Below are 230,686 nucleotides of genomic sequence, written 5' to 3' on the forward strand. Positions count from 1 at the left end.
CGGTGTAAACACGTACACCCTATCATCAAACACTTGGCTGCGAAGTTCTTCAACCAAATCGCCAGATTCCGCCACTTCTTCTTGCCATGCAAGTATGCGACGAAGCCAGTTTATACGCTCGTCATAGCCGGATTGTTTACCCGTACTGCCCTCTTTATATTTCCAGTGTGCAGCCACACCCAGCTCTGCATCCTGATGCATTTTCTGCGTGCGAATTTGAATCTCAACCGACTTTCCTTCAGGCCCCACGATCACCGTGTGAATAGACTGGTAACCGTTAGGTTTAGGGGTTGCGATATAGTCGTCGAATTCGTTAGGTAAGTGTTTATAGCTTGCGTGAACGGTACCTAACGCTGCGTAGCAATCTTGAAGTCGCTCGGCAATAATACGTACTGCACGAATATCAAAAAGCTGCTCGAACGTAAGGCGCTTTTTCTGCATTTTCTTCCAAATGCTGAAAATATGTTTGGGCCGGCCATAAACCTCAGCGCGGATCTCTTCACCATCAAGTAGGCCTTGCAAGTCGCCCACAATAGTTTCTATATACTCGGCACGCTCTCTGCGCTTACCGTCTAACTGCTTGGCAATTTGTTTGTAGGTAATGGGGTGTAGGTAGCGAAACGCGAGATCTTCAAGTTCCCATTTTAACTGCCCGATACCCAAGCGGTTTGCCAATGGCGCATAAATACTGGCGCACTCTCGTGCCACCATAACACGGGTTTCTTCGTCAGCTTTTTTAACCTGTTGTAGTGCACAAATACGCTCGGCCATCTTGATAACAACGGCGCGTACGTCTTCTACCATCGCCAGCAACATGCGGCGAATGCTGTCTATGTGCTGCTCGTCTGATCTTTCAGCAAAGCCAGAGCCGTTCACTTTACGGGCATGTAACGACTTGATGGCATCCATTCGACGCACGCCAACGATAAGGTCTCGAATCTCCCCACCAAATTCATCAACAATATCTTCTTCACTTAAAGCGTGCTGTTCGCAATAAGGAAACACCAAGGCTGCCTGAAGCGTTGCATCATCCATATTAAGCTGACACAAAATCTCAACCATTTCCTGACCAACCAATAGTCGCTCAGGAATGGAAGACACAGCACTTAGCTTATCTTTTGTTTCTGCACTCAGCTCAAGACTGTCTAGCCAGGCTTCAAAGGGGGGCCGGTCTGCTTCGTGGACCTTTCTTGTTGATACCATATCCTTTACTCGTTACTGCTGCTTTCGCGTAAACAAGGCCATCATTTCCATGTGATGGGTGAAGGGGAACATTTCTGCTACGCCCGCTTTTTCCATTTCATAACCTCCGTCTATCAACACTTTTGCGTCTCTAGAAAACGTACTTGGATTGCAAGAAACATACACTATCGTTTTTGGTAGTGCTTTTACAAGCGCATGACAAACGGTCAATGCCCCTTCTCTTGAAGGGTCAAGCAGTACCTTATCAAAGCCCTGCTGTAATGATGCCTCGACGTTGGTCTTATCTGCCAAATCTAAATGCAGCCACTCGACATTTTTAATGCCCTGTCGCTGTGCATTGTCTTTTGCGCGGCGCACCATTTCTGCCACACCCTCTACCGCTTGTACCCGTGCACCTGACTTAGCAATAGGTAAGGTAAAATTGCCCAGCCCGCTAAACCAATCGGCAATACGTTCGTTGGGCTGTGGGTTTAGCCAACCTATTGCCTGCTTGATCATTTTTTCGTTAACCACTTTATTTATTTGAATAAAGTCATTAGCACTAGGAGAAATAGAACAGTCATTTATCGTGTTAATGACCATATCAGTACCACGCCCCACACTGCGTATTTGCCCTTGCTTATTTTCAAGCTTTAACTCAATACTGTGATCGCCAACCGATGAACTCGTGTTCACCAATTCGCTCACCGCATCAATAAGCTCTGCCTCAAGGGCTTTAATATGTTTAATAACAAGGTGCGAGATATTATCACCGGCGATAAGGCTGATGTGTCCAATGTGTCGAGCTGACTCGAAGCCTGTAAGCGCGTTTTGTAAAGGGCCAATGATATTAGATAAAGGGTCGACCAGTATTGGGCAACTTTCTATATTAACGACGTTGTTGCTATTCGCTTCACGAAAGCCTAGTTTAATTTGATTGGGGTTGCGGGCATCGATAGCCAGTCTTGCTTTTCTGCGATATTGAGGGCGAGGTCCCACTAACGGTGCTTGCCAAACATTTGGCTTCACTGCCAATTGACGTTCCATCATCACTTTAAGGGCGTTGTCTCTTTGCTTAAGGGCAGCATCGGGCTTTATGTGCTGTAGCTGACAACCACCACATGCATCAAACACTGGGCAAAAAGGCGCTTGCCTTGCTTCACTTGGCGAATGAATATTTGTCGCCTTCGCGTTAATCACTTTCTTTTTGCTAGATAGCACCTCTATGTCGCAGGTTTCCCCAACAAGGGCACCTTCAACAAACATCATGGGGTTACCGCGCACTACGCCATGGCCCATCCAGTCGATATCTTCAATGGTAACCGTATTAGACTTTTGGCTTTTATTGCCTTGTGAGGCTTTATTAGATTTTCCAAATCGAAGTCCTGCGACCTGCGCGTTGGCGCTAGCATTACCTTTCTTTGCATTGCCCCTTAGGCGGGAAGACGCTGTGTCTTTTTGCTTGCTGCGTGATTTTTTAAAAAGGTTTGCCAAGTGTGACTCCGGTAACTTGCTTTGCGTGGTTTGATATTTGTAGCGTTTTTTATAAACGCAGACCAGATAGATGTCATCTACCTGGGCTTCATTGAGTCTGCGTTTTCGTAGTGCGCGTTTTAGTTAACGCCCGCTTTAGTAAATGATTAGGATTCTAGTATAACGGTGGCGACGGCGTAATGCTGCTCATCTGAAATACTGATAACGCTTCGGGTAATGCCCCGTGCCTCACACATAGCAGCAAATTCACCAGAAAAATAAAGTTCGGGCGCCCCTAGGTCGTTGTTACGCACTTCTATGTGTTGCCAACTTATTCCATTTCCAATACCCGTACCGAGGGCTTTCACCGCGGCTTCTTTCGCGGCGAAACGTTTTGCTAAAAAGCGTACTGGTGTAGCGTGCTCACTAAACGTCTGCCACTCGGCAGGCGTAAGTACTCGCTTGGCTAAACGTTCATTGGCACCGTCACCTTTACCAAGTCGCGCTATCTCTACAATGTCAGTACCTAGCCCTGCAATTGCCACGTTATCTACACCCTTTTGAATCTAAGCTTAAATGCCCGCGCGAGCTTCAAGCATCAGCTTACGCATATCAGCCACTGCTGTGTGAAGACCGTCAAACGCGGCGCGAGCGATGATAGCATGACCAATATTAAGTTCGATTAGCTGAGGAATAGCGGCAATTGGTTTAACGTTGTGATAGTGCAAGCCGTGACCCGCATTCACTTTAAGCCCTAAACTGTCAGCATACTCAATACCTTCAACTAAGCGAGCCAGCTCTTTTTGCTGCTCATCTTCACTGGTAGCTTCTGCGTATTGTCCGGTGTGAATTTCAATATAAGGCGCGTTACATGCTGCCGCTGCATCAATTTGCGCTTTATCTGCGTCGATAAACAAAGACACTAGGATGTTTGCATTCGCAAGACGCTCGCACGCTGCTTTGATGTTCTCGAAATTGCCCGCTACATCGAGTCCACCTTCGGTAGTCAGCTCTTCGCGCTTTTCTGGTACTAGACAGCAAAAAACAGGTTTTACTTCTTCTGCAATGGCCAGCATTTCATCGGTTACTGCCATTTCCAGATTAAGTCGGGTGTTAATGGTTTGCGCTAAAATACGTACGTCGCGATCTTTGATATGACGGCGATCTTCACGTAAGTGAACGGTAATGCCGTCTGCACCTGCACGCTCAGCAATGTCAGCAGCATGCACTGGATCTGGATAATGTGTACCGCGCGCATTGCGAAGCGTTGCGATATGGTCGATGTTAACGCCTAATAGAATCGTGCTCATTTCACCACCTAACCTGTAAGAGCGAAAGAAGATGCCTGCTCTTTATGTTTAATACATTATTTAAAGGGCGCAAACACCCTTCTTTAGAAAGTGGTGATTGTAGCAAACTTTTTTATAGAAGGTGCTGTTTAAGCATTTGAGTTAAGAGAAAATAATTTAAAGAAACTGACAGTGACAGCAGGTTTACTCAAACACATAAGTTCTCATAAAATAAAGTGTTTAGGGGTAAGTGCTCAAATGCGTTAGGGTGTTAGCGATGTTAACTTTTTTATGCCCTAGCGGGGCTTCGGCATAAATAGTTCGCGGCTTTTAAGCGGCTTATCGCCAATGAGCGGTTTAAGCAAGTCGCGACAAAGCACTTTAGCAACCTTCTTGCTAAGCGGGGTAAACTCTCCCTGTGACAAACTAAGCAGTGCTCGCCCGGGAAAGCCTCGCATCCCCCTCGTGCCAGCCATATCTTCGGGAATAGGCACAAAGCCCGCATCTATTTGAAAGTTATAGCTACCTGTTTCTTCTATTGGCATTTCGTATTCTACGTCAGTAGTGAAGTCGGGAAGTAACCCCATTTCATCAAGTAGTGCAAATTCGAACTGTCGCAAGGTCACTTCTATGTCGCTATTATCACGAAGGGACAGTAATGCATTCTCATAAGCATTGTGCACACCGTCGCTGGCGAGGCCCGCCGGCATAACGCGGTTGGTTAGCTCGTTTACATACATGGCACAAAACAACGCTGTGCCTACAAGATTGATGGACGGGGCGACGCTTTCAACGTGACGTAGGTTTTTTAACTCTGACTTTCCACTAAACTGTAGGCGAAGATGCTGGAAAGGTTGAAGCAGGCTCTTTTTATCTGACTTACTGTTTTTCACGCCTTTAGCTACCGCACTAACACGCCCCTCTTCTAGGGTGAAAAAGTCAACAATATAGCTGGTCTCCCTGTAAGGGCGTCTATGCAGTACATAGGCATTTAACCATTCATTATTCATTGTTGTTCACTATGGTTTAGCACCGAACCGGTAGCTATTTAGGTGCAAGTTAAAAGGTGTAAGTCAAAAAAGGTTTATCTTAGCGGCAAGGGCAGTGACTTATTAGCTGCGTTTAATTCTTACCACTTTCATGGTTTCAAATTCAATGCCGGCCACCTCTTTTACATGGCGATAGTAAGTTACGTTTACTCGTGCCCCTTTTAAGCTTTGATATTGCTGTTTTCGCCGGTAAATAAAAGGGACATCAATGCCTTCAAGCATAATGGTATGGCGTATCCAATCGCTGTCTTTTTCTTCACGCTGAACGTGAGAAATTACTTTAACGTTATCGGTTTGATTAAGCTGACTATGCTTTTCCACCAGCTTCTGTCGTTCGCTTTTCACCCTTGCCTCTTTTTTCTTGTTTTTTAGTTCTTTAGCACGTATCGCTTTTTGACTAGCTAGGTTTTCTAAGACTCAATGTTGTACCTAAATCAACTTCGCTTAAACCGCTTCTATTTGCTCAATAATAAGCTGTACAGTTTCTTGCCCTCTGAAAACATTGATATCCAGGCGGTAAGCGATATGTACACGCTTTACCATGGCATTAGGCCATGCTTTTAAATCAACGTTAAACGCAATAGCGTCTACTTCATTGGCGCCGTCACTTTTCAACACCATCTTAAGGTGCTTTTGTCCCACCAGGCGCTGATCGAGAAGCGTAAATTCTCCATCAAATAACGGTGATTCAAAGCCCTGCCCAAACGGACCGGCCTGGCGCAATAAATGCGCAAAAGGCAAACACAATTCTTCTGAAGATAAATCACCATCAGAGAGCAATGCATGATTGCCATCAAGCTTTTCCATATGGGTACGAGCAACATCAACAAAAGCTCGTTCAAAATCTGGAAGCTTTGCGACAGGCAAGCTCAATCCTGCGGCCATGGCGTGCCCACCAAATTTCTCGATAACGCCAGGGAAGCGTGTGTTTACTTCATCAAGTACATCGCGGATGTGCACGCCAGGAATTGAACGCGCTGAGCCTTTAATAACAATATCGTCTTGATGAGCGAAAGCGATAACAGGTTTAAGATACTTCTCTTTTAAACGCCCTGCCACAATCCCAATCACGCCTTGGTGAAAATCTTCGCGATAAACCACCAGCGCGCTTGGCATATCGCCTTCATCCAGCGCCATTTGCTCTAGTACAGTCTCGGCTTGCGCTTTCATGCCGGTTTCAATTTCACGGCGCTCCTTGTTAAGTGCATCGAGCTCTGCCGCTATCATTCGCGCTTGAATGGTTTCATCTTCTAATAAGCAAGCGATGCCTTGCGACATATCGTCTAAGCGACCAGCGGCATTAAGTCTTGGGCCTACTACAAAACCCAAGTCGGTCGAAGTTAGATGGGCACAATCGCGGTTTGCCACTTCAACTAGTGCCTTGATACCAGGTCGACACTTACCAGCTCGAATACGTTGAAGCCCTTGATGAACTAGAATTCGGTTATTTTTATCTAAAACCACCACATCGGCCACGGTGCCAACAGCAACAATATCTAACAGAGACGCTAAGTTAGGTGGTGCAATACCTACTTTCTCAAAATACCCTTGTTGCTGTAGCTCAGCTTTGAGCGCGAGCATGATATAAAATGCCACACCCACGCCAGCTAAATTTTTAGAAGGGAATTCACAGCCAGGTTGGTTAGGGTTCACTATCGCATCAGCTGGCGGTAATGTATTACCCGGCAAGTGGTGATCGGTCACAACAACCTGCATGCCTAAGGATTTTGCATGGGTCACACCGTCAATACAGGATATGCCGTTATCCACGGTTACTATAATGTCTGCGCCTTGTTTAGCTGCCTCATCGACAATAGGTACGCTAAGCCCATAACCAAAATCAAAGCGGTTAGGTACCAGGAAATCAACGTTGTGATAACCCATGGCTCGAAGCGCCAGTATACATACCGACGTACTGGTAGCGCCATCGGCATCAAAATCGCCCACTATGATAACGCGCTTATTTTGCACAACGGCATTGGCAAGGATTTGCGCGGCTTGAGGCATCCCTTTTAATACGTTGAAGTGCGTAAGCCCCTTAAGGCCATTCTCCAAGTCTTCGATATTCGCAATATTGCGACCGCGATAAATTCTGTCGATAACAGGGTGTAAGTCGGAACTTAACGAGGCGCCGGAGACCTCACGGCGAACAATAGGCAAAATCATGAAATACCACTAAACCAATACTGTGATTGCAGTTGTCTTAAACAGTTAATACGAATCAAGTTTAGGCAAACTTAAATTGAACATATTCGATAAAGAATGAAAATTTTCAAATAGAAGTTCTGCGCTAACTGCAAAGTGAAACCATACGAAAGAACGTAAGAAAATAACGCGATGAATCATACCGCAGAAAACAAAAAAACGCACAGTGCGTGCGTTTTTTTTCATGTCAGAAACTATGGAGTTTAAATGACTACTCTTCGCCTTCCAACGCTTTTGCGAGCAATGCGGCTGGCTGATAACCAGGAATCAATGAACCATCAGGCAACACGATATTAGGTGTGCCGTTCACCCCTAGCTTTTGACCTAGCATATATTGCTCTGCCACTTTGTTTTTGCAGCTTGCGCTTGCCACATCACTGCCTGCCTTCGCTTTAGTTAACGCTTTTTGCGGGTTTTCAGCGCACCATACTGACACCATATCGTTGTAGTTTTCACTGTTTAAACCAGAACGTGGAAACGCAAGGTAATGAACCGTAATACCGGCATCGTTAAGCTCGTCAATTTCGTTATGGAATTTACGGCAATATCCGCAGGTGATGTCTGTAAACACGCTAATTTCGTGCTTTTCGTTTTCCGCTTTAAACGTAATAGACGACGATTCCATTGATGCTACGCCCTCTTTACGCAAGCCTGAAAGAGCAAGCTCTGTTTCGTTGCGCATTTCTTCATCAATGTTAAAAACGCGAGCCTGAAGCAAATATTGTCCATTTTCACTTACATAAAACAAACCGCGGTTTGTAGATACCTGAACTAAGCCAGATACAGGAGAATCGGCAATGGTTTCTACATCTAGTCCAAGCATTGACGTTAGTTTATCGCGGATTGCGGCTTCGTCAGCAGCTTGCGCGCTCATCCCTAACAGAGAACCTGCCGCTACTACGCTGGCTAACAAAATTTTCTTTACTGCTTTCACTAAATACTCTCCATTTTGCCATTTAAGCTTGTTTGTACTCACTTGGCCTAGATTGCAGCTGCCTAAATATGTGCTTTCATCTTAAGGCAACCACTAAACATTTTCATACTCATTACTTTCAGACCGATGAACTTAACAAAAAATTGCACTTTTCACGCTAATTTTTTGTTTATCTGTGCATTTACGCTGTAACAGAATGCCATCGAGGTAACCGTGAGGTTAATAAACTACAACCCCCCAGTACTAGCCTACCACGCCTAATCTAAAGTAATTCTTCGGCTATATCCTATCACACCCCTTTTCATTTGATATATGTATAAGCAGAGGCTCGTCGTACACAAGGCTCAGTTTGTAGCATTCTCACTCAATGTGTTTTTTTGACTCTTTAGCCTCGGGGGTGATGACTATGAATAAGCGTCTGCAGTCGCTCTGTCGCTACATGGGTGTAAATTTGGGTTGTTGATAAATCGCTATGACCTAACAACATTTGTACTACACGTAAATCTGCTCCGTGGTTTAAAAGGTGGGTAGCAAATGCATGGCGTAGTGTGTGGGGGGATAGATGCTGTTCAATACCTGCTTTCACTGCATAGTATTTAATGCGATGCCAAAATGTTTGGCGTGTCATTTTTTGCCCGCGCTTGCTTAGAAAAACCACGTCAGACGTTTTTGTGGCAAGAATAGGTCGCGCGGTTTTTATATAGGTTAATAACCATTCGATTGCATCTTCCCCAAGAGGGACTAAACGCTCTTTGTTTCCTTTACCTACCACTCTTACCACGCCTTGTTGAAGGCTAACTTGGTCCATCGTTAACCCTATTAACTCACTCACACGCAGGCCCGTTGCATAAAGCACTTCAAGCATACTTTTGTCTCGGCATTCAATTGGGTCGTCAGTTAAAGGGGCATTAAGTAAATCTTCAACCTGCTGCTCGCTTAAAGAAGAAGGTAAGGCCTTTGGTGTTTTGGGATTGGACAACGCAGAAACAGGACTATCTACGCGAATTTGTTTACTTATAAGAAACACAAAAAAGGCGCGAATGGCACTAAGCGCGCGTTGCGTACTGCGAGTAGACAGGCCTTTATCATGGCGATAGGCAAGGTAATCTTGGAGCTGTTCAGTAGTCAGCACAGCAATATCCTTAACACCTTGATTGTTGCTGTAAATGGCAAGCTTAGTGAGGTCGGTGCGATAGCTTTGCTGAGTATGTTCTGACAGCCCTTTTTCGAGCCACAACATTTCAATAAAACCATCAATATGTGCCTGACTTGCCGCAGGCACATAGGTTAACTCACGTTCAATTTTTGCCATTTAGAAGCCACGCTTTTGCTTAATCAACTCATAAGCTGACTGAATATCTTGCGCTTTCTTTTTGGCAATCTCCATCGCCTGTTCTGGTAGACCTTTAGATACCAGTTTGTCTGGATGATGTTCAGCCATGCGTTTTCTGTAAGCACGCTTTATTACTTTCTCATCGTCAGATGCAGCTACGCCTAGAATGCGATAGGCATCATCTAAGCTTTGCTGTTCTGAGTAGGCCGATTGCTGTCCACGGTGCCGCTGTCCTGACCCCGAGTGAGCACGTTGCCCTGCACCTGAGTGTGCCCGCTGTCTGAATCGAATTTCAGCTTCATACATTGAAATAAGATAATCTAAATCACGACGCCTGAAACCCAATGGTTTCGCCACTTTTTCTAATACGTTGTATTCTTCTTGAGAAAGCTGACCGTCGGCAAACGCGGCTTGAATAAGAATTTCCAAGAACACTTGCAGAATATCCCGACGACCGTGGCTGGCATCATAGAAGCCTTTTAACGTATCAACTAATGGGAAGTCTCGTGCTTTACCCTCTCTGAATGCATCTTGCGCTTCGCGGCGGGCATCGCCTGTCAGGCGCATTTCGTCCATTAACGACGTAGCAATTTGAATTTCTCTATCAGTCACCTTACCGTCAGACTTAGCAAGATGGCCTAATGCACTAAACAAGCTATGGAAGAAAATGGCTTGCTGCTTTAAATTGTCCTGATCAGTAAAAAAGCGCCCAAAGCCACCTAGCTGATTAAAGTCTTGGCGGTAAGCTTTATCAAAAAAGTGTCCGACTATCAGCCCTAGGATCGCTCCTGGGATTTTTAAAAACATAAAGCCGAACAAGGCGCCGAGGACTTTTCCCCAAATTGACATCGCGTCATTCTCCGTTGGTGCACTGTTTAGAAAGTTGATGTTACTGTCGTTAGTTCACGCCTTGCACTGCGCGTTAAGTACATCATCATATCAAATACATAAGTTAATTAACTAGGGCTTAAGCAGAACGAAATCAAGCTTACTGCCGCTGTCTTTGATGTGTTGACCATATAAAAGTGCATTTTTTTACCTGAATGGTTGGTAATTGCGACAGAAGCGCTTAGAATTGAGCGCTTGAATAAAATAGTAATAGCTAGTGAGCTCGACGCTTTATTACAGTGAAAGAAATAAAGGGCGCGATCACTGGTTTTTTTAATCGTTATGTCGAACTAACCGAGACGCACGTCGTCTTACTTGGGTTTAAAAGCAACATACAACAAAACAGGCCACCCATTTACGCATGAAAAACACCTGCGCCATGCTTGTTTCCGCGACTCTTTTGCCTACGGTCGCGTTTGCACAGGAAACGACAGCTTCAAATTCTCAATCAATCTCAGATGCAGCCCCTCTTGCATTTTGCTCAGTCGAACCTGTTACTTTTAGTAGCCAAGCATTGATGCCTAAAGGCCATGTTAAAGTTGAAGCTAATCGTACAGAAATCATTCAAGACACTGTAGCCTTGTTTTCTGGCAATGTAGACATAACGTCAGACACCGCAATAATTAGTGCCTCTCAGGCACAAGTTAATGGAACCGGTAGTGGGCGCGACCTTATAGCAAAAGGCGATGTAACCTACCAAGATGCGCAGCTGAAAGTGGAAAGCGATGCGGTAACCTTGCGTTCTGAAGAAGAGCGCTTGGAGATGCAAAATACCCGCTATAAGCTGACTGGGTTTGTAGGGCAAGGCGCCGCCGAAGATATTGTGTTAGATACAGATACCGGCATAGTACTTAAAGAGGTAAGTTTCTCTACTTGCCCTGAAGGTGATGAAGACTGGATGATTCGCGCCAGCGAAATCAGCTTAGAAAAAGGAACAGTATGGGGGCAAGCAAAACACACCCGCTTCTATATTGCCGATGTTCCAGTATTTTATTTGCCTTATTTTGCGTTTCCAGTAAGCAATGAACGACAAACCGGCTTATTATTTCCCGAGCTGACAAGCTCTAGTCGAACTGGCGTAGACTACACTCAGCCTTTTTACTGGAATATTGCGCCTAACTACGACATGACCATTTCCCCACGGTTGATGTCATTGCGCGGTCTTCAGCTAAATACCGAGTTTCGTTATCTAACAGACCGCAGTCAAGGGACCGCCTACGTTGAATATTTACCAAGCGATTCGGATATTTCAGGTAACCCAGACCGATATTTTTACCGCCTTGAACACCAAGGATTAATTGCCGACAACTGGCTGCTCAATATTGATTTCAACGGCCTAAGTGACGATAACTACATAGTTGATCTTGGGTCAGACTACTACAGCCGCTCTGATACTCATTTATACCGGAATATTGGGTTGAGTTACTACTCTCAAAATCTTTCAGTCAGTATGCAGGTTAAAGATTTTGAAGTATTGGGTGATACTGCAGACAGCTATCGCGCTGTTCCAGAAATTAAAGTTAACTACAACAAAGCACTAGGCGAGTACTTTGAGTTTAACCTTGATTCAGAAGTCGCTCATTTTGACAACACATTAGATACTGCGCCAACCGCAACGCGATTTCACATTGCGCCAACGCTTGCCATGCCATTTCGCGCTGCATGGGGAGAATTTGTTGCAGAGACTTCATTATTTCAAACTGTGTATCAGCAAGACAATGTGGAAGGGACTGATTTAGAAGAAGATGTAGAGCGTACCCTTGGTCAGGCTCGCCTTTACGGTGCACTGTACTTTGAAAGAGATACATCTTGGTTTAGTGACGATATGTCGATGACCCTTGAACCAAAAGTTCAGTATCTTTACACGTCTTATGAAGACCAAACTGCCATCGGCTTTTATGACTCAACACCTCTGTTAACTGACGTTGAAGGCTTGTTTCGAGGACAGGAATTTACTGGTCTCGATAGAATTAGCGACAACAACCAGATTACCCTTGGTGCCACCACTCGCATGTTAGATAAAAACAATCGGGAACAATTCGTTCTTAGTGTGGGTCAGATATTCTATCTTGAAGATAATAAAGTGGTTGCGGCAACTAAAAACCAAGATCGATCAGCCCTTGCCGCTGAGGTAGATTGGCGCTTTAACCAAAATTGGTTTTTCCATTCTGATGTGCAGGTCACCACTGACACAGACAAAGTTGACCTGAGCAGCGTGGGCATTGAATACCGTAAAGATGACGCGCGCTTTATTCAATTAAGTCATCGCTACGTTCGCGACCTTAGTGGTGAAACCATTAATCAAATAGGTATTTCAGCAAGCTGGCCAATTTCTGAGAATTGGCAATGGGTTGGCCGTACTTACCGTGATTTAGAGCGCCATCGAAGTGTAGAAACCTACGCAGGTGTTCAATATGAGTCTTGCTGCTGGGCAGTTCGACTTGTCGCCCAGCGCAGTTTGAACAACCGCTACAACGACAGTGGCGTTCAGACAACGGATGATTTCGACTCTGGTGTGTCGCTACAGTTTATTTTCAAAGGTATAGGGTCATCTGGAACCCAAAGAAGCATGCTTGAAGACGGTATGTTTGGCTATCGCCAGCCTTATAGTTTAAATTAACCCGCAATTGAGCGCCTAGCAGCGCTTAAAAGCATTAACCAATAATAAAAGAGTGTGTATGAAGTTCATTATCCGTGCATTGATGTTAGGTGCCCTACTCTCGTTTAACAGCCTAGCACAAGAAGTGATGCTAGACCGCGTAGCTGTGATTGTTGATCAAGGCGTTATACTTGAGAGTGAAATTAAAGCCCTTGTACAAGACGTTAAGCGCAACGCTGAAGCTAACAACCAACAGCTACCTTCAGACCGCGCGCTTCGTACACAGGCTATTGAGCGTTTAATTACGAAGAGCCTTCAGCTACAAATGGCTGAGCGTATGGGTATTCGTATCAGTGACCCTCAACTTGAGCAAACCATTGGTAATATCGCGGCCAATCAAAATGCGACCGTAGAACAACTTCGCGCTCAATTGGCCGCTGAAGGCATTGCATATGATGACTATCGCGAAGATATACGTGAAGAAGTTATCATGGGTGAAGTGCGCCGCGCGAACGTACGCCGCCGCGTTTACATCACACCTCAAGAAATAGATACGCTGATTGATCTTATGGAGCAACAGGGTGCAACGCAGGCCGAATACCGTTTAGGTCATATACTTATTGGCTTTCCACCTGAACCAACAGACGAGGACATTCAGGCAGCACGTGAACGCGCGGACAAAGTAATAGCCTTGTTAGAATCAGGCTCTGATTTTGCTAAAATCGCCATTGCCTCATCATCGGGTAACGAAGCGTTAGAAGGTGGTGATATGGGCTGGCTTAATATTAACGCTATGCCAACGCTTTTCGCAGAAGCAATTCAGGACAAGGATAAGGATGCGCTTGTTGGTCCTATCCGAAGCGGCGCAGGTTTTCACATACTTAAAGTACTAGATACTCGCGGTATTGAGAAAGTTACCGTTGAAGAAGTGAACTCACGTCATATCTTGGTTAAGCCATCAATTATTTTGAGCGAAGAAAAAGCAAAAGAGATGCTAGTGCGCTTCAAAGAAGAATTGAAAAACGGTGAAGCGGACTTTGCAGAGTTAGCTAAAGAATATTCAGAAGACCCTGGCTCGGCCCTTCGCGGTGGCGAACTAGGTTGGTCTGACCCAGGCAATTATGTACCTGAGTTTAAAGAAGCATTATCACAGCTTGAACCTGGCGAATACAGCGACCCAGTGCGCACTGTTCACGGCTGGCACTTAATTCAACTTAACGACCGTCGCATGGATGACGCAACGGATAAACGTAAAGAAGATAAAGCATATCAGCTTATCTTTAACCGTAAATTTTCAGAAGAAACCGAAAACTGGTTACGTGAGATGCGTGATGCCGCTTACGTCGAAGTTGTCGAATCTTAATAATAAGTTATTCATGAGCACACCAATTAAAATAGCAATAACGCCGGGAGAACCGGCCGGTATCGGGCCAGATTTGATCATTAAACTGGCCCAAGAAACATGGCAAGCCCAGCTTGTCGTGTTTGCCGATGGCGACATGCTAAAAGCACGAGCAAGCGCCTTAGGGCTTCCGTTAACACTAATCGATTACGATGCAAATAACCCGCAGATTCAAGATGCGGGTTCGTTGTTTATAAAGCAGATAGACAAAACCGCTGATGTTATTCCCGGAACCCTTGATAGTGAGAACGGGCTTTACGTAGTCGAAACCTTACGCCAAGCGTGCCAGGCCAATATGGACGGCGACTTTGACGCTGTTGTAACTGGCCCGGTACACAAAGGTATTATTAACAAAGCAGGGGTGTCATTCAGCGGACATACTGAGTTTTTCGCTTATCAGTCTAATACCATTGATGTGGTTATGCTGTTAGCTACAGAAGGTTTAAATGTAGCGCTAGCTACGACTCACATCCCTCTTGAATACGTGGCAAAAGCGATAACCCGTGAGCGCCTACACAAAGTTATTCATATTATTAATACTGACCTGAAACTTAAGTTTGGCATCAATGAGCCTCACATTTACGTATGCGGATTAAACCCGCATGCGGGTGAAGATGGCCATATTGGTACTGAAGAGATCCACACTATCGTCCCAGCGCTAAATGAGCTAAGAGACGAAGGCCTTAAGATCACCGGCCCCCTGCCCGCTGACACTATATTTCAGCCTAAATACCTAGAAAATGCCGACGTTGTGCTAGCTATGTATCACGACCAGGGCTTACCCGTGCTAAAATACAAGGGTTTTGGGGCGTCAGTGAATATCACATTAGGATTACCTTTTGTTCGCACTTCAGTCGACCACGGTACTGCATTAGATTTAGCAGGTACAGGTGAAGCCGACGCCGGTAGTTTCAGAAAAGCATTGGAAAAAGCCATTGAGCTTGCACATCATCAACAATGAGTAAAACACATTTAGGCCATACGGCCAGAAAGCGATTCGGGCAGAATTTCCTACACGATGACTACGTGATAGGTAAAATTGTCGCAGCCATCGCGCCAAAAAATGAGCAAAACTTGGTAGAAATTGGACCAGGTTTAGGCGCATTAACAGACCCTGTTTGTGAAGAAGTTGACGCACTAACGGTTATTGAACTTGACCGCGACCTTGCCAAACGTCTGCGACACCACCCATTTAACGGTGAAAAACTAACCGTTATTGAACAAGACGCGATGACGATGGATTTCGGCGCACTATGCAAAGAAATGCCAATAAAAGACAAGAAGCTTCGCGTATTTGGTAACTTGCCTTACAACATTTCAACGCCGCTAATGTTCCACCTTTTTGATCATGCTCATTGCATCGAAGACATGCATTTTATGCTTCAAAAAGAGGTGGTGAACCGACTAGCTGCTGGACCGGGATCTAAAAATTACGGCAGGCTTTCAGTAATGGCCCAGTACTATTGCCACGTGATCCCTGTTTTGAATGTTCCGCCAGGTGCCTTCAAGCCACCTCCGAAGGTAGACTCGGCCGTTGTAAAACTAGTTCCACATCAAGCTCCACCCGTTGATGTTGAATCAGTAAATACCCTTGAGCGCGTTTGTGCACAGGCTTTTAATCAACGCCGAAAAACTATTCGTAACTCACTGAAAGACAGCTTAAGTGAGGAAGAAATCCGTGAGTTAGGGTTAGATCCAACTTCTCGCGCAGAAGTGTTATCGCTTAACGACTTTGCCACTATAGCTAACGCTGTATCGGCAAAAGAGCACCAACAAGAGCAATAAGTTCCTCTATGGATGTACTTGATATAAAGGTGCGGGTGAAAACCCGTCACCTTCCTGACCACCTGCCCTCAGATTCTAAGCAGTTCGCGTTTGCCTACCACATTACTATTGAAAACAATAGTGAGCATACCGTCCAACTGCTTAGTCGCTATTGGAAGATAACCGACGCTAACGGTAAAACGTCAGAAGTAGAAGGTGATGGAGTGGTAGGAAAACAGCCTATAATGAAAGCTGGTGAACATTTTGACTATACCAGTGGCGCAGTCATTGACACACCGGTTGGCAATATGGAAGGCTACTATGTAATGGAACTAGAAAGCGGTGAGCGTTTTCGCGTTCCTATAAACGTATTTCGCCTAGCCATTCCAAGCATTCTTCATTAAGGTTTCTATGTCTAAAGGTAACACCTACGTCATTGGCGATATTCAGGGCTGTTATGACGGTCTTCGTCGCGTATTGGATAAAGTAGAATTTGACGAGACAAACGACAAGCTGTTTGCTGTCGGTGACTTGGTTGCAAGAGGAGAAGATTCGCTTAGCACATTGCGCTTTCTGAAATCTCTTGGCAGCCAGTTTAATAGTGTTTTAGGTAACCACGACCTGCACTTACTTGCCGTTGTAAACGATATTCGCAAAGCCAAAAAGTCAGATAAATTAGACCCGCTTCTTAACGCTTCGGATTTAAACGAACTGGTTGATTGGTTGCGGCAGTTTCCTCTAGCGATGAAATTAGATGAAAACTCTGTGATGGTCCACGCGGGACTTTATCCTAAGTGGTCTATTGATGAGTGCGTTTCACTTAGTGATGAAGTTAGCAACATCCTTAAGTCCGCTGATTACGCCACTTTTCTTTCAAAGATGTACGGTAATACACCTGACAACTGGTCAGATAAACTCGAGGATGACGAGCGACTGCGCTTTATTGTGAATGCGTGTACGCGCATGCGGTTTGTTCATACCGATGGCACCCTCGACTTTGACAACAAGTCTCATCCCAGTACCGTTTCTGATTCTGCTATTAGCACCCTAAGGCCTTGGTTTGAAGTAGACAATACAAAGCTCACAGCTAGCCAGCGAGTTATTTTCGGACACTGGGCCGCCCTTTCAGGCCAGACAAACAACTCGCAGTTTGTTGGGTTAGATACTGGCTATGTATGGGGGCAAAGTATGACGCTATTGAATTTAGATACCTCAACTTTGGTTAGCGTACCAGCGTAGAATCATTGTTATATTCACGTCTTCAGATATGAAACTTGTCCGAATAAGAGTCAGCTTATCCTGCCTCAACTGGTTGTACCAGTAATAACAATTAGACTTAAGTGCTAAATAAAATAAACATTAAGTCACTGTAGCCGATACACTTACTTGTGAAAGTAACGATGATGTTTCGTTACCTGCTCAGCATTCAAGCATGCATCACTTTATAAGTGCTATATTTTGTTAGCTGAGGCGGGTAATATCGTTAGGGATAAAAATAAAAAACACTCATCCAGGAGTTCCGATGAAAATAACGGTAGCCACACGCGTAATCGGGGGGTTTGTAGCGATTAGCGCACTTCTAATCGTTATAAGTGTTGTGTCACTTTATAACCTCAATTCTATAGGCTCTGCAACAGAGGAAGTAAACGACGTTGCCTTGCCCACGGTAGCAGGCAGTAATGCACTCAAAGCAAGCTTCCTAAATATGGGTCGACTTACCTTCGAAAGCTATATCGAAGAAGATTTAAGTGATCTTAAGGACAAGAGAGCGTCATTTGGCACTGCCAAAGATACCTTTGAAAATGAGTACAATAAGCTAGCGCAGGCCGTTAGTAATGAGCCAGAGCTTAGAAACACGCTAAACAGTGTTCGTGAATCTTATGATGCGTATATTACCAATGTTGAGGCTATGTACAAAAATCACCAAATGTACCTCGACTTGCGAAACAATATACAAGACAAACTAGGTGATGCTGAAGATAACGCAGACGATGCCTCTACCTACCTTCTGGATTTTTCAGACCTAGACGAGGTTCAGCGCGATCCCAACCTCAGACGTGCTGCTGAGATCGGTGGTCAACTTGAAACTTCGCTTCTCTCTCTTCTTACTGTTTCATACGAGTACATTAAAACCGAAACACTGGTGCGTTCACAGACGCTCGGTAACGAGGTCGACCTTGTAGTTGAAAAAGTAGTTACCCAGCTAAGCGAAATGGTTGAAGCTGCGGGGGGTCGTGATGACTCAGGTACACTTGATGATATTAACGACTTAGTTAATGACGCCATCAACGCCATAAAAGCTAACGACGGCGTTGTGCAGCTTCATGTCGACCGACTAGAGCGCAGAAATGACGCTGAACAAGCACTTAACGCATCTGATTCAAATATTACGCAGGGTGTTGTCGCACTTGAAAACCTGCTGAATCTTGCTGATAAGAAAGCATCTCATATAGAAAATCAGGTGAACGGTGCTATTACAACAGGCAACACCTTTGTTATTGTTGTTGTTCTCATCTCTATTGCCGTAGCAGCCTTCATTGGCTACGTCACAGTTCGCGCTATTACACGCCCGCTTTATCGCGTAAACGAACTACTTACTGTTGCGTCATCAGGTGACCTTACTCATCGCCTAGACGATTCAGCGCAAGACGAGTTTGGGCTACTAGCAAGAAACTGCAATACGCTAATTGGCAACCTGAAAGAGCTGATTACTGCCATTAACGTTCGCGCAGAGCAGCTAGCTGCAGCGTCGGAACAAACGTCGGCAGTGACGGCACAAACCACCCACTCTATTCAGGATCAGAAATCACAAATTGGCCAAGTCGCAACGGCGACAACAGAAATGCACTCAACGTCGCAGCTTGTTGTGCAAAATGCCGAAGATACGCTTAGCCAAATTCGTCATGCAGATGCCGAAGCTGAAAATGTTCGCCAAATCTCGTTAGAGAACAAGAACACTATTGAGATCTTGTCTCGGGATGTTCAAGAAGCAGCCGACGTGATTAATAAGCTTCACCAAGATAGCGCAAGCATTGGCGGTATTCTTGATGTTATTCGCGGTGTCGCCGACCAAACTAACTTACTTGCATTAAATGCCGCGATTGAGGCTGCACGCGCCGGTGAACAAGGCCGAGGCTTTGCGGTAGTTGCAGATGAAGTAAGAACCCTCGCGAGTCGCACACAGGAGTCGACACAAGAAATCAACGCCATGATTGAAGTACTTCAAGCTGGGGCTGAAAAAGCGGTGTCTGTGATGGACCAAGGTAAAGAGCAAACCGCCGCCTGTGTTGCACAAACCGAAAAAGCCACGCAAGCGCTCGATATCATTACTGATGCGGTTCACAAAGCTCATGACGTTAGCTCTCAAATTGAGCAGTCAGCCCGTGAACAAAATACAGTCTCGCAAGAAATTAGTGAAAAGCTTGAAACCATTGTGGGCATTGCTGAAGAGACGACAGCGGGTGCACAGCAAACGTCTGAATCTAGCCATGAAGTGGCACGTCTTGCCGAAGAGCTACAGCAGTCTATCAGGCAGTTTAAGGTTTAGCCTCTTACAAGTAATACAAACAAAAAACGGTCGCCTTGAGGCGACCGTTTCTTTTTACGCTTTACGTAAACCTAATACTTATTCAAACAATGCCGAATGCAGCTTGCGAACCACGTCATCACTGTCGGTCTCGTTAACCAAGAACGATAGGTTGTGTGGGTTAGCCCCAAAGCAAATCATGCGCAGGTTAAAATCAGAAACCGCAGATAGAATCTTACTTGAAACTCCAATAGCCGTTTGCATGTTATTACCTACAACGGTGACAAGGTCATAACCTTTTTCTACTTTAACGTCACAGATAGTTTCAAGCTCGGCAATAGTCTCTTTATTCAAACGCTGGGCTACAGAGTTCGCGGGGTTATCAAGAGTAAAAGATACCGAGATTTCTGACGTGGTAACCAAATCAACACTCAGCTTATGCTTAGCGATGATAGCAAATACCTGCTGTAGAAAACCTTGCGCGTACATCATTTTCGGTGTTTTCACTGTCACCATTACTTGCTCTTTACGGCGAGTAATAGCACGGTATGGTGGTTCGTGCTCACAATCACGCACAATCCATGTACCACCCTTTTCAGGCTCTTTGCTTGACCCTACAAACACTTTAATGTCTTTACGCAGGGCAGGCTCCATGGTTGCTGGGTGCAACACTTTAGCACCAAAGGTGGCCATTTCCGCCGCTTCTTCAAAGCTCAATTCAGGCAGCGGATGAGCAGCAGGAGTAATGCGCGGATCAGTTGTGTACACACCCGTTACATCAGTCCAAATCTCGCACGATTCTGCATCAAGCGCTTCAGCAAGTAGTGCAGCCGTAAAATCAGAGCCACCACGACCTAACGTTGTAGTGCGGCCTTCTTCATCTGCACCAACAAAACCTTGTGTAACTACAATCGCGTCTTTGATTTCTGGCGCCAGCAACTGTTTGGCAAGTTTTTCAATTTCTTCTATTTGAGGCGCGCCTTCACCGAATTCGCTGTCAGTACGAAGTACTTTGCGAACATCAAAGTTCATGGTTTTCACGCCTTGCTCTGCAAGCACTGATGAGAACATCAATGATGACATTCGCTCACCCATAGATAGCAGCTGATCTTTTAAATCATCGCGGTGAAGTATTTCTTCGTGAAACGCTAAGCTGCGCATTTCTTCTAGCAAATCGTTAAGTTTAGGCTCTACTGCATCTTTGTCATTAAGCTTATTCAGAATAGCGTGTTCTATATCCACAATGGCTTGGCAGGTTTCTTCAATTTGCTGTTGCGTCATTGGTGTATGAGCTAGGCTTACAAGGTGATTTGTTACCCCAGCTGAAGCGCTCACTACAACAATGCGTGTTTTTTCATTACCGGCAACAATTCGGGCGCAGTTTTGCATTACTTCGTAATTCGCTACGCTAGTTCCACCGAACTTAGCTATCGATAAGGCATTTGTCACTATATTTAACTCCAGAATAAAACTAGCTTTTCGCTAGCAGCAACCGCGCTCTGCGCGGTTAATCAATCGTTATTTGGTCGCCTACTTTTATATTATTCTCGGCAAACCACCCTTGGTTCATTTCCAACGCGTAAAGTACCTCTTTCGAAGATCCGACCGACTCCAAACTATGGGGAGTGAGAGGTTTTATATCCGTTATTACGCCATTTCTGTCGATAAATGCTACGTCTAGGGGAACAAAGGTGTTTTTCATCCACATGCCCGCAAATTTGGGGCTAGAAAACTTAAAAAACATACCACAGTCTTCGCACAAGGCTTTGCGAAACATAAGGCCCTGCGCGCGTTGTTCAAAGGTTTTGGCATACTCAACTTCATATTGCTTGCCGCCAATCTCCAGTGTAATAGATTCGAAGTCCACTGAATTCAGCGACGATACAGGGTCTACCTGCGCTTTTGCACACCCTAAGGTTAATACAAGTGCAGCAACAATAAAGAAAGATTTTCCCATTAGACATTCCTTTTCGCCATAAAAAAGCCGGTCACCACTAAGGCAACCGGCTTTGTAGTTTATACACTATTTTAAGCAACATTCAACGTCGGAATAATGCGCGCTTTAGCTTCTTCTTCCGCCTTTTTAAAGCTAGGCATTTTGTCGAAGTTTAAGTAGCGGAATACTTCACCCGACATCGCGTTAATTTTGCTGGCGTATTCCATGTATTCCTCAGCGGTAGGAATGCGACCCACAATTGCGCCAACCGCGGCAAGCTCCGCTGAGGTTAGATACACATTCGCCCCATCACCTAAACGGTTAGGGAAATTTCGGGTTGATGTTGAAAGCACTGTGGCCCCTGCATCTACCCTTGCTTGGTTACCCATACAAAGTGAACACCCCGGCATCTCGGTGCGTACGCCCACGCGACCGTAAATGTTGTAATATCCCTCTTCCATTAGTTGTGCCTTATCCATCTTAGTCGGTGGCGACATCCATAAACGGGTTGGAAGTGTTTTATTGTATTGCTCAAGCAATTTGCCGGCTGCACGGAAGTGGCCAATGTTTGTCATACACGAGCCAATAAAGACTTCATCTACCTTATCACCTGCAACGTCAGATAAGGTTTTCGCATCGTCAGGATCATTCGGGCAGCACACGATAGGCTCTTTAATGTCATTAAGGTCTATTTCGATAACCTCGGCATATTCAGCATCCGCATCGGCGCGCATTAATTCTGGGTTAGCTAGCCACTCTTCCATTTTCTGCGCCCGGCGCTCTAGCGTACGAGGGTCGCCATAACCTTCATTAATCATCCAGCGAAGCATGGTAATGTTTGAACGCAGGTATTCAGCTATCGACTCTTCAGAAAGGTTGATAGTACAACCTGCAGCTGAACGTTCTGCCGACGCATCCGATAACTCAAACGCCTGTTCGACAGTAAGGTTTTCTAACCCTTCGATTTCTAAAATACGGCCAGAGAACGCATTAATTTTGCCTTTTTTCTCTACCGTTAATAGCCCTTGTTTAATGCCATATAGCGGAATGGCATGTACAAGGTCACGTAAGGTAATGCCCGGCTGCATCTCGCCTTTAAAGCGCACCAATATAGACTCAGGCATATCCAGTGGCATAACGCCCGTTGCTGCTGCAAACGCCACCAAGCCAGAGCCGGCAGGGAACGAAATACCTAATGGGAAACGAGTATGCGAATCACCACCAGTCCCTACTGTGTCAGGCAGCAGCATGCGGTTTAACCAGCTATGGATAATGCCGTCTCCGGGACGAAGCGATACCCCACCTCGATTCATAATAAAATCAGGTAGCGTGTGCTGGGTTTCAATATCCACCGGCTTTGGATAAGCAGCAGTATGACAGAAGGACTGCATAGTTAAATCGGCAGTAAAACCAAGACAAGCAAGGTCTTTAAGCTCATCGCGGGTCATTGGCCCAGTGGTATCTTGCGAGCCCACGGTTGTCATTTTAGGTTCGCAGTAGGTGCCTGGGCGAATACCTTCAACGCCACACGCTTTGCCCACCATTTTTTGCGCTAGCGAGAATCCCGCGCCGCTGTCTTTTGGTTGTTCAGGTGTACGGAATAAATCCGTTGGGCCTAAGCCTAGTGTCTCACGCGCTTTCTCGGTAAGGCCGCGCCCGATGATCAGGTTAATACGTCCGCCGGCACGAACCTCATCTAGAATAACTTTCGATTTATAGCTGTATTCAGCAAGTAACTCACCAGTCTCGTGATTAGTAATTTTCCCTTCAAATGGGTAGATATCAATCACATCTCCCATATTCATTTTCTCAACGTCGGCTTCAAATACTAATGCACCCGCGTCTTCCATGGTATTAAAGAAAATAGGTGCGACTTTGGAACCGATACAGACGCCACCACCCCGTTTGTTAGGCACACCCGGCAAGTCTTCGCCAAAGAACCACAAGACAGAGTTAGTCGCCGACTTACGCGATGAGCCTGTACCGACTACATCACCAACGAAAGCAACGGGGTAGCCCTTGCTTTTGACTTCTTCTATTTGCGCCATTGGACCTTTAACACCGGTTTCCTCTGGTTCTAACCCTTCGCGAGGCATTTTGTAAGCTGCAAGAGCGTGTAACGGTATATCTGGACGAGACCATGCATCTGGAGCGGGCGACAAATCATCGGTATTGGTTTCACCTGTAACCTTAAACACCGTATAAGTAATTTTATCGTCCATTAACTTGCGCGATGTAAACCACTCGCCTTCAGCCCAAGATTTAATGATGTCCGTGGCGTACTCATTACCCGCCTTGTGCTTTTCTTCCACATCGTGATAGGCATCAAACATCAGTAACGTGTGTTTTAATTCTGTGGCAGCCAATGGCGCGAGGTTTTCATCGTCAAGTAGCTCTACTAACGTTGCAATGTTATAACCGCCATGCATATTTCCCAGCAATTCAACAGCTTTCTCTTTTGAGATAAGTTCACAACTGTCTTCGCCTTTTGCAATAGCACTTAAGAAACCAGCTTTGACGTAAGCCGCTTCATCAACACCTGGCGGCACACGCTCTGAAAGCAGCTCTAATAGAAATTCTTCTTCACCTGTTGGCGGGCTTTTTAACAAATCGACAAGGGCTGCTACCTGTTCTGCATTAAGAGGTTTTGGGGGGATATTTTGGGCTGCACGCTCTTCAACGTGATTGCGATAGTCTTGTAACACAGTCTCTTCCTCTAAGTTAGCTTGCGCAATGGGAGTAAACGGTCTTGTACGCACTTGACGCAAGGAGTGTTTAATTAATCATCAACAGTATAACTTCACGGGCTAAATTTTAAAATTTCTAGCCCCTATTATCCGCTTATAATCGCTATTCATAACATTACTTTTGAACGCTAAAAGCGATTAAAAAGCAATACAGAAAGTGACAAAAACAATTACTGGTTAAGTAAGTTATAGGGTTTTATATTTTGAACACAAGGGTTTTGCTTTATGTGAAGCTTGTTCAACTGAAGTGCATCGTAAAGGATAGATAACAGTTAATTAAAAGTTCAATATTGAGGCTATTTCGCTTATTAATAACCGTACTATTTTGATAAGTCGAGCTATTTTGATAAGTCGGCGTCGGGTCTAGTTCGAAGGTAGCTGGCAAACTTTGGCTTACCGTTTTTCGTTACACCGTAAAACTTGAAAGTTACCCAGCTACCTACCGCCGGAGGCGCTTGCCGGTCTTTCTTAGAAAACCCCGTTCCCAGTTTAAATCGAATGCCGGCCGATGTTTCTACCAGCAGTGAACCCATCATGCCTTTAAATTTTCCTTTCCCTGGAAGTTGCGCCAATACTTTCGCTTCAGCATCTTCAAAATGTTTTACCTTTAGTAGATTGTCACTACGCCCTGGCTGGTAAAACGCCTTCCCGTGATGAAGCATCAGCCCTTCACCACCGTCTTTAGTTACTTGTTTAAGTTCTTCTTCAAGCGCGGTTAGAGACGAAAGCTTAAACTGAGGGATCACGGCAAATGTAGGATTGGGGGTGGCCTTTCTAAGACTTTTAAGCTTGTTCAGTCGGCTGTCAAAACGCTGGCCTGCTACAGGCATGTCGAAGGCCATAAACCTAACCTTAGCCCAGCGTGTGTCTGATATAGACGCTGCTGCAATTTCGTCCGCGGTAGTTTCGGCGCTGTTTTCGGCGCTAGTTTCTGCCCCAGACAAAGAATTAGCGACAAGGTGCGACTTCCCTTCCGTTAACTTAGAAAGCACGATGGAAGCAGTAAGTTCAAATTGCCCTCTTTCTATCCAAAGTTCACCGTCGATAGTCGCTTTAGGCCAATTGGCGGTAAACCAAGCTGGCGCAAATATTTTGTTGTTGTTTCGGGTCCTAAGCTCAGTGCCATCCCATCGTGCCCGAATACCGTCTAACTTTTCGCTCACCCAGTAATCGGTGATGTTTATATCTTGGCGGCTGTGTTCATATTGCTTGGCAAGCTGTAAACCGTCAACGATATCAAGTTTGCTCTGTGCGCAAACGTGAGTAACTGCCGTAATTAAAAACACGCAGACAGATGTCAGAATATAACGCATCGGCTCTTTCCATAAGTTATTAAACGGAGCCATTAAAGTCATTAGAAAGAGACTAAAACGACAAAGGCAGAGTAAATTACTCTGCCTTTGGATGTTTTTTAACTGTACTTGGGAAGGTTTTTAATTGGCTGAAATAGCCTTAGTCAATAATGATATCTAGAACAGAGATAAGCACATCCTCGGCTAATGCCTCACCAAAGGCTCTTTCTTCGTCACGTCTCTTTTGGTAGGTCTCTAAACATGCGTTTAGCCGCTCATCGGCAGTATTCATTTCATAAACTTCATCGCGATTAGCTTGCTCAATACAGTGTTCAGTTTGCGCTGTTGAAACCGAAATGCATCCGCTCGTTACAGCGCAAACCCCAATCATAAAAACGGTAGCAATACTGTTTATACACTTAATTTTGTTTTGGTATTTCAAAGTAGCTTACTCATCCAGTAAATCATGCAAACGCTTTTGTCTATCTGTATAAACTTGATAACCATCGTGCTGCGGTGTCGAAAGCTCCAAAGCCTTGTTTACACTCTCAAGTGCTTTTTTATACTCACCCATTTGCTCGTAACCATACGCTATGCCGTTATACGGGTCTGGCATCTCGGGGTACTTAGCTATATCGTGCTTAAACAGCTCAATAGCCTTGTCGTAATTTTCAGAACGCACATAATGATAACCTAATTCTCGAATTACCCATTCAGGCGCTTCTAATTTTTCCCCGCGTTGCTTTGAAACGCGATCGTAATATTTGCCAATGCTTTGAATATCACCATCGAACTGTTCAGGCCTTAAATAAGCCGAAAAGAACAGGTTGTGATAAGCACTAAAAATAGACGCTGCCGTAACCAAATTGTGCCGAACACCGGCATATTCATCATTTACCCACCTCAAACCAGCAGGTTGGTTTGCCAGCATACCCAAAATCATATCATCATAATAGGGTCGCATTGGCGCCGGTTCGTTGCCTATAGACGTATAGATATAGTGATCCAATTGGCTGGAAGATTTAAAAAACGCAACCGTTCTTTTTGCCGGCGCGCCATAGTTCCACCACACCGCAGGACTATAGGCAATCACAGCACTAAAGAGCTCAGGATGTTGAGTGAGCGCATACAACCCGAATACACCACCAGCGGAACCGCCAGCTATCACCCTAAAATCATGCACCCGGTATTTATTCTCTACCATTGGGATAAGTTCAGTGGTTATAAAAGACAAGAAGTTTACCCCGCCCCCGCCATAACCTACAGGCCCGTATGGGTCTTCATTTGCCGTAGGGAAAAGATCTCGAAAACGATCGGTATTTTCAATGGCGACTATAATTACTTCTGGCGCAGCATTTTCAGATTGAAGTGATTCGAGTACCGCATTCATTATAGGTAGATAAACCGCACCATCTAAACGATAAATTACAGGGTACTTCTTGTCAGGGTTTTCGACGTAGCCTTTTGGAAGTTGAGCAACGATTTCTCGTTCTTCCTTTAACACTTTAGATTGAAACTTCTCTACTTTCAGTTCGTAAAGTTGGCTGTCTTTGTCTGTCTGGCTATTAACCTGAAGGCTGGTTAAAGCAAAAAGCAGTAGGGCTATAACAGTCGCTATTTGTGAGTTCAAACTTAAATCCTTTTATAAGACGCTCTTCTTTTCAACGTAATACTATTCACTTAATAGGAGCAAGCGCGTTTTAATTTTAATTTTTCTAAAACAGGGGGTTATTTGGAATCTCGACACCTTTAACCCACGTTACTCTGTATAAGCCTCTTTAGCAATATAGGAACTTTCTGTAGACATTTCTCCGCCCAAATATTTTGTCAGTACAGCGTGTAGTTCCGTTTTATTGACGGGTTTTGTGAGATATCCATTCATCCCGTATGCTAGTGCTTTATCTATTTCTTCGGCAACTACCGCGGCAGTGAACGCTATAATGGGAATAGTGATGTTTGCTTGTCGCAACGCTAGAGCGGCTTCAGAGCCGTTCATTTCAGGCATGTGTAGGTCCATTAAAATTAGGTCGACATGCTGCTTTTGTGCGACTTCCACTGCCTCTTTGCCGTTATCTGCTATCACGACTTTTAATCCTGTGTCTTCTAACAAGGATTTGGCGACAACTTGGTTAATGTCATTATCTTCTGCAACCAAAACAGTAAGGCTTGAAAACGACGGTGTGCTGTTCTGTTCTTTAGTGCCAATTACACTATCTGTAATCTCAAACGGTAATTCGAAGTAGAACTCACTCCCCTGGCCAACAGCGCTTTTTAGATACACGGTGCCGCCCATTGCTTCAACTAAACTTTTTACTATCTGTAATCCAAGTCCAGTACCTCCGTGTACGCGATTTATGCTGCTGTTCGCTTGGGTAAATGCGTCGAATACGCGCTCTTGTTCATCAACGTCAATCCCCTCTCCCGTGTCTTTTACCGAAAATCTTATAAATTGGTGGGTCTTCGAAGCTTCACCTTTCGATAGCCCGAGGGTTACACTGCCCTTATGTGTAAACTTGATCGCGTTACTCACTAAGTTGTTTAACACTTGTGAGAGGCGAGTAGCATCACCCACCACATTCGTATTCAATGCCTTGTCTACATTTATTCGCAATGAAATTCCTTTGTTTTGCGCCAATTGCGCATAAAACGCCACACAATCTTTCGCAGTACTTTTTAGATTAAAAGGAATGTTCTCCAGCGCGAGCTTACCTGCGTTCAGTTTAGAGAGATCTAATATGTCGTTCAAAATACGGTTAAGCGATAACCCTGAACGCTGAATCTTCTCCAGATTAGGCCGTGCACTTTCCGATACCTCATGAGATAGCACTACATCGGTTAATCCCAAAATACCGTTTAATGGCGTGCGAATCTCGTGTGACATGGTGGCAAGAAATCGTGATTGTGCAGCCGACGCTTGCTTTTCGTTCTCGAGCGCTCGGTTTAACTCGAGGGTTTTCTTTTTACTTTCTAGTAAAGCTTTCTCCAATTGGCTCGCTAAAACATAGATGATTAGGGAAACAATCACGTTTGTTAGACATAACCTTAACCAAAGACCTTCATCGTAGGGTTTATCGTAGAAAGGGACCAGAAAAGTGCAGCTTGCGAGCACCACCATGGCAACACCTCTCCAGCTATTAGAAAGCAACAAAATAGGAAATATGGTGGCAATAGGTGCAAGGGCTGCGGGCATAAGTCCATTGCTTATGACCAAATAAGGGGCCACTGGAATCGTGAGTAAGGCCCATAACTTTGCTAATAGCTCCTGTTTTTTAGGAAAGGTGAGACCTACTACAGATATAACACACCACGAGAGACCGAAAAACGACGCCACATAAACGTTATCGGGTTGTTTAATAGCAATAACCACGAGTATCAGTAGAGAAAAAACCAGCAAAATTTTAAACCCTGCGCCTCGCAAGGTCATGGTGACTTCGCCAAAAGATTCAGTTGCTGTGGTGTACTGCTGCGACATTAGCGTTCTAAAGATAAACAGTTGATAAGACAGTATAAGTACTAAACAGCGATTTTGCATGACAAAAATAGGGTCAGAGTCGCGACTCTGCCCCTATTATTGGCCCGAACCTTGCCAACATATTTAATATTGTTGTCTTGAGCCTTGCCTATAGCACTCCAAGGCCTTTAGACTCGTTCTTTTTTCATTGTCCGCACCTGTTTGGTGCATAAATAGGTTAAATAAGGTCACTATGCGCTTAAGTAGTTTTGTTTTATTCGTGTGTATATCGTTTTCGTGTCTCGCTAAAGAAGATAGCAGCCAATATGGTCCAAAAGATTTTTCCAATGTTACAAACAAATGGACAGCCGTGGTTGCTGCTTACGAGCCAGAAATTGAAGCCATTGACACCGCGTTTGCGACTATGGACGACGCTCAAATTACGCAAACGGTTTATATTAAAGGGGTTAAGTACCAGCTAGGCACCTACAAAGGTGAGCCCATTGTTGTATTTAGTACGGGGGTCAGTATTACCAACGCAGCAATGACTGTGCAGATGGCGTTGGATTACTTCCCTATTGATAAGCTGGTTATGATGGGTATCGCAGGGGCCATAAACCCCAAATACACGCCTGGCGATATCGCAGTACCTGAACGTTGGTATTTTCACGACGAGTCAGTCTATATCAACCCGAAGAAAGATGACGCCAACGCCTACGAGCTTCCGGACTATTACGCTAAACAGCTTGAGTATTACAAAGCACGACGGGAGTCAGATAAGCACGCACCCAACTACAAAAACATTGGTTTTATTCACCCTACCGAGGTGGCAGTAGTTAAAGAGGGTTGGGACACCCGCAGACGAATGCCTTATTTCACTGCCGATAAGGCATTGTTAGAGATGGCAAAACGCGCGCTCACAAAGATCCCGCCTATCACTATGCCATCAGGTAAGGAAATACTGGTTGATATAGGTGGAAATGGAGTAACAGGTTCAGTATTCGTAGACAACGCTAAATACCGTGAGTGGCTGCGTGACGTTTACACGGCTGATGTTGCGGAAATGGAATCAGCGACCGTTGCACAGGTGAGCTTTGTTAACGACGTAGACTGGTTAATTATCCGATCAATTAGCGACTTAGCGGGCGGTCAGCACGGTAAAAATGTTGAGAATGTATTTGACGCAATAGCCTCTGGCACCGGCACCAAACTACTACTTGGCATACTTGACGAACTCGTAGCAACCGACGCCGAATAACAAATAAATGGGGTCAGAGTACATTTTTCGGCATTTAAGCAGAGTAGGTTTCAAAGAAATGTACTCTGACCCCAATCTTCTTAGTTTATGTACTCTGACCCCATTATTTTGTACTTTGACCCCATTATTTCGGGTATAAAAAAGCCCCAACCATGGTTGGGGCTTTTTAATGTCTTGTTTAGCGGTAAGTGCTTATACGCGCTTAACGGCTACATCTGCTTCGAACTTAGGCTTAACTGCCAAGTCTTCAGAAGGTGGAGCAAACTTAGTTAGGTCAATGCCTGCAACTGCTTGCTTGTACTCTTCTGTCGTTGGGAAACGACCAAGAACCGTTGAAAGTACTACTAGCGGCGTAGAGCCTAGTAGTGATTCACCTTTCTTCTCAGCAGAGTCAGCTACAACACGACCTTGGAAAAGACGTGTAGAGGTAGCAATTACGGTATCGCCCGGCTCAGCTTTTTCTTGGTTACCCATACATAGGTTACATCCAGGACGCTCTAGGTAAAGAATGTTGTCGTACTTAGTACGCGCTGCTTCTTTAGGCTTAGCATCGTCGAACTCGAAGCCAGCGTATTTCGCAAGTACTTCCCAGTCGCCTTCTGCTTTAAGCTCGTCAACGATGTTGTATGTAGGTGGCGCAACAACAAGTGGCGCTTTGAACTCTACAGAGCCGTTAAGCTTCTCTAGGTTACGCAGCATTTGCGCGATAATTTGCATGTCGCCTTTGTGCACCATACAAGAACCCACGAAACCTAGGTCTACTGGCTTACCATCGTAATAAGAAACTGGACGGATTACGTCGTGGGTATAACGCTTAGATACGTCTTCGTTGTTTACGTCTGGGTCAGCGATCATTGGCTCATCGATTTGGTCTAAGTCGATAACCACTTCTGCGTAGTACTTAGCGTTGTCATCTGGTGCAAGCGCTGGTACTTCGCCAGACTTGATTTCAGCAATACGCTTGTCAGCAAGGTCAATTAGACCCTGAAGCATGTTCGCTTCGTTATCCATACCCTTGTCGATCATGATTTGGATACGGCTCTTAGCAAGCTCAAGTGACGCAACCATAGTCTCGTTATCAGAGATACAAATTGACGCTTTCGCTTTCATTTCTGCAGACCAATCAGTGAACGTAAACGCTTGGTCAGCAAGTAGAGTACCGATTTGCACTTCAATGACGCGACCTTGGAACACGTTCTCGCCAGCGAATTGCTTAAGCATTTGAGCTTGAGTAGCGTGAACCACATCACGGAAGTCCATGTGCTCTTTCATGCTACCTTTAAAGGTCACTTTCACAGACTCTGGAATTGGCATTGCCGCTTCACCTGTCGCAAGCGCTAGTGCTACCGTACCTGAGTCGGCACCGAATGCTACACCTTTTGACATACGAGTATGCGAGTCACCACCAATGATGATGGCGCGGTCGTCTACCGTGATGTCGTTAAGCACTTTGTGAATAACGTCAGTCATTGAGTGGTAAACGCCTTTAGGGTCACGTGCTGTGATTACGCCAAAGTTGTTCATAAATGACATTAGCTTAGGAATGTTAGCCTGTGCTTTCTTATCCCATACTGACGCCGTGTGACAACCAGACTGGTATGCACCGTCAACAGTAGGTGAAATAGTTGATGCCGCCATAGACTCTAGTTCTTGGCAGGTCATTGGGCCAGTGGTGTCCTGAGAGCCTACAATGTTAACCTTAACGCGAACGTCAGAGCCCGCGTGAAGCGGCGCATCTGAATTTACGCCTACCGCATTGCGGTTAAAGATTTTTTCTACAGCAGTAAGACCTTGGCCTTCGTGAGAAACTTCTTTCGATTGCGCGTAAACTGCTGGCGCTTCAACACCTAGTGTACGTGCAGCAAAAGATTGTAGCTGCTTACCGAATACTACAGCGTAAGAACCACCCGCTTTCATGAACTCCATTTTCTGAGGTGTAAATGAGGCAGATACGTCAGCCAGTTCTTCTGAACCGTTGAAAAGCTTCTTCGCTTTGGTATCAATAGTCAGTACCGTACCAGTTGCAACAGAGTAAGCTTCTTCAAGCACTGGGTCGCCATTTGCATCGCGAACCACTTCGCCATTTTCGTCTGTTTTCTTAACCCAGTTTTTAAGGTCAAGACCAATACCACCAGTTACGTCTACAGTAGTAAGGAAGATAGGTGCGATACCGTTAGTACCCGCAACAATTGGCGCTTTGTTTACAAAAGGAATGTACGGGCTTGTAGGCTCACCAGCCCAAAGTGCAACGTTGTTCACACCAGACATACGTGAAGAACCTACACCCATTGTGCCTTTTTCAGCAATAAGCATAACTTTTGCGTTAGGGTGCTTTTTACCTAGCTCAACAATTTCTTGCTGCGCTTCAGGAGAAATCATGCACTGGCCGTGAAGTTCACGGTCTGCACGAGAGTGCGCTTGGTTACCTGGAGAAAGAAGGTCAGTTGAGATATCACCTTCAGCAGCGATATAGGTCACTACTTCGATTTTCTCTGGAACGTCAGGAAGCTTGGTAAAGAATTCAGCTTTTGCGTAGCTTTCTAGCACGTCTTTAGCAATCGCGTTACCTGCTTTAAATGCCGTTTCAAGACGCTCAGTATCGGCTTCGTATAGATAAACCTGAGTTTTCAACACTTCAGCTGCAGGCTTGGCAACGGCTTCATCATCAGAAAGAGCAAGATCTAGAAGTGCTTCTACAGACGGACCACCTTTCATGTGTGAAAGTAGCTCAAGTGCAAACTCTGGCGTGATTTCTTCTACTTTTTCTTCGCCAAGTACAATTTCTTTCAAAAATTGTGCTTTAACACCAGCGGCAGGCGTCGTTCCTGGCAAGGTGTTATAGATAAAGAATTTTAGAGAGTCTTCGCGGTGCTCGTTTGTTGTATCTTTAATTTGAGCAATAATTTCAGACAGCAGTTCTGCACTGTCAATTGGCTTAGGGTTAAGACCTAATTCCGTTTTACGGGTTTCGATCTCTGCCAGATATTCTGAATACAAACTCATATAGTTCTCTCGGTCTTAGTTTTACTTGGGCGTAGTGTTAAGTCGGTCTTAGCTATACGCATATAAAAATGAGGGATATTTTAACTGATTTTTAGCAGTTACGTAATGACTGAAAGTAATCAGTTGGTTATACAGCCGCTTAAACCAAAGTAAAATAAACATCATAAAGCATAGGTGTTAGAAATGACTTTTTAATTAAAATTAGCTTTAACTTTAAAATTCAAACACTTAAATAAATAATAACGGTAGATAAAAATCATCTTCGATAAGAATGGTTTGACCAATAAAGATAAATAATAGTGTTGTACTTATGACAAAGATTCATTCTGTTTATGGTGAGACCAGTTCAAATTACCATCAAATTTGAAACAAAATTTCAGTTTATTGATCTTTTATTGTGCTTTGTTCTGTCTGGGTGAGACTTTTATCACCTTGGCACTTTCCCCATCGGTCAAAAGAAGAAGGTTGCCTTCACCATCGACCGCGATGTCTCTTAACCTTACTTTTAATGCGTCAAAAATCTTTGTAGAAACATACTTATTCGAAGTTTTATTGACCGCATACAAGGCTTTCGCTTTCAAACTGGTAACTAGTAATGTATTGGTCAACATTGGATACTGATCATGCGCGTAGTAAACCATAGATGACGGCGCGATGGACGGTGTCCAGTCCACAATGGGGTCTGTCATATCTGGGTAAGTTGAAAAAGGTGAAATTCTTGCACCTGAATAGTCTTTCCCTAACGTAACGACTGGCCAACCGTAGTTCGCGCCTTTTTGAAGTAGGTTCACTTCGTCGCCGCCATCAGGTCCGTGTTCATGCAGAAATATTTGCCCTTTAGGCCCCTGCACTAACCCTTGAGGGTTGCGATGTCCCAAAGTGTATACATAAGGGCTTTTAGAGAAAGAAGGATTCGTTAACGGTTCACCTGATAGTGTAAACCCTAGCACTTTACCTAACTGTGAGCTAACAACCTGTGCTTGCTCTCGGTAATCAAATCCGTCACCGGTAGTGACTAGGAAGCCCTGTTCTTGGCTTGCATCACTAGTTCTAAGCTGAAGAAGCTTCCCGCCATAGTGCACAGGCGTATCTTTTGTTTGCGCTACTTCAATTACGGGTTCAATATTATTAATGCCATAAGTGAGAGAAAGCTCACCTTTTACTACAGCAAGACGGTTAGCATCATCACTACCCTTGGAATAACTAAGCAATACAGTGGAATTGGCGGGGAACTGGGAAGGGATAAGAATATCTAGCACACCTCCCTGCCCTTTTGTATATAAGTTATCAAGAGCCAAAGAGAACTTAGATGCTTCACCGTTATTATCAACAATAACGAGTTCACCGTCTCTTGTTACTATTAATAGATGCGTAGTTGCTTTCTCTTGGTCTACAAAGGTTGTTAACGCCTTTGGAAACGCTATCGAGGTTACCAAGTCTTCGGTTACTACGTTACTAGCAAAACGTTTTAAAGACGCCGGCTCATCGCTTATAACCGCATGCTTTTGGGTATTACGTGTGGGCTCGACACGAGCGTCAGAAGCGAGACTTGACGCCAGAACATGCGAAAACGCTCCACTAGCTAACGCAAAAACCAAAAACTTTCTTACGATACGCTCTAACTCCATTTTTATTGTCCTCGAAGGCCTTAGCTAAGCTAATTTAAGCTATAAAGATATGCTTGGTTATTAAGCACAATATAACTACATTCAGTGTTCTTGTTGCGCTTTGTCGATAGTTAATACATGGTAATAACAGACGAACCTCGGAATGTGATACATGAGACACTTAACTCGCCGCGCTATTTTTCATTTTGTCCCATCTTGGGCAGTCGGTTTCCTACTTGCAAGTCTATTTCATTCAATTTCTGTTTTGATGGGCTTGGTTCAAATTGGCGTCGAGTTAAACGTTAACGATTGGCTATCCATGATATGGCAGGACGCTATAGGTCTCTTACCCACTTACGGTGCTATTATTGCCGTAACTTTGCTGTTAGCTTTTTCAATAACGCACTTAATAGTCAACCGTCTAGGCCTTAACGACGCAAAAAGCGCGAACAGCACTAGCCGAACGGTTCTCTTCGCTGCTGCAGGTGGCCTTTCTTTCCTACTGATGTTGCTAGCCATGCAGCCTATTTTAAATGTCACCCTTATTGCAGGTGCTCGCTCGACACTAGGACTTGCGGCTCAATGTTTTGCAGGCGTCTGTTCAGGGTTTCTCTATCGCCAATTCAGTGATAGTTTCAGCCACCATCAATAACCAAAACTTATACTACTAAATAAGCCAACACTGATGTAAATAAAAAGTTAAGTTTGCTAATGTAAGGAGCATACCTTACATCCTTTGCCTTATTAGGAATAAGCAACATGATAACTTACCCAGATAATGTGACATGCCTAGCCGACTATATTGAAAGTGTTTTAAAGAAGTTCGCAGATAGACCTGCATATACGGCTCTTGGACAAACTCTCACGTTTGCCGATATCGACAGTAAGTCGTCTGCGTTAGCACGTTATTTCGTACACGAAGCAAAACTGACTCCTGGTACAAAAGTGGCCATTCAGCTTCCCAATCTTATCCAAAACCCTATTGTCGTTTATGCCGCACTCCGTGCAGGTCTTGTCGTAGTAAATACTAATCCGCTATATACTGAGCGGGAGATGAAGCATCAGTTTACCGATAGCGGGGCAAAAGCCTTAGTTATTTTAAGTGACTTACTTCCTAAGTTTACCAACATTAAAGATGACACTGGTATCGAGACAGTCATTACGACTTCGGCAACAGAGTTGCTAGACCCTAGTACAGCGCCAACGCTTGACGGGACGGTTTCTTTTAGCAAAGCAATTGAAGTAGGAAGTGCACTGCCTTCGTTCTCTCGTCCTTCAATAGCGTTAGACGAGCTCGCCATGCTGCAATACACCGGAGGTACGACCGGCGTCTCTAAAGGCGCAGCACTTAGCAATAAAAATGTAATGGCTAACTGTATTCAAATGCTTGATCGCATTGGTGAAGGCTTTAAAGACGGCGAAGAAGTGTTGGTGTGCCCGTTGCCGCTCTATCATATTTATGCGTTCACGGTCGGTATGATGGCGCTATTTGCGAAGGGCACGCACATTATTCTTATCCCTAACCCGAGAGATATCGACGGTTTCATTCAAACACTCAAGCCCCATAAAATTTCCGCCTTTATGGGGATAAATACGCTATTTGTCGGTCTTGGACGACATCCAGAATTTGCAAAGCTCGATTTTTCTAATCTTCATCTCACTATGTCTGGCGGTACAGCGCTCACCCAAGCAGCTGTGTCGATTTGGCGAGATGTAACGGGTAACACCATCACCGAGGGCTATGGCCTGTCTGAAACTGCGCCCGTGGTTTCATTCAACATTCCAGGAAAAGAGGAAATAGGAACAGTCGGCCATGAGCTAGAAGACACTGAGGTAGCGCTTCTTGATAGTTATGATAAGCCAGCTTCAGAAGGTGAGTCGGGGCAAATAGCAGTGCGCGGACCGCAGGTTATGATGGGCTATTGGAATCGGGATGATGAAACGGCAAAGGTAATGACCGAAGACGGCTTCTTCAAAACCGGTGATATCGGTATTCGTACAGAATCTGGCGCAATTAAAATTGTAGATCGCTTAAAAGACATGATTATTGTTTCAGGCTTCAACGTTTATCCGAACGAAATAGAAGATGTGCTAACGTCGCACCCCAGCGTGATGGAAGCGGCCGTTGTTGGCAAGCCTGATGATAAGACAGGAGAGCGAGTGTGTGCTTACATTACGCTATCTGGTGATGTATCGACAGAAGACGTTATCGAACATTGCAAGACGCAGTTAACTAACTACAAAGTTCCGAAGTCAATCACAATATTAGAAGAGCTACCCAAATCAACAGTGGGTAAAATACTCCGTCGAGAACTACGTTCTGCCTAAAAACACAAAACAGCACAAAAAATAGCAACTGAAAAAAAAGCGCATAGTGTCAAAACCTATGCGTTTTTTTATTTTAAATATCAGACAACTGCTACCAAAGAATAAGCTTAACGTGTTGAAAAAATCGCGGTTCTGTCATTAACTTAAACAAACCCCAATCACTTTCGTTGCACTTATGCAATTTACGACATTACCTGTCTACCCGCTGTCTTGCTCTAGATTAACTTTACGTCTTACAAAGGGCTTTGGGTTGTGAACCGCCCGTTGCTAGAACGTCAGGCTATGGACAAGCATGGCATGGTTGCAACTATGGATGTAAAAGGGAATATCCTTAGTGCTAATGAAAAGTGTTGTGAATTCTCAGGGTTTTCTGAGAAAGAAATAGTGGGTGAAAATATCACCGCCTTCGACATCACCAATATTACAGCCGATGAAAAGCAAGAGATCTTCAGCTCACTTTCACTAGGCAAAATATGGCAAGGCGAAGTTCACAGCATAAGAAAAACGGGTGAACCTTGGTATGTATTTGCCACTGTGGTTCCAGTTGTTAAAAAAGCAACCCTTGTCGACCACCTTATTGTTATTGGGACAGACATTTCTCAACAGAAGCGTTTAGAAAAGCGTCTCTCTGAAGGACGCGCTTTTTACCGCAGCATTACCGATAGTATTGGAGAAGGGGTTTATGCAGTAAATGCAGCGGGTCAAACACAATTTCTCAATCCTGCCGCTTCTCAGCTTCTAGGGTGGACTTTAGAAGAACTTCAAGACCGTCGTTTTCACGATACCGTCCATTACCAAAAGGGAGACGGCACCCTCCTGCCTAGAGAGCAGTGCCCAGTAAACCTCGCTATTCGCGAAGGAAAGTCTTATACCTCATATGAAGACTTTTTTACCGATAAGCGAGGCAGGCTATTCCCCATTTCTATCGTTGCGGTACCGCTGATGAATAACGAAGGTGAACCAGACGGGCATGTGGGTGTATTCAACGATATTAGCGGTCAAAAAGCCATTGAACAGAAGCTACAAAAAGCCTATGACGAAGCGCAAAGTGCAAACAAAGCTAAAACCGACTTCCTTGCTACAATGAGCCACGAGATAAGGACGCCGATGAACGCCATCATTGGTTTGACGCATTTGGCCTTAGAAACAAACGATAATGAACAGCGCCAGCAATACTTAGAGAAAGTTCAGCGAAGTTCAAATGCGTTACTCGAGCTGATGAATAGTATCTTGGACTTTTCCAAAGTTGAAGCCAATAAAATAGACATTCTCGATGAACCGTTTACGTTAAGTAGAATGATAGAAAAGCTGGCGCAGGTGTTTCAAGTAAAAGCACAGCAAAAACATCTTCAGTTACTTTTTGATATTCGCTGCAATACCAACACACCATGCAAGGGCGATAGCGAAAAAATCTACCAAGTTTTGTTGAATCTTTTAAGTAACGCTATCAAGTTTACAGAAAAAGGTTACGTTCTACTTAAAGTCGATAAGCGGAATAATCACCTTTTCTTTAGTGTAAGCGATACCGGAATGGGAATTAGCGATGCGGGCAAAGCAAAGCTTTTCAATGCCTTCGAACAGGCTGACGCATCCATTTCTCGAAAGTTTGGTGGTACTGGGTTAGGGCTTGCAATTTGTAAGCGACTTGTAGAATTCATGGGCGGAGAACTGACCCTTGAAAGCCAAATCAATGAGGGAAGTTGCTTTGCATTCTCGCTTCCGGTCTGCATTGATGACGAGAAGCCTGCTGAGGCTTTACTTCCTGTCTCCGTCCCCCCAGAAGTACTTTGCATTCAGACACACGAAAGCGTGGAGCAAGGATGTCATATTCTTTGTCAAACGTTAGAAAGACTCAACATCAACTGTCAAATTGTAGATCAGGCAGAAGGGCTATTGCCACAGCAGGCGCCCTTTAGCATCGCTTATTTACCCATTGATGAATCTAGCTGGAAACGCTTTGCCAATCACATGCAATTTGGTGAATACCGCGACTTAAACGTCAATGTTCTGATCACCCCATTTTGTCGAGAAGACGTTCGTAAGCGATTCGGAAAAACCTTCCCTAACGATGTTCGAATTATTGAGCTTCCATTTACAGAAAGCGAAATCATTTCCGCTTTATCACCTTTGCAAGTGCCAACAAATCAGGAGGCAACCGAAGGTCTTGAAAGCAAAAAGTGGCGAACCAATCGATTGGCAGGTAAACGAGTATTAGTAGTAGACGATGACCTAATAAGTGTGGAAATAAGCCAACAAATCCTAACTGACTTAGGCATAAAAGTGTTAACGGCAACAACGGGAGAGTATGCGCTGGCACTGTGCAACTCGAATACCTTTGACGCCATCTTACTTGACTGCCACCTACCAGACATATCTGGTTACGACATCGCAGAAACACTGACGCAAAATGGAAATTGGTTCACGCCAATTATCGCGCTAAGTGCTGATGAAACCAATGAAGCGTCGGAAAAAGCGCTAGCGGCTGGTATGTGCCATCACTTAGTCAAACCCGCCACAGCAAACGAAATTGTTCATACCATTGATATTCATATTCACTCTGGCTACGTTGAAATCATGCCGTTGGACGGATCCAATAAGTTCTTCACTGCACTATTAGATTTCTACAACAAGTATAGTCAACGAAGCGTAATGTCGGACCTGCTCAATATTCTTCATACGCCGTCCTGCACAAGCCAGCTATTAATAAATTTAACCGCAGATGCTCAGAGGATTGGGGCAAGTACGCTAGAACGACATTTACAATGTATTGCAGACGTTCAACAACGTCCGGATTCGGTTATTGCCAAGTACATTGCAAAGCTTTCTTTCGAACTAGATGCGACGCTGCGTTTAATTGCGCATACCATAGATAAAACAGGCCAAAAAAATGACTCGGTTCAAAGTAAAAATATGGGAACGGAGCCTCTGCTCTTATCTCTATACCAAATAAAAACCTTTCTTGAAGCTTATGATGCAAAAGCACTTGACTATATTACTGAAGTTGCAGCTTGCCATGGTGATTCAGCCCATTCACACAGCATAAGTCAATTAAAACAGCGAGCCTCTGTGTATGATTTCGAAGGGGCTTTAGTTGTGGCGCAAAAAATCATAGATGAAATTAAGCATGAACAAGCAGAATAAAGTAGCACAAAAATTCAGTATCCTCGTTGTAGACGACGAGCCAGCCAATATTGATATATTGCTTGGAATACTAAGCCCTTATTATGATGTAAAGGTCGCGCCATCCGGCGCGGTTGCCCTCAAAATAGTTCAGCAGTTTACGCCAGACCTAATACTGCTAGATATTATGATGCCAGGTATGGACGGGTTTGAAGTATGCAAACAATTAAAAACTGACAGATTGCTAAGCCAGATTCCGATCATTTTTGTCACAGCGTTGACCCAAGGAGAAAACGAGGAGAAGGGTTTCAAGCTTGGCGCCGTCGACTACATAACCAAGCCAGTATCTCCCAGCATTACACTAGCGCGCGTGAAAACACATATTAGTCTTGCTCATCAAATGCGTACTACCGAAAACTTGGTGTCAAAACGCACTGAAGAGCTTAGCAAAAGCCAGCAAAGTGCCATTACTATGTTAGCGGCAGCAGGACACTATAATGACACAGACACAGGACACCACATTTGGCGCATGGCTGCCTACAGCAAATGTTTAGCTATTGCCTGCGGCTGGTCCTATGACGACGCTTGCTTGTTGGCGCAAGCTGCGCCTATGCATGACACAGGTAAAATCGGTATTCCCGATGCAATTTTGAAAGCGCCTCGTCGCCTTATAAACAGCGAAATGGAGGTGATGCGCACCCATGCACAAATTGGCCACAAAATTCTTTCGCAGTGCGATACACCTTTGTTTAACCTTGCGGCGGAAATTGCATTATGTCACCACGAAAAATGGAACGGTACAGGCTACCCCGAAGGCTTGGCGGGTGAAGACATTCCCGAAAGCGCGCGCATTGTCGCCATTGCCGATGTATTCGACGCCCTTACGATGAAACGCCCTTATAAAAAAGCATGGTCTGACGAAGAAGCATTTGAATATATTCAGGAGGGGGCAGGGAAACATTTCGACCCCAAACTAGTAGAGTGTTTTTTTTCAATCAAACAGGAAATACTAGATACTAAAAGCCATTGGAATCAGTTAGAGGCGGAAGGCCAAATGGCATCAGTAACGGATTTGCTCCCTTAATCATTTATAGCCACTTATGGTCACTTAAAGGCAAACTGACAAAGCAACAGTTTCGCGACTTCTAATTTCATACCAGTCCGCATAGTTAATTACCCATGAAGATATAAAAAAAGGTCGATATTTTATCGACCTTTTCAATTAACGCTTGCATTCAACCGCTAGCTTTAACTGGCACCAAGCTCTGCAGCGATAGCGTCAGCTTGGCGTTTTTCGCCCTGCACAAACTGCTTCCATTGCTGTGCCATAGCACGGCTTTTCTGGTGCTTTTCAGCTTCTGCTAATTGGTTAAGCGCAAGGGCATACTGCTTTTTATTGTAAAGTGCCATGCCTTTTATCAAGTAAACCAAACCAGGGTTTCTCAACTCGCCTTTTTCAACAGCACGGTCTGCAGCAGCGATTGCGTCGTCAAAACGTTCTTCATTAAGAAGAATTTGCGCTAACTGTGCATCTAACTCACCGTCTTCAGACAGTTCAGCCGCTTGCATCATAACGGGAATGGCTTTGTCTTGCTCTTTAGCAAGTGACCAACTTTGACCTAAGAACTTAAGGTTGCGCAAGTTTTTCTCGAGCACACCGTCGTTCATCGCCTGTTCCATCAACTTAGCACCTTTATAAGGTACACGGTGATAGTAATAAAGCTGCGCCATGTTGAACACATCAGCTGACGTATTAACAAATCCACGTTGGTAAGCGGTTTCCATGATGGCCAATTGCTTGCGCTCTTCACCTAGCTCACCGTACATACCAGCTAGCTGGATCCAATACTTAGGCTCGTCAAACAACTTAACCATTTTAATAAGAACGTCTTTAACCTTTTGAGGCTGCTTGAGTTCGTAAAAAATAGCACGTTGAAGAATTAACCACCCTTCATCAGGGATCATGCCTTCTGCTTCGTGATCGGCAACGGCTTCAGAAATCCACATTGCAGCTTCGTCGTACTTCTTATTCTGATAGTACGCTTGGGCTTTTATCACTTTATTTTTAACCGGTACTGGACCCGTATTTAGACTTTCCCAACGCTCTAGGTAAGTGATGGTATCGTCGTAATTACCCTGCATAAGGTTAAGCTGGGCCAAACTGAAAAGCGTGGTCATTTCGAACTTTTCAGGAATTGGCTGCTGCTCTACTACCTTGGCAAACGATTCCAATGCTTTTGCATAGTCTTCGTTGTTGTAATAAATGAAGCCGAAAAAGTTGTACATCATGGCTTTTTCATAAGCGTTCATTGAGTCAGCCTTATCTTCTACTTCTTTCAAAATAGCGATAGCTTCTTCAACATTACCCGCTTCATCTGCTGCCGTTTGGGCCCGGGCTAACTGCTCGTAAACCTTGCCGCGAAGTGTAGGTACACGGCGAGTTTTCTTCTCGCTGGCTTTTTGCTCTTGCGCAACAGCATCATTGGCAACCAACATGCTAGGTACAGATACCGTGGCCGATGCAAATGCAAACGCCAGTGCACTAAGCAATGTATTCGTCTGTTTTTTCATCATGTTCTGTTACCCGTCAATTTGGAACGTAATACGGTTTTGTACACCAGACACTTCCGTTGCTTCGCCATTTACTACTCGAGGCTTATATTTGAACTTCATTGCCGCATCTATCGCCGCTTGTTCAAAAATACCAGAAGGGTTAGCTTCAACAACAATCGGGTCGCGTACTGCGCCTTGCTTAGTTACCGTAAATTCAACGATAACGAAACCTTCAATACCCCGCTGAAGAGCACGTCGTGGATATACCGGCGCAACTTTAACAATAGGCAGATATTCACCGTCACCAGATTCAAGAGCCAAACCGCCCTCTAGCGAGATGTCGTCTCCCACTTCAGCACCAAAGTCCATTGATGTACCTTCTGCATCTGGAGAAGGCGAGTCCATTTGAGGCTGCTCCATTTGCGGTGGCGGCTCTTCTGGCTTAGGTGGCTTCTTCGGCTTACGATCTTTTTTCTCAACCTGTTCATCCTGCTTAACCCTTACGAAGTCAAGCACGCTTCCTTTAGGCGGCTCAGTTAGTGCGCTGCCACCCATCTTGATAAGCGATTGCATCAAGAAGAACAGGCCTAACGTGATCGCAAGGGAAATAACAAATGCGATTAAATATCGTGGCATGATTTATTGCTCTTGGGCTGCAATCGAAACATCGTAAACACCAGCGGCTCGCGACGCGTCCATAACCTTAATTAAGGTTTCTGTTGTGGCCTTTTTGTCAGCCTGAATAACAACAGTACCCTGTGGGTTTTCAGCGTGTAGGCGCTCGATGTTCGCCTGTACTGCGCGAACGTCGATACGACGTTTGTTAATCCAAATTTCACCTTTATCTGAAATAGCGATAAGGATATTAGCGCGATCCTTTTTCACAGCGGTGGCTGCTTCAGGACGGTTAACATCGATACCGGCTTCTTTCACAAATGACGCAGTCACGATAAAGAAGATCAACATGATAAATACAACGTCCAGCATGGGCGTCATGTCGATGTTTGCTTCTTCCTCATCGACTAGGTTTTGAAAGTGCTGCTTCATAATAAATACCTTACCTTAACGCTTAGCTAGCATTAACGTTGAATAATCAATGCATCCTCAAGATGCGTGCGTTCTGATTTCACCATACGAGTTAACCAGGTAGCGGCGAATACGCCTGAAAGTGCGCCAACCATGCCCGCCATTGTCGGGATAGTGGCTTTCGATACACCTGATGCCATTGAACGAGCATTACCTGAACCCGCAATCGCCATTACATCGAACACTTCAATCATACCGGTAACCGTTCCCATCAAACCTAACAGCGGACAAAGCGCTACCAGTGACTGGATAATTGGGATGCTGCCGTTAAGGCGCATGGTCAACTGTGAAATTGTTTTCTGACGAACTTGCTCAGCGAACCAAGAAGAGCGATCAGCACGTGCAGTCCACATTGCTACCGCTTCTTTCTTGGCTTGCTTGTGCCAAACCATCAGATACATCGCACGCTCGAGGATCAAAAGCCACATAACGAATATCAGCAGACCGATGACCAGGAGAACCTGGCCCCCTGTTTCTGTGAAATCGCGAATTGCTTCTAGAAACTCGATCATGATTAGCCTCGCTCAGCGCGCTCTGCAATTACGCCAGACGCCTGTTCTTGTAGGATGTACACAATGTTCTTAGAACGTGTGTTTAGCATTGCGTAAAGCAGTGTCATTGGAATCGCTACAACAAGACCTAGTACTGTTGTTACAAGTGCTGTTGAAATACCACCAGCCATCAGTTTCGGGTCACCTGTACCAAACAAGGTAATTGCTTGGAAGGTGTTAATCATACCCGTTACCGTACCTAGTAGACCCATAAGCGGCGCAACTACTGAGATAATCTTAATGATAGTTAAGTTACGACCTAGCTTAGGCACTTCGCCCAAAATCGCTTCTGTAAGGTGAAGCTCAAGCGCTTCAACGTCAGCGTCTGGGTGCTCGTCACGGACTTTAAGTACACGGCCAAGCGGGTTGTTAGTGTTAACTTCTTTGCTCTTAAGCTGCTTGTTCACTTTCATGCGCGTTAGCGTAAGCGTTACAAGACGCTCTAGAGCAAGTAGTAAACCAAACGCACCAACGATAAGAATGATATAACCTACAACACCGCCCTGCTCTACACGCTCTTTAAGATTAGGCGCTTGAACAAGAAGACCTAGGATAGAACCACCTGTTGGGTCGATACCGAATTGAACTAACTCGCCATTTGATGCTTGAAGCTCTGCCGCAGAGCTCATGTAGCGGTCAGCAGGCTGACGTACTAGTTCAGACACTGTGCCGGTCACGCCGTTGTAGTCTAGGTATTTACCGTCGGCAACTAGCGCGAACGGACCTACACGTACAACAGATTTGTTCACTTTCTCGCCGCCTGCTTCAACAACGTCAGTGGTAAAGGTAGTCACCTTGCCTGATTCAGTCATTTCACGCTGCATTTCAAACCACACGCGCTCAATCTCTTCAATTGAAGCAAGTTTTGAGCTTGAACCCATATCTTGTGCCATTTGGTCAAGGAACTCTGAACGGCCTTGAATTTGCGCAGAAATAACCGAGTTATAGAATTTGTTTTTGGTGTCGCCAGCGATTTGCTGCAGCACACCGAACAGCTCTTTTAGTGAACCAAGACGCGTGTCTAGTGCACCGTTTAAGTCAGCCAGTTTGAATTCGTTTTCTTCAAACTGAGTTTCAAGCTGTTCAGACTGCGCAAGCATTTGGTCGCGCTTTTCGCGGGTTTCACGAAGAATACGGTCTTGATCTGCACGTTGTGCTTGGAAGTCGCGCTCACGCTGTTTGTTTTGCTGTGACTGTGCGAACTGACCTTCTTCTAGCTGTTTAAGAAGTGCGTCTAAGTCCATCGCACGGTCGCTTTGTGCGAAAGCACCAACGCTGATGCTAAGGGCTGCTAGACCAACAGCGATACGTTTTACTGTGTTAAACATTCTCATCAACCTCTTAGTCTGTAATTGCCACTGGCAGCATTAGCAAGTCTGGTGCAAGTTGCTTCTTCGCCATGCGCAGACCTTTTGTAATTTGTGTACGGTAGCTGCTATCAAGCTCTTCCCACTGACGGGTTTGCTTGTTCCAAACACCCTGCATGCTAGCATCACGTGTTTGATAAATTAGCGCTGTACGACCAAGGCGTAGGAATTCTACGTCACGTTCTTGACCGTTAATTGAATGAATACCGCTATACGCTTCCATGGTGCGGCCGTAATCCATCTCTACTTGATACGCTTCCATAACGCGGCGGAATTTTTCAGATGCAGCAACATCGGCGCGGTCCATCATGGCGCGAAGGTCAGCGACGCGGTTAGCGCGCTCTTCTGGAAGGAAAGGTACGTCTAAAGCAACAAACTGCTCTAGGCCGTCAATCATACGCATCATAAGTGGCGTGATTTGGCGTTCAACAACAGACACTTCGTCAATAGCTGAGTTCAGATCTGCCATTTCTTGTTCTTGGTTATTGATTTGCTTACGAAGCTGAGTGTTATAAACCTCAAGGCCTTCGATTTCTTTCATCAATGTTTTGAACTGTTGAAGTTTGCTGTCAATTTGATCGGTAATACCGTTTATTTTTTCTTGCGATTTTGCCGCTGACTCATTGATTTTCGCTGCCTCATCGACAACGGGTTTTAAGACTTCATCGTCTTGTGCCAGTACCGGTGTCGCTGTAAGCGCACCTGCAACTAACAAAGCATTGATAAGCTTCATACATTCAAACCTTTAAAGTTAAAAGAAATCGGTTGTATCCGACTATAAATTTCTGCGCGTAGGATAGAGTTTTTCTGTGACAGTTTTATTACGAAACTGTCATATTAGAACCGAAAGTGTCATGTTTAACTCATAAAAAAGGCCGCATGTAGCGGCCTTAAGGATAAGTTCAGTTTTTAGAAGTCATATTTAAATGACAATCTAATACCTGTACCTCGTGTCTCAGACCTAAGCAGGGTATCGTTAAATTCAATTTCACGATCTTCGCCTAGAATATTCTGAACACGTAATGTGACAGTGCTATTAAAGTCTGGGTAGTACTTGTATACCATATCCAATGAATGAAATGGTTGCTCGAAGTTATCGTCGAAACCATCAATACCCGGAATTAGAATACGCTCACCGAATACGTTATAGACTAATGATGCAGTGTGTTCACCGTTATCAGAGTCATAACCCAACTGCATGTTAAGTACATACTGAGAGTGGCCGGTCATTCGGCGCTCAACATTAGTAATTGCCGCAGAAACACCAGTTTGCTCAACGATATTCTGACGATCTAATACGATTTCAGAATCACTGACAGTGATGTTACCTGTAGTAAACAAGTTGTCCCAAATACCGTCGCCAATAAAGGCTAAGTCTTGTAGGAATTCAACTTCAACTCCGTAAACCTCGCCAGATTCAGCGTTAGCAATACGAATTAGGGGTGGACCATCCTGAGCCGGAGACTGTACCGATTCAATCGGCGCCTCCATGTCTTTATAGAATAGGCCTACAGACACGTTGTTACCTGCTTCGCGATACCACTCCCAACGTAAATCATAGTTAATGATATCTGTTGTGCTTACACCAGGTGTACCAGCAATCGGGAAGTTAGTTAACGGGTCTAAGTAAGTCGCCGAAGAAACCTCACGAAGATCGGGACGTACAACCGTTTGACCGATACTTGCACGTAGCTGCATATCGTCTTCTAAGAAGTAAGTCACTGCAAGTGCTGGATAAAAACCGTCTTCTTGGAACGCAAGCTGCGAACGATCCGCTTCGTCACTCAAGTCAAACTGGTTTGTGCGCGGGTCTAGCGGCGCCACTACCTGACGGAAGTCTTCATAACGTGCACCACCAGTGAAACGCCACTTGTTGTCATAGAAGAAATCAGCTTCTAGATAGTAAGCATCAATTTTCTGGCCCGCTACATAGTCATCACCGGCAATAGTCGTATCACGAATAATGGGTCGGCTAGACAAAGATAGGGTGTCTAGAACACTGTCGCTGAAAATTTCGCTAAAGTCGTTACCGTCTAGAATTGAACGGTCTTCAACACCAAGTGTATTGATGTCGAAACGACGGTTTTCAGCAGTACGTGTTTTGGTTACAAAGCTTGCACCCACTTTGTACTCAGTTTCCCACTTACCCATTGTCATTGGGTAAGTCACGTTATAACCAAAATTCTCCAAGCGGTCGTGAAGGTCTTGAAACGTATATCGAGCCGCAGTTTGTGCATCTGACAAGAAGATTTCGTTTTCATCATCGAAGATGCCGTCTTGGTTCACGTCTTCCATTACGAAACGCGCATTGAAGTTACCCGGCGCATGACGTACAGAGCGACCCAACGAGTAAGTCCAGTCAATACCCATGAAGTTTAGTTCTGGGATGGTGTGCTGACCTTTAATCTGATTGGTATAAAGCGAGCGTTCTTCGTACTGAACGTCGATATCGCGAATACGCAAACCTTCTGCTTGGTTTAAGTTTTCCGTGTTACCAAACATTTCGCGAATTTCATCGCGAGTGTCGTTTAGTACAATAAGGCTGTAATCAATACGATGTTGACGGTTGTAGTCTACACCTAATGTTAATAGTGAAGACCAAGTCACCGTTTGCTCAGTACCTTGAATATCGTCAAAGAAGCGTACATTGATAATGTCATCGCCCACTAAGTCAGGGTCTTGTAGCTCGTATTCTTCAGAAGAGCGAGTTTGGGCTGAGTAACGTGAAGTTACCAAAAAGCCAAAGCGCCAGTCGTCATCGTAGTCGTAACTGTCACCATAGGTAACGTTAACGCGCATATCTGGGTCAGCAGATTCTCTCTCAAGCCCATATTCTCTGTTAACGCCCTTGAACAACTCTAGCGCTTCCTCGGGCTCTAGGTCGTCTAGGAAATTCTTTGAATCCCAACGCTCTTGGATAGCAGAAGAGGCTGCGCGGGTTCCGTCGTCTTCACCTGTCCAGTCGCGACCGCCACCAGCATAATCCAGGACATCGCCAGAGTTTTCCGTATCGATACCAACCGCAGCTGATACGTTGAAAACACGCTGTGAAGGTATAGATTTCAATCGGATATTTACGTTACCGCCACCGAATGCCGCAGGCATGGAAGGCGAATACGATTTTTGAACCGCAAGGCTTTCTATAATGCTCGACGGGAACAAGTCGAGAGGTATTACGTTACGCGTTGGATCTGGGCTTGGCACGATTGCGCCGTTTAATTGTGTTGATGAGTAACGCTCACCAAGACCACGTACGTAGATGAAACGACCATCTACCAGTGTTAGACCAGTTACACGGCGAAGTGCACCCGCAGCATCACTGTCACCAGTACGAGCAATCTGCTCAGCACCCATGATATCAGCTACGAAGGCTTGATTTTTACGTTCTTCCATTACTGCTGTCGCGGTGCCTTTTAAGCGCGTACCGGTAGCGACAACCTCCTCAATCACTTCGTCTTCATTTGATTGAGCGTTGGCTATAGACGCTGGAAGCAAAATACTTGCTGCAACGGCTAAGCTAATGGGCTTTAGAAGAAACCTGTTAGCAGGTCTGTTCATGATGAACCTCTTTAGAAAGGAATACATTCACGAAAATAATTCGTGTCTTACAAACTTAAAAGCAAGTGCGCCACTTTTGCAACGCACTTGCTTGTTTTTAGCTATGCGAACTGGGTCTTATTCAAGACCAACAGTCCATCCCGCAGTCCAGTCGTTATCAGCGTCTTTAACTGCGCCGATAAAGTCTACTGAAGAGAAGAAGCTGTCTAGCGTCGATACGTCAGTCGCAGCAGTTGCGTCTACTGTGTAGATACCGTTAAGTACTGTCGCAGTATTATCAAGTAGGCTGTTACCTGTTTGTGCGGTGAACCAGTCTTCTTGGCTAAAGTCACCAGAATCTTTGATGTTTTCCGCACATGCTAGTACAGACGTTTCAAAAGTAAGTTGTGGGTCGTTAGTGCCGTCCATGTTAGCAAGTAGCGTAGTGTCGCCATCGCTTAGGTCAGCTTCGAAACATTCACCCATACCCGCTGGGCCAGTAACTACGAAGTTATAAAGCTGTGCATTTGTCTGGTCGCGAAGAAGAACGCCTTCAGAATCAGAGTCAGCAGTATCGAACTCGTTACCAATGATAGTCATGTTAGCAACCATTGGGTTAGAGAACGCAGTACCGTCACCGCCGTCACCGTCGCCTTCAATTGCGCGGTTAGCATCAGAGTTGTCTTCTGCGTGCTTAACAAGAACAAATTGTAGTTTACCTTTGTAACCGTTATCCCAGTCTACAGAGTCATCTTGGATGCCTGTTAGCGTAAGATATTTAACGTTTACTGCGCCACCGAAGAACTCAACACCGTCGTCTGCGTTTTTGTGTACTTGTACATACTCAACAGTAGTACCAGAACCCACACCACCAAACGTAATACCGTTTAGTTCGTTATCTGGGGCGATTTCGAAACCACCGTGCATTACGCGAACGTAGCGAAGCGTACCTGAACTGTCAGTGTTATCTGTACCACCGAACACTGCACCTTCTTGTGCACCTTCAACTTGAAGTGAACAGTCAGTACCGTCTTGAGGGCACTTAGTAGATTCGCCGTTACCTAGAACAATCATGCCGCCCCATTGACCAGCTTCACCCGCTTCAAGACCGCCAACAACGTGGTCACGTGAAGTGAATGTGATTGGGTCTTCAGCAGTACCGTTTGCATTAATTTCTGAGTCACGGCTGATTACTAAGTAGTCGTTACCAGATGCGCCATAAACAGTTACGCCTGGCTCAACAGTAAGCGTTGCGCTGTTTTCTTTGTCGCCACCTACAAATACTGCACCTGAAAGCGCGTAGAAGTTACCTTCTGTAAGCGTTAGGTCAGACGTGATGGTGCCAGACACTTCACACGTAGTGGTTGAACCGTCTACTGGTGTGATAGAAGTAGTACCCGATGGGCAGCCAGAAGCAGATTGTGCTAGTTCGATGTTACCGCCACCGAAGCCAAATGCCCAACCTTGACGCCAGTCATCTTCACCGATAGCACCGATGAATGTGTTTGCTTCAAAGAAAGTATCAAGCAACGTAGATGCGTCGCCACCGGCGGTAAGAAGGTCGCTTTGAGCTGTTAATGTGCCATCTGGGTTAAGACCAAGATTTGCGCGGTCTTCAAAGGCGATTAGCTGGTTGCCTTCTTGACCTGTAAACCACGCTTCTAGGTCAACTGCACCTTCTGGCGTGTTGAACGGCTCAGAACAAGCGATAGCTGAGTAAGTCATGGTTAGGTCACCGTCAGAAAGGTTAGCTTGAACCGTTTCGTCTGTGTCCATTTCTAAACACTCGCCCATTGCTTCTGGACCAGTGATAAGGAAGTTCATTAGGTTTGCGCCAGTTTGGTCGCGAAGTAGTAAACCTTCAGAATCTGCGTCAGCTGTGTCGAAAGTGTTACCGATAACTGTCATGTTAGCGATCATTGGCTTAGAGAATTCTAGACCGTCACCACCGTCGCCGTCACCTTCAATACCGCGGTTTGCGTCAGAGTTGTCAGCAGCGTGCTGAACATAAACATACTGAAGCTTACCTTTATAACCGTTGTCCCAGTCTACTGAGTCATCTTGGTTAGCTGTTAAAACTAGGTGTTTCGCGTTTACCGCACCACCGAAGAATTCTACACCGTCATCCGCGTTGCTGTGTACTTGTACATAGTCAACTTCTGTACCTGAACCAACACCACCAAAAGTAATACCGTTAAGTTCGTTGTCTGGCGCAATTTCAAAACCAGCGTATTTAACAACAACGTACTTAAGGATACCAGAGCTATCTGTATCGTCTGTACCACCGAATACCGCACCTTCTTCTGCACCTTCAACCTGAAGTGCACAGTCAGAGCCGTCTTGCGGGCATTTAGTTGAAGTACCGTTACCAAGGATAACTACACCACCCCATTGGCCTGCTCCAACTTCGTCACCTACAACGTCGTTGAAAGATGTCATGATGATTGGAGAAGATGCTGTGCCTTCTGCTTCAATTTGAGAGTCACGGCTAACTACAAGGTAATCTGCACCAGTGCGACCAAAGATGATTGTACCTTCTTCGATTGCTAGCGTTACGCTGTCTGCTTTGTCGTTACCAATAAATACTGGACCTTCAAGTGCCCACACTGTGTCATTAGTTAGCGTGATAACGCCTTGATCGTCAGCATCATCAGCTGTTAAACGACCAGAAAGAACGCGTACTTCAACCGACTGGCCGAACGCATCAGAAACTTCACCACTTAGGAAAGAGCTTACTTCACCTGGAGCTGTATCATCTGAACCAGTATCGCCACCAGTATCGCCACCAGTGTCGCCACCATTGTTATTAGTTACGCTGTTATCAATATCACCTTCACTGATATTAATATCGCCACCACAGCCAGCTAGCACAAGCGCTGTAGCAATAGCTGAAGCTTTGAAAAGTTGCTTAAGTTCCATGTGTTTCTCCAAGTACGGTATAATTATGGATTTTAAAAACGCGGAAACTTTAACTGAGGTAGATGACACATTTGTTACATTAAGGCGCTGTAACAAAAGTTTCACATAAAAAGTTCAATTTTGAGCTAAAAAATCACACAATTAATGCTTAAAGCTGTATGGGACTTTATTTTTTACTTATTTTCAGATAGTTGCAGAACTCACATTGGCCAAATTGGCTGAGATAAGTCTTTTATTCTTCATTGAAAATTGATCTTTTGTCTAAGATAAACCTGGTATTCATGAAGTTACATTACTGTTTTGTGACAACAATCATGACCACTCAAGGTTATTGGCACATGTGTTTTGGATAGTGCTTATTCAGTGAATAACCATGAAATCGTACGGCAACGCCGAAACGATTTCATCACATAAATTTGGCTTATTTATTCACCAAGTAATCGACGCTGGCGCACCAATACATCTTCACGAATAGGGAAATAGCCATCTCTTAACACCTGCTGCTGCCCTTCCTGTGACAAGATATAGCGCAAAAACTCCCGTTCTAAAGTAGGTAAAGGCTCGCCGGGCTTTTTATTTATCACTAAATAAAGAAAACGGGCAAAGGGGTAGGTTTCGTTGCGCACAGTGTCAATAGAAAGAGGGATTAAGCTATCTAGCGATTCACCTAGTGGCAGAGCGCGAACCCCGGCGGTTTTGTAACCGTAAGCGGCATAGCCAATAGCGCCAGTTCCACTAGCAACAGATAACACCACTGATGCAGAGCCAGGTTGTTCATTAACCGTATTTTTAAAGTCCCCATCACACAGCGCCATCACTTTAAACAAGCCATAAGTACCCGATACTGAATTTCGACCGTACAGCCTGATAGGAGAACGGTAGCCTATATCGTCAACGCCGAGCTGAGACCAATTGGTAATGGCGGTATTGCTGCCACAAAACTGGGTTTCAGAGAACACCGCGTCAACTTGCTCGAGGGTCATACCCGGCAGCGGATTGCGCCTATCTACAAAAATGGCGATAGCGTCCATTGCTACTTTTAATACCGTAGGTGGGTAACCGTGAACTCGCGTGAAGTCGCGTATTTCACTGGGTTTTAATTCCCGGCTCATGGGGCCTATGGTGGCAGTACCTTCAATAAGTGCCGGCGGAGCGGTAGATGAACCAGATGCCTGAATTTGAAAGCCGACCTGAGGGTAGAGAGTTTTGAATTCCTGTGACCAAAAGGTCATCAAGTTTGCCAGTGTATCTGAGCCCACTGAGGATATTTTCCCTGCAACACCGGGCTTGCGTTCATAGGCGGGCACTTGATAAGTGCTTGGAACAGAAGAAGAGCTTTGCATAAGCTGAGTGCTGGCGAGTAATTTAAGTGGCATCAACAGGCTCATTACCAACAATAAGCTCATGAAACTATGGCATAGCCCATTCACTATGTTATGACGTTTGCTCACCAAGGTTTACTGCCTCTTAAGATTACAGCTGCTCTGCAATTAACTCGTTATCCAACACGAAGGAGAAGTTACTGCCCTCGCCCAACGTACTGGTTATCTCTAATCGAGAATTATGATGACTTAGCACGTGTTTTACAATGGACAACCCCAAGCCTGAACCACCGGTTTTACGGGAACGGGCTTTATCCACACGGTAAAAGCGTTCTGTTAAGCGATTAAGATGGTTCTGTTCAATGCCCTCACCGTTGTCTACAACAGAAAACTGCGCGCCACTCGTACCGCGGCGCCAATATACGTTTATCTCGCCACCAGCGGGGGTGTAATGAACGGCATTAAACACCAAATTAGAACAGGCACTGCGTAGTTCGGTTTCCACACCAAAGACATATAGCTCTTTGTCAATATGGAAGTTTATCGTGTGATTTTTTTCTTTATTCAGCGCTTGAGCTTCTCGTTCCACTTGCGCGAGGACCACGGGTATATTAACGGTATTTTCATAAATACGTTCCGAACTTGCTTCAATGCGCGATAGCACTAATAAGTCTTCAATTAAGTTTTGCATACGCTGGGTTTGCGATGTCATTTCTTTCATCGCTTTATGCATAAACGGGTCTGACGCTTCATCAACCGGAAGAATTTCTAAGTACCCATTTATAACCGTGAGCGGCGTGCGAAGCTCGTGAGATACGTTCGCCACAAAGTCTTTACGCATTTCTTCAAGCTGAGATACACGCGTTATATCACGAGCAATCAGCAGAAGGTGCTCGTCGCCATAGGGCATTATCCGATATTCGAAAGTTTTATTGGGGTTCGTTGGCGACGGTACTTCAATAGGGTATTTGTAATTACCAGCATGAAAGTACTGAATAAATTCAGGGTGGCGTAATAAGTTGTCTATGCGCCGGCCTGAGTCTTGAGGCCATTTCAACCCAAGATCTAAACGGGCAAGACGATTACACCAGATAATACATGCCTTTGAGTCAACCACTACCGCTGCATCTGGTAAGGCTTCAGACCCCTCTCTAAAGCGTTTTACTAACTCGCCAAGCTCTTTACGCTTGTTGCGATTTCGACGCTGAAGGTAATAGATACCTTCATAAATATGCTCCCATACACCTCGCACGGTAGGAGGAGACATTTTGCGACTATGCCACAGCCAGCGATTCAGCTTATAAAGGTGCCAATAGTTAAACAGCAGTAACAAAGTCGCACCTATGGCGACAGCGAATAACATATCATCCAGGTACCACCCGACCAGCGCAAAAACCACAAGGAATAGCACTAAGCGCAATGTACTTCTCAACCAAGAGAAAGGGTAATACATGAAATAGCTCGCGTTGTTGAAAGTGGAAATAGGCGCACGCTAAGGTGGCGCATAGAAGTGAAAGGAATGGCGTCATACCAATCCCTAAACACTACATCTTACTAAAGCTTAGTAGAAAAACGATAACCCGCACCGCGTACGGTTTGGATCATAGCATCATGTCCGTGGCGAGAGATAGCTTTGCGCAAGCGTCGGATGTGTACATCTACTGTTCTGTCTTCCACGTATACATTGGTGCCCCACACGTTATCAAGTAGCAGTTCTCGGCTGTATACTCGCTCTGGATGAGTCATGAAAAAGTGCAATAGCTTGAACTCTGTGGGCCCCATATCTAATGGCTCTTCATTGGCCATAACGCGATGCGATACAGGTTCAAGTTTAAGTCCGTTAAACTCAATGGGCTCTTCGTTTGATGTAGGCGTGACTCTGCGCATTACCGCTTTAATTCTTGCCACTAGTTCCTTTGGCGAGAAGGGTTTAGTCACGTAATCGTCAGCACCTGCATCTAGGCCGCGAATTTTATCTTCTTCTTCACCACGGGCCGTAAGCATGATAACGGGAATGTCACGAGTAAACTCGTGTTGCTTTAAACTTTTAGCCAGTTGTACACCGCTTCCACCCGGTAGCATCCAATCCAGTAGAATCAAATCTGGGTAAGGCTCGCAAATTTTTTCTTGCGCGATGTCGAAATCTTCGGCTTCAATAATATTAAAACCAGATTGCTCAAGTACGAACTTAAGCATCTCACGGATAGGCGCTTCGTCCTCAACCACCAACACTGTACGAGACATCGTAATATTCCTGCTCATTTATAAACGCCGTTATTATTAATGTGGTCTGTGACAGTTTTATTAAAACGATTACATTAATGTGTCAAGTTTAATACGGTTTTAAAACACGCTTCGTCCAAAGTTTATACATACAATCTTGTTTATTCATACAATTGCGCATATTCTTGAATTGTCAAAAATATCTACATGTATGTAATTCAAAATGGTGCTTTCACCACAAGTGGGAGAATCATGCAAAGTCCGAAGTAACAGGGGTGTGTTTTTCTATGGCTGCGGTCAAGACAGGGTTATCAAGGAAGCTCTTAGCAAGGGTATTATCGGTATACTTTGCGCTCACACTTATTGTGACAGTAGGACAAATTTTCACAGAATATCTCAGCACCAAAAATCATGTTGAAAGCGAGCTTCAAACGTTAAAAAACACCTTTTCTTCTAGTCTTACTCGCGCGCTATGGGAGCTTAACAACGACCAAGTCCGAGCCATTGCTGAAGGCTTAATGTCACTACCTATTGTAGAAGGTCTGCAAGTTCGTGGTGAAAATGGTAACTACATTGCCGAGTACGGCATTCGGGTCCAGCGCTCTCCCGCGCCTGTCGACCAAGAGCTGATAGAGGATCATCCCGGAGGCGTTTTTAGCTATAGCTTTCCACTGGTTTTCAAATTCTCTGGCCGTGAGTCTACCGTCGGCGATGTTACTTTATACTCAAGCTTCGACACTATATTTAGCCGTATTGAAGTAGGTGTTTTCTTTCTTATCGGCAACGCGATAGTGAAGACAACCTTCCTTGTTTTCTTATTTATGACAGCCTTTCGCACCATGCTCTCTGAACCCTTACAGTCCATCACTGAGCAAATGGGCAATTTCAACCCTCAGCACCCGGAAGAGAGTAAGTTCAACATCAAGCTGGATGATGATAACGAGCTATTGCAGCTTAAAGAATCGTACAACAATGTTATTGATGACCTTATCGCTTCAAATAATAAGTTGAATAATGCGCAAAGCGAGCTAACGCTTGCCAATAAAAAGTTAGATGATCAAAACCTCATTTTAGAACAGGAAGTGGCTAAGAAAACCGCGTCTTTGTCGCAAATCATGCTTGATTTAGAGCAGCAGAAAGACGAGCTTATCGCCCACCAGCGAGAGCTACGGCAGGAAAATGAAAATCGCCAATATATAGAAGCAGAGCTTCGCAAACGCAATCAAGAACTAGCCAGTTCTATGGATACCCTTCACCAAGCACAAGAGCAGTTAGTAGAATCCGAACGCATGGCGTCGCTTGGCGGCCTTGTTGCCGGTATTGCACACGACGTAAACACCCCGTTAGGGGTGAGCGTCACCGCAGCCAGTTTTCTGCAAGAGCGACTAAACAACCTGAAGACTGATTTTGAAGATAAAAGCCTAACCAGTAAAAATATGGCAAGCTTTATTGACGAAGCCGAGCAAACTGCACTTTTACTTTTGAGTAATTTAGAGCGCGCCTCAGATCTTATCGCCAGCTTTAAGCAAGTAGCTGTTGATCAAACCAGTGAAACCGAACGCGAGTTTGTATTAGGCGAATACATCAACGAGATCATCCAGTCCCTAAAGCCGAGTTTCAAGCAAACCGAACATCAAATTAACGTAATCTGCCCTGACAATTTAGTAGTAACCTGTGCCCCCGGCGCTATTGCACAGATTGTTACAAATATGGTCGTTAACTCGCTTATGCACGGCTTTGAAGGCAAAAACGCAGGCACGGTAACCCTCGATGTAAAAGAAGAAGGTGATAATGTTGTTCTTTACTATAAGGATGACGGCAGGGGCTTAAGTGAAGAAGAATTAAGTCAATTGTTTGATGCTTTCTTTACTACTAAACGAGGCCAAGGTGGCAGCGGTTTGGGCACACATATTATGTATAATCTAGTTACGCAGTCCCTGCATGGCCATATTGAAGCTGACAGTACACTCGGCAACGGCTTACAGTACATCATTCGTTTTCCCAAAAAGAGTGTGTAAGCCTTTTTACTATTTTCAATTTGGGGCGCGCACTACAAGCGCCCTTTTATGTATTTAACAACCCTTTATTCAATTGCACCGCAAGTCTTACGTTGATACGCTTGCGCCCTATTTTTATTAAGAGAATGCTTACACTATGTGGTTTAAAAATGTAAAAGCCTATCAAATTACTCAGCCGTTATCGCTAGACGAGGGTGATTTAGAGCGAGTCTTAAACGAACATGCTTTTCGCCCGTGCGGCAGCCAAGATTTGGCAACCATGGGGTTTGCCTCTCCGTTTTCTCAGGCTGGTAAGCAAGGTACCATGTTTCATGTTGTTCAACAGCGTTTTTGGATAACGCTAAAGAAACAAGAAAAGATTTTGCCCGGTGCTGTGGTCAATGCCGAGCTTGACGAGATGGTAGCTAAAATTGAAATGGAAACCGGTTCGCCAGTTGGCAAAAAAGCCAAAGCTGACCTTAAGCAAGAAATTCAGACACGCTTGCTGCCACAGGCCTTTACGAAAAACACCTACACCCACGGTTTTATTTCCCTTGCCGACAACTTGGTAGTGGTTGATGCGTCGTCTGACGGCAAAGCCGAAGCCTTTTTGGCCATGGTAAGAAAGGCCATAGGTTCACTTCCAGTAGTGCCGTTTACGCGTAGAAGCCTTCAAAGCGAACTTACGCATTGGGTTACCGAGTCAACACCGGAAGGTGTAGGGCTACTTGAAGAAGCTGAGCTTAAATCTACCGACGACACGGGCAGTGTTATTCGCTGTAAGAACCAGCCGCTTGATAGCGAAGAAATCAGTATTCACCTAGATGCCGGTAAGCTGGTTCAAAAAGTCGCGTTTGAATATGCAGAAACCCTAACGGCTATTATGTGTGAAGATGGCGCCATTAAGCGTATTAAGTTCACCGACCGCATTAAAGAAGAAACTGACGACGTACCAAAGGATCAGGTAGAAGCTCGCCTTGATGCAGAGTTTGCGCTAATGTCAGCAGAGATTTGTACGCTGCTGAACTTCCTTCGCGGTGCGCTTAATCTTAACGACGATAGTTTATAAGCGAACGGTAAGTAAATAATAAGCAAATGATAAAGGTAGCCTAGCGCTATCGAAAAGCCTAATTACCTAAGGGTCGTTAGGCTTTTTATTAGGGCCTGTTAATTAAGTTGCATGTTTGAACTGGCAACCGTCTCGAAGCGCAAATACTTCCTAGCTTTTTTAGCCCTTTTCCTAGCCTTTGCAAGAAAGTTGTCCAACCGCTTTAGGTGTAAGTTGGATAGTGAATTACCACAATAAAGCTCGTCTCTCCGGCTTCGTCTCGATAACCGTGGGGCTGGTCTGCACGCAATATACATTGCTCCTGAGCCTGATAGGTTTTCCACTGTCCATCTTGCAAAACCCCTAACTCTCCTTGTAGTACGTGAATATGTTCGGTGACACCAATTTGGTGGGCCGAGGAGTGCTGCTCATGCAAGTCTGTTAAGCATAGTTCGAACATTTCAAACTGGGTAGCTGAGTTAAACGGAAATAGCGTTTTTATGGTTACGTTTGGGTCGTTGGCGAACTTGTTATCGGCGTGTTGAAACGAAGGTGCTGTTTCATCACCAGATAAGAAAGAAGAAAATGAACACGCAAGACCTGTGGCTATTTTCCACAGGGTAGCGATGGTTGGGCTAGACTCACCTCGTTCTATTTGCCCAAGCATAGCTTTCGATACCCCCGTCAACTTCGCTGTTTTATCAAGCGAAAGCCCCCTTGCTTTGCGAACAGACTGCAGGTGCTGTGCAATACTTCTTGAAATAGCAGAAGGCTGCCCATTTGCTTTTGTCATGTAATGAAGGCCTTTTATTTTGTCGCTGATGTTAATAAAGCAGTTGTGCGCTATAACGCACAAATGTTAAGTTACCCATTGTACGTTATAGCGCACGAAAAGGTAGAGTAGCACATTCGAAAGACGCTAAAAGCGTATTTTTATCGCTCAATCGTTTCCAATCGAAATTCCATCACGAGGGTTTTCATGAATAAATGGAAGTTAAGTCATATCAGCGCAGGGCTTACCGCCGTTACGGTAGGTTATAGTAGTTCTGTTGTCATTATAATTGATGTAGCGCGCAAAGCCGGCGCTAGCGATGACATGGTAATAAGTTGGTTATTCGCGCTTGGTCTAGGAATGGGCATTACCTGTATTCTGTTTTCGTGGCTATCCAAACTGCCCGTTGTTACCGCTTGGTCTACCCCTGGTGCGGCTTTTTTGTTAACCAGTATCGGCGACTATAGTTTAAGTGAAGCCATTGGTGCATTTGTAATATGCGCAGTGCTTTCACTGATAACAGCGCAAAGTCGGACTTTACTTAAACAAATTAGTCGCATTCCTCCGGCCATTTCATCTGCACTTTTAGCCGGTATTCTTCTGCCTATATGCCTTGCTATATTTACCGATGTTAATGAAGCGCCGCACCTAGTCGCGTTATTTATTTCCGCTTACCTAATAGGAAGCCGACTATTCCCCCGCTATCTGATGCTGTTGTTGCTGGTTATGTCGGTGGGCATTAGTTTGTTTGTCGGTAGTGCCAGCGGTGTTGTTGCTCTACCAAGTACCTCATCAGGACTGCCATCAATAATTACTCTGCCCGAGCCGATTTGGGTAACGCCCACTTTCTCTCTCAGCACCGCCATTGGCTTAGCCTTTCCTCTTTTTCTTATCACCACGCTTTCTCAAAACTTGCCCGGCATAGCTATTCATCACGCCCACGGCTATGCGCCCGACCATAAGCCTATCTTATCAGGCATTGCCGTTATACAAGGTCTATTAGCACCGTTTGGTGGCTTTACTTTTAACCTAGCCGCTATCACAGCAGCACTGTGTATGGGTGAGCAGGCGGATAGTGAAAAATCACAGCGCTATAGAGCTGCCATAGCGGCCGGCGTAGCGTATTTGTTTATGGGACTTTTAGCGTCTGTGGTCGTTGCGTTATTTGTTAGCATGCCCAGTATCATTATTCATCTACTTGCAGGGCTCGCACTTTTAGCTACGCTTCAAGGGGCGGTGGTTCGCGCGATGGAAGTAGAGCATCACAGAGCCCCAGCACTGCTCACCATGCTGTGTACGGCGTCAGGCTTTAGCTTATTTTCTATGACTTCAGCGGTGTGGGGATTGGGTCTAGGTTTACTATTGCTGTTTGTTCAAAAGAAACCTGCTAACGCATAGTGTTGCTTATTATGCGCTGTACGTGTAGCTAACCTATATAACAAAAAGGCCGATACGTTTTGAGGTTTCACTTCTGTATCGGCCTAACACTACGGTGTAGATCTGAGGGGTAGCTTAAAAGCTTAACTGCTATAAGAAAATTTGCTTCGCGGCACTTGTGAGCTCTTCGAACTCATCAGAGTGAAGCTCGCCCATATCTTCGACCACACCACGCTGAATAGCTAAGTTTAGCATTGCGTCTTTTTGACTACCTGCCGCTCCCGAGACTGCCGCACCTACGCGAACAAAGTCAATATAGCTTAGCTCATCAGGAAGATAGCTTAAGTCTTTCCAGTTTTTCGCTACATTTACGAAGCTTTCACCAAAGCCCCATTCTCTCATTATGCTTGCACCAATGCGCCCCGCTAGTTTATCGATTGCCACTTCAAGGAAAGAAGGGTTTGCAAAAACTTCAGGGTGGCGCTCAGCTTCGGTCAAAATAGGCAGTACACCAATATTATGTACCAATGCAGCTAAAGTCATAGTATCCATGCTCATTTCCCGCTTTTTAGTGCGGGCTATATAAAGCTGTAATACCGCCATTGCACTGGCAACTATGTTTACCGTATTCGCCCATTCCTGTTGCAAATAACGAGCAACTACATCATTTTTAGATACAAACAGCTGCTCCATTGCTAGTGCGGTAGAGATATTCTTAATTTGTCGCAAACCAATACGGGTTACCGCCTGACTGATAGAGGTTACTTTAACACTGCGCCCCATATAAGCACTGTTTGCAATTTTGATCATTCTTGCACTAAGTGATGGGTCTTGTCCGATTACCTCGCCCATAGCATTAAGGTTAATGTCAGGGTCATCTGCTGCTTTACGGACTTTTAATGCGATAGCAGGAAGTGTAGGAAGGACCAGTGTGTCGTTGTTTATCTTTTCAACCAAGATGGTTGAAAGCGCGTTCTGTGTAGACATATTTCTACCCTTAGAAAGTTCCAAATTGCCTTGATAAGGCGATAGTTTGCGTTACCCGTTATCCACATAGCTAACATCAATCCTGATGCGCCAAATAAATCGAGTATTTGTGCGTTGCATTCCCTGCGCTTATTCACATAGGCCTCTATGTTTCACGCTAAAATACAAACCGTTTATTGTTTTATTATGGTATTTCTATCACCATACTATAGTAGCTCTTTAGTTTCGACCAACTAAAAAAGACAGGCTTAGTGCGAATGTTTAACGACCGCAGAAGCACAAGAGCTTAATCAAAGTATAGACAACAAGCAGCAAACCACTATTGATATTAAGCAAATAATTTTCATACTTTTGTATAAAATCAAAAGCATAGCTATAGTGAGTTACGCAAACACCTCCCCACATACTTAAATCAATACGGGAAAACGACACGGTAAACCTTATGATTAAAAAAACGACTTCAACTTATTCGCCTATTGCTGCTGCAGTAGCAGGGCTATTTATGCTGACCGCCTGCAGCAAAAGTGCCGATACAACGCAAACTCAAACGGCAAAGCCTGAAACCGATACAGCGCAAACCTTACTTGTAGACGAGTCCCGCTTGTCTATTTATCACGGTGTAGACCTTACCAGCGATTTATCACACCTTAGTGACAACCAGCATAAAATGCTTTCGCTTTTAATCGATGCGTCGAAAATTATGGATGACCTGTTTTGGAAGCAGGCATTTTTTGAAGATAAAGATGCTTTTCTTTCCTCGATAAGCGACAAAAAGATACGTCACTTTGCAGCGATTAACTATGGTCCTTGGGATCGCCTAAATGGCGACACGCCATTTATTAGCGGCTATGAAGATAAAGCCCTAGGCGCTGAGTTTTATCCTCACGACATGGAAAAGGAAGAATTTGCTACGGCTGAGTTTGCCGACAAGCAAGGCTTGTATTCTATAGTGAAGCGCGATGAAGCAGGTAACCTTTATTCAGTGCCTTACTCTGAAGCCTTTAAGAGTGAGTTAATGAAAGCATCTGACCTACTAAAAAAAGCGTCAGAGCTAGCTGAAGATGAAAGCTTCAAGCAATACTTGCAACTGCGTTCTGAGGCATTGCTGTCTAACGATTATCTTGCCTCTGATATGGCCTGGATGGATATGAAGACTAACCCAGTAGAGCTGGTTATTGGCCCTATTGAAAGCTATGAAGACCAGCTATACGGCTACCGCGCTGCCTTTGAAGCCTACGTGCTTATTAAAGATTTAGCATGGAGTGAAAAGCTGGCGAAGTACGCGGCTTTCTTACCTGAGCTACAGCAAGGCCTTCCTGTTGCCGACGCTTACAAAGCTGAGATGCCAGGTTCTGATGCAGACCTTAATGCTTATGACGTTATCTATTACGCAGGCCACTCTAATGCTGGTAGCAAAACCATTGCGATTAACCTGCCCAATGACGAGCGCGTTCAGTTAGAAAAGGGAACCCGCCGTCTTCAGCTTAAAAACGCAATGCGCGCAAAGTTCGATACTATTTTGGTACCTATTGCAGATACGCTAATTGTGCCTGAGCAACGTGAGCACATTACGTTTGACGCCTTTTTCGCCAACACCATGTTTCACGAAGTGGCTCACGGCCTTGGTATTAAAAACACCCTAGACGGTTCGGGTACCGTGCGCGGTGCACTTAAAGAACATGCCTCAGCCCTTGAAGAAGGTAAAGCGGATATTCTAGGTTTGTACATGGTACAAAGTCTTCTTGAAAAAGGTGAAATTACCGAAGGTACGCTAGAAGATTATTACGTTACCTTTATGGCCGGAATTTTCCGTTCTGTGCGTTTTGGAGCAAGCTCTGCTCACGGCAAAGCGAACATGATTCGTTTTAACTTTTTTGCACAGCAAGGTGCGTTTGAGAAAACAGAAGACGGCATGTATCGCGTAAATATGCAAAAGATGGGCGCCGCGGTAGAAGCACTTTCTGAATTGATCCTTACCCTTCAAGGTGACGGCGATTATGACGGTGTCGCAAAACTTGTAGAAACTATGGGTGTGATTAAGCCTGACCTTGCGTCAGATTTAGCGCGCTTAGAAGCAGCTAGCATCCCGGTTGATATTCACTTTAATCAAGGTAAGAAAGTGCTGGGGCTTGCTGAGTAAGCCATTAGGTTTTACTTTTTAATATCATTTAGCTCATTTATCTAGAGCGTAAATAAAAATGCCGCCCTTTGAATAAAAGGCGGCATTTTTTATCTTTAAGCGAAAACGTTACTCTACGTGTTGCTTCATATTTTCAGTATACGGAGGCCAGCCTAGCGGTTTACCTGCCAATACATGAAGGTGAATGTGATATACGGTTTGCCCACCGTATTCGTTACAATTCATGACAGTACGATAGCCTTGGTCGGCAAAGCCTTGCTCCTTGGCAATTTTTGCGGCCACATATGACAAGTGCCCCACTACTTCGCGGTCTTCTTCAGCAATATCGTTTACCGTGGCAATTTGCTTTTTCGGAATAACCAGAAAATGAGTCGGAGCCTGAGGGTTTATATCTTTAAACGCCAGCGCCAGTTCGTCTTCGTACAAAATCTCTGCTGGAATTTCCTTGCTGATAATTTTATCAAAAATTGTTTCTGCCATGTCTCACATTCCTTTTTAATCAGGTGTTTAACTATTGCGTTAGCGATCGATGATGGTTCTCTCACCAACGCAATTACGAAGTCTTAACTACAGTGTTTTTACTCGGCTCGATGCCTTGTTTTATGCAAAAACAAACCATAGAAGTATTACGCCTAACGCTAAGCGATAGATAACAAAAGGCAGCATGCCTATACGGGATATCCAGCTTAGGAATAAATAAATACAAAGGTAGGCACTTACGAATGAAAATGCTGCACCATACAGCAATGCATACCAGTCGACGGCTTCATTTGCTTTAAGTAAATCTAAGGTGGCTAGCAACCCTGCACCTAAGATGACAGGTATAGACAGTAAGAAAGAAAAGCGCGCACAGGCTTCGCGTTTTAATCCTAGCATCAAGCCAGCGGTCATCGTTATACCCGAACGAGACGTCCCAGGAATCAACGCTAACACTTGGGCTAAGCCGATATAAATGGCTTGTTTTAGCGTTAGGCCTTCAAGTTCTTGTTCCCGCTTTGCTGTCGAGTCGGCATACCATAAAAGCAAACCGAAAATGATGGTGGTACCTGCGATCACCAATGCTGTACGTGCATTGTCTTCTATCCAGCTTTTCATCAAAAAGCCAATGATGACCGCAGGAATAGTCGCCACAATAACGTACCACGCCAGTTTACTGTCGGTAGATTGCTGCTTGCTGAAGCCTTGAGTCACCCATGCTACTGTCATCTGCCCTATTTCTTGACGAAAATAGATCATAACTGCAAGAAGACTTCCCACATGTACTGCTACGTCAAACGCCAAACCTTGGCTTACCCAACCGAAAAGCTCAGCGGGTAGCAGCAAGTGCCCAGAGCTACTGATTGGAAGAAATTCAGTAACGCCCTGAATAATTGCTAAAATAATGATTTCGAAAAGTGTCATTCCTTTGCTTAACTCCAAGTAAAGTCAATTGGCCATAATTGCTGTTTCTGTTTATCAAAGTTTTGCCACATTTTGGCATAGGTTTCTTGCGTTTCAGGGTGAATGTCGTCGGGAACAAGTTCAGCTAACGGCCAAAGCACAAACGCGTTGTAACAAATCTCTTCGCGAGGCAAAACCACAGGGGATGTGGTTACCCTACTATCATAGGTAAGCAAGTCGAGATCAAGGGTTCTAGCGCAGAATTTTTTGTCGGTATGCACTCTTCCATTGTCTTTCTCAATTGCCTTTAGTATTGCACACACCTCTTCAACATTTTTTGATGTTGTCGCCCGTGCGGCAGCATTATAAAAAGGGCTACCGTTGAAGCCTACAGCTTCGCTTTCATAAACGGAAGACACTGAAACATCTGAGAAGTGTTGTTTTAGGGCAACCAAAGACTGCCTAGTATAATGCTCGCGTTCAATGTTAGAACCAATGCTGATTAGAATGGTATGTTCAGGCATTAGTTGCGCTCTTTTCGCATTTCAACGGCAACAGTTTGCGCATTAGGAAGAATATTAGGTTTAACGATTTTAAGCGTTATTGTTGAAACCGAGAAGTGAGCAAGTACGGTATCCATAACCTTGCTTCCGAAAGCCTCAAGTAGTTCGAACGTACTCTCTTTACCTACTTCCACGATGCACTCGGCTACTTTGGCATAATCTACCGTATCAGCAACATCATCACTTTGCATCGCCGCGCTTAAGTCAACATCAAGTGTTACATCGAGAAGTAGCTGGGTGGTTCTTACTCGCTCCCAATCATAAACACCAATCAGGGTGTCTACTTCAAGCCCTGTTATATAAATTTTTCCCATGGAATTTTTTCATCTTGTCTGTTATCAAACCAGTTTATTGCCTTACTTTCCGGCTTCAATACTGGTCTTACTACTGCGCTTTCAACCACATATTGCTGGTAAACGGTGGTATATCGCGTTTGGATGGAGTAGCTTTACGCTTGTGTGGCACAACTATACCGCTGTATGACAACTGGGGGCAACCAAGGTTTTGTAATTTAATGGGACACAAGCCTTTAACCTCTTACAAGAGAAGTAAAACCCGACAGAAGGTAGTGCTTCTAAAACGCTTTTGATAATTAGAATGAAAAAATGATTTCGCTAACGCTTTTAATGGCTGCTGTTGCCTACCTCTTCGGTTCACTATCAAGTGCAGTGGTTATAAGCCAATTATTTGGTTTACCCGACCCAAGGACCGCTGGCTCTAAAAACCCAGGAGCAACCAATGTGTACCGCTTAGGTGGTCGTATTCCTGCGCTACTTGTACTTGTTATGGATATACTAAAAGGCACTATTCCCGTTTACGGCAGCTACTTTTTGGGTATAGAGCCAATAATGCTGGGCATAATTGCTATCTTTGCCTGTTTAGGCCATATATTTCCGCTTTATTTCGGTTTCAAAGGCGGTAAAGCCGTCGCTACCGCTTTTGGTGCCATGCTGCCTATCGGGCTCGATTTAGCAGGGCTGCTTGTTCTAAGCTGGGTAGTAGTGGTTTTTCTTACCGGCTATTCTTCGCTAGGTGCGCTCGTTGCAGTGTCGCTAGCGCCACTTTTCACATTTTTAATCAAACCTTTGTACACTGTGCCGGTAGCTATGCTCTCGCTGCTTATTATTTTACGTCATAAAGACAACATTGCCCGCCTGTTAGCAGGCAATGAAAGTAAGGTGTGGGATAAAGGCAAAGTTAAAGAGTAAGTGCCTGCTGTAGTACATCCAGCTTTCCGTCTATAGGCGTAACAGGCGAAATACCCAATATTTTAGCCAGCGCTGGATAAACTTCTAGGTTGCTAAATGTAGGAATAGTGGTGTTCGTTTTAAACGCCGGCCCCACTGCAACAAAGGTCGCTCCCATATCGGGTACCGTATTTACGTAGCCATGGCCACCTTTACTCACATGCGTACTGTTAGCGTTTTTGAAACGGGCCGGTGGCGCAATTTCCAAAATAATATCGCCCGTTCTGTTTCCCACTTCCATGTGCCGCTGAGCGCGCTGGGTATCATTAAGCACAATGAAGCGGTTTTCAGCTACTTGTGTAAGACGTTCTATCTCGTCGGTTATTTGTTTATCAGACACACCTTCTCTGGCATACAAGTGTACTTGGGCCCCTTCATTTTCAATAATGAAGCTATCAGGAATGGATAAAGACTCAACCTCTATAAGCTGGCTTTCATCAATAGGCGTCATGCCGTGGTCAGACACCACTACCAGATTTACTGGTAAGTCTAATGCATTAATACGCTTATAAAGTTGACCGATAAGCGCATCCACTTCCTGCACCGCATCATTGGTTTTATCGGCAAAAGGGCCTTCATCGTGTCCTACCGAATCGGTAAGCGAAAAATAGCTCGCGATAAAACGAGGGCGCGATACCTCGGGCAATTTTAGCCAGTTGATGATCTGATCAATACGCATCTGGTAGTCAGCATATTTTGAATAATGATAGAAATAAGTCGGAGAAGCACCCGATATGCGTGCGTCAGACTCTGGCCAGAAAAAGGTAGCAGCCTTCATCCCATGGTATTCCACTAAATTCCATAGCGGTGTTGCCGTGATCCAGGTGCTATCCATTTTGCCATAACCTAACTGATATTTTGCATAACCGTCTTTTGTAGGGCGTGATTTATCATAAAAGCGGTTATTCACAATACCGTGGTGTTTAGGAAGCAGCCCTGTGATCAACGAAATATGGTTGGGAAAGGTATTCGACGGATAAACAGGGGTCATTGATGACGCCCTTACGCCTTGCTTTGCAATGGTGCCAAGGTTCTCGGCGTTGTGTAACTCGATATAGTCGTGGCGAAAACCGTCAAGAGAAATTAACACGACATACTGGTCTTGCTGACTCCGTCGCTTTGTCTCTTTTGCTGATTCATTTGAAGGATTTTTACTTGAGGCAAGTGCATTAGGCGTGGCGAGCGCTGCAAAGAAAATCAAAATAAATAACGACAGCGCTAAAAATAATAGCGATGCATTTTGTTTTGTACCGTCTGTTGCTAAGCGCATATTTTTTACGTCCTTTCTTCAATATTTGCCGTGGTAAAACAAAAGGCAATGGGACGCGCTCCCATTGCCTTTACTTTTTGTTTGTCTATTTTGCCCGCTTGTTATGCTTGATATCTGCCTTTTGCACATCTTATGCATACGTTGATAAGCAGTATCAATTTCACAACATCATTTAAAACCCAGTCGGCGTTTTTAAATTGCTGATAAGGTATCAAGAGGCCATCGCGGTTTGGCTTGTGACGATAACGCCAAGGTTTCGCCTGCTTTTAGACGCTGCATTCCCGCATAGGCAATCATGGCACCATTATCAGTACAATACGCTAAGCTAGGGTAAAACACCTCACCTTTTAGCTCTTGCATCAGGGCTTTCATCTCACTGCGCAGCATTGTATTTGCACTTACGCCGCCAGCAATAACCAAACGCTTCATACCCGTCTGCTTCAATGCTCGCTTACATTTAATGATAAGCGTATCCACTACGGCTTCTTGAAACGCGTAGGCAATATTCGCTTTAATTTGCTCTGCATCATCACCGGTTAGGTCAGCATCGCGGATGGTGTTCGCTGCAAAGGTTTTAAGACCGCTAAAGCTGAAATCTAGCCCTGGTCTGTCGGTCATCGGGCGAGGAAACTTATAATGCCCCGCTTCTCCCTTTTCGGCCAATTTTGCTAAGAGAGGGCCGCCAGGATAATCAAGACCAAGTAACTTGGCGGTTTTATCAAAGGCTTCACCAGCGGCATCATCGATAGACTCGCCGAGTACTTCATACTGGCCAATGCCTTCTACTTTAACCAACATCGAGTGACCGCCCGACACTAATAGCGCAACAAAAGGAAATTCAGGTGCGTCCTCTTCAAGCATAGGCGCTAACAGGTGCCCCTCCATATGATGAACACCCACCGCAGGTACGTTCCACGCATAGGCCAATGAACGCCCTACTGACGAACCCACTAATAACGCCCCTACTAAACCTGGGCCTTGAGTAAAGGCAACGCCGTCGATATCTGATGGCTGGGTATTCGCATCTTCCATGGCTTTTTCAATTAAAGGAATGATCTTTCTTACGTGATCCCGTGAAGCAAGCTCGGGCACCACACCGCCATAATCAGCGTGTAGCTTTACTTGGCTGTATAGTTCGTGTGACAACAAGCCTTTTTCATCGTCATAAACGGCGATGCCAGTTTCGTCACAAGATGTTTCTATTCCTAAAATACGCATGGGGAGCAACCCTTTTACTACTAACTTCAATGCCTAGTTTCTGAATTTGCTGTCATCTTTTTATCACAACAAGTGTCCACACAATTGTTGTGAGTCAAGATAACTAAGCGAATACCAAAAACTGAGAAAATAATTCTGGCGATCTGTGGCGATCATCTTTATGATCCCGCCGCGATCATAACACTACCCTAGTCAGGATCGTTTGCTTTCTACTTTTGATCACAAAAATATATCAGAAGAAACATGAGCAAAAAGCATTCTGAAAAGGGCGCTTATACAAGCCGCGTTAAACAACACGGTGCTTAACGAGCGCAGAGTTTACCTTTTATCCTGCATTCATGGAATGCCAGTGAACAGGTAAATGAACGGTAAATGCACAATATTGGCTATTTTTTGGCAATTCATCCTTTACTTTCTCTGTAGATATGATTAGAATTTCGCACCATTTTTAACCCGGGTGGCCTTTTTAGCGCACAATTTTACCCGGATTTACACAGTAAAAGTTTTGAGGTGAGTGTTTAATGCCTATCGTTAAAGTTAGAGAAAACGAGCCGTTTGATGTGGCGCTGCGTCGTTTTAAGCGTTCTTGTGAAAAAGCAGGTGTTCTTTCTGAAGTTCGTCGTCGTGAATTCTTCGAAAAGCCAACTTGGGAACGCAAGCGCAAGAAAGCTGCCGCTAAGAAGCGTCATCTTAAGAAGCTAGCTCGTGAAAACGCACGTCGCGTAAAACTCTACTAATATAGGGTTAAGTAACGAGTCTGAAAGGTGTTGCAATTGCAGCACCTTTCGCGTTTCTGGGCCTCTATTTTTTTGGCCTTATTCTTAACGACTCCATTTTTTCCTTTTCAAATGGTTGCATTTGATTTTCAACCTGGGGCTTAATAAGCTCAATCTACTAATAAAAATCAGGAAACATCATGGCACTAATTGATGATTTAAAAGCAGCGCAAAAAGATGCGATGCGTGCAAAAGAAAAAGTACGTCTTGGTACTATTCGTATGGCTATGGCTGCCATTAAGCAAAAAGAAATCGATGAACAAATCACGCTAGACGATAGCGCAATCTTAGCGGTATTGACCAAAATGGTTAAACAGCGTCAAGACGCGGCAGCGCAATACGACGCAGCCAATCGCGAAGACCTAGCGAGCAAAGAGCGTGAAGAAATCACTTATATTGAAGATTTCTTGCCACAGCCTTTGACTGACGATGAACTCAATGCCCTTATCGACGAAACCATGGCTGCGACTGGCGCGTCGGGTATGCAAGACATGGGTAAAGTAATGGGCGCATTGAAGCCTAAAGTTCAAGGCCGCACCGACATGGGCGCTTTGAGTGCAAAAATTAAGGCGCGTTTGAACGCTTAAGTACTGCCCACGTGTAACAGTGAATCGCGCAGAAGGTGGGCATTGTCTCACCTTCGTTATTCTCATGTAACCACTTCCCTGTTACAGTACTCCACTGTTTTCATGATGTTGTAGCCTGTCGTTTAAAGCGCAGCTAAGACTATGCTTTTCTCTTTATTTTTGAACTCATTCTTTTTTAACTAACTCTTTTTTTTAACTAACTTTTGTTGAAAGTACCCTCATGGCTGGAAAGATACCTCGCGATTTTATAGATGACCTGCTGTCACGTACCGATGTGGTAGAAGTGGTAGATAGCCGAGTCAAACTCAAAAAAGCAGGTAAGAATTACCAGGCGTGCTGCCCTTTTCATAACGAAAAGTCACCCTCTTTTACTGTTAGTCAAGATAAGCAGTTCTATCACTGTTTCGGATGCGGCGCTCACGGTAATGCTATCTCATTTATTATGGAATTCGACCGCTTAGAATTTGTCGAGGCGATTGAAGAGCTAGCCCGTTATCACGGGCTTGAAGTACCGCGCGAAAAAGGCAGCCGGCCTGCCATGAGCGAAGAGAAAAAACAGCAACAGCAAGACGACTATGCAGTAATGGAACAAGTCACACGCTTTTTCCAGCATCAGTTGCGCCAAAACGGTAATAGTAAAAAAGCCATCGACTATTTAAAGAACCGTGGGCTCAGTGGTGATATCGTCAAGCAGTGGGAAATTGGCTATGCCCCTGACAGCTGGGACGCACTGCTAAATACCTTTGGTAAAGATCCCCAACGCATCAAGCAGTTGGTCGATTTAAAACTGGTCAATAAAAACGACCAAGGGCGTACCTACGACTTCTTCCGCGACCGCATCATGTTTCCAATTAGGGATAAACGGGGTCGCGTGGTCGGCTTTGGCGGTCGAGTATTAGATGACGGCGGTCCTAAATACTTAAACTCACCAGAAACTCGCATTTTTCATAAAGGCAGCGAACTTTTTGGGTTTTATTCAGCGCGCCAGAACAATCGCACTTTAGATACGGTTGTCGTTGTTGAAGGCTACATGGATGTGGTGGCATTGAGTCAGTTCGACATTAATATTGCTACCGCTGCCTTGGGTACGGCTACCACACCTGAACACATTCAAATGCTGGTTCGCGCTACTTCGCACATTGTGTGCTGTTATGATGGTGACCGCGCTGGGCGTGAAGCTGCATGGCGCGCGCTAGAGAACGCCTTACCGGCGTTAAAAGACGGCGTGCGTATATCTTTTTTATTCTTACCCGATGGCGAAGACCCAGATACCATGGTGCGTCAGGTGGGCAAAGATGCGTTTATGGAAATGCTCGATAGCGCGACGCCTTTGTCTCGTTTCTTTTTTGAGAACTTGCTAAAAACTCACAACGTGGGTACGCCAGAAGGTAAGATTGCCCTTAAAAAAGCGGCTATGCCACTGATTGAAAGCACCTTAGGTGATGACCAAAAGCAAATGTTGCTGGAAGAGTTAGCCAAGCACACTGGCGAGTTCGATAGGTTTAAACTTCAACAAGATATTACCAAAGCGAATCAAGGTTTAAAGCAAGCTTACTCCCCTAATCGCAACCAGGTAAACAAACCTAAACTATCGCCACTTCGCATGCTGATACGCTTACTGCTTGATAAGCCAGAGTTAGCCGCACATTGCGAAGATGTGCAGATAGATATATTCGCCGGTAGCAATGCTGCCGGTATGGATTTATTGCGCGATATTCACAGCTATTGTGTCAATCACCCTCACGCAAAAACTGCGCAGCTTGTTGAAAATTTCCGCGACCATCCCCATTCTTCTACTATCGCGAAATTATTGTTGCAAGAACACTTAGTCAAAGATGAGGATGCTGAGCGTGTATATAACGACAGCTTCGCTCGCTTACTAGACGGGCATTTCGATAGCCGCATTGAAACCTTAATTTCACGCTCGCGGGTTCAACCGCTGACTCAAGCGGAAAAACAGGAATTGAACCTGCTTATGAGGGAAAGACAGAAGAGTTAACCCTGGGGAAAATGAACTTTGGGTTGGTCTGTTTTTGCGTAGTAAGCTTTACGTTTAGCTCGCCTTCGCCTTGCAGTTATGCACTATGCAAGTAGTAAAGGCGGAAATGTAAAAAGCATTGACTAAAAAATCGGCCGTCAATCTGGTAAAACCACCGCTTATTCTGCTATACTGGCTAATTCGCTGCGGGCATGTTTGAACATGGTTCACACTTTTCATGTGAACAAAAATGCAGCAACACGAGTAGCAAAGATATAGCCGAACATAACGGGCAGAACCGAACCCGAGCAGATGTGCATCGTAAATATATTGGTTTACACCAGCGTGGCATCTAGCATTAACGGCCTTGATACAAATGCAGTACTACAGCAGAACAGGGAACATACCTAGGCGTATGTTGTCTTTTCTATTGCAAACTAATTGAATGTGAGAAGTGTAGGTTATATGGCGCAAAGCAAGCAGTCTCAGATTAAACTCCTGATTGCAAAAGGTAAAGAGCAAGGTTACTTAACCTTTGCAGAAGTAAACGACCACCTGCCGCAAGATATTGTCGATTCTGATCAAATCGAAGACATAATCCGCATGATTAATGACATGGGAATTCAAGTTTCTGAATCAGCTCCTGATGCAGATGAACTTCTCATGCAAGAAGCGAATGCTGATGAAGATGCTGCAGAAGCGGCAGCTCAAGCACTTGCTACTGTAGAAAGTGAAATTGGCCGTACGACTGACCCAGTTCGCATGTATATGCGTGAAATGGGTACCGTTGAACTTCTTACACGCGAAGGCGAAATTGAAATCGCTAAGCGTATTGAAGACGGTATTAACCAAGTACAGTGCTCGGTTGCTGAATATCCAGAAGCGATCACTTACCTGTTAGATCAGTGGGATTTATACGAAGCCGAAGAAATTCGCCTAAGTGACATTATCTCGGGCTTTGTTGATCCTAACGATGATCAAGATCTCGCGCCAACTGCAACGCACGTAGGCTCTGAGTTATCTGAAGAAGAGTTAGATGACGAAGATGGCGATGATGATGATGACGACGACGAAGATGAAGACGATAGCGGCGTAGACCCAGAGCTAGCGCGCGAACGTTTCGCAGAACTTCGTGAACAGTACATCAAAACTCGTGATGTTATCGAGAAGAAGGGTCGTTCACATGCTGATTCTCGTACACAAATCAACGCACTAAGCGACGTATTTAAAGAGTTCCGTCTAGTTCCTAAGCAATTTGATCGCATGGTTAAAAACATGCGTGCAATGATGGACAAAGTACGTATCCAAGAACGTCTTGTAATGAAGTTCTGTGTTGTTAATGCAAAAATGCCTAAGAAAGACTTTATTAAAGCTTTCGCGGGTAACGAAACGTCTACTGCGTGGTTACACGAAGCAGTTAAATCAGGTGCGCCTTATGCAGCTGAACTTGCAGTTAACCAAGAAGAGATTGAGCGCTGCATTAGCAAGATGAATCAAGTTGAGCAAGAAACTGGCTTGGTTATCGCTGATATTAAAGATATTAACCGTCGCATGTCGATTGGTGAAGCGAAAGCGCGTCGTGCGAAAAAAGAGATGGTTGAAGCTAACCTTCGTCTTGTTATCTCAATTGCGAAGAAGTACACCAACCGCGGTCTTCAGTTCCTTGACCTTATCCAAGAAGGTAATATTGGTCTGATGAAGGCGGTAGATAAGTTCGAATATCGTCGTGGTTATAAGTTCTCAACTTACGCTACATGGTGGATTCGTCAGGCGATTACTCGTTCAATTGCTGACCAGGCGCGTACTATTCGTATTCCTGTGCACATGATTGAGACGATTAACAAGCTAAACCGTATCTCTCGTCAAATGCTTCAGGAGATGGGACGTGAACCTACGCCTGAAGAATTGTCAGAGCGCATGCTAATGCCTGAAGACAAGATTCGTAAGGTACTTAAGATTGCTAAAGAGCCAATCTCGATGGAAACACCTATCGGCGATGATGAAGATTCACATCTTGGCGACTTTATCGAGGACAGCACTATTATTCAGCCCCTCGATTCAGCAACTGGCGGTAGCTTAAAAGGCGCAACGCAAGAAGTACTAGCAGGCCTAACGGCTAGAGAAGCGAAAGTACTACGTATGCGTTTCGGTATCGACATGAATACCGACCACACGCTTGAAGAAGTAGGCAAGCAGTTTGACGTTACCCGTGAGCGTATTCGTCAGATTGAAGCTAAAGCACTTCGCAAACTTCGCCACCCTAGTCGTTCTGAGCAGCTACGCAGCTTCTTAGACGAATAGGAAAAGCATTGCTTTGTTTAAAAATCCCCGGCCTTGGCTGGGGATTTTTTTGTCTTAACTTCCGGAAGTTCTTTCTATAAAAAGCCGCAACTCGTTGTTTTAACTCTTCGCTGCACACATAAAAAAGCCCCCGTCAGGAGGCTTTCAATACGCTTTAGGAAAGTTAGCTAGAGCTTACACTCTAAACTGCTTAGCGATTGATTCGAGGTGCTGCGCAAGGTCAGCAAGCTCATTACACATAGTGCCCAGCTCGCCTGAACGGCTTGCAGTTTGCTCAGTGCGCTCATGAATTTCATCCACGTGACGTACAATATCGACCGCAACAGTGCGCTGGTCTTCCGTATTGTGAGCAATCTGTTCATTCATTTGGTTGATGCGACCGATAGTACTGGTAATGGTCTCTAAGCTGCTGCCCGCTTTATTGGCGGTTTCAACGCTATTTGTGGCTTGTTCGGTACCACGAGCCATTACTTCAACTGCTGAATGCGCTGCGCTTTGAAGCTGCTCTATTGTACTTTGAATCTCTTCTGTAGATTGCTGCGTGCGCGACGCTAGCGTTCTAACTTCGTCAGCCACTACTGCAAAGCCTCGCCCTTGTTCACCGGCCCTTGCAGCCTCGATAGCCGCGTTAAGTGCAAGCAGGTTGGTTTGTTCCGCTATGCCCTTGATTACATCTAGCACTGAGCCGACTTTGTTTGAGTCAGATTCTAAGCGCCCAATAACGTCAGCTGTCTCACGTACGTTTTCAGCGAGCTGTTGAATACTGGTAACAGTTTGCTGCACAATTTGACGACCTTCGCTCGCCGCTGTCGTGGCTTCATTGGCATCGCTTGCCGCTTGCGCTGCACTGTGTGCAACACCATCAACTGAGCCGCTCATGGTATCTACTGCACTCTTAGCATTAGTTGCAGACTTTTGCTGTACATCAATGGTACGCTGAGTTTCTTCTGTAACGCCGCGTAGGTTTTGCGCTAAGTTCGATAGCGGTAAACTCGCTTCAACAACATCGCGAACCACGCCCTGTAACTTATCCATAAATTGATTGAACCAGTACACCAAATCGCCAATTTCATCTTCGCTTTTAGTTTCTATCCGAACTGTTAAATCACCATTTTCCTGAGCAATATCTTTAAGAGAGCGAACAACATCATCAATGCTCTGCTTGATACCACGGACAATAGGAACCGCTGTTGCAAACAATAAAATGGTTACAACAATAGCTAAAATAACGCCCGTACTAATAAGTGATGTATTTGCGCTGTCTGTGTTTTCAAAGGCTTTTTCAAATGCAGCTTGCTGTGCATCACGAAATTGTGACATAGCAGCGATAGCACCATCGTAAGACTGGTTCATTTGAGCAGACAGTTCACCTAGGCGACTAAAGTCAGCTGTGCCGTCTACCATGGATTGTGAAACTTCGTAGGCGACGTCAAAGTATTCGTCGAAACCTGAGGATATACGCGAGATATCTGAACGAAACTCCGGGCTGATATTCGCGATTTGATTAAGCCCTTTCTTCGCTTCTTCTGCCAATTCTTGCGCCACAGTAAGGGTATCTTGATCACCTGTTGTTACTGCACTTGCTAGGGTGTCACGCACTTTTTGCATGTCGACCAGTGTCGATGCCGATAGCTGTAATGCTGGGAACTGAACTTTCTGTACTTTTTCTAGCGTTGCGCCATTATTGAGCGCGGTGTAGATAGTGATAAGCAAATAAATAATAAAACTTAGCGCTGCGATCCCCGGTATAAGGAAGATCTTAGTCGCAATTGGCATTTTCTTTAGAAAGTTCATCAACTATCCCACTATTTTTTATGATCGTGCAACTGCCTTTCACTTAACTTTTCAAAAAGCGCTGCACTTTGTTTGGTCTACCTAATTTATCTACCTATTAGTAAAAAACTTTAACGAAATTATGGCCTCGCACAAGTACAAGGCCATAGATAGGTAGTTAGAACGTATAATTTACGCCAACTTTAAGTAGTGTTGCATCATTCAGATCATTTAGGTCGTCTGAGTACCAAGTTACATCGGTTTTAAGTGCGAAGCCTGGCTCCACGTCGTAGCGTAGGCCCACAGTAACTGCCGATACATCTAGCTCTTGTTGAGCTGCAATGCCAGCAGCACCTTGATAGATAGAAGCCCAAGTCGCATCAGTAACCGCGTCTCCAGTAGAGATAGTTGATGGAAGTGCTGCTACAAGGCCAAGCTGATTAGCGTTATCCGCTTCTTCTACTTCATATGTGATGTGCGGCGTAAACTTACCGAAGCGCATGCCTGCAGTTACGTACCACGCTTTATTGTCAGCGATAACAGAACCATCAACTTCTGTCTGAGTAAATTCTGCACCTACAAACCAATCATATTTGTCGATATCAACCGCTACTTCAAAGAAGGTTCCCGTGTCGTCATTAACGCTGAAACCTTCAGCTGAAGTGGCTGCAGTTGGAATAACCGCGCCAAACGCAGACATGCCATCTATAAACGTATCAAAATCTTCGTTTGCAGCGCTAGTCGAACCACGTGCAAATAATGTACGAGCACTGAACCAGTCACGCGTTGCTTCAAAAGAAACAGCCACTACATTCTTTAATTCTAGCGCCGCAGGCGTACCTGAAATGGTCGTGTCAGCCTCTACACGACCCATGGTAAGCTGAGCGCCATACTCCCAATCACCAGAGTAATTCATATAGTCAATACGTACGCCATCGATGTTGTTAAAGTCGATACCGTAAACAGCGTCAGGTGGCGTTAGCCAGTGATAAGAATAACCAATATCAAGTGATGCAGAATATTTGAAAAGAGGCATACGTAGGCGACCGGCACTGATGTTGACGTTGTTGTTCAACATGTAAGTCATGTAAGCCCACTCGAAATCTGCGTCGTAGTCTTCACTTCCGCGGCCAACTAGCTGTGCAGTTGCAGAAAGTTTATCGCTAACGTCACCGCGCACCTGTAGACCAAAGACGCTGGCTGGGTCGAAGTTAAAATCACTGTCGTAGCCGTATACTGACTCGTCATCATCTAGCGTCATTCCGCCAATAAGGTTTGCAAAGCCGTTAATTTGAATGTCGGCAAGTGCTGGAGTAGCTAAAAGGCCAGCAATAGATAAGATAGCTAATTTGGTTTTCATGCGTGTTCCTTAAATTCTTTGTATTAACGGTAGGTTAGAAGGTAGCGACAACACGTACGCTATCGTTTACCGCGCCAGCGTCGACATAGCCAATAGCGCCTGGGTTACTTGCAACTGCAGATATAACGTCTGCGTCACTACCTAACGCTTCAGGAGGTTGACCTTTACCCGTAAAAACAAGTTTTGACCAAAACGCAGTAAGTTGAGCTGCAGTTTTGTTTAAGACCTTGCCGTTGAATTCGTCTGTAGCAGATTGACCTTCAGCTAACGCAACAGGCTCTGCTTTTGTACCGCTAGGGAATGCTTTGGCCTTGTTTAAGAAAAGACGGCTTATACTATCTTTATCTAGTGAATCGCCATTGCTAGGATGCACGATGACTGCTACATCAGCAATCGCCACGTTACAGCACAGTCCGGCTGCAAGTATCCATTTTTTCATCATATGTCCTCTGGAGTCTTTTTGGATGCTAGCCCATCGCTCTTCACTTTCTTTGAAGGCGCTAAAAACGACATTTGCGTGTTAGAGCGATATGAAGCAAACAGGTGCTTGTGTGTCCAAACATTTACAACGAGATAAGTATTGGTCACAAACGCAATATTCGCCACTTTGAGCTTTAAATATTTATCTTATATAAATTAATAGCTTATATAAGTACTTAGGAATGGCGCGCAGTGTAGTGAAAGTAGAAAGTTAAACAACTATACGATTGTCTAATACATACCGTTAGCGCTTATAAGCATCAATAAAAAAACTAAATGCACAGCAGAAAAACTTAACTAGCCTATATATATCAGCCACTTAAAAAAGTTAAGCATTGTAATAGAAGTGATAGATACTCATATTAGAGTATGAAAGAAGATACCTGAACTTTTGAACCCGCCCAACTGGCATTGGCGCGGGCCCAAGAGTAAACAATAGTCTATAAGCGAATACCTATGACTCACCTTTCTTGTAAGGAATCGTTTTTTCCAGCGCTTCGATTTCGTTGGTTCGCTGCATTGGAGAGCCTGTTTTCCTTGCAAGCCAGCTATACGCTGTAGGAACAACATAAAGGGTCATAAATGCTGAAACAAGCACACCTGAGAAGATAACCATACCGATTACCATCCGGCTTTCAGCGCCAGGTCCTGATGCAAGCACCAAAGGTAAAGAGCTAAACACGGTGGTAAACCCTGTCATTACGATAGGGCGCAAACGCTGTGCGGCAGCACGCTTAAGTGCGAGTTCAAACTCCATACCTGCATCGCGAAGTTGATTAGCGAACTCTACTATCAAGATACCATTTTTTGCGGCAAGCCCGATAAGCATAACCAAACCAATTTGGCTGTAGATATTAATCGTCATGTCACTAAAAAACAGACCGATGTATGCCCCAACGAGAGCTAAGGGCACGGTAAGCATTATAACTAAAGGGTGCACCCAGCTTTCAAACTGCGCGGCCAATATTAAGTAAGTGACCGCAAGCGCTAGCATAAAGACATAAACAAATGAGTTGCCCGCTTCTTGATAAAGCTGTGACTCACCTTTGTAATCGATAGATACGTTATCGGGCAGTTCAGTAGCCACAATATTTTCTAAGTAGGAAAGTGCCTCACCTAGTGTATAACCATCTGCTAAGTTAGCCGATATAGTAACGGCCCGCATTCTGTTATAGCGGTTTAGTCTTGCCGAGGTAGCCTGCTCTTCAAAGGTGAGTAAGTTGTCCATAGGGATAAGCTCACCGGTACGAGATGACCTCACGTATAAATTTTCAATACTGTTAGGGCTTCTAAAGTCTTCTTCTATGCCTTCCATGATAACGTCGTACTCTTCACCTCTATCGAGGAAAGTAGACACCCTACGCTGCCCCAGCATTACTTCTAACGTTCCGCCAATATCACTAATTGATACACCCAAATCAGCTGCTCTGTCCCGATTTATTTTGACCAATAACTGGGGTGATGTCTCTTTGTAGTCAGAGTCTATGCGAATTAATCCCGGGTTTTGCGCTGCTTTTTGTAACACTATGTCGCGCCACTCTACAAGGTTCTCATAGGTATCACCTTGTAAGACGAACTGAACAGGACGCCCTAGCCCACCTCCTGATATCCCGCTTCGCATGATCGCAAACGCGCGAACATCAGGTACGCTGTTAAGCTTGCCGCTGATTTCATCCATTAGTGAAAATGTACTGAAATCACGCTCATCCCAATCTGCAGAACCGACGATTGCTATCCCCGCGTTTCCGCCGAAACCCGGTGTTCTCACCAAAAGACGATTAATTTTACCGCTCTCGCGATAGGGCATTAATATGCTTTCTATTTGCGCTAAGTTTCTTGCGTTACTTTCAAAGCTCGCCCCTTCTTGAGCGTTCATTAAGATGAAAAAGTTACCTCTATCTTCTTTAGGAACGAACTCACTAGGTACTTTCTCTGAAAGTTGGACTAACGCAACAACCGCAATAATAAGCATGATCAGCATAAGGAAAGGTTGGTGTAAGGTTTTACCCAACGTATTGAAGTAACTGCTTTCAAGCTTTGAAAACCGCTTATCCATCCAGCTTCCGAAGCCTGATGAACGAGGGCGTTTTTTAAGTATTTTTGACGCCATCATGGGCGACAAAGTAAGCGCGGTAAAGCTTGAAAATGCCACTGCTGCAGCAATGGCCAACGCAAACTCGGTGAAAAGTCTGCCTATATTACCTTCAAGGAAAACCAAAGGAACGAACACAGAAATAAGTACCAGAGTAGTGGCAATTACGGCGAATCCGACCTCTTTGGCACCGCGATAGGCAGCCAAAATAGGCGGTTCTCCCATCTCAATGCGCCGATATATGTTCTCAAGTACAACAATAGCATCGTCTACCACTAGGCCAATCGCTAATACCATAGCAAGCAGAGTTAGCAGGTTTATTGAAAAGCCCAGCGCATACATCACAATAAAAGCAGCAATAATAGAAACAGGTACGGTAACCGCAGGAATTAGCGTGGCGCGAATATTACCTAGGAAAAGGTATATTACGATCACTACCATGAGCATAGCGATCCCCAAGGTCTCATACACCTCAACAATTGATGCCTCAATGAAAACTGATGAGTCGTAACTTGGCACAATAAAAATGTTATCTGGAAGGGTCGCTTCTATTTTTTCAATCTGCGCTTTCGCTGCGCGGGCTACTTCGAGAGTATTGGCTTTAGACTGCTTGATAATGCCTAGGCCTATCATATTGACGCCATCACCCCGAAACTCTGTCTCGTCATCTTCGGCGGTTAGCTCAACGTGGGCTATTTCGCCTAGACGCACCAGATAGCCGTTATCCCCTACTGCAACGGTTAGCGCTGCAAAATCATCCGGCGTTAGAAACGTTCGCGCTACCCGTACTTCAAAGTCACGATCATTACTTTCTACTTCACCAGCAGGCAACTCTACGTTTTCGGCGCGGATCACTTGCTCTACATCGCTAACTGTTATGCCTCTAGCCGCCATAGCATTGCGGTCTAAAAACACTTTCATGGCGTAGCGTCTTCCACCACCAATTTGAATTCTAGCCACACCGTCCACAATGGACAGCCTGTCAACCAGCACACGTTCTGCGTAGTCGGTCAACTCCATGGTATTGAGGTTGGTGCTTCGTAAGTTGTACCACACCACGGCACTTTCATCAGAGTTCGCTTTAGATACTTCAGGGGGATCGGCTTGATCGGGCAAGTTATTTAACGCGCGGCTGACTCGTTCGCGCACATCGTTAGCTGCCGCATCAATATCTCGAGAAAGTTTAAACTCAATAGTAATGTCTGAACGACCATTGCGAGATGTAGAGGTAACGTTCTTTATGCCTTCGATACCCGAAATCCTGTCTTCAAGAAGCTGGGTGATTCGAGTCTCGACTATGTTTGCCGAAGCCCCTGTATAGTTTGTATTAACCGAGACAATGGGTGGGTCGATGTCGGGGTATTCCCGTAAACTCAACATGGAGAACGCGGCAATACCAAAGATAATCAGCAGTAAATTAAGTACGGTTGCAAAAACCGGGCGCTTTACAGAAACGTCTGACAATAGCATAACTGTATACTCCCTAGCGGTTTAATACATTAACCGGAGATTGGTCACGTACGCGAAGTGTACCTTCGGTTATTACTTCATCTCCTTCACTTAAACCGCTGACAATCTGCACTTGTCCTGGTCGACGCTCACCAATTTTTACCTCAGTTTGATGTGCAACATCATCTTTAACCACATAAACAAACTGTTTGTCTTGCACTGGCACCAGTGCCTTTTCTGGCAAGACTAAAGCGCTAAGTACACGTTTTTCTACCACAACGGTTAGCAGCATACCTGGGCGTAGACGACTGTCTTGGTTATCAATAGTTGCGCGCACGCGAATGGAGCGGCTAATGGGGTCTAAGCGCGTATCAATATTGGTAATTTTTCCTGTAAACTCTTCTCCAGGATAAGCAACTGACGACGCACTTACCAATTGCCCTTTAGCCACGCTAGCCAGGTGGTTTTCAGCGATACTAAAATCAACTTTGATTTGGCTAATATCATCTAACGTGGTGATAGAGTCGCCTGGCTGAATTAGTGAACCGATACTGATCTCTCGGTTGCCTAGCAACCCATTAAATGGAGCACGTATTTGAAGGTCGTTAAGCTGAGCTAACGCGACATCTAACTGGGCTTGTAATGCTTTCACTCGAGCTTGCTGCTCATCGAGAAGCTGTTCAGAAGTAGCATTTGACTGACGTAAGTCGGCTATGCGGGTAAACTGACGTTTAGCCTCGTCAATATTAGCTTTTAGCTCTTCTACCCTAGCACGCTCTTCAGTGTTATTAAGCTGCACCAAAAGCTCGCCTTCTACGACTTTATCGCCATCATCGAAATTTATCGTTTTTACCGTATCGGTAACTTGAGCGGTGATATTTACAGACTCGTTAGCAGTAGCTGTGCCGAGCGACTCGATAGTGATAGGAAATGCCTGTGACGAAACAACTGCTGTTTTTACTGGTGTGGCTCTAGCGCCAGCGCTTGCTTTACTTTCTTCCTGTGGCATATTTAAATATGCAACAACACCTGCAAGCAACAGCACGCCAAGTACTAAGGGCGATAACGAGAATCGAGAAGACATAACCTTTCCTATTGGTAAAATAGCATTGCGCTGAGCGTGAACTTTTTTAAAAACTCATTGAATGCTTCAGTACACAAAGTTCGCTTTATTTAAGCGCAAACTTTCCCAAACATTTTTTTGTGTACCGCGTTATTATTTTTATACCAATCCGCATAGATCATTGCCCTCTCAGAAGGCGCTGGCAAGTTTCCTAGCGAAGCGTGGGAATGCAGGAATGGTGTTCCCTTTCAAATTCCCAGAATGAAGCTAGGAAGCTTGCCAGACCTTCCCGAAGGGCGAGTTTAAAATGTCCGTACTCTTTGTTGTGTCACCTTGATGTAGAGCCACTACACCTGCGGTAACACGCCGCGATTACGAACATTTTAAATCTCGCTGAGTGGGTAATGATCTACGCGGACTGGTATTAGTTGTGTTATTTTTATTTTTGCGTAGAGTCTGCTTGATAATATTGATTACTTTTAAAGCAATCGCAAACACCCGCTAGAGTATTTTACCCAAATCAATGGTCATCTTATTTCGCTTATCAGCTATATTCGCTGTTTTAACGCTTTTCGCATGTTCACCGTCAACGCCTAGTTCCCCAATGTGCCGTGTTTCAGATGCACTGTCATCTGAAAATGTTCACGCTGAAATAAACGCTCACGTTTCCCCCGTTGGCGCGGCCTGTTTAATAAAAACTGAAGGGAAAGTGTTGCTGGTCAAGCACCGCTTGTCTGGCAAATTAGACTTCCCCGGCGGAGGGCTAGTTGAAGGTGAATCACTTGCCTGCACAGCCCATAGAGAAACGTGGGAAGAAACAGGTTTTAACGTTGAAGTGAAAGAGTACCTATCGACGACAGCTAATGGTTTAGTCATCTTTGGCTGTCATACAGATGCAGGAATTGAAAAGCTTCCTAACACTTTCGATGCACCACCGTGGGCAAAATTAGAAGTTATCAGACTCGTTAAGGCAGACCCATTTATGCTCGACCATGATGCGCTGCGTTATGCTGATGATCTTATTCCCTTGCGCGATGGCTATACCCAATTCGTTATAAAGCAGCACTGACAAAGCATTGTTCATTGTGTCGGGGATTGGTAAATTGTCCCAATTGAATAAACAGGAGAAGTGGCTTGTTTTCACTGCCAACATTAAGCCTAAAAGGCAAAGTATCTGAACTAGAATGGCAAACCCGTGTTGATTTAGCGGCGTGCTATCGGTTAGTTGCCGATATGCGATGGGGCGATCTTATCTATACCCACATTTCCGCCAAGGTACCGGGCACAGACCATTATCTTGTTAATGCCTTTGGGCTTACCTTCGATGAAGTTACGGCTTCTAACTTGGTAAAAGTCGACTTAGACGGCAATATACTTGACGACACACCCTATGGAATTAACCCGGCCGGATTCACTATTCACAGTGCCATTCACGAAGTGCGCCACGACGCCCAGTGCGTCATCCACCTACATACATTAGCTACCATCTCTGTGGCTTCGGTGAAAGGCGGATTGAAGCCGTGGAGTCAGTATTCAATGTTTTCGCTTCCTTCGCTTTCTTATCACAGCTATGAAGGCTTGGCCGTAGACGATAGCGAGAAGAAGCGTTTGCAAGACGATCTTGGCGATACGAATCATATGCTTTTGCCTAACCATGGCGGTCTAACCCTTGGCCCAACTGTTGGCGACGCCTTTATGCGCTTTTACGATTTACAGCGTGCGTGCGAAATTCAGCTTGCATTAATGCAATCTAACGAAGCAGTTATCGAAATACCGCAAAGCATTATTGATGGTATATACGCGCAGGCAAATGTTGTTCACAGCGGCGAGACTGGCGGTCAAAAAGCATGGCCTGCTATGTTGCGCAAAGCCTATAAGTTAGATCCAAGTTTTTGCGAATAATTAAGCCTATTTAGCTAAACGCCAACTCATTTTAAACAGGAATTGTTTTAACACATGAAAGTCACCAAAGTAGAAATTTTTGATATCGAATGCCCTAAACGCCCGCAGTGGAACCCTGTTTTTGTGCGTGTTTATACCGATGAAGGCATTACTGGCGTAGGTGAAGCAGGGCTTGCTTATGACTGGGGGCACAGCGCCGCAGCGCATATGATTAAGGAAATTGCCGAAGCCATGCTAATTGGCTTTAACCCTTTCCACACTGAGTTGCTTTGGTCGAGAATGCTGCGCGAAGGCTTTTGGGGACTAGGCGGCGGCCCGGTAATTTATGCCGCAATGAGCGCCATTGATACCGCGCTTTGGGATATTAAAGGCAAAGCACTTGGCTTACCTGTTTATGAACTCCTTGGTGGTAAAACAAATGGCAAGCTCCGCAGCTATGCCAGCCAGCTACAGTTTGACTGGGATAAAGAAGTCACCAAACTTAATGACCCAGCAGATTATGCTCGCGCTACTGAAAAAGCCCTGAAAGACGGTTACGACGCCGTGAAAGTTGATCCCATCGTTTACGATAAAGATGGCAACACCCACTTTGACAGAACCAAGCTGTTTACTAAGCCCGAGCTTAAACTTTTCAAAGCTCGCCTTCAGGCGATTAGAGACACCATGGGCGAAGATGGCGACATTATCTTTGAATGTCACAGCTTGTTAGGTGCATCAACAGCCATTCAGCTGGGCGATATTGTAGAAGAGATTGGCTGCTTGTATTACGAAGAGCCGGTTAATTACCTTAACTCTAAGCTTCACGACAAAGTGGCGAAAAACGTCAACGTGCCGATTGCGGGCGGTGAACGCTTATATCACCGCTGGGACGTACGCCCGTACCTTGAAGACCAGTCTCTTGATGTACTTCAACCTGACGTTGGCCTTTGCGGTGGTTTCACAGAAGCGAAAAAGGTATGCGACTATGCCGACATTTACGACGTTCGCATTCAGGCTCACGTTTGCGGCGGCCCAGTTGCTACGGCGGCAAGTTTGCATTTAGAAACGGCTATTCCAAACTTTTTAATCCACGAGCATCACACCTATGCCATCAAAGACTGGAACCGTGAGCTTTGTATTCAGGACCCTCAGCCAGTTAACGGCTTTATAGAAGCGCCCGACACACCGGGAATTGGTATCGACCTAAACGATGAGGTGGTTTACCGCTCGCCACACATGACAGTAACGGAACTTAAATAGCAAAGTTACATACAGGCACACTGGTGAGCCTGCACGGTCCCTACGCAAAGCACCTGTGTAAGGTGTCTGTGCAAAGTATCTGCGCTAGGTATTTGTAAAAGATACCTGTGCAGTTTAACAACGCCGAAATAAGCTGTGAGGTTTGTTTCGAGCTAGCGCTTAAGCGATGTCGTACCATTGCTTAGCGTTTATAGACAACAGCGCCGCTTTTTGAATTTCAGAAAGCGGCGCTATCATATCTGAGAACCCATGCCAAAGCGCAGCATAAGGCATTCGCCACTGGCACAAAGGGAAGTTGCTCGCAAACATGATTTGATTTGTGCCAACTATTTCCAATAAGGTTTCAAAAATATAGTTGGCTCGCTGCCAGTGCCACCTCCGCTCTTGCATTTCTAACCCTGAAAACTTAAACGCAACCTGCCCGATTTCGCTCAAGTCGCGGATATTCTGCCGCCAGGTTTTAAACGCAAAGCTCTTTATATCAAGTGGCGCAAGAGCGGCGTGGTTGATTGCTACTTTCAAAGCTGGGTTTTGCTCTAATACGTTAAGCAATGCAACTACGGCGTTAGTATCCGCAATATTTAACTGAGCATCAAAAGACAAGCCTTTAGAAGCCATGTGACCAAGCGCCCACTTTACTTTAGGGGCGCGCAAAAGCGTTGCAGCGTCGTCATCTAAAATATGGCGAAGGCCACGTACAGAGGGGTAAAGTTCTAGCTTGTCAATATGACTGCCAACACTATAGCCAGCTAAATCTATGCAACCAACCGAGCGAAATGGCAGCGTACAATGACGCTCTAGAAAGGCAATTTCTCGCCACGGTCTACTGTTATCGTAGCCAGCTTCAATATGCACAAACCCATAAAGCTGTCCTAGAGAAGCGCGATGAAGCATCGCCTCTGTGGTATTTTTGGCAATATTTTTCTTATCAGCCCAAAAAGGCGCATTAGTGGGTTTTAGCCAATCGTACTGCCCTTCATCTAAAGCAAAAAGATGAATATGAGGGTCTACCCACGTTTGTGAATGCTGAATCATTTTTTATTTTTTAACCCAAAGTTTGTACGGTTAACTGTGGCGTTTTTTACATCACCTACTTGCTGTGTTCCTATTTCGCTCTCACTAGTGAGCTGCGCCTTCTGTGTTTCTTTTTGCGCCGCTTGTGTTGAGCTCTATTTATCTCGCCCTTTCTATTGAGCCGTGTAGCCCCCATCCACAGCATACAAACTTCCTGTGATGAAAGACGCCTTGTCGCTACATAAAAAATAGGTCAGTTCCGCTACATCCTCTGGCTGACCTAATCGCCCAATGGGCTGAGCTGCAGCTTCTTCGGCTACCACTTCACTTTTATTTACACCAGAGCGAGCTACATAATTGTCAATCGCGTTATGAAATAAAGGGGTTTCAATGGTGCCTGGACATACCGCGTTCACGCGAATGTTGTATGGGGCATAATCAAGTGCCGTGGTTTTTGCAATAGACGCCAGCGCACCTTTACTTACCCCGTAGGCAAAGGAGTTTCGCTTTCCTACAAACGACTGATCAGATCCCATCACCACAATGGCTCCACTACCCTGCTTTTTCATCGTCGGCAAGCAAGATTTAATTGCGCCATAGGCGCCTTTAACGTTCAGGCTAAGTACCTTATCAAGCAAGGCTTCGTCGGTATCCTCAATAGTTGCAGACACGTGGATACCAGCATTACACACTAACGCGTCTATGCGTTGATAAGCCGTCATAACTTCATCGATTGCAGCTTCAACGTTACTTACCACGCTTACATCACAAGGCTTCCAAATAGCGTTAGGCACAGCTTGCTCAAAGTCTCTTATATCTAAGTTAACCACTTGATAGCCATTTTCGCTAAACAACTTGCATACCGCGAAACCGATACCCAAGCTTCCGCCTGTGACTATACAAATCGGGGCCTGCGCTTCATTACTACTATATTCAATATTTTTCTTCGCGCTATCTGAATTCATATCTTTATGTACCGTGTTGCTGGTGCGTATGCGTTGTTTCAATGTAGGCTAAGCATGCCAGTGAGAATGTGAATTGCAAGCTAGCTAAGCATTTGTGTTCACCATTCTATATTAACAGTGACACACGAGACATCATCACCAGCATTTTAATGAGCTGCTCTCATTGCCACATCATCCAAATTTATTATTAACTTTCCTTTAACGGACTATTCGGACTACGCTTTTTGTGACTATAATAGGCAAAATTAAAACACTTGTTTGAAAAAGGAGTCATCCATGCCTCTGTACCACGCCCCTACAACTGATTTTCAGTTCTTATTAAAAGACTGGCTTGGACTTGATGCTCACTACGAAAAGCTCGGTATCAGCGACTTTGATAGCGAACTAGCCAATGAAATTATTGCGCAAGGCGCAAAGTTTGCGTTGGATGTGGTTGCCCCTCTTAACCGTGAGGGCGATGAGGAAGGCTGTAAGCTTGAAGACGGTAAAATTACCACACCTAAAGGCTTTGCAGATGCTTATCAGGAATACGTTGCTAACGGCTGGAACGCAATGCTAGGCACTGCCGAGTACGACGGGCAAGACTTGCCGTACACTATGGCGGTGCCTGTTCACGAAATGCTAAACGCGGCGAACTTAAGCTGGCGCTTAACCACCATGCTTACCGAAAGCGCCACGCTTGCGGTTACTAAGCACGCCAGTAAAGAATTGAAAGATATCTACCTTGCTAAGCTAATCAGCGGTGAGTGGACAGGTACAATGAACCTGACCGAGCCTCACGCGGGAACCGATTTGAGCTTGCTTAGCACTAAAGCTGAGCCACAAGGCGACGGTAGCTACAAAGTAACCGGTAACAAGATATTTATTACTGCTGGTGATCAAGACTGGAGCTCGAACGTTATTCACCTTGTGCTAGCTCGCCTTCCTGACGCACCAAAAGGTGTTAAAGGTATAAGCCTGTTTTTAGTGCCTAAATTCCTTCCAGATGCTAGCAATGAGCCAGGTGAGGCGAACAGCCTTTCAGTAGGAAGCATTGAACACAAAATGGGGATCAAAGCGAGCCCAACATGTGTGATGAACTTCGACGGTGCAACAGGCTACCTTGTCGGTGAAGAAAACCAAGGCCTCGCATGCATGTTCACTATGATGAACGACGCCCGATTCCAGGTAGGTCTTCAGGGCTTAGGTGCCGCAGAAGCCTCGTACCAGGGCGCGCTAACCTACGCACGCGAGCGTGTGCAGTCTCGCGCACCTCAGGGTATCCAAAACCCAGAGGGCAAAGCAGACCCAATCGTATTTCAACCTGACGTAGCGCGTATGCTACTTACACAGAAATCATTGATTGAAGGTTGCCGTGCACTTTCACTTTTCTACGCTAAATTTATGGACGTAGAAAAGCTTGGTGAGGGCCAAGAAAAAGAAGATGCCGACAAAATACTTCAGTTTTTAACGCCTATCTGTAAAGCCTTTATGACCGATATGGGCCTTGAAACGACTAGCCTAGGTGTACAGGTATTCGGTGGTCACGGTTTTATTCGTGAGTGGGGCATGGAGCAACTTATGCGCGATGTGCGCATTGCAATGCTGTACGAAGGAACGAACGGTATACAGGCCCTAGACCTTATCGGCCGTAAGCTTACCCGCGATGGCGGACAAATGATGGAAGCTACTTATAAAGCGTTTAGTGCATTAGTTAGCGACATTCAAGACAGTGAAGCGAAAGGTCTGGCTCAAGGTATTCTTGATGATTGGCGTGCATCTTCAGCAGACTGCTTAGGTATGGATGCAACCACCGCTGCAGCAGCTGCCTGCGATTACTTGGCATACAGCGCCTATTCATTGATTGGTGTACTTTGGTACAGCATGGCTGACAAAGCTCAGGCATCGGGCAATACGGTACTTGCCGCTTCGAAGATGAAGACACGTGACTTCTATATGGAACGTATCTTAGTACGCCGTGACGCACATAAAGCCGCTTACAAAGCAGGCCCTGAAAGCACACTTGCTATTTCAGGCAATGAGTTTGATTACCTGTAAGCTATATACGCTTTCTTAGCCCAACAAACTTGGACTAAAAACACAAAAAAGGTCACTACACGTGACCTTTTTTATTACCTTTTTACGAAGAGGTATTAATCGTTTGCCGCGACTTGTGTGGAAAACGTATCAGCAAACCAGTCGTTTAGCATGGCTTTCTCGTACGATAACGACTCGGTGCGGTTGTGACGAATATTCGACTCCATAAAGTCCATGTCTTTAAGCTTCACATCCTCACCACTTAAAATGACCTGACCATCAGAATTAGATAGTGAGTAACTAAACGTCATTCTTGGAATATCTATGCGTTTAATTATTCGCACATCGCTGCCAGCCCCGCTGCCAAAACCTACAAACTGGCTCGGCCAAACTTGACCAGCCAAATCAACGTTTGTCACCGTCATCGACAGTACCTGTGATTCGGGCAGGTCGCTAGCTAATTCTGTAATGTGTTCTTCTAAGTCTTTTAAAGTTCGCTCACGAAAGCGTTTACGAGATTCATTGGCTGGCCTGACATCGCTGTAAGATTCTGGCTCTTCCCATGTTATCTCTACCTCAGCGGCTTGGGTTGGCGCAAAAACAACTAGAGCCCCTACGGCTGCGGCGCAACTTAAACAAGAAAAAGTACGTAATTTATTCACTTTCATGCTCCTAAATTCAGTCGTTTAACCTTAAGTTAGCAAGCGTTGAGAAAGTTATTAATCAAAAAAACATTAGAAAAGTTTTAGATTTAACTTTTTCTTACTCAAAAAGCTAATGTCACTTTGAAACTTGCATAACCGGCGACTGCTTAATGATTAGGCACAGTTTTGCGCGTTTAGTTCCCGTAAAATTAGGGTTTATATCATCGTTTTCACAATAGGTGTGGTGAAAGCGTTTTACGCTTGCAGCATCGGCGGTAATTAGTTTAACGTAGCTTTGCTGGTAAGGTTTCAAAGGGCTTAGTTCAATATTTATTTTATCTTGCAAACTACGTAACTCTTTTCGCTCTGGAAGGGTGGCAATGGACACCAGCCAGTCAGAGACAGAGTTTTGAATATCTTCAAATAAATACTGGACAAAAGGAGAGCGCAGCACTATTACCAAAACAATAATTTCCGCAGCGATAATAAAGAACCGTAACATAACTTCTCAGCTAACTTTGATAGGGGTTTACAACAAATAGCGCCTACTTTGTGCGCTTTTCACCAACAATATACTTAATAAATGCTTTGCTAATTTGTATTACAACAAGGTTCACTGTACATGATTTGGACACTTATTGGCCACATAATTGCGCTGCATGGTAGTGTGTTATCTAACTTACTGTAAACACGATAGTTTATACTAAGGTATAACTTGTATACTTTTTCGACCGACACTTTTTAGGGCTAACCATTTATTCAATTTTACGCTTATTAGCCATGTCGCTGTATGTAGAAATTTACAAAATGACATAATGCAAAAGAAAAATAACAAGCCACCAGTATTATTTTCTGAACTTTCAGTATTGACTGAAAGTTTAAAAAGATAGACCATACGCCGCATTATTGATCTATATTAAATATGACGTGTTGAACGCGGTTATACTGCACAAGCAGTTTGTTACGTCACATAAGGTTAAGCTATGAATGAACAAATACCGGTCAAAAACGTAACACCGGTAAAAGTACATAAACCCAAAGGAGCCACAGAGGGTAAACGTCACGACTCCCGTAGCCGTATTTATGTGCGCGCCGTAAAGGGCCCCTTGGAAACGTTTAGACGTTTCTTCGGTCTTTTCTTTTTAGCCCTTTTTGCCATCATTCCATGGATTCAGTACAACGGCCATCAGGCCGTACTGCTTGATATTGGCGAGCAACGTTTTACTATTTTCTCGCTTACCTTGTGGCCTCAAGACCTTACCTTACTGGCCTATATATTCATTGTTTCCGCTTTTGCATTGTTTTTTGTCACCACCTTCGCAGGTAGAGTGTGGTGTGGCTTTATGTGCCCACAAACGACATGGGTATACATATACACATGGTTTGAAGAGAAGTTCGAAGGCCCGCGTAACAAGCGTATAGCGCTAGATGCGCGTAAAATGGATGCAGATAAATTTTTGCGTAAAACGGCGAAGCATACCGCTTGGGTATTGGTAGCCCTATTAACTGCGCTAACCTTTGTCGGCTACTTCACGCCAATTGATGCTCTGTTTGTTGATTTCGTCACATTCGATACCAGTTTCTGGGCAGGGTTTTCTGTTATTTTCTTTGCAGTTTGTACCTACGGGAATGCAGGCTACATGCGTGAAATCATGTGTACCCACATTTGCCCTTATGCACGATTCCAATCTGCCATGTTCGACAAAGATACATTTACCGTATCTTACGATGCAAAACGCGGCGAACAGCGCGGCCCACGCCCTCGAAAGCTCAGTCACGAACAGGTGCAGGAAAAAGGCTTAGGTGACTGCATTGACTGTAATTTATGTGTTCAAGTCTGCCCTACCGGTATTGATATTCGCAACGGCCTTCAATACGAGTGCATCAACTGCGGTGCCTGTGTTGATGCCTGTAATGGCGTAATGGATAAAATGGGCTACCCCAAAGGCTTGATAAGCTTTACCTCAGAGGAAGAACTTGCTGGTGGTAAGACTCACGTTTTTCGACCTAAACTAATTGGTTACTTTGTCGTTCTTCTGGTGATGACGGGTTTGTTGTTCGCCAATATTTGGACACGCAGCCCAACTGAAGTCGACATCATCCGCGACAGAAACTCACTGTACCGCGAGACCAATGAAGGGCTTATTGAAAACGTATATACCATAAAAGTGCTCAACAAAACCCAGCAAGAGCAAACGTATACTATTGCTGTAAAAGGTCTTCCTGACTACGAATACATAGGCGAGCAAGAAGTAACAGTTAAAGGTGGTGCGGTTTACAGTACGCCGATTTCTGTTGCAACGGACGCTTATAATCTGGAAGATACGGTTACCGATATTTTTATCAGTGTAACCACCACTATTGATGGGGAAACGGTTACGGTTGATGAACCAACGAAGTTCCTTTATCGATGACAGATTTTTCTTTTTCTGGGCTTAGCCCAGACACCATATTAGATGCCCTGGAAAGTCAGGGCATTTTTCTTCAAAGCGGCCTGCTAGCGCTCAACAGCTACGAAAACCGCGTTTATCAATTTTTGGCTGAAGACGGTCAGCGCTATGTGGCAAAATTCTATCGCCCAGGTCGATGGACAGATGCGCAAATTCTTGAAGAACACGCGTTTGCTGCAGAGCTAATGGATAACGAAATCCCATTGGCTGCACCTTTAGCTTTAAACGGTAAAACACTCCATCATCATACGGTGGCAGAGACTGACTATCGATTTACGCTATTCCCTTCGGTAGGCGGTAGACAATTTGAAAACGACAACCTTGATCAGCTCGAATGGATGGGGCGTTTTATTGGTCGTATCCATCGCGTTGCGTCAGCTAAAGAGTTTGCAGATCGCCCCTCAATTGACATTGAAAGTTACCTTGATGAGCCCAAACAGGTTCTGTTGCAAAGCACACTGCTACCCGAGCATTTAAAGACGGCCTTTTTTGCCATACTCAATCCAGTTATTGAGGCCACCCAACAAGCGTATAAGCCAACATCGAATATTCGTTTACACGGTGACTGCCATCCAGGCAATATACTATGGCGCGACGGTCCAACCTTCGTTGACTTAGATGACTGCCGTATGGGACCCGCTATTCAAGACTTATGGATGATGTTAAGTGGCGACCGCCAACAGCAGCTTTTGCAGCTAGATACCCTAGTAGAGGCCTACGAAGAATTTCACGAATTCGATACGGCTCAGTTAGCGCTTATCGAACCGCTTAGAGCAATGCGCATGGTGCATTACATGGCGTGGCTTTCTCGTCGGTGGGAAGACCCTGCGTTTCCTCGTGCGTTCCCTTGGTTTGCTGAAGACAAATATTGGGAAGGCCAAATACTTGCCCTTAAAGAACAGCTATCTGCACTCCAAGAGCCCCCGTTGAAACTAGGTTACTGATCCAACTTTTACATCACTTATCAAAGCGCTTTTTCGATATTTTTATACAAATCGAAAAAGCGTAATTTATAAGAAACCGTATTCGCTATCACTTTTTAAGTTCTATATAATCGCGCTGTGTAGGTGCTTTTGTCGCGCTCCATAACTACTACTGTGACAATAGTTAAACGGGAAATCAGTGAAAAGCTGATGCTGCCCCCGCAACGGTAAACTCAACGCATTGTCGTTTTCTTTTCATTCGCCACTGTCTTTTATACGTCAACGCGCTTCAGCGCAATCAGACGCCACTAGATGGGAAGGCAAAAGAGCCATTACCTTATCGGTATTGGCGAGTAAGCCCGGATACCGGCCTGTACTTCATGGTGTCGTTTTTTGCTCCTATTCAAAAGAATAAGTAACAACGTGCACTTTCACTCATCATGTGCTCGGGTGGAGCGCATCAAAGATAATATAAAAACCATGCGTACACATTTTACTAAAGCAGCCCTTAGCGCTGCAGTTATTTCGTGCTTAAGCACATCTGCCTTCGCGCAAACTTCAAACCAAGATATTGAAACGCTAACCGTCACCGGCACCCGTTTACCTATTTCGCTAACTAAACTGCCTGGCTCAGTATCGGTGCTGACTGAAAGCGACATTAAAGCTTCGGGCGCACTTCAACTTACCGAACTAATTCGCGGCCTACCGGGCGTTAGCTTGTCTCAGTCAGGCAGTCCTGGTGGCTTAACAGAGCTGCGCGTGCGCGGCGGTGAAACCAACCATCTACTTGTTTTAATTGATGGTGTTGTTGCCAACGATGTAGGCCAAGGGAGTCTTGTTGACCTTGCTCATCTTACTAGCGCCAACGTAGTGCGCATTGAGCTACTTCGCGGCCCGCAAAGTGCGAGGTGGGGTAGCGGTGCAATTGGTGGTGTACTGAGCATTACCACTAAATCTGGCCAGTTTGCCGACAATGTTTCTCACGTAGATTTTTCAGCTGGCATTGGCTCTCAAGGTACCCTTCAGGGCAGCATGAATGCGCGCTCACAGAGCGATGACGTGGGAGTGTCTGCCTACGCGAGCTATATTAGGACTGACGGAGATAACGTATCTCGCGTTGGTAACGAAGACGATGGCTATGACAATATGACTGCTGGCATAAACCTCAATTATGCCGCCACCACCGAGCACACCTTCATCGCGAATTTACGTACTGTTCAATATGAAAATGACTATGACGGTACTGACTTTGTAATAACCGGCCTTCCCGCTGATACAGATAACGTGACAGATGGCACACAAGTTAGTGCGAAATTAAGATGGGAATTTGCCCCTGAAAACACAGGCTACCGTTCGGCATTAAGTGCACACTATCGTAAAGATGAAAACGATAATACTGAATCGGGTACTGATACAGGCGGCACCACGGGTGAGCGTATTGAATTAAACTGGACCGGTTTTTACACCATCGACAATTGGGATTTTGCAGGCGGCGTTGAATATCTACAGCGCCTTTTTGACCAGCGCGGCCCTATTGTATTTGGCGATCCTAACCAAAAACAACACGACAACACCTACAGCGTATTTGCAGAAACAAACAGTCAGTTTACCGAGTCGCTAACGGCAACATTAAGCGCAAGGTTCGACAACAATAGTGAGTTCGACAATGCCGTAAGTTATCGCGGCGGTTTGACATGGCAACTTAACGACCACTACGCTGTTTTCACAAGCTATGGTAGAGCTGTTAAAACACCAACCTTTACTGAACGCTTTGGTTATTTCCCTGCAAGCTTCATCGGAAACCCTAACCTAGAGCCTGAAACCAGTGAAGAGTGGGAAGTAGGTGTTAAAGCCAACTGGCAATCGCTTTCTGGTCAAATCAGTACCTATACCACCGATCTTGAAGACGAAATTAACGGCTTTGTTTATGTTTCTGACTTAGGTGCGTTCAGTGCGGATAATATCGATGGTGAAAGTTCTCGGGAAGGGATTGATGTAGAGCTAAACTGGGACAGTGGCTATGGGGACCTTACCGCCGCCTACAGCTACCTAGACGCTGAGCAAACTGACAGTGGTATCACAAGCACAGAGTTACGTCGTGCTCGCCATCAAGGCTCGATAACTTATACCACTGACTTTGGTACAGAAAAGTTCAGCTTTTACACCAAGCTGGCCTACACCGGAAGCCGTTACGACACTTTCTTCCCACCATTCCCTGAGCCATCTCAAAGGTTAGCGCTTTCAGCTTATACCCTTGCTACCGTTAACGTAGGTTATCAAATCGACAGTCAGTGGCAGGTATCGTTGAAAGTCGACAATGCATTCGATACCGACTATGAAGATATTGTAGGTTATGCGGGGCAGGAGCGAAGAGCGCTGCTTTCTGTTAACTATACTATGTAGTTAATTTAGGCCAAGCCTAGCAATTCAATCGGCTACACAGTGGTGTAGCCGTTTTTCGTTCAATAGTTTGGCGTATATTTTATTATTGTAGCTTTTGCTTCTACTTATCATCGCCCTTCTTTGCCGCAGGCTTAAACTTCGGCACATTTTTTTATCTCCCCCTACTCTAGCCGTATCAGTAAATGCTATTCATATTCTATTCATGGTAAGAGGTTTATTCTGCGACAATCGCTTATCCCATCGCAGGTAATGTTAACCCCATCGCGTACTAAGACTTTGTTGCGAAACAGGTCCTAGTTAAGCAAACAAGCCTGTGATAATCTCAACATCGATAATCGTTTTTTTAATACAGGATCATAATCCATGAAAAAGTTTGCAGTAATGTTTGTCATGGCAATGCTTTTGCCATTAACAGCTTGCGCTCAAGAGCCGGCGTCTAAATGGAAAGAAGGCACGCACTATACTGTGCTTGATAAAGAAGCCACAGATAAACCCGTAATTACTGAGTACTTCTCGTTTTGGTGCCCTCACTGCTTCCAGTTCGAGCCAATCGTTGCACAAATTAAAGAAAAGAAAAGCGACGGTACTAAGTTCAATAAAGTACACGTAAACTTTATGCGCTTTACTGGCCCAGAAGTTCAGGACGATGCCACTAAAGCTATGCTAATTGCCCGCGCAATGAAGCAAGAAGATGCAATGAATGGTGCTATCTTTAACTATATTCATAAACAGCGCGCGTCTATCACAGGGCTGAAAGACCTTCGCAACATCTTCGTGGTTAATGGCGTAGACGGTGCAGAGTTTGATAAAATGGCTAAGAGCTTCGGCGTTAATAGCATGGTGCGCAAAAACCAACAGCAAATTGATGAGTACCGTGAGCACCTTACAGGTGTGCCTAGCTTTATTATTAACGGTAAATATCAGCCAACGTTTACCGCTGATATGTCATACGATGACATCGCTGACCTTATCGTGTGGTTGTCAGAACAGAAGTAATTGTTTTTTTATCGATTACGCATCACATTTTCCCCCAATAATTGAATGGGCGCTAAGGCGCCCATTTTTACGCCCAGGAGCCCCCGAATGCGAGCAGTAAGCGACTTTGCCGAATTCATTTGTGAACTGGATCAACTTAAAGCGGTTAAGCGCCAGATTACGCTTCCAAGTGATAACTATCGCCAAGAAAACTCCGCAGAGCACAGCTGGCATGTCGCATTAATGGCAAACATGTTAAGTGAATATGCAGCCAAGCCAATTGATATCACGCGAGTTATTCGCATGATCCTTATTCACGATATCGTGGAAATTGACGCTGGCGATATGTTCGCGTTTAACCAGCAAGCCGACCATGACGCGCAAGCTGAGAAGGAACTCGCGGCCGCAAAGCGCATTTTTGGCTTATTGCCAAGCCCACTTGATAGCGAACTGCTCGATTTATGGCTTGAGTTTGAAGCCGCAGAAACCGCCGATGCAGAATTTGCTAAAGCCATGGACCGAGTACTTCCTGTATTTCAAAATATGAAAGACAATGGAGGAAGCTGGAAGCGTCACGGTATTGCAAGAGAGAAAATTGAAGCGCGAAATGCACACTTGAAATCTTGTGCGCCAGCACTGTGGGACTATGTTATGCAGCAGCTAGATATAGCCGTTGAAAAAGGCTGGCTAAGTCAATAACGACTTAGCCAATCAAAGTTTGGTGGAACTATAGCGCTATGTTAGGTCTGAGAGTTAATTCGCATAGCACTTAAAAACGCGTACCAACCCACATCCAAAAGCGATTAGCGTCTACTTTTATATCGCCCGCATCGTAAGTACCGTACTTGATGCCGAAATTGTACTTGCCCGCAAATTTCTTAGTGTATTGAACATTAAATTCGCTACCCAAATCATCCACACCATTGCTGCTGTCGTCAGCGCTGAAATCATGATAAGCCAAAAGCCACTTACCACCGGCTAGGCCGCCAGAAAGTGAAAACTTAAGGTCTTGTAAGCCTTGTGTTGGTGTCCCCAAAAACTGATCGGTCCAACCGTTGAACTTGTGCATAGTAGCAAGAGGTGTAGCAAACCCGTACAGTCCATCATCTGAACCTAGTACTTCATAATCGACTTTAGCGGTTACACCAGAGAAGGTTGCGGCTAGATAGGCATTTAGGTAAGACGCGTCGAAATCAGTGGCTGTTTCTCCTGCGCCAGCTTCGCTCGATTGCGTAGCAAACTCAGCGCCATAAGCCCAATTTATGCTGTCACCTTTCATCTTTCCATCATAGCTTACGCCATACGTATCCAGTGCATTGTCTGTATCATTATCTACTTCTAATAAATACGCGTAGGCCACAAACTTACCTATTTTCGACTTATAAGTAGCGTGAAGGATATGATCTTTTGAATCTAAATCAGCAGCTTCGGCAAAAATACGGTTACGCTTATATAAGTAGCTATAGAAAAGCTCTAGATTGTCAGTTGCCGCATATTTTGCGCTTACGGCATCAAAGGTCTGACGGTCTTGTCTCCAACCAACGTGACCAACAAATCTGTGGTCATCTAGCGTAATAACCTGGCGACCAACCTTGGCGGTAAAGTCATCTGTTTTGTATTGAATAAAGGCTTGGTCAACTTCCGTTGTTTCAGGGTCGGCAATTACCGAGTATTCACCCACATTGAAGCCAGTAGGCCCTACGGTGAACTCATCTTGCCCCATTACAATGCGGCTATCTTCAACTTCGGCGGTAAACGAGAAACCATTAACACTCCCCGAGCTAAAGCCTAAACGGGTACGTAAGGTCAGTGCGCTTGCATCTTCTAGCGCGTTGTCTTGGTCTACGGCCTCATAACGCAAGTTTAGGTCAGCCCATGCCTTTGAGTCACTTAGCGCGGTGTGAATATCAGCAGCAATCGCGCTGCCACCTAGTACTGCCATAACAGAGGCAGCTAACATATTGATGCTTAGTTTTTTAAACGTGTTCATGCGTGTTCCCTATCGGTTTTGATTTTAATTTTTTTATTAGCCAACACTTACCCAGCCAGCATGAAAATGCCGGTTAAAAAGTGAAAGTTATACGTTGTAGGCGGTAAAGCTACCGCCCTTATCAGATGCCGATAGTGCTAGGCAGCATCTGATTTTTTAGTGTCTTTTTTTTCAGATGTCACCCCGCTGGGTTTTGATGATGCGTTGTTAGTACGTGAAGTAACGGTTTCAACCTTCTTCTGTTTGTCGTAAAGGAAGGTTAATACCTCATGTCTGTAGTGGTTATATTGTTTGTTGTCGGCAAGCGCTAATCGGTCGCGCGGGCGAGGCAACTCAATATCTAAGATTTCGCCAATAGTAGCTGCTGGGCCATTGTTCATCATTACGATGCGATCAGATAGCAATACTGCTTCATCCACGTCATGGGTAATCATGATGACGGTATTACCCAAATCAGCATGAATTTCCATTAGCGAGTCTTGAAGGTGAGCACGGGTTAATGCGTCAAGCGCGCCAAACGGTTCGTCCATCAATAACACTTTAGGTTCCATTGCCAGCGCGCGCGCAATACCTACTCGTTGTTTCATACCCCCGGAGATTTCACTTGGCAATTTGTCGAGTGCGTGAGTCATGTGTACAAGCTCTAAGTTGTGCATGATCCATTCGCGCATCTCGCCTTTACTCTTACCTCGCATGGTGGATTTAACGGCCAACTCAACGTTCTTATATACCGTAAGCCAAGGCAATAGCGAATGGTTTTGAAATACTACGGCGCGCTCTGGTCCAGGCTGCTTCACTTCAGCGCCATCTAATATTACGCCTCCTGAAGTTGCTTGGTGTAAACCCGCGATAATATTCAGCACAGTCGATTTTCCGCAGCCAGAGTGACCAATCAATGAAACAAATTCACCTTTGCTAATTTTAAGATTTACATCTTGAAGCGCAGTAAAGGGGCCCTTTGGAGTTGGGAAGTCGATACCTACCTGCTCTAATTCTAAATGTTTAGTATGCATAAATTTCTCCTCAAAATTAGCGTAATACGCTCGACTTATCCCAGCTTACCGCGCGCTGAATTGATAACATTAGACGGTCCAATACAAAGCCGATGACACCGATAGTTAATACTGCCACCATGATTCGGGCTAAGGATTCTGAACTACCGTTTTGAAACTCATCCCAGACAAACTTTCCTAACCCTGGGTTTTGGGCAAGCATTTCTGCTGCTATGAGTACCATCCAACCAATACCAAGCGATAATCGAAGCCCAGTGAATATCATTGGAATTGAAGATGGCAGTACTATTTTCGTAAGGTGAGCAAAAGGTGTAAGACGCAGCACTTTGCTCACGTTGATAAGATCTTTTTCAATATTTGAAACCCCTACGGCAGTGTTAATAAGGGTTGGCCATAGGCAGCAAAGCGAGACCGTGAAAGCAGAAGTAACAAACGACTTTGAAAACGCTGGGTCATCACTGACATAAAGCGCACTTACTACCATAGTGACTAGTGGTAACCATGCTAGTGGCGAAACGGGTTTGAATAATTGAATAAGCGGGTTTATTGCCGTGTAGGCTGATTTGCTTAAACCACACAAAATACCCAATGGAACTGCAACTACTGATGCAATAAAAAACCCAACCATAACGGTGTAGAGGCTGGTCCAAATTTGATCGAAGAACGTGGGCGCACCGGTAAAGTCTCGTATCTTAGGCTTATAAGTAGGGTCTTGCGCCACACGCGCTGCATTTCGTTCTTCCTGACGTTGATAGAAAGCATCTGCCTTTTCACGCTGGGCGACATGCTCGTCTATTAAAGCACCCGCTTGTTCAAAAACTTGTGCAGGGCCTGGAAATTGGCCTAACGATGTATCGATACTTTTTGCAACGCCATTCCAAATGGCCAGAAACATCAGCAAGCCGATTACAGGCAGCAACAACGCAGGCGTGGATTGATATAAACGACTCAATAAAGAGTTTGCGTTTGACGGCGATGATGGAAGGCGAAGAATGGTTGTCATCTTGCTCATTGCTTGCTCCTGATATTTAATGTGCGCTATTGCGCTTTGAATGCCCCGTCTCACCTGAGGGTCGACGAGGCAACTTTACGAGACACTTACAGAACAGTGTCGCCTTTAAGACCAATATCAAATTGCTCTAAGTAAGCGTTAGGCTTGCTTCCATCAAACGTTACGCCATCAATAAACTCGCTCTGAGGCGGCTTATAACCTGTTTCCGTTCCAAACTCAGGGAAATCAGATGCCTTTGCTTTACCCTCAGCGATAAGCGCTTTAGCAGCTTGGGCATAAACTTCTGGCTTGTAGACCTTTTTGGCCGTTTCCTTGTACCAATCGTCAGACTTAGCTTCTGAAATTTGTCCCCAGCGGCGCATTTGTGTGAGATACCAAATTGCATCACTGTAGTACGGGTAAGTAGCGTTGTAGCGGAAGAACACATTGAAGTCTGGCACGTCACGCTTGTCGCCTTTTTCGTATTCAAAGGTGCCCGTCATGCTGTTAGCCAGTACGTCTTCGTCTGCGCCAACGTAGTTGCTTTTAGCAAGAATTTTTACTGCTTCAGGACGATTAGCATTGTCGTTTTCATCCAACCACATTGCTGCACGAATTAAGGCTTTTACCACGCGTATGTGAGTATTTGGATACTTGTCAGCCCAACCTTGGCTTACACCAAACACTTTTTCAGGGTTGTTTTTCCAGATCTCATAATCGGTAATTACAGGTACACCGATACCTTTAAATACCGCTTGTTGGTTCCATGGTTCACCTACGCAGTAGCCATAAATAGTGCCTGCTTCCATAGTCGCTGGCATTTGTGGTGGTGGCGTTACAGACAATAGTGCTTGTGCATCGATTTGGCCTGCGGTATCACCTTTGTGAGGGGCGTAATAACCTGGGTGAATGCCACCTGCTGCTAGCCAATAACGCAGCTCGTAGTTGTGGGTAGAAACAGGAAATACCATGCCCATATTGAAAGGTTTACCGGCGTTGCGGTATTCATCAACAACCGGTTTAAGATAATCAGCTTTGATTGGGTGTACAGGCTTGCCATCTTCCTGTGGAATGTACGCCTTCATTTTCTCCCAAATCTCGTTTGATACGGTAATGCCATTTCCGTTTAGGTCCATGCTAAACGCAGTAACTACATGGGATTCCGTACCAAAGCCAATAGTCGCGCCAAGCGGTTGACCTGCAAGCATGTGAGCGCCATCTAGCTGGCCATCAATAACCCGGTCTAGCAGCACTTTCCAGTTTGCTTGCGCTTCTAATGTGACGTATAGCCCTTCATCTTCGAAAAAGCCTTTTTCATACGCCACAGCAAGCGGCGCCATATCAGTCAGTTTAATAAAACCAAACTTCAGTTCTTCTTTCTCTGGCCATCCTACTGCGGGCGCTTGTGCTGAAACAGATGTTGAAAATGTTGCTACAGAAACGACAAGTGCAGCACAAACGCTCGCGCCCACCGTTCTAAAGCGTTTTAGTAATGATGTTGTCTTTAACCCAGTCATACGTGTTCCTCGTAGCCAAAAAAAAACCCACCAGCTATAGACATTTACATGTCTAGCACGGTGGGCTTCGTTGCCGTGTTAGTAACATCGGAGTAATTACTAACGCATCAAGTTGTTATTGGTAAGTCAGGAATTCCCGCTCACACACCTCATCTTAAAGGGAGGTTATAAAAAAGCTTTAGCTTAATAAAACCATCTTTTCTTATTATTATCATTTGCCATAAATGCTGGAGAAGTTGGAGCTTCCTTACCGTTCTCCACTGATTCCTAATAATTTTTCTTATTCACACTATGGAAAATGTTGTGCATTACACGATGCATAAGCAGTCGTGTCGCATTCGCAGCCTTGTACGGCAACGTTGTTTTGCACGTATGTATTTGCAGTCAACGTGCCAAAAATTTAACCGTATGATTTTTAAAGAAATACTGAAAAATATAGCTAGGCACTTACAGCCTAAAGAAAGGTTTTGTGCACCAAAACGGGGGAGGTGTTCAACCATGGTGCGAGCAAACAAGCACCACGATTGAGTATATTTAAACGTATAAACACGCCCAACACGAATGGTAGGCGCTCTGATCTATAGACGTTTCGTGAACTGTCCGATAGCGTTAACTACCTCATTCGCTCCACTTTGAATTTCACCCATCGCGTTACCTGATTGCGTTGAATATTCTAATGCATCGCGGGCTTTTTCCTGTCCTGCTTCAATAAGCTGAACGGCATTTTCAGTAAGTTTTCTGTTCTCTACAACAACGTTGACTATTTCTTCTGTAGCACTGCTTGTTCGTGAAGCTAACTGCCTTACCTCATCGGCAACAACAGCAAACCCTCGACCTTGGTCACCTGCGCGAGCGGCTTCAATAGCGGCGTTAAGCGCGAGCAAATTGGTTTGATCAGCAATTCCACTGATACTTTGTACCAAATCGGCAACTTTTTGTGATTGCTCATCGAGGTCTTTGATGCCTTCGCTCGCATTGCCCATTTGAGTGGTGAGCTCATTCATTGCTTTCACTGTGGCATTAAGCACTTCATTACCTTTGCGGGCTTGCTCTCCTGTCTCTTGCGAGATATTAAATGCCACATTAGCCGCTTCAGAAATTGCAAACTCACGCTGCATTTGCTCAGTAATGACGGTGGCAAACTTAACGACTTTATAAAGGTTTCCGTCTTCATTTCTAATTGGGTTATACGACGCTTCTAACCAAACTTCGTTGCCCCGGCTATCTATTCGCTTAAACCTACCTGATTCTAATTTCCCTTCAGCTAAGTCCCGCCAGAAATGTTTATATTCTTCTGAATTAGCTTCTTGTTCGGTACAAAACATTCTGTGATGCTTACCTTCTATCTGCTCTAGGGAGTACCCCATACCTTTAAGAAAGTTGTCATTCGCTGTTATTATCGTTCCATCTAAATTGAACTCAATCACAGCAGATGAGCGGTGGAGCGCAGCAATCATATCGCGCAGTTCGTTGCTAAAAGTGATGTTTCGCGTTTGTTCTGCCATGTAGAAGGCGATATATTTTACGTTACCGTTCGCGTCATCAACGGGCTGCACAATACCGCGTACCCACATTTCTTGACCTTTCGCATCTAAAAAACTGACTGCTCCATGCCAATGACGATGCGTTTTAATCGCACCGAGCATATCCTGTCCAGCAGGTTTTCTAAGCGCACTTTGGCTCATCAATCTCTCTAGAGACTTTCCCTCTAATTCACCTATTGAGTAACCAGTTGCCTGAGAACACAAGTCGTTGATAGCATTAACCCTACCGTCAGGGTTTAATTCTATATAAAGCATCTCTTCGCGCAGCTCCTCCTGAACTGTTTGATATGCCTCAATCTCCTTTTTCAAACGTAAGTTTTCAGCTATTACCTCTTTATTTTTGAAAAACATCCTCTGCTCCTGATGAACTAAGCGCGCTTATTCGTCAGCCTGTAACCCTTCGGCGATGCAGCACATTTGAAATAGTACGTGCTCCGTCACTCGCAATTACGGTTAGTATCAGGAACGATAAGCTAATTTTTTTCGGTTTTGATTAAAGATAGCAGAGGAAATCGAGATTATTAGGGATCAACAAAAATAAAAGCATTAATATTTGTTGGTCAATGAAAAATCTTACCCTGTGAACCAGAACAAGCAAACTCTGGGATTGCTCAGCCTCTCTTTACGGAAGTGATGTATATACGCAGCGATTAAGACAATACGACGATTGGCAATTTTTCGTCAATCTAAAAGCTTTTTATGCTCTGATAAATTCCATGTTTAAGCTGGTAGTTCGCGATCAAATAAGCGTGGTCTCTAGTAAAGAAAATGGTCAACACAACCAAGTCATTAGAATGGCGATGCGTTCTTATCTCGCTGCGCCCAAAGCTGTCGTGCTTGCGATAAGGCATCTGCAACATCACAACTTTGTAGAAGCACTAGATAGCTGGCAAGTGTGCTTAAAATAGCCTGTTCACCGTAAAGGCTGTTCGCTTCACCCTTCCACACGTCGAGCATATCGTCTACGTTCATATCTTTGTCTTTTAGCGCCCACTTGTCAGCAACCACCGGCATTATTACTTCGTCAGTTTTACCATTACGGGTAATGAAAAGTTCGGTTTCTCGTTCTCCGTTAACCTCGGGGTCGCCACCATCGCCGCGAAAACAAAGGGCGTTTATTGACGGGTAATTTTCATTAACGCGACAATGCTTATGGTCAAGGTGCATGTGGTAAACCCCCTGCACACAAAATTCTGCGCTGGTGGGGTTCAATAGCCTGGCTAGGGTGTTGGCACAAGAGCGTAGCCCAAACACTTCGCGTAGCTTGATGATGGTATCCAGCGAAGGTAATAAGTAAGATAAATCGAGATAGGTTACGCTTTTATCAGCAATCTGCTGGTTTGCCTCAGCGATACTGGTGACTTCAGGTAGTCCCAACTTTGGCAATGCTATACTTGCATAAAGACGACCCGAACCGGGTTCATGGGCACCGTGAAGCATAATGGAATAACCGTTTTTGGCTAGTACGGCTACGGCCAGTAAGTACCAAGGAAGCTGACGACGTTTTCCTGCATAACACCCAATATCTAACGTTGGGGTAAGTGTCTTAACCTCTGGCTCAATCAATTCTCGACATGCATCAACAAAACCAATTACTTCTTTTGGTGTTTCTTCACGGGTGCGAAGTAACATAAGAAATGCGCCCCGTTGATCGCCGGTCACTTCATTGGCCAATACCATTTTCATGGCATGATAAGCTTCATCACGGGTGAGGCTACGCCCCCCTTTTTGACCCTTACCAATAATCTTTATGTATTCGCTAAATGGTTGCTGCATGCTCGGATGAATGTAGTAGAAGAGTATTTACCTGTTGACGAGACTCTACCACCTTTCCAAATATAAGTAACGTAGGCCCCGTTAAATTTGCTGCTTCTACCTTGCTATGAATATCAGCAAGCACGCCAGTGATTACGCGCTGTTGAGGCGAAGTGGCATTTTCAATTGCCGCTACTGGCCATGTGGTTGGCACCTTGTGATGAATCAAGCCTTTGCATAGCCCTTCAAGTCGGCTTAGCCCCATATAAACCACCATGGTTTGCTTCAATACATTTTGCGCCATGGGTGCCATTTCTGGCCATTGATCCACGTCCTTAAAATGTGCGGTCATAAAGCTCACCGACTGAGCACAACGCCTGTCGGTTAAAGGGATCCCCGTATAGGCTGACACACCCGATGCCGCTGTAATACCAGGCACAATAGCAAAAGGAATGTTAGCTTTTGTTAGCGCATCGGTTTCTTCACAGGTTCTCGCAAACAAGGCCGGGTCACCGCCTTTTAGTCGCACCACGGTATGACCCAAACTGGCAAGTTCAACCACTCGCTTGCAAATAGCGTCTTGGGTAAAACTATGCTTCTTACAGCGCTTTCCTACGTACTCTTTCGCTACGCTAGATGGAATGAGCGAAAGAATATCTTCGCTTACAAGTGCGTCAAACAATACCACATCGGCTTGCTGTAAAAGGCGAAGCGCTTTTAAGGTAAGTAGCTCTGCATCGCCAGGACCTGCGCCTACAATAAATACTTGGCCCTGCTGTTGACGCTCATCGCCAAGGTTTGCTGTTTTCAGCCACTTGTTGAGGTGCGAATACTTAGCTAATGATTTAAAAGTGTCATTACGCTTACGAGTTGCCGAAGCCTTATTCGAAGTTGCATCGCGATAAAAAAGATTAGACAGAGGTTTCTGCTGTTTGAATAAGGTGCGCAAAAACGGTAAAGACCAACTAGATGCAATTGACATAATTTAACGCTCCTAAACAGATTGGGTTTCTATAACTAAATGCTTGTCTATAAGCTCGGACAAGGCGGGCTTGCAAGAACCACAGTTAGTGCCGCATTTTAACTGTTTACCAAGTTCGCTTACCGATGAACAGCCTTTGGTGATGGCATCTGTAATCGTCTTTTCACGTACTTCAAAACAGCTACAAACTACATCGCCTTTTAGAAATGCGTCATCCACTTGTCCTCGTAATAAATTGCGTTGTGACTCAGTGGAAATCGCCGTATTTAATAGGCTGGCAAGCCACGCATTTGGTACTGACCAAGTGCTTTTTGTCTGTGCCGCCACATGAGCCGAGCCTGTTTTTTCTGGCTCATCGCCCAGAAATGCGGCGAAGCACAGTAGGTCATCGACAAGCGCAAGGCATACTGAAAAAGTGTGATGGTGAAACTGTAATAGCACCGCGTTTTGCGGTAACTGTGGTATCAAGCTTTGAGTAAATTCTCGACGTTCTTTGTTCGACGCTACGTTTAATACTGATAGTGCTTCTTCAGAACTACTTCCGCTTGATGTAGCGCCTTCGGCCTCAAGCGGTGTTTTATTCCAGTAATCACACACTTTCTTTAGCGCTTCTTGATTATCGATGCTGGGATTATCGATGTTTGTTTTGGAGTCGTGTGACGACTGTATCTTTGATGATAAAAAAAGTTTCCCATACGTAGCGTAACGTACAGGTGCAATAGCCACTGCAGCGTGTTTTAGTTCGGGCTGTCCTGAAATCGGGTCTACCGCGCTCGCGTAAAGTGCGCCTAGCTTACTGTGAGAACCCCATTGCGACGACCAGTGTATGGGTATAAACACTTCCCCTTTGCGCATATCAGTATCCGTTTTTACCGGATAGATAACATGGGCATCTTTACACACTGCACTTGTCAAAGAGACAAGGTCATTATTTGCAACACCCAACTCAGCAGCATCTTTAGGGTTTATATAGACAGAGGCGCTCGGCATATGGGCCAGTAACTTTGCGGCCTTACCCGTGCGCGTCATGGTATGCCATTGATCTCGAGCTCGACCGCTGTTAACGACAAAAGGGTATGCATCTGAAGTAACCTGCAGTGGAGCTTTATAGGTTACGGGAATGAGTTTAGCCTTACCGCTAGGCGTCGAAAACTGCTTATCTTCAAAAGGACGCTTACTGATAAGGTTGGGCTTAGTGTTTGCGTTAAGCTTGGTACCGGATGAGGGAGTATTCAAAACCGCGCTCTGAAAAGGCCACTGGATAGGTGATAGAGCGTTGTACTGCGCTTCACTTAGCATTTGCAAAGGTGATAAGTCTAACTGGCGTTTGCCATTATTGTGATAGCCAGTTAAGCCAGCGTATTCGCAGAATATTTGCGACGGATGAGTAAAGCTAAATGCCTCGTCAAAACCCATTTTAGCCGCCACGTCGCACATAATTTGCCAATCGTGTTTTGCACTTCCAGGCGGGTGCAATATGCCCCGCTGACGTGATATACGGCGCTCTGAATTCGTCACTGTACCGTCTTTTTCTGACCATCCCGAGGCAGGAAGGGCAATGTGGGCGTAGTTAAGCGTATCATTCGATTTAACAATATCAGACACTACGACCATCTCGCACTTTGAAAGTGCGCGCTCAACTTGGCCTCGGTTGGGCATACTGACAACAGGGTTAGTCCCCATTATCCAAACGAATTTAACCTTTCCACTTTCTATTGCGTTAAAGAGGTCTACAGCTTTAAGCCCCTGCCCTTTGGGCATAACGGGTGCGTCCCAGTAGGTTTTTACTGCTTCGATATGCTCTGGGTTTTCTAAATCCATGTGGGCAGCTAGCATGTTAGCTAGCCCGCCTACTTCACGCCCCCCCATGGCATTAGGCTGACCTGTGATGGAAAACGGACCACAACCGTCTTTGGCAATCAAGTCTGTAGCTAGGTGGCAGTTAATAATGGCTTGGGCTTTATCTACGCCAGCGGAAGACTGATTAACGCCCATAGAATAAAAAGTAATGGCGCTAGATACTTCACAGAATGCGTCGAAAAAAGCCTTAACCTTGGTTTTTTCTATATCGCATACGCTAGCCACGTCATCCAGCGTTAAGCCACTTGCACTTTCAAGCGCTTCATCAAGCCCCTCGGCATAGGTTTCGACGGTGGTTCTATCTATTCTACCTTGTGCGTCTGCATAGCTAAGTAAGCCATTAAACAGCGCAACATCGCTACCTGGTTTTATAGGAAGGTGTAAGTCGGCTATCGTACAGGTTTCAGTTTTGCGCGGGTCGACAACGATGACCTTCATATTTGGGTTTTTAAGCTTAGCTCGCTGAATGCGCTGAAAAAGCACAGGATGGGCCCACGCCGTATTACTTCCCGTAATTACCAATAAATCTGTACACTCTAAGTCGGTGTAATCGCAAGGCACCACGTCTTCACCAAAGGCGCGCTTATAAGCAGCTACGGCTGATGACATGCAAAGACGAGAGTTGGTATCGATATTGGCACTGCCGATATAACCTTTCATAAGCTTATTGGCAATGTAGTAGTCTTCAGTAAGAAGCTGGCCTGATACATAAAAAGCAACGGCATCCGCGCCATACTGCGCAATGGTAGATGTGATCTTATCCGCAATCACATCGGTGGCAGTGTCCCAATCCACCGATTGACCTGCTATGGCTGGGTGAAGCAAACGCCCATTTAGGTCGTTTGTTTCAAGCAGGTTTGTTCCTTTAACACACAATCTTCCATAATTGGCGGGATGCTCTGGCGTGCCTTTAACAGTGTCCAGGGTTGTGGCACGCTTGCTTACGTTGCAACTGATATCTACACCACACCCTACGCCGCAGTATGGGCATGTTGTTTGTCTTAATTGTTCAGACATCATTTCGGGTTGCCGTCTAGCCATATTCATTTCATTACCTTTTTCGATTTCGAAGTAACTGAATGCGTTTTTGCAAGAAGGCTTTATTCATGTGGGCATTCAAATACTGGCAGTTCGCTTAAACGCCTACAAATACCTTCTCACCCTCTACTTTCACAGGGTAAGCCGTGACGAATACGTCATCGTGTTCTTTACACAGCCCGGTTTCCAAAAAGTAATGCTCTTTGTACAACGGCGAAGCGACAACCGGCGCACCGCCTAACGACCCCAAAAGGCCGCGATAAAGCACATTTGCTTTACCAATAGGATCGTAGTTACTAATGGCGAAAACCTTTGTTTCGCCCTTTATTTTCAAGCAGAAAAGCGCTACTTGCTTTGAGTCGACAAGGGCGCAAACGCCGCTGTTTGTCACTAGGTCCTTCGTCTCACAAACATAGTGCCATTGCACTTGCTGAGGTTCTGACGCCATTACATTTTGCGCTGCTGACATAATTTGATTCTCCTAACAAGGTTGATAAGCCAGTGGCTACACCATTAAATCAGTGGCTACACCATTAATTTTGTGAACTACACCATAGAGACGGGAATAAACTGATCTTTCCCTGCTACTTTTTCAGCTTCAGTTGCTGGACGAACCTGCCCTCGCTCTGAAACAAACTGAATATTGGTGTCGCTGGCACTACTGTTCACAAATTGACGGAAACGCTTACGAGATTCAGGGTCTTCAATCGTGGTTTTCCACTCACATTGATAAGCGTCGACTACAGCATCCATCTGTGCTTCAAGCTCACCATTAATGCCAAGAGCATCGTTAATCACAACGTCTTGCAAGTAAGCTAACCCACCTTCTAGGTTGTCCATCCACACCGATGTACGCTGTAAGCGGTCGGCCGTTTTCACATAAAACATCAGCACGCGGTCGATGTATTTAATTAGCGTTTCCGTATCTAGGTCGGTGGCAAATAGGTCGGCATGTCGCGGCTTCATTCCGCCATTACCGCAAACGTAAAGGTTCCAACCTTGCTCGGTAGCAATAACACCAATGTCTTTACTTTGGGCTTCTGCACACTCACGGGTACAACCCGATACGGCAAATTTGATTTTGTGCGGTGCACGTAAGCCTTTGTATCGATTTTCTAAATCAATAGCCGTGCCTACTGAGTCCTGCACACCGTAGCGACACCATGTACTTCCCACGCACGATTTCACTGTACGCAGCGCTTTCGCATACGCGTGACCGGTTTCAAACCCACCGGCTACTAGCTTTTCCCAGATATCAGGTAAGTGCTCTACGCGCGCGCCAAATAAATCGATGCGCTGACCACCCGTGATCTTGGTGTACAAGTTGTACTCTTTTGCCACTTCACCGAGCAGAATCAACTTCTCAGGCGTTATTTCGCCACCAGGCACACGCGGTACAACCGAATAAGTACCGTCTTTTTGCATGTTGCCAAGATAGATGTCGTTGGTGTCTTGCAGGGGTAGGTGTGAAGCTTTTAGGATGTAGTCGTTATAGACTGATGCCAGAATAGAACCCACAGCAGGCTTACAAATTTCACAACCTAAACCTTCACCATACTGTTCAAGTAGTTCGTCGAAGGTGCGAATGCTGTTAACTTTAACAATGTGAAACAGTTCTTGTCGGGTGTAATTGAAGTGCTCACAAATCGCTTTTGATACTTCCACACCTCGCTTTTCAAGCTCGCTATCTACTACATTTTTAAGCAACGCAGCGCATCCACCACAACCAGTACTGGCTTTAGTTTCACCTTTTACATCGCCAACGCTGCAACAGCCACCTTCAATAGCTGAAACAATGTCGCCCTTAGTCACGTTTAGGCATGAACAAATAGAGGCTGTGTCTGGAAGTGCATCGGCACCTAATGCTGGTGCAGCATCAGAAGATGGCAAAATCAGGCTTTCTGGGTGTTCAGGTAATTCGATATTATTAAGCGCATACTGTAGGAGCGTGTCGTAGTCACTGGTATCACCTACAAGGACCGCACCAAGTACGAGCTTTTGTTCGCTATCTACTACCAGCTTTTTATACACGCCTTCAGGCTGATTTAAGTATGTGTAGCTAAGGGCACCTTCTGTGCGTTCATGCGCATCGCCAATAGAACCCACTTCTACGCCCATTAGTTTGAGTTTGGTACTCATGTCTGCGCCAGCGAACTCGGCATCGCCACCTGTTATATGACTTACTGCCGTGCGCGCCATGGTATAACCAGGTGCAACCAAGCCAAAGATTTTGTTATCCCAAAGCGCACATTCACCCACAGCGTAAATGTTTGGGTCAGACGTCACGCAGTGGTTATCAATGACGATACCGCCGCGCTCACCTAGTGTTAGCGCTGATTTTCTACCGAGCTGATCGGAAGGTCGAATACCAGCAGAAAATAAAATCATGTCAGTTTCTAGCGCAGTGCCGTCTGCAAATACCATTTTATAGCGGCATGTATCACCAGCTTCGATAGTTTGGGTTGCTTTTTGGGTATGAACGGTTACGCCTAAATCTTCAATTTTGTCTTTAAGCACTGTCCCACCGGCTTGGTCTAGCTGCACTGCCATTAGCTGTGGTGCGAATTCAACCACGTGAGTATCTAGCCCAGCTTGCTTTAAGGCATTCGCCGCTTCTAAACCTAGAAGACCGCCGCCAACGACAACGCCTACCTTGCTCACCGCTGCTGACGCTTCAATAGCGAGCAGATCGTCTATGGTGCGGTACACTAAGCAATGCTCTTGGTCGTTCCCGGGAATGGGAGGCACGAAAGGATAAGAACCGGTGGCAAGAACCAGCTTATCGTAATTGAACACCTGCCCTTCTGAAGTCGTGACTTTATTATTGTCACGGTCTATATCCGTCACCAAGGCATTGGTGACTACGTTTACGCCCCATTCGGCGTACTGAGCGGGTGTAGTAAGCGCTAGGTCATCAGCACTAGCGCCACTAAAAAATGATGACAGATAAACGCGGTCGTATGCGAGGCGAGACTCGCCACATAAAACGGTTATTTCTACATTGGCATCGCTTTGGTGAAGCTGCTCAACAAAATGATGCCCCACCATGCCGTTGCCTACGACGACAATTTGCGTTTTTGAGTCCAATGAAGTCATGATATTCCCCTTTTTTCGGGACAAAAAAAAGCCCGCTTCAACTTTCGTTGATGCGGGCTTCGTTGCCTATTTTGCCAACGGTTTAGGTCGGCTAACACATTTTACGGAGTGTTATAAATCACACAATTTTCAGCGATTGACACAAATCACCAAAACACACTTTACGTTTATAGCTATCCAAGTTCAGTGCCAAAACCGTAAATAATTGTTTTTATTTGATTTACTAAAAAATAAGCATTATTCAGACTTCACAACTGCACCAAACAAACGCAAAACTGTGTTTACTTGGTGCATTAAGGCTTTCAAATAACTTAGGCCAGCTTATCCGTAGCTACTCGATAGCGAGGGTCTTCAACTACGTTAATTTCAACAAATTTGTCGGCCTTGCGAAGCAGTGAGCGACACTCATCGCTGATATGACGAATGTGTAGCTTCTTACCTTGCTCTTCGTATTTATCGGCAAGGGTATCTAGTGCGTCGATACCTGATGAATCCCAGATACGAGAGTCTTTAAAATCGATAACTACATCTTGTGGGTCGTTAGCGATATCAAACAAGTCTTTAAAATGCGATACCGAGCCAAAGAAAAGCGGGCCGTCTAGTTCATAGACTTTCCAGCCGTCGTTATCAATGTGCGACTTCGCTTCGATATGACGGGCGTGTTTCCATGCAAACACAAGGGCAGAAACGATAACACCGACAACCACCGCAATGGCAAGGTCAGCAATAACCGTAACGCCTGTCACTAGAAATAGTACAAAGGCATCTTCTTTGTTTACGCCGCGAATAATTCTGAATGACGCCCACTCAAAGGTAGCGATTACCACTACGAACATTACGCCAACAAGAGCAGCAAGCGGGATCATTTCAATAAGCGGTGCTGCAAATAGAATGAAGCCCAATAGTACAAGTGCGGCAGTAATACCAGATAAGCGACCACGGCCGCCAGAGTTTATATTGATCATGCTTTGACCAATCATGGCACAACCGCCCATACCGCCAAAGAAACCGTTAACGGTATTTGCAACGCCCTGGCCAACACACTCTTTATTACCGCGACCACGGGTATCGGTCATCTCATCAATTAATGAAAGGGTAAGGAGCGATTCAATAAGACCAACCAAGCAAAGAATCACTGAGGTTGGTAGTACTATCATGAAGGTTTCCCAGGTGAACGGCACCATAGGAATAGCAAAGCTAGGAAGCTCACCCGCTAGCGTTGCGGTATCGCGCTGGTCAGCCGGTAACAGGTCACGAACAAAGTCGATTACCGTACGTGCTTCTAAGTCGAGGCCGTGTACTAATGCTGTTACCGTAACAATCGCTACTAGCGACGCAGGAACAGCCTTCGTGAGCTTAGGCAGTAAATAGATAATGGCCATGGTTAACGCCACGAGCCCTAGCATCCAGTACAGCAGCGTACCTTCCATCCACTGCAGCTCTCCAGCAGCGTTAGTCACTTTAAACTGGCCTAACTGAGCTAAGAAAATAACGATTGCAAGACCGTTTACAAAGCCAAGCATTACCGGATATGGCACTAAACGAATAAACTTACCGAGCTTGAATATACCGCACATGATCTGCAGCAAGCCGGCTAAAATAACCGCTGCGAATAGATATTGCACACCGTGTTGGGCAACCAGTGCCACCATTACAACGGCCATGGCGCCGGTAGCACCAGAAATCATTCCAGGGCGACCGCCAATAGCAGACGTAATCAACCCCATCATAAAGGCCGCGTATAGACCTATCATTGGTTCTACGCCGGCTACAAATGCAAATGCGACGGCTTCAGGGACCAGGGCAAGTGCCACTGTAATACCTGATAGCACATCGTTCTTAACGTTGCTGTCTTTACTGGTAATTAAATCGAACATGTTCTCTCAGAAGCTAAGATGTTAAACACAACAACCCACCGTGGCGTAAACCGCGTGATAGCAGTACACCAAGTAGGCAGGATAATTTTTCGGCGATTCTATCACCATTGCAGCTTAAAATCTTTTAATAGATTGTTACGAGTGTATAAACACAGGTCAAAGCGCGTGGCTGACCATCTAGCAGCGCAGAAGTCTCTTTACGTCTTACCCATACAGCTTCTCGGTTTAGCTTCAGGCACGCTAAATTTTTGCGCCTTTACTGACAAGAGGCCTCTTACGTGGCATCGTATTGCAGTATTTTATAACCTAGCCCATCGGTGCGCTTAGCTCGTAGTATTAGTTCGTAGCTTTTGCTCGTATTATTGGCCCGCTACTTCGCGCTAATTTGCACTTAATGATGCGGCAATGATGTAGGGCATAGGCCTTATTTAACGAGGAGTTTACGTGGTACCTTATATTCTTACCATTTTGTGCGTGTTAGTAGCAGGCGCTATTCATTGGATGTCGCCAAAGGCTTATTGGAAAGCCACCATTATGTCTACCGCCGTTATCTTATTATTTTCTGTCGCCGCGCTATTTATTTTTCAGGCTTCTGGAATGCTGGTAAGCGAACATACTGGGGAAAATGCAGACTTCTCAGGGCAAATGCTCACCATTACTACTATGATTGCCTTCTTCGGCTTCTTGATTTCTCTCTTTGTCGGCTGGTTTCTCCGCGTGGTTAGAAACTAGCTGATAAAATTAAATACAACTATCTACAGGCGGGTTGCACCACTAAAGTGCAACACCGCTTACAACTTTCCTTAAGCTGCCTGTCATCCTTAACTCTCTAAATTGCAATTAACTCTGCTTAACACCTTTAAAAGTCGCGTCTTTTAAGCATTCAGCGCACTACGCCCCCATCCAAACCTTGCATAACTACATTCTGATAAACAGGGCATAAGTGTTGCTTAATTCATTGTGCTTTGAAGCAATACTTCGCAAAAAACTATCAATAAAAAAGCGAATTGCGTAAACGAACATTTAGCAGGGCCTCTTATGCTGCACGAACCTGAACAAACCATTGCGCTTTGTAGCGATGCGACCAAACGTTTTTTGCTGGCCGCAAAACATGCAGAAATTACTGTGTTAGAACAGCTTTCTAGTAACTGTCGTATTGTTATTGCGGTTCGTGAGCTTATACATGAACTGCAAAAAGAGCGCGGAGCCAGCAATATCTTTCTTGCGTCTAAAGCCGAGCGCTACAAAGCTGAGCGAATGCAGTATGTCAGTGCTAGCGAACAAGCAGAGTCAATGCTAAAGAGTCATTTGAAATCTCTTTACTTAACTGATGAGATTACTTCAGGCAACCCACGTTTATTGAGCAGTATCACGCTTGCCATGCAGGCGACAGACTACCTACCTCGCTTAAGAGAACAAGTCAGTAAGCAGCAGTTAACGCCACTGGAATCAACACGAGCCTACAGCCGCTTAGTGGCAAGTTTACTTACTGTCATTTTTGAAGCAGCGGATATAGCAAGCGACCCAACCATTACCCGTTTGCTTGTTGCTTTGTTCAACTTCATGCAGGCCAAAGAGTATGCTGGGCAAGAACGTGCGTGGGGGGCAATTGGTTTTGCAGAAACCCATTTCGACGCGCGTCTATGTGAAAAGCTTGCTGCGCTTCAGCAAGCCCAAGAGCATCACTTCAATATATTCTGTGAATTTAGCTGTAAGCCGCATAAGGACGCGTTGGATGCTTTAAATAAAAGCCCAGCGGCAATAGATATTACCCAGCTTAGAAATATGATTGCACAACTAAGTGACGGCAGCCCTATTGCCGGTGAAATATCAGAAGTTTGGTTTGATGTAGCGACTCGTCGCATAGATGCAATGCAGGGTATCGAGGTAGCACTGACCGAAGCCTTAACACAGCAAGCTAACAGTAAAGTTGCCAATGCAAAAAATGAAATGGCCAATCATCAACAGTTGCTCACGCGCTTTAACGATGAGCACGCCAATGATGGCTCGCCGCTCACCTTACTGTTTGACCCCAGCATGCCCGGCTTAGCAGAAGATACAAAAGACGACGAGATTAAAACGCTGTCACTCGATGAGCAGACTAAAACCTTATCGGCCCACCGCTCTTTTTACGACTTACTGCGTTCACAAGCCCAGCATATAGAAGACATGGGGCGAGAGCTTGAAGAGGCTAAACGTGCAATTCAAGATCAGAAGCTGATAAGCCGAGCAAAGCTGGTAGTCATGGAACAATTTGGACTAAGCGAAAACAACGCGTATCGCCGACTACAAAAACAAGCTATGAGCGAAAATACGACCATAGCGTCTATTTCCGCTAAAATCGTTGATATTGCATCGAAAAACTCGGCCAGAAGATAAATTCCAGCATAACGCTACCTATTTACTTAAGTGCGAATACTTGCTCAACTGGAATGGCAAAATATTCGGCAATTTTTAGAGCAATAACTACCGATGGTGTAAAGCGTCCGGTTTCTACTGTGCTAATAGTCTTCCTGGAAACACCAATAGCGTCAGCTAATTCTTGCTGAGATATTTTGTGTTGCAATCGTAGCTTATGAATGTGGTTATCTAAATCTTCATTCATCTAGGTCTTCCTCACGCAGCTTCCATAAAATGGATGTTCCATGCGCAGCCGCGGCTACACCGAGCAAGACTTGAAGAGCATTGGTGATCTCAAAGGGGGCCATGAGATCTACAAACCATCTGCTGTCGCCCCAAAAAGCAAGAACCAACGCACCAAATAACATGATGTGACAGGTAATGCGCAAGCTAAACGAACTGACATAGTCCACATACTCATCGTTAAATTTCAGTGTCCAATAACCCAAACGCGATATATTTTTTGTGAATTTCATCGTTTTAACTGATAAAACAACGCAGTAAATCGCACTTGCCGCTGCTATCAGATCTAGTAGTAAGTTAACCACTGAGCCAGTGTCGTTGACCACAGTCAACGCAGCCTTACTTAGTACAATAAGAGCAAGGCAAATACTAACTTTTCCAGTTATTGTTAAATACTCTTGCTCCGTCTCTGGTGTTACTAAAATTGATGTTGCCATTTTTAAATTCCTTATTATTAACGGCGCATTGATGCCGTATAAAGCTCACTGCGTTTTAGTGTCTCGTTTGATACCTAAACGGATCATATGTAACCCATAGGTATCAATAATATCCAAAGGTTACACAAGTGCAAGTTTTTTGTGCAACTCAAGTGTTACGCGTTTACTGTGACAGCGCTCTTTCGTAACTTTATGGATGATAGGTACAAAGGAAATACCGAGATAAAATGGTTATTGAGTAATGCTTTGCTGCTGGTATAAAAGCAGAAGAACAACGAATTGTTGTGCAGAAGAATGTTTATTATGGCTTTGATTAACTAAAGTATAGTCTCAAACATTGCGTGCCGATTCTTACAAGTACGTACTGTTTTCCAGTTATTTCTGAACTGTCAGCGAAGGCCAAACAGTAAGCCAATTCTTAGAAGCAAGTCGCTGTTTAAAAACATCAGGTCTTGGATATTTTGGGTTAATACTTATGATGCCGACGAAGTTTGCTTCCAAACCAAATGGCGCGAGTATGTCTAAATCATCGTTGGCTAAAAGACGAACCGCAACACAGGTTTCTCGTTCTATCCAATAAGAAATAGCGTCGTGGCAATTTTGATAGGGAGCATGTCCGTGAGACAAATGCATACGTGCTTGGTTTTTCACCTGCCAATTAGCTTGGGGCATTATTTGGGTTAGCTGGCGTTCAATGGCTTTTTCTTGGTTTTTTATTTCTGATTTAGCGGCCGCAGTTATTAGTGAGTGTTCTTGTCGTTGAAATACTGGTTCTGTTGAAGTCTGGGCTATTGCAACATTCTGAGACACTGTGATTTCTTCGCTAAAGTAAATCACATCGATATCGTTAAGCGGCGTTGGTTTAACCCTTTCATGCAACTCATCCCATATTGCATTTCGTACAAACCCTGCACCTATGTAGCCTTGTGGTAAATCGAGCGACCGCAAGGCATGAAGGCAATCCATTCTGAAAGGATCACGCTTGATAATATCACCAAGCCGTTTAAGTTCTTGCACGCTTAACCTTTGTCTTTAATACGCAGCTTTCGCTTCCACTTAATCACGTAAAAGCAAAATGCAGCCATGCTTCCGCCAGCAAACCAGCCTGCGATAATATCACTAGGCCAGTGTACACCCAGTAAGACACGGCTAAGGCCAATGCAAAATACCAGCAGAGTAGTCGCAAGGTATATCCATACTCGTACCCGCGTACTTTGCGTTAAATGTGTAAGCAAATGAGCTACATAAAAGTAAACCAAGGTTGATAGCGTGGCGTGAGCCGAAGGAAAACTTTGGGTATACACATCAACATGTTGCATGTTCAGCGATGGACGCGGCCTGTCGATCCCCGCTTTAAGTAGAAAAGTCATCGCAATTCCCGCCGCAACGGCAATGATAAAGGTAACAGCCTTTTTCTTCTCTCCCGCCATACCCAAAGCACCAGCGACTGCTGCCACAACAAAAACTAGCACCGTATTGCTACCTAGCGCTGTGGCATCCCTAAGCACGTCACGCTCCCACCCCGACACATTGCCTAGCTTGCTAATTGTGTTAAACAATGCTTTATCAAATGACGTTAAAACGCCCATGTAGACAAACAGCATCATTAACAAAAAGCCGGTTCCAAGTAGTAAAACTTGAATCGCGGGTGTTTTTACCATGCTTAAATAATCGGCGATGGCGCCATTTTTTGTCTTTTCACTGCTTGTCATGTTTCTACTTCCATTTAGTACAACTGAGGGTGCTACTTATCGTGTTTGCTGCCGCCAAGACAGTTAGGTGATGCTAGCGACTCTCCACCTCGCGCTTCCCACTCGGCAGGTGTATATGTATGAAGCGCCAAAGCGTGAACAGGCCCCTGCAGCGCTTCTGCCGCAAGCCCGTTAATTTCTCTGTGCCTTGCTATTAAACGCTTACCTTCAAAGGCGTCACTTACCACGGTAACTTTGAAGTGACTTTGCGCGCCGTCAGGCACATTGTGCATGAAGCTTTCGTCCACAACCTCGAGATAGCTAGGGCTAAGTGCCCCTTCAATCGTAGTTTCTAGAAACGCTTTTACTTGCATCCTGCTTACCTTGCTCTTTGAATAAGATGTCGAAATGTAAGATTAATTCTACCACCGATGGGCTTTGTCGTCTTTGCAATACCATGCACATAATGGCTTTGTGTTGCACCTGCCATAATCAATACGCTCCCGTGTTCCAGTACCTGCGTATGCTTTTCCTTTGTTTCTTTATGCTTAAAAACAAAGGGTCTTGCCTCCCCTAACGTAACTGATGCAATCACGGGGTTGACACCTAGCTCTGGTTCATCATCAGAATGAAAACTCATACTGTCTTGCCCATCGCGATACCAGTTGGCTAGCACGCTGTTGAACCTTGCTTTGCACTGTGACGCGCACGATTTTTCACACAGTTGCTCACAGCGCGCTTTAATGTCTGCAAGACTTTCCGTCCAAGGGTTCGGTGACATGGTTAAATTTGAATAGGTGTAAGTACATTCGGGATCGCCGTGCCAGCTTTGAAGCCGAGGAATTTTTACCGGCTTGCCAAACAGCCTAATCGTATCCTGACGCCAGGGTAGCTCTGCTTGCAGTTTTGTAAAGAAGGTATCAGCAGAAGCCTGCGATAGCGCGTTAGAAAAATAGGTGACGTCACCTTCTACTAACGGGAGCTTATAAGACGTACGCTTGTCTTCAGCCGTGTCGAACAGAGAAAATTGCATGTGTAAGTGAGAGACTTCCTTTGGTATTTAGTACTCGCTATCTAAATAGCGATTGACGGTGCCAATGCTCCTGTAGAGCTTGTGTAATTACACCTTGTTTGCAATGAGTACGCATGCTTTTCCAGTGCGGATTGCTCTGTCATCGTTAAATATCGTGCTTTATACAAGGTGCATTCAATACTGAAGAATAACGGGTTATTCGTTAGAGCCAAATGGTTGATATGATAAGATAGACATTAGCACGTAAATTAAATGAGCATTCCCTAGTAGATAATGCTTTGAGCCTTCTCTAAAAACAGACCCCAATGAATACAGAATTTATATTTGCCGACCGCCAGTTCTCGCTGATTCGCTACCCTGAAAAGCACCAGCATGTAAGCCTTCAAGCGTGGGATAGCGCCGATGAACTCGTTATTGAGCACATCGAAACCTTGTTAAGTGAAACATCGCTTTCAATTGGCAGCGGTGAAAATGATGGGTCAATGATGATCTTTAACGACGACTTTGGTGCGCTAGGCTGCTGGTTTTCCCATTTAGCGCCTTACTGGGTGTCCGATTCGTATATTTCGTTGCGTTCACTGTCTGAGAACTTGAAAGCCAACCAGTTACTCAATGCATCAGTAGATAACAGTACAAGTGGGCTTACGACCGCACCGCTTAAAACGTTAACCAGTGTAGAAAGCTTAACGTTTAAACCAGAAACTGCACCTAGCCTTATCGTCATAAAAGTTCCTCGCGCCCTCGCTTTGCTGGAACAACAGCTTATCGATTTACAGAAATATGTTACGCCTGATACTCGCATCGTCGCAACGGGTAAAGTAAAGGCCATTACGAAGTCGGTACTTAACCTGTTTGAGCGATATATTGGCCCTACCACCACCTCCCTTGCTAAAAAGAAGTCTCGGCTTGTTTTTGCAACGCCTCGTGAGTCTCTAAAACTCGCTGACTCTCCCTATCCTACGCGCTGGCAATGTAAAAGCACCATGGGCGCAGAGCTTACTATCGATAACCTTGCCAACACATTTGCTCGACAGTCGCTGGATATTGGCGCGCGTATTATGCTTGAGCACATGACGGTGAGTGCCAATGACGTGGTAGTAGATTTAGGCTGCGGCAACGGTGTACTGGGTGTAAACGCGCTGTCTCTTGCCCCTGATGCCAAAGTGATATTCGTGGATGAGTCTTACATGGCGCTGGAAAGTGCCCGACTCAACGTGCTAAACAACTTTCCGGATAAAATCGACCAGTGCGAGTTTGTGGCAAGTAACTGCTTAGAAACACTCTTAAATCGCGAAAACAGACCAGCTGTTACTAAGATTTTGTGTAATCCTCCGTTTCATCAGCAAAACGCGATCACAGACCATATTGCATGGCAAATGTTTACTGACTCTCGTGAGTTGCTGATTAAAAGTGGTCACTTGGTGGTGGTTGGCAACCGACACCTCGACTACCACATTAAACTTAAAAAGCTGTTTGGTGGCGCTAAGGTACTTGCGAGTGATAAAAAGTTCGTTATCTTAGGCACTGCAAAACGCTAAGCGCATACAAGAAGTACGCAAATTAAGGAATACATTTAAAGGCATTTTTATGAAGAAAATACTTTTATCACTCATCACCGTTGTTATGCTGATTGGCAGCAGTTCGTCGGTTATGGCTAAGAAAGATGATGGGTCTCAGGTTCAGCCCGATAACTATTACCCACGGGTGAAAATAGAAACGACCATGGGTGATATCGTGGTTGAACTAGACAGAAGACGCGCGCCAATTACGGTAAATAACTTTCTTCGTTATGTGGACAAGCGAGCCTATGAAGACACGATTTTCCATCGCATCGTGCCCGGCTTTGTTGTGCAAGGTGGTGGCTATACTGCTGACTTCAATGGCAAATCAAACTTCCCCGATATCTTTAATGAGTCAGGTAACGGTTTAACCAACGACCTACACACCATTGCAATGGCAAGACAAAATGACCCACATACGGCGAACCGACAGTTTTTCTTTAATGTGAACGATAACAGCAGCTTAAATCCAGGAAGAGACTGGGGCTATGCGGTGTTTGGCGTTATTGTGGAAGGCGAAGATATTGTTGATGCTATGTCGGAAGTAGAAACTGAATACTCTATTCGCCTTAACGCGAATAATGTCCCCATTGAGCCAATCATTATTAAAAAAGTGACCGTTTTACCACCGCTATAAGGTTGCAGCGGCTTTGGCCGAAACGCTTTGGACATTCAGCCATAGAGCGAGCTCATCTATGGCTGAAGCTCAACTCTAAACAAATGCTGTTTTGGGAAGGTTTTATCGAAGTAGAATCCCTGCTTTTTAAACCCTAGTCGCTGCAATAGCTTTTGCGATGCCTTATTGTCTGGGTGCGTCATAGCGGTTAAAAAACCATACCCTTGTGAAGTAGCCCAAGCTATAACCTTCTTGCATGCCTCGTGGCATAAGCCGCTTCCTCTTGCTTCAGGCAACATGGCGAAACCCAAGTCTGGGCATTCAAATGCAAAGCGATTAAATAACCCACAAACTCCTAACGGTTGTTTAGTGTCATTTAACTCAACAGCAAGTAAACCGTAACCCCACTCTTCTCGTTGCGCATTGGTTTTTCCAATGTAGTCGCAGGCGTCATCGAGTGTATTAACGTTCTTACTTCCAATGTACTTAAGCCACAGCTCGTCTTGCTGTAATGCTAGTACCCAATGTTGATCATCAAACGTGAGCGGTCTTAAGGTAATTCTTTCGGAGGTTAAAATTGATGCTTCAGTATTCACACTAAACTCTCTGCCTAAGGGCGTTTGTTACTGCTAAAACTAGCGCTTCGCTAGAATTCTGTCTATATGCTCAATAGTTTCATTATTTACTTTTGCCGCACGCGGGTATTTGGGTTGTGCTCTGTCGTTTACTCTCGGGTGTTCCCACAGCGACGTGTGTGTTACAAATCGCTCCGCTTCTTCAATGCCACCGTGTTCTAAGCAACCGGCCATACAAGTATCAATATAGGTTTGACTAACAGGGAATGCTTCGCTTGCTGGCTCGCAGGCGAGTGTTTCACAAATCCAGAAAGTGAACTGCGCCAATCGCTCATTTAACGCGTCTGTTACCTCACCTTGGTGAAGTTGAAAACTAAGCGCTTTAGGACTAACTTCCACAAATCGATAGTCTTTTTCTCGATCCTGTAACGCAGGGTTAATTTGCGTGGGGATAAGCTGAGCGTTCAGCTGGCTATGAGCGTTGGCTGCGGCGCCTACATAGGTTTGCTCTTCGTGAAGACTGCGCGTCACCCAAGCTCGTTCGAACCCTGATACGGTTACAGGGATCCCTTTTGTGAAAATGTTCGAGTAGCGCTCTCGACTATCTTTGCTGAGTAAGCTTCCGTAACCTAAAACCATGTGTTTTTCGGTTTGCGTACTTAACCAGTTCGCTATCTCATTCATTTTCACCTCTACTTCATAGCTGTCTCATCATCACAATTTTAGGGCTGTTTATCTTTACTTTGTATAGCCCAAAGAAAAAATTGCGTTACGCATTTTTTCAAACTGTATAAATATTTTTTCACACTGCATAAATAGCAAAGGCGGTGTAACACGTTACACCGCCTTTGCTTACTACAGTAACGTCGTTAATTAAAACAACGCTCGCACACCCATAGTAAAGTTTCTACCTGGAAGCGGTGCTTGGTCTTTCAAGAAAGATGTATGAACACGTGCTTCTTCATCAGTCAGGTTTTCACCACGAGCAAATAGCACCCAGTCGATACCTTGCGAACCAAATTCGTATTGAACGCTAGCATTAACTAGTGTGTAGCCATCGGTTGAGGTTTCAAACGACGCCACTTCATCTTGGTCGTCATACCATGTAAAGCCCACGTCAGCACTTAAACCATCGTTCACATAGCTTATTTCACTACCAAAGCGCATAGGTGGTGTGCGTGGAAGGTTGTCATCTTCTACTTCTGCGCGAATATAGTCGCCAAATACAGTTAAGCGTAGCGTGTCTGTTAAGTCTACGTAAGTTTCTGCTTCAAAGCCCCAGATGTCAGCGTCAGCCTGTTGGAAGTAATAAATCGGCGTGCCCTCTTCATCACTGTGTTCTTCATGTTCGTCATGCTCTTCTTCAAGCTCGTCGTGCTCTTCCTCATGTTCGTGCTCGCTTAGGGCAAGCAAACCCGTACTCGACTGGAAGATATAGTCATCAGCCTGATTGTAGAAGAAAGATGCGCTGTAACCCCAGCTTCCGGTAAATTTACGGAAAGTAATATCTAGGTTGGTGCTAACTTCCTCGTTAACGCTTCTTAAGTCTTCTTCAATATGGCCCTCTTCGTCCATATCGAACACCAGACCCACTTCGTAGCTTTGAGTTGCTAAGTGCTGACCTGCAGAGAAAAGTTCTTGCTGGCTAGGCGCGCGTTCACTGCGTGATAAAGTCACGGCAATTGAATGGCCTTCCTGATATTCCCAGTTGGCACCCGCTGAAAGCGACAGGCTGGTGAAGTCATAATCAGGGAAGTTGAAGGCAACAGCGTGCTCTTCATGCTCTTCGCCTTCGTGATCCTCGTGCTCTTCGCCTTCGTGCTCTTCGCCTTCGTGCTCCTCATCTTCATGTAATACGTCAAGCTCTACTTCGCTTGCTTCAGCATCCAAGGTTGTGCGTTCAAGTCGGCCACCCAACTCAAAGGTAACGTCACCTACTTTCTTCTGCTCCACGACATAAAGTGCATAGCTTGAGGTGGTATTGGCTGGCGTGAAAGCTTCTTCGCCGACAGCATTGTAATCGCTATGGTTAAACTGTAGGCCGAATACGCCGTGCCATCCGTTTACTTCTTCATGGTAAGCAGACAGGCGAATATCGCTTGATTCGTTTGTGAATACAGTACCCGGCTCGCCGTCTTCAATTTCTGCGTGCTCATAATCGGTATAAGCCGCGGCAAATTTAAGGTTAGTTAGTCCCTCGAAAGGAGAATGCCATTCACCGGCTGCTTGGTAGCGAGTCATATCTACATCAAGTAGCACGCCTTCTTCTTCTTCATGATCGTGATCGTCTTCGTCGTGGTCACCATCCAGCTCATCATGCTCGTCTTCGTCATGTTCTTCTTCGTGCTCATGGCTGTGGCCCGGTACGCCATACTCATTATCTAACTGCTCAACCGCAAAACCGAAGTAACCTTCTTCTGCTACATAAGATAGGCCTGCAACCACATTGCGGGTCTCCATGGCGCTGCTTTCTAATTCACCGTAAGGTTCATCTTCATCAGGTTCGATAGACGCGAAGCCTGGGATGTCAGCATTATCTGTGTCGCGATAGAAACCATCTACATGCCACACAATGTTGCCACTACCGCCAGTCACATCTGCACGAGTGTACGAACCATTGTTAACCGTGCTATAGCTGGTTTCAGCTTCGCCTTCTACGCCGTCTATTTGGTACTGGGGAATGCGTTTATCTACTACGTTAACCACACCACCGATAGCACCGCTGCCGTATTGGAGTGTTGCTGGGCCGCGAAGTACTTCTACCTGGGTTGCGCTTGAAAGCGTAGCCGCTACGTTATGGTCTGGTCCAACACGCGATACGTCAGAAACATCTAAGCCGTTTTGAACTATCTTTACGCGAGGGCCATCGTTGCCGCGAATAACTGGGCTACTTGATACTGGACCGAAATACGTGCTGTGTACACCCGGCGCGTTTTTAAGGGTCTCGCCTAGGGTTGGCGCTTCAATTTTACGTAGTTTATCAGCCCCGATAACAGTTACGGGTGTAACCGATTCAAGTACCGATGATTGAAGCGCATTAGCAGTTACAACAATATTTTCAACAGATGCGGGCTGTAAAACAAAGTCGACGTTTTGATCTGCGTTTACGTCGCCTAGGTCGTTATCACCATGAATGTAGTTAGAAGAATAAACATGTAAATGAATATGTGGCTGCTTAACATCGTCAAAACGGTAAACGCCATTTTCATCGGTGTAAGCCACGCGACGGCTACCTTCAATTTTAACTTCTGCACCAGCAACTGGTTGGCCAGCAGTATCGGTTACTTTTCCCGTTACTGTAGTGGCATACACAGGCGCACTTAAAAGCCCTGCTATGGACAAACTTAGCAGCGAACGCATTTTCATGAGGTTTCCTTCAAGGATGTTATAACATTATCTAGTGATGTTATAACATTTTTCAGCATTGACCTGCTTATGTCAACCGCAGCCTAGCGTAACTTCCCTTTGTTCTAACGTAATTTAATGTTTTGTGACTATTTAGGTGCTTAGTTAACTTTTTTCGCACCAACTTACGCAAAAAGTGCTTAAGCTCTACTTACATTAAAGTTAATGACTTCTTTAATATGTGACGCGCCTGTTTTCAACATCAGTAACCTGTCGACACCTAAGGCTACGCCTGCACATGCGGGCAACCCAGCATCAAGGGCACTTAAAAAATTCTCATCAATGGGCTTTGTAGGTAACCCGTTTTCTTTGCGCTTTTCGTTGTCCGTCTCAAAGCGAAGCCTTTGCTCTTTCGCCGCACTTAGCTCATGAAAACCGTTGGCCAGTTCAGCACCTTGGTAATACACCTCAAAGCGTTCAGCAACCCGCTCATCAGCAGAACTTAACTGTGCAAGCGCAGCCTGAGAGGCCGGAAAGTTGTAGACAAAACAAGGCCGTTCAATACCGATTTCAGGCTCGATAACATAGCTAAATAACAGTTGTAATTTGCTGTCATAGCTAAGGCTTTGTGGCGCATGAATATCTATATGGTGCTGCTCCATTGCGCTTAGCAAAATTTCATCATCAGCGCTTAGTGGGTCAATATTTAGATAGTGCTGAAAGGCTTGCTGATAAGTCATTTTATCGGCTGAGGCGGTGTTTAAGGTTTCTTGCAATAAGGCGTCAACCTCGTCCATTAAAGCGAAGTGATCATAGCCTAAGCGATACCACTCTAGCATGGTAAATTCTGGGTTGTGCCAGCGCCCTTCCCCTTCGTGGCGAAACGCTTTACACACTTGATAAATACTGCCGCTATCAGCGCACAGTAAACGCTTCATGGCATATTCTGGCGAGGTCTGAAGATACAACTTACTTGGCTTACCGGATGAGGCAAAATTGAATTGTGTATCAAACGCATCTAGGTGTTCGTCAGTAACTGTGCCATTTGAAAGTAAAGGCGTGTCTACCTCTAACACGTTTCTTGCGTAAAAAAACTCTCGGATGGTTCTGAGTAATTCTGCACGCGCTACACGCGCATCATGTGTGGTAGTCGGCTGCCAAGGTTGCATGTATTAAAACCTAAATAGTAAAGCTTAAACAAAAAACCGGTACACAAGGCACCGGCTTTTATACGTAAACAATATGCGCGTATAGCGCTTTAGTATTCGCTATTATTTTTGTGCACGAGACACGTATTCGCCAGAGCGCGTATCAACGCGGATAACTTCACCTGTTTGTACGAATAGAGGAACGCGAACAACTGCACCAGTGCTAAGTGTCGCTGGTTTACCGCCCGTACCTGCTGTATCACCTTTAAGACCTGGGTCCGTTTCAGTGATTTCTAGCTCAACAAAGTTAGGTGGCGTTACCGTAATAGGAGAACCATTCCACAGTGTAATAGTACAAACGTCGTTTTCTACCAACCACTTTTGGTTCTCGCCCACCGCTTTTTCGTCTGCAGCGATTTGTTCGAATGTATCGTTGTTCATAAAGTGGTAGAATTCGCCGTCGGTGTACAAGTAGGCAAGCTCTGTATCCATTACATCAGCGCCTTCTACTGATTCACCTGAGCGGAAAGTTTTTTCTAAAACTTTACCTGAAATAAGCTTGCGGATTTTTACGCGGTTAAACGCTTGGCCCTTACCCGGCTTTACGTATTCGTTTTCTAGAATGTTGCAAGGTTCGCCGTCCAGCATGATTTTCAGGCCGCCTTTGAACTCGTTAGTGCTGTAATTAGCCATAATTCCTCTGTCTAAACATAAGGTACAAAAAGTTTCGTGGAACAAATAATACCTAAAAAACCGATTTCTGTAGAGCATAACTGGCAAAAAGAATTAGCAAGTAGCTACACCGATCCTGCAAAACTGTTGCAGCACTTAGGTTTAGACGAAGAAAAATACGCTCAACATATTAAAGCACGCCGCCTGTTTCCTATGCGTGTTCCACGACATTTTGTGGATCTGATGGAAAAGGGAAACCCTAACGACCCACTGTTTTTACAGGTCATGCCGCTTAGCGACGAGTTTCTAACATCACCCGGTTATAGCGAAGATCCGTTAGACGAGCACGACACCGCAGGCAAGGGTATTTTGCATAAATACGATTCTCGTGTGCTATTAATGGTACGCACTGGCTGTGCAGTAAACTGCCGTTACTGTTTTCGTCGCCACTTCCCGTATGCCGACAATTCGGTAAGTAAACATCAGTGGCTCGATGTACTTGAATACCTTCGCAGTAACAGCAAGATTAACGAGGTGATTTTTTCCGGCGGCGACCCACTTATGGCGAAAGATGATCATTTGGCGTGGTTAGCTAATGAAATTGCCGCCATTCCCCATATAAAACGCTTGCGCATACATAGCCGCTTGCCTGTGGTATTGCCAGAAAGAATCAGCCGTGACTTTATTGAATGGTTTACGGCCTTGCCTCTTCAAAAGGTGCTGGTGCTGCACGCGAACCACGCGAATGAAGTCTCTGAGCCCTTAAAAAGTCGACTGCGCACATTGCGAGACAAGGGCGTGACTTTGCTCAATCAGTCGGTATTACTTAAAGGCATTAACGATTCTGGCGAGGCCATCAGTAACTTAAGCGAGTCACTTTTTGAAGCGGGTGTCCTGCCTTATTACCTACACGTATTAGATAAAGTGCAGGGTGCAAGCCATTTTTATGTCAGCGACGATGAAGGTCGCCTGATTATGGAAGAAGCGATAAAGCGTCTGCCAGGCTTTTTAGTGCCAAAACTGGTGAGAGAAATTGGCGGTCAACCTGGCAAAACGCCTATCGACTTACATTTGCATCCGTAACTTACGCGTAGGTATCGATGTTGGCGCCTAACGCGGGGTTTGAAGATGACGGTTTTGGTACGTCAGCGGCTGATTCCAGCAGCTGAAGCGACGCTTTACCCTCTTGCTCTTGTTGGCTTTTTGCCAACTTAAGAGAGGCCAACTCAAGTGACGCACCGGACGCTCCAGAGGCACTAGCACCTTGTAGATCCATACCATTTTCCTTTGTTGCTTGTAGCAAAGTAAAAAAATGGGCAGAATTGCCCACCCTTACGATGTGTTGAGCATTACGTAACCAGCGAGTTCGTTAGTGAACCGTAGGTTTTGTAATTTACAACATCGGTAAGTTATCGGCCTTGAAAGGCGAAACTTTAACCATTATTTACCGTAATACATTTGCCGTAGCATAAATGATAGCTGCGCAATATATGAACATTAAGTGTGCGACTAACACGTGCACAGGATTACATTAGAAACAAAAGGCGTGAACATGCAACAGAGCCAAGAGATGCAAGCTGTCCATCAACAACTTCAAGAAACACTTCAAACGCTGCACCGCAAAGCCGTTGATGCCGACCAGGTTTTAGATAACTTACAGCGCGATCAAAAAGGTAAGTTTGCAGCCGTATTCGCTGACGATAGCGGTTTTACCACATCAGCCAAGCGCTTTGGCCCCTATGTTCAAGAGATTGCGAATGACTGGCAATCGCTAAAGGAACTGGATGATGATGCGGCCAAACAAGCCCTAGCGCCATTGGTTAAAAAAATAGAATTGGCTCTAGTAACCATTGCACAGTTTCAGCAGTCTCTTGCTAAAAAGTAGCGTAGAACTGCAAGTGAGTAAAACAAAGCCCGCTTCAATTGCGGGCTTTTTTATAGATTAGCTTCTCGCTCACGGCGCGCTCTCTCACGCCTTTGCGCTTATTTTTAGTAAAGCGGCAGCAAGCTGATTCTACGCTTAATCTCCTTTACTTCTTTTAAATAGGCTTCACTGTCTACGCGCTGATATTGTTCAGTAAACGCTTGCTTACTCAGGCCTTCAGGCAGACCTTCAATAGGCGGGATGATTTCCAATTCACTTTGAATGCGCGCCATCGCGTTTTGTACTTCCATCGCGGTGCTTGGATTTGTAGCAACTTTCGCAAACTCAGTGCCCGACATATCTGCCGCTAAATCTACAAAGCTATAGCCCGAGCCACCGTTGCCTCGGTCCATTAATTCTTTAAACTCGCCAATTGCTAGGGACATACCTTGTTCGGCCATTAGCTCTAATGCCGCAGAGATAATAAAGTGACGAGCCAAGTCATTGCGATTATGAAGTACCGCGCCCCTGCGCGGCTTTAACGCCCTATCGGGATCTGGCTGGATATCGCCAACCAGTGCACCCACGCGGTGATGACCCACGTAAACCGCTAGCGCGAGAATTACAGCATTGTTGTGAAGTACCGCATCTTGCGACGTTTGACTTTGCTCTCGCGCTCTAGCCATCCCTTCACGCAAATATTCAGTAAGAGAGACCGGTTTGTTTGATAAAGCTATTTCTCTTCCCGATAAATAACGTAGGTAATAGGCTGATAGTTGCTGAAGCTCGGTTTGTTCGCTGACTGACATATTTGAAGTCACAACGTTTAGCTCACTTAGCAGTTCATCTAAGCGCCCAACATCAAGGGTAAGTTCACCGCGCCCCATGGTAACGCGTTCAACACGAGAGAGCGCAATAGTGGCTATTTCTGATTGGGTATAAGAGTTCACCGTGCGTTCTAAAAAGTCGAGTAAAAAACGGCCCGGAATGGTTAAGTCACCTACTTGAACTTGCTCTATACGCAAGCTATCTCCGGGTAATACTAATGCCGAGGCATTAATGTAACAGCCTGTATTATCAATGGCATAAGTAACATTTACAGTACCACCCAATGGGGTGATGTTCACTACGCCTTTAAACTCAGGTAAGGCCCGCTGTAACACGCCCACTAAGCTTTCGACTTGAGTTTCGGTAAGCGTTACCTGGTGACCTTCTTCTCGGCGTGAAAATGCCTGTTTTAGCTGGCCGAGCAGTTCGTTAACACTGTCAGCACCATCTAGTTGTGTGGGCGCTGTCGATGCTACCAAGGGCGCTTTTTGTACAGCCATAACGGTAACCGTAGCCACGCCTACTACAAGCAGAACAAGGATGATGGCGATAGTTATTAAAAGCCATTTGAGGCTACGCAAAATCATAAGAAATCAGCTTTACCTGTAATTACAACTAATAAAAAGGAATTAGCGCCTAAATGCGTTGTTGTGAAGCGAAACACAATAGGCGCTAAGATGCTGGTTATACTACGTTATCAATTATTGCGCCACCAGTGACAAGTGGAATGACAAGTTGGTCGTATATAACCTTTTTAATTAACGTATCTTTATTAATCAACGTGTCTTGAGCTCACTATCGCTCCACTCTTTCAAGCTATCGTAACGCACAGTAGCACGGGACAAATCGTGATGCTGCGATAAGTCTGTAGGTATTACAATACAAGCCAACTTTGCCTCAAGTGCCGCTGTCATGCCGGTTTGCGTGTCTTCAATGGCTACACACTCGCTAGGCGATTTACCTAGCTTATCCATTGCAAGGGCATAACAATCTGGGGAGGGCTTACTGTTTTCTACGTCCTCTACGGCCACCACACAGGAAATATAATCACTCAACTCATATTGAGATAACGTTTTTTCTACTGCCTTTTTACTTCCCCCGGTCACAATACCAATAGTAAATCCCTTGTCTGCACATTGTGTAATGGTCTCCCTAGCAAATGGCATCAAAGGAAAAGCTTGCTTGTCGAGGTAGTCGCTCACGCTTTTATGTTTCTGCTGAGCCAGCAACTGCGGTTCTATATCAATATTAAAATGCTCAACTAAGTCCACTGCATTTTGCTTTACCGGTATCCCTGCCATTACTTCGCAATAAAAATCCTTGCTTAGCTCAACATCATATTTCAATAAAATGTCTTTCCAAAGGTCGAAATGTACGGTTTCTGAGTCAATCAGAGTGCCATCGTGGTCAAATAACAGCGTTGTGGTGTTATCGCTCACCGCTAACTGGCGTGTAGATGAAGAAACTGAATGCAATGCCAAAATGAACCTCCTTGCTATTAAAACTAAATTTCGGTGTTGAGAATACATAGAACGCTATCGGCACTGAAAAACCGATATCATCCTGTCTATTGTCTGTTATTTCATTTCGAGAAGGTGAAACAACGTAGTCATTACCAATGACGAATGATGCAGAGACTAGGCCAGCCACTCCTGTGATACACTGAGAGCCTCTCACCAGTTTGAAAATTTTTTACGTGGAGCTAACTGCGTGCTTTACCACATTTTAGGCTTTGCCAGTGCCGCGCTTTTTTTACTAACATGGTTAGGCTTATGGTCACAAATTAAAGCTATGACGCACCATCAAGTGTCCGTTGCGAGCGAGCAAAGCGATGCGAACCACAGCCTGTCGCTAAACCAGTTTGGATCTAGCTATTTTGCGTTTTTCTCTATTTTCCTATTCGGTATTTCGGTCGAGCCTTTTAACCATTACTTGGTTTGGACGCGTTTTGGCGCGCTCATTCTTACGCTCATAATAATTTGGAAAATATGGCAACATAGGCGCACTACTATTTCAGGCTACGTTGCCGCTATTGCTGTGCTTGCGCTAGTTGGTGGTACCCTTTCCATCGCTTTTCGCCCCTTCCCAACGCTTGCGCAACTTGGCGCAAACACGTTGATGCTGGTAGTCACCGTCATATTATTTCAAGGTTCGCTGCATCAGTGGCTTGTGTTGCAGCGTAGACAAAAAGTAGGCTCGCTGTCCTTTGCGTTATTTCGAAACATCTTGATTAAAGACGTTAGCACCTTAATGTTTGGCTTAACAATGCCGTTAAGCCAAAGCTGGCCGCTACTCATCTTAAACGGCACCAGTGTCATAATGCGTGGCAGTATTTTATTGCAGATGCACAAACTAAAACGCCGAGAACTCCATGTTTCAGGATAGACTCTCGGCGTTTTCTATTCACTTTTTGACTTTTTGCTTTTTGACTAACTTTTAAAGCATCGACGTTTATTCTGCGCGTTAGCTATTACAAGCGCTAGAGCTGTGCGCTATAGCGCAACTTCTGCCATATTCCCTTTGCTTTCAAGCCACGTTTTACGATCGCCAGAACGCTTCTTAGCAAGCAGCATATCCATTAGCTCCATCATCTCTTCAGCATCTTCAATAGTCAGCTGAACAAGTCGACGGGTGTTCGGGTCCATGGTCGTTTCACGAAGCTGTAGCGGGTTCATTTCACCCAAGCCTTTGAAGCGCTGTACGTTCACTTTTCCGCGTTTCTTTTCCGCTTCAATACGATCCAGAATCCCCTGCTTTTCACCCTCATCTAAGGCGTAATACACTTCTTTGCCTACATCTATTCTAAATAGCGGCGGCATAGCGACATACACATGGCCTTGCTCTACTAAGGTTCTGAAATGACGTACAAAGAGTGCACATAGCAAGGTTGCAATGTGTAGCCCATCCGAGTCAGCATCGGCAAGAATACAAATTTTACCGTAGCGTAAACCAGACAGGTCTGTTGAATCTGGATCTATACCGAGCGCCACAGAAATATCGTGAATTTCCTGTGATGCCAGCACCTGAGAAGAGTCGACTTCCCAGCTATTTAAGATTTTACCGCGCAGAGGCATTATCGCCTGAAACTCTCGGTCACGCGCTTGTTTAGCCGAGCCACCTGCCGAGTCTCCCTCTACTAAAAACAACTCAGAGTAAGAGATATCTTGTGACGAGCAGTCAGTTAATTTACCCGGTAGTGCAGGGCCTTGGGTAACCTTTTTACGGGCGACTTTTTTCACCTGTCGAAGACGACGCTGTGCATTGTTAATACACATTTCAGCCAGCGCTTCAGCAATTTCAGTGTGCTGGTTTAGCCATAAACTAAATGCGTCTTTCACCACACCCGATACAAATGCACTGGCCTGACGTGAAGATAAACGCTCTTTGGTTTGACCGGCGAACTGAGGGTCCTGCATTTTAGTTGAAAGGATATAGGCGCAGCGGTCCCAAATATCATCCGGCGATAGCTTAACGCCACGGGGCATTAAGTTTCTAAATTCGCAAAACTCCCGCATCGACTCCAGTAAGCCTTGGCGCAATCCGTTAACGTGTGTACCACCTTGCGCGGTAGGAATAAGGTTAACGTAGCTCTCGGTGACCAAATCACCACCTTCGGGCAGCCACATCACAGCCCAATCCGCGGCTTCCGTATTGCCACTGAACGTACCTACAAATGGCGTATCTGACGGTAAAGTTTCGAACTCTTCCACCGCTTGGTAAAGATAGTCTTTCAGACCGTCTTCGTAATACCATTCTTGGCTTTCTTTGGTAATTTTGTTGTCAAAGCGAATGCGTAAGCCAGGGCTTAATACCGCTTTGGCACGCAAATTATGAACAAGACGGCTAACCGAGAACTTTGCAGAATCAAAATATTGCGGGTCGGGCCAAAAATGAACACGGGTACCTGTGTTGCGCTTGCCGCAAGTATCGATAACCTGTAAATCTTCTACCTTGTCGCCGTTTTCAAAGGCGATTTGGTATACGTTACTGTCTCGTCGAATTGTCACTTCTACGCGGGTTGAAAGCGCATTAACTACCGAGATCCCCACCCCGTGAAGACCACCAGAGAAGGCGTAGTTTTTATTTGAAAACTTACCGCCTGCGTGAAGCTTACATAATATAAGCTCTACGCCTGATATTCCCTCTTCAGGGTGTATATCCACCGGCATACCACGACCATCGTCGATAACTTCTAACGATTGGTCTTCATGCAAAATAACTTTGATATTAGAGGCATGGCCGGCGAGCGCTTCATCCACACTGTTATCGATGACTTCCTGCCCTAAATGATTTGGGCGGGTGGTGTCGGTATACATACCAGGACGGCGTTTTACGGGGTCAAGGCCGTTTAAAACCTCGATAGCTTCTGAATTATATTGATTTGACATAGTTATGGTTGTTATTTAAGCCAGCGATAAGGAAAGAAAGCACGCACTACTGTCAGTAATTACAGCACTGCACGGCGTATATTTGATGTTAGCAGGGCTAGTAAAGACTGGCAATGCGCTTATTTTAGCAAAAACTCTGCGATAGCAGGTAAGTGGTTTTCGTAACCAACAAAGCTGTGATCACCACCCTCTTCAATAAGTAAGTGACTTTTCTGGTACTTCTCTGCAGCCAAGCGATAGTCTAGGGTTTCATCTTCAGTTTGAAGCAGCACTTTGTAACTAGATGGCTGTTTAATTGAAGCAGCCTCTAAGGCTTTTATCACCCCCATATCGCTTTCTACTATCTCAAATTTTTCTCTGCTGTATGGGTTCTCATGAGAGCCTATGAAGTTTTGCAGCAGTTCATAGGGGCGTACCGCTGGATTTATTAATACGGCTTTACCACCGAACTTCTCAAGTAAAAAGGTAGAGAGATAGCCGCCCATTGAGCTACCAATCAGCTTAAGCCCGTTTTCAAGCAGTGCCGGGGTGCTATCAATTAGCTCAAGCAGCTGACTTTCAACTTTACTTGGAAAGTTAGACAGTTCAGGAATATGTAAGGTGACGTTTGAGTGATGCTGCTCAAAATATTGTTTAGTGGCTTGGGCCTTGATGGACTTCGGCGAGCTCAAAAAGCCATGGAGATATAAGATGTGCTGCATACTGTTCTCTACTATGTTGCTCTCTACTGTGTTGTTCTCTGTATTTTAGACTATTTCAAACCCAGACCTCGGCAACCCTAACGTCTACCGTTCCATTATCCATTAAGTTAATCAGCTGATACCCAGGTGAGTCTTCGCTTACACCGAATTCAGCACGCATTTGCCACTGCCAGCAGGTAGAAGGGCTCCCGTAAGAAGGCGTGCTATTCGTTCCTATTTCTTGGCGCAATGGCGAATGAATATGACCGTGAATAAACGCCTTTATTTGCGGATATTCATTAATAAGCAATTCAAGGTGCTGCGCATTAGCCAAAAAATGTTTATCCATCCAGCTTTTCGAAGGCAATATATGGTGATGAAGCGCAACAAGATGATTAACGTGCGAAGATGCATCTAGCGATTGCTTTAACGCAATTAAATCGCCGCTTTTTACTTCGCCCGCCGCCGTGTGCATATTGCCTGAAGCGCGGGTATCCATACCGTGTATTTGCCAGTTTGAAAAGCTTATCGGGTTGGTGCTTTGTAAGTGACGGCTGCCAAGATAGCTTTCGAAATGCGGATTATTGTCGTGATTTCCAGCAAGAACGAACCAGTCTACATTTTCTGGCTCGATGTATTGCTCCATCAATGCGGTAAAATGTTGATAGCTTTCGGGGGAGTTATCGCCGCTGATATCACCAGTAACCAACACTATCACTTTCTGTTCTTGCCCGTTGTTGCCTTGATTAGCGCTCTGTTTTTTTGAGTCAGCAATATCAGTAAGGTCCTCTCGAACAGCGACAAGCACTCGCGTCAATGAATGATAAGGCGCTATACCTGCGTAACCAGTCTTGTCTTTATCCTTAAATAAGTGGCAATCACTTATCTGTATTAGTGATATCACGCTTCAGAGGTAACGTTTGTTGAATGTTGCAGGCAAAAGTTTAGCCACTCAGCTAAAAAGATATTTACCATATGCTTTTCGTTGCGCTGGCGCATCTTCAAATTAGGGTATTCGTAAGAAGGCTCAAGGGCCCCTGTATTTTGGCTGTTTATCACTTCAGCCATGCGCGCATCATGATATAGGCGAACCGTCATACTTGGCGTTAGGTACGACGGCATGTCTTTAGTAGTTTGCTTGATGCTTAGCGTACTGGTGTAGCGAGCAGAGTCCACTATTCTAATCTCATAGGCCAATCCCACGCCAACGGAAAATTCATAACTCAAGTCTTCCGTATCGCAGTCAGGTAGCATTTTAAGAACATAAGCATAGTTCAGTTCGCAAAGCGCCTGGATTGATGGAAGATGAGGGATGTATTTTCGTTGATTGCGTTGTGTCACGATGTCTGCCACTGCTCCAGAAGTTGTGTTTTATGCATAAAGAACCATTGTAGCGCAATTACTGCTGCGGCGTTGTCTATATGGCCATTTTCCAACCATTCAAGAGCAGTATTCTCTTTTACGCGATGCACTTTGATATCCTCAGACTCGCTTTCAAGCCCGTGAATTCCTTTTGCCAAGTTAGCATCAGTCTTTGCTATAAATATATGTAATCTTTCCGTAGTTCCACCTGGACTTGATAAGTAGCTTAGGGCCTTAGTCAAGTTTTGTAACTTTATTCCCGCCTCTTCCATGGACTCTCTATGGCATACATTTTCTGGAGTCTCACCTTTATCTATCATGCCTGCGATAATTTCTATTAACCAAGGGCTTGAAGATGTAGCTAACGCCCCAATTCTAACTTGCTCAATTAGCACGAATTCTTGCAGAATAGGATCGTAGGGCAAAACGCCCACCGCATGGCCGCGTTCAAAAATTTCGCGTGTAACCGTGTCGCTCCATTCTCCATTGAAACACTTGTGCTTAAATTGATACTGATTCATGGTAAAGAAACCACGATACACTGGCTTAATGTCGGTAATTTCGACGTCATTTGAGGTAAATGAAAGGAATTCCTTGCTCATTTGCTGACACTTATGGTTCAAATAGATTTATCATACATAGTACATTTACACACCAACCATGTATACGCATGAAAAATGCGATGTTGAGTGTGTACGAATAACAGAAAACTCATATTACAAGTCGTCTATTACTATAAAAATTGCGTGGGTAGATCACATATTCTGTTACAGTTAATCGAATACTGTTACGAGTTTGGACTTTCGGTTTGTGGTTGAATTTTCATACACTTGGTTTTAATAAGTCGTCTTAACGAATAAATGACGACGCAACTTGAACACAACAGGAAGACGTAAGCATGAAACGAACACTTCTGTCGCTGGTTATCGGTGTTTCGATGACAACTGGTGCACTAGCCGATGACCTACTACAGGTATATCAACAAGCACTGGCAAACGATCCATTGGTAAACCAAGCGAAAGCGCAACGTGATGCTGCGTTTGAAGGAATTAGTATTAGCCGCGCAAGCCTACTACCGCAAATCTCTGGCTCTGTGGGCTACACCATGTCAGATTCCGAACGCTTTCAACAGGCTGCCGGTGACAATGGCCTTCAGGTATTCACGACAGATACAGAAGTAGACACCATTGACTACGGGTTAACACTTTCGATGTCGTTGTATGACCACGCTAACTGGCTGGGCTTAGATCGCGCTGAAAAAATTGCTGAACAAAGCGATGCGCAGCTTGCAGCAAGCATGCAGGATGTAATTGTACGTACAGTTACTGCTTATTTTGACGTATTGCGCGCCCGCGACAACGTAGAGTTTGTAGGTTCAGAAAAACGTGCGATTGAACGTCAACTTGAACAAACCCGTCAACGTTTCGAAGTGGGTCTTACTGCAATTACTGACGTGCATGAAGCACAAGCAAACTACGACAGCACAGTCGCTCAGGAAATCCAGGCTAAAAACGAACTGGAATTTGCCCTTGAAGCGCTGCGCGTGATTACGGGTAAATACCACGACCGCCTTTACGGATTAAACAAAGATAATTTCTCGGCCACAATGCCGGTACCTGAAACCGTAGATAGCTGGTTAGAAACCGCCCAAGACAAAAACCTTGCATTGTTGGTAGACCGCTTAGCTATGGACGTGGCGAAAGAAGACATTGCTATTGCACGTTCGGGTCACTTGCCAACGTTATCTTTGTCAGGCAGCTATGGCCGTTCGAAAGACGATGTAGACGCTGAAATTCTTAATGACGATGGCTCAACGACCCCATTTGGTTATGAAACGCCGTACTTAAACAGTCAGTCTATTGGCGTGACATTGAGTGTACCTATTTACCAAGGTGGCAGTGTAAGCGCGCAAACATCGCAAGCGAAGTACAACTATGTAGCAGCAAGCCAAGTTGCTGAGCAGACGTACCGTCAAACTGTTCAGTCAGTTCGTAGCTCGTTTAACAACGTAAAAGCGTCTATCTCTACTATTCGCGCTCTAGAGCAGTCTGTTGTATCAGCAGACAGCGCCCTTAAAGCAACAGAAGCTGGATTTGATGTAGGTACACGTACTATCGTTGATGTACTTGATAGCACACGTAACCTGTTTGATGCGCGTCGTAACCTTGCTGGTGCTCGCTATGACTTCATTCAGTCTGTGATTACACTTAAGCAAGCGGCGGGAACCCTTACAGGTGAAGATGTGGCTATGATCAACCGCGGTCTTCAGCCGGTCGAGAGCAATAACGACCAATAGGTTTTTTATACCGCTAAGTAAGCATTTGAGTGCGACATAAAGAGGGTGGCGACTGGCTGCCCTTTTTTGTGCCTACTCCCGTATTTGAAAATTGGTGATTTGAGGTTTAGCTGGAATATCTACTCGCTATTTTGCGCAAGAGAACTTCTTTAATGCGCCCAACAACTGCCGATATTCATCACATAATGCTTCAGCGTTTTGTTTAGTCATTACAAAATTAGATAAACGCATTGAAACGACGCGTAATTTCTCTTGCAACAGCTGTAACTCATCATCCATGATTATGCCCTTTAGATTTGTCTCTATTTTTAGTGATGTTGTTTTTGCCGGGTTTAAGGCTTTAAAGTCGCCTTTTTGCCCCTACATTTGGGCGCATAAAGTGTGCGAACAACAACTTTAGTATAACGCCAAGTAAGCTTACGACAAGCCTCTTGGTTTATTGTTTTTTTCTTGAGTGATAAATAAAAATGCAAGCCTCTGAACTACAAAATAAATTTGAGCGCATAAGAGCAAATAAATGGTTTGAAGCCTTTGTTATCAGCGTCATCGTGATATCGGCGCTATTAGTCGGTGCGAAGACCTATGAACTACCTACCGGCATGTCATCTATTACGTTGTTTTTAGACTGGTTTATCAGCGCTTTCTTTCTAACTGAAATCACAATTCGCTTTTTAGCGGAAAAGCAAAAGCGTTACTTTTTCAAAAGTTTCTGGAACTGGTTTGATACCCTCATTGTAGTTATCAGTCTAATCCCGGCAGACGACACTGAACTTGCGCTGATTGCGCGTTTAGTGCGGGTCTTCCGCGTGCTTCGTATGATTTCAATCATCCCAGAGCTTCGAATATTACTTGTTTCTCTAGTGAAAGCTCTCCCTCAGCTAGGCTATGTCATGCTGCTGATGTTTATCATTTTCTATATATACGCAGCGGTAGGCAGCACATTATTTGAAAATATTAATCCGGTGCTGTGGGGCGATATCACTATTTCTATGCTGACACTCTTTAGGATCATGACCTTCGAAGATTGGACAGATGTGATGTACGAAACTCAAGAAGTGTACTCACTCAGCTGGATTTTTTACTTAACCTTTATCTTCTTTACCGCGTTTGCCTTCCTCAATATGGTCATAGGCATTGTGGTAAATGTGATGGAAAGAGAAAACGAAAAGGCTAGAGCAGAAAAAGAAGCTGCCTTACTTGAAGAGCAAATTGCACAAGGCAATATCGAACCTACGCTGCATGATGTGCTCAAAGAGTTGCGAGAGCTAAAAGCGCAGGTCGCGTCACAAAATAGCAGAGAATAACTGCCAGAGGCTGTCTAGACACAGGTAGTAAATCAGAAGCTACCCAAGCAGACAGGCAGGCAACCATAAAGAGAAGGCCACGATAAGTGGCCTTCTTTCATTTCAGTTTTTGTTACTAAAGAAAACTAACAGCGTTAGATAAATAGCTAAAACCTTTATTAAAACACCTTACACGCCGTATTGCTGCTTTAGGCTTTCTACTCTTTGCTTTGCAGCTTCAGAGGTGAACTCCCTACTTGCTAGGCGTCGCTTCGCTAAGGCCTTTTTATCGAGTTCAAGCAACAAAGCTACGTGATTTAAATACACTTCATCGCTAGCAATGGGGCCTGTTGATATTTGCTCATACAGGGTTAGCGCTTCTTCTTTCTCACCTTTAGCGATATAAATCTGCGCTAATGTGTCTACAGCATCAGCATTTTCACGCTGCAGCGATACTGCTTTTTTCGCTAGCTCTTCAGCTCGCTGAAGGTCTTTATCTTCAAAGGCTAAATACGCCAGGTTGTTAAGCACTACAAAATTATCAGGCGTTTTAGTAAGTATAAGCTCGTAGGTTTCGATGGCTGCGGCTCTATCATTACCAATTTGACGCTCAGCTAACAGCATTGCACTTTGTACATCGTTATTGTGCGCATTTACGTGCTTTTGTAGAAAACTAAACGCTTGCTCTTTTTTACCTGACATCTCCAGGGCGGCAACAAGCAGCAAAGCATTGTCTGAGTTTGAAGTGGCATCATAAGCCGCCTTTGCGTGGTCAACGGCCTGCTCTGGCGCTTTATCTATAAGATGTAAACGTGCAATAACGCCCCTTACAAACGGCAATCCCTTAACCTCGTCAGAGACATTATTGATGATCTCCCATGCCGGTTTTGATTGACCAAGACGGCTATGAAAATATGCTTTCAAAAGCGTTAGTTGGGCGTCTGGGCGCTTAGACAACACCTTGTTCGTTAGCTCTAACCCTTGCTTGAATTGCTTTTGAGAGTCGACGATAAGCAGCTTACCCAATACCGCATTTTTATCTTGTGGGTAAAATGATAACCAGCGATCAAAGAAGGTCGTTGCATCTTTTACGTTATTAGTAGCAATAAGTGCCTGACCTTTTAGATTCCAAAAGGTCTGAGGCGATGACTCATCACCTTTCACATCAGCTAAAAGCGAAACAGTTTTATCTAGCTGGTTATTAAGCGAATACATTCTTGCGAGTAAAAGGCGCAGGTTAATATTGCCCTTATTGGCATTAAACTGTGCTTGGGTATGCTTAACTACGTCGTCGGCATCACCACTTTCCATTGCCAACGCAAACCACAGAGCCAGTGCTTGGACGTCAGCAGGGTTCTCGTCGATAAAAGCGCGAATAAACGCAACTGCATTTTCTTTCTTGCCCTCGGCAACAAGCAATTTAGCTCTTGAGTACGTAACCTCGTTACCAGCGTCGCTAAGCTCACTCGCTTTGTCTAAGTACTGCGCCGCTTCTTGATAAGCGCCTTCTGCCGTTGCAATGTTTCCCAAGTAAATTAAGGGAGCGGCAGTCTGTGGCGACGCTTCATGCCACTCTTTTGCCGCACTTTTCGCCTTATCGAGTTGGTTAGTCGCTATGTAGGCGCGCAGTAAGGTTGCTTGTGAGGTGACAGACTCAGGCGCTTGCTCAACCGCCTGTTCAAGATTTACTAATCCATCAATGTCGTTTAATGAAAGCTGTAACACACCTAATCGAGATAAGTCTTCGGCTGTAGTGCTGACCCCTTCTGATTTTTCTACCATCTGCTGAGCGCCAACGACGTTGCCTTCTCTAAGCAATTGGTAACTGGCTTTCGAAAACAACGCCGCATCAACACCCTGCTCACCTTCGACTCTTGCTAACACTTCAAGCGCCTCATCGTTTTCACCCAGTTGAAGCATGCTGTCTGCCAGCATTCGAAGACCAGGGTGATTATCAGGCAAACTAGACGCCACCATGGTTAAGTGGCGCTGGGCCGCTTCGAAGTCTTGAATTTGATACGCACTAAAACCCGCAACCAAACGCACAACCTGATCGCTCCTACCGTTTTGAACGGCAATTTCTAGGTGCTCAAGGGCTTTCGCGTAATTTTCGTTGGCCGACTCAATAATGCCTTTGAAAGTATTTAGCAGCGGATGGTTTTCGTTTAGCACCAACAAATCATCGACAATAGGCTGAGCTTTATCTAGATCTCTTATTTCAATAAGAAGCGCCGCATACGCAAATTTACTGGTAACGTCATCTGGAAACTGGCTAACATAAACGCCGTATACCTCTGCGGCTTTTTCAGGTTCGCCATTTTGCAGGTAAATTTTGGCAAGCTGTTGCAATACGTCTTTGTTGGTTGGCGCTTGCTCACGCAAGGCTTCTGTTGCGGCTAATGCGCCTTCCATATCGTTTTCTAGCACAAAGGCGTAACTATCAATAAGGCCTTTGTAAACCGAACTGGTATCTAGGGTGGAAAGATCGGCTAGAAGCGCTTGCGCCTCTTCATTTTTACCAAGTTGCATAAGGGCTTGAAGCTTATAAAATCCCACTTCTGCTGATTCAACCGCGGTCATTCCTTCTGCGCGATAATCTACTTCAGCGAGGGCGTTTTCTGCTCCTGACTGTTGATAGGCCACAGATAACAATGGAATAACTTGGCTCACGGGATGGCCTAAATCCATTGCCTTGTTAAGTTCTTTTTCTGCGGCCGCATAATTGTTTTGCTGTAGATACAGTTTTCCTAGCTCGAAGCGAGGCTCTGCCGCATTAGGCCCCTTTTGAATAGCGTTTTTGTATTCAACGATGGCGGCATCAAGCTGCTGTTGAGAGGCATAGTTTCGTGCATCAGCCAAATGGCTTTCCATCGACTTCTCGCTACACCCTGACAAAAGTGCACTGGTTAACATAACGGCTAACGTGGTGCGTTTAATTAATGTATTAGTTCTCTGCTTTGTCATTGTAATTCCTTGCCCTTCCTCAGATTTTTGTCGTCACATTCCTGCTCTTTGTCAAAAGCACTGACCAAACTGCTTATTATTTCATCGAATTTGTGCAATTTCGTGGCAACCTGTCCATTATTCGAATATAATACTGTTTTTTGCAACACTGCTGGCAAGCATATCGCGAAATACGCTAAGAATACGCTTCATTAACTCGCCGGACAGGCCAGTTCAACGCTGTATAGCGTCTTGCGATAATAAACCGAAAAAGTACGGTTTAGTCGTATGCCGCACCCTCCTTACTTAATGCACCAGGACCCTTAATGACAACAACTGTCGACATGACATTTAAAGACCTCAATTTACCAGAACCAATCTTACAAGCCCTTGAAAAAGTTGGCTACGAGAAACCGTCTCCTATTCAGGCTGAGAGTATTCCTCTTATTCTAGAAGGACACGATTTACTCGGTCAGGCACAGACAGGGACAGGAAAAACCGCTGCGTTTGCCCTGCCTATGTTGGCAAATATCGATCCTGAGCAACGTAAGCCGCAATTACTGGTATTGGCCCCAACCCGTGAACTAGCTATTCAGGTTGCAGAGGCGTTTCAGGTTTATGCGAGCTTTAGTCAAAAAATTAAAGTACTTCCAGTATACGGCGGTCAGTCGTACGACAACCAAATTCGCCAGCTTAAGCGCGGCGTTCAAGTGGTTGTGGGTACACCAGGCCGTATCATCGACCATATAAAGCGCAAAACACTAGACTTAAGCGAACTTAAGTTCTTAGTGTTAGATGAAGCTGACGAAATGCTTCGCATGGGCTTTATTGATGACGTTGAACTTATTCTTAGCCACGCACCAGAAGAGCGCCAAACCGCGCTGTTCTCGGCAACTATGCCTGGTCCAATTAAGAAAATTACTCAGCGTTACTTAAAAGACCCTAAGCACGTTAAAATTGCGTCTAAAGTAAGTACAGCTAGCACTATTCGCCAGCGCTATTGCCAAATTGCACCGCACCACAAACTTGAAGCGCTAACCCGCATCATGGAAGTGGAAGTGTTCGACGGTATGATCATTTTCGTACGTACGAAAACCGCTACTGTTGAATTAGCAGATAAACTGTCTGCGCGTGGTTACGATGTAGAGCCGCTAAACGGAGATATTCCTCAGGCAGCCCGTGAGCGTACTGTTGAAAAGCTTAAACAGGGTAAGATCGACATCCTTGTAGCTACTGACGTAGTAGCCCGTGGTCTTGACGTTGAGCGTGTAAGCCACGTTATCAACTACGATATCCCGTATGACAGTGAGTCATATGTACACCGTATTGGTCGTACCGGTCGTGCTGGTCGTCAAGGTGATGCAATCTTATTTATCTCTCACCGTGAAAAGCGCTTGTTGTTCTCTATCGAGAAAACCACTAAGCAGCCTATTGAAGCGATGCCTATTCCTTCAATTAGCGAAATCAATGAGACCCGTTTAAGCCGCTTTAAGCAGTCAGTTGCCGAAGCAACTCAAGACGATAGCATTGAATCATTAATGCCTATTGTTGAGATGATTAAAGAAGAAAACGAGGCATCGCCTGAAACCATCATGGCTGCGCTACTTAAAATTGCGCAAGGCGACGAGCCGTTAATTCTTAAAGAATCAGATCGACCAGACATTAATAGCAAGCCTCCGCGCGACAACCGTGATAGAAACTCTCGTGATGGTCGCGAAAGAAAGCCAAGAGTGCCACGTGGCAACCGCAAGCCAGAAGAAGGCATGCAGCGCTTCCGTATTGAAGTAGGTCATGTTCACGGCGCTAAGCCTGGCAATATCGTAGGCGCTATTGCGAACGAAGCAAACATAAACTCAAAGCACATTGGCGCTATCGAAATTTATGACAACTTCAGCACGGTTGACCTTCCAGATGGCATGCCTAAGGAAACCCGCGATACGCTTCAAGGCACCCGTGTTGCTGGTCAGCGTTTAAATATTCGCGAGTGGTCTGATACGCCACCAGCTAAGCGAGAAGGTCGTGGCGATCGTGGTAATCGCGGCGACAGAGCACCTCGCGGCAACCGTGAAGACCGAGGCAATCGCGGAGACCGCGAAAACCGTAAGCGTAAGAACTAAATAGCAACACATTCAGCCTTTATATAACTAATTGCAATATGAAGGCTGTTTTCGTTGTTTTCTAATTAAAAAGAATTGGCGCAAAATAGTGTCAGTTCTTTTTTTTGTATTTAAAGCTAAGAAAACCTTTATGGATTACTTTCCGCTATTCCTAGACGCTAGAAAACTCAATGTCCTTATTGTTGGGGCCGGTGAAGTGGCAGCCCGTAAGCTAGAGCTTATTATGAAGACGCCTGCAACCATTACAGTGGTTGCACCCTGGGTTTGTGACACGGTTAAGCAACTAGCGTTAAATGAGAAAGTCACGCTGATTGAACGTGAGTTTGAAAATAGCGACCTTACCCATAAAGACATGGTGTTTATTGCCACCGACAAGGGCGATGTTAACCAGCATATTCACGACTTAGCTCGCGCCAACAAAGTATTGGTTAATGTGGTAGATAACACGCCATTATGCCAATTTATTACCCCTTCTATTGTTGACCGCTCTCCCATTATTATTGCTATGAGCAGTGGCGGTGTTGCGCCAGTTCTGCTGCGTTATTTGCGCCAAAAGTTAGAAACGGTATTACCTGCTAACTTAAGTAGACTGGGTGCGTTTTCTGAAAAATTCCGCGATAAAGTAAAACAGACGCTTAATGGTGTAACCGCAAGACGCTACTTTTGGGAGGACGTTCTTGATGGCGACATTGCAGAAATGGTTGAAAAAGGCCAAGACCAAAAAGCTGATGAAGCGTTTGAATTGGCACTACAAGCTGCCGCTGAAGACAAAAAAGTCGAAGGTCAGGTTTATTTGGTTGGCGCAGGACCAGGCGACCCCGATCTTCTTACCTTTCGCGCCCTTCGCTTAATGCAAAAAGCTGACGTTGTTGTTTACGACCGCTTAGTTTCCCCACAAATTCTTGAGCTTGTGCGTCGCGATGCGGAGAAAATCTATGTAGGTAAGGCTAAAAGCAATCACACGCTTCCTCAGGACGATATTAATCAGCTGATGGTTGATGAAGCGAAAAAAGGTAATCGCGTGGTGCGTTTAAAAGGCGGCGACCCCTTTATATTTGGGCGTGGTGGAGAAGAAATTCAAACTCTTATTCAGCACGGTATTGAGTTTCAGGTAGTTCCCGGCATTACTGCAGCAAGCGGCGCATCAAGCTATGCAGGCATTCCACTTACTCATAGAGATCATGCACAGTCTGTGGTGTTTGCTACCGGCCATTTAAAAAACGGCACTATAGAACTTAATTGGCCTGCCCTTGCGCAAAAAAATCAAACCGCTGTGTTTTACATGGGGCTAACCGGTTTGCCTATCATTTGTGAAAAAATGATTGAACACGGACTTGATGCCTCAACGCCAATAGCACTGGTTCAGTCAGCCACCACTGAGAAGCAGCAGGTGTTAACCGGTACACTTGAAGACATTGTCGTTAAGCAGGAAAAAGCGCAGCTTCAGCCACCTACACTGATTATTGTGGGTAGCGTAGTAAGCCTTCACGATGAGTTGAACTGGTTTCAAGAATAGGCGACATAAGTCACCTCAGATTGATGATAAACCCCTCTTTTTTCCGGAGGGGTTTATTTGTTCTAGCAGCCGAAGGCTGCGTTTTATCCAAAGAACACCTTAACGTGGCTTCGTCTCTCAATCCCCTTAGACCAAATTCAGCATAAACTTGTTTTTTACATATAGGTGAGCATACTCAGTAATGTGATGAATATGTGGGAAATGATGTGGTAAACAATGTGAAGGGCGGTGCACATACAGCGATTAGAAATGCGTTGAAAAGATATGTATTCGTGTCTCAATTTCACGTGCTCTGCACATTAAAATCAGCCAGCATGCTTATGCTGCTTTCTAGCCTTTGTTTAGTGACTACTGCACATGGCGAACAGCTTAAATACAGCAAAGTTAACACGGATACGGGGGTAAATTTTAGCTACGAATGGCTAGATAACGATAACACGCGACAATCTATTTCTTTTGAGTTATCTAAAAATGCCTTGAAAGAAGCCCCCTCTCAGCAAGCTAACTACAAACCGAAAATAGCACAGCGATATATTATTGTTGCATTAACCAAAGAAGCTAAAAAAATAGACCCTAAAGTTGCGCGTGTGAAGATAACGCCCAAACGAGAGTCTATTGATATTCAGGTTACAGGCTCAGACGAAGCGCAAGTTGAAGAAATACTCAATAATTTAAAAGCTATTCAGCAACAAGAGTACGATAAGTACTTGCAAGATCATTACTTTACCCGCTTCACTACCTTGTTTAATCAACAGGCAATAAAACCCGATCATGTGCGATATGTTGCCGAGTCGGTAAAGCCTTTAATAGCAGCATCGCAGGCGTTTTATGAAAAGGTGAACGTACAGTCAGACTACAGAGGATATTTTTCACTACTTCTTAGTTGGCTTCAAAGTATCCCTTACGACACATTAGAAGACAGAGTAGTAAGTAATGGTTCTGGCTATGCGCCGCCTGTCAGCGTGCTTATGCAAAACCTTGGGGATTGCGATAGTAAGGCAGTATTGGCATCGTCAATGGTTCGCGCATTTTTACCGTCAACCAAAATGATCATGGTATTTTTACCAAATCATGCCTTGCTCGGCATTGCCTTGACGCCCATGGCCGATGACAGAACTATAGAGCACGAGGGCGACACATACGTGCTCTACGACCCCACTGGCCCAGCACTCATTCCATTTGGACAAGTATCTGAAGATACCGAACGCCACATTGTCACTGGGCGCTATCAAGTGGAAACTGTCGAATAAAAGGAACAAATTCATCCTTGGTGTATTGGGAAAATATCTTCACTGAATGTAAAAATAAAAAGCGCCTTTTTGATTAAGGCGCTTTAAATAAAATACTTGGGAAGAGTAACTCGCTAAAGGTTTTCTTCTGCAAAGCTAGCAAGTCGACTTCTTACAACGCCATCTAGATTAATGGTGGCACTGCCCGAGAAGTCTTTAAATTTCTCAACTAGATAGGTCAGGCCCGAAGTCACAGCACTTAAGTAGTTACTGTCTATTTGCGCCAAGTTACCACCTACAATGAGCTTAGTTCCTTCACCACAACGGGTGATGATGGTTTTAAGCTGTGACGCGGTTAAGTTCTGCGATTCATCCAATATCACAATCGCATTTTGAATGCTTCGGCCTCGCATAAAGTTTACCGACTTATACTGGATATTGGCCTTTTCCATGATGTAGTTCATAGAGCCTTTCGTATTTTCATCATGCTTGTGAAGTACTTCAAGCGAGTCAGTAATCGCCGCCAACCAAGGCAACATCTTTTCTTCTTCTGTCCCCGGTAAGAAGCCAATAGACTCAGCAATTTCTGGCGTACTTCGCGTAACAATGATTTTGTCATACATGTTGCGCTCTACCACCATTTCAAGGGCTGCCGCTAGCGCAAGTAACGTTTTACCGCTGCCTGCAGGGCCTGTAAGAATAACCATATCAATATGCGGGTCTAGCAAGGCGTGAAGCGCCATTGCCTGTCCTATATTTTTTGGTGTAATGCCCCAGGCATGGCGACCCATTAAGCGTTCGTAACCTAAATCGAGCACCTCTAAATGATCGTCGGTGATCTCTTCAACAAGGCCTGCAAACTGCCTTGTTTCATCGAGTAAGAACTCGTTTACATACGCCTCGGGCAACATGGATTTTGGTATGGTGTGAATGGTGTCTCGACCTTCACTACGACTATCCACACTTTTTACGCTGTCCCAGAAATTTCCCTCAAAGGTATGGAACCCGCGAGATAAATATTTGATATCGGTAATAAGCTGGTCGGTTCGATAGTCCTCAACATGAGCAAGGCCGGCCCCTTTTGCCTTAAGGCGCATGTTTAAGTCTTTGGTTACCAACACCACTTTTTGCGGCGCAAAGGTCTTTTGCAAGTGCAGCGCAACGTTGATAATACGGTTGTCGTTCTCGTTGCTGGTAAAAACTTGCTGGGCTTCGACCATATTGAGATCAGCAAAGATAGATAGGCTACCTGTAGGCGCAGTTTGCCCCGCGCCAAGTCCTTCCATCGATACACCTGCAAGCATATCTTCTGGCGTTGCGTCGTGGAGTAAGTCCTCCATCGCCCGAATGGATACCCGTGCATCGCGCGCCACGTCTTTCTTACTGTCTTTTATGTAGTCGAGTTCTTCCAATACGGTCATTGGAATAACAACATCATGTTCTTTAAAGGAGAGAAAAGCGTGAGGTTCGTGCAGCAGAATATTGGTATCGAGGACGTAAATCTTAGTATCGGTAGAATTTTTTTTTGGCATCCTTCACTCCGGTAAATAAAGCCAGGTTAGGCGTATAGTTCATTTATGAACCCGCGCACTAACAAGCTACAGTTACGGTTGTAGGAGAATGCCGCTCGAAACAGGACTTCTTCCCCTACTCGCGTCGACTGAGAAGCAGTACTACACTTTCTGCCTCAAAGGTTCGTCAGTTGAATTAGCGAACCCTTAATTCCACCATAATCCAGTTTTTAAGATTTAGCACTGTTTTTTCTTTTTTTATTTTCATTTAGAACAAATGTAAAGCGCAATCGTCTTGGTCTTTTTTCACATACGCAATGCTAACAAGCTAGTTCTCTTTGTTCGTGAAGTACCCAGCGCGCTCTAAAATTATCTCTGTTTGATTCTGCGCGCTTTCTAATGCCGCCTTCACGCTTTTTTTACCGGTAACCACGTCATTGACTTGTGCCCCTACTGCATAGCCAATAGCAGTAAACTCTGGGATAGGGATAAACTGGCTTCCAATCATGGATTCACTCGGTTCATCGCTTGAAAGTAACTTCAACGCTTGGTGCTCAAACGCAGCATAAGGCACGACTTGCTGATAAGCACTTGAATACGTAGAGTGCCTAGTACCTGAAGGGGCTGCGTATTCACCGCTGACTTTCTTGAGGTCATCAATAAAGGTTTTTGATGTTAAAAAATGCGCAAGTCGCTGGGACTCTTTCACATAGCGCGATTGTTTCGGAACGGCAAAATTCCATGACCAAAACCACTGCGCCCCTTTCTGTTGCGTTCCGAGCGGCGCATAAGTAACGCCAGTGGATTGAGTAACCTTAGAGAAGTTTTTATCAAATAGCGCGCCGCCTAAAGAAGAGGCATCAATGAAAAACGCTAACTTGCCTTGAGCAAAAAGTTTTTGGTTCTCTTGCCACCCCATATCTTCATTTCTTGGGGGGCCAACGTTCTTTGCAAGGTCAGCATACATATTCACTGCATCAAGCCACGCCGTGCTGTCTAGGGTAGGTCGCATTTTTTCATCTAACCACGATGCCCCATAGGTATTGGCCATGGTACTCACTAATGCCATATTCTGTCCCCACCCCACGCGCGTTCTAAGCCCTACGCCATAAACTTCTTTTTCGGGCATATGTACTTGTTGAGCTAGCTCCTTAACGTCGGTATATGTGAGCACTGAGGGAAGGCTTAAATTAAACTTATCAAGCAGGTCCTTTCGGTAGAAAGTCAGTGTTGTTTCAGCGACAAACGGTAACCCGTAAAGTTTACCGTTAACTGTGTTTGCATTAAGAGCTGCAGGAATGACATCACCAATATCATAATCGTCAGGATGCGTGTTAAAAGGAACGAGAATATCCCGCTTCGCCCAAATAGGAAGCCCGTAATTACCAATTAGTACCAAATCAAAGCTATTTTCATTAACTGAAAAATTACCGAGCAATCGGCGGCGTAAAACGGTTTCATCCATTATTCGCCATTGGATATTTGACAGTGATAGAGGGGAGCCGTATTTATCCAGGTATGCTTTTGCATTAAAAACAGCATTAATATCTGGCGCGCCAACAATTAATGCATCTTCGTTTTGTGAAGTGTTATATACACCATACTTTTCGAGTGTGCGCGCCAAAAGCCCATTCTGTTTTTGTTTCTGTAACGCTAGGTTGAACTTCTCAATTAGCTTGGAAGACTTAGGGTTTTGTTTCGAAAGCGCTAGATGAAAAGAGCTTTGCACTTCCTTCCCAGGGATAAATATAAACTCACCTTTGAGGCTAGGTCGCTCGTTAACTAATGCTTCCTTGGCGCTATACTTATCAATGAATAAAACATCAATTCTCTCTCTTCCAAGTAAATCTAATAGATTAACCGTAGACTTTCCCGGGTACATATTGAAAAACGCTTCATTTGATAAAAATTGCGGCGCTACTGTGCCTCTGAGGTACCCAATTCCTCGCAAGTTTTGTCGTTTGAGCCATTCAACTAGATTAGGTATTTCACTGCTACCTTTAAAGTCTTTCGTCCTAATTAGGAATCCACTCGCTCCCGCTGGGATAGCATCAGATAGAAGAAATGCATCATTAACACCTTCGTAGTCATGAACAGGAAATACACCGTCTAATGCGCCCGTTTTCGCCAACATTAAAGCCCGGGCATGAGGGTAACGCTCTACATTGAGCGGCTCGCCCAACTCTTCAAAAGCTTTTACCACTATTTCATTCACGTACCCTTTCGACACGTCTTGGCTGTCGCTAAAGGGGCTTACCTCTGATGTTGCAAGCGTAATAGGTCGTGCATAGGTGAAATTGGTACCAAGTAGAGAAACCAAACATAGCAAGTACAACCCTATCGCCTTTTTAGGTATCGACGTACGGGTATAAAGGTCAACAACATCACCCGCTAAATTTGGCATTATATGGTTTCCAGTATTCATTAGTTGTAAGTTTAAATAGCAGAGAAAAACAAAAAGTGCGTTATTATCACTGAATAAACTAACATTAAATTAGCCAGCCCTCGTTTACATTATTTTAACGCCGCTTGCGGGAAGTACATGTAAATGCTGATATTGGCTACAGTCGTAATACGCGAAAGTAAGCCATTATCACTACACTTAAAAAGGACCTTTTAGTTTTGATGCCTCCCCTACGAACTATAGCTCCCCCCTTTTTTACCCTTCTAGTGTTGTTAATCACTAACTTTATGAGTGGTGTAAGCCTCGCTAGTCAAGTCGACACCGTAATTGAAAAAATTCAGACAGAGAACGGTTCTACCTGGGAGCTAGGTTATACCCTTGATAAGCCTTCACAACAGCTAGTATTCGTCCGAAACCCTGACGCTTCTAGAACCACTCGCTGGCTACCAAAAAGTAGTGACATTGAGATTGCCTACGACACCATTTCACAACAAGAAATTGTGCGCTCTAAAACAGGAAAAGCTATTTCTAAGGTTTCTTTTGTACTCACCCCCACTTACAAACACTTGGGCAAAGACTATGCGCCGTTTTCGCCCTTTTCGAACGGTGGCAATACTTTTCATTCTGGTCGTCTGTTTGCTTGTGCTAATACTTGTGAAGATGAACATAATGAATGGCCTATCACCCTTAAAGTGCCAAGTGGCGAACATATCGTTTTAAACGGAAAAGTAGTTAGTGGCAGCGCCTCATGGGTAGATAAAAATAATGGCAGACAGGTTTATGTAGGTAAACAGCAACCGATTATCACAGACAGCGCTGTTGCTCTTATTGACCCAGCCCTACCTGAGAACATACAAGCGAAGCTTGAGTACGACATGCCCAATATCATGGCTTATTTCTCTCACTCTCTTAACCCACTTGCCACCGAAAAACCTATGCTATTTGCTTCTTACGCCATGGTTGACGGTCATTCCTCACAAGGCGGCACGCTGCCAAATCAAATTTTTATGCACTGGAACCGAAATGACTTGGACAAACGCGCTGAGAATATCGACTTTGCCAATAAGACGTTGTGGTTCTTTGCCCATGAAGCAGCACATTTATATCAGCCAGGTAAAACCGACGGCGTCTCAAAGAATGACGAACAGTCATGGTTACATGAAGGTAGCGCCGACTACTTTGCGGCACTAGCTATGAACTACCTTTATGAAGATGCCAATAGCTATGTGGATAGGCGTATAACCCACGCGTTTGAAAGCTGCATGCAAGGTTTAACGCAAAGCACGCTAGCCAACGCTTATAAGAACGGACGCTTCAATCTTTATTACTCGTGCGGAATGATAATGCACCGCGCCATCGATGGCGTGGTGCAGCAAAAAACGCTAGGTGAGGAGTCGCTGTTCACCGTATGGAAGCGACTTCAAAAAGCAGTGAATAGTGGCATGCCGCCTGGCACAGCGACGTTCTTAGCATTACTTGAGCCTTATAACGCACCTGAACTTATTGACGCCATAAACAATGTAACTAGCGATGATGCTCTCAGAGCCATTCAAGGGATTGAAACTTTGTACCAGTTACCTGAGTAGGCTACTTAATGAAGTAGCCTATTGCTTTGTATTCGCCATCAACTTCCACCATGGAAAGGGTCTCTACTTTCATTGAGGTTTTTGAATCAAAGTCAGTGGTGAAAGACAAAATTAGGTAGTTTCCTTGAGGCAATCCTGGCAGTGAAGATGGCGCTTGCGCTAACGCAATTTCCCTCGATTTCGCTACACCCAATGGCTCCCTGACTAGCTGCATTGCCTCTGCCCATTTAGCTATTGAAATACCGCTTCTAAAAATAGCCCCACTCTCTTTCCAGCTTTGTTCATATTCTCTGCTGTCGATAAGTTCCAACCAGCTTTTTGCATCTTCAAGGACTTCGCTACTGACATTAACTGGCTTGCCAGCTTCAATTACTTGTTTGCTACCATTGTTCGCATTGACCGTTTGCGCATAATAAATAGCAACAAACAAACTGATGGCGAGCGCTAGCGTGATCCAAAGAACATGTTGGGGATTCAACGACGTTGGCCGGTCAAGCTGCTGTTTAATTGCATGATGAGCTGCGGCATTCTCGCCCGCAGTAGAAGTTTGCGAGGTTGGCTGCCCTTGAGCATGACTTGTAGTGGCGAGGGGTTCACCCATTAAAAGCGCATCGGGCGTCGTTTCGAAAACCGAAGCAAGTGCGCCTATTGAATCGTGTGATGCAGATTGTGTTTTCTCAATTCGCTGAATAGTACGCAAACTCAATCCGGACACATCTGCCAGATGCTGCTGACTCCACGCCTTAGCATTGCGAAGTTGTATAAGCTTTTGACTGTCTACTTTCATATCCATCTCGCGCTTCCTCCTGTTAGCTGCGCTTCACATACGTTAAAAACGTAACGCGGTTAACAGTAAGAAATATCCATGGTCAGTGATACGACAGTTTTACGTCAACCCTGTGACAAAGCAAGCCTGATGGGTACGTTAACGTTCTTATTCTTTTGCTAACCAGCATTCTCGCTGTGAAGTAATGAAGGCACTACTCGTGCTCATCGTCTTATTGACGCAGAGGCATAGTTACTCAATCACGTCCCCCACCTGCAACCGTAAATCAAATAAGCTAGTATTAATGACTTATCACAACGCAATGCGTACAATACCGCCCCCCGAAAAACAGGTTGGTGATTTATGAGTTCAGATAGTCAATTTTTAGTTGGTCAGCGTTGGTTAAGCAACACCGAAATAGAGCTGGGGCTGGGCGTGGTTATCGGTAACGATTTCCGTTCAGTTGAAGTGTTGTATCCGGCAACAGGCGAAGCGCGAAAATACACAAAGCAGGACGCACCGCTTACGCGACTAATATTTGAAATTGGCGAAACGGTCAAAAGCCAAGACGGCTGGGAAATGACCATTACTGAAAAAGAAGAAAGCCAAGGTTTATTTATATATCACGGGCTCCGGGAAGATACCAAGGCTCAAGTGCGTTTACCTGAAACCATGCTAGACAGCCACATTCGCTTAAACCAACCTGAAAAGCGCCTGTTCAGCCAGCAGCTAGACAATCCGAAATGGTTCGACTTACGTGAACGCGCCCTGGATCATCAATACGAATATTTGCGTTCAAGTACTATCGGCCTTGCCGGTGCCCGTATATCGCTTATCCCGCACCAGCTACACATAGCGTCAGAGGTAGGCGGAAGACACGCGCCTCGCGTATTGCTTGCTGATGAAGTAGGGCTTGGTAAAACTATTGAAGCAGCGCTAATTATTCACCAGCAGCTTAAAACTGGTCGTGCAGAGCGCGTGCTTATCTTGGTTCCAGACTCGCTCATGCACCAATGGCTAGTTGAGATGCTGCGCCGCGTAAATCTTCCCTTCGCCATTTACGACGAGAGTCGCTGCGAAGCTATAGAAAAGAGCGAAGGCCTAGAAGATGACGAAACGTTTGACGCGAGCGCTGTGAATCCATTTGAAAACGACCAGCTGGTACTTTGCAGTATCGACTTTCTCAGTATGAGCGAAAAACGCCAGCAGCAAATTCAAGCCGCAGGTTGGGATTTAATGGTTGTCGATGAAGCCCACCACCTTGCGTGGTCAAGTGAGGCTCCTTCTGCCGAATACCTATGTGTTGAAGCACTAGCGAATCAAACGCCTGGCGTATTGCTACTTACCGCAACGCCCGATCAACTTGGTCACGAGAGCCACTTTGCACGCTTACGCCTACTCGACCCGGCTCGCTTCCATAGTTACGACGCTTTCTTAGATGAAGAATCGAAATACAGCCAGCTCGCCGATGCGGTAGCGCCATTACTTTCAGACGCCGAGCCGAACGACAAACAGCGCAGCAAACTCGCAGAATTTGCGCCTGACGTAATGGAACATGCGGGAGACCTAAACTCGCCGGAAAATCGTCATGCGTTGCTGCATCAACTTATCGACTGTCACGGTACAGGTCGCATGCTGTTTAGAAACCGTCGCGCCAATATTGAAGGCTTTCCGGAGCGTAAACTAAGTGCATATGAATTGGCGTTGCCGGAGGTTTATTCAGAGGCAGTGAGCGGCGGTGACCTAACCTATTCACTATACCCTGAGCGTATGGCAAGTGTTGTTAATAGCTGGACTAAGCACGACCCTCGCGTTGAGTGGTTGCTAGATTTTATGCAAAGCGTTAAGCCAGAAAAAATTCTGCTTATTTGCGCCAGCGCTCGTACTGCACAAGAACTAGGCGAAGTCATTCGCACGCAAACCGGCATACGCCACAGTGTATTCCACGAAGGCATGAGCATCGTAGAGCGCGATAAAGCGGCCCATTACTTTGCTGACGAAGAAGACGGCGCACAAATTCTACTGTGTAGTGAAATTGGCAGTGAAGGCCGTAACTTCCAGTTCGCTCACCATTTGGTTCTGTTCGACTTGCCTATTACGCCAGATCTGCTTGAACAGCGTATTGGCCGTCTTGACCGTATTGGCCAAACCCAAACCGTACAAATTCACGTGCCGTATTTAGCGAAAACCGCGCAGCACGTTTTACTAGATTGGTATCACGAAGGGCTTAATGCCTTTGAGAAAACCTGTCCGACCGGCTCTGGTGTGTTTGACGACGTTAAACCTTTGCTTATTGGTGCCTGCTTACACCCTAATGATATGAATGCCCGTGACGAGCTTGTAAACATGAGTGTTACGCTAAATAGCCAGCTGGTGGCACAGCTTGAAGCCGGTCGCGATCGACTTCTTGAGCTTAATGCTTCTGGAGAAGGCCGTGTAGAGCAACTGCTTGAAGACATTATCACCCTTGATAGCGAACAAGATTTGTCGCGCTTTATGGGCCGTGTATTTGACGCTATCGGCGTCCAGCAAGACGAAAAAGGCAATGACTGCTTTATTCTTATGCCAACCGAATCCATGGTAAGCCAGCTTCCAGGGCTTGACCCAGAAGGCATGACGGTTACTTACAAGCGCCGTGTTGCCACCACGCTTGAAAACGTACAGTTTTTAAGTTGGGACCACCCGCTAGTACATACCGCTATTGATGTAGTACTCACCGAGGTTCACGGAAAAAGCAGCATGGGCTTTATTGCCGAGCCATCTTTGCCGAAGGGCGCCTACTGGATAGAAACCCTTTTCGTGCTGCATGCACAAGCGCCGAAAGCGCTTCAATTAGGCCGTTTCTTGCCACAAACGCCTGTGCGGGTATGTTTAGATGCGCAGGGCAATCCTTCTGACTTAAGTTTTGATGTTAAGCGTAAAATTGGCCGCAAAATTTCTTCTCAACTTCTAAAAGCACTGCAACAGCCGCTTGAACTTGCAATCGAGAAAGCACGTAAGCTTGCCCATCATGAGGCTAACCAAAAGCAGCATGATGCCCTTAACGATATGCATAGCACATTGAATGATGAAATACAGCGCTTGCGCGATCTTCAAAAGCGCAACCCTGCTGTGCGCGATAGCGAAATTGAATTTATTGAAACGCAAATGAATGCGCTCGATAAGGTCATTCAGGAAGCTGATGTTCAGCTAGACGCAATACGTATTGTGGTGAACAACCCGTAAATGCAAAATGTTAAGCACTAAAAGAACAACGTTGAAGTAACGAGTACATAATGGCAAACCCGAGTTTTGTTTATAACCCACCTATGACGCCTTATCTTGATATCCTGTATCAAGATGAGGATGTGGTGGTAGCGCACAAGCCTAGCGGGCTGTTAAGCGTGCCAGGAAAGGCCTTAGGGCACCGAGACTCGCTCATTAGCCGTGTTAATTGTGTATACCCTACCGCGACGGTAGTTCATCGGCTAGATATGGCGACATCGGGTATCTTAGTGCTGGCACTGAATAAAGAGAGTCATCGCCATATATCAAAGCAATTTGAACTCCGACAAACTAAAAAGCGGTATTTTGCCCGAGTACATGGTCATGTAGCACAAGACAGTGGAGAGGTTAATTTACCCCTTATTTGCGACTGGCCGAACAGACCGAAGCAAATGGTAGACTTCGAGCGCGGCAAAAAAGCTGTAACGCATTTTGACATTGTCGAGCGTTCCCATGATGAAAAAGGTTTACCCTACTCTTTAGTTGCCCTTTATCCCATCACAGGTCGCTCTCACCAACTGCGCGTGCATATGCTTGCTTTAGGCCACCCTATTTTAGGGGACAGACTTTATGCCCATGAAGAAGCGTTATCTATGGCCTCTCGCTTGCAGCTACATGCAGAAAGCTTAAGCTTTTCCCACCCTACATTCGGGCACTGGCAGCATTTTCACATTCCTATACCTTTTAGCCAGTACCAACCCAAAGCCCTTTCTGAAAGTATTGAGTAGTTAGCGGTTCTTTATTTTATCTATGGACTTCATTTCAGTTTTATAAGGTTCTGCCGATAACCTTCTTAGAATACTTGGTGTATGAATTGATTTGATGCTGCCGTAACCGCGCAAATCAAAAATAGGTAAAGGCAAACCGTTTTTTATGAAAAGGCACGCTCTTCTTATAACATTTGCAGTTATCGTATCGCTGCTGCCTGTAACGGCGCATTGTGATTTTTTCACAGATGTAAGTAATGCCTATTTGCCCGGAGAAGTGGACGCGTTAATGGTGGGCGAAGAGAAAGCCCCTGTTATTTTCATTGAGGCACGAACTCCGCTCCCTTTGGGTGTTGCCGTGATACTCACTGAACCCTTTCCATCTAGCTTGACCCTTGCAGAAGGTAACAGCCTAGCGAGTATGCTTGCTGAGAAAGGGTGGAACGTAATTATCAGCCCATTTAATTTGTCGACAAGCTCACCATCGGTTCTAACTACTGAAGAACAAACCAGTGAAGCCCAAGCAGAAAGCGCATCCCCATCGATGGGTAGTGAATCAATCATCCACCCGAGAAGTGATCAACTGACTCAGTACCTTGACTTTGAATCAACAACGACAGCACTAACGCTGCAACTCAGTGCTTTAGATAATTATTTGCAAGATAGAACGGGATACCGCATGGTCATTGCGCAAGGAATGCTTGCAACGGCCTACTTGTCTGCAGTAGAAATGCAGCCTGGTTTACAACCAGACTCATTTGTCGCTATATCGCCATTCTGGCCACAAGAAAAAACAAATAACTTAGTGATTGATACTATCGCGAAAGCCAGCTTTCCCATTCTTGACTTGTCTTTAATAAACTTTAATGACTGGGAAGCAAGCACCGCAATGAAAAGAAAGGTTCGTGCAAAAAACGAACTGAAATTGCACTATAGGCAAGTCCACCTGCCAAATAATTCTTTAACCTTTAGTATAAAAGAAATCAACAAAACCCCGAATATTCATATAGTTGCAAATAGCATCATAGGCTGGACTAGGCATCTAGGCTGGTAATTCCTCTATCTTAGGATTAGGCTAAATCAGTATCCAAAACAGTTACCTACCTTTATTCATACGAATAATGGGATGTTGAAGTCAATGGTAGTCATGTTATGGGCTATACTATTTTTTAGCAAACAACGATGGTTGAGTGGCTTGTGAATGTTCAAGATTTTGTAGATAACAAAGCGAAACAGCTGTGTTTCTATTTGCGAGCATTTTGGCAGGGAGAGCTTCCTATCGAGGAGATCGAGCTATTCTTTTGGGATAGTATGGAAGAATGGGGGCAAATTGAATGCACATTAACCCAGCCATATACGCAAAAAGAGCGTGTTTTTTGGCATTTGCTTCATCAAGTGCATTACTGGAATGAAGATAAACTAACAAAAGACCAGTTTCTTGTTGATGAGTTAACAAACTGTGTTAACTTTTTGGAAGGTTTAGGGCACTGCCCTCTGGATTGCGTCGGGATCCGCCCCTAATTTCCGCTCACTTACAACGGTATACTCCCCCTTGGGTTAAAACGTATCGCTTAAAAGTTCATCATGCCCCCACAGTTTTATTGCTAAACACAATGGTTCATGGCTCAATACACTTTTGAGTCAACGCCAAAGGCCGAAGTATTGCTAACTGCATTAAAAACGTTCAATGACAAACGCTTCTTAACCATTTTTCTTTTTGGCGTTTCCAGTGGCTTCCCTTGGATCATGATTGGTTCAGTATTATCGGCATGGTTAAAGGATGAAGGGTTATCGCGTTCGGCGATTGGTTTGTTCGGTATTATCTTCGCCACCTACTCATTTAATTTTCTATGGTCGCCCCTTGTCGATAAGCTTAAGCCGCCAATGCTAGGACAAAGACGAGGTTGGATCTTTTTGATGCAGAGCGCTGTTGTTTTCCTGTGTCTGGCCATGTCCCAACTTACCGCAAACCAAGACCTATTCTACGTAGCCCTAATTGGTTTACTCATTGCCATTGCTTCTGCCACCCAAGATATTGCTATTGATGGCTTTCGTATTGATTGCATTGAAAAAGAAGACAAAGATGGAATGTCTGCTGCTTCCTCAGTAGCAACAGCTGGATGGTGGACGGGCTACGGTGGCCTTGGCGCTATCCCCTTTTTCTTAGCAGACCTCACTTCCTGGACTTGGCCAGATATTTACTTATTACTTGGCGCTATCATGGCCTCTTTGGCAATAGCTACCTGGTTTGCTAATGAACCCGCTGTTAATAGGGAAGCTTTGCTTGAGCAAGTAACGGATGTAGACGCAAACAGCTCTGCAGCAATTAACTGGATAAGAACAACACTCATAACACCATTTTCGGAGTTCTTTAACCGCAATGGCATCAAGCTGGCTGCTTCATTCTTACTGTTTATTTTTCTTTTTAAAATTGGAGAAGCGTTTTTAGGTCGTATGAGCATCGTCTTCTATAAAGAAGTGGGTTTTTCAAATAGCGATATCGCCACTTACTCAAAGCTGCTTAACTGGTGGGTGACGATTGTCTTTTCTCTGCTCGGTGGATTAGTCAATATTCGCTATGGTATTTACCGAGGACTGATGATTGCAGGGGTTGCCATGGCGGCTTCAAACCTTCTGTTTGCTCTTATCGCACAAACAGGGCCTTCAACTTCACTGTTAGCCATCACTGTAGTCGTCGACGGTTTTACCGGAGCATGGAGCACCGTTGCCATGGTCGCCTTTATATCGCTTTTATGTAACCGCGCTTTTAGCGCAACTCAATATGCACTTATGGCCTCACTAAGTGTTGCAGGACGAACATTGGTTGCTTCTAGCAGTGGTCTAGTTGTTGATAGTCTTAATGGAAACTGGAGTTTGTTTTTCATTTTGACCGCTGTCATGGTGGTCCCAAGCCTTTGCTTTTTATATTCCATAAGAGATCACATAAAGCGCGTCGAAGCGCCATAAATTCCTTACACCCTGTTGCTGTCTACATTTAGTGGCCTTGCAACTTTGTATTAGTTGCCTACATTTAAAGAAGGTAGTTAATACAAACTCTTGCAAGGAAGAAATTTGAGCGCAAACAAGGCTGATCCACCGCAACGCAAGTCATCATTGGCATTTTCCGCTTTTACCTTTTCAAAAGTAAACGCCACGGCTATGTTTTTCGCGGCCATTATTATCTCAATCTTGCTTGTATTGAACACTAAACAGCAGTCTTTCATTACTAACCTTAAGCAAAAGAGTGATTTAGAAACGAGTATAATTACCGCTGAACATCGAATTCACCAATTCAACAGACAAACTCAAAGCGATAATGGCAATCATACCGCTCTAGCCCATCAGTTACAGGTAACGTACCAGGGGTTACATCGATATTTACAAGACAGATGGAGGGTCAGCGACGCTCCTGCGCCCGTTTCTAAAGAAGAGTTTACAAAGGCATATAAAGGTTTAAATAGAGCCACAGCCGAAGAAAGCGCCAAAACAACGCGAATATTGCTTTATACGCTTGTGGCGCTCCCCCCTACTGAAATGAAGCCTTATATTGATGATGGCTTTAGCCTTCTTCCTCTTCTAAGCACCTTACAAGCGGAAGAAAATGCGGCGTTACTCCGTGTACAGGTACTGCGGCAAAAGATGTTGATAACCACTTTATTTGGCGCAGTTGTTCTGGTTCTTTGGTATCTTGGTGCGTGGATTATTAGTAAAAGCTCACCCAAGAAATCTCTGCGAAAATTCAACAAGTCAAAGGTACGGCTTGCTATTGCTGATAATGGTCAAGATCTACAGAACAAAGAGTTTTTACAGCTTATCAGCCATGAGTTTAGGGCCCCGATTAGCGCCATAATTAGTGCCTTAGAGCTTATTCCTAATTTGGAAGATCAGCGTACTCGGTTAATTCAACAAGCAGAGCAATCCAGTTATCGACTGCTAAATTTAACCAACAACCTTACTGATATACTCAATAATCACATAGAAGATGACCTTCAACTTTCAAAGGTAGACTTGATCAGCTTGTTAGACGAATGCATATCCCCTTTTTCGGTAAGGATTAAAGACAAAAAGCTCGAATTTAACATGCACTGCAGTCATAGCGTGCCAAGTTATGCTGAAACCGATGCTATGGCCCTTTCCAAAGTCATAGTGAATATTCTCGATAATGCCGTGAAATTTACTTCAACGGGTTTAATTGACGTGACCGTTACAACGCTAGTTAAAAACAAAAAAGTTTTTCTAGTAATCATTATTAACGACACCGGCATTGGCATTGATGATAGTACGCAAAAACGCATGTTTGAGCGCTTTTATAGAGGAGAGCATTCGCAAAGTCAGCGCTACCCAGGGGCGGGAATTGGGCTATCGGTTGCCAAACGCAGTATTGATAGACTTGGCGGTACACTTCAAGTCAACAGTACCGTTGGCGTCGGATCTGAATTTAAAATATCACTGCCTATTAAGCCAGTAGAAGATTCACCATCGGTGTCATCTACCCCTTCAAATGCCAAATTCGCGGTTGTCGACGATTTAGAAATCTCAAGGCTTCATCTACAGTCTATTGTCACGAAAGAAGGCTTTAGCGTTCGCACATTCTCGTCTGGCGCCAACCTTTTGAACCTCCACGAGGAACTGCTTCAATTCTCGGGCATCATTGCCGACTTATATATGCCAGGGATGAATGGACTTGAACTGGTAAAAACACTGCGCGCCATCTATGGAGAACGAGTGCCGCCGGTCATCGTATTGTCTGCAACACCGGATATCGCCAATATTATCGCCAAAAGTGAGCTACCCATATATCAGAGCTTTGTTAAACCTATCGACCGAAACCGGTTTGTAGACGCCATTCATCAACTAACGGCAAATAATGCAAAAGTCATAAAAGATGTAGCCAAGGCCAACATATTAGTTGTTGAAGATGAGCCGATTAACGCCGAGATGGTGGAGTACATGCTACAAAGTATGGGTCACAATGTGACGGTGAGTTATACCGGCGACGATGCAATTAGCCGAGTTAACGAAACCGACTTTGACTGCGTGTTGCTCGACATTCAATTGCCAGATATTAACGGCTTGGAAGTAGCAAAAATAATGAAAGAAGGGCATCCTAACCTCCCTATAATTGCACTTACCGCTAATGCCCACAGAAACGATAAAGAAGCTTCACTGCAGGCGGGTATTCGATATCACCTTGTGAAGCCTGTTACCTTTCAGGAACTCAAAAATACCTTACGTCTTGCACTTTTATAGATGGTGTTTTTCTAAGTATAGATACGGTACTGATTTCGACCGTTTTCTTTCGCCTGATAAAGCGCTTGGTCGGCACACTCAAGCCATGCCATCGACTCCTTAAAGTCGGGAGAAAACTGGGCTAGACCAAGGCTTACAGTGAAGTTTATAGATTCGCCCTCATGCTCAACCACTAAGCGTTGTGCAAATTGACGAATACGCTCGGCCACCGCTTTCGCATCGTCTACCGTTGAATCGTTAAGGATAATTGCAAACTCCTCGCCGCCATAACGCCCTGCAAGATCGGTTTCCCGTACACAACGTTTAATCAGGGCAGCAAGCATTTTTATGACTTTGTCACCCGCTTGGTGCCCGTAGGTATCATTAACCCGCTTGAAATGATCGATATCTAGCATGAGTGCGGTACTGGGCTTTTCTCTTCGAACGCATAGCTTGTGCATTTCATCAAAGCGTTCTTGCCAATAGCGGCGGTTAAATAACCCTGTAAGCCCATCGACTCGGCTTGCAGTTTTCAACTCTTCGTTAAGATGCTGCATTCCCAGTTTGCCCAGGGCCTGCTCGGTCACATCGTAAACCAGCATACAGAACCGCTCTACACGTCCGCTTTTATCTACAATAGGGAACATGGTCACGTTTTGGTACATAAACTCAGCGGCGCAAGTAACCGGACGATTACAATCGAACTTTAATAAGTAAGGGCGCTGCTCCCAAATGATAAACACCGGACTTTTTAAATTAAATACAGGGTCAACTTTGGTTCTGAGCCACTTCTCTTCTATTTCTGGGAAGTGTGTAAACAAGCTAGTTCCAACCATAGCGTTCGCTTTCTTAGCGCTATGATCCTCAAGAAATTTATTCCAGACCTGCACGTTGAAGTTGCGATCAATTACCGCAATCCCTACTTCAATTGAGTCGAGTAATTCTGCAGGTACGTGAGATGAACTAACGAGGGTTTCTGCAGCGAGTGTACCAGTTGAAGCATTCATAGACTTTCCTTGTCTTGTATTATAAAACCATCATCGAACAGCCGCGCATAAATGTGACTCATAGCATCACCGGGGAACAGCAATAGAAGGTCGAAGGAAATATCTCTCGACTTTATCGCATAGCCAATTTCAATGGCCATTAATTTTCCCCAGCGCTGTACGTTATCGCTTAAAAGCGTTGATAAACCTTGGTGCTGCCCGAGTAAGATAGGATGCGTATGACTGAAAGCGACATTGAGTTGTTCTGACAAACCATTTAAACAAGCACCGATTAGAATATTCGACACGTCCATTAGGGCTTCTAGGGCAAGTTTATCTGACGATGCCGACGAAGGGTATTTCAACAATTCAACAATATTTTGCGTATTCGTATCGTTAAAGATAACCAGGGCTTCACCACTTATACCTTCGCTAATAAACCCTTTTGAAACCGCAGAAACGCTGTCATTACGATTAATCTCGGCAATCGCCATAGACAATTCGTTGCTTTCAATTAAGTTAACATTAGGTATGGGTAGGTCAATAAACTCACCTAGCAGCTGGGCTAGATTTTCTCCTGCGCGCCCCATGGCAATATTGACCATTTCACGGCATGCGTCTAACTGCTCTTCATTACTCGCTGGGCCCTTGGCTTTAGGCGCACTTGACTCACTTTGCCCCTGGGCCTTTTGTAAGTTAGCCCCTGATGAATGGCTCTCACCGCTATAAATGCCGTAGGAAGATAAGATATGACTAAGCTTATCATTATCAATTGGCTTTCGAATGAAATCTAAAGCACCCAGGGCGAGCATTTTTTCCCGCGCTTGCGCCTGAACATCACCAGACACTACCACCACTAAGCACGGCAAGTCCTGTTGACGAATGGCTTCCATAGTTTGGTAGCCATCCATTATCGGCATGTTTAAATCGAGAAAGACCACGTCGCCCTTACCTTCTTTGATAAGAGCTAGGGCTTGTTCACCATTCTCGGCAAACGAGACATCTACATCCCACCCGTCGGGTAAACTGCGCGCCATTTGCCGCCTTGCGAAGCCCGAGTCATCGCAAATCAATATTGGAGTACTCATGGTAACTCCTTAAATAGCGACAGGGGCTTTAATATGTGGGTGTGAATGGTAATTCTTTAGCGTGAAGTCATCGAAGGAAAAACCAAAAATATCTTTAATATCTGGGTTAATTTCCATCGTTGGACGGGCAAAAGGTTCGCGACTAAGTTGAAGTTCTACCTGTTCAAGATGATTTGAATACAAGTGCGCATCACCTAGCGTATGGATAAAATCCCCCGGCTCTAAATCACACACTTGTGCAATCATCATGGTAAGCAGTGCATAGCTTGCAATGTTAAACGGAACGCCAAGGAAGATATCACCGCTACGTTGGTAAAGCTGGCAGCTTAGCTTGCCTTCTAAAACGTAAAACTGAAAAAGCGTATGGCATGGAGGTAACGCCTGCTTGCCCATTGCCGCATTTTCTTTGGGTGAATAGCTAGTATCAGGCAAGACCGCAGGGTTCCAGCCGCTAACGATCAGACGACGTGAATCAGGGTTATTTTTAATTTGCTCTACCACTTCGGCAATTTGGTCAACCGAGGTACCGTCACCGCGATCCCAACTACGCCATTGATGGCCATATACAGGGCCAAGCTCGCCTTCATCGGTAGCCCATTCATCCCAAATTTTGACGCCATGTTCTTTTAAATAGGCAATATTTGTTTCGCCTTTTAAGAACCAAAGTAGTTCGTGAATGATTGATTTTAGGTGACACTTCTTTGTTGTCACCAAAGGGAAACCTTCCTGTAAATTAAAACGCATCTGATAGCCGAATACACTTAATGTACCTGTACCAGTTCGATCTTCCTTTTTCACACCCGTATCACGTACATGGCGCATTAATGCGAGATATTCTTTCATCGTTATTCTTATATTTTTTGTTGTTCAACACGGTCTTTTCCGCGCATATAAGCACGGACTATTAATCCTATTCCTAAAGCTATCATAGGTAAACAAAGAAGTTGCCCCTGGCTTAGGCCCATTTGGTATAAGCCAATATGAGCATCAGGCTCTCTGAAGTACTCAACGATAAACCTAAAGCTACCGTAACCGAGCAAGAATAAGCCACTCACCGCCCCTACCGGGCGCTTCTTGGCAGAATAAAGCCATAGGATAATAAAGAGCAGCACGCCCTCTAAAGCAAACTCGTAAAGCTGTGAAGGGTGGCGAGGCACATAGCCTGCGTTAGGGAAAATGACAGCCCAAGGTACGTCAGTGGTGCGCCCCCATAGTTCTGCGTTTAGAAAATTGCCAATTCGACCAGCCCCCAAGCCAATGGGCACAAGTGGCGCAACGAAATCTCCTAAACGTAGGAAGGTGGTATTCATACACTTTGCGCGCCAAAACAGGGCTGCTAATACCCCTAACAAGCCGCCGTGGAAAGACATTCCGCCAGCCCAAATTTTAAATAGATACAGAGGGTCGTCTAAGAACATGCCAAACTGGTAGAAAAACACATAGCCAATGCGACCACCCAAAATCACGCCCACGAAACTCCAGAAAAGCAGGTCGCTTAACTGTTCTCTGCTCCAGTTAGTTTGTGATAGACGCTTTTGTGCTAACAGATACGCTGCAATAAAACCTACCAAATACATTAAGCCGTACCAGCGGACACTTAATGGACCGACACTGAAGATAACGGGGTCGATACTGGGAAATACCAGATAACTGCTCTGTTCCATTATTTTATTCAATTCCTAAAATCATTCTAATGCTTACTAAAACAAGTAAACATGCCAACATCGCTTTTAACACACGTATATTAACGCGCTGTCCAAGCTTCGCACCTATGTTTGCGGTAAACATGGAGGTTGCAACAATACCAGCTGTAGCAGGCAGATAAACATAACCCATACTGTATTCTGGTACATCTATCTCACCCCACCCAGCAATAACAAAACTGGTGGTACCAAAAACGGCAATAACAAGCCCGCAAAAAGCGGCGCAACCTATAGCCGCGCGTACATTAACACGAAACCACACTAAAGCGGGTACAAGTAATGCGCCACCGCCAATACCCATAAGCGCACTTAGCATGCCTGCTCCACCGCCAACAGCAGCCAGTGAACCTTTAGAGGCTTCGTTCTCAGACGCTTTTTGTTTGCCAAAAATCATTTGCAGCGCTATCAATATAACCAGTACGGCGAACACATCTTTAAGCACTTCGCCCGAGATATGACTTGCCACCTGGGCACCGGCAATTGCACCAAACGCAATCCCTAATCCCGTATACAGCACAACATGACGTTGAATATTACCCAGCTTATAATGCGCTAAAGCCGACGACATACCCGTAAAAATGATGGTAGATAAGGATGTTGCGATAGCGACAGGCATAACCGTTTCGGTGGTCATGCCCAGAAAGTGAATCATTAGGTATGACAGCGCGGGTACAATAATTAAGCCGCCACCGATACCCAACATACCCGCAAGAATACCGACAATAGAGCCTAAGATCAGACAGCTGGCAACAATTACAACGAGTGGATCCATTATTTAAGCACCTGCTCGGATAAGGCCTCCCAGGCCCTTAGTTTCAAGATACTGATTCAAGTGCACAAAAACTTCGTCTTGGCTAACAGAGGTTAGCGCTAATGAAAGTAACTGCTTACACTCATCAAGCGTTACTTTTCGAATAAGCCAGTTTATCTTTCTAAGGTTAAAGCCGTTCATGCTTAAACGGCGGTAACCCATTCCCATTAGCAGCAACGCCCCCGCGGGCTCTCCCGCGATTTCTCCGCAGATAGTCACAGGCACTTGATTTTGGTTAGCTTTTTGAACCACATCGTAAAGCGCGCCTAATACGGCTGGATGATAGCTATTGTAAAGCCCCGCCACCCGCGTATTGTTTCTATCGACTGCCAGTAGGTACTGGGTTAAGTCATTGCTGCCAACTGAAAAGAAATCAACATGCTTGGCCAGCTGAGGCAATTGATAAAGTACCGATGGTACTTCGAGCATAATGCCTAATTTTGGTTTATTCAGGGTTTGCCCTGATTCTGCAATTTCGTCAGATATCTCATAAAACGCCTGATTGATAAGGCGCTTAGACTCCTGCACTTCAGATACGGTAGATATCATGGGCAGCATAATTTGCAGGTTGCTTAGCCCTACGCTTGCCCGAAGCATAGCGCGAACTTGAACCAAGAATATTTCGGGATGGTCGAGTGTAAGTCGAATGCCACGCCATCCTAAAAACGGGTTCTCTTCGTTAATAGGAAAATAGGGTAGCGGCTTATCGCCTCCTACATCCAAAGTACGCATGGTGATGGGTAACGACGGCGCAGCCTCAAGGACTTGGCGATACAGCTGAACCTGCTCTTGTTCCGAAGGGAATCGCTCGCGAAGCATAAAGGGAATTTCGGTGCGGTATAAACCCACGCCTGCCCCAATCTGCTCAGCGTTAAGCTCTACTTCAGCAGAAAGGCCCGCGTTGATGTATAAGGACATTCTGCAACCATCAACGCTTTCACACGGTTTATCTGCCTCTGCGTCAATTTTTTCTGCAATGGCCGACTCTTCATCAATAAGCTGAATAAATTCAGTCTTAATGTTGCGTTCTGGAGAAACAATGACTTCCCCAGAGTAGCCATCAAGCAGAATTTCTTTGTCTTCAAGTAGCGCTGGTGTAACGTTTTGACAGCCCATTACGGCAGGCACGCCCATAGCCCTTGCTAATATGGCTGCGTGAGAGTTGTTCGAGCCCCGAATAGAGATAATGCCTTTGAGCTTATCTCGCGGAAACTCAGCAAGCATGGGGGCTGACACTTCATCAGCGACTAAAATACTTGCCTCAGTAATAACCTGCTCAGAAACTTTTTGTCCGTTCGCTTCATACAAAATATTGGCTAATATACGATCTGATAAATCGACAATATCAATAGCACGCTCTTGCATGTAAGGGTCGTCCATAGCCTGAAAACGAGCTGCGTAGCTTTCGACTACCATCTTCAACGACGAAGCAGCGTCCCAACCTTGGCGAATCTTTTCTTCTACTTCGCGCCCAAGACTGTTGGCATCTAAAAGGTGATGATAGAGCTGGAAAATTGATTTAACGTCGTCGGGGATTCCGTCATCCAATCGCTGAGACAGGGCGTCAACATGGCCTCGTGTTACCTCAACACCTTTGCGGTAAAGCTGAATTTGATCTTGCGGCGACTGTGTGCGTTTTACCACCCAGTTTTTGAGGTTGATAGATTTATCGGGGGAGACCCCTTTACCAATAGCTAAGCCAGGCGAGCCAGCGATACCACGCACATTTTTTTGCCGAGCAATGTTGTCGGTGGAGTTAGAGAGAGTCAATGCGCCACGTATATCAGCGTTGGTGATCTCTAGCGCTAGCTGTGCAGCAAGAGTGACTAAAAACGCTTCTTCATCTTCGCTAAAGCGTCGCATCTGAGACTGCTGAAGTGTGATAACACCTAGTACACGCCTTTGATTGATAATGGGCGTACCTAAAAAAGCATTATACTTTTCTTCTTTTACTTCGGGATAGTGTTTGAATCTAGGGTGGTTGTGCGCGTTTACGATATTAAGCGGTTCTTCCCGTTGACCAACTAAACCGATAAGACCTTCCGAAAAACCAATGCGAACTTGTTCTACCGCATCGGGGTGAAGCCCGTCAGTGGCTTTAAGGATAAATTCTTGCGTATCGTAATCGGCAAGGTAAATAGAACATGAGTCAACACTAAGCGTATGCTTTACACGTGAAGCTAGCCTAAACAACGCGGTATCGAGTGCAGGAATTTGATTCATTTCCTGCACGATACGTTTTAATGTAGTTAACATTGCGCCTTGTTGGCTCTGAGGGCTCACCGGTTTATCCTTGTGTAATTGCAGTTTGCTCGTCGCTTACTGTTGCACATCGCTGCCTCTAACACCTTTAACATCTCTGCCCCTTTACACTTTTTCCATTAGCGGCTTAACCGCGCCTGCGTTTTTTACCACGCTTATGCGGGGCTACATTTTGGCGCTGTTGAGGTCGATGTTGCGCAGACATAACTACAGGCGAGAACTCTTTCATTACTCGTCTGTATACATCTCGCTTAAACGATACAACATTTCTAATGGGATACCAGTAACTTACCCACCTCCAGTCATCAAATTCAGGATGGCCTGTTTTAAGCACATTAACATCGCGCTCGTTGCAATCTAGCTGCAACAAGAACCACTTTTGTTTTTGCCCTATACAAACAGGGTTGCTGCCTTGTCGAATTAATCGCTTTGGTAGCTTATATCTAAGCCAGTTACGGGTAACACTTAAAATGGTGACATCTTTCGGTGTCAGCCCTACTTCTTCGTGAAGCTCGCGGTACATAGCTTGTTCAGCAGATTCCCCTTCATCAATTCCGCCTTGAGGGAACTGCCATGAATGTTGACCATAACGTCTTGCCCAAAATACTTGACCCATTTTGTTGCAAATCACTATGCCCACATTCGCACGGAATCCATCGGCATCTATCACATAGACTCCCGGGCACACTATACTTGTATATGTTTTCATTCTTCCACAAACTATGCTCCAATCATAGTCTTAATGTTCGCCTTCGCTTTCAAACAGGAAATTAACCACTTTTTATGCAGCCTCCTTCATCGCCTCCATCTTCGCCAGATAGTCTTTTAGCGCGGTGTCACGCTATTGCAGGTTTAACCTTAGGAGAGTTAGCTGACATGGCCAATGTTGCCATCCCAGCCAATTTACAGCGTCACAAAGGATGGCCAGGCATGCTTATTGAAAAATGGCTTGGCGCCAGTGCAGGTTCAAAGCCTCAACAGGACTTCCCCGAATTAGGTATAGAACTTAAAACCATACCCATCGATGCTAATTTTTCCCCACTAGAAACCACGTATGTCTGTTTTGCGCCCCTTTTAATGTTGCCGGGTATCACGTGGGAAACATCCAATGTGCGAAACAAGCTACAGCAGGTGCTGTGGCTACCCATTGAAGGTGACAGAGCTATTCCATTAGCACACAGGCGTGTGGCGACTGGGTTTTATTGGCGTCCAAATGAAGATGAAGACGCAACGCTTAGACACGATTGGGAAGAATTGGTAGAGCAAATTGCCACGGGACAGGTGGAATCTATTACCTCTCGACAAGGCGAGGCACTTCATATTCGCCCCAAAGCAGCTAATGGTAAGGTACTTACCGACGCATTAGGACCAGAGGGCCAGCGTATTAAGACTCGCCCTAGAGGCTTTTACTTGCGCAAAACCTTTACCCACCAAATACTGCGCAATGCATTTGGTGTTTGAAGGGTGCGGGACGATATAAAAGTATTCTTCATTTCGCAGGAGCAGAATTCAAATGCTTAACAAGGTATTCGCTTAAGAACTTTTCTGAATTAACACCAAGACGTTTTGCCACAGCTTCTAATTTGGCATCGCTGTGGAGCAGCACTTTTTTCGCATACTCCAGGCGGTAGTGAAATATAAACCGCCTAAAGTTTTTCTTTTCAGTAAGCTGAAGCGCAATAGCCAAAGATGTAGGGTCGATATCAGCCCCTTTGCAAAACTCACTTAGCGTAAGGAAACGGGTTTTATAGGCTTTTGACTCAATGGTATAGCGTTCTGCTTTAGAAATAATACTGCTTATTTCATAGGGTGTGGCTTTGCCTTCGTCCAGTCGCTCGTAGTTCAATGGCGACGGCGCTGTTCGGCGAATAAAGGTTAGTGAAAACAATACCACTAACAGTGCACAGCCAATCATTAAGTGATGAAAGCTTTCCCAAAAAGGTACGGGGAAAAAACCAAAGGTTGCGGCGGTAACAAGTAAAATACTCATAAAGGCAACACCGACCAAGCTTCCCATTACTCCGGCAAGCTTAGGCATTTTTAAGTTTTTAATGTCCACCGCCTGCTCAGGTAAATGTCGGTGGTACATTTGAATGTGTTCGGTAATAAGAATACCAATGAGCAATACACTAAAGCCTGTAAGTAGCGAGGCACAATAGGCTGGCCATAGCAATAAAGGCTCGCCGCTCGGCGACGATGAAAGCCATTGTTGTTTGTCACCCACTGGAATAAGTAAAACGGTACATTGAAAAATTGCCGTTACCACGGCAGGCCACCATAGCCGCTTTCTTGCCGTAGGATAAGCCAATAACATGGGCTTTATGGCACGATAACAACAAGTAATCGCGATGACGGCAAATACATCTGATAAACCATACAAGATAGCTAATGAACTCGCTTGTGCTATTCGCAGCCATTCATCTAGCATAAATAGTGGCCAGCAGATAAAGGCACCAATTAGCCAGCGCATGCTGGTTAAGTTTACTTTTTGAACGAACAGACGCGCAAAACAGAAAATATAAACGCCTAGTAGCGAATAAAGAAAATAATCATAGTAGCTTGAAGTCATCAGCGTCCTCCCTCCCTGAGATAAAATTTGCTAACGCAATACGTGTCCACCGACATGGGTTACCAGTAGATTTCACGTTGCATAGCCACAGTGCGCGTTCGCTCCATAATTCGAATTAACGTACTGAGTTTCTCTGCTGTCCATTTGCGTACCTCATCGTGAGAGTCCACTTCCGCATCGTCTATTGATTGCTTCAGCATGAGCAATGCGTTTAATTCATCAATGCCAGTAAGTAAATCTAACCAAGGCGCACGAAAGTTACCTCGCTCTTCAACAAATAGGTCACCAAGCAAAAAGCCACTCCACAGGGTTTGTCTTAGCATTATTTCCGCTGCACTGTAATTAGCTGGTCCCATGGTTTTATTGAGGGGCATACTCTGCTGCACGGTTTGCCACCCTTGCGATAACCATCCTTTTGCATGGTCAAGTACAGGGTGATCAAACCCCGTTGCTACCTTTTGCCAAGGCTTATTCTGTATAAGACTTATAGCGTGAAGCTTAATGTCTGTAGCATCATTGTCGAAAAATAGTTTTTCAGGCTCATGGGCCTGCATTAAACCTGTCTGGCGCCCTTGCAGGTAGCTTACTACCGCTGGGTGCTTGCTTAAGGTTTTGTTAAACATGCTCTTTTTAGACAGCAAGTAGCGCAAACTTTGTAAATCATCTTGCCAGCCCCACTTTTGCGCATGGGTTACCAGTTTTTTGTGCAAGGCTAATAGCTCTGGGCACTGCAATACGGGTAGATAAAGCGACACACTCTGCAGTAGCAACCTAACGCTTTTAGCAACCTCAGCCAGCATTTTTATAGAGCCACTCTCGCAGAAGACATGCTCGTGATGCTGCCAATGTGCCAAAGCGGTCTGCACTGCTTGGCCGAATGCCTCTTCTGTGGTGGTGGTCTCTTCAAGGGCTAGAAAGTCTGGTAGGTGGCGAACTTTAGCGTTAAAGCCGTGTAGCAACTGATAGCCCTGCGCGGCTTTTGACACATCGCTTAGACGCACCTGCATATTGTCGTTTATAAGCACAGCCAACGAAAACAGGCTGTTGATGTCCCCTGACATCAATTCAAGCTCAATCTCATTGATGGGGGAGTTGGCTTTATCCGTACTAGCTTGACCGCAGTCTAAGACAATTTCAACTTGGCTATCGCCTAAAGCAACCACATAGGCATTGCGCCTAAAGTGTGTACTAAACTGTTTAGAAAGGCTCGCATTCTTTGTTGCGATGTCCCAACCTTCGGGCCACACATTCGACTCGAATAACGTGAGATCCGGCCTTGCGTTATCAAGACTTACGTTATATTCCATGCGTTTGTGCAAGCCACCGCTTACTACACCGTTGGTTTTTAAGGTTTGTTCGTACTCGCCATTATTACCACGTACTCGAAAGCCCATTTTATTGTTTTGAAAATCGAGCTGATCCGTATCGTAATAATCGTTCTCTAAGCGCATTTCGCGATGAGAGTTAACCTGGATATTGTGTTTTTCAAAAAGAGGGAGTACACGTTGGGTAAACGCCTTGTGAGCATTGTCACCCGTTACAAATTTTAATTCTATTTCTGACATGGTTGCGCTAAGCACAGCTTATGATGCTGACACCTTACCCTTGTCGATCACTTTTCGCAATGTTGCTGCTGTTAAACAAGTCGCTTAAATTAGACAAAAGTGGAACAAACTTGCCTTTATCGCGGTCAACCAATACCATCTTCACGTTTTAAATTCTAAAATTGGACTCCATATGATTCGAAAGTGGTTAGCAGCAGCCCTTATTGCATGCTCTTTTCAAGCATTTTCGCTACAAGATACCGCTGATTTAGAAGCGTCTTCTTCGCACTACATAAGAGATGACTTGTTTATCTTTATGCATACTGGACCTGGTCGTAACTATCGTATCCTAGGTTCAATAGAAGCTGGCACCCCTATTACGGTAATTTCGCGCGACAATGATGCTGAATTCACGCAAATTACCGACGATGAAGGACGTAAAGGCTGGGTGGAAAGTAAATTTGTGTCTAACACAATGTCGCAGGCAGAGCAGTTGCCTATAGTTAGTGAGAAGCTTGCTGAGAGCCAAAGTGGTCTGCAAGCTGCACAGTCAGAGAACGCCAGACTTCGTCAGCAGCTTAACGATGCTCGTCAAAAGGTGTCTAAACTTACCACTACAAACGACGAACAAGCGTCTCAAATCATTCGTTTAACCGCCAAGGTTGAAAGCGCGAATAAAGATGAGCTTGTTACTTGGTTTACGCGCGGTGGCATAGTGGCAGGCGTGGGGATATTGCTTGGAGTAATGCTCACTTACCTTCCTAAGCGCAAACGTAGAAACAGCGAATGGATGTAGTGCTAGCATTTATAAAAAGTGCCTAAGCAAACACAAACGCCGATGTTCAACATCGGCGTTTTTTGTTTTAGTTAATCACTTTCACTCAAGCGCAACAAAGGCAACAAATTAAGAATACTCGTGTATTAGCATACTCACGCCACCGTGTTTTCAGATTATTGTAGTCTTAGCACAACGCTATACCCCTGAGCCACAGAGCTCATACCTTTTATATTGTCTTTTGTATCTTGTGCAATGACTTTCTTGTGTGAATATCCCCACTCCAGCTTCGAACATAGCTTATCAATGAGTTTTAAGCCTATTCCAAAACCGCCATCTAACTCACTATTTGGCGTTACCGATAACGAGGCACTTTCGTTTTGCTCAATGCCATCTTCTTCATTAAGTACGGTAAGCGTTGCACCTGAAAGCGTGATAGTGACGTTACCTTGCTGGGTATGCTGGTAAGCGTTTCGAATTACGTTTCCAATCACTATTTCGCTTGCGGTTTTAGGCAGCATCAATTCACACTCATTCAGGTGCACTTGCACATTCACATTTTTGCCTGACAGCAAATACATTAAGTCTTGGCTAAGAGCCTCAACCATAGCTTTTAGATTCACTTTTTCTTTAGGCAGCGCAGTCTCTTCATTTCTTCCTAACCACAGTAATGTTTCTGTCAAATCCGCCATGGTTTTTGAGGCATGGTCCACCCGCGCTAGAGCGTTGTTGCCTTTGGTATTCTCACTATCTATCACTCTATGCAGCAAAGCCGCACTGCTTCTAATAACGGCAATAGGCGTTCTAAGCTCATGGCTGGCATGATTAACAAACTCCCGCTCTCGGTTAAGCGTAGTACGTACGTTTTGCAAGCTACCGTGAATTATCGCCGCAAGCGCGTTAAGCTCTTTGTAGCGAAACTCAGGAATAGGCTTATCGAGCTCTTTCTCATCAAGAGAGGCTGCCCAGCGTTGTAGTGATTCTATGGGACGAGACACGCTGCGCATTAAAAATAGTAGCGCGACAAAAAAGGAAATAAGTGCGACAAAACCTACAATAGCGCTGTAGATAACATGGTTAATTCTAAAGCGCTTTTGACCATCTGAGGGCGGCGCTCGGAACACTTGGGAAACGTATCGAAGACTTCCATCATCCAGAGGGACCAACACAGCAAAGTGCGCCGAAACTGGGCGAGAAAACCAATCTGGCTTGTTGATATCTTTTAATAGGATATATGGCTCAAAGCGCTCTTTGGAAAAGCTTTGCTTCACTTCATCAGGCAAGTCATTGTAATGAGCATAAACATGTAAATCGAGGATCTGCGCATGATTACTTTTATCAAGCTCCGCACTTTGTGCCGCCCGAACCATGGTATTTCTGAGCATGCCGTCCATACCATCAAAAAAGCTATCGCTACTTTGTATAGAAAACAGCACAATGACTATTGTCGCTAAACTTAGTAACGACCATAAGACATAGCGTCTTAAGCTGATGCGAAGGCCGTTTACCATTGGTCAGTGTCCTTACTTTTATTTGACGACAATGTATTATCAAAGCCCTCGCTCGACGTTTGGTCACCTTTCAGCGCAACACAAAACCCTGAGCCCGGTACGGCTTTAATTTCTATGTTTGCCTTAGCTTGAGCCAACGATTTGCGCAAATTGTGAAGGTGGACTTTTAGCGCATTACTTTCAGGCGCGTCCTCCCCCCACACCGCATCGAGTAAACGCTCCCGTGGCATAACCTTTCCTTGCTGCTGCAATAAGGATTTTAGCAAGGTAAAGCCAGTAGGACTTAGCTTAATAGGCGTGTTATCAACACTTGCCACTTCACTACCTAATTCTAAGCTCACATTACCGAAGTTTAGCCTTTTCACTTGCGATGAGCGCCTGTGCGCCAACACTGAAACTCGTGCTACCAGTTCAGGCATATCAAAGGGTTTTACTAAATAATCATCAGCACCCTTTTGGAACCCTTCGAGCTTATTTTCTAGCTGGTCACGGGCCGTTAGCATAATGATAGGCGTATCGTTGCCGTCACCGCGCACTTTTTCGCATACGCTTAAGCCATCAAGTCTTGGTAAATTGATATCTAAGACCACAACGTCATATGGATTAGTTTGCATAAACGTTAGTGCTGCCACGCCATTAGCAGCGTGGTCGCACACCATATCTTCAAGCTCTAAATAGTCAATGATATTGCCGGCTAGGCCCATATCATCTTCCACTAGTAACACGCGGATCATTAACCGTACTCTCCGTTAAAGGTTTTACCAAATACTTTGCCATTAAACGGCTTACATCTTCATAAATTAACAGCAATGCCGGAATTAATAAAAGCGTGATAAGAGTGGCGAACAAAATACCGTAACCCAATGACGCCGCTGCCGGAATGAGGAACTGCGCCTGTACCGAGGTTTCCCCTAATATGGGGTATAAACCTACAAAGGTAGTAATTGAAGTTAAAAGCACAGCACGTAAGCGACTGGTGCACGCTTCAATAACCGCCGCATGCGCAGGCATGCCATTTTCACGTAACGCATTAAATCGCGAGACCAATAACAAGCTATCGTTAACTACCACGCCGCTAAGCGCCAATATGCCGTTTAACGACAGTAGGCTTATCATAAGGCCATTTGACCAGTGCCCGATAATGGCTCCCACAATACCAAAGGGAATTGCAGTCATTATAATGAGCGGCTGTACATAGGATTTAAGCGGAATAGCCAACAACGCAAAAATAGACAACAAGGCTAATATAAACACGCTTTGCATTGAGCTTTGCGTTTCCGCTTGCTGCTCGGCTTCACCGGCAAAGTAAAGCGATAAGTCTTGGTATTGGCGTTCCAACTGGGGTACAAACTCGCTGTTAAGATAGTTAACCAATTCTGTAGAAGTAATAACATCGCTATCCACCGAGGCACTTACCGTTAAAGCGCGCAATCCATCAATACGTACTACCTGTTTTTCTTGTACATCTTGAATAACATTCGCCACTACGGAAATTGGTACCACTGTGCCATCATCCAGGCGCACCTGGGTATTCATTACATCTGACGGGTTCATCCTATCCTTTTCAGGGTAACGTACCCGCACTTTCACTTCGTTTTTATCGCGCAGGTAGCGCTGAACAATTTCTCCACCGAACGCTTTTAACAGCTGCTGCGATAGGCTTTGGGTATTTAACCCCAAGGCTCGTCCTTCGGGAGTAAGTTCAAAGCGCATCATGGCTTCGCCGGGTGTAAGCGAGCTTTCTACTGCATATACGCCATCAATATTATTAAGCACCTCAACAAAAGCATCGTTAGCTGCTGTCAGGGTATCGTCGTTAATACTTTTAATTTCAACATTAAACCCGTCGACCATTTCTCGTCGAGAGCGTATTTTTAGGCTTTTTACGCCTTCTAAGCTACCGGTTAAGGCATTCCAGCGTGCAGAGAGTTCATCTAAAGAATAAGGCGAGTCTTCATCAAGTGATATGGTGATTGTGCCGCTTTGATCGCTACTCGCCGTTACTTGCAAACTACTAATACCGCTTTCACTAGTGCCATTTTCTTGGATTAGCTGGCGATCTGCTTCAAGCGCATTTTCCTCTAGCAGCATTAAGTTGCGTTCGTTCTGTCCGTAGCTAGCATCACTATAAAGGGACATATTCGCCGAAACAGTATCACCTTGCATGCTGGGGAAAAAGCTTACACGTACAGCGCCCGTTAGCGGTAAACTAACAACCAAGATAAAAAGCGCGAAAAACAATAAAACGGCTGCATAGCGGTAGGCTACAGTGACCTTCAACAAGCGTTGATAGACTCGGTAGTTAAACCATTGAAGTCCACCATCCGCTTTTTGCTGCACTTTATTCCACAGGCCGCCTATCCCCTTTCGGGTTTTCTGTTTGGTTGGCAAGTGGGCTAAATGCGAGGGCAAAATGAGCTTTGACTCCACCACCGAGAGCAGTAAACACAAAGTAACAATAGTGCCAAACTGCGAGTACAAGGTACCTAAGCCGCCAGATACGTTCGATAGCGCGAAGAAGGTTGCTACCGTGGTCAACACCCCAAACAGTGTGGGCACCGCCACTTTATGCGTACCTAAAATGGTATTATGTAACGTATCGCCGTGTTGTTTTCGCGTGGCGTAAACGCTCTCTCCTACCACTACGGCATCGTCTACCACTATACCAAGTGCCATTATAAAGCCGAACGTGGTCATCTCGTTTAGCGTCATTCCCGTGTAGCTATCGGTCATGAAGTACAAGGTGCCGAAGAAAATAAACGGCAAGCCAGCCGCCACCCAAAATGCCACACGCAAATTAAGAAACACAGCAAGGGTAACAAACACCAACACAATACCCATTAGTGCGTTACTGGTAAGCAACTCCAAGCGCTCGGTTATAAGCGTGCTTTTGTCATACCAGGTTTCGAGTTCGACACCTTGAGGTAGTAAACCTTTATCATGCCACGCATCCACTACCTCGTGGGCCTGCTGCACCATTTTCGTTACGTCGCCATATTCATCCATTAGCACCTGAATACCATATCCATTGGTTCCGTTGTAACGAGACAAGTGATAGCTGTCATCGGCAAACATATCGCGTACCGTCGCCACATCGCCAACGGAAAGTATTACGCCACTGGTATCGGCAATAAGGGGGATGTCAGCAAAATCTTTCGCCCAGTAAGACTGCTCAGAGGCTTTTAACCGAATTACTTTTTCTTTGTTACGCAAACTGGTTGTAAGGGCGGTATTAGACTCTTGGTTTACCGCATCTGCCACATCAGATAGCGTTAAACCATAGGCCTGAAGCTTGCCCTCGTCTATTTCTATAGACATCATGGGGTCGACAAAACTACCCGCGCTGACCTCCCGAATATCCGCTTTGGCCAGTAAATCTCGCTCTAATTGCTCTCCCAAGTACTGCAGCGTAGCGTGGTCGACATCACCATAAAGCTGCACCCAAATAGCATGCTCTTGGCGGCGCGCTTTGCTGATAACCGGGTTTTCAGCATCCGACGGGAAGTTAGAAATACTGTCTACTTCGGTTTTGATGTCGTTGAAAAGCGTGTCTAAATCGTATTCGGTTTCCTTTTCTACCTGCACACTGGCGCCGCTGGCATTTGAGGTAGACGTAATTCGTTTAATACCGGGAATGGCCTCTAGCGCAGTTTCAATTTTGATGGCAATGCCTTCTTCGGCTTGCTTGGGGTCACCGCTATCATATGTCATCGATATGGTAACAAAGCGTGGCTCCATGCTTGGAAACGCCTCTTTGCGGATATCGTTCATGGAAACTAAACCCAGTACGATAAGACTAACCATCAGTAAATTGGCCGCCACCGAATTTTGTGCAAACCAAGCGATAATTCCCCGAGGGCTTTTCCCATTATGTCTATTACTTTTAGGCTCTTCGCTGCCATCAAAAGGCCCGCCGTTTCGGTTATTTGTCATTGGCTTGCCCTCCCGTTTGTCCTTCCACTACAGGCTTAACTTTCGTGTTGATCAGGTAACTGTTTAAGGGGCGCGCAACGACCATCGCTTGACGTACTTCGCTTTCAGGTTCTGGCTCGGCTTCTCTGCCCGTATTGCTCCTAGACTCATTGGTAATGTCGCCAGTAATATCACTCGCCTTAGGTGGAGTGATGTAGGCATAGCCATCGCTTTCAAAAAGCACTGAGGGAGTAAACTTCGCTAGTTGCCCGGTGGCCGGCATTACCAACCAAACTTCTTGTTTTTGTGAAATGGCAGAAGCCGGTAGCTTCCATACATTTTCGAGCTGTCTTCCTTCAATTTCTGCCTGCACAAAGCTGCCGAATAAAAGCGGATTTGCTTGATCTAATGGCTTTTCAATAACCGCAATAGCATTGCGCTGGCGCGTTGTATCGCTTTGATGCCATTCAGCGCGAGCGATGTTGGCATCCCATTTATTGCCTGTGGTGGTATCGGTCAGCGTGACCGACCAATTAAAAGCAGCATCACCAGAGAGCTGCGCTCCAGAAACCGAAGGTAACTGAGTCCATTGGCTCGGAGAGAGTCCTATCGCTACTTCGGCAACATCAGTAGAATAAAGTGTTGCGACAGCACTGCCGGCCTGTACAAAACTTCCCAGAGCTATATCACGGCTAACCACCACAGCATTAAAAGGTGACCGTAATGCTGTAAAAGCTAAGTCTCGCTTTGCAGAGTTTACCGACTGCTGGGCTTCATCCAAGGTCGCCTGCGCGGCTTTAAGCTGTGGCTCTCTTAAAACCAACGCGGATAGTGGCTCGCCTTCAAGCCCCGAACGTGTCCATTCATCTTTAGCTTGTGTTCCCTGTAAGCGCTCCTCTTCTAGGCTTACTACAGCGGCTTGATAGGTCGCATTGGCACTTGCTAATGCCTGCTGATAGCTGGTGTCATCAATGCGCGCTAAAACTGTGTTACTTTCAACTAACGCGCCAGTCTTAAAAGCTGGCGATAAGTGAGTAACTTGCCCGCTAACCTGTGCGACTAAGCTCAAGCTATCTTGAGGAACTACCTGACCATACCCCTTTACTTTGGCCTTGTAGCTGTTGGCGGTTACCTTAATAACCCCTACTTGAGCTAGCTGAGAATCAGCACTTTGTTCTACGTTTTGACTTCGGTAAGAAGTGCTATCTGCAGATGGCCTTTTACCTGCTTCTTTGGCTACTTCCGTTTCGCTTTCTCTGGGTGGACGACGCATAGCGTTTTCAGCCAGTTCGCCTTTAAGAGGCTTTTCACCGCCTGTCGGCCTCATTGTTGAAGCGTTACCTTTTAATTGTTCGGCATCATTGGGTAATTGCGAAGACGATGGCGTTGACTTTGGTGCCTCCTGCGGCCGAGCGCCAGGATGCTGAGCCCCCATGTTCATCATGGTATACATGACTGCCAGCGCAATACTCGCAGCAGCGATTAAGGTTACGATAATTCGTTTATTTCTCATTGCGACACTCCAAGGCCAAGAGCCAGACCTAAGTCAATTCGGTTTTGTAATTTTTGGGCGTGAAGCTCAACAGCTTGAGCTTGTAAGTCAAAGCGCGTGTCATACACCGAAAGTAAGTCCAAGATATCAGCAAGACCTTGTCGATATTGACCTTCAATGCTAGCTACACTGCGCTCAGCATTGGCGAGCGCCACATTTGTATGGCCAATTCGCGCACTGTAGGCAGTTTCACTATCTAGTGCGTTTTGGGTTTCCTGCACCGCAGTTAATAGCGTTTCGCGATACTGCCACCAAGCATTTGCTGCGGTAAGTTTTGCGTCTTCTACCTGGGCCCTCAATGCGCCTCCCTGAAAAAGAGGTGCCGTCATCTGTCCAAGCAATGTCCATACAGGGTTTGTAAACAAAGCTTGTGAGGGTGTAGAGGCAGAATCAGATAGCGATGCCGATAAACTAATACTGGGCAGTAAAGCTTTATAGGCCACATCAACTTCAAACTCTGTTGCTTGTATCGTATAGAAGGCCGCCTGAAGGTCGGGTCTGCGGGCAAGGTCTTGTTTTGGCAGATTAGTAAGCGGCAACAGGATATCTGGAAAATTCACCTGCGTATCAAGCTCGCTTAGCGATTGGTCCTGCCTGCCTAGGAGTACTGCCAATGTGCGCTTGGCTGATGACAGAGCATATTCATACTGGGCAATAGAAGCTCGGGTATTTGCACTGCTTGTACGCGCGGTATCTAAATCGTCTAGGCTTCCAAGCCCGGTGCGATAGCGCGTTAAGATCACTGCTTCGTTGTTTTCTAGTACCGATAACCGAGCCTGTTCGATATTTAGTAATTGCTGTTGAGTGAGTACATCGATATAGCTTCTTATTATGCTAGCAACCAATGAATCTCTGGCCGATTGATAGCTGGCTCTGGCGCTCGCGGCATCTAAGTTAGCAGCACTTATGCCATCGCTAATTTTCTGCCACAAATCCAGCTCCCAGCTAACGTTTAAACTTGCGCTATAGCTTGGGTTGTTTAGCTGATTACTTGTATTTACGTCCGTACTAGTAGTAGATGAACTGCTGCCTGTAGTTTCACTTTTTGATGCTGAGAAACTTGTGTCCACATTCACGTTTCTGTCTGCTTTTGCGCTATCGATAGCAACTTGTGCTTTTCGAAGCGTGATTAACGCCTGCTGCAGACTTGCATTGGAAGACAAAGCTTCATCAATATAGTCTGCTAAATGCGGAAGCTGATTGAGATCTATTACGTCGGTTAACCCAGTGTCTGAATTCAACACTAGGGTTTGCGCTGAAACTTGTTGCTGCGCTTGGGACTGCCACACGACATCATTTCCCGTTGTAAGGGATGCTGATTCGCTCAACCTTCTGTCATCAGTACTTGTGCATGCAGACAATAAAATACAAAGGGTAATACTATTTACCGTCAGTTTTATCTTGCCCATTACTTATGCCTATTGCTTGGCGCATAGCTTACTTTTTAAGGCCTATACGCAACTTGTTTAAATTAACTGACGCTAGTATTTCAAACGCAGGGTTAAGGCAGGGTTAAGGCATGAGAAAGTGATAAGAAAAAGAGAAGAAAGGCATGAAAAGGCTTAGATTAAGCCCAGAGTAAGTCGAATAAAAAAGGCCAGCGTCAAGCTGGCCTAAGATATTGATACAATAGCTATTTAATGAATTAGCTATTTGCAGCGAACGCTACCGCTTATTCATCATCTTCAACTAGAGTCATCAATGACGTGTTGCCGCCTGATGCCGTTGTATCAATACTGATAGTTTTTTCGGTCATCAAACGCTGAATAAGGTTATCGTTATATTCCGCGGTAATTACCGGCAAAATAGCCCCTTCACGAGAAGACAGCATGGCCGAGATTCTCGCCGTACGTTCAGTACTCGAATCCACTACAACACCCGATAAATCTTCATCCATCAACAGGGTATCTAAGTGGGCAAGGCGCGCTACTTGGAATAAGCCTTTTGGTGCGCCTGTCGATTCAAATTTGTTCTGAATTTCTACGGCTTCATCATAGAAGATTTCAGACACAACTGACACTACTGGGTTGCCGGTTGAAAGTGCTGTTACAACAGAGAGTAACCAATATTCAAAGGTTACTTCTTTATCGGCAAAACATACCAAGATACCGCGCGGCTCTAGGTAAAGTTTGTTCGACTCACCTGTTGGCCCCGGCAGAACTTGTGGTTTTGCTAACTTGCGCTCAACGCTGATCAGCTGCTGACGCGCTGTCGCAAGCGTACGGTTTAAGTCGTCGGCTAGCTCGTCAACAATGTCTACTTTCGCAATTTTCGCTAGAAGTTGGCGTACCATAGAGATCCGGTCGTTCAACGGCGTATGACGCCACTGCACTTCCACTGCCTTTGCTCTATCCATCATAACGTGTGCACGTTCGGCAATCTTTTCATCACCTACAAGTGCAGTATCAGTACCGTCTACATCATCAATATGTGAAGGCTTAGGCGTAGCACGCTCCATCATTAAGCGAGACAAATAGTTAGGACCACCTGCTTTTGGACCCGTGCCAGATAGCCCACGGCCACCAAATGGCTGAACACCAACGATAGCGCCAATGATATCGCGGTTAATATAAACGTTACCTGCGCGACTTTTTGCTGCAATTTCATTAGCACGCTCTTCAATGCGCGAGTGAACACCCATTGTTAATCCATAGCCCGTGCCGTTAATTTGCTCTAGTACGCCATCAAGGTCTTTCGACTTAAAGCGCACAATATGAACGACTGGACCGAATACTTCCTTTTCCAACACATCAATGTTCTTGATTTCATACAAAGTCGGTGGGAAGAAGGTACCGTTTTCGAATTGCTCAGGCAATGATGAGCGATAAAGTAGCTTTGCTTTATCTTCCATTGCTTTTTGATGGTCTGTTAGGCTTTTAAGTGCCTTCTCATCGATAACAGGGCCCACATCGGTTGCTAGCTGCGTGGGGTCGCCTACTGTTAACTCCTTCATTGCACCAATAAGCATTTCAGTAAGATCATCTGCAATCTCTTCCTGTACATAGAGCACACGAAGCGCAGAACAGCGCTGACCAGCACTCTGGAAGCCTGAGCGAATGACATCGTCAACAACCTGCTCTGGCAGTGCCGTCGAATCGACAATCATACAGTTTTGACCGCCCGTTTCTGCAATAAGCGGTACCTGTTCGCCTCCGCGCTCTGCAAGCACTTGTGAAATCAACGTACCCGTTTGCGTTGAGCCCGTAAACATTACCGCTTTAATGCGCTCATCAGGCAATAAGGTTTCACCCACTTCTTTACCTGGCGATACGATAAGCTTTAATGCATCTTCCGGTAAACCTACTGAGTGCATAATGTCGATCGCACGCTGTGCAACAATGCTGGTTTGCTCAGCAGGTTTAGCAATAACCGTATTGCCCGTTGCTAATGCCGCTGTAACCTGTCCAAGGAATATGGCCAATGGGAAGTTCCATGGGCTGATACAAAGTACTACGCCACGAGGCTTTAAGCGCTGGTCTTCAGCAAGCTCTTCAGCGCGCACTGCATAATAGCGACAGAAGTCTACCGCTTCGCGTACTTCATCAATGCTGTCTTGCGCAACTTTACCCGCTTCGCGCATACAAATGGCAATAAGCTCAGCCATATGGCGCTCAAGCGCATCTGCCGTACGATTCAGGATCTCTGCGCGTTCGCTTACATCACGCTTAGACCAGGCATCAAAACCTGCATCAGTGTCATCTAACGCTTTACGCATTTCGTCGGGCGTTGCGTAGTGGTGGTAGCCCACAATGTCGTTGTGATCTAGAGGGTTTACAACAGGTGTAGCGCCTGCAGGAATGTCGCCTTTTGCTTTGTAGTAATCCTGCCAGCGTTCAAGTTCATGTTTAAGTGCTGTTACCGCATTAGTGTCGGTAAGGTCTAAACCGCGCGAGTTGTCACGCTCTGGCGCATACAGCCCACGTGGCGTTTTAATTAACTTGTTATAACGCACTTTCAAGCGCTGCGTTTTCTCTACAGGATCTTCAAGCAAGGCTTCAACTGGCTTTTCATCATCAACAATGGCATTCACGAATGAAGAGTTCGCACCATTTTCAAGAAGACGGCGCACCAAGTAGGCCAAGAGGTCTTCGTGTTCACCAACTGGCGCGTACACGCGACACTGAATTTTATCTTCGGTTACCACCTGGTCGTAAAGCGTATCGCCCATACCGTGCAGGCACTGGAACTCGAAGCCTTCTTTGTCATCGCCAGCAAGCTCAACAATAACAGATGCTGTGTAAGCATTATGCGTAGCAAACTGCGGATAGATGGTATCGCGGTACTCAAGTAAGCGGTTCGCACAAGCGTGGTATGACACGTCGGTTGAAGACTTACGGGTAAACACAGGGAATTCTTCAAGACCCGCCTGTTGGGTCAGCTTAATCTCAGTATCCCAATATGCGCCTTTAACCAAACGCACCATTAGCGGGCGACCTACTTCAAGAGTAAGCTCACGCAAATGTTCGATAACATGGATTGCACGCTTTTGGTAAGCCTGCACCGCCAAGCCAAAGCCCGTCCAACCGTTTAAGTCTTCGTCGCGAAATACTGCTTCAATGATGTCTAAAGACAGCTCAAGACGGTCGGCTTCTTCCGCATCTACCGTTAAACCAATATCGTATTCCTTCGCCATCATACACAGCGCTTTTAAACGCGGCGGTATTTCTTCCATGGCGCGTTCGCGATGAGAAAATTCAAAGCGCGGATGAATAGCAGAGAGTTTTACCGAAATACCCGGTGAACGCTTAGGCCCACGACCATTGGCCGCTTTACCGATAACTTTAATGGCTTTCACGTATGCATCGTAGTAACGCTCAGCATCATGCATGGTACGTGCGCCTTCACCAAGCATATCGTAAGAATACACATATCCTTTGGTTTCTTTCTCTTTGGCGCGATCCACCGCATCTTCAATGGTTTCGCCCATAACGAACTGACGGCCCATAACGCGCATGGCAATGTTCATTGCACGGCGAATAACCGGCTCACCTAAGCGGCCAAGGGTTTGTTTTAACAAACCAAACTGTTCTTTCTTACGCTTGTCGGCATAGTTCACCATATTGCCAGTGAACAACAAGCCCCACGCAGATGCGTTTACAAACAAAGATTCTGAATTGCCTAAGTGCGGCGTCCATTGGCCTTGAGACAACTTGTCACGAATAAGCTCATCTTGAGTGGCTTTGTCTGGCACACGCAGCAAAGCTTCAGCCAAGCACATCAATACCACGCCTTCTGCAGTAGATAGCGAGTATTCATTCAATAACGCGTCAACGCCACCGTGACCTTCTTGTTCACGACGAATTTGAAGTACCATCTTGCGAGCGCGCTCCCATGCACGACTTCGTGCACGCGGGTTAACCTCGGCAATAGGAAGAATTTGATCCACAGCCACCGACTCACTAATGCGATAGTAGTCTCTTATACGCTGGCGTAGGGGTGAAGTTGTATGAAGTGTGTCGTTAATGAGCATTGCAACCCTTTCATAGAAATAGCTGTAACAAAAAGCGTTCCCGCCGTGTATGACTGCCCACGGTTACATGGAAGCGGCTAAATAACAAGCAAAGTCGTAACCCTGCGTTGACCTATCGTTCTTCTTTTAACTTCATACTTTTGGATGAAGATCACGATGGAGCCAAATTTGGGCCGATAGTAGCACACAAAAATGCTCTGCCAAGACCCCGTAATCAAAGTTTTTCATTTTCTCTGTCAAGCTACGTATTCAGTGCGTTAGATGACATATACCACCCTTTCAAAGCTCCTCCAGCTTTAGTTAATCAGTCCGTTAACTCACTGCGCCAAAGGTCGTAGTAAAAGCTTGTTGAAAATGATGCATTTTTAATCGCAATAAAAAGCGGCTAACTAAAAACCGACTACACTATAAAAAAACAAAATAATAATTAGGTATTGCCAATGTGGTTACGAAAATTTAGCTTAATTCAACGACTGGGCATTATTGTTGCCCTAATTACTCTGCTGTTTGTATTGCTAACCGCTGTTGTCTTAAACAGGCACTATGAAGCTTTAAAGCAAAAGTCCTATGACGAAAACCAACACTTAGTTGAAGTAGTTCACACTATGCTCGCCAGCTTCGAAGCGCGTACCGACGTAGATGAGGCTACGGCTAAACAACAAGCGCTAGCAGCGGTAAAAGCGCTGCGATATGACGGCAGCAATTACTTTTGGCTCCAAGACCAAACCCCTTCTATGGTTATGCATCCCATCAAGCCGGCGCTCGACGGTAAAGACCTAAGAACGTATAAAGACGGAAACGGCAAAGCCTTCTTTATAGAAATGGCGCAGAAAGTCAAAGCGCAAGGTGACGGCTTTGTCGATTACGTGTGGCCCCTTCCCGGCGAAGAAACCCCTACTGACAAGATTTCTTATGTAAAAGAATTTAAACCATGGGGCTGGACTGTAGGTTCTGGGATCTACCTTACAAACCTTGAAGAAGAGTTCGCACACCTTCGCAATCTAATCTTGGTATTTTGCCTAGTGAGCATTGTATTGGTTGTATTGCTCGTTTATGTAATAGGAGGAAGCATTGTAAAACCAGTCCAAGAAGTGTCTGAACGGATGAAGGATATTTCTCAGGGAGAAGGCGACCTGACTCGCTCTCTTCCTGAAACTGGGCAAGACGAAGTTACACGGTTAGCCCGCTACTTTAACGAGTATACCGATAAAATGCGTCAGTCTTTACTGGGTATTCGCGAAAATATTAGCTCTCTTACTCAGCAAGCTGAACTCGTAGAGTCATCCAGCCAAAATAGTAATGCACAAGCGCAGACACAAAACGAGAATATGCTCCAAGTTGCCGCAGCAATGGAAGAAATGACAACGCAGATTAACGATGTCAGCAGCAATGCGGATTCTGCCGAGAAGAGTACCAGTAGTGCCCGAGGGAACGTTCAAAACGGTGCAGCTGTAGTAGACAGTACGGTACAAGATATCCGTTCGCTAACCTCTGATATAGAAAGCGTAAGTAACGTTGTGACCGAACTAGCTGCGCAAACAGACAGTATCGGCGCTGTGCTTGACGTAATTCGAGGCATTGCGGAACAAACCAACTTACTCGCCCTAAATGCTGCGATTGAAGCTGCTCGGGCCGGTGAACAAGGAAGGGGCTTCGCCGTAGTAGCAGATGAAGTTCGCACCTTGGCAAGTCGAACTGGACAAAGTACCGATGAAATTCAAGCTATGATAGAAAAGCTACAGACTAATGCCAAAAGCGCAGTAGATGCGGTGAAAGTCAGTCAGGCTGCGTCAGCCACAACAGTAGACAATGCTATTCAAGCAAACCAAAACCTTCAGGAAGCTGACCGCCTAATGACGGAAATTGCGGATATGAGCAGTGAAATTGCCCGGGCTACTGAACAGCAAGCAGAAGCCGCCACTGAAGCGAATATGCGAATAAATGCATTATCGGGGGCTGCAGATAGTAGCTTGAAAACAGCAGATGAACTGGCAGCTGCAAGCCAAGCACTAAAAAGCAGTTGTCTGGCAATTATGGATATAGCTAACCGTTTTAAGCTGTAAACTTCTTACCGACCGCGGCCTAAAGAACCCGTGAAGCAATTCGCGCGTGTTCAGGCCGCTTACACCTTTCTTTATATCCTTCCTTGCTTTAACTCAAACTTTAAATGCGATTGTTTTCGATACTAATAACGAAACTTTGTAGCATTTAGACGCTCTTAAACCATCAGCGACAAGCTCTGCCTGTGGAACAAAATGCCTGAGTGCATTACACTCAGAATCACATTAAGTGGCCGAGTGCCGATTTCTTCTAGGTAATCGGCTGTGCTATCGCAATTTGGCAATGGCTTAAGCGCTTGTAACGTTAGACGCGTATCAAATCAAGGAGTTGAATATGAGTAGTGGTTCTAAGGGGAAGCCTATTTTAACATGGGTTGCCGGTTTTTTTCTGTTGTTATTCTTGGTGTACTTTTTGTTCGCCAACACCATTATAAAATCTATTCTTGAGTCAAAATTAGGTGAGTCATACGGCGCAGAAGTGAACATCGACGGTTTCGACCATTCTCTTTTCCCTACTACCGTTACGCTGAAAGGCATCGCGCTAACCAACCCAACCAAGCCATCTCACAACCAAGTTTTTGTGGGTGAAGCGAATGCAGACGTAGAGTTAAAACCACTGCTTGATGATCAGGTTATCGTTAATAACCTAAACCTACTCAAAGTTCAGTTTGATACTGAGCGTGAGTCTGAAGGTGAAGTGTATCGCGTTCCAGAACGCTCTCTATCGTTTGACGAAATTAAAGCAAAAGCCAAAGAGGCCGTACCTACGGTTGATGAGCTTCTTGCACGCAACCCGCTGAAAACCACAGCAGCCGTTGAAAAAGCAAAGGCTGCTTACGATACCTATGGCAAAGGTTTGAAAGACGACTATGAATCTTTGCCTGATAAATCACGCATTGAGTACTACAAAACACAGGTCGCTGAGCTAAAAGAAACGGATTACAAAGATCCTCAAGCGTTGGTTCAAGCCAAGTCAGCATTCGATAAACTGAAAGAAGAGATGCAGGCAGACCGCGCGCTTATCAGCAACTTCACTGAAAAGGCTAGCGATGCAAAACAAGCTTTAAGTGAAAGTGTTGAAGCACTAAAAAAAGCACCACAAGAAGATTACGCGTTACTAAAAGGGGTGATTGCAGGCGATCAAGCCGCCCTTTCTCAAGTGACTTATTTTGTATTTGGTGATAAAGCGGCGGAATATACTGAGTATTTAATGGCCGCAATGCAAATTGTTATGCCGCTTATTCAAGGTGAAGAAAAAAGTGAAGCGCCTACTGAAGTACCGTCAATTTTAGTGAAAGAGGCTAATGTCTCTGTACTATGGCAAAATGAATCTATCACCAGCAAATGGAACAATATCACTAACGTTCACGAGGTATTTGGTAACCCAACCACCTTTACTATTGAAGCGGCTGGCGATTTACTAAAGTCGTTTACCTCTAGCGGTGAGTTTTGGATTGATGGTGAAGGTGTTGATGCTAGCCAAGTATGGGAGCTAGCCGGCGTGAATATGTCTGACATTTCTTTTAGCGGCAATGAAACACTTAATGCGGTGCTTAAATCAGCGCTAATGAAAACAAACGGGTCGATGAAAGTCACAGATAACATGCTTACCGGTACCGGCGAAGTTGATCTACAGCAACTTGTCATGGAAGCAACGGGTACTAGCGATATTACCAGTGCTATCGCTCAGGCATTGCAAACACTAACCAGCTTGAACATGACTATGCTGCTTGATGGTACCCTTTCGGATCCTGGCTTTAATATAAAGTCTGACCTTGATAATAAGTTAGCTAAGGCGGCGCTTTCCCAGCTAACTGACAGCCAGAAAGACAAACTTGATGAATTAAACAATAAGCTCAATAGCATGATAAGTAGCGAGCAATCACTACTGTCTGGTGAGCTCGTTGACGTTAACAGTATGCTAAGCGCAGCCCAAGGCGACAGTGCAGCCCTTCAGGAACTACTTCAAGCTCAGCTTAACAACGTTGTTGAACAGCAAAAAAGCAAACTGTTTGACAAATTGAAGGGTAAATTTGGTCAGGGTGAATAATGCACCTTTGACTCGGCGCTTCTTCGCGGCATAATACAACACAGCAGAGGCACAGCGCCTCTGCTTTTTTCCGCTTAACCATACTGTCAGGTGAATCTGTGTTACAAGGTAAATGGCTTCCCATCGTATTAATAGTACTTCTTGGTCTATTGCAATACAGGCTATGGTTTGGAAAAAATAGCATTCCCGATTACTTCAACCGAAAACAAGAAGTTCATACACAAGCCCTTCAAAACGCGAACCTTGCTCAACGCAATGCGTTACTTAAAGCTGATATCAGCGATTTAAAAATTGGTTTAGAAGCCATTGAAGAAAGAGCGCGAAATGAACTCGGTTTGATTAAAAAGGGAGAAACCTTTTACCGTATTTTGCCCGCAGATGCTAAGTGAATAAAATGACATCGCCCCGCGTTGTTGCGGTTATCCCCGCAGCTGGAGTTGGCAGCCGTATGCAGGCCGACCGCCCGAAGCAATACCTTACCTTGAACGGTAAAACCATTCTTGAACACACTATAGACGCCTTGTTAACCCACCCATTAGTTAACGAGGTTGTAGTGGCCATTAGCCCAGGCGACGCATATTTCGATACCTATGGACTGCGGGAAAAACCGATTCACGTGGTAGACGGTGGCAAGGAACGGGCAGACAGCGTACTCAATGGTATCATGTCTTTAGGAGAGCATGACTGGGCTTTGGTGCACGATGCAGCTCGCCCCTGTATTGAAAAGAGTGATATTTCGGCGCTTATCGCCTTAATAGACAATAAGTCGGTTGCCGGCGGTATTCTGGCAACGCCTGTTAGAGATACCATGAAGCGAGTTGCGCTTGATACCAATACTGATACCAGTATCATTTCTCACACCGAGGACAGAGACGGCCTATGGCACGCACTAACGCCACAGTTCTTTCCCGCAACACTTTTAAAGCAGACCCTTCAGGACGGTTTAGCAAAAGGCGCAGCGATTACTGACGAGGCGTCGGCTATGGAACTTGCTGGCTACAAGGTAGCTATGGTTAATGGAAGCCCAGCAAATATAAAAATAACTCACCCAGCCGATCTTCCTTTGGCAGAATTCTATCTTAAGCAAAAATTTAGCGCGCAAGGCAACAACCTACAAAGCCATAGCGCACAAGATCAAAAGGCAAACTTATAATGCGAATAGGACACGGTTTCGATGTACACAAATTTGGCGGCGAAGGTCCCATCACCATAGGTGGCGTGCGCATCGACTACGAACAAGGCCTAGTGGCACATTCTGATGGCGACGTATTGCTTCACGCACTTTGCGATGCAATGCTAGGTGCAGCAGCACTTGGTGATATCGGCAAACATTTCCCGGATACAGACGATGCCTATGCAGGTGCAGACAGTCGCGTACTGTTACGTCACGTTGTGAATGTAGTAAAAGAAAAAGGCTACAAGCTAAGTAATGCTGATATGACCATTGTGGCGCAAGCACCTAAAATGGCACCGCATATTTCTGCTATGCGCGAGATTATAGCCGAAGACTGTAATGTCGCGCTTGACGACATCAACGTAAAAGCTACGACGACGGAAAAACTCGGTTACACCGGCCGCAAAGAAGGCATTGCCTCTCACGCTGTCGTGCTATTGGAAAAACTATGAAGCCCTTAAACACTGATCACTGGCAGTACTATTTCACAAAGCCTGTATCTACTGGCATATTTAAATTCCAAGCCGACGACTTTCAAGTTGTCGAGGATTTGGGCTATACCCCCTGTGGAGAAGGCGAGCACCAGTTTGTGTTTATTGAAAAAACCAACACAAATACCGCATTTGTTGCTGAGCAACTGGCGCGCTTCGTTAACCTGCCACTACGCCAAATTACTTATGCTGGTCGTAAAGATAAATACGCAGTAACACAACAGTGGTTTGGCATACACGCCCCAGGCAAACCAGATTTCGATTTTAGCAATTTCGAACTGGAAGGCGTTAAAGTACTCAAACAAATGCGTCACAACAAAAAGCTGCGTACGGGTCAGCTTAAAGGCAACCACTTTACTATTACCTTGCGTCAGGTATTGCACCCAGAAGCTATTGAAGAGCGCTTGCAAGAAATAGCAGCACACGGGGTACCTAATTACTACGGCGAGCAACGCTTTGGGGTAATGCGCTTAAATGATATGGGTGAAGTGCAGCGTGGCGGAAACCTGGTAATGGCCGAGCGCATGGTCAATGGCGAAACCATTAGGCATCGTAACAAACGCTCTATGGCGCTTTCAGCTCTGCGCAGCTGGCTATTCAATGAAATGCTTTCTACGCGCCTTGAAAAAGGCACATTTGATAAAGTAAACCATGGCGATGCACTGGTGCTTTCCGGGTCTAATAGCTTTTTCATCAACGAAGGTGCTGAAGGCTCAGAACAGCAACAAGATGCTCAACGTCGCTTTGCTGCCAAAGACGTGTGTCCTTCAGCGCCGCTTTGGGGTAAAGGTACACTTGTTACGCAAGCAGATTCCTTAGCTTTGGAACAGTCCGTTGCTGCGCAAAATAGCGAAGTTATCGATTTTCTAAGTCAATGCGGGTTCGAACAAGAGCGCCGAGCGATAAAAATTTGGCCTTCGCAGCTTGAATGGCAGAGTAAGGGTGATACATTTACTATCTCGTTTGCGCTTCCAAGCGGCTGCTTTGCAACCTCGGTCCTTAGAGAGTGCGTGGAGACCTTATCCCCCATTAACCGGGTTTAAAAAGTATTGATAAAAGTGTGGCGCGCAACAGTTTTAACCTCGCGTAGCTGTGAATAAAAATAAAGGAAAGTACGCACATCATGAGAGCTTCTAGAAAAGGAGACGCGTTAGCACAACTGCTTTATAACGAGGGAATACGTTCGCAAGCAGTATTAAACGCCATTGCTGGTACGCCGCGGGAGAGCTTTTTGCCCGACGCGCTAAAACATAAGGCTTATCAAAATACGGCATTGCCGATAGGCCAAGGCCAGACAATTTCGCAGCCTTATATCGTTGCGAAAATGACAGAGCTATTGCTTGATAGCCCCAACAAACCTGAAAAAGTGCTGGAGATAGGCACAGGCTCAGGTTATCAAACGGCTATTCTTGCACAGCTATTTGCGAAAGTTTTTAGTGTAGAACGTATTAAATCATTGCAGTTTCAAGCGAAGCGTCGAATGAATCAACTCGACCTTCACAATATTGCAATGAAACACGGCGATGGTTGGAAAGGCTGGGCGTCAAAAGGCCCATATGACGCCATTATTGTTACCGCTGCGGCTGCAAGCCTTCCTCAGGATTTGTGCGAACAGCTAAAAGAAGGTGGGCGACTTATAATTCCCGTGGGTAACGAGCAACAATCGTTGCTGTGTATTGATAGGATTGAAGGGGAACTAAAAACGTCGACCATTGAATCGGTTCGATTTGTCCCTCTTGTAGCAGGAGAGCTAATGTGAAGCTTTTTGAGCCGTGTTATGACATGGCGTTACGCTGGGCGAGGCATCGCCACGCAACTAAATATTTAGGTGGGTTAAGCTTCTCAGAGTCAGTTTTCTTCCCCATTCCCCCTGACGTGATGCTTGCACCAATGGCCTTGTCGCAGCCTAATAAGGCATGGCAGTTTGCTCTAATTACTACCATTGCCTCTATTTTGGGTGGTATTGCTGGCTACTGGCTTGGTTACTTCGCGTTTGATGCTTGGCTAGCTCCGCTTATAGAAAGCTGGGGGTATACCCATAAAATTGAAACTGCAATGCAGTGGTTTAAAGATTATGGTGTATGGGTAGTCTTCTTAGCGGGTTTCTCACCCATTCCTTATAAAATCTTCACCGTTAGTGCCGGTTTTTTACAGATGGCTTTTCTTCCCTTTGTGCTTGCATCCGCCATTGGGCGCGGCGCGCGATTTTTCTTAGTTGCAGCTCTTATGCGCTGGGGAGGAGCCGCAATGGAGCAAAAGCTAAGACAGTACGTAGAAGTGCTTGGGTGGGCAGTTGTCATCTTTGCAGTAGTCGCCTATTTACTGCTGCGATGATATGCATAAGCCTCTTTTTTATATAGTTTTTTTGTTATATTTTTGTGTACTTATCGGGGGATGCGCAGGAAGAAGTGCTCCTGCCCCCGTTGTCTTATTAAATAGTCAAGTTTCAGATGGAAGCGAAGAGTACACAAAAAAAACCTATAAAGTACAACGAGGCGATACACTTTACGCAGTAGCTTGGTACACCGGAAACGACTATCGCGATTTAGCAAAATACAACCAGTTATCAGCCCCTTACACCATTTTTCCTGGTCAAATTTTAAAGGTTACACCACCCTCAAATGTAGCCGTAGCCCCCGTAAAACCTAAGGCGAAGACCAAACGGTCAACAACTCCGACCACCTCAAATGTAGACAAAAGTTTGGTTGACCGCCCATCGCCACCAGCGTATCGTGAAAGTGAAAAAGTTGTTAAGCCACAAAAAGTTACGACTGTCAAGAAGCCGTCACAAAGCGTCAAAGAACAAACGCCAACGAGCTTCCCAGGCAAAGTACAAAAGTGGGTTTGGCCTGCAGAAGGTAAGTTAGTTGGTACCTTCAGTAAGTCAGAGTCAGGCAATAAAGGAATTGATATCGCTGGTGCCAAAGGCAGTAAAGTCGTCGCAGCAGCAGATGGAAAAGTTGTTTACTCAGGGAGTGCCTTAAGAGGTTACGGTAAGTTAGTTATTATCAAACACACCGATACTTTCTTAAGTGCTTACGCCTATAACGACACTATTTTAGTTAAAGAACGAGAATGGGTGTCAGCGGGCCAGCAGATTGCAACCATGGGTGATAGCGGAACAAATTCGGTAAAACTTCACTTTGAAGTTAGGTATAGAGGGAAATCATTAGACCCGATGAAATACCTGCCAGTATTAAAATAATAAAAATAAATAACAATAAAAAAAGACAAAGGAGAAACGTCATAAGGTAAACCTTGTAGCAGGAGATTCATGATGGGTAAGTCAAATAAAGCCTTGGAATCAAAACCGCAAGATGACTTAGATGTCATCGATATGCCAGCTGATATGAAAGCTGACGAAACCTTAACAAACGACGCTGAACTAGAAAATGACGATGCCATTTTCAGTCAGGATGACCAACCTAAAAACCTAGATGCTACACAGCTTTATCTAGGCGAGATTGGTTTTTCACCACTGCTAACCGCAGAAGAAGAAGTTTATTTTGCGCGCCGCTCACTGAAAGGCTGCGAAGCCTCTCGCAAACGTATGATTGTTAGCAACCTTCGCCTTGTTGTAAAGATTGCTCGCCGTTATAACAACCGTGGATTAGCACTTCTCGATTTAATTGAAGAAGGTAACTTGGGTCTAATCCGTGCCGTAGAAAAGTTTGATCCTGAACGCGGATTCCGCTTTTCAACGTATGCAACCTGGTGGATTCGCCAAACTATCGAACGCGCTATTATGAATCAAACGCGTACTATTCGTTTGCCAATCCACGTAGTGAAAGAGCTAAACGTTTATCTACGTGCCTCTCGTGAACTTTCACAAAAGCTTGACCATGAGCCAACTGCAGAAGAAATTGCGGCGGCGCTTGATAAGCCAGTGGAAGATGTAACAAAGATGCTTCGTTTAAATGAACGCATTACCTCTGTCGATACACCTATTGGCGGAGAAAATGACAAAGCACTGCTTGATATTATTGCTGATGAGAAAGAGTTTAGTCCTGAAGAGAGCTTACAAGACTCTGATATCAAGAGTAATATCGTAACTTGGCTTGAAGAGCTAAATCCTAAGCAGCGCGAGGTACTCGCTCGCCGTTTTGGCCTTATGGGATATGAGCCTTCAACCCTTGAAGATGTAGGTGCAGAAATTGGCTTAACACGTGAGCGTGTTCGTCAAATTCAAGTAGAAGCACTTCGCCGTCTTCGCGATATGCTGGGTCATCAAGGCCTTTCATTAGAGAACTTGTTCGACCAAATGAAGTAGCTACTACTCATATTGCAGAGTAATGCTAAAATGCCAGTGTTGTGACGCTCTTAAACGAGCGTTTCAACACTGGCATTTTTTTATTTTAAATTCAAAGTAACCTAGCAAGCTTCTTCTCGTTCTGGCTATATTAGTTCCTTTCAAGCGTCACAAAAGTATAATCATGCGCATTCTTTTCATCGGCGCTATGTGCTTCTCGCGATACTTCAGTCCAACTTGCTGCTGCCTCATAATCTGGAAACTGGGTATCTCCCTCTATTGAAAGATCAATATACGTAAGGTACAGGATATCCGCTCTATCTAAAAATGACTGGTAGATAGTACCGCCACCAATAATCATTACCTCGTCATTCTCTCCACTATCGTTACTTAGCGCTTTTGCGACCTCAAATGCTGCTTCCGGCGAGTCGACCACGGTAGCGTCAGATAAGCTGTAGTCAGCATTAGTGGTAATGACGATATTTGGCCTACCAGGAAGTGCTTTGCCAATTGACTCGTAAGTTTTTCGCCCCATGATAACTGCCTTGCCTAAGGTGATAGCTTTAAAATGCTTCAAGTCAGCGGGTAAATGCCACGGCATATCATTGTCTGCACCGATAATTCTGTTTTTTGCCATAGCAGCAATCATCGCTATTTTCATTTTTTACACCTTCAGACTAAGTTCTAATTCTTCAAGGCAAAGTATATCAACATCAGATAGGAAATGCGCCAACACCTTAAAACAAACAATAACAATTATCATTTGCATGCATTATAAAAGTAATTTAGTGTAGAGTTAGGAGGTGGCTACCATGCTTATAAATTATTTATGCCCTAAACATGCAGACTGGGTTTACAACAATCCAGAGCAAGCGCTACACGTAATGGCACGGGACGAAATGCAGGGCACTATGCTTATGCAAAGTGGCCAGTTAAGTGAAGCGATTCCCTATCTTGGTTGTGCATTTGATATCGCCGTCATACTGCTTGAAGTTGATGGTGGCGAAAACAGCGCTATGACGACTAAAATTATGAGTTTGACCAGTTTACTTGAAGATATTTATTTTCATTTGAGACTTACCCATCACAGAAATGCCATAGTAGACAGAGCCCACACAGTAATAGAAGCTTCTAACAATATTGCAAACAACGTAATACCGCTGCGATTTGCGGTGTAGAAATGGTGTTCACCTTACAAAAAAGCTCGCACTTTGCTTTGGCAAATGTACGAGCTTAATGTTTTGTGAGTTGATTGCTAGTGACTGTTTAAATCACTAACTCACAGAAGCTATCTTCGACCAGTGCTTCTGAATGGCTGTTAGTCAGCGACTGTTTCTCAACGACTGTTTCTCAGCGATTGTTTCTCAACGACGATACTCAACTTCCACGTCGTAGTCGTCTTCGTCCCAGTCGTCGTCATCGAGATCGTCACCTAAACCATCTTCGAATTCATCATGGGCTTCAAGTGTATTTTTGTGGTAAGTGTCCCACTTGAATTCTACTTCTTTCTTCTCTTCTTCCTCTTCTATTTCTGCAGGAAGAGTTTCAATGAAGTCCATAACATCGTTACAGAGTGGATCGAGGTTCATCTTTTGAAACGCAGAGATTTGATAAACTGGGCCTTCCCACTCTAACGCATCAATAACGTGCTGGCAGCGCTCTTCTGCTTCTTCTTCAAGCAGCAAATCAACTTTGTTAAATACTAACCAACGTGGCTTTTCAGCCAATTTAGGGCTGTATTTTTCAAGTTCTTCTATAATTGCTTTAGCATTTTCGGCCGGATCAGTTTCATCTACAGGGAAAATATCTACCACATGAAGCAAGATACGACAGCGTTCTAAGTGTTTTAAGAAACGAATACCCAGGCCCGCCCCATCGGCAGCACCTTCAATCAAACCAGGAATATCAGCAACAACGAAGCTACGCTGTGAATCTTGGCGAACAACACCTAGGTTAGGCACTAGCGTAGTAAACGGGTAGTCAGCCACTTTAGGCTTAGCCGCCGATACAGAGCGAATAAAGGTTGATTTACCCGCGTTAGGCATACCAAGTAGGCCCACATCTGCTAGAAGCATAAGCTCTAGCTTAAGATTGCGAATTTCACCTGGTGTACCATTGGTTTTTTGACGTGGTGCGCGGTTAGTACTGCTTTTAAAGCGAGCATTACCTAAACCGTGAAAACCGCCTTGTGCCACTTTAAGCTTTTGACCATGACGAGTTAAGTCACCCAATACTTCACCAGTATCGCTATCAGTAGCACGCGTGCCAACAGGCACCATTACGGTGAGGTCTTTACCTTTCTTACCGATACAGTTGCCGCCTTGACCATTTTGGCCACGCTCAGCGCGATGAAAACGCTCGAAGCGATAATCGATCAATGTATTTAGGTTTTCATCGGCTTGTAAGAATACACTGCCGCCGTCACCACCGTCGCCGCCGTCTGGGCCACCTTTAGGTACGTATTTTTCCCTTCTAAAGCCAATGGTACCGTTGCCGCCGTCACCGGCTTCAACGCGAATTTCAGCTTCATCTACAAATTTCATTTATCACTCCGGGCTGTAATGCCGTGGGTTGTTAACTTTTTAATGCGAATACTAAGTTTACACCAAATTACCCATTGGCGCTTTTGTGCCTGCTCAGCATCCTAAAAAACGAGAAGTAAAACCTTGCCTAGCGTAAATTCGTTCTAGAATTTACACGCTATAAATAAGAACAGTAAAAAAAAGAAAGGTTTCACAAAACAAAAAACCCCGCTTGCGCGGGGTTTTTCTAAGCCTGTTCGGCGAGAAGCTTTCGCGCTTACTCAGCTACGATGCTTACAAATTTACGGTTCTTCGGTCCTTTAACGTCGAACTGAACTTTACCGTCTTTTAGTGCAAACAACGTGTGGTCTTTACCGATACCCATGTTGTCACCAGCGTGGAAACGAGTACCACGTTGACGAACAATGATGTTACCAGCAAGAACAGATTCGCCACCAAAGCGCTTAACACCTAGGCGTTTACTCTCTGAATCACGACCGTTTTTGGTACTACCACCAGCTTTTTTGTGTGCCATGTGTTCGTGCTCCTATTATGCGTTGATACCAGTGATTTTCACTTCTGTGAACCACTGACGGTGACCCGCTTGCTTACGAGAGTGCTTACGACGACGGAACTTAACGATTTTTACTTTATCGCCACGACCGTGTGTAACAACCTCAGCAGTCACCTTACCACCAGCAACGATTGGTGTGCCGATTTTTACGTCGTCACCGTTGCTTACCATTAAAACTTTGTCAAATTCAACCGTTTCGCCTGGGGCTACTTCGATTTTTTCAAGACGAACGGTTTGGCCTTCGGCCACACGGTGTTGTTTACCGCCACTTTGGAAAACCGCGTACATAGTTAACTCCGCTCTGCGTCCACTGACGCTTCAATTCAAAAAACAGGGCGCGAATTGTACGTGAAACATCCGTAAATCACAACCCCGATTCGCAGAAAAATAGATTATTTTTCCAACATGGGGCGAATTATGCCCCAATTGCTTATTTGATGCAGCTTCAAATGCTATGAAACTATTAAAATTTCAAAAATAATTTCGAGAAATCAGCAGAAAAGTAGGATCGCTAACTATGAAAACCTGGTCAATTTCTCAAAAATGTTGGCGAAAAGTGCGGGCAAAGTTAAGGCGATCTCATAAAGTCCATTTGCGATCGCCCAAATGAGAGATCCCAACTAGTTAGGAAAGATCGGAAAAAGGGTAAAGGGGTAAAGGGGTAAAAGGTCGTTTCTCACTAGATAAATTGTGCCCCTACTTGCTTTCTAGCCGTAGTACTACTTTTTGCAGTTTTATTTTCCGATTGTCTATTGGATCGCAAGTTTAGATCGTTTCCTCGCCCTCTTGGTTTGATACAGGATCCATGAATTTACGTAACTGATCATCCGGTTTAATTGCTCGGCTAAGTAGCTCGCTCTAGTCGCCAGTGGAGCGTATTACTATCCAACATAAAATATCGAAAAATTGCCCTTTGAAAGGAAAAACAATTAAGAGTGCCTATAATTATAAGAAATTGTATACGGAAGTATTAATGGGCAAAGCTCAGTTAAGCGAATAACGCAAATTAATCACTATTGAGAAAACAATATTTCAAAGAGTTGAGAAACTCTGATGAAAAATGCTTTTCCTCAATTTCTAAAATGAGTTTAAGCGTAATTAAGAAATTACACGTAAATACGTTAAGCCGTCATTTTTTAAGACAATTTGGTGGATAGTACAAATGATTAAGGTACAATCGCCAGCAACCATTGCCCAAGACGTAAGAGTAAGTATTTATTGCCATGCCTATGGATATAGATCAAATCCGCGCCCTGTCTAATGATGATATGCAGGCGGTAAACCAGCTGATTCAACAACAAGTCGATTCTGATGTTGCCCTTATTAATCAGCTTGGCTTTTATATTGTAAACAGTGGCGGCAAACGCTTACGCCCCCTACTTACCGTGTTAAGTGCGCGAGCAATGGGCATAAGTAATAACGACCATCACACCCTGGCAGCAATTGTAGAATTTATTCATACCGCTACCCTGCTACACGACGATGTGGTTGACGAGTCGACCATGCGCAGAGGGCGTGAGACTGCAAATGCTATCTTTGGTAATCAGGCGTCGGTTTTGGTAGGCGACTTTCTTTATACTCGCTCTTTCCAAATGATGGTAAGCCTAAAGCGCATGCGCGTTATGGAAATACTGTCGGAAGCCACAAACCAAATTGCAGAAGGCGAAGTGTTGCAGTTGATGAATTGTAACGATGCTAGCACTACAGAAGCCCGCTACTTTGATGTTATCTACGGCAAAACGGCACGTTTGTTTGAAGCTGCTACACAGTTAGCGGCTGTGCTAACCGACCAAAATGAGCACATTGAACACGCCATGCAAGAATACGGTAAGCACTTAGGTACTGCCTTTCAGCTAGCTGATGATATTCTTGACTACATGGCTGACAGCGAAGAAATGGGTAAAAATGCCGGTGACGACTTAGCTGAGGGTAAACCTACCCTGCCATTATTATATGCCATGTGGCACGCTAAGAATGACGACGACAAAGCACTCATTCAAGAAGCCATTGAGCAAAGCAATGGCCTACCACATTTAACCCGTATCCAAGGGATTATGGAAGAAACCGGCGCTTTGGACTACACACGTGAATGTGCACAAAAAGAAGTGCAAATGGCCATTGATAGCCTAAACGCTATAGAAGACTCTGAATACAAAGAAGCTCTTATTGCTTTGGCACATATTTCAATTGAGCGTACGAGCTAATTACCGATAAATAACCAATTCTCGATAAGTGATATGAGTCGGCGTGTTGTAAGCAGCACGCCTTTTTTGTTAGTAAAGCCAGAATATTATACGCCACGTAGGCTTTTGAACTTATTGATGCGCTAAGCACTTCCCCAACTCTTGCAAGCAGGTAAAGAAATATACGTTTTCTGCTTTAACCAAGCATTTGTGCTGCGTTCGGGCTTAGCGCATTTTTACAAGCTAGCCTTCTAGCATAAAGCCGATCAGGCCTACTAAGAAACCAAGAATACCGCCAAGGGGTGGCAACCAATGGTTTTCCATACGAATTTGCGGAGCAATATCTTGGAACACTGAATAAAGAATACCACCTGCAGCAAACAGCATAATCCCACTCATAACCACTGGGAATTGGGCTAAATAGTAAAAGCCGAGCAAACTGAACAAGGGGCCAAGTAGCGCCATCAAAACAAAGATAACAATGAGTTTATTGCTACGCTGTTTGTTTTTGGGCAACATCTCTCTGTAGGCGTTAAACCCTTCTGGTAGGTTTTGTACCGCAATCAATAGGCCCAATAGCATGGTACCTCCGCCTAAAGCTGCCGTGGTACCAAGGGCGATAGACTCTGGCACAAAGTCACTCAGCATAGCGGCTAACTGGCTACCTGCGGTTTTCTTTTTCGCTAAATAAATATCAAGGGCCATAAAAGCTAAGGCGCCACCAATAAAACACAATATGGCAGCAAATACCGATACGTCTTTTATCCCTTCTGGCACAAGCACAAGACCTACCGCCGAAATAAGCGCCCCTGCCCCAAGTGCTAAAATGCCGTGACGTAACTCTTTTTCTAACCACTTAGGTTGAATACCTTGGTACGTTGCTAAAATAGCGCCCGCGGGCATGGCAAGGCCAGCTACCGTTGCCATTACCAATAAACCTACAATATCGCCTTGTGACATAAAGACTCCTTTCTCGCTTTTGTCAGTACATGTTTATTTATTAATTACTTCACACAGCACCATTGGTTTACAAGTAATTCCAAACCGCATAGATAATTGCCCACTCAGAAGGCGCTCGCAAGCTTCATAGCGAAGCGTGGGAATGCAGGAATGGCTGTTCCCTTTCAGATTGCCAGAATAATTTAAATTTCAGAGCCTTTTTCTAAACGCGTAACAAAAAAGAGCAGCCTAAGGCTGCTCTTTGCATTCATGATGATGGGTTGTGTTAGCTATTAGCTATGCTCAAAAAAGCCCGATTAATTTAAATCTAAATCTCGAGTCATATTCTCGTTCTTATCGCGATGCACAATAATATTGTCTTCAATACGAATACCGCCAAACGGCTTGTATGCATCAATTGTATCCCAGTTAATGTATTTAGACGCAGGCGTCGCTTTTAGGTCTCGAAGCAAGCTTTCGATGAAGTACAAGCCAGGTTCAATAGTGAAAACCTGACGGGCTTCAACCATACGCGTACAGCGCAAGAATGGATGATCGTCAGGAGCAGGCTTAGGCGTACCGCGATCGTCGTTTACAAGACCACCAACATCGTGCACCTGAAGGCCTAAGAAGTGACCAATGCCGTGTGGGAAGAACGTGCGCGTAATCCCCATTTCTACGATTTCTGGCGGCGTTAAATTCACCATGCCGGTATCGTGAAGAATTTGTGCAATGCCGTCATGGGCTAGCAAGTGAATGTCTGTGTAAGCTACGCCAGGTTTCAACGAATCGACCAAGGTCAGCGTTACCTTATCTACCGCCTGAATAAGGTCGCGGAACATTGCTGAGTTCTGAACACCGTCTTGAGCATAAGTACGCGTAATATCTGCCGCATAGCCATGATAATTCGCACCTGCATCAATCAGAAAAGAACGTGATTCTTTTGGCGCTACTGTATCGCACTGCATATAGTGAAGAATTGAAGCATGCTCGTTAAGTGCCACAATACTGGTGTAAGGCACATCGTTATCGCCTTGTCGGCTTGCCGTTGCATAAGCAAGGTTAATATCAAACTCGCTTTTTCCTTCACGGAAGGCTTGCGCAGCCGCTTTATGCCCTGCTACCGCTAACTTGTTAGCTTCGCGCATACAATCTAGCTCGTAATCGGTTTTATAAGCACGTTGATAGTGCAAATAATGTAACACGCGGTCTGGGTTTACGTTATCAAAGCCCAGCGCTTTGGCCACCTCAATGTATTCGCCTACATAAGCCAAACGGCTTTTGTCATAAGGCAGGAATTTCTCTACTGCATCGGCCTGTTGAAGCAATTTAATGTCGAAGCTGTCAGTCCAGAAATCATTTGGCTCTGGCGGCACCTTATGCCAGAAGTCTTCGGGACGATAGAAAATAAGCGTAGGCTTGTCTACACCGTTCACCACCAGCCAACAGTTAGGGTTATCAATAACTGGCACCCATGCTTTGAACTGCGGGTTTACCTTGAATGGGTAGTGATTATCGTCTAAGAAAAGGCGCTTGCCCTGCCCCGAGTGAATCACTAGTCCGTCAAGTCCTTCTCGCTGTAATGCTTCGCGAGTACGAGCCTGAAGCTCTTCGATATGCTGTTGGTAGGTTGCTTGATGTTGCGACATAGCCCCTCTTATCTTTTTAGTCGTTAGATGGAACACATTAGCCACTAGTGTATCACGAGGCCAACATGACGTGCATGCTGACCCCGACCATTGCGCTGTGGTTTACGGTAAGTCGCTAGAGCTCGCCGCCGCACAAGGTAAACCCTGTGTACCTGGGTACGCCCCCCTTACATCGCTATCGTGGCGCTAGTTGCAGTGTGCCTGTTACCGGATGTGTACTGACCGCATCAGCCGATGGGATCATATCTTGGGTAAGTTGAGGGAAGATATTCTCGTTTCCACCTAACTGGTGGTCGTAGATATGCTGGTACGCCATTACCGCTTTTACGTAGGCGCGAGTTTCTTTATAAGGGATATTCTCAATCCAGATATCGACCGGAAGCGCTTCATCAGCAGGCAGCCATTCCAACACTTTACGCCATCCCGCGTTGTAAGAGGCAGAAACAAGCACCGGGTTATTATTGAGCTTGTCCATTAAGTAACGAAGGTACTGCACACCATAATCAACGTTGTCATCGACTTTAAACAGCTTGTTTCTACTTACTTTCTCTTTTGCCACGTAACGCGCTGTTCCTGGCATTAGCTGCATTAAACCTGCCGCTCCAACAGGCGAGATAGCGTCACTTCTAAACGAGCTTTCGCGACGTGCAATAGCCATAGCCAGTGACTTCGAAATGCTATAGGCCTGCGATTTTTCGCTAAATACATCGCTAAACGCTAGTGGGAACCGGCGCTCAACATCGTCCCAATAGCCGCTTCTTGCGAAGCTGGTAATTGCTTGGTCGTATAAACCCCACTCGTACGCCAAAATGCCCGCATCGGTTACTTTTGATTTGGGTAAATGTGACAGTAAATAGAACCACTCACGGCGCGCTTCTGTGGTTCTGTCTAACCTGAAAAATTCTACAGCGCGCATGGTAGCGGGTGTTTTCGCTACACTGGCTATAGCTGCCGTGTCTCTTGGCGCTGGCGTATGCGCAAGCGATGGAATTTCGCCTACATGTGCACTGGCCATAAAGCCATAATAATGTCGCTCTTGCGCAAGTTCTTTGTACAACACTGTAGCCTGCATAGTTTGACCAAGCGCTTCTAAGGCACGAGCTTTCCAGTAACGGAAATTTTCTTCTTGCTGCAGGTTAACCGGGGCGTTATCAATAACATCAATCACCTCCTGCCATTTCTTCATGCGCAACAAATAGGAAACATGCCATAGCTTTACATCATCACTGGCGCCGTTAACATCAGCTAGCTCTAGCCACTGATGGGCTTGGGGAAGGCGGTCTAGTGTGTAGCTAAGCGCTATTGCTCTTCGCATAACGTGTTGCTGGGCTTTGGAAAACACGTTCTTATCGTTGTAGCGGTTAAATACCTTGCCTGCTAAATCAGGGTTTCGCCAGGCTAGTTTTTCTATTGCCCACACTATTACCTCAGCTTCATGCGAAGTATTTTTAAATGGGAAAAGCGCGGTTTTATTAACGCGGCTGGTGTCGCGGGTTACCGATAACCATGCGTCTGCAATGTATTGCTTATCGCTGGGAAGTTGGCGTTTTAGGTAAGAGATAATACTTCGGTTGTCTTCTTTTGCCGCAATTTCAATGCGTTTTATCACCATGTCTGGCGTCATCATGCCTGCTTTTTTCCACTTCGCAAAAAGCGGATCGCATTCGTCAGGCTGGGACTGACCATGAAGCCAAAGCGCATCCACTTCATGGAGAATATCTTGTTCGCTTTCACCTTCTTTTAGACGGTAATTAAGCGCAACACAGGTAAGCCGCGCGCCCATACCGGGGCGATAATTTTCTAGAAAGGTGCTGCGGTAATCTTTTTTAGCTAAGTAGTTGAGCCACTTGTAGCGCACCCCGTAGCTTACTGGCTGACCGTTAAAGTCGTCCAAAAACTGACTAACTTCGCGCTTTGTTTTGATTGACATGGTGCGCTCTAGTTTAAGCCGTAGCAGATACGGATAAAGTGGATAATGCGCTAACTCATAAATGTCGTTATCAAGGTGTTGAAGGCGGTGTTTCGAGTAAGTAAGTAGCTTCTTTTCAACTTCTAAATAGCGGGCACGATCGCTTTCGAAAATATCATTGGGTAGCGTTAACGGCTGTGCAGCCCATGCGCTGATAAAGAAAACTGAAGAAAGCGAGCAAACTAGCGCCCCCACTAGCGTGGCGAGTAATTTATTGTTTTTTGTCAGCGAGCGCTGACCTAACCTCGAACTAAAATTAAAACCAGACACAATAGAACTCCTACCCTGCTCTACACTCGAACGCTTATGAGCGCTGGCAACTTTGCCTAATCGAGCTGATTGTAAAATGTTGCTGATAAAGCAGCATTACGACTGACCCACTACATTTGTTTTATAAACAAAGGGAAAATTTCAGTCTGGCTCCGTGCCAAAGAAGATGTTGTGCCAGCTGTCGTTAGCTATGCTTTACAAACATAGTTGACATGATTGTAGATTATTCTTTTGCTGGATTGGCGCTTTGGGCCAATAACGCTCATTATACAACCACCAATACCGAAATGAAGTGTGAATTCGATATTTAGACTTGAATTTAAGTCATCGGACCACTACCTTAGACAAATTGAAACGCTTGTTTGATTTTTTGTTGAAATTTTGTGTGGCTTTGTAAAGAATCTAGCCACCCTAACGCGTTAGTGAATGCATACGACCCTACAAATTAGTTGGATTACTTCACTAACATCCTGGCCAATGCCGAAGGAGATGATAATGATATACACAGGCAAAAGTCTTTCCGTCAGCCTGTTAGATGACGGCTTTGCTGAGCTGGTATTCGACGCCGAAGGTTCAGTAAACAAGTTCGACCGCCAAACCGTGAGCGAACTTGATGAAGCAACTCAAGTCCTACTTGCTAAAGGCGATGTAAAAGGCTTAGTAGTACGCAGTGCAAAACCTGCATTTATCGTAGGTGCTGATATCACTGAGTTCACTGGCCTTTTCGCTATGGACGATGCCGAAGTACTACAGTGGGTTGCCAATACGTCACAAGTATTCGACCGCTTCGAAGACCTACCTTTCCCTACCATTGCTGCAGTTAACGGCTTCGCGCTAGGTGGTGGCTGTGAGATGGCATTGGCGTGTGACATGCGTATTGCTGACACCACCGCTTCAATTGGTTTGCCAGAAGTTAAGCTAGGCCTTATGCCTGGTTTTGGTGGTACGGTTCGTCTACCTCGCCTTATTGGTGCAGACAATGCCCTTGAGTGGATGACCACTGGCCGCGACAGAAAAGGCGCGAAAGCCCTTGCTGAAGGTGCAGTTGATGCAGTTGTAGCACCAGAGGCGCTAGTTGAAGGCGCGCTTTCAATGGTGAAAGACGCCGCTGACGGTAAGTTTGATTGGCAAGCACGTCGTGCAGTTAAGAAAGCCCCGCTACAGTTAAACAAAAACGAAGCCATGATGAGTTTCTCTACTGCTCAAGCTATGGTATTTGCACAAGCTGGCAAACATTACCCAGCTCCTCACAAAATGGTTGAGACTGTTCAAAAAGCAGCGGGCCTAGACCGTGAAGGTGCACTTAAGCTTGAGAACGAAGGCTTTGTAGCCCTTGCGAAAACCGATGCAGCGAAAGCGCAAATTGGTATTTTCCTAGCCGACCAGCTAGTTAAAGGCAAAGGTAAAAAGCAGGCGAAAGCCGCCACTAAGCAGTCTAAGCTTAACGCTGTACTAGGTGCGGGCATCATGGGTGGCGGTATTGCATACCAAAGCGCTGTGAAAGGCACGCCGGTAATCATGAAAGACATTAATCAAGGTGCACTAGACCTTGGCCTTTCAGAAGCAGCGAAAATTCTTGGTAAAGGCATGCAGCGCGGTAAAGTTGACGCGACTAAAATGGCGCAAACACTTAACGCTATCACGCCTACCCTTGAGTACAGCACGCTTAAAGATGCAGACCTTGTTATTGAAGCGGTTGTAGAAAACCCGAAAGTAAAAGGTATTGTACTTAAGGAAGTAGAAGACAACGTAGCAGACGACGCTATCATCTGTTCAAACACTTCAACTATCTCTATTAACCAGCTAGCTGAAAGCCTAGACAAGCCAGAACGCTTCTGTGGTATGCACTTCTTTAACCCAGTGCACCGCATGCCGCTTGTTGAAATTATTCGTGGCGAAAAAACCTCTGAAGAAACCATCAATGCAGTAGTAGCCGCTACCCTTAAAATGGGTAAAACCCCGATTGTGGTTAACGACTGCCCAGGGTTCTTGGTAAACCGCGTATTGTTCCCATACTTTGCGGGCTTCAGTAAGCTACTTATCGACGGCGCTGACTTTGTTGCTGTTGATAAAGTAATGGAAAAAATCTTCGGCTGGCCTATGGGCCCAGCGTACCTAATGGACGTTGTAGGTATCGACACTGGCGATCACGCAGCAGACGTGATGGCTGCGGGTATTCCAGAGCGTATGGCTCGTTTAGACAACGACCCGGTAACCCTTTTCTATAAAGAAGAGCGTTTAGGTCAGAAGAACGGTAAAGGTTTCTACAACTACGGTGTCGATAAGCGCGGCAAGCCTAAGAAAACACCTGCTGAAGAAGCATACGCACTAATGGCGCCACACGTAGCAGAGAAGACAGACTTTGAAGCTGACGACATTATTGCACGCCTTATGATCCCTATGGCAAACGAAGCAATTCGCTGCCTGGAAGAAGGCATTGTAGATAGCGCAGCTGAAGCAGATATGGCGCTACTTTACGGCTTAGGTTTCCCTCCATTCCGCGGTGGTATTTTCCGTTGGATTGAAACCATTGGCTTGGCGAACTTTGTTGCTATGGCAGACAAGTACGCTGAACTTGGTCCAATTTATCAGATCTCAGACGGCGTTCGTGAAATGGCCGCTGCTGGTAAATCCTATTTCGCATAAGACCCGGAGGAAAAACTAATGAAAGAAGTGGTCGTAATCGATTGCGTACGCACCCCTATGGGTCGTTCAAAAAACGGTGTTTTCAGAAATGTGCGTGCAGAAGACCTATCTGCAGCACTAATGACCGCGCTACTAGAGCGTAACCCTGGCGTAAACCCAGCGGAAATTGAAGACATCATTTGGGGCTGTGTTCAGCAAACTAAAGAACAAGGCTTCAACGTTGCACGTAACGCGCAACTACTAACACAAATTCCACGCACAACTGGCGCGGTAACGGTTAACCGTTTATGTGGTTCATCAATGCAAGCCCTTCACGATGCAACAAGTGGCATCATGAGCGGCCGCGGTGATATTTACATGATTGGTGGTGTTGAGCACATGGGTCACGTACCGATGAACTACAACATCGACTTCCACCCAGGTCTTGCTAAGTACACGGCAAAAGCGTCGGGCATGATGGGTATGACCGCCGAGCTACTTGGCCGTCAAAACGGTATTACTCGTGAGCAACAAGACGCATTTGGCGCGCGTTCGCATCAGCTAGCGCACAAAGCACACCTTGAAGGCCGCTGGGCTAACGAGATTGTGCCTGTTGAAGGTCACGATGCAAACGGCGTATTAAAGCTTATTGACTACGATGAAGTAGTACGCCCAGAAAGCACAGCTGAGAGCATGGCCGCACTTCGCCCAGTGTTCGACCCAGTTAACGGAACCGTTACTGCGGGTACGTCTTCTGCGCTGTCTGACGGAGCATCTGGTATGCTGCTTATGTCGGCAGACCGTGCGAAAGAGCTTGGCCTAACGCCACGTGCGAAAATTCGCTCTATGGCAGTGGCTGGTTGTGATGCGGCAATTATGGGTTATGGCCCAGTTCCAGCAACACAGAAAGCTCTTAAGCGTGCTGGCCTTACTATGGACGATATTGAACTTGCTGAGTTCAACGAAGCGTTCGCGGCACAGGCACTATCTTGCATTAAGCAACTAGGTTGGATGGACCACCTAGATACTAAGATTAACCTTAACGGTGGTGCAATTGCACTTGGTCACCCACTAGGTTGCTCTGGTTCACGTATCTCGGGTACGCTTATCAACCTAATGGAATCACAAGATGTAAGCCTAGGCTTAGCGACTATGTGTATTGGTTTAGGCCAAGGTATTGCTACCGTATTTGAGCGTGTATAAGCGTTTTAGCTAGCGTTTAACAGCTAAATTTTGAAAAGGGCCTTCGGGCCCTTTTTTGTTGGTTTTAATTACTCTTCAGGTTACTTCAAAACACGAGATAAAGGACTTACCACCCCCTGCGCACCTTGCTGCAGTACGTGAGTATAAATTTGCGTTGTCTTTACGTCTGAATGACCTAACTGTGTTTGCACCGTTCTAATGTCAGCACCCGATTGCAACAAATGGGTTGCAAAAGAGTGGCGCAGCGTGTGAGGCGTTACTTTTTTCTTGATGTCGCAGGCTTTAGCCGTGTTTCGAATTGCTTTTTGTATACTCGATTCATCAATATGGTGCCGTCGCACTCTTTTGCTTTCAGGATCGACAGATAATCGAGAAGAGGGAAACAAATAATGCCAGCCTAACTCTCTGGGCGCGTTTTTATATTTCAAACGTAATCGGTGAGGTAGATAAACGCCTGCGTATTTAGGATTTTCTAAATCAGCCGCCAAGAAGCTTTCTACCATACCGATTTGTCGTGTAAGACCCGGTTTTAATTCCGCAGCCAAGGTTACAATGCGATGCTTACCGCCTTTCCCATCCCATATGCGAATAGCGTTGTAGTCAAAATCAATATCTTTAACTCGTAGTCTAACCGCTTCCATTAGTCGCAGCCCACTTCCGTAAAGTAAAGATATGGGCAATTTTAAGTTGGCAGGGATTTGCTCGAAAAGAGAAACGACCTCTTCCTGCGTTAATACAACTGGAAGCTTGGCTTGCCGACGACTTAAAACAAAGTTGAGTTCGCAAGAAAGTGGGCGTTCTAATATATCGCGATACAAGAACGCCAGTGCATTTAGCGCGCTAGCCTGAGTAGCTGGAGCTACGTTTTTAGCGTTAACTAGGTGAGACAGAAACACTTCAACTTCTTGGTCTCCCATTTCAGATGGGTGCCTATTGTTGTTGAAGCGAATAAAGCTAATTATCCATTTACTATAGAGTTCTATCGAACGCTTCGCATAGCGACGGTTGTGCATATGCTCTATCACCATTTGCATGAACATTGATTTCATTTTTTTGATTTTAATTACTGTAAATAAATACAGAATTACGGTTTTTGATGCGACCGTAAAATAAAAAGGAAAGATTCCGTACTTAAGTGCAGTATTTTCAGATACTAAGTGTAGGTTATTGATGAAAGGGTATTTACGTGCGAAAGTAAGAAAACTATAAATGTGATATATGGAAACTATCCGCCTTGTATAAAGGGTTTTTTCCTTACACTAAATTGTTATATGCTTGTGGTAGCTTGAAAAATGGAAGTATTTAATAGCAGAAAATGGATGTATTGTGGTGCTGTCCTTATTATACCTACAGCTGCTCTTTTTAAATCACTTATAGAGTGGGCTGTTCCGCTATATTTAGTAGCAATTTTATTAGTTTTTCTCGACCCCTATTTTAAGGAATTACGGTCTCAACAGGCTTCAGCTAATAGATACATAATTGTTATTTTGTCTTCTGGTCTTGTTGCTGGGACCATTTCAAATGTATTTCCACAAGCACATGCATGGCTTGTATCTGGTTGGTTTTTATTTTTTGTGGCGTATGGTTGGCCAATAGCAACAAAGATAGATCGTAATAATGGCTCTTAAATACAGCGCATATAACAACCCAATCAACACACTCACTACGTTCGCTGGGACGCATACAAGCGGGGCGGCTTCGCCATTATGCCCCACATGTCTGCGCCCGTTATTGGAAAGTTATACATCAAGGAGGACACTTTATGTTTATCGTAATGTTTGAATTTGTAGTCAAGGATGGCTGTAAAGACCAATTTCTAGCCGCTTGGCCAAAAGTCACACAGGGCATTTACCTTTTCAAAGGTAGCCTGGGTTCACGGCTACATCGCGACAAAAATGGTGCTTTCATTGCCTATGCACAGTGGCCTAACGAAGAAACGTACCGTAAAGCATCAAATATAAAAATGAGTGAAAACTACGAAAAACAACGACAGTTGATGCATGAAAGTCTTAATTTAGAATCCACCAGAACGATCCATGAAATGGAGGTGGAGATCGATTACTTACACCGTAGACGCTTTGATGTATAACAAAAAAATTAAGCTCGCCCGCTGCGCGGGCTGGGACGCAAACACGCAGGGCGGCTTCGCCATTATGCCCTACGTGCCTGCGCCCCTTATTTAAAAGTTAGGTGCTTCTGGGAAATTAATGGCTAAATCAGAAATAAGACGATTCTCAAAAGAAATACGTACTAAATTTCCTAACGTTGTTCCTCTTATGGAAAAACATGAGAGTTGGGCGCTTACATTTCTAATGGAAGAGTTCGCAAATTTGACAACTATTTTGTTAAACCAAGGCGACTTAGAAGAAGCACTTGAGCAGTTGCAGTACATGAGCGAGAAACTAGATACTGCAACCAAGGCGGAATTCGAGTACATAGATGTATATTATACAGAGCACTTATTCTGGAAAGGTACCAAAGAAGGTATTGAACGTGGCTGGCCTCTCGTACCAGATAATCTCAGAAAATTGTACTTGGACTTTCATGGTAAACCACCTAGGGTAGTGGTTTAAAAATGCACGCACCTAACAAAAAAATCAAGTTCGCCCGCTGCGCGGGCTGGGACGCAAACATGTGGGCTGCTCACTTCGCTCGGATTTTAGCCCACATGTTTACGCCCCTTATTTAAAAGTTATAAGGCGTCAGCCTAAACTTCGTTTGGCTTTATAAAAATCCCCGTACAACTACCCTCACCTGTTTTTATAAGCATCGCTCTGGCTTGTGGTAGGTTTAAATCCGCCGCTTTCAATTCAAAGGTTGCGCATTAGGCGCTTTATCGCCAAGTTATTATTCAACGTCTACAAGCGCCAATGCGTTCGACAGTTCAAATGGCGGCTAGCTTAAGCTAAATTAAAAACACTAGTGCACAGTCGTTTTGCTTGTTTGTGTTAATAATCAATCGTATGCTGGCTTCATCAGTTTTTAAACAGACCAAAGGAACTGGCTCTGCTTCTAACAAAGCGCTAAAGACCACTCCCTTCGGTCGCTCGGACGCATTTACGCGGGGCGGCTTCGCCATGATGCCCCACGCAAATGCGCCGCTTAGCTTAATGTTATAAGGCGTCAGCCTAAACTGCGTTTGGCTCTATAAAAACCTCAGTGCAACTACCCTCACCTATTTTCATTAGCATCGCTCTAGCTTGTGGTAGGTTTAAATCCGCCGCTTTCAATTCAAAGGTGGTGTAATAGGCGCTTTACCTTCTAGTTCTTATTTTCAGCCAGCAAGCGCCACTACACTTTATAGCTCAAATGGCGGCTAGCTTCAGTTAAATCAAAACCATCACTGCACAGTCGTTTTGCTTGTCTGCGTTAACAATCAATCGTATGCTGGCTTCAACAGTTTTTAAAAGGACCAAAGGAACTGGCTTTGCTTATAACAAGGCCCTTAAGACCACTCCCTTCGGTCGCTCGGACGCTTTTACGCGGGGCGGCTTCGCCATTATGCCCCACGCAACTGCGCCGCTTAGCTTAATGTTATATTTACAAGGAGGTTCAGTGTTCCATTTTAAGCTGTATGAAGACAAAAGATTAAAGAATCTCAAGCACAGTAAGAAAGTTGAGATTGTGAATAATGCTGTAAAGCTCTATCGACAAGACGCACCGTTGAATGTGAAAAGTCGAATACTGACAATTTTAATTTGGTGCGGTATTCCCGCTTTAATTCTATTTTGGGTATTCAACTATGGTTTTGCTATTGGTTGGTTTGCTCTATCTATCTTCATTCTGGAGGTTAAATCAGCTAATGATGAAAGCGGAAATATAGAACCGTACTTAAGCCAAGTATTAGAGTAATGTAAATATAACAAGCGCATTAACTCAGTCGCTGGCGCTCCTTGGGACAAAAACACGTAGGCTTCCCTCGCTTCGCTCGGTATTATAGCCTACATATTTTTGCCCGTTATGCGGGTGTTATATTTTTAGAGGAACAAATCTATGAAAAGGAATTTGCAAATATCGTTCTTAACTGTTTTGTTCTTTCTTCCAATTATTCTTTACACTTATAAGTTTGGATTTGGCTTATGGAAAGAACATCACAATTGGGCTGAATTGGGGACATACTTTTCTGGTATTTATTCACCACTTGTCGCCTTGCTAGCTTTTTTAATTCTCGCTCAGCAATCTAAGTCACAATACCAGATGGACAAGTATCATTGTGACCAAGCGTATATTCAAGAAGCGCGAAAAGACTTGGATTTTTATTTAAATAAAATCGAACATGATCTAAACACCGTTACGGAGTCCGGCGCGACAGCTATCGATGAATTGATACTTCTTTCTCAAGAAATTAACGAAGATAATGCAAGAAGCAGTCGGATTAGATCAAAGGTAACTACGCTCAGAAGTAATTATAGGCTTGCTTTCGATCTTTGGACAGCTATTGGTCCAATATTGGCTGGATTATCAGCTAATAAAGAACCTCACTATACTCATGCACTGCAATCTTCGAAACATAGAATTGTTGCTATATTATCTAATAACGCCTGTATCGCATTGGACAAGTGTTTTTTTAGTCTAAATCTAAAATTAGAAAGAGATAGGTTATTTTTTTGGCTCTCCGATGAAACACAAATATAACACATATGAGCCTCCGGGCTGTCAATGAAAAAAGATAGCCCTTTGACCGCTATTTCAAGATCAATACCGTAGCCTTTTTAGAACTCGTTTACTTCGTCTGTCATGGCTGAAGTTAGGCAAATTGCCTACGTCAAACACATATAGAGCTGCGCCGGTCACCGGCTCTTGTTGTTGCTCTTTTCAATTCCTTTTGACTGGCAACGGCACTAGACATTCATCGGTTAACCTTCCTCTGTCCTATTCAAATCTAAGTGGCTGCATTGACCAGTTAGTATCAGGTTCAGTGAAGGTGTAAGCAAATTCGTAAAAAGGTAGAGATGCGCAACAGTCGCATGTCTAATCAAACCAACAGGTTTTGGCATATCGGTATATTTATCGATACTGTTTTTGCAGAGTACTTTGCGATAAAAGAGATACTCACCATTTAACCAGTTAGATGTTTAAGCTCATGCCACTGTGCGACTTACCCGTTTAAAAAGCGCTCTTCATCGAATACCTGCTGGTTCTTTAACATAAAGTAAGTACATCGCCCAATTTTATGAGCGAGTGCAGATAAAGCCTTCGCCTTGCTCATTCGCTTTTGAAGCTTGGCTAGATATCGTTTCGCATTGTCATTACCTTTAAGGTACAACACTGCTGCTTCACTAAATGCCCATTTTAAATGAGCATTACCAATCTTATTTCCCTGCGTACCATGCGTTTTACCGGCCGACTCAGCTTTGCATTTTACTAACCGTGAATACGAGGCAAACTTCTGAACTGATGGAAACCGTTTAATATCACCAACTTCATACAAAATGGTGAGGGCTAAAATTTTCCCGATACCTGAAAACGACTTTAGAATATGTAAATCTGTTGCACAGTGTGTTTGTGCCTGTGTCTTTACATAATGCTCAATCTTGTAGAGCTCACTCACCATGGTTTCGATAATATTTAGGTTTAAATCCATGCTCTTTTGCACTGCTTCGTCTGGAAAGAAGTGGCGCATCTTTTCTCTATCAGGTGAGTTTCTTAAATCTAACCGCGTTTCTAAAGCGGGTAAGTTATATTGACTAACTGTGCTAGCAACATGCGCTTTCAGCTGAGCACTCATTCTCATTATGTGGGTGCGACGGCGAAGCGCATCTCGAATAGAGCGATGCTCCTTTGAATAAGCATGCGCGAGTGGGAAGTTCCCACCGCGCATTAGCTTCGCTATTTTTAGTGCGTCAATTTTGTCGTTCTTCGTTTTACCTGCATGAATGGCCTTCATATAAAGCGCATGGCCAAGAATGAAATCAATATTATGCTCTTCACAAAAGTCGGATACCCAATACCAGCAGTGCATACATTCAACACCAACAACAATATTGCCCAGATATGGCTTTAAAAGCGCTAACAGTTTATCGGGTGAATCATCTATTTTTTCGTGAACAAGAATGTTGTTCTCATTATCAATAATGCAGACATAAAGCAGTCTGGTGTGAAGATCGATTCCACAATAGTACGGATGTGTATTAGTATAAAAGTTCATTGAGTTTTCTCCCTTGGTTTGGTCGCCTATTAGGATAAACTCAGTTTATGCTGATAGGGAGGAGGCTCAATGATTATCAAGACACTTAAGCCTCTCGCTTCGCTCGCTGGGACGCTAACACATGGGCTGCGCCACTTCGTTCCTAATTTTAGCCCATGTGTTATCGCCCCTTAGTGGGATGTTATGTTCAATCAAGGATGAATTAAATTCAGAATATGAAAAAGATAGCTTTAAATTTTGTGATATTGGCCTTAAGCGTTCTTCTTGCATACTTCTGCCTTGAATCCATTGGAAATAATGAAGAGTATTTTTCAAGACACAACTCTCCGACAACCATATTCATCACTTCGTTGGTAGTAGCCAGCTGGTCCGGATTCAGCGTGGCAACAAGCCTGTTTAGTGTATTTCTGCCCGAATCAAATTGGTTAAACAGAGAGCTTTCAGAGATACTAAGACTATCAGAAGGTCAGCGGCCGTATTTGGAAGCTATAGGATATATTTTTCTTGGCGTATTTTTTATCTTTGCTTCGGCGCCATTTATGGGCGATAGCCACTCATTGTTTATAAATCAGCATTTGATTCTGGCCTTTGTCCTAATGGTTGGAGTAGTTTGCTTTATCTGGGGTTTGCTAAAAGCCTTTTTGACATTAATAAGGTTACCCGATGAAAATTGAACATAACAACCAAATAAAGTCACTCGCTGTCGCTCGTTGGGACGCTAACACGCAGGGCCGCTTCGCCATTATGCCCCACATGTCTGCGCCCGTTATTGAAAAGTTATCTTCCAATTGGCATATGTGCTCTTCTGCGATAATCTTACTGTATGCCGACAGTATTAAGATTAGGGCCTTATCGTTTCTTCTTTTATAGTAATGAAAACGGTGAACCCGCACACATTCATATTCAGCGAGAGAAGATGCTTGCTAAATTCTGGTTAAAGCCCGTTGCTTTAGCTAGCTCTACTCGTTTTCCACCGAAAGAGTTAAGAAAACTCGAGCAAATGGTGGTCGAAAATAAAGAAACATTTTTGGAGGCTTGGAATGGCTATTTTAGCAGTTGAACATCACCCTCTTGCTCACTCAGTTAGTTTTGACTCAGATTCACTTATTATCAGTCTAATTGATGGCCGCTCTCTTTCTGTTCCTTTAGCTTGGTTTCCATCGCTTTCATCTGCGACTGCAGATCAACTTAAAGATTGGGAGATACTGGGTGATGGCGAAGGTATTCATTGGCCTCAATTGGACGAGGACTTAAGTGTTAATGGTCTTCTTTTGGGCAATCAAGGAAAGAAGATAACAAATCAATAAACACACTCACTTCGTTCGCTGGGACGCATATACGCAGGGCGGCTTCGCCATTATGCCCCACTTAAAAGTTATGCGCCAAAGCGTACAGGATTTACATCCATACTTTTATGAAGGATTCTTATGATCAGAATTTACTGACTGCCCGTTTGTTTGTAGAAAATAACATGGCTACCTTGAGGAAATTTTCTGTATCCATCTCTTATTTCGTCGCAGCTTTTACCAATATCAGGATTTTCTGACAACATCCAAAATGAATCGTCGAATTGTTTAAGATATACATTACGCTGTTGTCGGCCCCATTTCCGTTGAGTAAACAATGCAATATCTTTGAGATCTGATTTTGCTAGTACGGTTAACTTAACCGGTTTCACTCTTTTAATTCACCGTCTAGTTCTGATATCAGATGCTCAAGGTCGTATTCAGCTTCGCCGCTTTCTTCACCTGCTACAAGTAATTGACGCAGAGTGTTTAATTTGGTTTCCTGTGTTTCTAGCAAGCGAAGAGCTGAACGAATCACCTCGCTTGCTGAACCATACCGACCAGTTTGAATTTGGCTAGCAATGAAGCCATCAAAATGGTCTCCAAGGGTAATGCTGGTGTTTTTAGCCATCTGCTTTCTCCAAGTACCAATATATACCTAATTATGGTACTTACGCGTTGTAAGTCAATAGCGCATAACAATCACATTAAGCCGCTCGCAGGTTCGCTGGGGCGCATACATCTGGGAAGGCTTCGCTATTATGCCCCACATACCTATACCCGTTATTTAAAAGTTAGGTACTTCTTGGCTAACCCCAAAAATCATTTTCATTATTTAAGAAAAGGAGCCTATTTAAATGGAACATAATTTTGCAACTCAGGGCATGGTCAGTTTCTTATTTGGTATTTTTTGCGCATACTGGGCTCAAGAGACTGGCAGGAATGCTTGGCTCTGGTTCTTCTTTGGATTATTTTTGCCTCTCATTGCCGGCATTGTTTTATGCATTAAAAATAGCAGTGATAAAAAAGAAGTAACCTCTTCTTTGCCACAGCATTTGGCTCAAAGAATCAAAGCACGAGAAAAGGCGATGAAGTAATGTGCTACCAAAATTATCACAAGTAGAAGGAATTATTTATGAATATCAACGCGACACTTTTCGGTCAAATCATAATCGTTTTAGCAATACTCATGACTGTAGCTGGCTATTATCTCGGAAAGCGTAAAACCACCACACCTGTCGTAACCTCCGTGATTGGTTTTTTCACGGCTTTTATCCCGCCCCTATCGCTAATATTTTTGATTGTTTTGGTTCTTAAGAAAGATGTAGAAGAAAACGGTAATTTCATGAATGCACCGAAATAAAGCAATCGACACACTCGTTTCGCAAGCGGGGAAATATACTCGTGGGGCGGTTTCCCCGTTATGCCCCACACGCCTACGCCCGTTATTTAAACGCTATGTGGCTATGAATTTTTGCATTATGTAGAAGGACTTTTATGAAACTTTACCCTTACCAAACGATACAAACTGTAAACCTACCCACTCTTTTATTCGCAGCTAGAGCTCTTGGTATTTTCGCTTATATATTCTCTTTTTTTACTGTTCTACTATGGGGCGCAGCTTTTGTTGTCGACCCTAGAGTTAGAGAAACTTGTTTATTCGTTAGCATAGGCACATTTTCCGCTACTATTTGCTTTCTAGTTGTTAGCGGCTTATGCGCTGCGGTTGTTTCTTGCGAACAAAAATACACTCAAGGATAGAAGGCTACATATCAAATCAGTTCTGCGGGGCATTAGCTGTATAAGGAAGATCCTATAATCTCAATTCATCGCACTCTGTTAGATGATTAAGAGGTATTCAATCTATACATTACTGCCCCTTAATGGATGTTATAAGTGCTATTAGGATTTATTCGCAATGGAATACGAAGCAATTAAAGTCCAAAGGGCTGCAATTTTAATCAAAGTAGCTATGGCAGCCGTGATTCTTATAGAAGCTGTCGCTTACCAAAACACTAAGACACTGAACTCCGGTTCTATCACCATGACATTGGGCGTCTTATGTTTATTACGCGGATTGTTGTTATCGCCGTATATGTTAACCATGCCAGTAAAGGTTTGGTTTAAACAAAATGTAAGCTTCAACTCAGTGAGTAGTAAATATTTTCTTTGCGCTTTTTTACTTTTGTGTGCTGGCTCAATAATGTATGCATAACAAAGAGCCTAGTTCCCCCTCTTTGTGGGCTAGGCGAAAATATGTGCTAATCTGTGTGACGAGAGATAAAAGGAATTATTTGGTGAAATTACTCGCATTATTAATTTTAAGCATGCCTTTGCTTAGTGCTTGTGTAGTCGTTCCAGAAACCGATACGGCAAAAGTGAACAAGTGTGAGATATCGTCGGACCGCAAAACCCTTAAAGTTATTAATGGATTTGAGGATACCAATACCTTCTATTCAATTAGTGGCCTCGTACTACTCCCCATATCAGGTGTTATTTCTGGCACATACGTAGCTATCAATAATGTCTACCATCTGGGTGAAGAAACATTTGTCTGTGGGTCTGACAATGCACGCACGTAACAATAAAGTCTCTTCGTAAACTGACACGCTACATTAGACTTCGCCCCATCGCTCCGTCCATAGAAGCCGTACTTGAGTTTTTTATGCGAATGTTTTTTGAACCCACTAAGGAAGGTTGTATGAACTATAATAATTTACTCTTCGTCATCTATTTTTTATCTACTGGCACACTCGCAGCAGTTAATTATGCTTCTGTGGAGTTGACACATCTAAAGCCAACAATTACTGAAACCACTTGGTTGAGAGAAAAGCAATTTATGCCACGCTACCCCGTTGAATTAGCAAGAAAAGGCATTGTTGGCTGCGGAGTATTTAAAGTAATAGTGGACGAAAATGGCTTGACCGAAAGCATTGAGCTTATAAGTTCAGTACCTAAAAAGGTTATTTCTAAACCGGTAACGAAAGTTATTCAAGATTGGGAGTGGACATTGGCTAAAAGCAAATCTCCGACCCGCGAAGAAAAGCTATTGAGGTTAGATTTCTGCATGGGTGGTAATACAGAGGCAGAATCTATTTCAAAGTGTAAGAAACAAGCCGCAGTGGCTTGCGAATAGCGACTGGAGGATATACCGATGTTTATCGTTATGTTTGAGTTTGTAGTAAAAGAGGAATTTGAGGTGTAGTTATAACTATGAAAATTACTTTCTTTCGAACTACAAACCTTCAGCGGATGTGGTGTGGCGTCTCAGTTATTACTTTTTGCCCTAGAACATGCGAAAATAAAAGGGTTTAGTTCGGTAAATTTAGAAACAGGAACGCAAGACTACTTTTTAGCGGCCAGAACCCTATACAAAAAGTTTGGTTTTGTTGATTGCGGTCCATTTGGCAGTTATTCAATCGATCCCAACAGCCACTTTATGACCCGAGCGCTTTAATTTAGTATTTTAAGAGAATTCCACATGTCGTTACCTCCTTGCCCGCATTGCCAATCAGAATATGTATACGAAGACCAGTCTCTACTTATTTGCCCTGAATGTGGACACGAGTGGAACCCGAACGATGTTGAAGAAGAAGTCTCTGCAAAAGATTATAACGGTACGCCGCTAGTTGCTGGTGACAAGATAACGTTAGCAAAAGATTTGAAAGTAAAAGGCAGTTCGCTGGTACTTAAAATTGGTACCAAAGCGGTTATCCGTCATGTGAAAGATGCCAAAGACCACCAGCTAGATTGTAAAGTAGATGGTGCAGGTGAGATGGTGCTTACCGCGCAGTTTGTTAAAAAGGCATAAACCACGCTTTATTGAAAAGCTTCATTTCCTTTTAGCGCGCTTACTTTTTTGTTAACCAAGCGCGCTAGCTAAAGCAATCTATCACTTTTTAAAAATTTGCGACTTCGTTAGTAATGGTTTCGGTTAGCAGGCTAATCGCTTTAGATGACACTTTCTGAGGGTTAACTAAGCAAACGCCTACATGTCCAAGTTCGGGCAAGTTTTCTGAATTAGATAAAATGTGTAATCCTGACGGTACTGAGCTTTTTGCCAGTACCGTAATGCCTAGCCCCTCATTAATAGCAGTTTGAATACCGTTTAAATCTGCAATGGTGTATACCACCTGCCACGGCTTTTTGATTGCGGATAAAAGGTTAGTGGCGCGTTTGCGATAAATACACGGTGAGGGGGCTGCAATAATAGGGAGCTTAGCAGGCACACTGTTAACAAAGCGCTGACTGCCTACCCATACCAGTTGATCTGAGATTATGAAGCCATCCTGCTGTGGATTTGGTGTTTCCTGTAATGACAAAATTAAGTCGAACTGACTTTTCAGCGGTTCGCTCAATAAATCTTTGCTTAGCGCGCAATGCACCTCTAGCGATATTTCCGGGTAAGTTTGTGTGAACCGCCGAATGATTTTAGGCATAAGCGTGGTGCTAAATTCACTGGGAATACCTAACTTAATATTTCCGGTCACCTGAGGCTTACCGAACTCAGCCATAGCTTGGTCATTAAGGGCTACTATTTTCTCACCATATGACAACAAGCGACTACCAGCGCCAGTAAGCGCTAAACGATTCTTATCGCGAGAAAATAGCTTCTCCCCAATCATTTCTTCTAGTTTTTTAATTTGAAGGCTTATTGCAGGTTGTGTCCGTTGCAGCTGCTCGGCGCACTGTGTATAGCTTCCCGTCTGTGCGATAAGCACGAACGAGCGTAGGAAATCTATGGACAAGTTCTTCATTACTTTGATTTACCCCCTCTCTATAGCGTCAACTATACATTGACCTTTCACCAACAAAGTTTACAGGCTTACTCTATTAGCCACTTTTCTACAGACAAAACACAAACGTGCTGTGTTGTGCTGTGCCAAAAGTGCAGTCGCAGACATTTAATAAAATTATAATGCCATATTTTTTATTAATTTTATTTATTCATTTTGCACTTCTAGTATCGAATACACAACAATGAAAATTAGGAGGCAGCATGAATACGCTAAACCAAAACCTTAACCAGCAAGACCCAGATATCGCCGAATTTATTGCGCAAGAAGACAAGCGCCAAGAACATCACATTGAACTAATTGCTTCAGAAAACTACACCAGCAAAGCCGTTATGCAGGCGCAAGGTAGCCAACTGACGAACAAGTATGCAGAAGGCTATCCGGGTAAGCGCTATTACGGTGGCTGTGAAGCCGTGGATAAAGTTGAACAGCTTGCTATCGACAGAGCCAAAGCCCTATTTGAAGCTGATTATGTAAATGTTCAGCCCCATTCTGGTTCGCAAGCAAATACTGCGGTTTACATGGCACTACTAAGCCCTGGCGATACCATACTCGGGTTAAGTCTTGATCACGGCGGTCACCTAACCCACGGTGCAAAACCTAATTTTTCAGGCAAGCTATACAACGCTATTCAATATGGGCTAAACACCGATACCGGTGAGATTGACTACGACCAAGTACAAGCCTTAGCTAAAGAGCATAACCCAAAGATGATCGTGGCAGGGTTTTCAGCTTATTCTCGCGTTGTCGATTGGCAAAAGTTTAGAGACATCGCTGATAGTGTAGGCGCGTATTTGCTGGTAGATATGGCACACGTTGCAGGTCTTGTGGCTGCGGGTGTCTACTCCTCTCCAGTTAACGCGGCGCACGTGGTTACTACCACTACCCACAAAACACTACGTGGCCCTCGCGGCGGGCTCATTATGTGTAAGTCAAACCCTGAACTTGAAAAGAAGTTTAACTCACTTATTTTCCCGGGGATTCAGGGCGGCCCGCTGATGCACGTTATCGCGGCTAAAGCTGTTGCGTTTAAAGAAGCCATGACAGCCGAATTTAAAGCGTATCAAAAGCAAGTGGTTACCAATGCACGCGCTATGGCAGACGTATTTATGAAGCGTGGATTTGATGTAGTATCTAACGGAACTGACAACCACATGTTTTTACTAAGTCTGGTTAGTAAGGGGATGACGGGTAAAGAGGCAGACGCTATTTTAAATAGTGTGAATATCACTATTAATAAGAATACTGTGCCTAACGACCCACAGTCGCCTTTTGTTACAAGTGGCATTCGGATAGGTACGCCAGCGGTGACTTCTCGTAATTTTAGCGAAGACGATTGTGCCCAGTTAGCTAACTGGATTTGCGATGTGTTATCGGAACCTGAAGACAGTAATCTTATTCAGCAAGTTAAAGATAAGGTTGCTACACTAACTGCTGCCCGCCCTGTTTACACTCAGTAAAACCTAGCTGTTTACAAAGAGCGAACTCGTGCGTTGCAGGTAGCGACCATTACCCGCCACACGAGTTTAGCTCGTTCGTTAAACTCAATAGTTTGAACGCCCCACGCATCTTCCATTGCATTTTGCCACACGTCACAGGTTTCGATTGTGTTGCTATACAGTGGCGCTAGCGACAAACTTATTCTTAATGACTCTAGCCATTCGGTAAATAGTGGGTCGTGCTGCCCTGTCTTGCGAAGCTGGGATAGCTGAAGCGATGCTTGCTGTTTAATGCCCTGCAAACGCTTATAAATTTCTCTCGGGTCATCCTGCTGCCCTAGAAGGTGAAGCTCCCTTTCAATATCGTAGGCATTGTTCCACTGTATGGATTTCGGCTCATCTTTTGTGCATCCCCACATTGTCATACACACGAAGCAAAGCAACACAAAGCTTATGTATTTACCTGAATGTAGTGTTGGAAATAATTTTACTTTACGCACCGAATAGCCCACTCCTTTAGCAGCGTCGCTTTAAGTATAGATGAGTCTTAAATGAATACTTGGATATAATACCAATCCGCATAGATAATTGCCCACTCAGAAGGCGCTGGCAAGCTTTCTAGCGAAGCGTGGGAATGCAGGAATGGCTGTTCCCTTTCAAATTCCCAGAATGAAGCTAGGAAGCTTGCCAGACCTTCCCGAAGGGCGAGTTTAAAATGTCCGTACTCTTTGTTGTGTCACCTTGATGTAGAGCCACTATACCTTCGGTAACACGCCGCGATTACGAACATTTTAAATCTCGCTGAGTGGGTAATAATCTATACGGATTGGTATGAGTAATTAAACTAATTTACTACTGCTTGAAGAAATAAAGCACTAACCGAGGGGTTCTCATGTCTTTAGGCACTTTCAAAAGATTCGTATTAAATTGCTGAAGTGGGCCGGCTAGCAATAGCAGTAACCGGCTGGCAAAGGTGGTGGCGAGTGAGGCTATGTTCTGCGGTAAGCCGTTAGCTAAACCACTTCCACCAAACAAATACCAAAAGAAACCCAAACAGGTAAATTAGGCCTAGCAAACTAAGTAACTTTACTACCTTATTAGGCGCGGCATCAGGGTGCAGCTTAGTTTGTGCCACCAGCTTATGATTAAGCCAAGCAAACATGGGCGTGGTAACAAAAGCTAACGTCATCGCAAAGCCTAGCATGGCTAATAAAGCAGACTTGAAAAAGAGCACAATAACAAAGCTGAATATTGCCATGAAAAGCAATACTGGTGTCACAAGTGTATTTCGGGCGGCTTTATCCTTGTTAAACAATAGCGCAATTGCTTCGGCAACCACTCGCGCGTAGCCGTCATATACCGTAAGCGCCGAGCCGAATATACATAAAAATGCCACTATCGCGATAAGCAGATGCGCCCACTCCCCGATGGTTGACGAGTACATGCTTATAAGCTGATGGGAGAAGCCAATACCACTAGTGCTGAGCTCTGTGCCGCTGCCATACAGAATTAACGCACCTAGCCCTAAAAACAGCAGAGCAAGTAATACGGTTACCGCATAGCCCAAGTTAAAATCGAAAAGGGCCGACTTCGGCGTCACCGCTTGACCTTTGCACTGACGCTTTAACCAAAGAGAAGTAATAGAGGATATTTCAATAGGTGCAGGCATCCACCCCATTGTTACCACCAAAAATCCGAGTGTGGCGAGCGTCCACGGCGAAGGCTGCTCTTCGGCAGGCACCGTTGTAGCAGTATAATTACTAAGTGCAACGATAAACACTGCTATGGTTGCCACCACAAGCACGCCCATTATGCCTTTGGCAATGTTGTCGAGCCCTTCAAAATGCCCTGCCAGTAAAATCAGTAATATGAGCGCTAAAACTACTGAGGCAGACACCGCTATAGCTATATCAAATGGAATAAAATATGACAATAAACTTGCTGCAAACAGTAACAGTGCCGCAGCATTGACTACCGATGCGATAGTATTTAAGCACAAGGCAATGGCTAAGTAGCGTTTACCCATCTCTAAATAGCCTTGCTGCAGGGTTTGCTTCGTGCTGATGGTGTAACTTACGCCTGCCCTGAAAAACGGGTATTTAAGTAGGTTTACCACCAATATGAGAAGCGCTAACTGCCATCCGAATTTTGCACCCGCCTGAGTTGAGGCCACCAAATGGCTTCCACCTACCGCCGCCGTTGCCATAAGCACACCAGGACCGAGTAATTTTAGTAAGGCGGTAACGCGGGCAAGGAAGGATGTTTCAGCTGAGTACGACAAGGCAACCTCTAAAGGGGCATTAGAAAATAGCCGTTAACCATATCAGTTTAATAATCAGCAGAAAAGACACTAAGTGATGAGAAAGTGGCATGAATAAAGGTTGCGAGCCGCGTTTGGTTCGCAACCTTTTTTCAATTTGAAAAGTCGTGGATTAGCACGCGTTTAAAACACGGCTGTGTGTTAGCGTCGGTCGAAATTTACCTTCTTCTGCGGGTGCTGATAATAACCTTCTTTTAGCAGTCGCTTAAAGCGAGTTAGTTTACCTTCAAGCGTTAGCTCTTCTAGTCCTTTATTGAATAAGGACAAAATAAGCTGGCTATCGCCTTGCCCTTTAGGCACTAACAAATGCGTGGTTACCGTAGAGATAAAAGGTTTAATAGGCATAACATCACGACGGTCGCCACTATTGAAGTCTCGCTGTAGCAAATACCAACCGGTAAGTTCATCAATGGGGAAAACATCGATATCACCGTTTATCAAAGCTTCAAGGTTCGCTTTATCAGTCTTGCGCTCTACTACGGTTTCGTTACCTTTAATAAAGGCTGCAAGCTCATCGTTATATAAATACCCTTCTGTGATCCCCATTTTTAGACCTTGCATATCGCTAAGGTCATTCCAGCTATCGGGGCCTTTGTCGGCGTTAACATAGAACACCAAGCTTTCTGCGCTTATCGGGTTGCTATGGAAAAATTCACTTTCTCGAGAGCGTACAAAGTTGCCGTAAGAAACCGCATCGTATTCACCTTTTAGCGTTGCTTCTAACGCTTCTTCCCACGGTAAGGATACGAACTCCACCACAACGCCCGTCTCTTTGAACGCATCGGCGATAATATGGTTTATGTAACCTTCGTGCTGCATTTCAGTTGACGTGTAAGGCGCATACTCTGTGGTCGCTATACGCAGTTTC

Annotated in this window: 191 protein-coding genes, 2 pseudogenes and 1 riboswitch (2 of these 194 running past the window's edge); of the genes and pseudogenes, 81 read left to right on the plus strand and 112 right to left on the minus strand. The window is 44.9% G+C overall.

All coding sequences use genetic code 11. From position 1 onward, the window contains the following. From relA to djlA, 10 genes are all read right to left on the minus strand, one after another. Positions 1–1,203 carry the 5' portion of a GTP diphosphokinase gene (gene relA / locus ACYX4N_RS17560; protein ID WP_476054951.1) on the minus strand. The gene continues 981 nt to the left of window position 1, outside the view, so the window shows 1,203 of its 2,184 coding nt (coding positions 1–1,203); the start codon lies at positions 1,201–1,203; its stop codon lies beyond the left edge, outside the window. 12 nt (positions 1,204–1,215) lie between these two features. After that, positions 1,216–2,676, minus strand: coding sequence for a 23S rRNA (uracil(1939)-C(5))-methyltransferase RlmD (rlmD, locus tag ACYX4N_RS17565; RefSeq protein WP_476054952.1), 1,461 nt, complete (start codon positions 2,674–2,676; stop codon positions 1,216–1,218). Between the two features lie 146 nt (positions 2,677–2,822). After that, on the minus strand, positions 2,823–3,200 hold the full coding sequence (gene acpS, locus ACYX4N_RS17570; protein ID WP_476054953.1) for a holo-ACP synthase: 378 nt from the start codon (positions 3,198–3,200) through the stop codon (positions 2,823–2,825). A gap of 27 nt (positions 3,201–3,227) precedes the next feature. Further along, positions 3,228–3,965 carry a pyridoxine 5'-phosphate synthase gene (pdxJ, locus tag ACYX4N_RS17575; RefSeq protein WP_474808633.1) on the minus strand — a complete coding sequence of 246 codons (738 nt, stop codon included), beginning with the start codon at positions 3,963–3,965 and terminating at the stop codon, positions 3,228–3,230. Between the two features lie 275 nt (positions 3,966–4,240). Beyond that, on the minus strand, positions 4,241–4,954 hold the full coding sequence (gene recO / locus ACYX4N_RS17580; protein WP_476054954.1) for a DNA repair protein RecO: 714 nt from the start codon (positions 4,952–4,954) through the stop codon (positions 4,241–4,243). A 102-nt stretch (positions 4,955–5,056) separates the two neighbouring features. Beyond that, on the minus strand, positions 5,057–5,338 hold the full coding sequence (locus tag ACYX4N_RS17585; RefSeq protein ID WP_476054955.1) for a hypothetical protein: 282 nt from the start codon (positions 5,336–5,338) through the stop codon (positions 5,057–5,059). A 99-nt stretch (positions 5,339–5,437) separates the two neighbouring features. Then, positions 5,438–7,159, minus strand: a complete 1,722-nt coding sequence (recJ, locus tag ACYX4N_RS17590) for a single-stranded-DNA-specific exonuclease RecJ (RefSeq protein ID WP_476054956.1) — start codon at positions 7,157–7,159, stop codon at positions 5,438–5,440. Positions 7,160–7,409: 250 nt separating this feature from the next. Then, a complete protein-coding gene (gene dsbC / locus ACYX4N_RS17595) occupies positions 7,410–8,132 on the minus strand; it encodes a bifunctional protein-disulfide isomerase/oxidoreductase DsbC (protein WP_476054957.1) in 723 nt (240 codons plus the stop codon). 385 nt (positions 8,133–8,517) lie between these two features. Next, positions 8,518–9,444 carry a site-specific tyrosine recombinase XerD gene (xerD, locus tag ACYX4N_RS17600; RefSeq protein ID WP_179982414.1) on the minus strand — a complete coding sequence of 309 codons (927 nt, stop codon included), beginning with the start codon at positions 9,442–9,444 and terminating at the stop codon, positions 8,518–8,520. After that, the gene (gene djlA, locus ACYX4N_RS17605) at positions 9,445–10,314 is read right to left on the minus strand and encodes a co-chaperone DjlA (protein WP_476054959.1); all 870 of its coding nucleotides are present in this window, start codon (positions 10,312–10,314) and stop codon (positions 9,445–9,447) included. A 400-nt stretch (positions 10,315–10,714) separates the two neighbouring features. Between djlA and lptD the strand changes: the two genes are divergently transcribed. The 7 genes and pseudogenes from lptD to ACYX4N_RS17640 all read left to right on the plus strand — a co-directional run bounded on the left by lptD (position 10,715) and on the right by ACYX4N_RS17640 (position 19,665). Beyond that, positions 10,715–12,973, plus strand: coding sequence for an LPS assembly protein LptD (gene lptD / locus ACYX4N_RS17610; RefSeq protein WP_476054960.1), 2,259 nt, complete (start codon positions 10,715–10,717; stop codon positions 12,971–12,973). 49 nt (positions 12,974–13,022) lie between these two features. Further along, positions 13,023–14,315: pseudogene (gene surA, locus ACYX4N_RS17615) on the plus strand (peptidylprolyl isomerase SurA); the annotation flags it as partial. Positions 14,316–14,328: 13 nt separating this feature from the next. After that, positions 14,329–15,315 (plus strand): 4-hydroxythreonine-4-phosphate dehydrogenase PdxA, encoded by a 987-nt coding sequence (gene pdxA, locus ACYX4N_RS17620; protein ID WP_179982410.1) that lies wholly within the window; start codon positions 14,329–14,331, stop codon positions 15,313–15,315. Further along, positions 15,312–16,139 carry a 16S rRNA (adenine(1518)-N(6)/adenine(1519)-N(6))-dimethyltransferase RsmA gene (gene rsmA / locus ACYX4N_RS17625; protein WP_474808649.1) on the plus strand — a complete coding sequence of 276 codons (828 nt, stop codon included), beginning with the start codon at positions 15,312–15,314 and terminating at the stop codon, positions 16,137–16,139. Before pdxA ends, rsmA begins: the two co-directional genes overlap by 4 nt. An 8-nt stretch (positions 16,140–16,147) precedes the next feature. Then, the gene (gene apaG, locus ACYX4N_RS17630; RefSeq protein ID WP_118490240.1) at positions 16,148–16,522 is read left to right on the plus strand and encodes a Co2+/Mg2+ efflux protein ApaG; all 375 of its coding nucleotides are present in this window, start codon (positions 16,148–16,150) and stop codon (positions 16,520–16,522) included. A 7-nt stretch (positions 16,523–16,529) separates the two neighbouring features. Beyond that, positions 16,530–17,357 (plus strand): symmetrical bis(5'-nucleosyl)-tetraphosphatase, encoded by an 828-nt coding sequence (locus tag ACYX4N_RS17635; protein WP_476054961.1) that lies wholly within the window; start codon positions 16,530–16,532, stop codon positions 17,355–17,357. A gap of 283 nt (positions 17,358–17,640) precedes the next feature. Next, a complete protein-coding gene (locus tag ACYX4N_RS17640) occupies positions 17,641–19,665 on the plus strand; it encodes a HAMP domain-containing methyl-accepting chemotaxis protein (RefSeq protein WP_474808655.1) in 2,025 nt (674 codons plus the stop codon). A 78-nt stretch (positions 19,666–19,743) separates the two neighbouring features. On the opposite strand, the gene lysC is transcribed toward ACYX4N_RS17640, so the two are convergent. The 7 genes from lysC to ACYX4N_RS17675 all read right to left on the minus strand — a co-directional run bounded on the left by lysC (position 19,744) and on the right by ACYX4N_RS17675 (position 29,091). Continuing rightward, a complete protein-coding gene (gene lysC / locus ACYX4N_RS17645; RefSeq protein WP_476054962.1) occupies positions 19,744–21,093 on the minus strand; it encodes a lysine-sensitive aspartokinase 3 in 1,350 nt (449 codons plus the stop codon). Between the two features lie 58 nt (positions 21,094–21,151). Further along, positions 21,152–21,601: a DUF192 domain-containing protein gene (locus tag ACYX4N_RS17650; RefSeq protein WP_476054963.1), complete on the minus strand. Its 450-nt coding sequence runs from the start codon at positions 21,599–21,601 to the stop codon at positions 21,152–21,154. A 71-nt stretch (positions 21,602–21,672) separates the two neighbouring features. Continuing rightward, on the minus strand, positions 21,673–24,285 hold the full coding sequence (acnB, locus tag ACYX4N_RS17655; protein WP_476054964.1) for a bifunctional aconitate hydratase 2/2-methylisocitrate dehydratase: 2,613 nt from the start codon (positions 24,283–24,285) through the stop codon (positions 21,673–21,675). A gap of 380 nt (positions 24,286–24,665) precedes the next feature. Further along, a complete protein-coding gene (locus ACYX4N_RS17660) occupies positions 24,666–25,640 on the minus strand; it encodes a DNA ligase (protein ID WP_476054965.1) in 975 nt (324 codons plus the stop codon). Between the two features lie 139 nt (positions 25,641–25,779). Next, the gene (locus tag ACYX4N_RS17665) at positions 25,780–26,061 is read right to left on the minus strand and encodes a DNA ligase (protein WP_476054966.1); all 282 of its coding nucleotides are present in this window, start codon (positions 26,059–26,061) and stop codon (positions 25,780–25,782) included. Positions 26,062–26,067: 6 nt separating this feature from the next. Next, positions 26,068–27,249 (minus strand): alpha/beta hydrolase-fold protein, encoded by a 1,182-nt coding sequence (locus tag ACYX4N_RS17670; protein WP_476054967.1) that lies wholly within the window; start codon positions 27,247–27,249, stop codon positions 26,068–26,070. Between the two features lie 129 nt (positions 27,250–27,378). Further along, positions 27,379–29,091 (minus strand): ATP-binding protein, encoded by a 1,713-nt coding sequence (locus tag ACYX4N_RS17675; RefSeq protein WP_476054968.1) that lies wholly within the window; start codon positions 29,089–29,091, stop codon positions 27,379–27,381. Between the two features lie 232 nt (positions 29,092–29,323). On the opposite strand from ACYX4N_RS17675, the gene ACYX4N_RS17680 reads away from it, so the two are divergent. After that, positions 29,324–30,328, plus strand: a complete 1,005-nt coding sequence (locus ACYX4N_RS17680) for a 5'-methylthioadenosine/S-adenosylhomocysteine nucleosidase family protein (protein ID WP_476054969.1) — start codon at positions 29,324–29,326, stop codon at positions 30,326–30,328. 192 nt (positions 30,329–30,520) lie between these two features. Here ACYX4N_RS17680 and ACYX4N_RS17685 read toward each other — a convergent pair whose 3' ends face one another. Continuing rightward, a complete protein-coding gene (locus ACYX4N_RS17685) occupies positions 30,521–33,331 on the minus strand; it encodes a bifunctional aconitate hydratase 2/2-methylisocitrate dehydratase (protein ID WP_474808671.1) in 2,811 nt (936 codons plus the stop codon). 392 nt (positions 33,332–33,723) lie between these two features. After that, positions 33,724–34,959 carry a PQQ-dependent sugar dehydrogenase gene (locus ACYX4N_RS17690; RefSeq protein ID WP_476054970.1) on the minus strand — a complete coding sequence of 412 codons (1,236 nt, stop codon included), beginning with the start codon at positions 34,957–34,959 and terminating at the stop codon, positions 33,724–33,726. A gap of 151 nt (positions 34,960–35,110) precedes the next feature. Between ACYX4N_RS17690 and ACYX4N_RS17695 the strand changes: the two genes are divergently transcribed. From ACYX4N_RS17695 to ACYX4N_RS17710, 4 genes are all read left to right on the plus strand, one after another. Beyond that, the gene (locus tag ACYX4N_RS17695; RefSeq protein ID WP_476054971.1) at positions 35,111–35,590 is read left to right on the plus strand and encodes a hypothetical protein; all 480 of its coding nucleotides are present in this window, start codon (positions 35,111–35,113) and stop codon (positions 35,588–35,590) included. Between the two features lie 107 nt (positions 35,591–35,697). Further along, positions 35,698–37,266 carry an AMP-binding protein gene (locus ACYX4N_RS17700; protein ID WP_474808677.1) on the plus strand — a complete coding sequence of 523 codons (1,569 nt, stop codon included), beginning with the start codon at positions 35,698–35,700 and terminating at the stop codon, positions 37,264–37,266. 252 nt (positions 37,267–37,518) lie between these two features. After that, a complete protein-coding gene (locus tag ACYX4N_RS17705) occupies positions 37,519–40,407 on the plus strand; it encodes an ATP-binding protein (RefSeq protein ID WP_476054972.1) in 2,889 nt (962 codons plus the stop codon). Further along, positions 40,391–41,470, plus strand: a complete 1,080-nt coding sequence (locus ACYX4N_RS17710; protein WP_476054973.1) for a response regulator — start codon at positions 40,391–40,393, stop codon at positions 41,468–41,470. The genes ACYX4N_RS17705 and ACYX4N_RS17710 overlap by 17 nt, the downstream gene beginning before the upstream one ends. Positions 41,471–41,634: 164 nt before the next feature. Here the strand turns inward: ACYX4N_RS17710 and ACYX4N_RS17715 are convergent, their stop codons facing one another. The 11 genes from ACYX4N_RS17715 to phoB form a co-directional block, all read right to left on the minus strand. Then, complete coding sequence (locus ACYX4N_RS17715) at positions 41,635–42,960, minus strand: tetratricopeptide repeat protein (RefSeq protein ID WP_474853660.1); 1,326 nt, start codon at positions 42,958–42,960, stop codon at positions 41,635–41,637. A gap of 6 nt (positions 42,961–42,966) precedes the next feature. Further along, on the minus strand, positions 42,967–43,575 hold the full coding sequence (locus tag ACYX4N_RS17720) for an energy transducer TonB (protein WP_014948290.1): 609 nt from the start codon (positions 43,573–43,575) through the stop codon (positions 42,967–42,969). A 3-nt stretch (positions 43,576–43,578) separates the two neighbouring features. Then, positions 43,579–43,986: an ExbD/TolR family protein gene (locus ACYX4N_RS17725; protein ID WP_012517280.1), complete on the minus strand. Its 408-nt coding sequence runs from the start codon at positions 43,984–43,986 to the stop codon at positions 43,579–43,581. A 32-nt stretch (positions 43,987–44,018) separates the two neighbouring features. After that, entirely contained in the window at positions 44,019–44,537 is a 519-nt protein-coding gene (locus tag ACYX4N_RS17730) for a MotA/TolQ/ExbB proton channel family protein (protein ID WP_025256525.1), read from the minus strand. A 2-nt stretch (positions 44,538–44,539) separates the two neighbouring features. Beyond that, positions 44,540–45,904 carry a MotA/TolQ/ExbB proton channel family protein gene (locus ACYX4N_RS17735; RefSeq protein ID WP_476054975.1) on the minus strand — a complete coding sequence of 455 codons (1,365 nt, stop codon included), beginning with the start codon at positions 45,902–45,904 and terminating at the stop codon, positions 44,540–44,542. Positions 45,905–45,917: 13 nt separating this feature from the next. Further along, positions 45,918–46,676, minus strand: coding sequence for a DUF3450 domain-containing protein (locus tag ACYX4N_RS17740; RefSeq protein ID WP_474806290.1), 759 nt, complete (start codon positions 46,674–46,676; stop codon positions 45,918–45,920). A 176-nt stretch (positions 46,677–46,852) separates the two neighbouring features. After that, entirely contained in the window at positions 46,853–49,501 is a 2,649-nt protein-coding gene (locus tag ACYX4N_RS17745; protein ID WP_476054976.1) for a TonB-dependent receptor domain-containing protein, read from the minus strand. Positions 49,502–49,618: 117 nt separating this feature from the next. Then, the gene (locus tag ACYX4N_RS17750) at positions 49,619–52,399 is read right to left on the minus strand and encodes a hypothetical protein (protein WP_474808690.1); all 2,781 of its coding nucleotides are present in this window, start codon (positions 52,397–52,399) and stop codon (positions 49,619–49,621) included. 425 nt (positions 52,400–52,824) lie between these two features. Then, the gene (locus tag ACYX4N_RS17755; RefSeq protein WP_476054977.1) at positions 52,825–53,775 is read right to left on the minus strand and encodes a PstS family phosphate ABC transporter substrate-binding protein; all 951 of its coding nucleotides are present in this window, start codon (positions 53,773–53,775) and stop codon (positions 52,825–52,827) included. Positions 53,776–53,872: 97 nt separating this feature from the next. Further along, entirely contained in the window at positions 53,873–55,174 is a 1,302-nt protein-coding gene (phoR, locus tag ACYX4N_RS17760) for a phosphate regulon sensor histidine kinase PhoR (protein ID WP_474808694.1), read from the minus strand. A gap of 101 nt (positions 55,175–55,275) precedes the next feature. Continuing rightward, on the minus strand, positions 55,276–55,965 hold the full coding sequence (gene phoB / locus ACYX4N_RS17765) for a phosphate regulon transcriptional regulator PhoB (protein ID WP_118490259.1): 690 nt from the start codon (positions 55,963–55,965) through the stop codon (positions 55,276–55,278). A gap of 266 nt (positions 55,966–56,231) precedes the next feature. Between phoB and ACYX4N_RS17770 the strand changes: the two genes are divergently transcribed. Together ACYX4N_RS17770 and rdgC are read left to right on the plus strand one after the other, a co-directional pair. Further along, positions 56,232–57,962 (plus strand): sensor histidine kinase, encoded by a 1,731-nt coding sequence (locus ACYX4N_RS17770; RefSeq protein ID WP_476054978.1) that lies wholly within the window; start codon positions 56,232–56,234, stop codon positions 57,960–57,962. Between the two features lie 136 nt (positions 57,963–58,098). Beyond that, complete coding sequence (rdgC, locus tag ACYX4N_RS17775; protein ID WP_025256534.1) at positions 58,099–59,010, plus strand: recombination-associated protein RdgC; 912 nt, start codon at positions 58,099–58,101, stop codon at positions 59,008–59,010. Between the two features lie 202 nt (positions 59,011–59,212). Here the strand turns inward: rdgC and ACYX4N_RS17780 are convergent, their stop codons facing one another. Further along, positions 59,213–59,782, minus strand: coding sequence for a helix-turn-helix domain-containing protein (locus ACYX4N_RS17780; protein WP_476054979.1), 570 nt, complete (start codon positions 59,780–59,782; stop codon positions 59,213–59,215). A gap of 186 nt (positions 59,783–59,968) precedes the next feature. On the opposite strand from ACYX4N_RS17780, the gene ACYX4N_RS17785 reads away from it, so the two are divergent. After that, positions 59,969–61,159, plus strand: a complete 1,191-nt coding sequence (locus ACYX4N_RS17785; protein WP_476054980.1) for a benzoate/H(+) symporter BenE family transporter — start codon at positions 59,969–59,971, stop codon at positions 61,157–61,159. 129 nt (positions 61,160–61,288) lie between these two features. Here the strand turns inward: ACYX4N_RS17785 and ACYX4N_RS17790 are convergent, their stop codons facing one another. Continuing rightward, positions 61,289–62,125: an HDOD domain-containing protein gene (locus tag ACYX4N_RS17790; RefSeq protein WP_474808704.1), complete on the minus strand. Its 837-nt coding sequence runs from the start codon at positions 62,123–62,125 to the stop codon at positions 61,289–61,291. Positions 62,126–62,570: 445 nt separating this feature from the next. Between ACYX4N_RS17790 and ACYX4N_RS17795 the strand changes: the two genes are divergently transcribed. Further along, positions 62,571–64,265 carry a dipeptidyl-peptidase 3 family protein gene (locus ACYX4N_RS17795; RefSeq protein ID WP_476056469.1) on the plus strand — a complete coding sequence of 565 codons (1,695 nt, stop codon included), beginning with the start codon at positions 62,571–62,573 and terminating at the stop codon, positions 64,263–64,265. A gap of 108 nt (positions 64,266–64,373) precedes the next feature. Here ACYX4N_RS17795 and ACYX4N_RS17800 read toward each other — a convergent pair whose 3' ends face one another. The 4 genes from ACYX4N_RS17800 to folB all read right to left on the minus strand — a co-directional run bounded on the left by ACYX4N_RS17800 (position 64,374) and on the right by folB (position 66,522). Next, positions 64,374–64,745 carry a histidine triad nucleotide-binding protein gene (locus ACYX4N_RS17800; RefSeq protein WP_179982381.1) on the minus strand — a complete coding sequence of 124 codons (372 nt, stop codon included), beginning with the start codon at positions 64,743–64,745 and terminating at the stop codon, positions 64,374–64,376. A 120-nt stretch (positions 64,746–64,865) separates the two neighbouring features. Beyond that, positions 64,866–65,666 (minus strand): undecaprenyl-diphosphate phosphatase, encoded by an 801-nt coding sequence (locus ACYX4N_RS17805; RefSeq protein WP_474808706.1) that lies wholly within the window; start codon positions 65,664–65,666, stop codon positions 64,866–64,868. Positions 65,667–65,674: 8 nt separating this feature from the next. Further along, positions 65,675–66,169: a 2-amino-4-hydroxy-6-hydroxymethyldihydropteridine diphosphokinase gene (folK, locus tag ACYX4N_RS17810; RefSeq protein WP_476054981.1), complete on the minus strand. Its 495-nt coding sequence runs from the start codon at positions 66,167–66,169 to the stop codon at positions 65,675–65,677. Then, a complete protein-coding gene (gene folB / locus ACYX4N_RS17815) occupies positions 66,169–66,522 on the minus strand; it encodes a dihydroneopterin aldolase (protein ID WP_179982379.1) in 354 nt (117 codons plus the stop codon). Before folB ends, folK begins: the two co-directional genes overlap by 1 nt. A gap of 291 nt (positions 66,523–66,813) precedes the next feature. Between folB and plsY the strand changes: the two genes are divergently transcribed. Next, entirely contained in the window at positions 66,814–67,416 is a 603-nt protein-coding gene (plsY, locus tag ACYX4N_RS17820) for a glycerol-3-phosphate 1-O-acyltransferase PlsY (RefSeq protein ID WP_118490269.1), read from the plus strand. Here the strand turns inward: plsY and ACYX4N_RS17825 are convergent. Both ACYX4N_RS17825 and tsaD read right to left on the minus strand, forming a co-directional pair. Beyond that, positions 67,406–68,725 carry an alkaline phosphatase family protein gene (locus ACYX4N_RS17825; RefSeq protein WP_476054983.1) on the minus strand — a complete coding sequence of 440 codons (1,320 nt, stop codon included), beginning with the start codon at positions 68,723–68,725 and terminating at the stop codon, positions 67,406–67,408. The genes plsY and ACYX4N_RS17825 overlap by 11 nt on opposite strands. A 192-nt stretch (positions 68,726–68,917) precedes the next feature. Next, positions 68,918–69,943: a tRNA (adenosine(37)-N6)-threonylcarbamoyltransferase complex transferase subunit TsaD gene (tsaD, locus tag ACYX4N_RS17830; RefSeq protein ID WP_474827815.1), complete on the minus strand. Its 1,026-nt coding sequence runs from the start codon at positions 69,941–69,943 to the stop codon at positions 68,918–68,920. 521 nt (positions 69,944–70,464) lie between these two features. Here tsaD and rpsU point away from each other — a divergent pair. The 4 genes from rpsU to rpoD all read left to right on the plus strand — a co-directional run bounded on the left by rpsU (position 70,465) and on the right by rpoD (position 75,585). Continuing rightward, complete coding sequence (gene rpsU / locus ACYX4N_RS17835; protein WP_012517258.1) at positions 70,465–70,680, plus strand: 30S ribosomal protein S21; 216 nt, start codon at positions 70,465–70,467, stop codon at positions 70,678–70,680. A gap of 179 nt (positions 70,681–70,859) precedes the next feature. Next, complete coding sequence (locus tag ACYX4N_RS17840) at positions 70,860–71,306, plus strand: GatB/YqeY domain-containing protein (RefSeq protein WP_118490272.1); 447 nt, start codon at positions 70,860–70,862, stop codon at positions 71,304–71,306. 220 nt (positions 71,307–71,526) lie between these two features. Continuing rightward, on the plus strand, positions 71,527–73,305 hold the full coding sequence (dnaG, locus tag ACYX4N_RS17845) for a DNA primase (protein ID WP_476054984.1): 1,779 nt from the start codon (positions 71,527–71,529) through the stop codon (positions 73,303–73,305). 444 nt (positions 73,306–73,749) lie between these two features. Then, the gene (gene rpoD / locus ACYX4N_RS17850; protein WP_474808715.1) at positions 73,750–75,585 is read left to right on the plus strand and encodes an RNA polymerase sigma factor RpoD; all 1,836 of its coding nucleotides are present in this window, start codon (positions 73,750–73,752) and stop codon (positions 75,583–75,585) included. A gap of 174 nt (positions 75,586–75,759) precedes the next feature. Here rpoD and ACYX4N_RS17855 read toward each other — a convergent pair whose 3' ends face one another. From ACYX4N_RS17855 to ACYX4N_RS17875, 5 genes are all read right to left on the minus strand, one after another. Next, positions 75,760–77,379 (minus strand): methyl-accepting chemotaxis protein, encoded by a 1,620-nt coding sequence (locus ACYX4N_RS17855; protein WP_476054985.1) that lies wholly within the window; start codon positions 77,377–77,379, stop codon positions 75,760–75,762. 157 nt (positions 77,380–77,536) lie between these two features. Then, positions 77,537–78,718, minus strand: a complete 1,182-nt coding sequence (locus ACYX4N_RS17860) for a topoisomerase IV (protein ID WP_474853634.1) — start codon at positions 78,716–78,718, stop codon at positions 77,537–77,539. A gap of 34 nt (positions 78,719–78,752) precedes the next feature. Next, positions 78,753–79,157 (minus strand): type 2 periplasmic-binding domain-containing protein, encoded by a 405-nt coding sequence (locus tag ACYX4N_RS17865; protein WP_474808720.1) that lies wholly within the window; start codon positions 79,155–79,157, stop codon positions 78,753–78,755. Positions 79,158–79,652: 495 nt separating this feature from the next. Then, positions 79,653–82,760 (minus strand): efflux RND transporter permease subunit, encoded by a 3,108-nt coding sequence (locus ACYX4N_RS17870; protein WP_476054986.1) that lies wholly within the window; start codon positions 82,758–82,760, stop codon positions 79,653–79,655. Positions 82,761–82,773: 13 nt separating this feature from the next. Further along, positions 82,774–83,823 (minus strand): efflux RND transporter periplasmic adaptor subunit, encoded by a 1,050-nt coding sequence (locus ACYX4N_RS17875; protein WP_476054987.1) that lies wholly within the window; start codon positions 83,821–83,823, stop codon positions 82,774–82,776. Between the two features lie 583 nt (positions 83,824–84,406). On the opposite strand from ACYX4N_RS17875, the gene ACYX4N_RS17880 reads away from it, so the two are divergent. From ACYX4N_RS17880 to ACYX4N_RS17890, 3 genes are all read left to right on the plus strand, one after another. Beyond that, entirely contained in the window at positions 84,407–84,871 is a 465-nt protein-coding gene (locus ACYX4N_RS17880; protein WP_476054988.1) for an NUDIX hydrolase, read from the plus strand. Positions 84,872–84,936: 65 nt separating this feature from the next. Then, a complete protein-coding gene (locus ACYX4N_RS17885) occupies positions 84,937–85,704 on the plus strand; it encodes a class II aldolase/adducin family protein (RefSeq protein WP_476054989.1) in 768 nt (255 codons plus the stop codon). A 54-nt stretch (positions 85,705–85,758) separates the two neighbouring features. Beyond that, positions 85,759–86,943 (plus strand): mandelate racemase/muconate lactonizing enzyme family protein, encoded by a 1,185-nt coding sequence (locus ACYX4N_RS17890; protein WP_179982367.1) that lies wholly within the window; start codon positions 85,759–85,761, stop codon positions 86,941–86,943. A gap of 159 nt (positions 86,944–87,102) precedes the next feature. Here the strand turns inward: ACYX4N_RS17890 and ACYX4N_RS17895 are convergent, their stop codons facing one another. Together ACYX4N_RS17895 and ACYX4N_RS17900 are read right to left on the minus strand one after the other, a co-directional pair. Then, positions 87,103–87,978 (minus strand): amidohydrolase family protein, encoded by an 876-nt coding sequence (locus ACYX4N_RS17895; protein ID WP_476054990.1) that lies wholly within the window; start codon positions 87,976–87,978, stop codon positions 87,103–87,105. 152 nt (positions 87,979–88,130) lie between these two features. Further along, positions 88,131–88,922 carry an SDR family NAD(P)-dependent oxidoreductase gene (locus tag ACYX4N_RS17900; RefSeq protein ID WP_476054991.1) on the minus strand — a complete coding sequence of 264 codons (792 nt, stop codon included), beginning with the start codon at positions 88,920–88,922 and terminating at the stop codon, positions 88,131–88,133. A 276-nt stretch (positions 88,923–89,198) separates the two neighbouring features. On the opposite strand from ACYX4N_RS17900, the gene ACYX4N_RS17905 reads away from it, so the two are divergent. Continuing rightward, positions 89,199–90,959: an acyl-CoA dehydrogenase family protein gene (locus ACYX4N_RS17905; RefSeq protein ID WP_476054992.1), complete on the plus strand. Its 1,761-nt coding sequence runs from the start codon at positions 89,199–89,201 to the stop codon at positions 90,957–90,959. A gap of 95 nt (positions 90,960–91,054) precedes the next feature. On the opposite strand, the gene ACYX4N_RS17910 is transcribed toward ACYX4N_RS17905, so the two are convergent. Together ACYX4N_RS17910 and ACYX4N_RS17915 are read right to left on the minus strand one after the other, a co-directional pair. Beyond that, positions 91,055–91,600 carry a DUF3016 domain-containing protein gene (locus ACYX4N_RS17910; RefSeq protein ID WP_179982362.1) on the minus strand — a complete coding sequence of 182 codons (546 nt, stop codon included), beginning with the start codon at positions 91,598–91,600 and terminating at the stop codon, positions 91,055–91,057. Positions 91,601–91,718: 118 nt separating this feature from the next. Next, positions 91,719–92,084, minus strand: a complete 366-nt coding sequence (locus ACYX4N_RS17915; RefSeq protein ID WP_474808734.1) for a hypothetical protein — start codon at positions 92,082–92,084, stop codon at positions 91,719–91,721. 481 nt (positions 92,085–92,565) lie between these two features. Here ACYX4N_RS17915 and ccoG point away from each other — a divergent pair, with 481 nt between their 5' ends. The 5 genes from ccoG (at position 92,566) to ACYX4N_RS17940 (ending at position 99,032) form a co-directional block, all read left to right on the plus strand. After that, on the plus strand, positions 92,566–93,996 hold the full coding sequence (gene ccoG / locus ACYX4N_RS17920) for a cytochrome c oxidase accessory protein CcoG (protein ID WP_474808736.1): 1,431 nt from the start codon (positions 92,566–92,568) through the stop codon (positions 93,994–93,996). Beyond that, positions 93,993–94,976 carry a serine/threonine protein kinase gene (locus tag ACYX4N_RS17925; RefSeq protein WP_474808738.1) on the plus strand — a complete coding sequence of 328 codons (984 nt, stop codon included), beginning with the start codon at positions 93,993–93,995 and terminating at the stop codon, positions 94,974–94,976. The genes ccoG and ACYX4N_RS17925 overlap by 4 nt, the downstream gene beginning before the upstream one ends. Before the next feature lie 104 nt (positions 94,977–95,080). Continuing rightward, positions 95,081–95,344, plus strand: a riboswitch (cobalamin riboswitch). Between the two features lie 91 nt (positions 95,345–95,435). Further along, entirely contained in the window at positions 95,436–97,358 is a 1,923-nt protein-coding gene (locus tag ACYX4N_RS17930; RefSeq protein ID WP_476054993.1) for a TonB-dependent receptor plug domain-containing protein, read from the plus strand. 363 nt (positions 97,359–97,721) lie between these two features. Next, positions 97,722–98,354 carry a thiol:disulfide interchange protein DsbA/DsbL gene (locus ACYX4N_RS17935; protein WP_476054994.1) on the plus strand — a complete coding sequence of 211 codons (633 nt, stop codon included), beginning with the start codon at positions 97,722–97,724 and terminating at the stop codon, positions 98,352–98,354. Positions 98,355–98,441: 87 nt separating this feature from the next. Next, complete coding sequence (locus ACYX4N_RS17940; protein WP_476054995.1) at positions 98,442–99,032, plus strand: HD domain-containing protein; 591 nt, start codon at positions 98,442–98,444, stop codon at positions 99,030–99,032. Between the two features lie 70 nt (positions 99,033–99,102). Here ACYX4N_RS17940 and ACYX4N_RS17945 read toward each other — a convergent pair whose 3' ends face one another. From ACYX4N_RS17945 to ACYX4N_RS17995, 11 genes are all read right to left on the minus strand, one after another. Next, complete coding sequence (locus ACYX4N_RS17945; protein ID WP_476054996.1) at positions 99,103–100,323, minus strand: alginate export family protein; 1,221 nt, start codon at positions 100,321–100,323, stop codon at positions 99,103–99,105. Between the two features lie 137 nt (positions 100,324–100,460). After that, entirely contained in the window at positions 100,461–101,336 is an 876-nt protein-coding gene (locus ACYX4N_RS17950; RefSeq protein WP_474808744.1) for an ABC transporter ATP-binding protein, read from the minus strand. Positions 101,337–101,352: 16 nt separating this feature from the next. After that, positions 101,353–102,348 carry an ABC transporter permease gene (locus tag ACYX4N_RS17955; RefSeq protein ID WP_474853610.1) on the minus strand — a complete coding sequence of 332 codons (996 nt, stop codon included), beginning with the start codon at positions 102,346–102,348 and terminating at the stop codon, positions 101,353–101,355. Between the two features lie 86 nt (positions 102,349–102,434). Beyond that, entirely contained in the window at positions 102,435–103,844 is a 1,410-nt protein-coding gene (locus ACYX4N_RS17960) for a CmpA/NrtA family ABC transporter substrate-binding protein (protein WP_476054997.1), read from the minus strand. A gap of 578 nt (positions 103,845–104,422) precedes the next feature. Further along, positions 104,423–105,739: a methyl-accepting chemotaxis protein gene (locus ACYX4N_RS17965; RefSeq protein WP_476054998.1), complete on the minus strand. Its 1,317-nt coding sequence runs from the start codon at positions 105,737–105,739 to the stop codon at positions 104,423–104,425. A 438-nt stretch (positions 105,740–106,177) separates the two neighbouring features. Further along, entirely contained in the window at positions 106,178–107,164 is a 987-nt protein-coding gene (locus tag ACYX4N_RS17970; protein WP_476054999.1) for a glycosyl transferase family protein, read from the minus strand. Next, on the minus strand, positions 107,148–108,125 hold the full coding sequence (gene cobA / locus ACYX4N_RS17975; RefSeq protein WP_476055000.1) for a uroporphyrinogen-III C-methyltransferase: 978 nt from the start codon (positions 108,123–108,125) through the stop codon (positions 107,148–107,150). The genes ACYX4N_RS17970 and cobA overlap by 17 nt, the downstream gene beginning before the upstream one ends. 12 nt (positions 108,126–108,137) lie before the next feature. Beyond that, entirely contained in the window at positions 108,138–111,032 is a 2,895-nt protein-coding gene (locus ACYX4N_RS17980) for a nitrate reductase (RefSeq protein WP_476055001.1), read from the minus strand. Between the two features lie 88 nt (positions 111,033–111,120). Further along, positions 111,121–111,492 carry a nitrite reductase small subunit NirD gene (nirD, locus tag ACYX4N_RS17985; protein ID WP_476055002.1) on the minus strand — a complete coding sequence of 124 codons (372 nt, stop codon included), beginning with the start codon at positions 111,490–111,492 and terminating at the stop codon, positions 111,121–111,123. A gap of 77 nt (positions 111,493–111,569) precedes the next feature. Continuing rightward, the gene (gene nirB, locus ACYX4N_RS17990) at positions 111,570–114,119 is read right to left on the minus strand and encodes a nitrite reductase large subunit NirB (RefSeq protein ID WP_476055003.1); all 2,550 of its coding nucleotides are present in this window, start codon (positions 114,117–114,119) and stop codon (positions 111,570–111,572) included. A 311-nt stretch (positions 114,120–114,430) separates the two neighbouring features. Continuing rightward, on the minus strand, positions 114,431–115,996 hold the full coding sequence (locus tag ACYX4N_RS17995; RefSeq protein WP_474808761.1) for a SulP family inorganic anion transporter: 1,566 nt from the start codon (positions 115,994–115,996) through the stop codon (positions 114,431–114,433). Between the two features lie 444 nt (positions 115,997–116,440). Here ACYX4N_RS17995 and ACYX4N_RS18000 point away from each other — a divergent pair, with 444 nt between their 5' ends. Further along, on the plus strand, positions 116,441–116,728 hold the full coding sequence (locus ACYX4N_RS18000) for a hypothetical protein (RefSeq protein ID WP_012517238.1): 288 nt from the start codon (positions 116,441–116,443) through the stop codon (positions 116,726–116,728). A 306-nt stretch (positions 116,729–117,034) separates the two neighbouring features. After that, complete coding sequence (locus ACYX4N_RS18005) at positions 117,035–118,375, plus strand: nitrate- and nitrite sensing domain-containing protein (protein ID WP_476055004.1); 1,341 nt, start codon at positions 117,035–117,037, stop codon at positions 118,373–118,375. 22 nt (positions 118,376–118,397) lie between these two features. On the opposite strand, the gene ACYX4N_RS18010 is transcribed toward ACYX4N_RS18005, so the two are convergent. The 6 genes from ACYX4N_RS18010 to ACYX4N_RS18035 all read right to left on the minus strand — a co-directional run bounded on the left by ACYX4N_RS18010 (position 118,398) and on the right by ACYX4N_RS18035 (position 121,800). Next, entirely contained in the window at positions 118,398–118,601 is a 204-nt protein-coding gene (locus ACYX4N_RS18010) for a helix-turn-helix transcriptional regulator (RefSeq protein ID WP_014948230.1), read from the minus strand. Continuing rightward, entirely contained in the window at positions 118,594–119,076 is a 483-nt protein-coding gene (locus ACYX4N_RS18015; RefSeq protein WP_476055006.1) for a hypothetical protein, read from the minus strand. The genes ACYX4N_RS18010 and ACYX4N_RS18015 overlap by 8 nt, the downstream gene beginning before the upstream one ends. Before the next feature lie 375 nt (positions 119,077–119,451). Beyond that, on the minus strand, positions 119,452–120,093 hold the full coding sequence (locus ACYX4N_RS18020) for a nucleotidyltransferase family protein (protein ID WP_476055007.1): 642 nt from the start codon (positions 120,091–120,093) through the stop codon (positions 119,452–119,454). A 2-nt stretch (positions 120,094–120,095) separates the two neighbouring features. Continuing rightward, positions 120,096–120,788 carry a phosphatase PAP2 family protein gene (locus ACYX4N_RS18025; RefSeq protein WP_476055008.1) on the minus strand — a complete coding sequence of 231 codons (693 nt, stop codon included), beginning with the start codon at positions 120,786–120,788 and terminating at the stop codon, positions 120,096–120,098. A gap of 32 nt (positions 120,789–120,820) precedes the next feature. After that, positions 120,821–121,141, minus strand: a complete 321-nt coding sequence (locus ACYX4N_RS18030) for a BolA family protein (RefSeq protein WP_476055009.1) — start codon at positions 121,139–121,141, stop codon at positions 120,821–120,823. A 5-nt stretch (positions 121,142–121,146) separates the two neighbouring features. Then, positions 121,147–121,800: an alpha-ketoglutarate-dependent dioxygenase AlkB family protein gene (locus tag ACYX4N_RS18035; protein ID WP_476055010.1), complete on the minus strand. Its 654-nt coding sequence runs from the start codon at positions 121,798–121,800 to the stop codon at positions 121,147–121,149. A gap of 305 nt (positions 121,801–122,105) precedes the next feature. On the opposite strand from ACYX4N_RS18035, the gene ACYX4N_RS18040 reads away from it, so the two are divergent. Together ACYX4N_RS18040 and ACYX4N_RS18045 are read left to right on the plus strand one after the other, a co-directional pair. Then, positions 122,106–123,338 carry a methyltransferase gene (locus tag ACYX4N_RS18040; protein ID WP_476055011.1) on the plus strand — a complete coding sequence of 411 codons (1,233 nt, stop codon included), beginning with the start codon at positions 122,106–122,108 and terminating at the stop codon, positions 123,336–123,338. A 49-nt stretch (positions 123,339–123,387) separates the two neighbouring features. Continuing rightward, entirely contained in the window at positions 123,388–123,996 is a 609-nt protein-coding gene (locus tag ACYX4N_RS18045) for a peptidylprolyl isomerase (protein WP_474808777.1), read from the plus strand. A gap of 56 nt (positions 123,997–124,052) precedes the next feature. On the opposite strand, the gene ACYX4N_RS18050 is transcribed toward ACYX4N_RS18045, so the two are convergent. From ACYX4N_RS18050 to efp, 5 genes are all read right to left on the minus strand, one after another. Continuing rightward, the gene (locus ACYX4N_RS18050; protein ID WP_476055012.1) at positions 124,053–124,571 is read right to left on the minus strand and encodes a GNAT family N-acetyltransferase; all 519 of its coding nucleotides are present in this window, start codon (positions 124,569–124,571) and stop codon (positions 124,053–124,055) included. A 39-nt stretch (positions 124,572–124,610) separates the two neighbouring features. Beyond that, on the minus strand, positions 124,611–125,234 hold the full coding sequence (locus ACYX4N_RS18055; protein WP_476055013.1) for a gamma-glutamylcyclotransferase: 624 nt from the start codon (positions 125,232–125,234) through the stop codon (positions 124,611–124,613). Between the two features lie 189 nt (positions 125,235–125,423). Further along, positions 125,424–127,916, minus strand: a complete 2,493-nt coding sequence (locus ACYX4N_RS18060; RefSeq protein WP_476055014.1) for a TonB-dependent receptor — start codon at positions 127,914–127,916, stop codon at positions 125,424–125,426. Positions 127,917–128,095: 179 nt separating this feature from the next. Next, positions 128,096–129,064, minus strand: coding sequence for an elongation factor P--(R)-beta-lysine ligase (epmA, locus tag ACYX4N_RS18065; RefSeq protein ID WP_476055015.1), 969 nt, complete (start codon positions 129,062–129,064; stop codon positions 128,096–128,098). A gap of 102 nt (positions 129,065–129,166) precedes the next feature. Continuing rightward, positions 129,167–129,736: an elongation factor P gene (efp, locus tag ACYX4N_RS18070; RefSeq protein ID WP_179982333.1), complete on the minus strand. Its 570-nt coding sequence runs from the start codon at positions 129,734–129,736 to the stop codon at positions 129,167–129,169. Between the two features lie 36 nt (positions 129,737–129,772). On the opposite strand from efp, the gene epmB reads away from it, so the two are divergent. After that, positions 129,773–130,798 (plus strand): EF-P beta-lysylation protein EpmB, encoded by a 1,026-nt coding sequence (epmB, locus tag ACYX4N_RS18075; protein ID WP_476055016.1) that lies wholly within the window; start codon positions 129,773–129,775, stop codon positions 130,796–130,798. A gap of 1 nt (position 130,799) precedes the next feature. Here the strand turns inward: epmB and ACYX4N_RS18080 are convergent, their stop codons facing one another. Further along, positions 130,800–130,991 carry a hypothetical protein gene (locus ACYX4N_RS18080; RefSeq protein WP_179982331.1) on the minus strand — a complete coding sequence of 64 codons (192 nt, stop codon included), beginning with the start codon at positions 130,989–130,991 and terminating at the stop codon, positions 130,800–130,802. Positions 130,992–131,267: 276 nt separating this feature from the next. On the opposite strand from ACYX4N_RS18080, the gene ACYX4N_RS18085 reads away from it, so the two are divergent. Continuing rightward, a complete protein-coding gene (locus ACYX4N_RS18085; protein WP_179982330.1) occupies positions 131,268–131,600 on the plus strand; it encodes a hypothetical protein in 333 nt (110 codons plus the stop codon). A gap of 104 nt (positions 131,601–131,704) precedes the next feature. Here ACYX4N_RS18085 and ACYX4N_RS18090 read toward each other — a convergent pair whose 3' ends face one another. Further along, positions 131,705–132,994 carry a hypothetical protein gene (locus ACYX4N_RS18090; RefSeq protein WP_476055017.1) on the minus strand — a complete coding sequence of 430 codons (1,290 nt, stop codon included), beginning with the start codon at positions 132,992–132,994 and terminating at the stop codon, positions 131,705–131,707. A 189-nt stretch (positions 132,995–133,183) separates the two neighbouring features. After that, positions 133,184–133,888, minus strand: coding sequence for an HAD family hydrolase (locus tag ACYX4N_RS18095; RefSeq protein ID WP_476055018.1), 705 nt, complete (start codon positions 133,886–133,888; stop codon positions 133,184–133,186). A gap of 229 nt (positions 133,889–134,117) precedes the next feature. Between ACYX4N_RS18095 and ACYX4N_RS18100 the strand changes: the two genes are divergently transcribed. Beyond that, the gene (locus ACYX4N_RS18100; protein ID WP_476055019.1) at positions 134,118–134,792 is read left to right on the plus strand and encodes a hypothetical protein; all 675 of its coding nucleotides are present in this window, start codon (positions 134,118–134,120) and stop codon (positions 134,790–134,792) included. Between the two features lie 107 nt (positions 134,793–134,899). Here the strand turns inward: ACYX4N_RS18100 and parE are convergent, their stop codons facing one another. The 5 genes from parE to nudF all read right to left on the minus strand — a co-directional run bounded on the left by parE (position 134,900) and on the right by nudF (position 139,439). Then, on the minus strand, positions 134,900–136,795 hold the full coding sequence (gene parE, locus ACYX4N_RS18105; protein ID WP_179982326.1) for a DNA topoisomerase IV subunit B: 1,896 nt from the start codon (positions 136,793–136,795) through the stop codon (positions 134,900–134,902). Positions 136,796–136,914: 119 nt separating this feature from the next. After that, a complete protein-coding gene (locus ACYX4N_RS18110) occupies positions 136,915–137,496 on the minus strand; it encodes a YqiA/YcfP family alpha/beta fold hydrolase (RefSeq protein WP_474808796.1) in 582 nt (193 codons plus the stop codon). Positions 137,497–137,551: 55 nt separating this feature from the next. Next, the gene (locus ACYX4N_RS18115; RefSeq protein WP_476055020.1) at positions 137,552–138,379 is read right to left on the minus strand and encodes a metallophosphoesterase; all 828 of its coding nucleotides are present in this window, start codon (positions 138,377–138,379) and stop codon (positions 137,552–137,554) included. Beyond that, positions 138,376–138,816 (minus strand): DUF1249 domain-containing protein, encoded by a 441-nt coding sequence (locus tag ACYX4N_RS18120; protein ID WP_476055021.1) that lies wholly within the window; start codon positions 138,814–138,816, stop codon positions 138,376–138,378. Before ACYX4N_RS18120 ends, ACYX4N_RS18115 begins: the two co-directional genes overlap by 4 nt. Further along, a complete protein-coding gene (gene nudF / locus ACYX4N_RS18125) occupies positions 138,813–139,439 on the minus strand; it encodes an ADP-ribose diphosphatase (protein WP_476055022.1) in 627 nt (208 codons plus the stop codon). Before nudF ends, ACYX4N_RS18120 begins: the two co-directional genes overlap by 4 nt. Positions 139,440–139,735: 296 nt before the next feature. Here nudF and tolC point away from each other — a divergent pair, with 296 nt between their 5' ends. Then, positions 139,736–141,133, plus strand: coding sequence for an outer membrane channel protein TolC (tolC, locus tag ACYX4N_RS18130; RefSeq protein WP_476055023.1), 1,398 nt, complete (start codon positions 139,736–139,738; stop codon positions 141,131–141,133). Between the two features lie 126 nt (positions 141,134–141,259). Here the strand turns inward: tolC and ACYX4N_RS18135 are convergent, their stop codons facing one another. After that, a complete protein-coding gene (locus tag ACYX4N_RS18135) occupies positions 141,260–141,412 on the minus strand; it encodes a hypothetical protein (RefSeq protein WP_474808806.1) in 153 nt (50 codons plus the stop codon). A 188-nt stretch (positions 141,413–141,600) separates the two neighbouring features. Between ACYX4N_RS18135 and ACYX4N_RS18140 the strand changes: the two genes are divergently transcribed. Beyond that, positions 141,601–142,437 (plus strand): ion transporter, encoded by an 837-nt coding sequence (locus ACYX4N_RS18140; protein ID WP_476055024.1) that lies wholly within the window; start codon positions 141,601–141,603, stop codon positions 142,435–142,437. A 168-nt stretch (positions 142,438–142,605) separates the two neighbouring features. Here ACYX4N_RS18140 and prsT read toward each other — a convergent pair whose 3' ends face one another. After that, entirely contained in the window at positions 142,606–145,380 is a 2,775-nt protein-coding gene (gene prsT, locus ACYX4N_RS18145; protein WP_476055025.1) for an XrtA/PEP-CTERM system TPR-repeat protein PrsT, read from the minus strand. 305 nt (positions 145,381–145,685) lie between these two features. Between prsT and ACYX4N_RS18150 the strand changes: the two genes are divergently transcribed. The 3 genes from ACYX4N_RS18150 (at position 145,686) to ACYX4N_RS18160 (ending at position 150,242) form a co-directional block, all read left to right on the plus strand. Further along, positions 145,686–147,476 (plus strand): DEAD/DEAH box helicase, encoded by a 1,791-nt coding sequence (locus ACYX4N_RS18150; protein ID WP_474853553.1) that lies wholly within the window; start codon positions 145,686–145,688, stop codon positions 147,474–147,476. 130 nt (positions 147,477–147,606) lie between these two features. Next, the gene (gene cysG / locus ACYX4N_RS18155; protein ID WP_476056470.1) at positions 147,607–148,992 is read left to right on the plus strand and encodes a siroheme synthase CysG; all 1,386 of its coding nucleotides are present in this window, start codon (positions 147,607–147,609) and stop codon (positions 148,990–148,992) included. A 272-nt stretch (positions 148,993–149,264) separates the two neighbouring features. Then, on the plus strand, positions 149,265–150,242 hold the full coding sequence (locus ACYX4N_RS18160) for a hypothetical protein (protein WP_476055026.1): 978 nt from the start codon (positions 149,265–149,267) through the stop codon (positions 150,240–150,242). Between the two features lie 113 nt (positions 150,243–150,355). On the opposite strand, the gene ACYX4N_RS18165 is transcribed toward ACYX4N_RS18160, so the two are convergent. Next, on the minus strand, positions 150,356–151,753 hold the full coding sequence (locus tag ACYX4N_RS18165; protein WP_025256610.1) for a PhoH family protein: 1,398 nt from the start codon (positions 151,751–151,753) through the stop codon (positions 150,356–150,358). Between the two features lie 307 nt (positions 151,754–152,060). Beyond that, on the minus strand, positions 152,061–154,136 hold the full coding sequence (locus ACYX4N_RS18170; protein ID WP_476055027.1) for an extracellular solute-binding protein: 2,076 nt from the start codon (positions 154,134–154,136) through the stop codon (positions 152,061–152,063). A 287-nt stretch (positions 154,137–154,423) separates the two neighbouring features. Here ACYX4N_RS18170 and ACYX4N_RS18175 point away from each other — a divergent pair, with 287 nt between their 5' ends. Then, positions 154,424–155,722: a gluzincin family metallopeptidase gene (locus ACYX4N_RS18175; protein WP_476055028.1), complete on the plus strand. Its 1,299-nt coding sequence runs from the start codon at positions 154,424–154,426 to the stop codon at positions 155,720–155,722. Between the two features lies 1 nt (position 155,723). Here ACYX4N_RS18175 and ACYX4N_RS18180 read toward each other — a convergent pair whose 3' ends face one another. Continuing rightward, entirely contained in the window at positions 155,724–156,515 is a 792-nt protein-coding gene (locus ACYX4N_RS18180) for a DUF4019 domain-containing protein (RefSeq protein WP_476055029.1), read from the minus strand. Between the two features lie 336 nt (positions 156,516–156,851). Between ACYX4N_RS18180 and rapA the strand changes: the two genes are divergently transcribed. The 6 genes from rapA (at position 156,852) to ACYX4N_RS18210 (ending at position 165,709) form a co-directional block, all read left to right on the plus strand. Beyond that, positions 156,852–159,713 (plus strand): RNA polymerase-associated protein RapA, encoded by a 2,862-nt coding sequence (rapA, locus tag ACYX4N_RS18185; RefSeq protein WP_476055030.1) that lies wholly within the window; start codon positions 156,852–156,854, stop codon positions 159,711–159,713. A gap of 50 nt (positions 159,714–159,763) precedes the next feature. After that, the gene (rluA, locus tag ACYX4N_RS18190) at positions 159,764–160,480 is read left to right on the plus strand and encodes a bifunctional tRNA pseudouridine(32) synthase/23S rRNA pseudouridine(746) synthase RluA (protein WP_476055031.1); all 717 of its coding nucleotides are present in this window, start codon (positions 159,764–159,766) and stop codon (positions 160,478–160,480) included. A gap of 145 nt (positions 160,481–160,625) precedes the next feature. Beyond that, positions 160,626–161,513, plus strand: a complete 888-nt coding sequence (locus tag ACYX4N_RS18195) for a DUF3530 family protein (RefSeq protein WP_476055032.1) — start codon at positions 160,626–160,628, stop codon at positions 161,511–161,513. Positions 161,514–161,656: 143 nt separating this feature from the next. Continuing rightward, positions 161,657–161,980 carry a hypothetical protein gene (locus tag ACYX4N_RS18200; protein WP_474827940.1) on the plus strand — a complete coding sequence of 108 codons (324 nt, stop codon included), beginning with the start codon at positions 161,657–161,659 and terminating at the stop codon, positions 161,978–161,980. 99 nt (positions 161,981–162,079) lie between these two features. After that, entirely contained in the window at positions 162,080–163,426 is a 1,347-nt protein-coding gene (locus ACYX4N_RS18205; RefSeq protein WP_476055033.1) for an AmpG family muropeptide MFS transporter, read from the plus strand. A 105-nt stretch (positions 163,427–163,531) separates the two neighbouring features. Continuing rightward, positions 163,532–165,709, plus strand: a complete 2,178-nt coding sequence (locus tag ACYX4N_RS18210) for a response regulator (protein WP_476055034.1) — start codon at positions 163,532–163,534, stop codon at positions 165,707–165,709. Between the two features lie 11 nt (positions 165,710–165,720). Here the strand turns inward: ACYX4N_RS18210 and ACYX4N_RS18215 are convergent, their stop codons facing one another. The 7 genes from ACYX4N_RS18215 to rppH form a co-directional block, all read right to left on the minus strand. Beyond that, positions 165,721–166,695, minus strand: a complete 975-nt coding sequence (locus tag ACYX4N_RS18215) for a GGDEF domain-containing protein (protein ID WP_476055035.1) — start codon at positions 166,693–166,695, stop codon at positions 165,721–165,723. Further along, complete coding sequence (locus tag ACYX4N_RS18220) at positions 166,692–167,762, minus strand: response regulator (protein ID WP_474853530.1); 1,071 nt, start codon at positions 167,760–167,762, stop codon at positions 166,692–166,694. Before ACYX4N_RS18220 ends, ACYX4N_RS18215 begins: the two co-directional genes overlap by 4 nt. Before the next feature lie 9 nt (positions 167,763–167,771). After that, positions 167,772–168,605, minus strand: a complete 834-nt coding sequence (locus tag ACYX4N_RS18225) for a thymidylate synthase (protein ID WP_476055036.1) — start codon at positions 168,603–168,605, stop codon at positions 167,772–167,774. Between the two features lie 8 nt (positions 168,606–168,613). Further along, the gene (lgt, locus tag ACYX4N_RS18230) at positions 168,614–169,426 is read right to left on the minus strand and encodes a prolipoprotein diacylglyceryl transferase (protein WP_474853528.1); all 813 of its coding nucleotides are present in this window, start codon (positions 169,424–169,426) and stop codon (positions 168,614–168,616) included. 4 nt (positions 169,427–169,430) lie between these two features. Beyond that, on the minus strand, positions 169,431–170,237 hold the full coding sequence (locus ACYX4N_RS18235; protein WP_476055037.1) for a sulfite exporter TauE/SafE family protein: 807 nt from the start codon (positions 170,235–170,237) through the stop codon (positions 169,431–169,433). Between the two features lie 3 nt (positions 170,238–170,240). Further along, complete coding sequence (gene ptsP / locus ACYX4N_RS18240; RefSeq protein WP_476056471.1) at positions 170,241–172,532, minus strand: phosphoenolpyruvate--protein phosphotransferase; 2,292 nt, start codon at positions 172,530–172,532, stop codon at positions 170,241–170,243. 133 nt (positions 172,533–172,665) lie between these two features. Then, entirely contained in the window at positions 172,666–173,208 is a 543-nt protein-coding gene (gene rppH / locus ACYX4N_RS18245; RefSeq protein WP_118490338.1) for an RNA pyrophosphohydrolase, read from the minus strand. A 113-nt stretch (positions 173,209–173,321) separates the two neighbouring features. Between rppH and mutH the strand changes: the two genes are divergently transcribed. Then, positions 173,322–173,999 (plus strand): DNA mismatch repair endonuclease MutH, encoded by a 678-nt coding sequence (mutH, locus tag ACYX4N_RS18250; protein WP_476055038.1) that lies wholly within the window; start codon positions 173,322–173,324, stop codon positions 173,997–173,999. Between the two features lie 28 nt (positions 174,000–174,027). On the opposite strand, the gene ACYX4N_RS18255 is transcribed toward mutH, so the two are convergent. Further along, positions 174,028–175,107, minus strand: a complete 1,080-nt coding sequence (locus ACYX4N_RS18255) for a helix-turn-helix domain-containing protein (protein ID WP_476055039.1) — start codon at positions 175,105–175,107, stop codon at positions 174,028–174,030. Positions 175,108–175,166: 59 nt separating this feature from the next. After that, positions 175,167–176,672 (minus strand): CYTH domain-containing protein, encoded by a 1,506-nt coding sequence (locus ACYX4N_RS18260; protein WP_476055040.1) that lies wholly within the window; start codon positions 176,670–176,672, stop codon positions 175,167–175,169. Positions 176,673–176,844: 172 nt separating this feature from the next. Here ACYX4N_RS18260 and ACYX4N_RS18265 point away from each other — a divergent pair, with 172 nt between their 5' ends. Next, complete coding sequence (locus ACYX4N_RS18265) at positions 176,845–177,447, plus strand: TIGR04211 family SH3 domain-containing protein (RefSeq protein ID WP_474808855.1); 603 nt, start codon at positions 176,845–176,847, stop codon at positions 177,445–177,447. Positions 177,448–177,602: 155 nt separating this feature from the next. Here the strand turns inward: ACYX4N_RS18265 and ACYX4N_RS18270 are convergent, their stop codons facing one another. From ACYX4N_RS18270 to putA, 6 genes are all read right to left on the minus strand, one after another. Then, complete coding sequence (locus ACYX4N_RS18270; RefSeq protein ID WP_476055041.1) at positions 177,603–178,937, minus strand: sensor histidine kinase; 1,335 nt, start codon at positions 178,935–178,937, stop codon at positions 177,603–177,605. Further along, on the minus strand, positions 178,931–179,671 hold the full coding sequence (locus ACYX4N_RS18275; protein ID WP_476055042.1) for a response regulator transcription factor: 741 nt from the start codon (positions 179,669–179,671) through the stop codon (positions 178,931–178,933). Before ACYX4N_RS18275 ends, ACYX4N_RS18270 begins: the two co-directional genes overlap by 7 nt. Further along, positions 179,643–182,870: an efflux RND transporter permease subunit gene (locus ACYX4N_RS18280; protein ID WP_476055043.1), complete on the minus strand. Its 3,228-nt coding sequence runs from the start codon at positions 182,868–182,870 to the stop codon at positions 179,643–179,645. The genes ACYX4N_RS18275 and ACYX4N_RS18280 overlap by 29 nt, the downstream gene beginning before the upstream one ends. After that, positions 182,860–184,362 (minus strand): efflux RND transporter periplasmic adaptor subunit, encoded by a 1,503-nt coding sequence (locus ACYX4N_RS18285; protein ID WP_476055044.1) that lies wholly within the window; start codon positions 184,360–184,362, stop codon positions 182,860–182,862. Before ACYX4N_RS18285 ends, ACYX4N_RS18280 begins: the two co-directional genes overlap by 11 nt. After that, the gene (locus ACYX4N_RS18290; protein ID WP_476055045.1) at positions 184,359–185,810 is read right to left on the minus strand and encodes a TolC family protein; all 1,452 of its coding nucleotides are present in this window, start codon (positions 185,808–185,810) and stop codon (positions 184,359–184,361) included. Before ACYX4N_RS18290 ends, ACYX4N_RS18285 begins: the two co-directional genes overlap by 4 nt. Before the next feature lie 263 nt (positions 185,811–186,073). Continuing rightward, entirely contained in the window at positions 186,074–189,871 is a 3,798-nt protein-coding gene (gene putA, locus ACYX4N_RS18295; RefSeq protein ID WP_474853508.1) for a bifunctional proline dehydrogenase/L-glutamate gamma-semialdehyde dehydrogenase PutA, read from the minus strand. Positions 189,872–190,311: 440 nt separating this feature from the next. Here putA and ACYX4N_RS18300 point away from each other — a divergent pair, with 440 nt between their 5' ends. The 10 genes from ACYX4N_RS18300 to rpoS all read left to right on the plus strand — a co-directional run bounded on the left by ACYX4N_RS18300 (position 190,312) and on the right by rpoS (position 199,916). Further along, on the plus strand, positions 190,312–191,934 hold the full coding sequence (locus ACYX4N_RS18300; RefSeq protein WP_476055046.1) for a methyl-accepting chemotaxis protein: 1,623 nt from the start codon (positions 190,312–190,314) through the stop codon (positions 191,932–191,934). Between the two features lie 331 nt (positions 191,935–192,265). After that, entirely contained in the window at positions 192,266–193,981 is a 1,716-nt protein-coding gene (locus tag ACYX4N_RS18305) for a TIGR03545 family protein (RefSeq protein WP_476055047.1), read from the plus strand. A 98-nt stretch (positions 193,982–194,079) separates the two neighbouring features. Next, the gene (gene ftsB, locus ACYX4N_RS18310) at positions 194,080–194,370 is read left to right on the plus strand and encodes a cell division protein FtsB (protein WP_179982290.1); all 291 of its coding nucleotides are present in this window, start codon (positions 194,080–194,082) and stop codon (positions 194,368–194,370) included. A 5-nt stretch (positions 194,371–194,375) separates the two neighbouring features. Further along, positions 194,376–195,134, plus strand: a complete 759-nt coding sequence (ispD, locus tag ACYX4N_RS18315; RefSeq protein ID WP_476055048.1) for a 2-C-methyl-D-erythritol 4-phosphate cytidylyltransferase — start codon at positions 194,376–194,378, stop codon at positions 195,132–195,134. After that, on the plus strand, positions 195,134–195,607 hold the full coding sequence (gene ispF, locus ACYX4N_RS18320; RefSeq protein WP_474808874.1) for a 2-C-methyl-D-erythritol 2,4-cyclodiphosphate synthase: 474 nt from the start codon (positions 195,134–195,136) through the stop codon (positions 195,605–195,607). Before ispD ends, ispF begins: the two co-directional genes overlap by 1 nt. Then, entirely contained in the window at positions 195,604–196,689 is a 1,086-nt protein-coding gene (gene truD / locus ACYX4N_RS18325; protein WP_474808876.1) for a tRNA pseudouridine(13) synthase TruD, read from the plus strand. The genes ispF and truD overlap by 4 nt, the downstream gene beginning before the upstream one ends. Before the next feature lie 80 nt (positions 196,690–196,769). Next, complete coding sequence (locus tag ACYX4N_RS18330) at positions 196,770–197,405, plus strand: protein-L-isoaspartate(D-aspartate) O-methyltransferase (RefSeq protein ID WP_118490353.1); 636 nt, start codon at positions 196,770–196,772, stop codon at positions 197,403–197,405. Next, the gene (locus ACYX4N_RS18335) at positions 197,402–197,980 is read left to right on the plus strand and encodes a YqaA family protein (protein WP_476055049.1); all 579 of its coding nucleotides are present in this window, start codon (positions 197,402–197,404) and stop codon (positions 197,978–197,980) included. Before ACYX4N_RS18330 ends, ACYX4N_RS18335 begins: the two co-directional genes overlap by 4 nt. Before the next feature lie 31 nt (positions 197,981–198,011). Next, entirely contained in the window at positions 198,012–198,851 is an 840-nt protein-coding gene (locus ACYX4N_RS18340; RefSeq protein WP_476055050.1) for a peptidoglycan DD-metalloendopeptidase family protein, read from the plus strand. A gap of 72 nt (positions 198,852–198,923) precedes the next feature. Continuing rightward, positions 198,924–199,916, plus strand: coding sequence for an RNA polymerase sigma factor RpoS (gene rpoS / locus ACYX4N_RS18345; RefSeq protein ID WP_118490355.1), 993 nt, complete (start codon positions 198,924–198,926; stop codon positions 199,914–199,916). Between the two features lie 130 nt (positions 199,917–200,046). Here rpoS and folA read toward each other — a convergent pair whose 3' ends face one another. Further along, on the minus strand, positions 200,047–200,544 hold the full coding sequence (gene folA, locus ACYX4N_RS18350; protein ID WP_476056472.1) for a type 3 dihydrofolate reductase: 498 nt from the start codon (positions 200,542–200,544) through the stop codon (positions 200,047–200,049). A 163-nt stretch (positions 200,545–200,707) separates the two neighbouring features. Here folA and ACYX4N_RS18355 point away from each other — a divergent pair, with 163 nt between their 5' ends. After that, entirely contained in the window at positions 200,708–201,073 is a 366-nt protein-coding gene (locus tag ACYX4N_RS18355) for a hypothetical protein (RefSeq protein ID WP_476055051.1), read from the plus strand. 186 nt (positions 201,074–201,259) lie between these two features. Here the strand turns inward: ACYX4N_RS18355 and cgtA are convergent, their stop codons facing one another. From cgtA to rplU, 3 genes are all read right to left on the minus strand, one after another. Then, positions 201,260–202,438, minus strand: a complete 1,179-nt coding sequence (gene cgtA / locus ACYX4N_RS18360; protein ID WP_476055052.1) for an Obg family GTPase CgtA — start codon at positions 202,436–202,438, stop codon at positions 201,260–201,262. Positions 202,439–202,694: 256 nt separating this feature from the next. After that, entirely contained in the window at positions 202,695–202,952 is a 258-nt protein-coding gene (gene rpmA, locus ACYX4N_RS18365) for a 50S ribosomal protein L27 (RefSeq protein ID WP_012517170.1), read from the minus strand. Positions 202,953–202,967: 15 nt separating this feature from the next. Beyond that, a complete protein-coding gene (gene rplU / locus ACYX4N_RS18370) occupies positions 202,968–203,279 on the minus strand; it encodes a 50S ribosomal protein L21 (RefSeq protein WP_012517169.1) in 312 nt (103 codons plus the stop codon). Between the two features lie 941 nt (positions 203,280–204,220). Between rplU and ispB the strand changes: the two genes are divergently transcribed. Further along, positions 204,221–205,195: an octaprenyl diphosphate synthase gene (gene ispB, locus ACYX4N_RS18375; RefSeq protein ID WP_476055053.1), complete on the plus strand. Its 975-nt coding sequence runs from the start codon at positions 204,221–204,223 to the stop codon at positions 205,193–205,195. 222 nt (positions 205,196–205,417) lie between these two features. Here ispB and ACYX4N_RS18380 read toward each other — a convergent pair whose 3' ends face one another. From ACYX4N_RS18380 to ACYX4N_RS18390, 3 genes are all read right to left on the minus strand, one after another. Then, complete coding sequence (locus ACYX4N_RS18380; RefSeq protein ID WP_476055054.1) at positions 205,418–206,134, minus strand: ZIP family metal transporter; 717 nt, start codon at positions 206,132–206,134, stop codon at positions 205,418–205,420. A 296-nt stretch (positions 206,135–206,430) separates the two neighbouring features. Beyond that, the gene (pepQ, locus tag ACYX4N_RS18385; RefSeq protein WP_476055055.1) at positions 206,431–207,762 is read right to left on the minus strand and encodes a Xaa-Pro dipeptidase; all 1,332 of its coding nucleotides are present in this window, start codon (positions 207,760–207,762) and stop codon (positions 206,431–206,433) included. Between the two features lie 175 nt (positions 207,763–207,937). Next, positions 207,938–210,001, minus strand: coding sequence for a transglycosylase SLT domain-containing protein (locus ACYX4N_RS18390; protein ID WP_476055056.1), 2,064 nt, complete (start codon positions 209,999–210,001; stop codon positions 207,938–207,940). A gap of 495 nt (positions 210,002–210,496) precedes the next feature. On the opposite strand from ACYX4N_RS18390, the gene fadB reads away from it, so the two are divergent. Together fadB and fadA are read left to right on the plus strand one after the other, a co-directional pair. Next, positions 210,497–212,647 carry a fatty acid oxidation complex subunit alpha FadB gene (fadB, locus tag ACYX4N_RS18395; protein WP_476055057.1) on the plus strand — a complete coding sequence of 717 codons (2,151 nt, stop codon included), beginning with the start codon at positions 210,497–210,499 and terminating at the stop codon, positions 212,645–212,647. An 18-nt stretch (positions 212,648–212,665) separates the two neighbouring features. Continuing rightward, positions 212,666–213,829, plus strand: coding sequence for an acetyl-CoA C-acyltransferase FadA (gene fadA, locus ACYX4N_RS18400; protein ID WP_014948145.1), 1,164 nt, complete (start codon positions 212,666–212,668; stop codon positions 213,827–213,829). Between the two features lie 80 nt (positions 213,830–213,909). Here fadA and ACYX4N_RS18405 read toward each other — a convergent pair whose 3' ends face one another. After that, positions 213,910–214,878, minus strand: a complete 969-nt coding sequence (locus ACYX4N_RS18405; RefSeq protein ID WP_476055058.1) for an integron integrase — start codon at positions 214,876–214,878, stop codon at positions 213,910–213,912. 243 nt (positions 214,879–215,121) lie between these two features. On the opposite strand from ACYX4N_RS18405, the gene ACYX4N_RS18410 reads away from it, so the two are divergent. The 5 genes from ACYX4N_RS18410 to ACYX4N_RS18430 all read left to right on the plus strand — a co-directional run bounded on the left by ACYX4N_RS18410 (position 215,122) and on the right by ACYX4N_RS18430 (position 218,464). Continuing rightward, positions 215,122–215,457 carry a hypothetical protein gene (locus ACYX4N_RS18410; protein WP_476055060.1) on the plus strand — a complete coding sequence of 112 codons (336 nt, stop codon included), beginning with the start codon at positions 215,122–215,124 and terminating at the stop codon, positions 215,455–215,457. 134 nt (positions 215,458–215,591) lie between these two features. Further along, positions 215,592–215,918 carry an antibiotic biosynthesis monooxygenase family protein gene (locus ACYX4N_RS18415; protein ID WP_218420011.1) on the plus strand — a complete coding sequence of 109 codons (327 nt, stop codon included), beginning with the start codon at positions 215,592–215,594 and terminating at the stop codon, positions 215,916–215,918. 118 nt (positions 215,919–216,036) lie between these two features. After that, entirely contained in the window at positions 216,037–216,402 is a 366-nt protein-coding gene (locus ACYX4N_RS18420) for a DUF7674 family protein (protein WP_476055061.1), read from the plus strand. Positions 216,403–217,189: 787 nt separating this feature from the next. After that, positions 217,190–217,681: a hypothetical protein gene (locus ACYX4N_RS18425; protein WP_476055062.1), complete on the plus strand. Its 492-nt coding sequence runs from the start codon at positions 217,190–217,192 to the stop codon at positions 217,679–217,681. Positions 217,682–217,822: 141 nt separating this feature from the next. Further along, a complete protein-coding gene (locus ACYX4N_RS18430; protein ID WP_476055063.1) occupies positions 217,823–218,464 on the plus strand; it encodes a hypothetical protein in 642 nt (213 codons plus the stop codon). Positions 218,465–218,927: 463 nt separating this feature from the next. Here ACYX4N_RS18430 and ACYX4N_RS18435 read toward each other — a convergent pair whose 3' ends face one another. Continuing rightward, entirely contained in the window at positions 218,928–219,977 is a 1,050-nt protein-coding gene (locus ACYX4N_RS18435; RefSeq protein WP_476055064.1) for an IS110 family RNA-guided transposase, read from the minus strand. A gap of 215 nt (positions 219,978–220,192) precedes the next feature. Here ACYX4N_RS18435 and ACYX4N_RS18440 point away from each other — a divergent pair, with 215 nt between their 5' ends. From ACYX4N_RS18440 to ACYX4N_RS18450, 3 genes are all read left to right on the plus strand, one after another. After that, positions 220,193–220,651, plus strand: coding sequence for a hypothetical protein (locus tag ACYX4N_RS18440; RefSeq protein ID WP_474808919.1), 459 nt, complete (start codon positions 220,193–220,195; stop codon positions 220,649–220,651). A 149-nt stretch (positions 220,652–220,800) separates the two neighbouring features. Continuing rightward, positions 220,801–221,037: a DUF4160 domain-containing protein gene (locus ACYX4N_RS18445; protein ID WP_474808922.1), complete on the plus strand. Its 237-nt coding sequence runs from the start codon at positions 220,801–220,803 to the stop codon at positions 221,035–221,037. Beyond that, complete coding sequence (locus ACYX4N_RS18450) at positions 221,018–221,284, plus strand: DUF2442 domain-containing protein (protein WP_474808924.1); 267 nt, start codon at positions 221,018–221,020, stop codon at positions 221,282–221,284. The genes ACYX4N_RS18445 and ACYX4N_RS18450 overlap by 20 nt, the downstream gene beginning before the upstream one ends. Before the next feature lie 131 nt (positions 221,285–221,415). On the opposite strand, the gene ACYX4N_RS18455 is transcribed toward ACYX4N_RS18450, so the two are convergent. Together ACYX4N_RS18455 and ACYX4N_RS18460 are read right to left on the minus strand one after the other, a co-directional pair. After that, complete coding sequence (locus ACYX4N_RS18455; protein ID WP_476055066.1) at positions 221,416–221,655, minus strand: type II toxin-antitoxin system RelE/ParE family toxin; 240 nt, start codon at positions 221,653–221,655, stop codon at positions 221,416–221,418. Beyond that, complete coding sequence (locus tag ACYX4N_RS18460; protein ID WP_014978218.1) at positions 221,652–221,894, minus strand: type II toxin-antitoxin system ParD family antitoxin; 243 nt, start codon at positions 221,892–221,894, stop codon at positions 221,652–221,654. Before ACYX4N_RS18460 ends, ACYX4N_RS18455 begins: the two co-directional genes overlap by 4 nt. Positions 221,895–222,120: 226 nt before the next feature. On the opposite strand from ACYX4N_RS18460, the gene ACYX4N_RS18465 reads away from it, so the two are divergent. From ACYX4N_RS18465 to ACYX4N_RS18495, 7 genes and pseudogenes are all read left to right on the plus strand, one after another. Beyond that, positions 222,121–222,360, plus strand: a complete 240-nt coding sequence (locus ACYX4N_RS18465; RefSeq protein WP_476055067.1) for a hypothetical protein — start codon at positions 222,121–222,123, stop codon at positions 222,358–222,360. A 38-nt stretch (positions 222,361–222,398) separates the two neighbouring features. After that, positions 222,399–222,626 carry a hypothetical protein gene (locus tag ACYX4N_RS18470; RefSeq protein ID WP_476055068.1) on the plus strand — a complete coding sequence of 76 codons (228 nt, stop codon included), beginning with the start codon at positions 222,399–222,401 and terminating at the stop codon, positions 222,624–222,626. A gap of 555 nt (positions 222,627–223,181) precedes the next feature. Beyond that, on the plus strand, positions 223,182–223,478 hold the full coding sequence (locus ACYX4N_RS18475; RefSeq protein WP_476055069.1) for a hypothetical protein: 297 nt from the start codon (positions 223,182–223,184) through the stop codon (positions 223,476–223,478). 82 nt (positions 223,479–223,560) lie between these two features. Further along, positions 223,561–223,845 carry a hypothetical protein gene (locus ACYX4N_RS18480; protein ID WP_476055070.1) on the plus strand — a complete coding sequence of 95 codons (285 nt, stop codon included), beginning with the start codon at positions 223,561–223,563 and terminating at the stop codon, positions 223,843–223,845. Positions 223,846–223,964: 119 nt separating this feature from the next. After that, complete coding sequence (locus tag ACYX4N_RS18485; protein ID WP_476055071.1) at positions 223,965–224,399, plus strand: energy transducer TonB; 435 nt, start codon at positions 223,965–223,967, stop codon at positions 224,397–224,399. Between the two features lie 120 nt (positions 224,400–224,519). Continuing rightward, positions 224,520–224,720: pseudogene (locus ACYX4N_RS18490) on the plus strand (GNAT family N-acetyltransferase); the annotation flags it as partial. Between the two features lie 24 nt (positions 224,721–224,744). Continuing rightward, entirely contained in the window at positions 224,745–225,074 is a 330-nt protein-coding gene (locus ACYX4N_RS18495; RefSeq protein WP_476055072.1) for a zinc ribbon domain-containing protein YjdM, read from the plus strand. 88 nt (positions 225,075–225,162) lie between these two features. On the opposite strand, the gene ACYX4N_RS18500 is transcribed toward ACYX4N_RS18495, so the two are convergent. Further along, a complete protein-coding gene (locus tag ACYX4N_RS18500) occupies positions 225,163–226,020 on the minus strand; it encodes a LysR family transcriptional regulator (RefSeq protein WP_179982242.1) in 858 nt (285 codons plus the stop codon). Positions 226,021–226,262: 242 nt separating this feature from the next. Here ACYX4N_RS18500 and glyA point away from each other — a divergent pair, with 242 nt between their 5' ends. After that, positions 226,263–227,519, plus strand: coding sequence for a serine hydroxymethyltransferase (glyA, locus tag ACYX4N_RS18505; RefSeq protein WP_476055073.1), 1,257 nt, complete (start codon positions 226,263–226,265; stop codon positions 227,517–227,519). A gap of 11 nt (positions 227,520–227,530) precedes the next feature. On the opposite strand, the gene ACYX4N_RS18510 is transcribed toward glyA, so the two are convergent. The 3 genes from ACYX4N_RS18510 to ACYX4N_RS18520 all read right to left on the minus strand — a co-directional run. Continuing rightward, positions 227,531–227,998, minus strand: a complete 468-nt coding sequence (locus ACYX4N_RS18510; RefSeq protein ID WP_476055074.1) for a hypothetical protein — start codon at positions 227,996–227,998, stop codon at positions 227,531–227,533. 509 nt (positions 227,999–228,507) lie between these two features. After that, positions 228,508–229,779 carry an NRAMP family divalent metal transporter gene (locus ACYX4N_RS18515; RefSeq protein WP_476055075.1) on the minus strand — a complete coding sequence of 424 codons (1,272 nt, stop codon included), beginning with the start codon at positions 229,777–229,779 and terminating at the stop codon, positions 228,508–228,510. A gap of 180 nt (positions 229,780–229,959) precedes the next feature. Beyond that, positions 229,960–230,686, minus strand: partial view of a substrate-binding periplasmic protein gene (locus tag ACYX4N_RS18520; protein ID WP_476055076.1) — the 3' portion only. The gene runs 71 nt beyond the window's last position; 727 of the gene's 798 nt are visible here — the last part of the coding sequence; the start codon falls outside the window, past its right edge — the gene reads right to left on this strand; it ends in the stop codon at positions 229,960–229,962.

This window comes from Alteromonas sp. ABH4_452, from assembly GCF_056311825.1.

What these genes read in the sequence shown, in the direction of transcription:
- ACYX4N_RS17680 (WP_476054969.1), top strand. Translation starts at nt 29,324, where the DNA reads ATGCGCTTAAGTAGTTTTGTTTTATTCGTGTGTATATCGTTTTCGTGT.
- ispB (WP_476055053.1), top strand. Translation starts at nt 204,221, where the DNA reads ATGGATATAGATCAAATCCGCGCCCTGTCTAATGATGATATGCAGGCG.
- ACYX4N_RS18440 (WP_474808919.1), top strand. Translation starts at nt 220,193, where the DNA reads ATGAAAAAGATAGCTTTAAATTTTGTGATATTGGCCTTAAGCGTTCTT.
- ACYX4N_RS18005 (WP_476055004.1), top strand. Translation starts at nt 117,035, where the DNA reads ATGCTGCACGAACCTGAACAAACCATTGCGCTTTGTAGCGATGCGACC.
- ACYX4N_RS17965 (WP_476054998.1), bottom strand. Translation starts at nt 105,739, where the DNA reads ATGTTTTTCAAAAATAAAGAGGTAATAGCTGAAAACTTACGTTTGAAA.
- ACYX4N_RS18135 (WP_474808806.1), bottom strand. Translation starts at nt 141,412, where the DNA reads ATGGATGATGAGTTACAGCTGTTGCAAGAGAAATTACGCGTCGTTTCA.
- ACYX4N_RS18225 (WP_476055036.1), bottom strand. Translation starts at nt 168,605, where the DNA reads ATGAAAGAATATCTCGCATTAATGCGCCATGTACGTGATACGGGTGTG.
- ACYX4N_RS17695 (WP_476054971.1), top strand. Translation starts at nt 35,111, where the DNA reads ATGAGACACTTAACTCGCCGCGCTATTTTTCATTTTGTCCCATCTTGG.
- ACYX4N_RS18215 (WP_476055035.1), bottom strand. Translation starts at nt 166,695, where the DNA reads ATGAATGCTTCAACTGGTACACTCGCTGCAGAAACCCTCGTTAGTTCA.
- ACYX4N_RS17715 (WP_474853660.1), bottom strand. Translation starts at nt 42,960, where the DNA reads ATGATGAAAAAACAGACGAATACATTGCTTAGTGCACTGGCGTTTGCA.
- ACYX4N_RS17905 (WP_476054992.1), top strand. Translation starts at nt 89,199, where the DNA reads ATGCCTCTGTACCACGCCCCTACAACTGATTTTCAGTTCTTATTAAAA.
- ACYX4N_RS18465 (WP_476055067.1), top strand. Translation starts at nt 222,121, where the DNA reads ATGGAACATAATTTTGCAACTCAGGGCATGGTCAGTTTCTTATTTGGT.
- mutH (WP_476055038.1), top strand. Translation starts at nt 173,322, where the DNA reads ATGCAGCCTCCTTCATCGCCTCCATCTTCGCCAGATAGTCTTTTAGCG.
- ACYX4N_RS17940 (WP_476054995.1), top strand. Translation starts at nt 98,442, where the DNA reads ATGCGAGCAGTAAGCGACTTTGCCGAATTCATTTGTGAACTGGATCAA.
- ACYX4N_RS18270 (WP_476055041.1), bottom strand. Translation starts at nt 178,937, where the DNA reads ATGGTAAACGGCCTTCGCATCAGCTTAAGACGCTATGTCTTATGGTCG.
- ACYX4N_RS17950 (WP_474808744.1), bottom strand. Translation starts at nt 101,336, where the DNA reads ATGCATACTAAACATTTAGAATTAGAGCAGGTAGGTATCGACTTCCCA.
- ACYX4N_RS18430 (WP_476055063.1), top strand. Translation starts at nt 217,823, where the DNA reads ATGAAAAGGAATTTGCAAATATCGTTCTTAACTGTTTTGTTCTTTCTT.
- ACYX4N_RS18255 (WP_476055039.1), bottom strand. Translation starts at nt 175,107, where the DNA reads ATGACTTCAAGCTACTATGATTATTTTCTTTATTCGCTACTAGGCGTT.
- xerD (WP_179982414.1), bottom strand. Translation starts at nt 9,444, where the DNA reads ATGGCAAAAATTGAACGTGAGTTAACCTATGTGCCTGCGGCAAGTCAG.
- ACYX4N_RS18235 (WP_476055037.1), bottom strand. Translation starts at nt 170,237, where the DNA reads ATGGATCCACTCGTTGTAATTGTTGCCAGCTGTCTGATCTTAGGCTCT.
- ACYX4N_RS18470 (WP_476055068.1), top strand. Translation starts at nt 222,399, where the DNA reads ATGAATATCAACGCGACACTTTTCGGTCAAATCATAATCGTTTTAGCA.
- rpsU (WP_012517258.1), top strand. Translation starts at nt 70,465, where the DNA reads ATGCCTATCGTTAAAGTTAGAGAAAACGAGCCGTTTGATGTGGCGCTG.
- ACYX4N_RS18080 (WP_179982331.1), bottom strand. Translation starts at nt 130,991, where the DNA reads ATGGATCTACAAGGTGCTAGTGCCTCTGGAGCGTCCGGTGCGTCACTT.
- ACYX4N_RS18030 (WP_476055009.1), bottom strand. Translation starts at nt 121,141, where the DNA reads ATGCAAGTAAAAGCGTTTCTAGAAACTACGATTGAAGGGGCACTTAGC.
- pdxA (WP_179982410.1), top strand. Translation starts at nt 14,329, where the DNA reads ATGAGCACACCAATTAAAATAGCAATAACGCCGGGAGAACCGGCCGGT.
- plsY (WP_118490269.1), top strand. Translation starts at nt 66,814, where the DNA reads ATGATTTCGCTAACGCTTTTAATGGCTGCTGTTGCCTACCTCTTCGGT.
- ACYX4N_RS17700 (WP_474808677.1), top strand. Translation starts at nt 35,698, where the DNA reads ATGATAACTTACCCAGATAATGTGACATGCCTAGCCGACTATATTGAA.
- cobA (WP_476055000.1), bottom strand. Translation starts at nt 108,125, where the DNA reads ATGTCAATTGCATCTAGTTGGTCTTTACCGTTTTTGCGCACCTTATTC.
- ACYX4N_RS18025 (WP_476055008.1), bottom strand. Translation starts at nt 120,788, where the DNA reads ATGACAAGCAGTGAAAAGACAAAAAATGGCGCCATCGCCGATTATTTA.
- ACYX4N_RS17675 (WP_476054968.1), bottom strand. Translation starts at nt 29,091, where the DNA reads ATGTCGCAGCAGTACACCACAGCAACTGAATCTTTTGGCGAAGTCACC.
- ACYX4N_RS18040 (WP_476055011.1), top strand. Translation starts at nt 122,106, where the DNA reads ATGAATACAGAATTTATATTTGCCGACCGCCAGTTCTCGCTGATTCGC.
- ACYX4N_RS18085 (WP_179982330.1), top strand. Translation starts at nt 131,268, where the DNA reads ATGCAACAGAGCCAAGAGATGCAAGCTGTCCATCAACAACTTCAAGAA.
- ACYX4N_RS17735 (WP_476054975.1), bottom strand. Translation starts at nt 45,904, where the DNA reads ATGTTTAACACAGTAAAACGTATCGCTGTTGGTCTAGCAGCCCTTAGC.
- rluA (WP_476055031.1), top strand. Translation starts at nt 159,764, where the DNA reads ATGGCAAACCCGAGTTTTGTTTATAACCCACCTATGACGCCTTATCTT.
- cysG (WP_476056470.1), top strand. Translation starts at nt 147,607, where the DNA reads ATGGATTACTTTCCGCTATTCCTAGACGCTAGAAAACTCAATGTCCTT.
- dnaG (WP_476054984.1), top strand. Translation starts at nt 71,527, where the DNA reads ATGGCTGGAAAGATACCTCGCGATTTTATAGATGACCTGCTGTCACGT.
- folA (WP_476056472.1), bottom strand. Translation starts at nt 200,544, where the DNA reads ATGATTGCTGCTATGGCAAAAAACAGAATTATCGGTGCAGACAATGAT.
- phoR (WP_474808694.1), bottom strand. Translation starts at nt 55,174, where the DNA reads ATGTATTACCCTTTCTCTTGGTTGAGAAGTACATTGCGCTTAGTGCTA.
- ACYX4N_RS17800 (WP_179982381.1), bottom strand. Translation starts at nt 64,745, where the DNA reads ATGGCAGAAACAATTTTTGATAAAATTATCAGCAAGGAAATTCCAGCA.
- ACYX4N_RS17690 (WP_476054970.1), bottom strand. Translation starts at nt 34,959, where the DNA reads ATGGAGTTAGAGCGTATCGTAAGAAAGTTTTTGGTTTTTGCGTTAGCT.
- ACYX4N_RS18410 (WP_476055060.1), top strand. Translation starts at nt 215,122, where the DNA reads ATGGAAGTATTTAATAGCAGAAAATGGATGTATTGTGGTGCTGTCCTT.
- ACYX4N_RS17875 (WP_476054987.1), bottom strand. Translation starts at nt 83,823, where the DNA reads ATGTCTTCTCGATTCTCGTTATCGCCCTTAGTACTTGGCGTGCTGTTG.
- ACYX4N_RS17805 (WP_474808706.1), bottom strand. Translation starts at nt 65,666, where the DNA reads ATGACACTTTTCGAAATCATTATTTTAGCAATTATTCAGGGCGTTACT.
- nudF (WP_476055022.1), bottom strand. Translation starts at nt 139,439, where the DNA reads ATGAGCAAGGAATTCCTTTCATTTACCTCAAATGACGTCGAAATTACC.
- rapA (WP_476055030.1), top strand. Translation starts at nt 156,852, where the DNA reads ATGAGTTCAGATAGTCAATTTTTAGTTGGTCAGCGTTGGTTAAGCAAC.
- ACYX4N_RS18140 (WP_476055024.1), top strand. Translation starts at nt 141,601, where the DNA reads ATGCAAGCCTCTGAACTACAAAATAAATTTGAGCGCATAAGAGCAAAT.
- tolC (WP_476055023.1), top strand. Translation starts at nt 139,736, where the DNA reads ATGAAACGAACACTTCTGTCGCTGGTTATCGGTGTTTCGATGACAACT.
- ACYX4N_RS18260 (WP_476055040.1), bottom strand. Translation starts at nt 176,672, where the DNA reads ATGTCAGAAATAGAATTAAAATTTGTAACGGGTGACAATGCTCACAAG.
- ACYX4N_RS17855 (WP_476054985.1), bottom strand. Translation starts at nt 77,379, where the DNA reads ATGAACTTTCTAAAGAAAATGCCAATTGCGACTAAGATCTTCCTTATA.
- ACYX4N_RS18220 (WP_474853530.1), bottom strand. Translation starts at nt 167,762, where the DNA reads ATGAGTACTCCAATATTGATTTGCGATGACTCGGGCTTCGCAAGGCGG.
- phoB (WP_118490259.1), bottom strand. Translation starts at nt 55,965, where the DNA reads ATGTCTCGTACAGTGTTGGTGGTTGAGGACGAAGCGCCTATCCGTGAG.
- ACYX4N_RS18015 (WP_476055006.1), bottom strand. Translation starts at nt 119,076, where the DNA reads ATGGCAACATCAATTTTAGTAACACCAGAGACGGAGCAAGAGTATTTA.
- ACYX4N_RS18460 (WP_014978218.1), bottom strand. Translation starts at nt 221,894, where the DNA reads ATGGCTAAAAACACCAGCATTACCCTTGGAGACCATTTTGATGGCTTC.
- ACYX4N_RS18110 (WP_474808796.1), bottom strand. Translation starts at nt 137,496, where the DNA reads ATGCAGCACATCTTATATCTCCATGGCTTTTTGAGCTCGCCGAAGTCC.
- ACYX4N_RS18055 (WP_476055013.1), bottom strand. Translation starts at nt 125,234, where the DNA reads ATGAATGAGATAGCGAACTGGTTAAGTACGCAAACCGAAAAACACATG.
- fadA (WP_014948145.1), top strand. Translation starts at nt 212,666, where the DNA reads ATGAAAGAAGTGGTCGTAATCGATTGCGTACGCACCCCTATGGGTCGT.
- ACYX4N_RS17865 (WP_474808720.1), bottom strand. Translation starts at nt 79,157, where the DNA reads ATGAAAAAATGGATACTTGCAGCCGGACTGTGCTGTAACGTGGCGATT.
- ACYX4N_RS17785 (WP_476054980.1), top strand. Translation starts at nt 59,969, where the DNA reads ATGAATAAATGGAAGTTAAGTCATATCAGCGCAGGGCTTACCGCCGTT.
- ACYX4N_RS18010 (WP_014948230.1), bottom strand. Translation starts at nt 118,601, where the DNA reads ATGAATGAAGATTTAGATAACCACATTCATAAGCTACGATTGCAACAC.
- ACYX4N_RS17660 (WP_476054965.1), bottom strand. Translation starts at nt 25,640, where the DNA reads ATGCGTTATATTCTGACATCTGTCTGCGTGTTTTTAATTACGGCAGTT.
- ACYX4N_RS17880 (WP_476054988.1), top strand. Translation starts at nt 84,407, where the DNA reads ATGTGCCGTGTTTCAGATGCACTGTCATCTGAAAATGTTCACGCTGAA.
- ccoG (WP_474808736.1), top strand. Translation starts at nt 92,566, where the DNA reads ATGAATGAACAAATACCGGTCAAAAACGTAACACCGGTAAAAGTACAT.
- ACYX4N_RS18495 (WP_476055072.1), top strand. Translation starts at nt 224,745, where the DNA reads ATGTCGTTACCTCCTTGCCCGCATTGCCAATCAGAATATGTATACGAA.
- ACYX4N_RS17730 (WP_025256525.1), bottom strand. Translation starts at nt 44,537, where the DNA reads ATGATCGAGTTTCTAGAAGCAATTCGCGATTTCACAGAAACAGGGGGC.
- rpmA (WP_012517170.1), bottom strand. Translation starts at nt 202,952, where the DNA reads ATGGCACACAAAAAAGCTGGTGGTAGTACCAAAAACGGTCGTGATTCA.
- ACYX4N_RS17750 (WP_474808690.1), bottom strand. Translation starts at nt 52,399, where the DNA reads ATGGAACTTAAGCAACTTTTCAAAGCTTCAGCTATTGCTACAGCGCTT.
- ACYX4N_RS18285 (WP_476055044.1), bottom strand. Translation starts at nt 184,362, where the DNA reads ATGAGAAATAAACGAATTATCGTAACCTTAATCGCTGCTGCGAGTATT.
- ACYX4N_RS17825 (WP_476054983.1), bottom strand. Translation starts at nt 68,725, where the DNA reads ATGCGCTTAGCAACAGACGGTACAAAACAAAATGCATCGCTATTATTT.
- ACYX4N_RS18045 (WP_474808777.1), top strand. Translation starts at nt 123,388, where the DNA reads ATGAAGAAAATACTTTTATCACTCATCACCGTTGTTATGCTGATTGGC.
- ACYX4N_RS18150 (WP_474853553.1), top strand. Translation starts at nt 145,686, where the DNA reads ATGACAACAACTGTCGACATGACATTTAAAGACCTCAATTTACCAGAA.
- ACYX4N_RS17635 (WP_476054961.1), top strand. Translation starts at nt 16,530, where the DNA reads ATGTCTAAAGGTAACACCTACGTCATTGGCGATATTCAGGGCTGTTAT.
- ACYX4N_RS17870 (WP_476054986.1), bottom strand. Translation starts at nt 82,760, where the DNA reads ATGCTATTGTCAGACGTTTCTGTAAAGCGCCCGGTTTTTGCAACCGTA.
- ACYX4N_RS18300 (WP_476055046.1), top strand. Translation starts at nt 190,312, where the DNA reads ATGTGGTTACGAAAATTTAGCTTAATTCAACGACTGGGCATTATTGTT.
- ptsP (WP_476056471.1), bottom strand. Translation starts at nt 172,532, where the DNA reads ATGTTAACTACATTAAAACGTATCGTGCAGGAAATGAATCAAATTCCT.
- ACYX4N_RS17725 (WP_012517280.1), bottom strand. Translation starts at nt 43,986, where the DNA reads ATGAAGCAGCACTTTCAAAACCTAGTCGATGAGGAAGAAGCAAACATC.
- ACYX4N_RS18175 (WP_476055028.1), top strand. Translation starts at nt 154,424, where the DNA reads ATGAGTGGTGTAAGCCTCGCTAGTCAAGTCGACACCGTAATTGAAAAA.
- ACYX4N_RS18355 (WP_476055051.1), top strand. Translation starts at nt 200,708, where the DNA reads ATGCTTATAAATTATTTATGCCCTAAACATGCAGACTGGGTTTACAAC.
- nirD (WP_476055002.1), bottom strand. Translation starts at nt 111,492, where the DNA reads ATGTCAGCAGCGCAAAATGTAATGGCGTCAGAACCTCAGCAAGTGCAA.
- recO (WP_476054954.1), bottom strand. Translation starts at nt 4,954, where the DNA reads ATGAATAATGAATGGTTAAATGCCTATGTACTGCATAGACGCCCTTAC.
- ACYX4N_RS18415 (WP_218420011.1), top strand. Translation starts at nt 215,592, where the DNA reads ATGTTTATCGTAATGTTTGAATTTGTAGTCAAGGATGGCTGTAAAGAC.
- ACYX4N_RS18405 (WP_476055058.1), bottom strand. Translation starts at nt 214,878, where the DNA reads ATGAAATCAATGTTCATGCAAATGGTGATAGAGCATATGCACAACCGT.
- efp (WP_179982333.1), bottom strand. Translation starts at nt 129,736, where the DNA reads ATGGCTAATTACAGCACTAACGAGTTCAAAGGCGGCCTGAAAATCATG.
- cgtA (WP_476055052.1), bottom strand. Translation starts at nt 202,438, where the DNA reads ATGAAATTTGTAGATGAAGCTGAAATTCGCGTTGAAGCCGGTGACGGC.
- parE (WP_179982326.1), bottom strand. Translation starts at nt 136,795, where the DNA reads ATGTCAAATCAATATAATTCAGAAGCTATCGAGGTTTTAAACGGCCTT.
- ACYX4N_RS18165 (WP_025256610.1), bottom strand. Translation starts at nt 151,753, where the DNA reads ATGCCAAAAAAAAATTCTACCGATACTAAGATTTACGTCCTCGATACC.
- ACYX4N_RS17780 (WP_476054979.1), bottom strand. Translation starts at nt 59,782, where the DNA reads ATGACAAAAGCAAATGGGCAGCCTTCTGCTATTTCAAGAAGTATTGCA.
- ACYX4N_RS18195 (WP_476055032.1), top strand. Translation starts at nt 160,626, where the DNA reads ATGAAAAGGCACGCTCTTCTTATAACATTTGCAGTTATCGTATCGCTG.
- lgt (WP_474853528.1), bottom strand. Translation starts at nt 169,426, where the DNA reads ATGGAACAGAGCAGTTATCTGGTATTTCCCAGTATCGACCCCGTTATC.
- ACYX4N_RS18170 (WP_476055027.1), bottom strand. Translation starts at nt 154,136, where the DNA reads ATGCCAAATTTAGCGGGTGATGTTGTTGACCTTTATACCCGTACGTCG.
- ACYX4N_RS18445 (WP_474808922.1), top strand. Translation starts at nt 220,801, where the DNA reads ATGCCGACAGTATTAAGATTAGGGCCTTATCGTTTCTTCTTTTATAGT.
- ACYX4N_RS17740 (WP_474806290.1), bottom strand. Translation starts at nt 46,676, where the DNA reads ATGAAGCTTATCAATGCTTTGTTAGTTGCAGGTGCGCTTACAGCGACA.
- ACYX4N_RS18450 (WP_474808924.1), top strand. Translation starts at nt 221,018, where the DNA reads ATGGCTATTTTAGCAGTTGAACATCACCCTCTTGCTCACTCAGTTAGT.
- ACYX4N_RS17895 (WP_476054990.1), bottom strand. Translation starts at nt 87,978, where the DNA reads ATGATTCAGCATTCACAAACGTGGGTAGACCCTCATATTCATCTTTTT.
- rpoD (WP_474808715.1), top strand. Translation starts at nt 73,750, where the DNA reads ATGGCGCAAAGCAAGCAGTCTCAGATTAAACTCCTGATTGCAAAAGGT.
- ACYX4N_RS17970 (WP_476054999.1), bottom strand. Translation starts at nt 107,164, where the DNA reads ATGCAGCAACCATTTAGCGAATACATAAAGATTATTGGTAAGGGTCAA.
- tsaD (WP_474827815.1), bottom strand. Translation starts at nt 69,943, where the DNA reads ATGCGTATTTTAGGAATAGAAACATCTTGTGACGAAACTGGCATCGCC.
- ACYX4N_RS18485 (WP_476055071.1), top strand. Translation starts at nt 223,965, where the DNA reads ATGAACTATAATAATTTACTCTTCGTCATCTATTTTTTATCTACTGGC.
- nirB (WP_476055003.1), bottom strand. Translation starts at nt 114,119, where the DNA reads ATGACTTCATTGGACTCAAAAACGCAAATTGTCGTCGTAGGCAACGGC.
- ACYX4N_RS18035 (WP_476055010.1), bottom strand. Translation starts at nt 121,800, where the DNA reads ATGCAATTTTCTCTGTTCGACACGGCTGAAGACAAGCGTACGTCTTAT.
- putA (WP_474853508.1), bottom strand. Translation starts at nt 189,871, where the DNA reads ATGCTCATTAACGACACACTTCATACAACTTCACCCCTACGCCAGCGT.
- ACYX4N_RS18090 (WP_476055017.1), bottom strand. Translation starts at nt 132,994, where the DNA reads ATGATTTTGCGTAGCCTCAAATGGCTTTTAATAACTATCGCCATCATC.
- ACYX4N_RS17755 (WP_476054977.1), bottom strand. Translation starts at nt 53,775, where the DNA reads ATGCCACTTAAATTACTCGCCAGCACTCAGCTTATGCAAAGCTCTTCT.
- ACYX4N_RS18060 (WP_476055014.1), bottom strand. Translation starts at nt 127,916, where the DNA reads ATGAAAATGCGTTCGCTGCTAAGTTTGTCCATAGCAGGGCTTTTAAGT.
- rsmA (WP_474808649.1), top strand. Translation starts at nt 15,312, where the DNA reads ATGAGTAAAACACATTTAGGCCATACGGCCAGAAAGCGATTCGGGCAG.
- ACYX4N_RS17945 (WP_476054996.1), bottom strand. Translation starts at nt 100,323, where the DNA reads ATGAACACGTTTAAAAAACTAAGCATCAATATGTTAGCTGCCTCTGTT.
- ACYX4N_RS18205 (WP_476055033.1), top strand. Translation starts at nt 162,080, where the DNA reads ATGGCTCAATACACTTTTGAGTCAACGCCAAAGGCCGAAGTATTGCTA.
- recJ (WP_476054956.1), bottom strand. Translation starts at nt 7,159, where the DNA reads ATGATTTTGCCTATTGTTCGCCGTGAGGTCTCCGGCGCCTCGTTAAGT.
- ACYX4N_RS17900 (WP_476054991.1), bottom strand. Translation starts at nt 88,922, where the DNA reads ATGAATTCAGATAGCGCGAAGAAAAATATTGAATATAGTAGTAATGAA.
- ACYX4N_RS17685 (WP_474808671.1), bottom strand. Translation starts at nt 33,331, where the DNA reads ATGAGTTTGTATTCAGAATATCTGGCAGAGATCGAAACCCGTAAAACG.
- prsT (WP_476055025.1), bottom strand. Translation starts at nt 145,380, where the DNA reads ATGACAAAGCAGAGAACTAATACATTAATTAAACGCACCACGTTAGCC.
- ACYX4N_RS17650 (WP_476054963.1), bottom strand. Translation starts at nt 21,601, where the DNA reads ATGGGAAAATCTTTCTTTATTGTTGCTGCACTTGTATTAACCTTAGGG.
- ACYX4N_RS18180 (WP_476055029.1), bottom strand. Translation starts at nt 156,515, where the DNA reads ATGGATATGAAAGTAGACAGTCAAAAGCTTATACAACTTCGCAATGCT.
- ACYX4N_RS18275 (WP_476055042.1), bottom strand. Translation starts at nt 179,671, where the DNA reads ATGATCCGCGTGTTACTAGTGGAAGATGATATGGGCCTAGCCGGCAAT.
- ACYX4N_RS17960 (WP_476054997.1), bottom strand. Translation starts at nt 103,844, where the DNA reads ATGACTGGGTTAAAGACAACATCATTACTAAAACGCTTTAGAACGGTG.
- ACYX4N_RS18420 (WP_476055061.1), top strand. Translation starts at nt 216,037, where the DNA reads ATGGCTAAATCAGAAATAAGACGATTCTCAAAAGAAATACGTACTAAA.
- ACYX4N_RS17890 (WP_179982367.1), top strand. Translation starts at nt 85,759, where the DNA reads ATGAAAGTCACCAAAGTAGAAATTTTTGATATCGAATGCCCTAAACGC.
- ACYX4N_RS17925 (WP_474808738.1), top strand. Translation starts at nt 93,993, where the DNA reads ATGACAGATTTTTCTTTTTCTGGGCTTAGCCCAGACACCATATTAGAT.
- pdxJ (WP_474808633.1), bottom strand. Translation starts at nt 3,965, where the DNA reads ATGAGCACGATTCTATTAGGCGTTAACATCGACCATATCGCAACGCTT.
- ACYX4N_RS17995 (WP_474808761.1), bottom strand. Translation starts at nt 115,996, where the DNA reads ATGTTCGATTTAATTACCAGTAAAGACAGCAACGTTAAGAACGATGTG.
- pepQ (WP_476055055.1), bottom strand. Translation starts at nt 207,762, where the DNA reads ATGTCGCAACATCAAGCAACCTACCAACAGCATATCGAAGAGCTTCAG.
- folB (WP_179982379.1), bottom strand. Translation starts at nt 66,522, where the DNA reads ATGGGAAAAATTTATATAACAGGGCTTGAAGTAGACACCCTGATTGGT.
- ACYX4N_RS18280 (WP_476055043.1), bottom strand. Translation starts at nt 182,870, where the DNA reads ATGACAAATAACCGAAACGGCGGGCCTTTTGATGGCAGCGAAGAGCCT.
- rpoS (WP_118490355.1), top strand. Translation starts at nt 198,924, where the DNA reads ATGGGTAAGTCAAATAAAGCCTTGGAATCAAAACCGCAAGATGACTTA.
- djlA (WP_476054959.1), bottom strand. Translation starts at nt 10,314, where the DNA reads ATGTCAATTTGGGGAAAAGTCCTCGGCGCCTTGTTCGGCTTTATGTTT.
- ACYX4N_RS17860 (WP_474853634.1), bottom strand. Translation starts at nt 78,718, where the DNA reads ATGAAAACCAAATTAGCTATCTTATCTATTGCTGGCCTTTTAGCTACT.
- ACYX4N_RS18380 (WP_476055054.1), bottom strand. Translation starts at nt 206,134, where the DNA reads ATGTCACAAGGCGATATTGTAGGTTTATTGGTAATGGCAACGGTAGCT.
- ACYX4N_RS17770 (WP_476054978.1), top strand. Translation starts at nt 56,232, where the DNA reads ATGGCTGCGGTCAAGACAGGGTTATCAAGGAAGCTCTTAGCAAGGGTA.
- ACYX4N_RS17915 (WP_474808734.1), bottom strand. Translation starts at nt 92,084, where the DNA reads ATGTTACGGTTCTTTATTATCGCTGCGGAAATTATTGTTTTGGTAATA.
- glyA (WP_476055073.1), top strand. Translation starts at nt 226,263, where the DNA reads ATGAATACGCTAAACCAAAACCTTAACCAGCAAGACCCAGATATCGCC.
- ACYX4N_RS18500 (WP_179982242.1), bottom strand. Translation starts at nt 226,020, where the DNA reads ATGAAGAACTTGTCCATAGATTTCCTACGCTCGTTCGTGCTTATCGCA.
- epmA (WP_476055015.1), bottom strand. Translation starts at nt 129,064, where the DNA reads ATGCAACCTTGGCAGCCGACTACCACACATGATGCGCGTGTAGCGCGT.
- ACYX4N_RS17980 (WP_476055001.1), bottom strand. Translation starts at nt 111,032, where the DNA reads ATGAATATGGCTAGACGGCAACCCGAAATGATGTCTGAACAATTAAGA.
- ACYX4N_RS18435 (WP_476055064.1), bottom strand. Translation starts at nt 219,977, where the DNA reads ATGAACTTTTATACTAATACACATCCGTACTATTGTGGAATCGATCTT.
- ACYX4N_RS18475 (WP_476055069.1), top strand. Translation starts at nt 223,182, where the DNA reads ATGGAATACGAAGCAATTAAAGTCCAAAGGGCTGCAATTTTAATCAAA.
- ispF (WP_474808874.1), top strand. Translation starts at nt 195,134, where the DNA reads ATGCGAATAGGACACGGTTTCGATGTACACAAATTTGGCGGCGAAGGT.
- ACYX4N_RS17745 (WP_476054976.1), bottom strand. Translation starts at nt 49,501, where the DNA reads ATGAACAGACCTGCTAACAGGTTTCTTCTAAAGCCCATTAGCTTAGCC.
- ACYX4N_RS17935 (WP_476054994.1), top strand. Translation starts at nt 97,722, where the DNA reads ATGAAAAAGTTTGCAGTAATGTTTGTCATGGCAATGCTTTTGCCATTA.
- fadB (WP_476055057.1), top strand. Translation starts at nt 210,497, where the DNA reads ATGATATACACAGGCAAAAGTCTTTCCGTCAGCCTGTTAGATGACGGC.
- ACYX4N_RS17840 (WP_118490272.1), top strand. Translation starts at nt 70,860, where the DNA reads ATGGCACTAATTGATGATTTAAAAGCAGCGCAAAAAGATGCGATGCGT.
- ACYX4N_RS18330 (WP_118490353.1), top strand. Translation starts at nt 196,770, where the DNA reads ATGAGAGCTTCTAGAAAAGGAGACGCGTTAGCACAACTGCTTTATAAC.
- folK (WP_476054981.1), bottom strand. Translation starts at nt 66,169, where the DNA reads ATGCCTGAACATACCATTCTAATCAGCATTGGTTCTAACATTGAACGC.
- ACYX4N_RS17955 (WP_474853610.1), bottom strand. Translation starts at nt 102,348, where the DNA reads ATGAGCAAGATGACAACCATTCTTCGCCTTCCATCATCGCCGTCAAAC.
- rdgC (WP_025256534.1), top strand. Translation starts at nt 58,099, where the DNA reads ATGTGGTTTAAAAATGTAAAAGCCTATCAAATTACTCAGCCGTTATCG.
- ACYX4N_RS17710 (WP_476054973.1), top strand. Translation starts at nt 40,391, where the DNA reads ATGAACAAGCAGAATAAAGTAGCACAAAAATTCAGTATCCTCGTTGTA.
- ACYX4N_RS18290 (WP_476055045.1), bottom strand. Translation starts at nt 185,810, where the DNA reads ATGGGCAAGATAAAACTGACGGTAAATAGTATTACCCTTTGTATTTTA.
- ACYX4N_RS18265 (WP_474808855.1), top strand. Translation starts at nt 176,845, where the DNA reads ATGATTCGAAAGTGGTTAGCAGCAGCCCTTATTGCATGCTCTTTTCAA.
- ACYX4N_RS17790 (WP_474808704.1), bottom strand. Translation starts at nt 62,125, where the DNA reads ATGTCTACACAGAACGCGCTTTCAACCATCTTGGTTGAAAAGATAAAC.
- ACYX4N_RS17640 (WP_474808655.1), top strand. Translation starts at nt 17,641, where the DNA reads ATGAAAATAACGGTAGCCACACGCGTAATCGGGGGGTTTGTAGCGATT.
- truD (WP_474808876.1), top strand. Translation starts at nt 195,604, where the DNA reads ATGAAGCCCTTAAACACTGATCACTGGCAGTACTATTTCACAAAGCCT.
- ACYX4N_RS18305 (WP_476055047.1), top strand. Translation starts at nt 192,266, where the DNA reads ATGAGTAGTGGTTCTAAGGGGAAGCCTATTTTAACATGGGTTGCCGGT.
- ispD (WP_476055048.1), top strand. Translation starts at nt 194,376, where the DNA reads ATGACATCGCCCCGCGTTGTTGCGGTTATCCCCGCAGCTGGAGTTGGC.
- lptD (WP_476054960.1), top strand. Translation starts at nt 10,715, where the DNA reads ATGAAAAACACCTGCGCCATGCTTGTTTCCGCGACTCTTTTGCCTACG.
- ACYX4N_RS17720 (WP_014948290.1), bottom strand. Translation starts at nt 43,575, where the DNA reads ATGCCACGATATTTAATCGCATTTGTTATTTCCCTTGCGATCACGTTA.
- apaG (WP_118490240.1), top strand. Translation starts at nt 16,148, where the DNA reads ATGGATGTACTTGATATAAAGGTGCGGGTGAAAACCCGTCACCTTCCT.
- rplU (WP_012517169.1), bottom strand. Translation starts at nt 203,279, where the DNA reads ATGTACGCGGTTTTCCAAAGTGGCGGTAAACAACACCGTGTGGCCGAA.
- ACYX4N_RS17930 (WP_476054993.1), top strand. Translation starts at nt 95,436, where the DNA reads ATGCGTACACATTTTACTAAAGCAGCCCTTAGCGCTGCAGTTATTTCG.